Here is a 227,814-nt window from a genome sequence, read left to right on the forward strand (position 1 = left end):
AGCCCCTTCGGCACGTCCTGGATCTCGCGGTCGCGCGGGTCGTCACCGAACGGCCGGGTGATCCGGTCCAGCGGCAGCGATCCGCTCGCCAGGGCCTTGCCCACCCGCCACACCCCCTTGAGGTCCTCGGTCGCCGTCTTCACGATGTGGACGGTGGAGTCGGGGTCGTCGACCCAGTCGACGGGCACTTCGTGGATACGGAGTCCCGCGCGCTCGGCGATGACCAGCATCTCGGTGTCGAAGAACCAGCCGGTGTCCTCGACGAGCGGCAGCAGGACCTGCGCCACGTCCCGCCGGATGGCCTTGAAGCCGCACTGCGCGTCGGAGAAGCGGGCCTGGAGGGAGCCGCGCAGGATGAGGTTGTAGGCGCGGCTGATGAACTCGCGCTTGGGACCGCGCACCACCCGGGAGCTGCGGGCGAGCCGGGAGCCGATCGCCAGGTCGGAGTGGCCCGAGATCAGCGGTGCCACCAGCGGCAGCAGGGCGTTGAGGTCGGTGGACAGGTCCACGTCCATGTAGGCGAGGATCGGTGCGTCGGAGGCGGACCAGACGGTCCGAAGGGCCCGGCCGCGGCCCTTCTCCTCCAGCCGGAAGGCCCTGACCTCCGGAATCTCCGCCTCCAGCCGCCGCGACACCAGGGGAGTGGTGTCCGTCGACGCGTTGTCCGCGATGGTGATGCGGAACGCGTACGGGAACGTGCGCTCAAGGTGCTCGTGCAGTCTCAGCACACACGGCTGGAGGTCCTTCTCCTCGTTGAAGACGGGGATCACTACGTCCAGGACAGGCGTACCGGCGTCGCCGGCCGGGAGGTGCTCCCGCGCCGGCAGGGTGCCGGGAGAAGAGTCGGTTCGCATGTGAACGACTCTGGTCAAGCCCCCTGTTGCACCCATATGGCGGCGCTGTGCTGTGCCTGTGAGTGCGATTGCCAGTTCGTTTCGGGCGCCGGACGGGGCGCCACGGGCCCGACCGCGGGCAGGTGCACGGTGAACACGGTCCGCCCCGGAACGCTGTCCACGGTCACCGCGCCGCCGTGTGCGGTCGCGACGGCCTGCACGATGGCGAGCCCGAGGCCGGTGGATCCGGTGGCGCGGGAGCGCGCCGAGTCGCCGCGCGCGAACCGCTCGAAGACGTGCGGGAGCAGGTCGGCGGGGATGCCCTGGCCGTTGTCCTCGACGTCCACGCACATCCACGGTCCGCGCCGCTGCACGCGCGCGGTGACCGTCGTACCCGGCGGGGTGTGTTTGCGGGCGTTGCCCAGCAGGTTGATGAGCACCTGCTGGAGGCGGGCCGCGTCGCCGGAGACGAGGGCGGGTTCGTCGGGCAGGTCGAGGCGCCAGTTGTGGCCCATGCCGGCCGCGCGGGCGTCGCTGATGGTGTCCACGACGAGCGGGATGAGGTCGGTCTGCTCGAACTGGAGCGGCCGCCCGGCGTCCAGGCGCGCGAGCAGCAGCAAATCCTCCACGAGCAGCGTCATCCGGCCCGCCTCGGACTCGATACGGCCCAGGGCGTGCCGGGTGTCGGGGCCGACCTCCTCCCTGCCGCGTCTGGTGAGTTCGGCGTATCCGCGGATGGAGGCGAGCGGTGTTCTGAGTTCATGGCTGGCGTCGGCGACGAACTGCCGCACCCGCATCTCGCTCTGCTGCCGTGCGTGCAGGGCGCCGTGGACGTGGTCCAGCATCCTGTTCAGCGCGGCGCCGACCTGCCCGACCTCGGTGTGCGGATCGCACTCGGCCTCGGGCACCCGCTCGCTCAGATTGACCTCGCCGGTGTGCAGCGGCAGTTCGGAGACCCGGGTGGCGGTGTTGGCGACCCTGCGCAGGGGGCGGGTGGCGAGCCCGACGAGGACGTAACCGGCGATGACGGCGGCGCCGAGACCGGCGGCGGTGACGCTGATCTCTACGAGGATCAGGGTGTCGATGGTGGCGTCGACGTCCTTGGTGGGGACGGCGACGTAGTAGGCGGAGGTGTCGTTGCTGGTGTACCGGACGAGGTAGTCACCGATGCCGGGGAGTTCGACCTTGTGCTGCTTGTTGTCCTTGGGGACGGCGTTCAGCACCTTGATCTGAGCGGTCGTGAGGTTCTCGGCGGTCATGCCGAAGTTCTGGTCGGAGTCGGACTTCACCCCGCGTTTGGCGTCGGTGATGGTGCCCTTGACCACCTTGGCCGCGATCGTGCCGTCCGGCCCCGGGCCGGTGACGAACCTGGCAGGGGTCTTCTGCTGGTTGTCCTGCCCATCGGGCGCGCCGTTCTTGTCGTTGGTGCCGCCGTTGGCGGGCTGCTTGGGCGGCAGGTCGCGCGGCGCCGCCCGTGACGCGGCCTCATTGAGCTTGCCGCTCAACTGGTCGTACAGATGGGTCCGCAGTGCGAGTGTGGTCACCGTGCCGATCACCGAGCAGACCACGGCGATCAGCACCACCGACGCGACGACGAGCCGCGTCCGCAGCGTGCGCGGCTTGCCAGCTCGCCCTGCCCGCTTCTGCGCCCGCGGCCGTCGTCGCCCGCTCATGAGGCGGCGGGCTTGATCAGGTAGCCGGCGCCGCGCCGGGTGTGGATCATCGGTTCACGTCCCGCGTCGATCTTCCGGCGCAGGTAGGAGATGTAGAGCTCGACGACGTTGGCCTGGCCGCCGAAGTCGTACGACCACACCCGGTCGAGGATCTGCGCCTTGCTGAGCACCCGCCGGGGATTGCGCATCAGGAACCGCAGGAGTTCGAACTCGGTCGCGGTGAGGTGGATGTTCTGCCCGGCCCGCGAGACCTCGTGGCTGTCCTCGTCGAGGGTGAGGTCACCGACGACCAGCACGGAGTCGGAGCGGCGGTCGGCCGCACCGGAGCGGCGGATGAGGCCGCGCAGCCGGGCCACGACCTCTTCGAGGCTGAACGGCTTGGTGACGTAGTCGTCGCCACCGGCGGTGAGCCCGGCGATGCGGTCCTCCACGGCGTCCTTCGCCGTCAGGAACAGCACCGGCACGTCCGGCAGTTCGCGCCGCAGCCGCCCGAGGACGGCCAGTCCGTCCATGTCGGGAAGCATCATGTCGAGAACGACGGCGTCGGGCCGGAACTCCCGCGCGGTCTGAACAGCCCCCTGGCCGTCTCCCGCACTCCGGATCTGCCATCCCTCATAACGCAGGGCCATGGAGAGCAGTTCGGTGATCGACAGCTCGTCGTCCACCACAAGCACTCGGACGGGGCTCCCGTCCGGCCTCAGCAGTTCGGTGCGCCCCTGGGGCGAGGTCGTGGTCATGGTGGACACCATGTCGGGGCCCCCTGAGAACACCCTTTCGGCAGTCTGTGATTTCCCTGAGAAACACACAGGCGCCTCTCAGGGAACACCTGGGGAATCCCTTGTTCGAGGGGTCGGGCAAGCCGTCCGGCCGCATCCCGGACCGCTACCGGACCGGCCCCTGCTCGTCCACACCGACCGTCGGCGCCCCGAGGAACACGTCGGCGCCGACCGGGCCGTAGGCGATGTTGAAGGTGTCCAGCCAGTACGACCAGTCCTGTATCCCCACGGCGCTGCTGAAGCGGTAGTTGAGCCGCCACCGCACCCACTGCCCGGGCTGGAGCCGCACGGCCGGGCGCCGCCGCGGCCGGGGCGGCACCCCGAACATCGGCCTCACCCTGGGCAGGACCCGCAACCGCCCGTCGACCTCCTGGAGTTGGACGTCGACGCCGGTGAGGCTGTCGCCCTGCCGGCCGTGCGGCGCGAAGTCGTCCTGCTCGTCCATCCGGACCGCATGGACGAACGGCTCCCCGTCCCGCCCCACCGCGGACGGCGGCAGCACGAAGCCGACCGGAGCCGCGTTCCTTCTGGTCGCGGCCTCACCGCCACGGGACCGCTTCGTCCACGACGTGCGTATCCACTGCACGGTGACGTCCATCCCCGGCCTCCCTCGTCAGAACAACCCGTCCTGCACCCCCGACGTCTCCTTGAACTCTCTCATCGGCACGGTGATTTCCATCCGGTCGGCCGGGACCAGCCCCCACCCCGTCATCAGCCGGGTGTCCAGTACGACCACTGCCCCGCCCTCGGTCTCCAGGTGCAGGTCGGGTCCGACGGCCGCGAGGAGCCGCCCGCCCACCGACCCGCCCGCGACGAGCTCGCTCACCTCACCCACGGCGGCGGGCAGCCCGGCGAGGCCGAAGATCCCGACGTGGTCGACCGGTTCGTACGGCGCGCGGTCCAGGGACTCCGGCCAGCCGCCCAGCGCCACCGCCCGCGCGTGCAGTCCGGCGAGTTCGGCGGCCCGCTCGGCGGCCGACCCCGGCAGGGCGGACCGTACGGCCCGCTTGGCGCCGTACGGGATGCGGTCGGGTACCGAGAGCGCCGCCCGCAGCAGTTCCTCGGTGCGCCGCGCGGCCATGAGCGGTCCGGTGCCGAGCCAGCTGAAGCAGACGGCGCCCTGCTCCAACAGGCGCGCGGACCCCCGCGCGTGCGCCGTGATGCCGACCTTGACCATGCCGGGCCCGAACCACGCCAGGTATACCCGGTACGGGCGGGGGTCGTCCGCGAGGGTGTCGGCGGCCACGGAGTGCGCCCGGTCCAGCCGCGCACACTCCTCGCACCGCGCCCCCGTGCTCCGCCCCGACACCGCGGCCCGCGCCGGACACGCGTGCCCCCGCGCTCCCACACATGTCCGCCCACCCCCCTCCGCGACCCCGAAGGCCACCCGCTTCCCCCAGGTCAGCGCACTGCGCCGCCCACCGTCCCACCGCAGCACGGGCCCGTCGGCCGACCACGACAACCCCGAGCACTTCCATCCCTGTGCCATCCCTCACGAGAGTAGGGGGCACCACTGACATCGCTGCCGGGACGCGGGGTCAGGTGGTCGGTTCCGGTCTTCGCGGAGTACTCCGCCGACGAGATCGCCGTACTCCACGACTGGTTCAGCCGTTCGACGAACCTCGCGCTCGCCCATATCGAGGAGCTGCGGACCAAGGACGCGAAGGGCGAGTAGCGGGGACGCCCCACCCCGGGGGTGGAGCCAGCCCTACCTTCGGTCCGGGAGGCCACTCCATCGTTTCGGCGAGCCCGCGACGGCATCGTTGATCGCAGCTGATCCGCCCGGGATCAAGCGGATCGACAAGCCAGCGCCGAGCCGGAGGACACCCCATGGAGCCGCAGACGGCCGACCGGACCGAGTCCCCGTCGAGGCTCTCCCCCGCTTCTCCGACCGCCCCGGCCGCCCCCGGTCCGCTCGCCTCCTTCGTGCGCTTCGTCGTCTGCGGGGGCGGGATCGGCGTGCTCTCCAGCTTCGCCGTACCGCTGGTGGCGCTGACGATGCCGTGGGCGCTGGCGAACGCGGTGATCACCGTGGCCTCCACGCTCCTGTGCACCGAGCTCCACGCCCTGTTCACCTTCGGCACCGGCCGCCGCCCCGGCCGGCGCCGGCACCTGCAGTCCTCCGGCTCGGCGGCCGCCGCGTACGCGGTCACCGGCGCCGCGATGTTCCTCCTGCACGCCGTCCAGTCCTCCCCGAGCATGCTCACGGAACAGGTCGCCTACCTCAGCGCCTCCGCCCTCGCCGGCATCGGCCGCTTCCTGGTCCTGCGCCTGTTCGTCTTCGGGAGCACCCGCAAGGACAACCGCCCGGCCCGGACGGTCACCCTGCCCCGCCCGAGCCTGCCGAGGGCCGCGGTGAGCACCGCCTGCTGAACGGGGGGCTGCAGGGGAAGCCGTCGTGCGGGGGCGTCGTGCGGGGGCTCCTGCTCGACCGGCACAGGGGCGCTGCCGACTCTCCAACGGTCCGTTCAGGCGCCAGACAACCGCCGACTACGCCGAAGAGCTTCCACCCCGTCGGACACGAACGCCCCCCGCCCGACGCCTCCGGCAACTCGCCCTCGCCGAACCCCCATGCCGCGCGATCTCCCCCGGATCAGGCACGAGCGCGGCGGTCACGACAACCTCGTGCACCGCCCCGAACACCCCCAGCTCTTCGGCGAGTTCACGGGCCGCCGCGTCCCGGTACGACTCCCCGGCCTCCGCGGCCCCGCCCACGAGCCAGTCGTACGGCCAGGACACCGCGAGAGTCCCTCTTGCCGCCGACCCGGTGCAGCCGCCCCGTCTCGATGGCCTCCGCCAGGTCTGCCGGTCACGATCGCAGAGGGCTACGACAACCCCGCGATGGGGGCTGGCAGCCCCCCGGGGGTACAGCTGTCCCCACCCCGAATGGGGCGGCCGGCGCCATGTCGCGGGCCCGGGATGGGGGCCATCGTAGAAGCCATCGGATCGGGACCACCCGGACCCCGCCCCCGAGTTCACGCGCCTTGCACTCTCCGCACTCTCCGGAAGGAACTCCCATGAGCCGGCTGCTGACCTCTCCGTCCACCTCGCCGATCGAGATCTCCCCCGAGACCGAACTGGCCCCGCTCCTCGCCGCCTGGGACCTGGCCCACCCCACCACGACCGACCCCGACTGGCGCCACCTCCTCGACGAACTCGCCCACCCCCGCACCACCGAGGCCTTCCACGGCCTGGCCACGAGCACCACGTGACCACGTGCCACTCTCGTACGTCCAGGACGCGGCGGGCAGCGGGAGCCGACATCACGTGTCGGTGTCCAGAAGCGCCGCCCAGTCGCGGAGTCACTGCGGATGACGATCCCTACGTCATGCCGTACTCCACATGCCGTACTCCACGACAAAGCCCCCTCCGGGATGATCCCGAGGGGGCTTTGAAATGCTGTGCACTCGGCAGGATTCGAACCTGCAACCTTCTGATCCGTAGTCAGATGCTCTATCCGTTAAGCTACGAGTGCTTGTTCTGTTTTCTTGCCGTTCCTTGCCCTTTCGGGCCGCTCGCGGCGACAGGAAGAACATTACATGACTGCCGCTCCCATGTGAAATCCGTTTGCCATACCCCTTGCGAGCTGCGGAAACGTACATCTGAGCGAGATCGGGAACGACCGGGAACGACGAAGCCCCGGTCGCTCGGACCGGGGCTTCGGTGATCTTGCGCGGAGGCGGAGGGATTTGAACCCTCGATGGGATGTAAGTCCCAAACCGCATTAGCAGTGCGGCGCCATAGACCGGACTAGGCGACGCCTCCAGCACAGCCGCCCGCGCGAGCGCGAGTGGTGCGTGCAGATGATGACACAGTCGAAGGTCGTGCCACCAATCGGTTCCCACGGTACTAGGCGGGCGGGGCGCAGGGCAAAGTGCTTCCGCGCAACGTACGGCCGCGTCCACCGTTAGTCAGGGCATGTCATACGCCACCCGGACGACCCCCCGGCATCCCCGACTCACCCGACTCACCCGGCTCGCCCGCTTGAGCCCGCTCCCCCTGTTCCTCGCCGCCCTGGCCCCCGCCCACGCAGCGGCGTACACCGAGACCGGCGACCACCTCAGCGTCACCGTCCGAGACACAGGCACTGGTGCCGACCAGACCTTCGAGCTCCACTGTCACCCCTCCCGCGGCACCCACCCCGACCCCGCCGGCGCCTGCGCCGCCCTGGAGCGGAACACGCGGTGGGGGAAGGACACCTTCGCCCCCGTCCCCGAGGGCAGCGTCTGCACGATGCTCTACGGCGGTCCCGCCACCGCCCATGTCACGGGGACCTGGGCCGGGCGCCCCGTGGACGCCCGGTTCGACCGGAGCAACGGCTGCGAGACCGCGCGCTGGGACCGGTTCGTGCCGCTCCTCCCCGGCATGGACACCTAGCCCCCGGGGGGCGGTCACACGTTCTACCTCACTTCGTCGTGCGACCTCCCTCTCATCCGGCACCCCCGCCCAACCGCTGCGCTTAGACTCCCTCGCGTGACACGTCGCGGGCCCCTTGGCAAGATGGCCCGAACGGTCGGCAAGGTGCGGTAACAGGGAGGAAGCGTCTCGTGAGCAGCAGGCCATCCCGAGGCGCTGCTCGCCTCGCAGCCATACTCGACGCGCTTCCCGACGCGTTGGTGCTGGTCAACGCCAACGGGACCGTCGTCAACGCCAACACCATCGCCCTGGAGGCGTTCGAGGCGCCGGGCACGGCTCTGGTGGGGCGCGGCCTGCTCGATCTGCTGCCGCAGTTCGACTCACGGCTCATCCCGGGCTCCATGCGGCGGCCCGACCACATGGACCCGCGCGGGCGGACCAAGCCGGCCCGGATGATGGCACGGCGCACCGACGGCAGCGAGTTCCCCGTCGAGGTCACCAGCGCCAACCTGGAGAACGGCCAGCAGGCCTACGACGGTTCCGGCTACAGCAGTGACGAACTGCTCATGCTCGTCGTACGGGACCTGACCGGGACCATCGACACCGAGGCCGAGCTGGCGCGGTCTCAGCGGCAGACCGAGATGATCCTGCGGGCCGCCTCGGAGGGTGTCGTGGGGACCGACACCGACGGGCGGATCGTGCTCGTCAACCCGGCCGCCGCCCAGATACTGGGTTACCGGGCCAGCGACCTCGGGGGCCGCGAGCTCCACGACCTCATCCTGCACTCCCGCGCCGACGGCACCCCCTTCCCGTACGAGGAGTCCCCGCTCGCCGACACCCTGCGCTCCGGGCGCAAGCACCGGGTGCGCGGGCAGGTGCTGTGGTCGAAGAAGGGCGAGAAGGTCCCGGCCGACCTGACGACCGCGCCCGTGCGCGACGGCGACCAGCTCGTCGGCGCCGTGCTCACCTTCACCGACCGGCGGCCCTACGACGCCCTCGCCGACGAGAAGTCCGCCGCCGAGAAGGCCCACGCCGAGGAACTGGAGCGGCTCGAGGAGGAGCACGCCTCCGAGCTGACCGCGCTGCGCCAGAAGCACATCGCCGAGCTGGAGGAGCTCCAGGAGCGGCACGACGAGGAACTCGCCGCCGGCGAGGAGCGGTACGCCTCGCTCGGTGAGCGTGAGAAGGACCGCTACGAAGCCCTCGCCGGGCGCCACGACCAGCTCCTCACCCTGCTGGGGCGCTCCCTGCGCGGCCCCCTCGACGAACTGCGCCGCGAGCTCTCCGCGCTCGCCGCCGACGACGCCGGGCAGCTGTGGCCCGAGGCCAACCAGGTCCTGCACCACCTCTCGGCCGGCTACTCCCGCATCACCAACCTCATCGACAACGTCCTCGGCTACCAGCGCCTCGACGCGGGCGCCGACGACATCGTCCGTACGAACGTCATGCTCGACGCGGTCGTCGCCGCCGGTGTGGACGGCGCGGTCGAGCTCATCGGGCCGGGGCGCGTCCAGTTCGCCGTACACGCGCCGCCCATCGAGGCCGAGGTCGACGCCCAGCGCCTGGCGACCGCGCTCGCGCATCTCATCGCGGACGTGGCCGGGGTCGACGCGACCGGGAACTCTCCCGTGTCCGCGGGCGGTTACATGGACAACACGGTCGTGGTGGCGGCCGCGCAGCGCGGCGAGGGCGTACGGATCGAGGTGCGCGGGCCGTACGCCGGGGGAGACCCGGTGCACGAGCCGATCGTGCGCGGGATCGTGCGCGCCCACGGCGGAGTGCTCCAGACGCACGAAGTGCCGGGCATGAGCGGCAGCGCGTACGTCCTCGAGGTGCCCATCGGCGGTGGGGCGGGGGCCGTCGCGGTTCCCGGTCCGGCCGCGCTGGAGGCCGCCCCCGTGGAGCCGGCCCCGATGGAGGCCTCCCCCAGGGAGATCGCCCCTGCGGAGACCACCCCTGCCGAGGGCGGCGGGCGGCGGCGGGCGCGGCGCTCCTCCACCGACTCCTTCCTCGAGGTCGACGTCCCGGCCGCCGTGACCGATGAGTCCGTTGCGCCCACCGGGCGGCGCAGGCGTCGGGCGGTGGACGGGCAGGAACAGGCCGTGTCCCTGCCGGCGCAGGCCTCCGGCGACGACGGGGACGACTCCGGCGGTACGGGGCGGCGTCGTGGACGGCCCGCCGAAGGTGGTGCCGAGGCCGCCGAAGCCGGTGTGGCCGAGGGTGCCGTGGTGATGGCCGGCGAGCACGGCGCCGGGTCCGCCGCCGTGAACACCGGTCTCGGCGGGACCGTACCGCCGCAGGGTGTACCCGTGCCGGCCGGACGCCGGGCCCTGCGCGAGGACGGCGAACAGCACGCGCTGCCGGCGGCGTTGCCTGCGGGGGGCTCCGCCGGACCGGGCCGGCCGCAGGGAGAGCTCCAGATCGCCGGGCAGGGTCCGGCCGGTGAGGAGACATCGCAGCAGGACGGGCGTCGGCGGCGTGCCCTCGCGGCCGCGTCGGAGCGTGCCGCGGCGCAGGAGGCGGCCCCCCGTTCGGTGTTCGCCCTCCCGCCCGCCGACGCGGACAGGCCGGCCGACGGCACGGAGGCGACGGGACCGGGAGAAGTACAGGTACAGGCCCAGGGGCAGATTCCGGGCCAGGCTCAGGGGCAGGTCCCTGGTCAGGTCGCGGGCCCGGGGCAGGTCCCCGGTCAGGTTCCGGTGGCCGGTCCGGGCCAGGTGCCCGTGCAGGGACAGGCGCCCGGGCAGATGCAGCCCCCGGCCCCCGTTCATACGGCGACCCCCACCCCCGTCCCCGCCAACGGTCACGGTGACGACGGACGGCACGACGCCGTGCCGCACGACCAGGCCGACGACCACACCCCGCCCCAGCCGCACCCCACCAACGCGCCGACGGGCCGCCGTCGACGGGCCGTGGCCCAGCCCGCGGAGGCGGTCCCCGCACAGGGTGGGCAAGGTGTCCAGGCGGCCGTTCCGGGCCGGCCCGTGCCCGTGGGAGTGCCCACGGCCCCTGCCCCGCAGGTCCCCGGCGCGGTGCCGGCGGCCCAGTTCCCGGGTGTCCCCGTGCAGAACGCGACCGGACAGGCCGGTCTGATTCCGCAGACCGCACCCGCCCCGGCCTCGCCCCTCCACGCGGCCCCGGCCCAGCCCGTACCGCCCCCCGGCGGACCCCTCCCCGCCGAGACACCCCAGCCGCAGCCCCAGCCCCAGCCCCAGTCCCAGCCGCAGATCCAGCTCCAGGCACCGGCCCCGGCACAGACCCCGCCCGCCTCCCAGCCGTGGCCCACCAGCCACGACACCCCCGGCGCCGGCACCCCCGTATCGGCGAACGGCGCCGCCACCGCCGTACCCCCGACCCCGACCCCGAACCAGCCCGCGCAGGCCGCACAGGCCCCCGACGCCGGTCAGTCCACTCCGGCGCCCGGCGCGCCTCTGCCGGCGCAGCCGTTGCCCGCCGAAGCCGCGGCGGCACCCGCCGCGCCCGCCGCGGCCGTCGACCCGAACTCCACCCAGGGCCGGGCGTTCAGCGTGCGGACCCTGGGGCAGGGGGTTCCGTTCACCCGGCAGGCGGCCCAGGTGCAGCAGCCGGGGGTGGCCACGCCTCCCCCGCAGCAGCCAGGCGGTTCGGGGCGGCGGCGCAAGCTGGGCACCCGGCCCGACCCCGCTGCCGCGGCGGCGCCGGAGCAGGGGGCGCGTCCGCATCCGGCGGCCGAGCAGGCGGTGTCCGCGGCCACGCCGACCGGGCAGTCGCGGCTCGCGCACGCCACCGAGGCGGCCGGGCGGTCGTACGCCATAGGGGCGCCGGACGTGAACGCCGCCGAGGGGCCCGAGCCGTTGGACGGTCCCGGTGGGGCCGTCGAGATCCCGGACACCCCGCGGCCGCAGCCGATGGACGACGAGCTGCCCCCGGAGCCGCTGGACAATCCGCGGCGGCTGCTGGTGTGGCCCGCGCCGGACGTGACGACCCAGCAGGCGCTCAGCGACCGTGGGTACCGGCCCGTCATCGTGCAGTCCCGCGAGGAGGTCGACGCGCAGATCGCGGCGTTCCCCGCCGCGCTGTTCGTGGACCCGCTCACCGGGCCGATCACACGGACCGCGCTGCAGTCGCTGCGGCAGGCAGCGGTGGCGTCCGAGGTGCCGATCATGGTGACCGCCGGCCTCGGGCAGGCCTCGCGGGAGGCGGCGTACGGCGCCGATCCCGCCGTTCTGCTGAAGGCGCTGGCGCCGCGGGACAGCGAGCAGCACCCGCCGCGCGTACTGCTGATCGAGGAGCACGCGGAGATCGCGCTGGCGCTGACCGCGACGCTGGAGCGGCGGGGGATGCAGGTCGCCCGCGCGGCGAGTGACGCGGACGCGGTGACATTGGCCGGGCAGCTCAGGCCCAACCTCGTCGTGATGGACCTCATGCAGGTGCACCGGCGGCGGGCCGGGATCGTGGACTGGCTGCGGGCCAACGGGCAGCTGAACCGCACACCGCTCGTCGTCTACACGGCCGCCGTCGACCAGGCCGATCTGCCTCGGCTGGCCTCGGGTGAGACGGTCCTCTTCCTCGCCGAGCGGTCGACGAGCGAGGAGGTCCAGTCGCGGATCGTGGACTTGCTGGCCCGGATCGGGACGAACTAGGGGGCGCTCACCGCCCCTGAAAGCGCCGCGCCCCGGAAACGCCGTGCCCCGGAAACACCCGCGCCCCGAAAAGCGCTGCCCCTACTTGGCCACGAGCCTGCGCGCCGCCTCCCGCACCGACGCCCGCAGCCGCTCCCGGTCCGCGGGCTCGCCGCCCACCAGGATCCGTTTCATCTGCGGGACCACCGCGGCCCAGTTGGCCACGGCGATCAGCAGGAACAGCAGGTCACGGGGTGGGATGGCGTCGGTGACCACACCGCGGGCCTGGCCGTCGGCGAGCGTCGCGACCTTGTGGCGGTAGTGCTCCTGGCGTTCGGCCTCGTCGGGCAGCTCGGTGCTGGAGCCGTACTCCAGGCCCTCCCAGAAGAGCAGGCGCAGCACCTCGGGGTGGGCCTCGTGGTAGTCCATGAGGCGGTCGATCCAGCTCTCGATGTCGTCCGGGTCGACCGGGACGGCGACCGCGAGATCGAGCATGACCTTGCCCAGGACCTTCGTGAACAGCTCCGCCTTGTTGCCGAAGTAGGCGTAGATCAGCTGCTTGTTGGCCTTGGCCTCGGCCGCGATGCGGTCGATGCGGGCGCCCGCGATGCCGTGCCGGGCGAACTCGGCGACCGCCGACTCGAAGATCCGGGTCCGGGTGGCCTCGGGGTCCCTTGCTGCTGCCATGGGACCAGGGTAGGGGCAGCCCGGACAAGTAACCAACTATTTGGTTGACAGGGAATCGGCGGAGCTCCCAGACTGTTGAGCCATTCGACCAACCAACCAGTTAGTTGTTAGACCTGACTCGAAGGGTCCCCGGTCATGCCGACAGCAACCGTCACCACGGGACGGTCCAGCAAGGCCCCCGCCGGGCGCGCGGGCTCGCTCCTCCTCGTCCTCATCGCCGTCTGCACCGCCGTCACGGCCGCCAACATCTACCTCGCGGCCCCGCTGCTCCCCCTCATCGCCCGCGACTACGGCTCGACGCCCTCCGCGGTGGCCTGGGTCGCCTCCGTCGCGCAGTTCGGTTACGCCTTCGGGCTGCTCGTCTTCGCCCCGCTCGGCGACAGCGTGAACCGGCGGCGCCTGGTCGCCGCTCTCTCGCTCGTGACCACCGCGGCCCTGACCGCCGCCGCGCTCGCCACCGGCACCACCGCCCTCGCGGCCGCCGTCCTGGTCGCCTCCGCGGCCACCGTCGTCCCCCAGCTGCTGGTCCCGCTGGTCGCCCGGCGCGCCCCCACCGACCGCCGGGCCCGCCATGTCGCGGCCGTCATCGCGGGCCTGTTCACCGGGATCGTCGCGGCCCGGGTGCTCGGCGGACTGATCGGACAGGCCTACGGCTGGCGGGTGGTGTTCGTGGGCGCGGCCGCCCTGACGGCCGTCCTCGGGCTCGCGACCGCGTACGCCCTGCCGGCGGAGCAGGTGCGCCGCTCCGGCCCGCTCTTCTCGGGCCTCACCGCCCTGCCGTCCGTCGTGCGCCACTCGCCCGACCTGTGGCGCGCCTGTGTGCGGCAGGCGGGGATGTACGGCGCCTGGAGCGCGCTGTGGACCTCGCTGGCCCTCCTGCTGACCGGCTCGTCCTACGGTCTGTCGACCGCTACCGCCGGGCTCTTCGGCCTCTTCGGACTGGCCGCGAGCGTCGTGGCGCCGCTGGCCGGCGGGTTCGTGGACCGCTTCGGCGCCGCCAAGGTCGTACGGTCGGCGTATCTGCTCGCCGCCGTGTCCGTGCCGCTGTTCTGGCTCGGCGGGCACCAGCTGTGGGCGCTGTTCGTCGCGGCGATCGCCGTGCACGCGGCCCTGGTCGCCTCCCACGTCGCCAACCAGACCCTCGCCCTGACGACGACCTCGACCCCGGCCACCGCCAACACGGCGTACGTCGTGGCCGGTTTCGCCGGCGGCGCGACGGCCTCGGCACTCGCCGCCTCGGCCTTCGGATGGTGGGGCTGGGGCGGCGTGTGCGCGGTGGCGGGCGTGTGGCTGGCCTCGGGATGGGCTGCCACGTCGGTACGGCGGTGACGACTGCCGTACGAGGGCTCCGGGTCCCGGCCCCGGGCGCCCTGTTCGCCGTACCCCTCCTCCACCTCAAGCCCCTCGTGCCTCTGTGCCGCTCAGAGCTGGGTGACGTCCAGCTCCCCCTCCGCGTACCGCTTGCGGATCACCTTCTTGTCGAACTTGCCGACGCTCGTCTTCGGGACCGCCTCGATGATCGACCAGCGCTCCGGGAGCTGCCACTTGGCGATCTTGCAGACATCGCTCGCCAGGAACGCGCGCAGGGACTCGAAGTCGGCGGTGGAGCCCTCCTTGAGGACGACCGTGGCCAGCGGACGCTCGCCCCACCTGTCGTCGGGGACGGCGACGACGGCGGCCTCCATGACGTCCGGGTGGGACATCAGGGCGTTCTCCAGCTCGACCGAGGAGATCCACTCGCCGCCGGACTTGATGACGTCCTTGGCGCGGTCGGTGAGGGTGAGGAAGCCGTCGGCGGAGATGGTGCCGACGTCACCCGTCTTCAGCCAGCCGTCCTCGCTGAACTTGTCGGCCGGGCGCAGGGGTTCGGTGTCCGGGCCGTTGTAGTAGGCGCCGGCGATCCAGGGGCCGCGGACCTCCAGCTCGCCCGCGGACTCGCCGTCCCAGGGGAGGCGCTCGCCGCCGGGGCCGGTGAGGCGGGCCTCGACGCCGCTCGGGAAGCGGCCCTGGGTGAGGCGGTACGCGAACTCCTCGGGCGTGCCGACCACGTGGGCCGGCGGGCGCGCGACGGTGCCGAGCGGGGAGGTCTCCGTCATGCCCCAGGCGTGGCAGACCCGCATGCCCAGCTTGTCGAAGGCCTCCATCAGGGAGGGCGGACAGGCCGAGCCGCCGATGGTGACCTGGGTGAGCGAGGAGACGTCACGCGGCTTGGCGGCGAGCTCGCCGAGCAGGCCCTGCCAGATGGTGGGGACCGCGGCCGCGTGCGTCGGCCGCTCGCGCTCGATCATCTCGGCGAGGGGCGCGGGCTGCAGGAAGCGGTCCGGCATCAGCATGTTGACGCCGGTCATGAAGGTGGCGTGCGGCAGACCCCAGGCGTTGACGTGGAACTGGGGGACGACCACGAGCGAGGTGTCCTGGTCGGTCAGGCCCATCGACTGGGCCATGTTGACCTGCATGGAGTGCAGATAGATCGAACGGTGGCTGTAGAGCACGCCCTTGGGGTCGCCCGTGGTGCCGGAGGTGTAGCACATGGACGCGGCCTGGCGCTCGTCCAGCTCGGGCCAGTCGTAGGTGGTGGGCTTGCCGGCGATCAGGTCCTCGTACTCGTGCACGCGCGCGTGGGAGCCCTCGAGGAGCGTGCGGTCGCCGGGGCCGGAGACCACCACGTGCTCGACCGTCTTGAGGTGCGGGAGCAGCGGGGCGAGCAGGGGCAGCAGCGAGCCGTTGGCGATGACGACCCGGTCGGCCGCGTGGCCCACGATGAAGGTCAGCTGGTCGGCGGGGAGGCGGAGGTTGAGGGTGTGCAGGACCGCGCCCATGGAGGGGATCGCGAAGTAGGCCTCGACGTGCTCGGCGTTGTTCCACATCAGGGTCGCCACCCGCTCGTCCCCGGCGACCGAGAGGTCCTCGCGCAGGGCGTGCGCCAGCTGGGCGGCGCGGGCGCCGATCTCGGCGAAGGAGCGGCGGTGCGGCTCCGGCTCGCCGGTCCAGGTGATCACCTGTGAGGTGCCGTGGATCGACGACCCGTGGGTCAGGATCCTGGAGATCAGCAGCGGTACGTCCTGCATCGTGCTCAGCACGGCGTCCTCCCGGGGCGACATTGCCTGCGCGGTAGTAAGGGTCGCGCCGATTCTGCGCACATACCGCGCGGTATGTCACTAGAGCCGGGCGATCGATCACGTCACGATGCCCTCACGACGTCCGATCGTGTCGCCCTCACAACGGCCGAGCGTCAACCACGGTTCCCTGGGACTCCCTACCGGGCGAGCACCAGCTCGGGGTCCTCGCGGAGCTTGCCCAGCGCCCGCGACACCGCCGACTTCACGGTCCCGACGGAGACTCCGAGCACCTCGGCCGTCTGCACCTCGCTGAGGTCCTCGTAGTACCTGAGGACGACCATCGCCCGCTGCCGCGCCGGCAGCTTCATGATCGCCCGCCACATCGCGTCGTGCAGCGCCTGCTGCTCGGCGGGGTCGTCGTCGCCGGGCACGGGGTCGGGCTCGGGGATCTCGTCGGTCGCGAACTCGTCGACCTTGCGCTTGCGCCACTGCGAGGTGCGCGTGTTCAGCAGGGCGCGGCGCACATAGCCGTCGAGGGCCCGGTGGTCCTCGATGCGCTCCCAGGCGACATAGGTCTTGGTCAGGGCGGTCTGCAGCAGGTCCTCCGCGTCGCTCGGGTTCGCGGTGAGCGAGCGGGCGGTACGCAGCAGCACCGGCTGGCGGGCCTTCACGTACGAGGCGAACGACGGGTACGCGAGGGTCTGCGTCGCCGGTACGGCGGCCTTCGAAGCGCTGGTGCAGACGGGTGTGGTCATGGCTCCACGCTAGATTCGCGACCGCCCCCCGCTCATCGGCCACAGGTCCCGAAGGGGACTCCCCCTCAGGTTGTAGAGGTGGGGCCTACTGCACCTCCTGAAGGTGGACGAGGGGGGCACGTCTACTGCGGGATGACCCCTGGGGGCTACCCGTCCCCGGTGAGCACCAGCCCGGACGTGGGTACGCCCGTCCCCGCCGTCACCAGCGTGCGCCGCGCCCCGGGTATCTGGTTCACGGCCGTCCCCCGCACCTGGCGTACGGCCTCCGCGATGCCGTTCATGCCGTGCAGGTAGGCCTCGCCCAGCTGGCCGCCGTGGGTGTTGAGGGGGAGCGAGGCCCGGCGTACGAAGTCCGCGGCCTCGCCCCGGGCGCAGAAGCCGAACTCCTCCAGCTGCATCAGGACGAACGGGGTGAAGTGGTCGTACAGGATCGCCACGTCGATGTCCTCGGGGGTGAGGCCGGAGGTGCGCCACAGCTGGCGGGCGACGACGTTCATCTCGGGCAGGCCGGTGAGGTCGTCGCGGTAGTAGCTGGTCATCTGCTCCTGGGCGCGGCCCGCGCCCTGGGCGGCGGCCGTGACGACGGCGGGCCGGTGGGGGAGGTCACGCGCGCGTGCGAGGGAGGTGACGACGATCGCCTGGCCGCCGTCGGTCTCCTGGCAGCAGTCCAGGAGCCTGAGCGGCTCGACGATCCAGCGGGATGCCGCGTGGTCGGCGAGGGTGATGGGGCGGCCGTGGAACCAGGCGGCCGGATTGGTGGCCGCGTAGGCACGGCCGGTCACCGCCACCTGCCCGAAGGCCTCCGGACCGAGGCCGTGGGTGTGCAGATAGCGCTGGGCCGCCATCGCCACCCAGGAGGCCGGGGTGAGCAGGCCGAAGGGCAGGGACCAGCCGAGGGCGGCCCCCTCGGCGGAGGGTTCGCGGTGCTGGACGCCGGAGCCGAAACGGCGGCCGGAGCGTTCGTTGAAGGCGCGGTAGCACACGACCACCTCGGCCACGCCCGCCGCGATCGCGAGCGCCGCCTGCTGGACGGTCGCACAGGCCGCGCCGCCGCCGTAGTGGACGCGGGAGAAGAAGGACAGCTCGCCGATCCCGCAGGCCTGGGCGACGGTGATCTCCGGGCTGGTGTCCATGGTGAAGGTGACCATGCCGTCCACGTCGGACGCCGTGAGTCCCGCGTCGTCGAGCGCCGCGCGGACGGCCTCGGCGGCCAGGCGCAGTTCGCTGCGGCCGGAGTCCTTGGAGAACTCGGTGGCCCCGACGCCGACGATCGCGGCCCGGCCGCCGAGCGCGTCACGCGCGCGTGCGCTCATTCGGCGTCCCCGATCGAGCAGGTGACCGTCCCGGTCACGTGGTTGCCGATGCCGTTGGTCCCCACGATCCGAACGGTGGCGGTGGTGCCTTCGAGAGCTTCTATGGTTCCGGTCAACACCATGGTGTCGCCGGGGTAGTTGGGTGCACCCAGCCTGATGGCCACCTTCTTCAGCACGGTCCGTGGTCCGAAGTGGTCGGTGATGTAGCGCCCGACCAGGCCGTTCGTCGTGAGGATGTTCATGAAGATGTCCGGGGAGCCCTTCTGCCGGGCCAGTTCCGGGTCGTGGTGCACGTCCTGGTAGTCCCGGGAGGCGATCGCGCCCGCGACGATGAGCGTGCGGGTGACCGGGATCTTCAGGGGTGGCAGCTCGTCGCCCGCCCTCATACGGTGGCCTCCTCGTCGGCGGCGCGGAAGACGGGCAGGGTGAGATCACCGTCGTACGTTCGGAAGGCGAGCCGCACCGGCATCCCGATCCGCACCTTGTCGTACGGCGTCCCGACCACGTTGCTGATCATCCGCACGCCCTCCGCGAGTTCGACGAGTACGACGGCGTAGGGAGGGTCGAACGCCGGGAAGGGCGGGTGGTGCATGACGACGTACGAGTAGACGGTCCCTTCTCCGCCGGCCTCGACGGTGTCCCAGTCGGGGCCGCCGCAGTGGGCGCAGCCCGGCAGCCACGGGAAGCGGAGGGTGGCGCAGGCGGTGCAGCGCTGGATGAGGAGCCTGCGCTGTTCGACGCCCTCCCAGAAGCCGGCGTTGTCACGGTTGACGACGGGGCGGGGGCGCCGGGGCCGCGGAGGGGTCTTCTTCCCCTGCACTGGTGCGTACTTGAGGATGCGGAAGCGGTGGGTGCCGACGAGGGTCCCGCCCACCCGGACGTCGGTGCGGGTCGTGACGAAGTGACCGGTGCCGAGCTTGGTGGTCTTGCGGTCGGAGACCGACTCGATGACCGTGTCGAACGTGATCTCGTCGCCCGGGCGCAGCGGCTGGAGGTACTCCTGCTCGCAGTCGGTGGCGACGACCGAGGTGCAGCCCGCCGCGTCGAGGAGCGCGAGGAGTTCGTCGTACGACGACGATCTGCCCGTGTGGCCGGCCAGACCGCCCATCGTCCAGGCCTGGAGCATGGTGGGCGGGGCGACGGCGTCGGGGCCTGCGTAGGCGGGGTGGGAGTCGCCCAGGGCTTCGCACCAGTGGCGGATCATGGGCAGGTTAACGGGATCCTTGCCGGTGGCGGAGACGGCGGCGGGGTGTCCTTCGTAGGACTTGAGGCGGGTCGGCAAGTCGTCTGCCTGGGGGTGAGGCTGGGGCTGTGGGCGGGGCTGGGGCTGGGGCCGGCGTGTCTGGTGGTCCGGATCGTCACCCATGACGGCAACCTCCTTGTCCGCAAGATTTCCTGACTGTCCGTCAGATGCGGTGCGGTGTCAAGGCGTGTCAAGGCTGTCGCCGCGCACGCGAACACGCCTGCGCGGCGGCGCCTGAAGCACCGCCGCGCGGACGTGTCCCACCCCATGAAGCCCACCCCTTGAAGCACCCCCCTGGAAGCCGCCCCCCTTGAAGCGCCCCCCGCAGAGGCCGTCAGCCCTCCCCGATCACCATCACCACCACAGGGGGGTGAAGTTGACGGACGTGTTGCTGTTCCCCTGGTTGACGGCCGTGAACGCGGAGCGGTTGACCTGTGCCGTGTTGCTCTGGTTCGACGCCCCGGAGCCGACGGCGTTCTGCTGTGTGGTGGACGCGTTGCCGTTGTTGTCGTGTCCGACACCGCTGCCCACGATGCTCGCGACACCCGCGTTCGATCCGTCGTCCGCGAAGCCGCCGTTGTCCGCCGCCGCGACGCCGGTGAAGAGTGCGGCGGCGAGCGGGACGGCGGAGGCGGCGGCGATGACGCGGGCGGTACGGATGCTTGCCATGGTGTTTCCTCCAGAACCCGGCCCTGTGGCCGGTAGTACGTCAAGTAAGCCTGTTCTCCAGGGCAGTTGGCCGACCACCCCGGTGCTGTGCACGACGTCGCGAGTCCAGAGTTGCCCACCGAATCCCCGGCGAACCAGAACGGAAGCGGTTATTCCCCCTGAAGCGTGAGGACAAGTCGATAAACCCCTTTCGCGACTTCAGGCACCAATGTCGGGCGATACGGACTGTTAATTGCCAAGCGGGACAACAGAGGAAGCGTTCCGGCACTTTCCGGCCAATCCCCGAACCTCGGCGCGTCGCACCCGCGGCCTCTTCCTTTTTTCGAACACGCGTACGAACATGGAGGCATGGCCACCACAGACCGGCAGGCCACGACGCTGGCCCTAGCCCACGCCCTGTCCGCCGCCGAACGCGGGCTGGCCGTCATCCCCCTGTCCCGCACCAAGCTCCCGGCCCTGCGCTCCCCCCACCGCGACGAGAACTCCCTGGCGACCTCGTGCCACGGCGAGTGCGGCACGTTCGGCCACGGGGTCTACGACGCCTCGACCGACCCGGTCCGCATCCGCGAACTCTTCGCGGCCGCCCCCTGGGCCACGGGCTACGGCATCGCGTGCGGCCTGCCGCCCCACCATCTGATCGGCGTCGACCTGGACACCAAGTCGGGCACGGACTCCTCGGCGGCCCTGCGCGAACTGGCCCTGCGCCACCTCTTCACGATCCCCGACACGGTCGTCGTCCTGACCCCGAGCGGCGGCCGCCACCTCTGGCTCACCGGCCCGCCCGACGCCGCCGTCCCCAACTCGGCCGGCCGCCTGGCCCCCGGCATCGACATCAGGGGCGCCGGCGGCTACCTCGTCGGCCCCGGCTCCCGCACCGACCACGGCACCTACACGACCGCCCCGGGCACCGCCCACCTCGCGCCCGCGGCCTGCCCGCCGGCCCTGCTCCGGCTGCTCCTGCCCCCACCACGCCCCACCCACCCCGCGACCCATCCCTCGGCCGGCGACCAGGGCCAGGGCCTGGTCCAGTTCGTCCTCGCCGCCCACGAGGGCCAGCGCAACACCCGCCTGTTCTGGGCCGCCTGCCGCGCCTACGAGAACGGCATCGGCCCGGCACTGGTCGCACCCCTGGTGGACGCGGCCCTCAACTCGGGGCTCACGGAACGCGAGGCACGGGCGACGATCGCGTCGGCGGCGCGGATGACGGGGCGCCGGCCCTAGAACAACCACTGGAACCACCAGTACCACCAGCACCACCAGCACCATGGGAGCGCCGCAGAGTGCCGATCATGACCCTGTCCCGGCTCGTCCTGACCTCCGGCCGCAGGGTCGACCTCGGGGAGCTGCGCCTGACGTCGACGTACGGCGGGATGCTGGACGGCTACCCGTGCAGACCGGTCAACGAGCTGAGGATCAAAGGCCTCCTGCGCTCGGCCGAACACGACTACCCGACCACCCCCGTTCACCTGGTCCCGCCCCCGCACGAGTACCCGGACCACTACCCGGGCGCCTTCGGCCCCGTCGAGATGCTGCCGGCGGTGGCCTGCGTCGGCGTCTTCCGCTCCACGGCCCTGACCCCGTCCCGCAACCCCATCCTCTACGGCAGCCACCTCACCGTCATCTGGTTCCAGCCCCACGCACGCGTACCGTCGGACTGCGATGCGCAGGCAGGGCTGCGGGACGTCGCCTGGGAGGAACTGGCGCGGGACTACGAGCTGTAGCCCACGGTCCCTCTGAATGTGCTGATCGAGCAGGGGCCGGCAGAGCATGCGGACGGAGGTTCAGGCCCCGGCAAGGCCAGAAGGCAGACACCAAGCCGTTCCCTCTCCGATAGTCTCCCCGCGCCAAGATCACCGAGCCCGAAGCCAGATTCGGGCCGACTGCGCGACGCCGCCGCGAGAGAAGACGGGTCTTGCGCGTGTCCGAGCCCAGCTACGTCGTGCGCGTCGAAAACCGACGGTCGAACCACGAGGCCCACTTCACCCTCGCCGAACGCAGGGGACGTAAATCCTGGCCGCAGGTTGGCCGCACATGCTGGTCAAAGGCGGGGCACCGGCGAACCAGGGTGAGACACAGTCACGCCGAAGGGGTGCTGCTCCGGAGAATGGCACCCCTTGCGTTGACGCTCGATGCCGCCTCGCACGTCCTGGAGTACGACTTCGACGCGTAGGCGATGCCTCCGGCGGGAGATCGGCCGACACCGGGATGGAGGGTGCGCCGTTCCCGCCTGCGTGCACGTAGTGGCGTGCTCGGGAGCTCCCGTCCCGACCACCATCGACCCAGGCAGAGCCGAGCCGACGCTGCCCATGGGGAAGGGGGCAGGTGCGGCAGTGTGGCACGATCTTCCACGTGGAGTGGGGGACGCTTGTCGGGACAGCACTCGGAGCGGTGCTCGGCATTGGGGCGACGCTGGCCGGCGAGCACTTGCGTTGGCGGCGGACTGTCCGGGAGAACAGATTGCAAGACCGCCGAGCCATGTACGCGGACTGTTTGGTGGCCCTTCGTCGTGCGCACGAGGCTATGCGGTTGGCCGCTGACGAGGACTACTCGGACCCGCAGACGAGGGCAGCCAAGATCCGGCAGGCGTTTCAGGCATCGGGGTGCGATGAGGCGCGAGAACGGCTCGTTCTGACGGCAGCCACCGACGTATCGGCAGCCATAGACGCTTCGTACCACTCCTTGCGTCAGGTTCGAGAAACACTCGCGTCCGGATGCACGCTGACGTCAGATGAGTACCATGCCGCCAGACAGGCTCACGGAGACGCGACCCGGGCGGCACGTACGGTCTTCCGGCAAGACCTGGCGACCCTGGAGCTCTGATCCGCTGCTGTACAGCTCATATGGGCACGGGCACGCGTTGGCCGATGCAATCGGCTCGCTCTGGCTGCTCGATCCAGGGCAACGGTGTACCGATGAGCGTCAGCTCGCTGCCTTGGACGACCTCGCAAGGTTGCTGGAGCAGTGCGCTAGCAGTGCGCTAGCAGGCACCGTGCATGGTGAAGGCCCCCGACCGGTCTACCTGGTCAGGGGCCCTTCACCTGCGGTGGGTGTGGGATTTGAACCCACGGTGACTCGCGCCACGACGGTTTTCAAGAGCGTTGCGGAATCAGGAGCGAAACCCCTTCTCACCTGCACGGGAGCGCCAGTTCGGCTCCGTCTGCGCGAAGTTGGCCCACACATGGCCCACGGGCACGGAAACTGCGACGGTCCAGCGCCCACACGAGCACTGGCGGCGGATACGGGATTCGAACCCGGGTGGGAGTGGCCCTCAACACGCTTTCCAACTGTCCGCGCGGCCGTCCGGGAGCGTTCGCGGGGGTTCACGCGGCAGGACAGATGTGTTGCGCGTACGGCGATGAACGGTGGCGGCCATCAGCGAGCTGGACAACGAACAGGAGAGGGTGCGCTGGAGGGGCTCGATGCCCGCGAAGCGCTGCCATTCCCTACGAAACACGAGCGGGCGGCGGACATCTCGTAGTACTGTGTCGGAGCGCTACTGGGGGTAGCTGGCACTGTTCTGCTAGTGATAGGTGATCCATGCCCAACCCCTTCCCGTCCCTGAAGGCGATGGCCATGCTCAGGGTTCTGACTGCGCTCGGGTACGTAGTGACACGACAGTCAGGTTCACATCGTCGGCTTGAGGCTGACGGTATGCCGCCGCTCACATTTGCTTTTCATGATCGCGTTAGCTTGCCGCCGGGCGTGGTGAGAGACATCCTGGTGAAGCAGGTTGGCCTGACCCAGAGCGAGGCGCTGAAGGCGGTGGGAGCGAAGTGACACCCCTGACACCCTGGTTGATCCACATCATGCTTCGCCAGACAGAAGAAGTCATTTACGCTACGTCCCCCCAACTTCCGGGTTTCACGTACGGGCGGAAAGACCTCTCTGCAATGCGCTCCGAACTACAGGATGCGATCGCATTCCACCTGGACCGGGAAGGTCCATTTGAGGTCGTGGAGCATCACGAGCGGCATTACGATATCGCGGATGGCGAACTAGTTACTCGACTTGCCCAGGATGGGCATGCCGCAGACCGTCAAATCGTCTACGAGCGGCTAGGTAGAACAATTCGGGACTCCAGGCAGGCCAAATCATTGGTTCAAGGAGTGCCTAATACCGTTGGTGAAGTCGTCTACGTGTGTGCAGTACCCTCAGACACATTGGGTTGGCTAATTGAGCAGCTTTCCGAGCCAGAAGATGCGTTTTACGCTGCTGTCACTGTTGGCGATGAAATGCTAATGACTCTTCCTTTTGCTCACGGAGAGTCGTACAGAGGAGCAGAAGACACGTACACGGCTGGCACGAGGGGATACACTAAAGACACTCGTCTGAGTGAAATCATCCAAGAGACGCGCATCGTAACTCCTATTCATCAAGATGTAGAGGCCGACGCGTAAGGATGCAGCTATGATCCTAAAACAAATTCTTTGGCGAATGAAACTCCGGAAGGGTCTGGCTCGATGAGCCAGACCCTTCCGTGTGTCTGTGGTTATGACGTGGCTTCGGAAACTGGCTGAGCTGGCAGTTTTACAGCGGGCTCAGCCCACTCCCTGTGACCTGCGGTTTCTCTTTCAGCCGGTTACTTCCGGGGGACGCATGGGGGAAACTGGCACTTCCGCAGGTTGCAGTTGTCTCAGCCTCAAGCAGAGGAGACATGGCCTCGTAGCACCCCGTGTCACAGCAAGCCAAGCTTCTCCTCAATGCCTTTCACCAGCAAAGTGACGCTGAGGAAGACTCCACCCCCCGAGGCGAGGGCCTTGATTGCCTCTCCACTGAGTTGCAAAATCAATTCAAAGGAGATCAAGCCACCAACTATTCCACTAAGGAGCGCAATCAATAGCGCCATGATTTTCACAGTTTGAGTTGGCACTAGCGTTCCCTGCCTTTCTCTGCGCGGGTACGCTCTAATCGCCCGCTAGCTGAATACCTCCCAATAGGCTCCTTGCACATGCTCGTTCACTTCCAGGCGAGACCCGTGGCAAGACGTTCCTGGACGACAGCGACGCCATCCTTGCAGGTGGGGCGGCTATATTGACACAGACCTGAACGTTCTTGCGACGATGGTGTACAACGTGCGTAGCAGGTGAGGGACGCTGGCGACAGCGGGGGGAGGCACTCTAGGCATGGGTACCGGATGGTTGGACGTTTTGGCTGCCAATAACTCAGGGGATTGGCTTTCGTATCGGCGCGCTCTGGGAATGTTTCGATCGTCAGGGCCATCTTATGACCAGCTCACTAAACTCGGGCAGAGTCTCTATGGAAACATTCCCGGACTGACCGCCCCCCCATCGCGAGGCACTTGGGCTAATTCCGTCCAGGAGATTAACCGGCCGGTCAAATGGCAATACGTCGAACTCCTTATTCACGCCTGGTCGAGCTATCACCAACTTCCCGGGGAAAAAACGCTGGAACTCTTGGATATGTGGTCGCACGCCTTCAGAGATTGCGGGGGAGATCCGGGGCCGCGCTTCCCGGCCAAAGGAATGGTCACTGCCCAGAGCGAATCCACAAGACCTGTGGAAACTTCGCGCGAAGCGCTCATCGGCGATTCACGGTTACGATCGTATGAACCCCCTGTGGAGTCACTAAGCCAGTTGGTGGCTGCACAGGAGCGCACCATAGCGGTGCTGGAAGAGGTCAATAGGCTTAAGGATGCGTACGTAACCAGCGAGAAGGCACGACAGAAGGCGGTCCAGGTCGGATCAGCCGCCCTGGCCCTCCTCGGCCAAGCTCGCGCAGAAGTTGCGCACCTTAACCGGAAAATTGACTACATTGAATCTACGTTCACAGTACCGGAGGCCGACAAGCTGAGAATTATGCAGAGTAAACTCAAAAAAGCCGAGTCGCGGGAGCGTGACTTGACGACCCAATTGGAGCGAGCAGAGCGTGACAGGGATAAGTACCAGCAGATAGCGGACTTTGCAGCTCGAAGGCTCAGCTTCCTGGAACAGGAACTGAATCGCAGTGCTTCTCGTGAATTCTCGGAGTATTCGACTTCCTTTGAAGCCCTGGACGTGGCCGACGACGACGCAACAACAAACCATATTGATAACGCCATGGCGCAGCTCCATGCCCACCTAAATCACGAGTCTCGGGTGATGCAAGAATCCGCCGACGCGATCGGCTGGAACCCCATGTTCGCTGCCGAAGGAGGCCGCGTCACAGACCGCGACGACTCCGCAGCGCGCATTCTTTCATTGGCGCAACAGACTGCGGACAAGCACCTAGAGGATGTAGCAACCGAAGCTGACCTCATCATTGCAGAGGCTCGCAGAAAAGCTGAGGCCGAGGAGGGGGCCCGGGGGCAGCGCGTTCTTTCACTAGCGCAGCAGACCGCAGACCAGGCAATAGCCGAAGCCAGGGTCGAAGCGAATCGAATTGTGCAAAAAGCCCAAAAGAAAGCGGAGGAGATTAGAAACGATACTATTCGCGACATTCCACCGCCGCGCGAAGATTGATTCCGATCGCCCGTCACACGGGGGCTTTCCAGTTCACGCAGGACCTTGACTTCACATCCCATCCAGGGCCGCAATCACGCCTGCAGTGTCGCCCTCGTAGAGGAGGTGCGGTTCGTCTGCACGCGGAGGGATGAACCGGGCCCGGTAGCGCTGTAGGTCGCTCTCGGAAAAGTAGATCGAATTCGGATCGTCGGCGTGGAACTCGTTGCGCTTGTTGACCCTTGACCAGAGTTCGTCATGGCTTGCTTCAAGGTAGACGAGCAGCGGAGTGGCGCCGACGTCGGTCGCGATGGTGCGCCACCGGGCCCGGTCCTCGGGAGTCCAGAAGCCGTGATCGACTACGACGTCCCGCCCCGCCTGAAGCAGTTCGCGTAGTTCAACCGCCACGTCCTCGAGGACCGGCCGTTCGAGGGTGGGGAAGGTACCTCGCGGGAAGTCCACCCCGTACACGCCGTGCCGGCGGTACATCTCCTCGTCCGGGCACAGGCGCACGAACCCGCGATCGGTGAGAACTCGGGAAAGTGTGGTCTTGCCGGAGCCGGGGAGTCCGGCCATGAGGACACAGAACGGCGAACGTGTGGTCATGGGTCTCGTGAGGGTCTGGGAAATCGTGAGGATTTCCAGTTCGGCTTCAGGTGCGAGCGTGCCGGTACGGCGAGCGGCGAGCAGGACGCCCATTCGATCTTCAAGCACGTTCAAAAGCGTGTCATCCAAGGTCGTCACGGGGAAACCTCCGATTCCGTCCGCCAGGTACGACCCGGGCCACCGAGGTCAACGCCGTATTCCACGACGTTGTTCTCGCTGTCGATGAACTTCGCGGTCATCACGACAACGGGTTCTGTCGGCGGGTTGTCCGGATCCAACTCCAAGAGCCGCGTGTCTTCCGCTGTCAGTAGGCGCGCTGAGGCGGTGTCGATCCGATGACTGATCGGGAGGCCGGTCGTCTCAGCGATGAGCTGGAGTGAGGTACCTCCGGTCAATCGCTCACTCTTCGCCAACTGCGGGATCAGCTTCCCGTACCTAGCCGGGATCCAAGACGTACTGTGCGCCACGATGCCGTGTCGGTCCCGGTAGACCCGGCTACGACAAATCACGTCGGAGCGAGGCTCGATACCCAGAGCCTGCGCCACTTCCACAGGCGCAGGGACCACGTCAGCCTTGTGCGAGTCGGACCGTTCGCCGGACCCCCAACTCGAACCAGTACGGCGGCCCCGGTCCTGACGCTGAGATCCCGACGACATCGGACCCGGCTGATCCAGGACTTCCGTTCCGATCCCGTGGATGCCTCGGACCATGCCTTCGTTGCGCAGCTTGCGCAACGCCTTCTCTGCCGTTGCCGTGCTCACGCTCCACTCTTCCGACAGGTTCTTGATGCTCGGCAGGAGCGTTCCCGGCTGTAGCCGGCCGGACGTGATCAGCTCCGCGTAGTGGGCGGCAATCTTCGCGTACGGCGCCCGGTTGTCGGCCTGACCGGCCATTTCGCGTGCTCCCTCGTCTCGGTTCCCTGAGGTTCCCTAGCTTACCGCTTGACACCGCAGGGAACCCTAGGGAACCTTAGGGATGTGCCCGCCGGTCGGAACGACGATCGGAAGCCACTGCACCTTGATGCGCCTGCGCTCCATGGCGGCGCAGCCCGGAGGAAAGCCCGCAGGGGTCAGTACGAAGGCAGCGATTGTTGGTTGAGTATTCAATAGAGATTCAACTCTGACGGGGTACGAGCCCCGTCCCCCGAACGGCCGGGGTGATGGCCGTTGGCAGCCACTTAGTGGCAGGTGAACGTGTCCTGCCCTGTGTGTCAGCTCTGGAGAACACTCGCGCGGATCATCCCTTCCTTACGGGAGGTCAGCCGCACGTGGTGCCACCTGCCGCACGCTGCCCTGCTGGCGTCAGAGCAGTGACGATGACGCGCCCGATTTCCCGGCTCGGGGCCGGTTCGCTGTGGCAACGGCGTACCGGTGAAAGCCGTGTCCCTGCGATCTGCGGGACGTCGGGATGGGCCGACGACATACCGAGGCGCCGCCGCGACGGACCGGCCGGCGGCGCCCCTGCTCTTTCCGGTCCGTCCTGGCTTCGCAGCGCTGGACGCTGCGGCCGGCTGCCTCTCCCGCCCGTACCTCGTTCCGCCTTGCGGCCGGGGGACGGGCGGGAGCGCGGGGAGCCGGATCTTCCGACTTCAACGGCGCGCGGCTCCCGGGGTGCCACCCGGGAGCCGCTGTTCGGGCCGTTCACCTTCTGAGAGGAACACGACCCAATGGACCACATCGTGACTGTTCAGGATGCTGTTACCGCGTTCGCCGACTGGAACGAGCCGACGGATGCGGAGCTGGACGCGATTGACCGCGAGATGCCGGTCATCCTCGCGGACATCGACCTGCTCGACGCGCACATCGCCACCCTCGACCGCACGCCGACCGAGCTGGACCAGCGGCGTATCCGCCGGGCCCGCCGCCGGGCACTGGCCGCGCGGGTGGAACTGATCAACCACACGGTCACCGCCTCGGGGGTCGGGGCGTGACGGACCTGACGTTGACGGCGCAGATGTCCGTGTTCAAGGGCCAGTGGCGCCTGTACGTGGTGCTGCTGAACACCACCGACCCGTGGCCGGAGTTCGGCTTCGACCGGCCGCTTCCGGTGCCGACGTTCACGGAGCGTACGGACGCGCTCAGCGTCCTCGGGTTCGAACCGGTACCGGGCGCTGCGTGGCGGTGGACCGAGGACAGCGACGACCCCGACAACCCCGCCTCGTCGGTCGTGCTGATCGCCGCGACGCAGGTGCGTTCACGGGAGGGGTGGGGAGCGTGAACGCCGTTCAGATCCGTTCAGCCGAGCGTGCGCTGTCAGTTGGCATGTGGCTGATCGTGGCGGGCGCGATGCTGTATTCGATCCTCACCGTCACCCCCCTCGCCGCCGCCCACACCCCCGACAAGTGGAAGTGGACCGCCCCGATCCTGCCGTTGGTGGTGGATGCCGCGGTGGTCATCGTGGTCCGCCTGGATGCGGTGCTGGCCCGGCTCGGGGGACACGGCGGGCGGTGGCCGGTCGTGCTGCGGTGGATGACCGGCTGCATGACCCTCGCCCTCAACGTCGCCGATTCCGCCCTGCACAACGACCTGGTCGGGGTAGCCGTGCACGCGGTCGCACCACTGCTGCTGATCGTCACAGCGGAAACCGGGCTCGCCTACCGGCGGGCAATCGCCGCCGCCGTGACCGAGCTGGAGACACGCCAGCAGGCGCAGCGCGAAGCCCGCGAGCGGGCGATTGCCGAGCGGCGGGAAACGGCCGCGCGGCTCGCCCGTGAGGAGCGCGAGCATGCCGCTCTGCTGGCGCGTGAACAGCGTGAACACGAAGCCCGCCTGATCCGCGAACAAGCCGAACGCGAGGAGCGGGCCCGCCGCGAAGAACGCGAGCGGGCCGAAGCCCGTGAGCAGGCTGAGCGGGAGGCGCATGAACGCGCTGAGCGCGAGCGTGAACAGCAGGAGCGCGAGCGTGAACGCCGTGAACGCGAGGCCGCGGAGCGTGCCGAGCAGGAGCGGGCCGCACAGGCGGAGGGTGAACGCCGTGAACAGGCTGAGCGGCAGGCGCGTGCCGAGCGTGAACGCGCCGCCCTGCTGGCCGCCGGGCCCGCAGTGGAGAAGCTCCCCGAGGACCGTGCCCGTTCGACCGTGCAGGCCGCGTTCGAGGTCGGACTTCCGGTGCGATCGGCTGCCGAGCTGTGCGGCTGGTCGGTGGGGTGGGTGTCCACCCGCTACCAGGAATTCCGGGACGCCGGCCACCCCGCGTTCGAGGCTGACGGGGCGGTGCTCTGATGCCGACCGCCTACGCGAAGTGCTTCGACCCCAACGGGGCCCGCTTCGGCATACCGACCTACCCGTGGCGCATGGCCCCCGCCGGCTACGCCACCCGCCGCCAGCTGCGAGCGAAGGGCTTACGGCCCGGCGGACAGCCGATCGCCGCACAGGTCATGGTCCTCAACCGCCACCACGGCGCCCGCGTCGCCTTCCTCTACCGCGAGGACCTGGCCCTGCCGGTCCGCCCGATGACCTCCCGCAAGTGGGGCGCCCTCGCGCTGGCGATGCTCGCCCGCCGCACGTGCCCGCGCTGCCGGCTGGACGTCGGCTACTGCATTCCCACCTCGCACGGCATCTGCGGCCTGTGCCTGGTCGCCGAAGAACAGCGCGCCGCCTGAACACCCCTACTGTCCTGGGAGTTTCGCTGTGTCCAGCCGTACCCGCACCCGCACCGCGGGTGTCCACACCGTTCGCATCCCGCACCAGCGCGGGCGCCGCTCGCAGCCGTTCCTGATCGTCGTCCCCGACCGCCCCTCGCTGACCCGCGAGGCGTTCGGCTTCCTCGGGCGGGTGCTGTGGCGCTTCCGCGCCGCACTCGCCCCCACCGGCCTCGCCCTGCTCGCCCTCGTCGTCACCGCCCTCCTGCACGAGTTGGGCTGGTGGTCCGGGCTGGTCCTCGCCCCGCTCGCCGTGGCGCCGGCGGTCTGGTTCGCCGTCATGCAGCGCCGCCGCCCCGGCCACGGTTCCACCCTCGCCTGGCGCATCGGACTGTCTGCGCTCGCCACGCTCACCGGCACGTGGGCGGCGCTGGCCGCCGCCTTCGGCCCGCTGGCCGGCCCGCTCGGGCTGATCTGGCTTATCGCCCTGATCGTCGCGCAGTCCGCCTGGCTCATCGTCCGCCGCACCCACTGAGCTAAGGAGAACCCCTGATGGCGCGTAACAACAGCGGCCGGCCTGCGAGCGGTCCGGTCAACGATCCCAAGACCAGTAAGTTCGCTAATGCAGGCGCCGCTGCCGGAGGTCTGATCGGCGCGATGGGTAGTTCGTTCGTCCCTCCGATCAACGTCACGGTCAACAACAACCGCACCACCGCCACAGCTTTCGGCAGCCGCGGACATATGGAAGCTCTGCTGCCCGCCCCGGAGTTCAACTCTCCGGCGCAGGTTCGCAACTACTGCAATTCGTTGCGAGCGGCGGGGGTGACCCTGTCCATCGAGGTGGCCATGGCTGCCGAGATCCTCAACGGAATCCTCGCCGCGGTACCGGACCCAGAAGGTAAGGCCTTCGGCTCCCGCATCCGCGCCAAAAAGGTGTCCTGGAAGCTTCAGCGATCCGCGAGCGCGCTGCGGGACGCCGCGAAGAACGCTGCGGCCTGCTACGCGACCTTCCAGCAGCAGTACGAGGAAGAGATCAACCGGGTGCGTCACCGTGCCCGCAAGCCTGCCCAGCCGGTCATGAACTGGGCTCAGCAGTAAGGAGGTTGAGTCATGGCTCAGCAGTGGACTGACCAGGACGGCCGGCGTTACCCGCTCGCCGTTTCCGCCGGCATGAATGAGGGTTCGGGCGGCACGGTACGGGCGTACCTGCTGAACCGGGCCAAGCCGCACCTGCCGCCGTGGCTCGGCTGGGCCGGCACCGGTGTGACCGGGGCGTTGGGGCACTGGCAGTGGGGCGAGAGCGCCGCCGCCGGCGTCGGGCTGACCCTTGCCTCGGTGGCGCTGACCGGCGCGACCTGGTGGGCGGGCAAGTCGACCAGCAACCAGCGGCGCCTGCACGCAACCGTCACCGCGGCCGCCGGCTCCGCCTGGGTCACGGCTGCCTGCCTCGCGGGCCCCACGGCCGGGCCGATCGACGACCTGTTCCTCATGGGCGGGCCCGCCGTGGCGCTGACGTGGAACGTGCGCACGGTCCTGCGCCACAACCCCGACGGAGCGCCGGCCAGTTCGGACGGGGGCCTGCTGGAAAAGGTCGGGTTGGCGCGGGCACAGATCGGAGCGGCGAAGGTGGAACCGAACCGGGTCACCGCGCCGATCGCCCTTCAGGCGGGCGAGCAGACCAACGACGACGTCGCCAAGGCCCTGGTGCGGATCGCGTCCGCGCTGGATCTGCCGACGTCCGCCGTGCGCTACACGCCCGACCCCGGCTCCGTCCGGCGCGGCGAGCTGGTCATCGTCCCCGAGGACATGCTGTCCGAAGAAGTCCAGTGGGAGGGCCCCTCCAACCTCGGGGGTTCGATCGCCGACCCTCTGGTCATCGGCCGTTACGACGACGGCTCCGCGCTCGTCATGTGGCTGCCGGGTGACCCGGACGCGGGCCGCAACTCCACTCATGGCCTGATCGCGGGCCAGTCCGGGTCCGGCAAGGGTGATGCCGCCCTGAACCTGCTCACGGAGGTCCTCTCCCGCCGTGACGTCATCGTGTGGTTCTCCGACCCCAAGGCGTTTCAGGACTTCGCCCCGCTCCGGGCCGGTCTGGACTGGGACGCTGAGGGCGGCAGCCAGACGGAAATCATGGTGGCGGCCGTTGAGGCGGTCATCCCCGCCCGCACCCGCTGGCTCGGGACCCACGGCTACCGGCAGTGGGTGCCCGCGGCAGCCGAACCGCAGAACGACCCCGAGCACTCCTGCCGCCAGGACGGCCGGGCCTGCGGCTGCGAGGGCATGCCGTTCCTGGTCGCCTGGTTCGAGGAAGCCGCCAACACCCTGCGCAACCTCGGGGACGACGCCTTCACCGGCATCGCGCAGGAGGCCCGCTCCGCCGGGGTCTCGCTGATCGTGTCGCTTCAGCGCCCCTCCTACGACCAGATGTCCACCTCCACCCGCGCCTCCCTCCCGTCCGTGATCGCACTCGGCTGTGACCCGCGCGACGAAGGGTTCGCGTTGCCGGAGACGGTCATCGACGCCGGCGCGCACCCCGGAGCGTGGGGCAACCGGCGCCCCGGCTACTGCTACGTCGTCTCCCCCGGAATCGACGAAGCCCGCTACCCCTCCCCGGGCCGCACCCGCCGCTTCACCACCCGCGCGGTGCCCGTCATGGAGCAACTGGCCGCGTGGGCGCAGCACAACGGCGCCACCGCCGACCCCATCACCGCCGGCGCCGCCTCGTCGGTGGCCGGCCGCGCCTACACCGGCCGCACCACCGACGACACCGACACGGCGCCGCGGCCGGTCGGGCTGCGGGCCGTCCCCGAGGAGGACGACATGGAACACGGCGGCCTGCTCGTCGACCCCGAGGACGCCGATATCGACCCCGAGGCCGACCTCCCCGAGGCGGAGGAGGGCGATGACGCGCCGATCTTCGGGCAGGAAGCCGGGCGCAAGCCGTCCCCTGAGGAGGCGCGGCGGCTGTTCGCTCAGGCGCTTGAGGAGTTCGAGGACGCCGGTCAGATGGTCGTCGGGCCGAAGGACTTCACCGACTGGTGCGACCGGCACGGCCTGTCCCGCTCCTGGGTCTCCCTGCGGCTCAAGGAGGCCGCGCAGGACGGGCGCCTGGACGCGACGAACACCACCGGTCGGTGGCGGATCGTTCCTGCCCTCACGGCCGCCTGACATCCGTAACGCGTTACGCCTGCCTAACACCCAAACCCCTAGGCAGGCGCACGTGTTACCCGCCTTAACAGGGGCCGATCACACCCCTCACACCGTCACGTAACACCCGCTCGCGGGCCCGCCTCACACCCTGTGGCGCGGGCCCGCTCCCGTCCCACAGGAGTCCGCATGGCTCACCTCGAACGGCCCGCGGCCGTCGAAGTCCACCACCCCATTCCGATCACCGTGCACCAGCCCGCCACGCCCCTCGTGCCGGTCCAGCCGAACCCGGCATCCGCGGTGCAGTCGATCCTGCTGCCCAACGGCCGGGTCGTCACCGGCTACCCCCTCGCCCCCGCGCCGGCCCCTGCGCCGCTCGCTCCGCGGCCGGCCGTCTCGCGCACCGCGGTGAACATCGCACTCGGAGGCATCGGTTTCGGCGCGGTGTGCGGCGGACTGGTCCTGCTCACCTCGTTCATCGCCGCTCTCACCGCGTTCATCACCCAGCTCATCACCCTCGCCGCGGTCATCTTCGGCGGCTGGATCGCCGTACAGATCTTCGGCACCGGTCGCCACAGCGGCGGAACCACGGTCAACATCCGCAAAGCCGTCATCAAGCGCAGCCACTTCCACGGCTAGCTACGCCAAGGGCGGCCCCCACATCTCGCCAAAGAACCGGGGCCGCCCTTGTCAGCCAGTCACCATCAAGGAACTGGAGACAACCAGCATGACCCATGACGCCCGGTCCGCGCTGCTGTGCGCGGCACTGGAAGCCGCTGCACGCGGCTGGCACGTCTTCCCCCTCCGGCCCGGCACCAAGCGCCCCGCCCTGCACGGCGAAGCCGCCTGCCCCCGCACCGGAGTCTGCGTGAGCGGTCACCGCAAGTGGGAACAGCGCGCCACCACCGACCCCGACCGCATCCGCGCCACCTGGCATCGAGCCCCATACAACGTCGGCATCGCCACCGGCCCCTCCGGGCTGGTCGTCGTCGACCTCGACATGCCCAAGAACAACAGCCACAAGGGCAGTTCGGACGCGCCTAGCGGCGCCACGACCTTTGCAGCGCTCTGCGAGCGCGCCGGCCACCCCGTCCCCGACACCCACCGCACCCGGACCGCAAGCGGCGGACAGCACCTCTACCTCGACGCTCCGGACGGCATCCGCCTGCCCAACACAGCAGGCACGCTCGGGGAGCTGGTGGACACCCGCGCGTGGGGCGGCTACGTCGTCGCCGCGGGCAGCATCACCCCCGCCGGACGGTACGAGACCATCGGCGCCTCCCGCGTTGTGGCCCCGCTGCCTGCGTGGCTGGTGGCGTTGCTCGAACCCGTTCCCCTGCGGCCGGCCGCGCCGATCCGGCTGCCCGCGGTCAGCGGCAGCCGCGCGGCGCTGGCCGCGCTGGAAGCCGAGTGCGCCACGGTCTCCGCCGCGCCGGAGTCGCAGCGCAACATCACCCTCAACCGCTGCGCCTTCAAGGTGGGGCGCTTCGTCGCATGGGGTGACATCCCCCGCCACGTGGTGGAGGAGGCCTTCCAAGCGGCGGGAGAGGGGCGCGGACTCACCGCTGCGGAGTGCCGCTCCACCATCCGCAGCGCCCTCGACAGCTCCCTCCACAAAGCCCGCGCCCGGGAGGCGGCATGACCGCCCCACCTCGCCTCCCTTTGGAAGGCCAACCCGCCACCGTGACCGGCCCGCGCGCCGCTGAACCGGGCCCGCCCCGGGCGGCCGTAGGCGCCCGAAGGGTCGTCGCCGCAGGCGTCCCTTCAGCTCTTCGCCCTGCCCCGCAGGCCGGAGACGGCCGCTACATCGTCGGGTTGCTGCGCATCACCGCCCCGCGCGGCGCCGTGCCCACCGCCACCTCTACGTGCATGTGCGGCCGTGACCGCAGCGCCGTAGGCCGCGGCAAGGTGCTCGCCCTGATCACCGACCACGAAGCCCACCGCGACCTCTGCCCGCTCCGGAGCTCCCAGGAAGGGAGGGCCGCCGCATGACCGACACCATCGACGGGGCCGCACTGCTCAACGAGGTGGAAGCCTTCCACCGCCGCTTCAACGTCTTCCCCACCGAAGCCGCCTACGTAGCGGTCACGCTGTGGGACGCACACGCGCACCTGCTGGACGCGTTCGATTCCACCCCTCGTCTGGCGTTCCTCTCCCCGGAGCCGGGATCGGGCAAGTCGCGGGCGCTGGAAGTCGTCGAAAGCCTCGTGCCGCGCGCCATGGCGGCCGTGGACGCGTCCGCCGCCGCACTGTTCCGCTCCGTGTCCGGGGTCGATGGCGGCCGCCCCACGATCCTGTTTGACGAGATCGACACCATCTTCGGGCCCAAAGCCGGAGAGAACGAGCAACTCCGGGGATTCATCAACGCCGGCCACACCCGCGGCCGGGTGATGTACCGATGCGTCGGAGATGGCGCCAACCAGCAGGTACAGGGCTTCCCTTCGTACTGCGCTGTTGCCGTTGCCGGACTCGGCTCGCTGCCCGACACGATCATGACCCGGTCCGTCATCGTCCGCATGCGCCGCCGGGCCCGCAACGAGTTCGTCGAACAGTGGCGCACCCGCATCAACGTCCGCGAGGGCAACCAGCTCCGCGACCACCTCGCTAAGTGGACCGAGTCGGTACAGGAGCAGGTCACCGACGCGTTCCCGGAGATGCCCGAAGGGGTCGCCGACCGGCCGGCGGACGTATGGGAACCCCTGATCGCGATCGCCGATGCGGCCGGAGGTGACTGGCCGCGCAGGGCGCGGGAAGCCTGCGTGGCCATGGTCAAGGCATCACAGGTCAACGACAAGGGCAGCATCGGCATCCGCCTGCTCACCGACCTCCGCGACCACGTGATGATCGGCATCGATCGCCTGCCCACCGTCGCCATCCTCGACCGGCTCAACGCCCTCGATGACGCCCCATGGGCCGACTTCAACGGCAAGCCCCTCGACTCCCGGCGGCTGTCCCGGATGCTCTCCGACTACGTCACCGCCGATGGCGACCCCGTGGCCTCCCGCAACATCAAGACTGGCGGGAGCGTCCTGAAGGGCTACTACGCCAGCGATCTGCACGACGCCTGGCAGCGCTACTGCCCCCCGCCCCCGGAAAGTCCGCTACTCCCGCTACCCGGGACCGAAAGCACGGACTGACCAGCAAAAACCCGGTAGCGGGTACCGCCACGGCGACCCGCTACCGGCCCCGCGCTATCCGCTACCGCTACCCCCATCCGCTACCCCCGACAGGCCGCTGACCTGCACGGAAGCGGAAGTAGCGGAGGTAGCGGACTTCCCAGGAGGGGCTGAACAGCCCCGCCATGACACTTCGGTGAGGAGTCGCACCATGGCCCGCCCCAAGATGCTCAAGCTCCGTGAAGTCCTCGAAGAGATCGACATGAGCCGCGCCGCCTTCTACCGCATGCGTGCCCGGGGCCAGGCCCCCCGTCTCCAGAAGCTCCCCAACGGCCAACTCCGGGTCAGTCGCAGCGACCTCGATGCCTGGTGGGAGCGCTGCGGGGACCGCGCTGCCGCCTGAGCTACCGCCTGCACAGCCCGCCCCGCACTCCGGGGCGGGCTCTTTCTATCTGGAGAGACATGCTCTCGTACGACGTTGTCGTGTGGTCCATCCGTCGGCGCTCTGGACGGCCCAAGCCGTGGGAGCTCCGGTGGCGGGTTGGTTCACAGCCGCATTCCAAGAGCTACAAGCTCAAGCCACAGGCTGATGGACGCCGTTCCGAACTCATGGCCGCGCTGCGGGAAGGGCAGCAGTTCGACGAGGAAACCGGGCTTCCGGCAAAGGAGTTGGCCGCCCTCGCCATGCCGACGTGGTACGAGCACGCTAAGGCGTATGCCCTGATGAAGTGGCCTGGCGCGGCTGCAAAGCACCGCGCCGGCATCGCGGAATCCCTCGCTGTCGTCACCCCCGCGTTCATGAGTACGAAGCAGGGAATCCCCCAACCCAAGGTGTTGCGGGCCGCCTTGTACCAGTGGGCTTTCCGAGCCGTGCAGCGGGACAACGGCGAATACGTGCTGCGCTGCGACGCAGAGGACGCCCCTCCGGAGATCCGGGAGGCTCTGGATTGGGTCGCCGCGCACTCCTTCAAGGTCGACGAAGCAGCACGACCGGAGCACGTCCGCGCGGCGCTCACGGCCCTCTCCAAGCTGCTGAATGGGAAGCCTGCGGCGGAGAACACCTTCAACCGCAAGCGCATGGTGCTGAGCAACGCCTTCCGGTACGCCGTTGAGGAGCGCGCCCTACTGCCCCGGCATCCGTTCCTCGCGGTCGACTGGGCTGTCTCCACCACTTCGGATGAAGTCGACTTTCGGTACGTCCCTGGTCCTCGGCTCGCCCGTGACTTGCTCGCCGCGGTGGCCAACCTGGGGACTCGGGGCGAACACCTGGAAGCGTTCTTCGGGGCGATCTACTACGCAGCCACACGCCCTGGCGAAGCGGTGGCTCTGCGAGAGCAGGACTTCGAACTGCCACCGGAGACCGAGCCCAATGCATGGGGCGAGATGCTGCTTTCGGAGAGCCATCCGGAGGTAGGTGCGGGATGGACCGACAGCGGCAAGTCACACGACCAGCGAGGCCTGAAACACCGCGCCCGGAAGACCGTGCGAGCCGTACCGATCCCTCCCGTGTACGTGCGGATGGTTCGCTCGCACATCGCACAGTTCGGGGCTGCCCCTGACGGCCGACTGTTCCGGGCAGCACGCGGCGGACGAGTCGCATCAACTGAGTACTGCGACATCTGGGCAGAGGCGCGGAAAGCCGTTTTGACCCCACATGAAGTCAAGACGGCGCTAGCCGAAGTGCCGTACTCCCTGCGCCATGCCGGCATCTCACTCTGGATCAAGTCGGGAGTGGACCCGGTGGAGGTCGCTCACAGGGCCGGCCACAGCCTCACCGTGCTCTACCGCTTCTACGCCAAGATCCTCAAAGGTGGTTCGGCCCGCGCCAACAGCCTCATCGAGCTGGGGCTACAGGCCGAGGACGAACGCTGATCCTGGCCCACGTATGGCCCACACACACTGGTCAGAGGCGGTACAGACCCGATTCGGGGTGAGACAGGGTGAGCAGAGAGGGCGTGCCCCCGAAGCGGGAGCACGCCCTCTGACCTGCTACTTCTCTGACCTGCTGCGGTGGGTGTGGGATTTGAACCCACGGTGACTCGCGCCACGACGGTTTTCAAGACCGTTCCCTTAGGCCGCTCGGGCAACCCACCCCGCGCCGTCGGTGATCGTGGCGCGGGGACCAGAGTAACGGGTCCAGGGCGGGCGGGTGGGGTCAGCTGTCGCCGGTGCGGGAGCCCAGGGTGAGATCGACCGTGTGGGTCTGGCCGTCGCGCTCGTAGGTGATCTTGACCTTGTCGCCGGGCTTGTGGGTCCAGATCTCGCCGATCAGGGTGGGGCCGGAGTCGATGACGTGGTCGTCCAGCTTGGTGATGACGTCGCCGGGCTTGAGGCCGGCCTTCGCGGCGGGGCCGCCCGCCTCTACCGGGGCGGAGCCACCGGCACCCTCGGTGGTGATCTTCGCGCCGCCCGAGGAGTCCTCCAGGGAGACGGACGCGCCGATCTTGGCGTAGACCGGCTTGCCGGTCTGGATCAGCTGCTGGGCGACGTACTTGGCCTGGTTGATCGGGATGGCGAAGCCGAGGCCGATCGAGCCGGACTGGCTGGTGCCGCCGAGGCCGCCGCCGCTGGTGGACTGGATCGCGGAGTTGATGCCGATCACGTTGCCGTGCGCGTCCAGGAGGGGGCCGCCCGAGTTGCCCGGGTTGATCGACGCGTCCGTCTGCAGCGCGCTCATGTAGGAGGCGTTGCTGCCGCTGCCGTCGCTGGAGGCCACCGGGCGGTTCTTCGCGCTGATGATGCCCGTCGTCACGGTGTTCGACAGACCGAAGGGGGCGCCGATCGCGATGGTGGAGTCGCCGACCGCCACCTGGTCGGAGTTGCCCAGGGTGAGCGGATTGAGGTCGCCCGGCGCGTTCTTGAGCTTGATGACCGCCACGTCGTAGCCCTGCGCGTGGCCGACCACCTCGGCGTTGTACTTCTTGCCGTTCGGGAAGGTGGCGGTCAGCTTGCCGCCGTCGACCGCGTCGGCGACCACGTGGTTGTTGGTGACGATGTGGCCCTGCTTGTCGAAGACGAACCCGGTTCCGGTGCCGCCCTCGCCGCTGGTGGACTCCGCCTCGATGGTGACCGTGCTGGGCAGGGCCCTTTGCACCACGCCCGCGACGGTGCCGGCGTCACGCTTGACGCTGCCGCCGCTGTCGGAGGCGGAGAGGGTCGTGGAGGAGCCGTTGTCGTTGTTCTTGGCCAGGGTGTAGCCGAGACCGCCACCGAGGCCGCCCGCGACCAGCGCGGCCACCAGGATCGCGGCGACGAGACCACCGCGGCCGCTCTTCGGCTTCGGCGCGGGCTGCTGGTAGCCCTCACCCCAGACACCCGTCGGACCGGCACCGCCCGCACCGCCGTCGGCGTACGACGGGGTGCCCGGAGCCTGCGGCGGCTGCGGGGGCGGCCAGGCGCCCTCGGGACCGCCCGCGCCACCGTGCGGCTGCCCCTCCGCCGAGGCGTACGCCGGAGCCGCTCCCGCGTGCACGAGTTCCGGGTCCTGGCCACCGACGGAGGTGTGCTGCGGGGCCTGGGGGGAGGCGCCCGCGTCGGAGGCCTGGTGTGCCGAAGCCGCGGGAGCGTCCACCGGCACGGGGGGTGCGGACGGGGCGGGGGGTACCGCGGTGCCCTCGTTCTCGGTGCTCACAGCTTCTCTCCTCGGTCCACGGCTGTCGATTGTCGGTCGCACTCGGTCACGCCCGGCCAGGCCGCATTCGTGTCCGGCGTGCGTCAGCTGTGCATGTCCTTTTGTATGCCGTCAGCTTTTCCCACAGGCCGTCAGGGCACCATAAGCGGTCCCTGTGGGTCTGCGGCTGCTCTTTATATAGGCCATGCAAGACAAATGAGGCGCAATCCATATGCCTCCGTTCGCACGCGTACCCCCGTGCGGTGGCACCATGACGCGGTGACCCACGCACGGCAACAGCTGACTCAAGTCGTCGCCCACCGCGGAGCCTCGGAAGACGCTCCCGAGCACACGCTCGCCGCCTACCGGAAGGCGATCGAGGACGGGGCGGACGCCCTCGAATGCGATGTACGCCTCACGGCCGACGGTCATCTCGTGTGCGTCCACGACCGACGGGTCAACCGTACGTCCAACGGCCGCGGCGCGGTCTCCGCCCTGGAGCTCGCCGACCTCGCCGCCCTCGACTTCGGCTCACGCAGGACCCGGGAGTTCTGGCGCACCCGGGACGAGGAGCCGGACTGGGTGTACCGCCCCGAGGACCGCGAGGACACCTCCGTGCTCACCCTGGAGCGGCTGCTCGAACTCGTCGCCGACGCGGGACGGCGGGTGGAGATGGCCATCGAGACCAAGCACCCGACGCGCTGGGCGGGCCAGGTCGAGGAGCGGCTGCTCGAGCTGTTGAAGCGGTTCGGCCTGGACGCCCCCGCCTCGGCCGCCGAGTCGCCGATCAGGGTCATGAGTTTCTCGGCCCGGTCGCTGCACCGCGTGCGTGCCGCCTCGCCGAACCTGCCGACGGTCTATCTGCTCCAGTTCGTCTCACCGCGACTGCGGGACGGCCGGCTTCCGGCGGGGGTGCGGATCGCGGGGCCCTCGATCCGGATCGTGCGCAATCACCCCGGGTACATCGAGCGCCTGAAGCGGGCGGGCCACCAGGTGCACGTGTGGACCGTGAACGAGCCCGAGGACGTGGACCTCTGCGTCGAGCTGGGCGTCGACGCCATCATCACCAACCGCCCGCGCGCGGTGCTCGACCAGCTGGGCCGCTGACGTCCTCTCCGTCACAGGGTGTGCCCCGGCGCGTTCGGTGCGTGTTCGACCGTGACGAATGCGTCGGCGGAAGGTGACTGGCCGGTTTCCGGTACAGGCCAATGGGGCATCCACACCGTGGCGTGGGGCGAAGGAGGTCTCGGGGGTGGCGTTTGTGGTGGCACAGGAGGTGCCGACGTCGTCGAGCATGGCCGTACCCCATGGCCCTGCGGGCGTGGGGGAAGCGAGACACCGTATGCGCGTGCAGCTGCGCAGGGGTGGCGTGGCGGATTCGGTCATCGACGACGCCGTACTGATTCTTTCCGAACTCTTGAGCAACGCGTGCAAGCACGGCCGGCCGCTGGGCGACGCCCTGGCCGGGGACGGTGACGTCCGCGCCGCCTGGCGGGTGGACGGCACCGGCAGGCTCACCGTCGAGGTGACGGACGGCGGTGGGCCCACCCGCCCGGCTCCGGCCACGCCCTCGGTCACCGCACACGGCGGCCGCGGGCTCAACATCATCACCGCGCTGGCCGACGACTGGGGCGTCAGGGACGACGCCCGGGGCGAGGTCACGGTCTGGGTGATCGTCCGCTCGGACGTTCACGATCCGGACACCGGGTGCCGCCGCGCCGACTTCGCGACCCGTGTCGTGGCCCCGTCGGTCGCGATACCCGACCTGGACTTCTCGGACGCGTTCGACGATCTCGGCTGAGGCGTCCCGGACGGAGCGTCCGCGAGGGACACCCGGTGGTTGTCCACAGGCTCCCGTCGGCCACGTCGCGAGCGGCTAGGCTCGCGCCCGTACGAGACGAGCCGTAACCGGGAGACAGCCACGATGGCCAAGAAGCGACCCCAGACGAAGGCCAAGCGCCCGCAGAGCACGGACGGCGCCCACGCCGTCGGCGCTGATGGTCGGATTCCGGTCGTCGGCGCCCGCGAACCCTGCCCGTGCGGAAGCGGCCGCCGCTACAAGGCCTGCCACGGCCGGGCCGCCGCGCAGGCCGCGACCGAGCTGGTGCACCGCCCGTTCGAGGGCCTGGCCGGCGAGGGCGACTGGGTGGCCCTGCGCGAGCTGGTCCCCGCCGCCACGGTCGAACTGACCCTCAGGAGCGGCCTGCCCGAGGGCGTCCCGTCGGTCACGCTGGCCACCGTCCTGCCGATGGCCTGGCCCGCCCTGCGCCGCGACGACGGCTCGGTCCTGCTCGGTCTGCAGAACGACACGGCGTCCGGCGACATCAGCCGCGATCTCGCCGACACCCTCCAGCGCGCGCTCACGGCGGCCCCCGGCACCCCGGTCGAGGGCCGGCGCGCTCCCGCCGACGGTCCGCGACTGCAGGACCTGCTCGATCCCGAAGGCGCGTTCGAGCCAGTTGTGCACGAGGGCTTCGAGTTCTGGGTCCCGGACGCGGAGAACGCCACGCCCGAGGTGACCGCCTCCCTGGAGCGGGCCAACGCCGCGGCCATCCCGACCGTCCGGCTGACCGGAGTCGACGCCGCCTACTGGTGCGAGACCCCGGACAAGAACCACCTGCGCTGGGTGATGCCGCATCCCGAGGAGCAACTTCTGGACGCGCTCGCGCGCCTGCACGCGGCCGGGAGGTCGAGCCTCGGCGAGGGCACCCGGCTCGTCGGTTCCTTCCGTGCCCACGGCCTCACCGTCCCGGTCTGGGACCTGCCGAGCGGGGTCACCGCGGAGGACATCGAGAAGCCGGCCGCCGAGTTCGCCGAGCGCCTCGCGGGCGCTCTGGCCACGGACGCACCGCTGACGGCCGACGAGCGCCGCGCCCGTGGCGGCCTCACCAACCGCCAGGTCACGCTGAGTTGACGGAACCGGTGCGGCTGACCGGCCGGTCAGTCGCACCGAACCCTCACGGAACCACCGACTCCGTTCACAACTTCCCTCAGGAGAAGGTGAATCGGTGTCCGAATCAGCCAGGGAGCGCCGCGGTCGAATTTGCGAACGGGCGATCTCTTGTTACGGTTCCAGTAGCCCGGTTGCTGGTGCATCCCCCGTCGCCAGCAACCGGGTCTCTCTGTGCCCGGGCCGCTTTACGGAACGTCGTCGGGCGTCAACTTCCCGTGTTTTCCCCGGAGTTGCTCCCGGCCCGCAGCAGCAGGGGTCCGCTGCCCCGCCGGGCGAACTCCGCGACCGCCGTGTAGTCGGCCGGCGCCCCCCGGGTGTGCTGCCGTGGCGTCTCACAGCTGTCCGGCTCGTCCCCGGCGCCGACCGCGCAGTGCAACTGCACAGTGCGTCCGCCGGGCCCCATGAAGCTGAGCGCGGCGTCCAGCGCGGCGCCGGTCGCGTTGCGGTAGTAGGTCCGCGCCCAGGTCTCCTCGCCCTGCGTGAGCACACAGGTCTGCGCCTCGATGCCGTCGGCGGAGGTCAGTTCGGGCCCGCAGCGCGCGGCGGTGGCCAGTCCCACGCCGAGCAGCAGCGGGGAACGGCCGGGGGCGGCGAGGGGCGCCTTGTGGTCATCGGCCGCGGAAGGCCGTACCCCGGAGGGCTCGGCGGAAGGCCGTACGGCGGGATGTGCCGCGGAGGAGCGCACGAGATCGCGTACGACCGTGCGGCCGCCGTCGCCCACCTGTCCCGCGGAGGCCACGGCCAGGGGCAGCACGACGGCGCACACCACGACTCCCGACAGAGCGAGCAGACGAACCCATCGGGGGTCTGGGGGTCGTCCCCCGGAATGACGCAGCATGGAGCGGACGATAACGACCGATCACGGGCACCCGGTTCAGCCCGCGCCCGACACCCCTACAACTCGGGTGCGCTCACACCCGTACGAGTGAGGGCCTCGACCACGGCGTCCACCACGGCCTCGACATCGGGGACCCAGGGGGAGGCCGAGCCGGGGAGCGGGGCCCGTTGCCAGGTGATGTCGCCGTGCCCGGTCTCGGACGGGGGCAGGGCGAGGTAACCGCCCTCGCCGTGGAAGCGGAGGGAGCCCGGGACGTGATCCTGGGCGTACAGCAGTTCGCCCAGCTGCTCCAGGGAGTACGGCTTGACCAGGATCGCCCAGCGGGTCGGCGCCGCGATCACCGGGCCGAGGCGCATGCCCTGGGCGTCGAGGGCGGCCAGGGCGCGGGCGGCCGGGAGGGCCGGCAGGCTGACCGCGCAGGGGGCGCTGCCACCGGTGGCCAGGATGATCGGCGCGGCCGGGCGGTTGGTCCACCACCAGCGCACCATGCGCTCGTCCGTGGTGGCCGCGAGCAGGCCCGGCTCGAAGGGGTGGGCACCCGGGACCGTGCACTCCGGGTCGGGACATCCGCAGCGGGCCCGGCCCTCCGGGTCCGGTGCCACACCCGGGAGTACCGGCCACTGCCATTCCTTGGCGAAGGTCAGGGCCGCGCTGAACAATTCAGGCCTTCCGTCGCTGCGCTGGGACAGGAGCCTGCGTCGCCTTCCGAGGATCTCGCGCATGAGCGCTCGTTCCTTTCCGTTGCACCGCTGGCAACACCGAGGACCACATCACACCATGTGTCGATCACTTCACTGTGCGTACCTGTTGGCGCATCACACCCTTGTCCGAGACAAGGGGAACCCCATACTGCGTATCAAAAGCATGGGCGTGGCGGGGGGTGGCGAAGTCTGGCGTTTGCCGTCCCGCGTATTTCTCTCCGCCTCCGCCACGGGAGGATGGGGCACGATCGTCGGTGGCTAAGACGCCCGGGTCGGTCACCAGGTTCCGGGTGACGGTCCACCACCCCTGGTCCTTACCGAGTACGTACCCATCACGACCGCTGTGACGCTCTGTGGAGCAAGGCCAGTCGACCTCAATACACCGTAACCCGAAGCAGTTTTAAGCCAACTTTGCCCATCGACCCACCCTCCACCAGTTGCTCACGGACACCAGTAATCCCAGCAGGACAATGCTGGACATCTCCTTACGAGTGCGTGTACATGTGGAGACACTGCTAGCGGCGCAGAATGACATGGGGGTTTGCGATGCTTTTGAGCAATACGCACCGGTCGGAAAGCCGGACACCATGAACGCCCCTCACCCTTCGAAAGTGGCTGGAATCGATTCAACGGTTCCCGCACCGGCACACACTGTCGCGCCCGCGCCTGCCGCCCCGGGTACCCCAGCGGTCCCCGTACCGAACGCACCCGGTGCCCTCCTCCAGGACCGGCTCGCCGGCTGGGTCTCCGATCTGACGACCCTGCACGAACTCACCGAACGCCTGGTCCGCACGGACGCCCTGTCCGAAGCCCTCCAGGAACTGCTGCGCGCCGGCGCCGCCCTGGTGGGAGCCCGGCGCGGGCTCGTCGTCCTCGAACCGGACGACCGTCTGGGCCCCGACACCACCATCGGCCTCGGACTCGCCCGCGCCGACCTCGGACACATCGAGACCGTGCCGCGCAGCGCCATGTCGTACGGCCGCATCCTCGACGGACTGCCCGGCGGCGACGGCGAGATCGCCCAGCCCGACCTGCTCGCCGAGGACGGCCTCGACCCGCGCCACCGCGAGGTGGCCGCCCGCCTCGGCTACGCGGCCTGCTACGCGCTCCCCCTGTCCACCGACGACGCCGGCCGCCTCGGTGCCGCCGTGTGGCTCTACGACGAACCCGCCGAACCCTCCGAGCGCCGCCGCCACCTAGTCGGCCTGTACGTCCGCTACGCCACCGAGCACCTGGCCCGGCTCCTGGAAGTCGAGCGCACGCGCGCGTCCATGGCGACGATGGCCGAGGAGCTGCTGCCGTCCCGGCTCCCCCGCGTCGCCGGCGTCCGGCTCGCCGCCCGGCACCGCACCGGCCCGCGCGGCGGCGGCGACTGGTACGACGCACTGCCGCTGCCGGACGCGGCACTCGGCCTCGCGGTCGGTTCGGTGACCGGCAGCGGCCCGAGCGCGATCGCCGCGATGGGACGCCTGAGAGCCTCCCTCAGGGCGTACGCCGTGATGGAGGGCGAGGACCCGGTCGCGGTCCTGTCCGACCTGGAGCTGCTGCTGCGGCTGACCGAGCCAGCCCGCAGTGCCACCGCCCTGTTCGCCTACTGCGAGCCCGCGCTGCGCAAGATCACGCTGGCCGGTGCCGGGCACTGTCCGCCGCTGCTGATCGGCGATCGGCGCACCGAGTTCGTGGAGACCTCCGTGTCCGCGCCGCTGGGCATGCTCACCTGCTGGGAGGCGCCGAGCGTCGAGCTGTGCGCCGAACCGGGAGAGACGGTTCTGCTGTACACCGACGGGCTGCTGCACCGCACCGGCGACCCCACCGACCGCGCCTTCGCCCGCCTGCACGCGGCGGCGGCCGGGGTGCCGAGGGCACTGCGCGCCGACCCCGACGCCGTCGCCGACCATGTGCTGCGGGCCGTGCTGCCGGACGGCCTGGACCGGGCGGACTCCGAGGAGGACGTCGTCCTGCTCGCGGCTCACTTCGAGTAGCAGGTGGTAACAGGTCTTCCGGCCCTGGGCCCCCTTCCGTACGACCGTACGATGGACGGGGTCCAGTGCCGTTTCAAGGAGGATGACCGTGGCCGACGAACTCACCCCGGAGAGCAACCCGGAAGAGTCGGAAGAGCCGATCAAGAAGCGTAAGAACGGCCTGTACCCGGGGGTCTCCGACGAGTTGGCCGAGAGCATGAAGTCCGGCTGGGCCGACACGGAACTGCACGACCTGGAGCCGATCGCGCAGGCCGCCGAGACCGCGGCCCGCCGTGCGGCGCTCTCCGCGCGCTTCCCGGGCGACCGGCTGGTGATCCCCGCGGGCAATCTGAAGACCCGCTCCAACGACACCGAGTACCCCTTCCGGGCCTCCGTCGAGTACGCCTACCTCACGGGCAACCAGACCGAGGACGGCGTGCTCGTCCTGGAGCCGGCCTCCTCCGGTGGTCACACCGCCACGCTCTACCTCCTGCCGCGTTCCGACCGCGAGAACGGTGAGTTCTGGCTCTCCGGTCAGGGCGAGCTGTGGGTCGGGCGGCGGCACTCGCTCACCGAGTCGGAGAAGCTGTACGGCGTCCCCGTGTCCGATGTGCGTGAGCTGGCGGACGCGCTGCGCGAGGCCACCGGCCCGGTGCGGGTCGTCCGCGGCTACGACGCCGGCATCGAGGCCGCGCTGGCCGACAAGGTCACCGCCGAGCGGGACGAGGAGCTGCGGGTCTTCCTGTCCGAGGCGCGGCTCGTCAAGGACGCCTTCGAGATCGGGGAGCTCCAGAAGGCCGTCGACTCGACGGTGCGGGGCTTCGAGGACGTGGTGAAGGTCCTCGACAAGGCCGAGGCCACCTCCGAGCGGTACATCGAGGGCACGTTCTTCCTCCGCGCGCGCGTCGAGGGCAACGACGTCGGCTACGGCACGATCGCCGCGGCCGGGCCGCACGCCTGCACGCTGCACTGGGTGCGCAACGACGGACCCGTGCGCTCCGGTGATCTCCTGCTCCTCGACGCGGGCGTCGAGACGCACACGTACTACACCGCCGACGTGACGCGGACCCTGCCGGTCAACGGCCGTTTCAGCGCTGTGCAGAAGAAGATCTACGACGCGGTGTACGACGCCCAGGAGGCCGGGATCGCGGCCGTGAAGCCCGGTGCGAAGTACCGGGACTTCCACGACGCGGCCCAGCGGGTGCTCACCGAGCGTCTCGTGGAGTGGGGGCTGGTCGAGGGGCCGGTGGAGCGGGTGCTGGAGCTGGGGCTCCAGCGGCGCTGGACGCTGCACGGGACTGGGCACATGCTGGGCATGGACGTCCACGACTGCGCCGCCGCGCGCGTGGAGTCGTATGTGGACGGGGTCCTCGAGGCCGGGATGGTGCTGACCGTCGAGCCCGGGCTGTACTTCCAGGCCGACGATCTGACCGTGCCCGAGGAGTACCGGGGCATCGGGGTGCGGATCGAGGACGACATCCTGGTGACGGACGGGGGGAACCGGAACCTCTCGGACGGCCTTCCCCGGCGGTCCGACGAGGTCGAGGCCTGGATGGCTTCCCTGAAGGGGTGACCGAGCAGGTCGCGGAAGAGGTGACCGAGCAGGTCGCGGTGGACCTGCATCTCGACATCGGTTCTCCTGACGGGCGTCGTGCCGGGCTCGAGCGGGCCCTGCGCGACGCCGTCCGGGACGGGCGGCTCGCTCCGGGCGCCCGGCTGCCCGCGACCCGGCGGCTCGCCGAGGAGCTGGGGGTGTCCCGGGGGACCGTGAAGGCGGCCTACGACCAGCTGATCGCCGAGGGGTATCTGACCGCCCGGCAGGGGTCGGGGACGGTCGTGGCCCTTCTGCCCGCCGCCGAAGCCGGTCCCCCTCGAAGCGGTGCACACACGCGTGCGCCGCTTTTCGATCTGCGGCCCGGGAGTCCGGACGTCGGCGCCTTCCCCGCCGCCGCCTGGCTCAGGGCCGTACGGCGGGCCGTCGCCACCGCGCCCGTCTCCGCGTACGACTACGGCGATCCCCTGGGCCGTATCGAGCTGCGGGTCGCCCTGGCGGAGTATCTCGGGCGGGCCCGTGGGGTCGTGGCCTCTCCCGAACGGATCGTCGTCACCTCCGGGGCCGTGCAGGGGCTCGCGCTGCTCACGCGGGTTCTGGAGGGCGGGACCGTCGCCATGGAGGACCCCGGGCTGCCCTTCCACCGGGAGGTCGTACGGCGGGCCGGCGGGCGGGTGGTGCCGGTGCCGGTCGACGAGCGGGGCGTCGAGGTCGACGCGCTGGGCGACCCCGCGGCCGTCGTCGTCACTCCCGCCCACCAGTACCCGACCGGCGTGACACTGCACCCCTCGCGGCGGCGGGCGCTGACCGACTGGGCACGCGCGCGTGGGGCGCTGGTCGTCGAGGACGACTACGACGGGGAGTTCCGCTACGACCGGCAGCCCGTCGGGGCGCTCCAGGGGATGGCTCCGGGACAGGTCGCCTACCTGGGGACGGCGTCCAAGACACTCGGGCCCGCGCTCCGGCTCGGGTGGATGGTGCTGCCGCCGCACCTCGTCGGACCCGTCGCCGACGCCAAGTTGCACAGCGACCACAGCACCGAGACCATCGGGCAGCTGGCGCTCGCCGAGCTGATCCGCACGCACGCCTACGACGGTCACGTGCGCGCGTGCCGGCTCAGGTACCGGCGGCGCAGGGACCGGCTCGTGGAGCGGCTGGGGGCGCGGTGGCGGGTCCAGGGGATCGCGGCCGGGCTGCACGCGCTGGTCGAGGTGGGGGACGAGGCGGCGGTGCTGGAACGGGCCGCGGCCGAGGGGCTCGCGGTGGGGGCCCTCCGGGAGCACTGGCATACGGCGGGGACGGGTCGCCAGGGGCTCGTCGTGGGGTACGGGACGCCTCGGGAGGGGGCGTATCCGGAGGCGCTGGAAGCTTTGGTCCGGGCGCTGGAATTGGGCCACTGAAAGGTCCCTTTATTGGGTCTGCCGAGCAGCCCACTGCGCTTCTAGCGTCGATGTCATGACGAACTCACTCGTCCCGCCCGCGGGGCCCCAACGTGTCCTGGCGCTCGCCCAGTTGAGCAACTCGGTCGGCGACGGCGCCTATTACGTGACGTCGGCGCTGTACTTCACGCACGTCGTCGGGCTCGACCCCGCGAGTGTGGGGCTCGGGCTGACCGTTGGGTGGGCGGTGGGATCGGTGGTGGGAGTGCCGCTCGGGCGGCTCGCGGACCGGCGCGGGGCGCGCGGTACGGCGGTGCTGCTGGCGCTGGCCACGGGGCTGGCGGTGGCGTCCTTCCTGGTGGTGCGGGACTTCGTGCCGTTCGTCCTGGCGGCCTGCGCCTACGCCTCCGCGCAGTCGGGGCTGGCCGCGGCCCGGCAGGCGCTGCTGGCGGGGCTGGTGTCCGCCGGGGAGCGGACCGGACTGCTGGCCCACCTCCAGGCGACGTTCAACGCCGGTCTTGCCGTCGGGGCGGGGCTCGGCGGGCTGGCGCTGCACGCCGGGACCCGGGCGGCGTACCTCGGGGTGTTCGCGGTGGACGCGGTGAGCTTCCTGGTGTGTGCGGGGCTGTTGCTGCGGCTGCCGTCGGTGGCGCCCCGCGGGTCCGTGGAGAAGCGTCAGGGCTCCGGTGTGCTGCGCGACCGGCCGTACGCCGTGATCACCCTGCTGAACACCGTCCTGCTGCTGCGGATGCCTCTGCTGAGCCTGGGGATCCCGCTGTGGATCGCCGAGCGGACCGCGGCTCCCACCTGGCTGGTCTCCGCGCTGTTCGTGCTCAACACCGGGGCCGTGATGGTGTTCCAGGTGCGGATGGCCCGCGGGGTGACCGGGCTCGCGTCGGCCACGCGCGCGGTGCGGCGGTCGGGGTGGGTGATGCTGGCGGCCTGCGCGGTGTTCGCGCTGTCGGCGGGGGCCTCGCCGTGGGTGGCGGTGGGGGCGCTGGTCGTCGGGGCGGTGCTGCAGGTGGTGGCCGAGATGGGGCAGTCGGCGGGGTCCTGGCAGCTCTCCTTCGACCTGGCCCCGGCCGAGCGGGTCGGCGAGTACCAGGGGTTCTTCGGAACCGGGGTGACGGTGGCCCGGACGCTCGGCCCGCTGGTACTGACCACCCTGCTCCTGGAGTGGGGCACGCCGGGCTGGCTGCTGCTCGGCGGAGCGACGCTGGTGGCGTCGCTCGCGATGGGCCCGGCGACCAGGAGGGCCGCGGGGCGGGGAGCGGAGACGGGGGTGGGGGACGCGGTGGGGCGGGGGGTGCTTGTGCGGTGACGGGGGCGGGGTGGGGCGTGCTCGGGCGCTGGCCGACGTCGGGCGGGCGTGCATGGGCATCGGGCGGCATCAGGCGGGGCCGCCCGCGGGCGGCCACCGGCGTCGAGTCGCGCGCTCGTGCACTGGCGGGTGCCCAGCCCGTCCGCGGGGACGGGGCCCCAGCCCGTCCGCGGGGACGGGGCGTCCGGCGGCGTCAGGTGGGCCGTGGGGCCGCCGGTACCGGAAGGGCGTCCACGAACAGTGCCCCCGCGAGCAGCCCCGCGCTGCCGCGAGGGCTCCACGCGCGTGTGTGGAGGTCGGCGTCGAGGGCGCGCAGGGCCTCGCGGCCCGCCTCCGTCGTCGTACCGCCCGCCTCCAGGACCCCGCGGGCGCCCGCCTGGACGTGACGCAGGCCGAACGGGCCCGCTGTGTACAGGAGTTCGGTGTCCTGGAGGGTGGACATGACAGTGAGCAGGGCGTCCAGGCGGGCCTCGGCCTCGTCGGCGCCCGCCTTGCGGGACCTGGTCAGCGCGTCCAAGGCCCGCCGGACGTGCGGGAATCCGGCCCGCGCCTCACCCCGGGCGCCCGCGGCACCGTACTTCGCGGACACCGAGGAGCCCCGGGAGGGCCGGCGCGGGGCTCGCTTGTCGCGATGCGCGGCAATCTTCTTGGCGGTCGTGGCCACGTCCTCGGATCGCGCCCCCGGGTCCAGGGCGGCAGCGGCAACCAGCAGACCGAGGGTCCACAGGGCACCGCGGTGGCCACCGCCGGCCAGGCCCACCGAGTGCTCGGTGCACCGGCCGATCGCGCCCAGTTCGGCGCGCAGCTGAGGGCTGGGCTCGCCGGTGCGGCGGGCTGCGGCTGCCATCGCCGCGAGACCGGGCACGAGTGCCTTGGCCGACCAGCGCAGGGAACAGTGGTCCCTGCTCGTGGCGCGGGCCCCGAGGTCACGCGGGTCGGGCAGGCCCGGCTTGGGTTCCAGGGCCAGCTGACCGGTCAGCGCGTCCACGGCGGCCAGGGCCAGCACCTCGTCCTCGCGGCTGCTCATGGCCGTACCCTACGAGGACGCGGAGGCCGAGGGACTGGCACTTTCGGACGGAGTGCCGCTCGGGGGCCCGCCCGTCGGCGCGCCACTCGGGGCCGTACCGCCGCCCTCCCCGCCACCACCGCTGCCCGCACCCGTGTTCTCCGCGTCCGGGTCGATGGCGAGGCTCAGGGAGCCCTTGTACCCCTTGGACGGGTCGGTCTTGTGCACGGCCTTGAGGGTGAGCAGGCCACCGGCCGCGCCGCCACCGTCGTAGACCATGTCGTTGTCGAGGGGCGTGTAGCTGCCGGAGTGCCTAGAGTAGGGCTCCAGCGTGAAGATCTCCTCGGCGATCGCGTCGTCGAAGAACAGCTGGCCGGTGTAGTTGACCTTGCCGCCCTCGTAGGTGCCGTCCTCCTTCACGCCGCCGGTGTGCACCTTCAGGTGGATGTGGCAGGTGCGCGGGGTGTACCAGCCCGGGAAGATCGTCTCGAACTTCACGACCCCGTTGGCGTTCGCGATCTGGTAGCCGCGCAGGTAGGTGTTGTCGTTCGCGGTCGAGCCGTCCTCGCTCTCCGCGGGCGCGGAGCCGCCGGGGTTGGCGGTGGTGTAGCCGGAGTAGTAGCCCCAGGCGTCGCAGTGCCAGATCTCCACGGCCGCGCCCTTGACCGGCGTGCAGCCGTCGGTGGCGTCCACGACGGTCAGGCGCAGCGTCAGCGGGACGCCGCTCTTGCCCTCGGTGATGTCCTTCCTGACCAGGGCGCCGTCGAGGTAGTACGGCCCCTCGGTGACGCTCGACATGAGCGTCATGCACGCACCGGTGGCCGTCGACTCCGTACTGACTGTGGCGTCCGTGGTGCCCGTCGTGTCGGCGAAGGCCGACTGGTACCCGGTGACGGCCAGCCCGCCCGCCGCGACCGTCCCGCCGGTCACCGCGAGGGCGCGGCGCCGGGTGATGCTGGAGTTCCTGTGGTTTCCCGTCATGGCCAGGAACGTAGGAATCCTGTCCGTCAGGACGGTGAGAGGACGCTGTGCGCGACCTGAGGATGCTGATAAAGCTGAAGCCCGCCGTTCACACCGCCATCAGCGGTGCGTCCTTCCGCCACTTGAGGATCTTGTCGAAGCTCACCACGGCGCCACGGCCCGGCTTGTTCCCGATCTGGACGTGGTCGGCGAGTTCGTGGATCAGACACAGGCCACGGCCGTTCTCCGCCTCCATGGGGGTGGGGCGGGGCGACCGCACGGGCGAGAAACCCGGGCCGGAGTCGGTGACTTCGATGCGGCACTTCTCGCCGTCGAGGTAGGCGGTGACCCGGTAGGCCGCCGTGGAGTCCTGCAGTCCGCTCTCCCCGCCGTGCTCCACGGCGTTCGCGCAGGCCTCGCTGAGGGCGAGGGAGAGATCGTAGGAGACGTCCGGGTCGACGCCCGCGGTCTCCATGGTGCCGAGCAGCAGACGCCGGGCGAGCGGAACGCTCGCAGCCTCGCGCCGCAAATGGAGTGACCACCAGATGCTCATGCTCCAGCCTCCTGGCTGCGGCTCGACATACCGTTACGTATTGCCACGCATGACCGGGTGTAAGCACATCCTCGGCGTGATGCCGCCCATACGGACGATGCGCCCGGCGCAACGAACGGTGTATGTGGGGCAGTACGCACCAGAAGTGACCTTCCGGTCGTACACCCCGTACGTCATCTTGTGGGCCTGCCGTATGGCGCTCATAAGCCCAGTGCGATGATGAGCCCGCCATGACTGCCCCCCACGCGCGCTCCGGAGTCGATCTCCGGGTTCTGCGGGCCGCGGTGTTCGCCGCGGTCTGCGTCGTGCTGGCCGCGGCCGGTCACTCGATCGCCTCCTGCGCCACGGTTCCGCTGTGGACGCTCGGCGCGGGGTTCGTCGGGGTTGTTCTCGTCGTGGCACCTCTCGCCGGGCGCGAGCGTTCGCTGGCGGGGATCGCGACGCTGCTCGCGGTCGGACAGAGCGTGCTGCATGTGCTGTTCGGGCTCGGGCAGCACGGTACGGCCACGATGACGATGTCGTCGATGCCGCCGGCGTCCGACACCGCTCTGGTCCAGCAGGCCGCGCGGCTGCTGTGCGGGACCACCGCCGCGGCGATCAGTCCGGCGCAGGCGCAGCGGATCCTGACCGACGCACAGCTCTATCCCGGCCCCGGGACGACGGGTGGCACGCACCACGCGAGCGAGGCCATGGCCGGATCCTCCGTGCTGCCCTCCGTGCTGCCCTCCCTGCCGATGCTCCTCGGCCACGTCCTCGCCGCCGTCGCCGCCGGATGGCTGCTGCGGCGCGGGGACCTCGCACTGCTGCGGCTCGTGGAACTGTCCGCGTACTCGGCGCATTCGGTCGCGGACGGGGCGCTCGTACGATCCCTGCGCGGGGCGCTCGCGCTGGTGCGTGCCCTGCGCGCGGGGCTGCCGGGGGTTCCCGAGGCCGGACCTTGCGCCCCACTGGGGACGTCGCTCGCGCCGCCCCGACCGCGTACCGCGGCACTCCAGCACACGGTGATCAGGCGCGGGCCGCCGGCCGCCGCCGGGCTCGTTCTCGCCGCCTGACACGACGCGACCACCACTCCACTTCCTGAGGAACGTTCCAGAGGGACCTTCCTGAGAGTCGTGAGAAAGAGGCCGCCGTCGTGCGGCACGCGCGTGTGCGCACGCGCATCTCTCCTCACACCTCACAGTGACCCTTTCGAAGCGGAGTGCTCTTCATGAAGGCTTCTCGTCTCGCCGCCACCGGCGCCGTCGCCGCCACCGCCGTCGTCGTCCTGTCCTCACCCGCGTTCGCCCACGTCAGCGTGGCCGCCGAGGGCACCGCCGCCAAGGGCGGTTACGCGGTCGTGGACTTCAAGGTTCCCAACGAGCGCGACAACGCCTCGACCACCAAGCTCGAGGTCAACTTCCCGACCGACCACCCGCTGGCCTCGGTCATGCCGGAGCCGATGCCGGGCTGGAAGATCGAGGTCACCAAGTCCAAGCTCGCCAAGCCTCTCGAGCTGCACGGCGAGCAGATCACCGAGGCCGTCTCCAAGGTCACCTGGACCGCCGCCGGCAAGGACAGCGGCATCCGGCCCGGCTACTTCGAGAAGTTCCCGGTCTCCATCGGCGCCCTGCCCGAGGACGCCGACGAACTGGTCTTCAAGGCGATCCAGACGTACTCCAACAAGGAGGTCGTGCGCTGGATCGAGGTCCAGGAGGACGGCGCGGAGGAGCCCGAGACGCCGGCTCCCGTCCTCGCCCTGTCCGCGGCCTCCGAGGACGGACACCACGGCTCGGCGGCCGCCGAGGACGCCGACGCCAAGACCGAGAACGCCGCCGCGACCACCGAGGCCTCCGCGGGCGACAGCAGTGACACGACCGCCCGCGTCCTCGGCGTGGTCGGCATCGTCGTCGGCGCCCTGGGCGTGGCCTACGGCGTGCTCGCCGGCCGCCGGCGCAGCGACGCCTGACCTGTCTCGCGAGACGCATGCCCGACCTGTTCCGCGGGACGCGCGTGTGACGTGTTCCGCGGGACGCGCGCCGGGGCGTACGGCCCCGGCGCGCACCGGAATTCTTACATCTGGGACATTTTGATATGCGCAAGAAGATGTTCGCCGCGGCCGCGCTGGTCGCCGCCGCCACCCTGACCCTCTCCGCCTGCGGCGGCGGTGACGACAGCGGCTCACCCGTCTCCGTGGTCTCCGAGGAGGCCGGCTCCGACAAGGCGGCCACCGTCCTCGACCAGCCGTTCGAGAAGCCGGACCTGGTCCTCACCGACACCAAGGGCGAGAAGTACGACCTCCGCAAGGAGACCAAGGGCAAGCCGACGCTGATCTACTTCGGCTACACCCACTGCCCCGACATCTGCCCGCTGACGATGAACAACATCGCCGTCGCGAAGAAGCAGCTGCCCAAGTCCGAGCAGGACAAGCTGTCCGTCGTGTTCGTCACCACCGACCCGGCCCGCGACACCCCGGCTGAGCTCGGCAAGTGGCTCAAGGGCATCGACACCCGGTTCGTGGGCCTGACCGGCGACTTCGCCACCATCCAGGCAAGCGCCCGCACCCTCGGCATCTCCATCGAGCCGACCCACAAGGACAAGAAGACCGGCAAGACCGTCTCGGTGCACGGCACCCAGGTCGTCGCCTTCTCCCCGAAGACCGACAAGGGATACGTCCTCTACGGCGAGGACACCACCGTCGACGACTACACCAAGGACCTGCCCAAGATCATCAAGGGGCAGAACCCGTGAAACGTTCGTCCACCGGGCTCGCCATACCGACCCGGCTCGCCATACTGACGGGGGCGGCCCTGCTGCTGGCCGGCTGCTCGGACTCCGGGGGCTCCTCGCCGGACCTCACCGTCTCCGACGCCTACATCCCGCAGCCCGTCTCCGCCGACATGGCCGCCGGCTTCCTGACCATCTCCAACTCCGGCTCGTCGAAGGACGAGCTGACCTCGGTCACCAGCACCGACGGCGAGATCACCATGCACGAGACCACCGGCGGCGCGATGGAAGAGGTCTCCCGCCTCCCCGTACCGGCCCACGGTCAACTCGTGTTCAAAAGCGGCGCCAACCATCTGATGTTCGACAAGCTGAAGCAGACTCCGAAGCAGGGCCAGACGGTCACCGTCGAACTGCACTTCGCCCAGTCCGACCCCGTCGTCGTGAAGATGCCGGTGAAGTCGGCGACCTACGTCCCGAAGACCGGACACTGAGGGAGGGACCACCTTGACGCAGACCATCACCCCCCGCGTCCGGACCCTGGTACTGCTGCTCCTGGCCGCGTGCGGCCTGCTGCTGGCCACGGCCGGGCCTGCCTCCGCGCACGCCGCGCTCACCGGCAGCGACCCCCAGCAGGGGGTGGTGGTCGACAAGGCACCCGACCAGGTCTCGCTGAGCTTCTCCGAGAAGGTCGCCCTGTCGGACGACTCGCTGCGGGTCCTCGACCCCAAGGGCAAGGCCGTCCAGCAGGGCAAGCCCTTCGAGGCCGGCGGCACGACGTACGGCGTGAAACTCCACAGCGGACTGCCCGACGGCACCTACACCGTCACCTACCAGGTCGTCTCCGCCGACAGCCATCCCGTCGCCGGTGCCTACACCTTCTCCATCGGCGCCCCCTCGACCACCTCCGTCTCCGTCTCCGGCGACACGGCGGGCGGCGGAGTCGTCGGCTGGCTGTACGGCTTCGGGCGGTACATGTCGTACGCCGGTTTCATCGTCCTGGTGGGCGGCGCCGCCTTCGTGCTCGGCTGCTGGCAGCGCGGCGCCGGAGTGCGGCCCATGCAGCGGCTCGTCGTCGGCGGCTGGCTCACGCTCACCTCGGCCACCCTGCTGCTGCTCCTGCTGCGCGGCTCCTACACGGGCTCCGGGAAGGTCGGGGACATCTTCGACCTGGACCTGCTCGGGAACGTGCTCCAGACCAAGGCGGGCGCGGCCCTCGTCTCCCGGCTGCTGCTGCTCGCGGCGGCGGCGCTGTTCATCTCCGTGCTCTTCGGTGCCTACGACAAGCGCGAGGACGAGGAGAAGCGGGACCTCACCTTCGGGCTCGCGATCGGCGGGACCGTCGTCGCGGCCGGACTCGCGGCGAGCTGGGCGATGGCCGAGCACGCCTCGGTCGGGCTCCAGGCGGGCATCGCGATGCCCGTCGACGTCGTCCACCTGCTGGCCGTCGCCACCTGGCTCGGGGGGCTGACCGCGCTGCTCGTCGCGCTGTACCGCTCCGACGCGCCGATCGAGTCGGCCGCCGTACGACGGTTCTCCCAGGTCGCCTTCGGCAGCGTCGTCGCGCTGGTCGCGACCGGCGTCTACCAGTCCTGGCGGCAGCTCGGCTCCTGGTCGGCGTTCACCGGGACCCGGTACGGGCAGCTGCTGCTGGTCAAGATCGGGCTGGTGGCACTGCTGGTCGGCATCGCGTTCATCTCGCGGCGGTGGACGGCACAGCTGGCCGACACCGCCACCGCCGTACGGCAGGGCAAGCGGGCACCTCAGAAGGAGCGGGTGGCAGCGAATGCGTCCGGATCCGGCTCGGGCTCCGGCTCCGGCTCCGGCTCCGGCAAGTCCAAGGGCGCGGGTTCCAAGGGCGTCGGCTCCAAGCGGGCCGCTCAGCTGGCCCGGCAGCAGGCCGCGATGGACACCGCGCGGCAGAAGCGGACACGGGACGCCGATCCGAACCGGTTCGGACTGCGCCGCTCGGTGCTCGCCGAGGCGGGGGTCGCGGTGGTCCTGCTGGCGGTCACGACCGTGCTGACGCAGACCGAGCCCGGCCGTACCGAGGAGGACGCCAAGGCGGCCAAGGCGGCCTCTTCCTCTTCCTCGTCTTCCTCTTCCTCGTCGGCCGGATCCGGGGCCGTGACCCTGGACATGTCCTTCGACACCGGCGGCACGGACGGCAAGGGTGTCGTGACGGTCGACTTCGACCCCGCGCGCGTGGGCGGCAACGAGATGCACGTCTACGTCCAGCGGACCAACGGCCGCGCCTTCGACATCCCCGAGGTGAAGGTCGCCCTCACCCTGGAGGCCAAGAAGATCGGGCCGCTGGCCATCACCCCCGACCGCATCACCACGGGCCACTGGTCGGCGAGCAACGTGCAGATCCCCATGGCCGGCGACTGGAAGGTCGCCGTGACCGTACGGACCTCCGACATCGACCAGACGACCGTCTCCAAGAACGCGCAGATCGGCTGAACCGCACCATGGCTGAACAATCCCTCCCCGTCGTCGACGAAGGCGCCTCCGCGCAAGAGGGTCCCTCTTCGCGGGAGGGCATCTCCCGCCGTGCCCTGCTCGGCACCGCCGGCGCCACCGGGCTCGTCCTCGGCGCGGCCGGCGGGGCCGTGGGGTACGCCGCCGCGCCCGCCGGAGCGACTCCGCTGACCTCTGTGGGCAGCACCGAGGTGCTGTTTCACGTGAAACATCAGCCCGGCATCACCGACGGCCTCCAGGCCCGAGGCCACCTTGCCGCCTTCGACCTGGCGGCCGGCGCGGGCCGCAAAGAGGCCGCCGCGCTGCTGCGTCGCTGGTCCGAGACGGCGAAGCGGCTGATGGCGGGGGAGGCCGCCGGGCCCCACGACACCGATGTCGCCCGGGACGCCGGGCCCTCCTCGCTGACGCTGACCTTCGGCTTCGGGCACAGCTTCTTCGCCCGCACCGGGCTGGAGAAGCAGCGTCCCGTCGCCCTCGACCCGCTGCCCGACTTCTCCTCCGACCAGCTCGACAAGGCCCGCAGTAACGGCGATCTGTGGGTGCAGATCGGCGCCAATGACGCCCTGGTCGCCTTCCACGCCCTGCGCGCCATCCAGAAGGACGCGGGCAGCGCGGCGAAGGTCCGCTGGCAGATGAACGGCTTCAACCGCACACCGGGGGCCACGGCCCACCCCATGACGGCCCGCAACCTCATGGGCCAGCTGGACGGCACACGCAATCCGAAGCCGAGCGAGCCCGACTTCGACCAACGCATCTTCGTCCCGGAATCCGGCACGCCCGCGTGGATGGCGAACGGCTCCTATGCGGTCGTACGACGGATCCGGATGCTGTTGGACGACTGGGAGAAGCTGTCCCTCACCGCTCAGGAGGCCGTCATCGGGCGCCGGAAGGCGAACGGCGCGGCCCTGTCCGGGGGCACCGAGACGACCGCCATGGACCTGGAGAAGACCGACGCGAAGGGGGATCTGATGGTGCCGATCAACGCACACGCCCGGATCACCCGGCCCGACCAGAACGGAGGAGCGGCCATCCTGCGGCGCCCGTTCTCGTACCACGACGGCATCGACGCGGACGGGACACCGGACGCCGGGCTGCTGTTCGTCTGCTGGCAGGCCGACCCGCTGCGCGGCTTCGTCCCGCTCCAGCGCAAGCTCGACCGCGGCGACGCGCTCTCCCAGTACATCCGGCACGAGGCAAGCGGTCTGTTCGCGGTGCCGGGCGGGGCGGCGGAGGGGGAGTACGTGGGACAACGGCTGCTGGAGGGATGACGGCGCGGGGGACGGCGTACGAGGCGGGGGCGGCCGTACGAGGCGGGGGGCGGCCGTACGAGGCGGACGGCGGCGTTCGCGCGAACGCCCGCGCAGGGCCTGCGGTCACGCGGTTTCACTCAGCGGAGGGGCACTCGTGAGACAGGTGCCTCCCGCCCCGCAAGGGCCATTAGGGTGAGGTCATGCCAGCGAGCTATGCGTATCTCGGCCCTGAGGGGACCTTCACCGAAGTCGCGCTCCGGACGCTTCCCGAGGCGGCGACCCGGCAGCTGATCCCGTACGTGTCGGTGCAGTCCGCGCTGGACGCGGTGCGCGCGGGCGAGGCCGAGGCCGCGTTCGTGCCGATCGAGAACTCCGTCGAGGGCGGCATCACCACCACCCTCGACGAACTGGTCGCGGGCGCCCCGCTGATGATCTACCGCGAGGTGCTGCTGTCGATCACCTTCGCGCTGCTGGTCAGGCCGGGCACCGAACTCACGGACATCAAGACGGTCTCCGCGCACCCCGCCGCCCAGCCGCAGGTGCGCAACTGGCTGAAGAAGCACCTCCCGGACGTCCACTGGGAGTCGGCCGCCTCGAACGCGGACGCCGCCCGGCTGGTCCAGGAGGGGCAGTACGACGCGGCCTTCGCCGGCGAGTTCGCGGCCGCCCGGTACGGCCTCCAGGCACTGGAGACCGAAATCCACGACGCCGAGAACGCGCAGACGCGGTTCGTACTGGTCGGCCGCCCGGCCCGGCCCGCCGCACCCACCGGAGCCGACAAGACCTCCGTCGTGCTGTGGCAGCGCGACGACCATCCCGGCGGACTGCGCGACCTGCTCGGCGAGTTCGCCACCCGCGGCATCAACCTGATGCTGCTCCAGTCCCGGCCCACGGGCGCCGGCATCGGCAACTACTGCTTCTGCATCGACGCCGAGGGCCACATCACCGACCGCCGGGTGGCGGAAGCACTGATGGGGCTGAAGCGGATCTGCCACGAAGTGCGTTTCCTCGGTTCGTACCCGCGTGCGGACAAGGAGCCGGCGGAGCTGCGGGCGCCGCTCACGGGCACCTCGGACGCGGAGTTCGTGGCGGCCTCGGACTGGGTGGCCCGATGCCAGGACGGCCGTTTCTAACCGGTCCTACCTGCAGATTTTAGTTATCCACAGGAGTTATCCACAGGTCCGCTTCTCGACCTGGGGACAAGTCGACAACAAAAGGTGACCCTGTCGACAAATCGTCCCTCAAGGCCTACCCGTGTCCACACGCACGCAGGTCACCCTTCGTCCACTGTTTTCCTTTAGGCAATCCTTTGGGGTGACCACTTTCCACTCGAAAGTAGCGGTAGAAGTGGGTTTGCGATGGGAATCCTCGGTGTGATCCCCAGGTTTCGACGTGATCAATTCCGAAATCCACAGATCCTCCGCACACCCTGTGGATAACTTCTCGAGGGGTGTGGATCCCTGTGGACAACGGCACGCCAAGTCCCTGCCCGCGCAAGGGAGTCGAGTCAACTCGAGCCTCCACGCATGCTTCTCACCGGGGACCTCGGGCGCCTTTCATTGACACGCTCCGCAATTCACCCATAACGGCACGTAAGCCATGATTCGGCACGCCGGGGAATAGTGAGTCGTGGGCCGTATCCCCGCACCGGTAGCCTTGACCGCGTGATTGACCTTCGCCTGCTCCGTGAGGACCCCGACCGAGTGCGCGCGTCCCAGCGCGCCCGTGGAGAGGACGTCGCCCTCGTCGACGCCCTCCTGTCTGCCGACGAGCGGCGCAGGTCGTCCGGCGTCCGCTTCGACGAGCTGCGTTCCGAGCAGAAGGCGCTCGGCAAGCTCATCCCCAAGGCCACTCCGGAGGAGCGCGCCGAGCTGCTCCAGAAGGCGGAGCAGCTCAAGACCGACGTCAAGGCCGCCGAGGCCGCGCAGAACGACGCCGACGAGGAGACCAAGCGCCTCGCGTCGCAGCTCGGCAACCTCGTCCACCCCGACGTCCCCGTGGGCGGCGAGGAGGACTTCGTCGTCCTGGAGACGCACGGCACCATCCGCGACTTCGGCGCCGAGGGCTTCGAGCCCAAGGACCACCTGGAGCTGGGCGAGGCGCTGGGCGCCATCGACGTCGAGCGCGGCGCCAAGGTGTCCGGCTCGCGCTTCTACTACCTGACCGGCGTCGGCGCGCTCCTGGAGCTCGCGCTCGTCAACGCGGCGATCGCCCAGGCCACCGAGGCCGGCTTCACCCCGATGCTCACCCCCGCGCTGGTCCGCCCGCGCGCCATGGAGGGCACCGGCTTCCTCGGCCAGGCCGCGGAGAACGTCTATCACCTGGAGAAGGACGACTACTACCTGGTCGGCACCTCCGAGGTCCCGCTCGCCGCGTACCACATGGACGAGATCCTCGACGCCGACAAGCTGCCGCTGCGCTACGCCGGCTTCTCGCCGTGCTTCCGCCGCGAGGCCGGCACCTACGGCAAGGACACCCGGGGCATCTTCCGTGTGCACCAGTTCGACAAGGTCGAGATGTTCTCCTATGTCGCCCCCGAGGAGGCGGAGAACGAACACCAGCGGCTCCTGGACTGGGAGAAGCAGTGGCTGACCGGCCTTGAACTGCCGTTCCAGGTCATCGACGTGGCCTCGGGCGACCTCGGCGCCTCCGCCTCCCGCAAGTTCGACTGCGAGGCGTGGATCCCGACCCAGGGCAAGTACCGCGAGCTGACCTCGGCCTCCAACTGCAACGGCTTCCAGGCCCGCCGCCTGTCCGTGCGGATGCGGGACGGCAAGAAGGTCCAGCCGCTGGCGACGCTCAACGGCACGCTGTGCGCCGTACCGCGCACGATCGTGGCGATCCTGGAGAACCACCAGCTGGCCGACGGTTCGGTGCGGGTGCCCGAGGTGCTGCGTCCGTATCTGGGCGGCCGGGAGCTGCTGGAGCCGGTCGCCAAGTGAGCCAGTCCTTTCCGTACCGGCTGGTCGCGACCGACCTCGACGGCACGCTCCTGCGCTCCGACGAGTCGGTCTCCCAGCGCACCCGTGACGCGCTCGCCGCGGCCACCGCGGCGGGCGCCGCCCACATCGTCGTGACGGGACGCGGGGTCCCCTGGACCCGGCACATCCTCGACGACCTCGGTTACGACGGTCTCGCGGTCTGCGGACAGGGCGCGCAGGTGTACCACGCCGGTGAGCACCGTCTGCTGACGTCGGTCACGCTGGACCGGCAGCTGGCGGGCGTGGCCCTCGCGAAGATCGAGGCGGAGGTCGGTCCGCTGTATCTGGCGGCGAGCCGCGACGGCCTCGACGGCGACGTGCTGGTCGGGCCGGGCTACGCGGTGACGGGCGCCCTGCCGTCGACGCCGTTCACGGACGCGTCGGATCTGTGGGCCGCCCCGCTGAACAAGATCTACGTGCAGCATCCCGAGCTGTCGGACGACGAACTGGCCGAGGCGGCGCAGCGGGCCGCGGGTGGCTTCGTCACGGTCGCGATGTCGGGTGAGGGCATCGTCGAACTGCTCCCGTTGGGCCTGTCGAAGGCGACCGGTCTGTCCCTGGCGGCCCGCCGCCTGGGGCTGAAGGCCGCGGACACGATCGCCTTCGGCGACATGCCCAACGACATCCCGATGTTCACCTGGGCGTCCTACGGCGTGGCGATGGCGGACGCACACGAGGAACTCAAGGCAGTGGCCGACGAGGTGACGTCCTCCAACGAGGAGGACGGGATCGCGGTGGTACTGGAGCGGTTGCTCGGCTGACGACTACGCGGCGTCCGGTGGGCCGAGAGGCTCGTCGAACCACAACACCAGGGCCGGGCCACCGAGGGACAGGGCCTTGCTGTGCCGGAGTGTGTGTACGGGCTGCTGCCGGCTCGGCCAGGAGCTGCTCCTCGAAGAACGACGCGTGCTTGGGTTCCTGCGGCGGGACGCTGCCCGGCTGAGCCCGGAGCTCGACGAAGGCCAGCGCGGGTACGGGGTCCTACGGCCGGACGCTGCCCGGCCCAGGTCAGGAACTCGACGGAAGCCGACGCCTGGACGGGGCGCCTACGGCGGGGCGCTGCCCTGCCCGGCCAGGAACTCGTCGAAGGCCGGTGCCATCGCCGTCCCCACCGCGGCGATTGCCGGAGGCCGAGTTGGTCGGCGATCACGCGGCAACCGACTCGCCCACCGCCGCACTCCTCGACCACGTCCTTGACGGTGGCCGCCTGCACCGGCCGGTTCCCGGACCGCCGAAAGTTCCGCCCCCTACTCGATCGACGGCCCGGCAACACCGAGCCGAAACCACCGACTTTCTTGACGTAACCCGGCCAAGAACCCGGCCCAGTCCCAGTGACAACGTCTCGCGGAGGATGCACGAATCGAACGTGCGCGGGCTTTCCAGGCCCGACCACGGCTTAGCAAGCCGGTGCCTTACCACTCGGCCAATCCTCCGGGTGGGCGGCCTCACGCGAGAGCGACGTCGCGTGCTCGAAGCGGCCGCCCCGGGCTACCTGCGGGTGGACTCGACGGTGGCGTAACTACACCGGAGTCCTCCGCGGGCTGCCCTGGCGGGAGCTGGACGTACTGTCGTGCATGGACATCGTCCGACTCCTCCCCAGAACGTGGCGCCGGACCGTCGTCCGGCGGTGTGGACAACAACCACTCTGCCGATACGACGAGTTGGGCGCCACCGATTAAATACGGCCGCGTGTTCGAGCCTACCGGCGCCGCCACCGCCGCCGGCGTTTGCTGAAGAACCACCCGGCAGGCGGCTCGTCGGAGCGCCAGGGCTGCGGTTCGGGCTCCTCGTCACGCCAGCGCGCCGCCAGCATCCGGGCGCGGGCAGACGGCTCGGTCGTCCCCGCGGACCGTATGAAGTCCTCGTCCAGGACCAGGTCGTCCCAGTCGTCTGCCATGCCCGTTCCCTTCGACTCGCAGCCGGACCTTCCCCTGTGCCCAGTGTGGCCGGACAACGATGAAGTCCCTGTCAATAAGCGGGCCGTCAGCGCTACTTGAGGGCGCCTACTCCTCGCCCGCCAGCGTCAGCGACCGCAGCTTCTGTCCCGCGTACCAGGTCGCGAGGACGGTCACCAGGACCAGCAGCACCGTGGCCGTCGGCAACCCGACGTCCGAGGTGACCAGGTCCCCGCCGGCGACCTTGTGGGCGACGGCCAGCGACCACTGCTGGACGCTCAGGGTCCTCGCCCCGGCGACCAGGGAGCCGAACAGGGCCTCCCAGACCAGCGCGTAGACGAGCCCGAAGACCACCGCGTGCCGGGACACCGTGCCGAGCAGCAGGAAGAGCGCCGCGTAGGCGATCGAGGAGACCAGCGCGGCCACCGTGTAGGCGACGGCGATCTGCTGGCCGTTGCCGTTGAGGATGAAGCCCGCGATCAGCGTCGGCAGGGCCGAGAACACCATCGTCACGGCGATCGCCACGATCAGCTTGGTGAAGATGATCGTCGGCCGCTTGACCGGCTTGGACAGCAGGTACACCACCGAGCCGTCGTCGATCTCCGGGCCGATCGCGCCGGTTCCCGCGATGACACCGATGATCGGCACCATGGTGGCGAGCGCGAGCCCGCCCAGCAGGTCGGAGGCGGTCTGGTCGTCGGCGCCGACCAGCGCGCGCACGATCACGGAGATCACGATCAACAGCAGGGGCAGGGCGCCCAGGATGAGGGCCCGGCGTCGGCCGAGCAGGGCCCGGTAGGTGAGTCGGGCGACTGTGGGGTCGTACATCTTGGCCTCCTACGCCGCGACGAGATACGAGAAGACGGACTCGAGCGACTCGTCGGACGGCGAGACCGTGAGCAGCCGGATGCCGTGGTCGCGCGCGACCTTGGGCAACAGCGTGGTGAAGCGGCCGAAGTCGACGGCCTGGATGCGCAACGCGCCTTCCGTCAGGTCGACTTCGATGCCGGACGTGGACGGGTCGGCGATCAGCGCGGCCGCGAGGACGCGGTCGTCGCTGGAGCGCACCAGATAGCGGTGCGGGCGGTCCGTCATCAGGCGGCGGATCTTGCGGAAGTCGCCGCTGGCCGCGTGCCGGCCCGCGACGACGACCTCGATGTGCCAGGCGAGCTGCTCGACCTCTTCGAGGATGTGCGAGGAGAACAGCACGGTGCGGCCCTCGTCGCCCATGCGCCGCAGCAGGTCCATGAGCTGCATGCGCTGACGCGGGTCCATGCCGTTGAACGGCTCGTCGAGCAGGAGCAGCGAGGGCTCGTGGACCAGGGCGGACGCCATCTTCACACGCTGGCGCATGCCCTTGGAGTACGTCGAGATCTTGCGGTCCTGCGCGTACTCCATCTCGACCGTGGCCAGCGCCTTCTGGGCGGCCTTGGCGCCGAGACCGTGCAACTCGGCGTTGGCGACGACGAATTCGCGGCCGGTGAGGAAGTCGTACATCGCCTCGCGCTCGGGGACGATGCCGATGTGCTGGTAGATCGCCTCGTTGCGCCACACCTGCTGTCCGTCGAGGGTGACGGTGCCGGTGGACGGGGCGAGGAAGCCGCCCATCATGTTGATGAGGGTGGACTTCCCGGCGCCGTTGGGGCCGAGGAGGCCGGTGACGCCGGGGCCGATCGTCATGGTGATGTCGTTGACGGCGACCACGTTGCCGAACCAGCGGGAGACATGGTCGATCTGGAGCGTGGTCACAGTCCCACCTTCTTGTAGCGGCGCATCAGGAGGCCGTAGCTCGCGGCGATCAGGCCGAGGACGGCGAGGACGTAGACCACGCCCTCGCCGTTCGACGGGCCGACCGCTCCCGGGAACGCCGAGCTCGCGCCGAGGAACGCGGACTGCAGTCCGTCGATGAGCGTGATCGGCGAGAACAGGCCGATCCACGGGACGGCACTGGAGCTGCCCTGGGCGTCGGCGATGGCCTGGAGGGTGGAGACCGCGCCGTAGGAGATGGTCATGACGGCGATGACGGCAGCGATACCGAAGCCGCGGCGCGGGGTGACCGACGCGATGACCAGGCCGATACCGGCGAAGAGCAGTGAGAGCAGCGCCACCGAGACGAGTCCCTGCCCGAACCCCTTGGTCTGGTCGGTGAAGTCCAGCTTGGCCAGCAGCGCGCCCACATAGAGCACGATCAGGGGGGCGGCGGTGAGGATGAACATCGCGGAGGCCAGCGCCGCGTACTTCGCGCGCACGTAGTCGGCGGTCTCGATGGGCCGCGAGAAGTACAGCGGCACGGTCTTGAAGCGCAGGTCGCGCGAGACGGACTGAGGGGCCTGCGAGGCGACGTACAGGCTGATGACGGCCTGCATGATGATCGCGTAGCGGGTGTAGTCGACGGGCAGGTCGTTCGCCTTGGTGGCGACCGCGACGGCCACCATGATGGCCGCGGGCACGCACATCACGACGAACAGCAGCATCGGCAGCACCTTGGACTTGACCGAGCGGCCGAGACCGTAGGCACCGCGCAGGGACTGCGAGTAGAGCGAGCGGGTGGCGTAGGAACGGCCCAGGCGAGGGCCGTCGTAGGTGCGGTAGCCGATGTTGTGGATGCGGGTCTGGTCGCCCGAGGGGGCGGTGACAGGGTGCTCAATTGCCATGTCCGACGGCCTCCTTCCGGTGCGCTGTGTCGCTCGAGCCCGCGCTCGAGTCCTCGTTGGTGAAGACTTCCGAGATGTGGTGCCTGCGCTGCTCCATGCGCACCAGGCCGAGGCCGAGGTCGGCGACGACGTCCCGGACGACGTCGTAGGTGTCCTCGCCCTGTGCGGTCAGCAGCAGGACGTGGCCGGCGCCCGGCAGACCGCTGCGGGAGTCGAGGACCTCCACCCCGCGCGCGTGGAGCGCCTCGCGCACCGCGCGGGTGCCGTCCGGGTGCTCGTCGGTGTCGGTGACCTCGACCGCGAGGGTCGTCGTGATCTGGGTGAAGTCGGTGGTGGAGCTGGAGCGCAGGAGCTTGCCGCCGTCGATGACGACGACGTGGTCGCAGGTGCGCTCCAGCTCGCCCAGCAGGTGCGAGGTGACCAGGACCGAGATGCCGAAGTCGGTGTAGATGCGGCGGATCAGGCCCAGCATGTCGTCGCGGCCGACCGGGTCGAGGCCGTTGGTCGGCTCGTCGAGGAGGACCAGCTGCGGGTCGTGCACCAGGGCCTGCGCGAGCTTCACGCGCTGCTTCATGCCGGTGGAGTAGCCGCCGATGGGACGGTAGCGCTCCTCGTAGAGACCGACATGGCGCAGGGTGTCCGCGGTGCGCTCGCGGGCGGCGGTGGGCGGCAGACCGGACATGCGGGCCATGTGCACGACGAACTCGGTGGCCGAGACGTCGGGCGGCAGGCAGTCGTGCTCCGGCATGTAGCCGACCCGCTCGCGGATGGCGGCGCCCTTGGTCGCGACGTCGAGCCCGAGCACTTCGGCACGGCCCTCGGAGGCGGGGGACAGACCCAGCAGGATCTTGATCATGGTGGACTTGCCGGCTCCGTTGGCGCCGACGAGTCCGGTAACACCGGGTCCGACGTCCAAGGAGAGCCGGTCAAGCGCGGTCACCCGGGGGAACCGCTTGCTCAGGCTTTCGGTCGCGATCACAGTCACGTCATAGACGGTAGTGATGCGGACCACTCAGGTCGTCACTCCGTAGAGCTGCATCGGCATCAGACTCCAGATGTACGGGCACCTAAGGGTCACCCTGAGGTCTCACTCACCCTCTTGACGCAGCCTCTGATGACTGTCACATTCGCCAGTGTCACGTTACGGACACGTACCGCAGTCGACGGGGACGAGGCGGCATGACGACGGCAGTGAACAGCGGACTCTCCACCCGGTTGCGGGGATTCCGCCAGGTCCAGCGGCTCGCGTACGAGTGCGCGGAGGCGGTCGCGGCCCGGCTGGAACCCGGCATCACCGAGCGGCAGGCCGCCCGGATGCAGCGCGCATGGCTGCGCGAGCGGGGCGTACGGGACTGGTTCCATCTGCCCTTCGCCTGGTTCGGGGACCGCACGGCGTTCACGGGCTTCCGCGTCCCGCTCCAGTTCTTCCCCACCGACCGCCGCCTGGAGCCCGGGATGCCGTTCATCCTGGACATGGCCCCGATCTACGAGGGATACACCGCGGACATCGGCTACTCCGGCTCGCTCGGCGTCAACCCCGTCCAGGACAGGCTGATGGCCGACCTGGAGGCCCACCGCGAGCTGATCCTGCGCGAGGTGCGCGAGCGGCGGTCACTGCGCGAGATCTACGAGGACGTCGACCGCCTCATGGTCCGCCAGGGCTACGCCAACCGGCACCGCGCGTACCCCTTCGGTGTGATCGCCCACAAGGTCGACCAGGTCAAACAGCGCCGCTGGACACCGCATGTGTTCGGGTTCGGCACCCAGTCCCTCAAGGGCCTGGCGGCCGACGCGCTGCGCGGTCACCGTGCGGGCTGGTCGCCCCTGTGGTCGCCGTACCGCTTCTCCGACCACCCGCCGCAGCCCGGCCTGTGGGCGGTCGAACCCCACCTCGGCTTTCGGGGCACCGGCGCCAAGTTCGAGGAGATCCTGGTCGTCACCGACTCCGAGGACCCCGAGCAGAGCGCCTTCTGGCTGGACGACGATCTGCCGCACGTGCGGCGCTGGGCGGAGGAGAAGTGACCTTGCTCGAAGGTGCACGCGAGCGCCGGGTACGGACCGGCGGCGTCGACCTGTGCGTGGCCGAACTCGGCGACCCGGGGCAGCCGACCGTGGTCCTGGTGCACGGCTACCCGGACAGCAAGGAGGTCTGGTCCGAGGTCGCCTCCCGGCTCGCCGGCCGCTTCCACGTCGTCCTCTACGACGTCCGCGGCCATGGCCGCTCCACGGCCCCGAAGCCGCTGCGCGGAGGGTTCACCCTGGAGAAGCTGACGGACGACTTCCTGGCCGTCGCGGACGCCGTCAGCCCGGACCGGCCCGTGCACCTGGTCGGACACGACTGGGGCTCGGTGCAGGCCTGGGAGTTCGTCACCGTCCGGCGCACCGAGGGCCGCATCGCCTCCTTCACCTCGATGTCCGGACCCTCCCTCGACCACTTCGGCCACTGGATCGCCGGCCGCCTCAGGCGCCCCACCCCCCGCCGGGTCGGCCAGCTCCTCGCCCAGGGCGCCAAGTCCTGGTACGTGTACGCGCTGTACACCCCCGCCCTGCCCGAACTGGCCTGGCGCGGCCCGCTCGGCAAGGCCTGGCCCCGCATGCTGGAGCGCGCCGAGAAGGTCCCCGCCAACGGCTACCCGACCCCCTCGCTGCCCACCGACGCCGCCCACGGCGCCTGGCTGTACCGGGACAACGTCCGCTCCCGGCTGCGCCGCCCGCGCACCGACGCGTACGCACACGCGCCCGTGCAGCTCATTACGCCCCTGGGGGACGCGTTCCTCTCGGAGAAGCTCTACGACGGCCTGGAGCAGTGGGCACCCCAGCTGACCCGGCGCACCCTCCCCGCCAAGCACTGGATCCCCCGCTCCCGGCCCGACCAGCTGACGGCGTGGATCACGGAGTTCGTGACGTCCGTCGAAGGCGGCCGGACCGCTGCCTCGGCGACCGGGAAGTACGCCGACCGGTTCGGCGGACAGCTCGTCCTGATCACCGGCGCGGGCAGCGGCATCGGCCGGGCCACCGCGTTCGCCTTCGCCGAGGCCGGCGCACGCGTGGTGGCCGTCGACCGGGACGCCGAGTCCGCCGCCCGCACCGCCGAACTGTCCCGGCTGCTCGGCGCCCCCGAAGCCTGGGCGGAGACCGTCGACGTCTCCGACGAACAGGCCATGGAGAAGCTCGCCGACAAGGTCGCCGCCGAATACGGCGTGGTGGACGTCCTGGTCAACAACGCCGGCATCGGCCTCGGCGGCTCCTTCTTCGACACCACCGTCGATGACTGGAAGAAGGTCCTCGACGTCAACCTGTGGGGCGTCATCCACGGCTGCCGCCTCTTCGGCAGGCAGATGGCCGAGCGCGGACAGGGCGGCCACATCGTCAACACCGCCTCGGCGGCCGCCTACCAGCCCTCCAGGGCGCTGGCCGCCTACGGCACCTCCAAGGCCGCCGTCCTCATGCTCAGCGAGAGCCTGCGCGCGGAACTGGCGGGCCGGGGGATCGGTGTCTCGGCGATCTGCCCCGGCTTCGTCAACACCGGCATCACCTCCACCGCGCGTTTCGCGGGCGTCGACGCCGAGGAGGAGAAACGCCGCCAGAAGCGCACGGCACGCCTCTACAAGCTGCGGAACTACCCGCCCGAGAAGGTCGCCGACGCGATCCTGAAGGCGGTCGTGCGCAACCAGGCCGTCGTACCGGTCACCCCCGAGGCCCGTGGCGCGTACGCCATGGCCCGGTGGGCGCCGAAGGCACTCCGGGCGATCGCACGGCTGGAGCCGCCGCAGTGAGCCACCGGATCGCCCCGCGCCGAGTGGCCTTCGACTGGTCCCGCACTCCCCTGCACTGGATCCCCGACGAGCCCACCGCCACCCACGTCATCAACGTGCTGCACCTGCTGCTGCCGGCGGGGGAGCGCTGGTTCGTGAAGGTCTTCAAAGAGGCACTGCCGCTGGTCGGAGACCCCGAACTCCTCGCCGACGTCAAGGGGTTCATGGGCCAGGAGGCCACGCACAGCGTCCAGCACACGCACGTACTGGACCACCTGGCAGCGCAGCGGCTCGACACCGCCGCCTTCACCAAGTACGTCGACTTCCTCTTCCAGCGTCTGCTCGGCGAGCGCCCACCCTTCAACGCGCCCGTCCCCGCGCGCGAGTGGCTGCGGTTCCGGCTGTCGGTCGTCGCTGCTGTCGAGCAGTTCACGGCGGTGCTCGGCGACTGGGTCCTGGCCGCCGACGGCCTCGACCGGGCCGGCGCCGACGAGGTCATGCTCGACCTGCTGCGCTGGCACGGCGCCGAGGAGGTCGAACACCGCGCGGTCGCCTTCGACATGTACCAGCACTGCGGCGGCACCGGCACACCCCGCTACGCCCGCCGGATCGCGGGCATGGCGGTGACCGCCCCGGTGATGCTGTACCTGTGGGTATGGGGGACGGCCTACCTGATACGCCACGATCCACAGCTGGCCGGGCGGCTGCGCTACACCCTCAAGGAGCACGAGAAGGCCGTACGAAAGGGTCTGCTGCCGGCCTGGCGGGAACTGGGCGCGGCCGTACCGCGATATCTGCGGCGGTCCTACCACCCCTCGCGGGAAGGGTCGTTGAGCCGTGCGGTGGAGTATCTGAAGCGGTCACCGGCGGCGAGGGCGGCCTCGTGAGCGACACCCCTGCCTACCGGATCGAGGACCTCGCCCACCTCAGCGGCGCCACCGTCCGCACCATCCGCGCCTACCAGGACCGCGGGCTGCTCCCCCGCCCCGAGCGCCGCGGCCGCGCCAACCTCTACACCGACACCCACCTCGCCCGACTGCGGCAGATCGCCGACCTCCTCGACCGCGGGTACGGCCTGGCCTCCATCAAAGAGCTCCTGGAGGCCTACGACTCCGGCCGCGGCCTCGGCGGGATCCTCGGACTGGTCGCCGAGGTCGACGGCCCGTGGACCGACGAGGAGGCCGTCCGGATCTCCCGCGCCGAACTGGACACACGCTTCGGCGGCATCCCCGACGAGGCCGCCGTCGCCGAGGCGGTGGAGCTCGGCGTGCTGGAGCCGGTGCCCGGCGACGAGGGCTCCTTCCTCGTGCCGAGCCCCCAAGAACTCGCCGTGGCCGTCGAGTTGCACGCGGCCGGCGTCCCGCTCTCCGCGATCTCGGACCATCTACGGGAGTTGAGAGGTCAGGTCGAGCACATCGCCGCCCGATTCCTGGAGTTCACCACCGAGCACGTCTTCGCCCGCTATCTGCAAGGACCGCACCGGCCGACTGACGCCGACGCCGCCGAAGCAGCCTCACTCGTACGACGGCTGCGGCCCCTCGCCCAGCAGACCGTGGACGCCGAACTCGCGCGTGCGATGCGGCTGTTGGCGGTACGGCAGCTGCGGCAGCACCTCGACTCCGGGAAGGCGCCGGACGGGCGTCCGGCGTCACGTTCCGTGGCCGTGCCCGAGGAGACGATGCGGGCGGTGGAAGGGCTGGTTGGGGCGGAGCAGGTGGCGGAGTTTTTTGTGCTGGCGGCTGAACGGGAGGTGCGGGCAAGGAAGTTGGATGCGCTCACGTCAAGTGGGCGTCCCCCAGTCGATCTTGACGAAGAGGGCTGACATGACAGGAAGTTGTCCACAGAAACGCCAACTAGCCTGTGGATAACTACACTTGGTTGTGGATCAAACATCCGGCCCAAAATCATTCGCGTGATTCACGTCTCTCCCGGCACCCTGGCGGGATGAACGAGAACAAGCCACGGGAGAGGGACGAGAGACGCACCGTCAAGGTGTCGAAGTACCTCTCGAAGCACCTGCGCCACCAACCCGAACGGATCGGGCTCACGCTCGACGAGGCCGGCTGGGTCGAGATCGACGTGCTGATCGCCGCGGCCGGCGCGCACGGCTTCCGGATCACCCGGGACGAGCTGGACCACGTGGTCGCCGCCAACGACAAACAGCGCTTCGCGATCGACGGCACCCGCATCCGCGCCAGCCAGGGCCACAGCGTCGACGTCGACCTCGGCCTGCCACCGGCCACTCCGCCGCCGTACCTCTACCACGGGACCGTGGCCCGCCATCTGGACGCGATCCGCGTCGAGGGACTGCGCCCCATGAACCGGCACGACGTGCATCTGTCCGCCGACCGCGAGACCGCGACCCGGGTCGGCGCCCGCCGCGGCCGTCCCGTCGTGCTCTCCGTGGACGCGGGAGCCATGCACCGCGACGGCCACGTCTTCCACGTCAGCGCGAACGGGGTGTGGCTGACCCAGACCGTGCCACCGCGCTACCTGCGGCTGCCCGAGTCGGGCTGAACGTCGCGCTGAAAAGTCGCACGGAACCCGGTGGGAGATGATCGGCGCCATGGACAACGGCAGGGACCACCTCCCCACCACCGAGGCCGCCGTCACCGCGCTCCGTGCCCTCGCCGCCGAGTACGGGCTCGCCATCGAGGTGACCCACGACATCGGCGCCGACCAGACCTCCCGCCGCAGCGCCGCGGGCGTCGGCGTCACCACCGACCCGGACGGCACCCTGCCCCACGAGGCCTACGTCGAGCTCGCAGGACGGCCCCGGGTGGACGTGCGCCTGTTCCCGGACGACGACGCCCTGATCACCGTCGACGGAGTCGAATGCCCCGACGTCGCCCGCGACGACGTCCCCGCCTTCCTCCGCGCCCTGTACGAAGGCCACGCCTGGGTGAAGGCACGCCGCTTCCCGCCCAGCCATTTCCTGATGGTGCCGCTGCCGGGCGACCGCGTGCACAAGGAGTTCATCCCGGTCGGCCTCAGCCCCTGGCTCAGCGGCCGCCGACAGTAACCGTGTATCACTGTTTCACGTGAAACACGGCCCGGCGCATACGCTCGGACACATGAGTCTGCGTCTGAGTACCGTGATCCTCCCCCACCGCCGCTGGAACGAGGGGGGCCGCGAGACATGGCAGCGCGCGGAACAGCTCGGCTTCCACACCGGATACACCTACGACCACCTGTCCTGGCGCACCTTCCGCGACGGGCCCTGGTTCGGGGCCGTTCCCACGCTGACCGGCGCCGCGGGCGTCACCGACCGGCTGCGCCTGGGCACCCTGGTGACCTCACCGAACTTCCGGCACCCGGTGACCCTCGCCAAGGAACTGATCACCCTCGACGACATCTCCGGCGGCCGCGTCACCCTCGGCATCGGCGCGGGCGGCACCGGCTTCGACGCCACCGCACTCGGCCAGGACCCGTGGAGCCCGCGCGAGCGTGCCGACCGGCTCGCCGAGTTCGTCCCGCTGCTCGACCGCCTGCTCAGCGAGGACTCCGTGTCCTACGAGGGCGACTTCTACTCGGCGCACGAGGCCCGCAACATCCCCGGCTGCCTCCAGCGGCCCCGGCTGCCCTTCGCCGTGGCCGCCACCGGGCCGCGCGGCCTGAAACTCGCCGCACGCCACGGGCAGGCGTGGGTGACCACCGGTGACCCGAAGCTGTACGAGAACGGCACACCCGCGCAGTCCCTGCAGGCCCTTCGCGGCCAGGTCGACAAGCTCACCGACACCTGCGCCGCTCTCGGCCGGGACGTGAACACACTGGACAAGATCCTGCTCACCGGTTTCACCCCCGACCGCGGCCACCCGCTGGAGTCCCTCGACGCGTTCGTCGACTTCGCGGGCCGCCACCGGGAGCTCGGTTTCACGGAGCTCGTGATCCACTGGCCGATCCCCGACTCGGTCTTCGCCGCCGAGGAGAAGGTCTTCGAGCAGATCGCCATGGAGGCACCGGCACAGCTGGGCTGAGACGGCGGTACCGGGGCGGGTGCGGCCCGCCCCGCGTCATCCATGTCTCACCGGTGCGGGCACCCGCACGGTCGGTCGTGCAGGCATGTGCGGGAGAATGGGCGGGTGACCTCAGCGACTCGACAGCCCCAGACCCCGGCCGCCGGAATACCGCCGCGCCTGATCGCCACCGATCTGGACGGCACTCTGCTGCGCGACGACAAGTCGGTGTCCCCCCGCACGGTCGCGGCCCTCGCCGCCGCCGAGGATGCCGGCATCGAGGTCTTCTTCGTCACCGGCCGCCCGGCCCGCTGGATGGACGTCGTCAGCGACCACGTCCATGGGCACGGCCTCGCCATCTGCGGCAACGGCGCCGCGGTGGTTGACCTGCACGGCGGCCCCGGCGCCCACCGGTTCGTGAAGGTGCGCGAGCTGGCCCGGGAGAACGCGCTGGACGCGGTACGCCTGCTGCGGGACGCGGCGCCCGGCACGGTGTACGCGGTGGAGCAGACGTACGGCTTCTACCAGGAGCCGGACTATCCCAAGCTGCACATGGAGATCCCGGACAACCTCGCACCCGCCGAGGACCTGCTGGCCGAGGACGGTCCCGGTGCCGACGAGCCGGTGCTGAAGATCCTCGCCTACCACCCCTCGATGGACCCGGACGCCTTCCTCACCCTCTCGCGCCTGGCCATCGGCGAGCGTGCCAACGTCACCCGGTCCAGCCCCAGCGCCCTGCTGGAGATCAGCGGCCCCGGCGTCTCCAAGGCCAGCACGCTCGCCTTGTGCTGCGCCGAGCGCGGGATCTCGCACGAGCAGGTCGTCGCCTTCGGGGACATGCCCAACGACGTCGAGATGCTCACCTGGGCTGGACAGTCGTACGCAATGGGCAACGCCCACCCGGACGTGATCGCAGCGGCCTCGGGCCAGACCGTCGCCAACAACGACGACGGGGTGGCCGTCGTGATCGAGCGGATGCTGGAGCAGCTGTAGGTGAGGTCGTGGCTCGGCCGAGCCACGACCCACGCTCGGCTCAGCCGACCGGCACCCCGCGTGCCGCCACCAGGAGCTCCGACTCCGCCTCCCGCTGGACCATCGTCCGCAACGGCCCCTCCACACCCGCCAACTCCGCGCAGGCACCCCGCTGCACGACCCGCCCCTGGTCGAGTACGACCACCTCGTCCACCGACTCCAGTCCTGCCAGACGGTGCGTGATGAGGAGTGTCGTACGGCCCTCGGTGGCGGCCAGCAGATCGGCGGTGAGCGCGTCGGCGGTGGGCAGGTCGAGATGCTCGGCGGGCTCGTCCAGCACGAGGACGGGGAAGTCGGCGAGCAGCGCCCGGGCCAGTGCGAGCCGCTGGCGCTGACCGCCGGACAGCCACGCCCCGTGCTCGCCGACCAGGGTGTCGAGCCCGTCGGACAGGCTCTCGGCCCAGTCGAGCAGACGGGCCCGCCGCAGCGCGTCCCGCAGTTCCTCCTCGCTGGCGTCCTTCTTCGCGAGGAGCAGGTTCTCGCGCACCGAGCTGTCGAAGAGGTGCGCGTCCTGGGCGCACAGTCCCACCAGCCGCCGTACGTCGTCGCTGTGCAGCCCGTAGGCGTCCACGCCGCCCAGGGTGTAGGTGCCGGCGGCCGCGTCCAGGAAGCGCAACAGCACCTGGGCGAGTGTCGTCTTGCCGGAACCGGACGTGCCGACCACGGCGATTCTGCGGCCCTGCGTGAGGGTCAGGTCGAGGCCCACGAGCGCGTCCCGGTCCTGGCCCTGGTGCCGGGTGGTCAGTCCCTCGAGGACGACGGGGAACGGCGAGGCGGGCGCCTGCCGGGCGTGCTCCGGCTCCCGTACCGGCTCGGGCGCGTCCAGCACTTCGTGGACGCGTTCCGCGCTCCTGCGGACCCGCTGGCGGTACTGCACGGCGAGCGGGAGCCCGAGGACGGCCTCGAAGGCCGCCAGCGGAGTGAGCACGACGACAGCCATGGCGACGCCGCCGAGCCGCCCGGAGGCGACCGCCTGGGCGCCGACGAGGGCGGTGGCGGTGACGGTCAGGCCGCAGATCAGGGCGGTGAGGCCGTCCCCGAGTGCGGTGGCGGTGGCGGCGCGGGAGGCGATCCGGGTGAGGACGCCGTCGGCCCGCCGTGCCTTAGCGGCACGGGTGGGCAGGGCGCCGGCGACGGTCAGCTCCGCGGTCCCGGTGAGGAGATCGGTCACGCAGGTCGCCAGTTCCCCGCGGGCGGGGGCGAGCCTGCGCTCGGCCCGGCGGGCGACGGCTCCCGTGAGAAGCGCGACACCGACACCGGCGGCCAGCAGGCCCGCGGCCAGCGCGGCACCGGCCTCCGGCAGCAGCCAGGCGGTGAAACCCACGGAGGCCGCCGACACCACGACGGCGGCACCGGCGGGCAGCAGCCAGCGCAGCCAGTAGTCCTGGAGGGCATCCACGTCGGACACGAGCCGCGAGAGCAGATCCCCCCGGCGGGCCGTACGCAGACCGGCGGGTGCCAGCCGCTCCAGGCGCCGGTACACGGCGACCCGGGTGTCGGCGAGCATGCGCAGCACGGCGTCATGGGACACCAGCCGCTCCGCGTACCGGAACACGGCCCGCCCGATCCCGAAGGCGCGGGTCGCCGTCACGGCCACCATCAGATACAGCACGGGGGGCTGCTGCGAGGCCCGCGAGATGAGCCACCCGGAGGTGGCCATCAAACCCACGGCGCTGCCGAGCGCCAGGCTTCCTAGCAGCAACGCGAGCGCGAGCCGGCCTCGTCGGGGGCCGGACATGCCGCGGACGCGGGCGAGAACACTGCGCTCCTGCGGCGCAAGCTCGGTCGTCCCGGGCTCGGCGGAAGCGGGGCCGCTTTCCTCGACGGTGCGTACCGTGGGCGTCCTGGCCATTCCGTCCACCGGAGCCGGTGCCGGTGCCGCAGGCTCCGCCAGCCGCACCACCCGGTCCGCCACCCCGAGCAACGCCGGCCGGTGCACCACCAACAGCACCGTCCGCCCGGCCGCCAGCCGCCGTACCGCCGCCACGACCTCTGCCTCGGTGGCTCCATCGAGCGCCGCGGTCGGCTCGTCCAGGAGCAGTACCGGACGGTCCGCGAGAAGCGCCCGGGCCAGCGCGAGCCGTTGCCGCTGGCCTGCGGACAGCCCGGCCCCGTCCTCGCCGAGCACGGTGTCGGACCCCAGCGGAAGGGCGTCGACGAACTCCAGCGCCCCCGCGTCCGCCAACGCCCGCTGTACCGCGGTCTCTTCGGCGTCGGGTCGTGCCAGCCGTACGTTCTCGGCGATCGTCCCGGCGAAGAGCTGCGGCCGCTGCGGCACCCACGCGATGCGCGACCGCCACTCTTCCAGGTCGATTTCGGCGAGATCGGTTCCCCCGATCCGCACCCGCCCCTCGGCCGGCCGCACGAATCCCAGCAGGACGTTCAGCAGCGTCGACTTGCCCGCCCCGCTGGGCCCGACCAGCGCGACCGTCTCCCCGGGTGCGACCTCGAAGGAGACGTCCGTGACAGCGTCCCCGGAACGGCCGGGGTACCTGACCGTGACCTGCTCGAAGGCCAGCGCACCGGCGGGCACCGCAGCCGTACCCGATGCCGGTACCGGTGTCTCCAGCACCGCGAAGATCTCCTCGGCGGCGGCCAGCCCCTCCGCCGCCGCGTGATACTGCGCGCCCACCTGCCGCAGGGGCAGATACGCCTCGGGAGCCAGGATGAGGATGACCAGGCCGTCGTACAGGTGCATCTCGCCGTGGACGAGACGCATCCCGATCGTCACGGCGACCAGCGCCACCGAGAGCGTGGACAGCAACTCCAGGGCGAAGGAGGAGATGAAGGCGATGCGCAGCGTCCGCATGGTCGCCTGCCGGTACTCGCCGGTGATGCGCCGGATCGACTCGGCCTGTGCCTTGGCCCGGCCGAACACCTTCAGGGTCGGCAGTCCCGTGACGACATCCAGAAAGTGCCCGGACAGTCGGGACAGCAGCCGCCACTGACGGTCCATCCGGGACTGCGTGGCCCAGCCAATCAGCATCATGAAGACCGGAATGAGAGGCAGGGTGCCGACGATGATGGCCGCCGAGACCCAGTCCTCGGTCACGATCCGCGCCAGCACCGCCACCGGCACGACCACCGCCAACCCCAACTGGGGGAGATAGCGCGAGAAGTAGTCGTCGAGGGCGTCGACTCCCCTGGTGGCGAGGGCGACCAGTGATCCCGTCCGCTGCCCGCTCAGCCACCCGGGCCCCAGTGCGGTGGCCCGCTCCAGCAGCCGTCCCCGCAGCTCTGATTTCACTGCCGCGCTCGCCCGGTGTGCGGCGAGTTCGGTGAGCCAGGCGACGATTCCACGGCCGACGGCGACGGCCGCCAACAGCAGCAGGGGAGTGCGGAGTCCGGCGCTCGTCAGACCATGCTGGAACGCGCCGACCACGATCTCGGCGACGAGCATCGCCTGAGCGATGACCAGCAGGGCCCCGATGCCACCCAGGCCGACGACGGCCACCAGGAAGCGGCGGGTGGCCCGGGTGTATCGAAGCAGGCGCGGGTCGATCGGTTTCACGTGAAACACACCCTCTTCTCAGGGGGCATGTTTCACGTGAAACATGCCCCGCATCGGGCTCAGTGCGCGGCTTCGGCGATGTGCTGGGTGCCGATGCGCTTGCGGAACACCCAGTAGGTCCAGCCCTGGTAGAGCATCACGAGGGGAGTGGCGATGGCCGCCAGCCACGTCATGATCTTCAGGGTGTACGGGCTCGACGAGGCGTTGGTGACCGTCAGGCTCCAGTCCGCGTTGAGCGAGGACGGCATGACGTTCGGGAACAGCGTCAGGAAGAACATCGCCACCGTGGCCACGATGGTGAGGCCTGACAGCGCGAACGACCAGCCTTCCCGTCCGGCCCCGTTGGCCGCCAGCGCGGCAACCAGGGCGGCGACCGCCACGACCATCGCGACCAGACTCTTGCCGTCGCCCTTGTCGACCTGAGTCCAGAGCAGGAAGAGCAGTGCCAAACCGGCGGCCAACAGGCCGACCCAGCGTGCCAGCTTCCGTGCCCTCTCCCGGATCTCCCCGACGGTCTTCAGAGCCGTGAACACCGTCCCGTGGAAGGTGAACAGCGTCAGCGTCACCAGTCCGCCGAGCAGGGCGTACGGGTTGAACAGGTCCCAGAGCGTGCCGACGTACTCGAAGTGCTGGTCGATCTTCACCCCGTGCACGATGTTGCCGAAGGCCACGCCCCACAGGAACGCCGGGATGAGGGAGGTCCAGAAGATCGCCGTCTCCCAGTTGCGCTGCCAGTTCTCCTCGGGCCGCTTGGCCCGGTACTCGAAGGCGACACCGCGGACGATCAGGCAGACCAGGATCACCAGCAGCGGCAGGTAGAAGCCGGAGAACAGGGTGGCGTACCAGTCGGGGAAGGCGGCGAAGGTCGCGCCGCCCGCCGTCAGCAGCCACACCTCGTTGCCGTCCCAGACGGGACCGATGGTGTTGATCAGGACGCGCTTCTCGGCCCGGTCGCGGGCGAGCAGTTTGGTGAGGACACCGACTCCGAAGTCGAAGCCCTCCAGGAAGAAGTAGCCGGTCCACAGGACGGCGATGAGCACGAACCAGACGTCGTGAAGTTCCATGACTCGATCTCCCTCGGCCTAGTACGAGAAGGCCATCGGCTTGTCGGCGTCACTGGTGTCGCCGCCGATCTTCGTGGGCGGGTTGAGGTCGGCCTCGGAGAGCTCGGGCGGGCCGGCCTTGACGTACTTCACGAGCAGCTTGACCTCGACGACGGCGAGGATGGCGTACAGAGCCGTGAAGACGAGCATCGAGATGAGGACCTCGGCCTGGGAGACGCCGGGGGAGACGGCGTGCCGGGTCTGCAGGACGCCGTAGACGACCCATGGCTGGCGACCCATCTCGGTGAAGATCCAGCCCCAGGAGTTGGCGATCAGGGGGAAGCCCAGGGTCCAGATCGCCACGAGCCAGTAGAGCCTGCCGAGCTTGGGGCTGAGGGCCTTGTTCTTGAAGAGGACCAGATGCGGCACCTCGTCCTCGGCGACCCTCAGGTGCTGCGGGAGCATGAACTTCTTACGGGTCAGCCAGAGTCCGGCGAGGCCGACGGCGAAGGACGTCATGCCGAAGCCGATCATCCAGCGGAAGGCCCAGAAGGTGACGGGGATGTTGGGCCGGTAGTCGCCGGGTCCGTACTTCTGCTGCTCGGCCTTGTTGACGTCGTTGATGCCGGGGATGTACGAGGTGAAGTCGTCGTTGGCGAGGAAGGACAGCAGGCCCGGGATCTCGATGGCCACGCTGTTGTGGCCCTTCTCCACGTCGCCGTAGGCGAAGATCGAGAAGGGTGCGGAGTCCTGACCGTCCCACAGGGCCTCGGCGGCCGCCATCTTCATCGGCTGCTGCTTGAACATGACCTTGCCGAGCGTGTCACCGCTGATCGCGGTGAGCATGCCGGCGATGACCACGGTGACCAGGCCGAGGCGCAGCGAGGTCTTCATCACGGGGATGTGCTTCTTGCGGAACAGGTGCCAGGCCGCGATGCCGACCATGAAGGCGCCGCCGGTCAGGAAGCAGGCGGCCATCGTGTGGAAGACCTGGGCGAGCGCGGTGTTCTGGGTCAGCACCGCCCAGAAGTCGGTGAGTTCCGCGCGGCCCTTCGCCTTGTTGATCCGGTAGCCGACGGGGTGCTGCATCCACGAGTTGGCCGCGAGGATGAAGTACGCCGACAGGATCGTGCCGATCGAGACCATCCAGATGCAGGCCAGGTGGATCTTCTTGGGCAGCTTGTCCCAGCCGAAGATCCACAGGCCGATGAAGGTGGACTCGAAGAAGAAGGCGATCAGGGCCTCGAAGGCGAGCGGGGCGCCGAAGACATCGCCGACGAAGCGCGAGTAGTCGGACCAGTTCATGCCGAACTGGAACTCCTGCACGATGCCGGTGACAACCCCCATCGCGATGTTGATCAGGAAGAGCTTGCCCCAGAACTTGGTGGCCCTGAGGTACTTCTCCTTCTCCGTACGCACCCAGGCGGTCTGGAGGCCTGCCGTGAGGGCGGCCAGGGAGATCGTCAGGGGGACGAACAGGAAGTGGTAGACGGTGGTGATGCCGAACTGCCAGCGCGCCAGGGTTTCCGGCGCCAGAGCCAGGTCCACGTCGCCGCTCCTTACCTCACAGGCTTGTGGAACAAATGCGGGTGAAGCGACCGCTTGTGAAAGCGTTCACATTCACAAGCCCAGTATGCCGCACCTGCTTTCGATAGCCGAAGGGGGGTCCCGATTACCGCCGGGACCCCCCTTGCTGACCTGCCCCGACCTGCGCAGACGCGCGGCCGGTGTGAGCTAGAACTCCTTGCGGAAGCCCTCCGCAGCCTTCAGGAAGATGTCGTTCGCCTCGGCCTCGCCGACCGTCACGCGCACACCCTCGCCCGCGAAGGGCCGTACGACCACGCCGTGCTGCTCGCACACCGCCGCGAAGTCGACCGTGCGCTCCCCCAGCCGCAGCCAGACGAAGTTGGCCTGGGTCTCCGGCACCGTCCAGCCCTGGGCCCGCAGCCCCTCCACCACACGGTTGCGCTCACAGACCAGCGAGCCGACCCGGCCCAGGAGTTCGTCCTCGGCGCGCAGCGAGGCGATCGCCGCCTCCTGTGCGAGCTGGCTCACCCCGAAGGGCACCGCCGTCTTGCGCAGCGCCGCGGCCACCGGCTCGTGGGCGATCGCGAAACCGACCCTGAGGCCGGCGAGCCCGTACGCCTTGGAGAAGGTACGCAGCACACAGACGTTCGGCCGCGTGCGGTACAGCTCCACGCCGTCCGGCACCTCGGGGTCCCGGATGAACTCCCGGTAGGCCTCGTCCAGCACCACCAGTACGTCACTGGGCACCCGGTCGAGGAACCGTTCCAGCTCGGCCCGCCTCACGACCGTGCCCGTCGGGTTGTTGGGGTTGCAGACGAAGATCAGCCGGGTCCGCTCGGTGATCGCGTCGGCCATCGCGTCCAGATCGTGCACATCGCCCGCCGTCAGCGGTACCCGCACCGAGGTGGCACCGCTGATCTGCGTGATGATCGGGTACGCCTCGAAGGACCGCCACGCGTAGATCACCTCGTCGCCCGGTCCCGAGGTCGCCTGGACCAGCTGCTGGGCGACGCCGACGGAGCCGGTGCCGGTGGCCAGGTGGGAGAGCGGGACACCGAAGCGCTCGGACAGCTCGTTCATCAGGCCCGTGCAGGCCATGTCCGGGTAGCGGTTGAAGGTGGAGACCGCGGCCGTCACGGTCTCGAGCACGCCCGGCAGCGGCGGGTACGGGTTCTCGTTGGAGGACAGCTTGTAGGCCACCGGACCGCCGGCAGCGGCGGGCTTGCCCGGCTTGTACGTGGGGATCCCCTCCAGCTCGGCACGCAGCTTGGGGCTTGTCTCGCTCACCGCAGTCCTCCTCATGACCACCGACGCATGGCGGCCGACTCCGGCAGCCGGCTTCCAATACTGCTCACCTTATGAGGATTGGGCGCCACTGCGTACAGGCGAGAACCAACCTCATCGGCCCCACCGGCATCAGGGGCATCACCGTACGAAGGCAGACGAATCAGGGGGCGCGGTCACATATATCTATGCGCCGGTGGCTCACGCCGTAGCGCGCGTCACCCGTGAAGGTGAGTTGAGACCTCTTCGAAACATCGGGAACTTGGCAGGCCCATGCGTGCCGACAAGTTACGTAGTGCCATTGGATCGTTTAACTGACTTTGTTTCGCAGGTAGTTGGTAGGAGATGACCTTGCAGAAACGTGCCTGTCAACGCGTGCATATGCGTCCGCCCTACCCCACCACATGAGCCCTACTATCGGCTCGCCATGACAGCAGCAGGGAAGCACCAGGTGAGCCGCGCGGAAACCTCACGTCGAGGCAGTCGGCCGGGCCGGGCGGGCATCAGAGACGTGGCCGCCGCCGCCGGAGTCTCCATCACGACCGTCTCCGATGCCCTGAACGGAAAGGGCAGGCTCCCGGACGCCACCCGCCGCCATGTCAGGGAGGTCGCCGACCGACTGGGCTACCGCCCCTCGGCCGCGGCCAGAACCCTCCGTACCGGCAAGTCGGGACTCATCGGCCTGACCGTGACCACGTACGGGGATGAACCTTTCACCTTCACCGAGTTCGCGTACTTCGCCGAGATGGCGCGCGCCGCCACCTCCGCCGCGCTCGCCCGCGGCTACGCCCTCGTCATCCTCCCCGCGACCTCGCGCCACGACGTCTGGTCGAACGTCGCCCTGGACGGCACGGTGGTCATCGACCCGTCCGACCAGGACCCGGTCGTCAGCGAGTTGGTCCGGCAGGGGCTGCCGGTGGTGTCGGACGGCCGCCCGGCCGGGTCGCTGCCGGTCACCGCCTGGGTCGACAACGACCACGAGGCCGCCGTCCTCGGCATCCTCGACCACCTGGCCGCCGCCGGCGCCCGCCGCATCGGCCTGCTGACCGGGACGACGACGGACACGTACACCCATCTGTCGACCACCGCGTATCTGCACTGGTGCGAGCGAGTGGGCCAGGATCCGGTCTACGAGGCCTACCCGGCGCACGATCCGTGCGCGGGCGCCGTCGCCGCCGACCGGTTGCTCGCCCGCCCGGACCGACCGGACGCCGTCTACGGCCTGTTCGACCCGAACGGCACCGACCTGCTGGCCGCCGCCCGCCGCTACGGACTGCGCGTCCCGGACGACCTGCTGATCGTCTGCTGCAGCGAGTCCACCGTGTACGCCAGCACCGAGCCGCCCGTCACCACGCTCTCCCTCAAGCCCCGCCGCATCGGCACGGCCGTGATCCAGCTCCTCATCGATGCCATCGAAGGGGTCGCATCGGACCAACCGGTCGAGCAGGTGATACCGACGGAGCTGATCGTGCGCACCTCGTCCCAGCGGCGGGCCCCGCGCACGACGGTCAGCCCGCCACGGTCGCCCGAGGAGGAGTAGCCGGGAGACGGTCGGCGGGGTCGAAGCCCGGTCCAAACGGGGCGAATGCCGCGATGAACAGGAGTCTTGCTCCGATTCACCACCCCTGGGTCATCACATGGCGCGATCCGCATTCCTATGATGGGCCCACGACACCGCGGGCCGCTGCGACCAGGCAGTCCGAAGCGGTGCAGATGCGGCGCGATGGTGGAGGGGTCTGATGACTCAGGGGGCCGGTCAGGGACCCGAGGTGGAGCGCACGGCGGTGCTGCGCGACTTCCGGGTGCCCGCGTACGTCAACGAGACCGGTCCGTACGGCCACAGCACGCACCCCGGCGACGTCGTCCCGGCCCAGGATGCCTACCCGGAGGGATACACCCCCACCGAGCAGGACCTGCCGGTCATCGACCACGGTGACGGGCTCCAGACGGCCGCCGACCCCGCCGAGCGGGCGGAAGAGGGTCCCGGCCCGCTGTTCGTCGTCGGCGACGTCCACGGCTACCTCGACGAACTGATGGCCGCACTCCACGAGAAGGGTCTCGTCGACGCCGCGGGCAACTGGTGCGCGGGCACCGCCCGGCTGTGGTTCCTCGGCGACTTCACCGACCGCGGGCCCGACGGCATCGGCGTCATCGACCTCGTCATGCGGCTGTCCGCGGAGGCCGCGGCGGCGGGCGGCTACTGCAAGGCCCTCATGGGCAACCACGAGCTGCTGCTGATCGGCGCCAAGCGGTTCGGCGACACGCCGGTCAACTCCGGCGCGGGCACCGCCACCTTCCAGGCGGCCTGGCTGCTCAACGGCGGGCAGAAGACCGACATGGACCGCCTCCAGGACCACCACCTGCAGTGGATGTCCCGCCTGGACGCCGTCGAGGAGGTCGACGGACATCTGCTGGTGCACTCCGACACCACCGCCTACCTCGACTACGGCGACTCGATCGAGGCGGTCAACGACACCGTCCGCGAGACCATCACGCGCAATGACGCGGACGAGGTCTGGGACCTGTTCCGCAAGTTCACCAAGCGTTTCTCCTTCCGTGACGAAGGCGGCGCCGACCATGTGCGCTCCCTGCTCGACACATACGGCGGCACCCGCATCGTGCACGGCCACAGCCCGATCCCCTATCTGCTCGGCGAAGTGGGCTCCGAGGACGACAAGGAGGATTCCGGCCCGGTGGTCGAGGGACCGCACGTCTACGCCGACGGACTGGCCATCGCGATGGACGGCGGGGTGACCATGGCCGGAAAACTGCTGGTCCAGCAACTGCCCCTGGATATCTGACCCTTCACAGGGCAAACATTCCCCCAGGACGGACCGACCGTCGACCGCGCAGGCCAGAGGCCAATTTCTGGAAACCCCCTGTCACCCTGTGCCGTGCCCGCTCTACCATCTGCTTATCCGTAGCAGGCTCCCCTCCGTTTCTGCCCGACGGCTCGTTCGCATGCGAGCCCCAAGCCCTACGGAGCATCGGGGGATGCACATGAACAGCGTTCCGCAGCACCTGCACAGCGAGGACCGCCAGGAGTACGAGCGGATCCTCGACGAGGCGCTGCGCTCCGCACCACACCGTCCCGAACTGGCCGCGGTCGGACAGCGGCTGAATCCCGAACAGCTGCGCACCATGGCCCTCAACGCCACCGCGCTCATCACGGCGGCCGCGGCGACCGAGTACCAGCACTACGTGAAGGTCCGCGAGGAACAGCGCCGCCCGTCGACGCCGTCCACCCTGTCGTCCGTCCACGAACCCCGCCCCGCGGATTCGGGCACGGGTGCGATGGGGCTCGCCACCACCATGGGAGAGGTCGCCGAGAACGCCGGTGCGGGCGCCGTCGCCGTCGCCGCCGTTCTGACGCCCGTCCTCGCCGGAATCGCCGCGGCGATCTTCCTGCTCGTGGGTTACGTCCTCCAGATGCTCAGCCCACCGCCGGCGTTCGCCCACGCCATGATCACTATCGGATGGGTGTTCGGCGCCCTGACCGCGGCCGCGATCCTGGTCGCCGCCTGCGGCCTGCTGCTCACCGCACTGCACAACCGGCCCTCGCCGGACGCGGCGTACGGCGAACTCAGCGAGGAGGTGGCACGGGCGAAGGACGCCTGGCGCGAGGCCCTGCTGGAACGCGGCCTGCTCCCCTTCCTCAGAGACGCCCTCGCCGATCCCGGCACCGCCGCACTGCACCACACGGCACCGCCCGCACCGCCCAGCCGGATGCCCAGCCTCGGCTACGACCGCCCGGGCTTCAGCAGCCCGGACGACGGAGCCTCCGGTGCCCGCCCGAGCTTCACCAGCCCGGACTACACCAGCCCGGACTTCGGGGGGCCGGAACACCAGCCGGAGTAACTCCCGGCAGTCCCTCGGCTTGCGCCCCCACCGCGGGGAGCGCAAGCCGAAGACCCGGCCACGGGCCACCCGCCGACGGCTCGCCTACATCAGTCGGCGATCGGCAGATAGACCCGGTTGCCCGCCGCCGCGAACTCCTTCGACTTCTGCGCCATCCCCTCCTCGATCTCCTCCTGACTGCCGCCGTGACGGCGGCGGATGTCCTGGGAGATCTTCATCGAGCAGAACTTCGGCCCGCACATGGAGCAGAAGTGGGCCGTCTTGGCCGGTTCGGCCGGGAGGGTCTCGTCGTGGAACTCCCGGGCCGTGTCGGGGTCGAGGGCCAGGTTGAACTGGTCCTCCCAGCGGAACTCGAAGCGGGCGTCGGAGAGGGCGTCGTCCCACTCCTGGGCGCCTGGGTGTCCCTTGGCGAGGTCGGCCGCGTGGGCGGCGATCTTGTAGGTGATGACACCCGTCTTGACGTCGTCACGGTTGGGCAGGCCCAGGTGCTCCTTGGGCGTGACGTAGCAGAGCATCGCGGTGCCCCACCAGGCGATCATCGCGGCACCGATGCCGGAGGTGATGTGGTCGTAGGCCGGCGCGACGTCGGTGGTCAGCGGGCCGAGCGTATAGAACGGAGCTTCATCGCAGATCTCCTGCTGAAGGTCGATGTTCTCCTTGATCTTGTGCATCGGGACGTGTCCCGGGCCCTCGATCATGGTCTGTACGTTGAAACGCTTCGCGATCCGGTTGAGTTCCCCGAGCGTGCGCAACTCCGCGAACTGCGCCTCGTCGTTGGCGTCCGCGATCGAGCCGGGCCTGAGGCCGTCGCCCAGCGAGTACGTGACGTCGTAGGCGGCGAGGATCTCGCACAGTTCCTCGAAGTTCTCGTACAGGAACGACTCCTTGTGATGCGCGAGGCACCAGGCCGCCATGATCGAGCCGCCGCGCGAGACGATGCCCGTCTTGCGGTTCGCGGTCAGAGGTACGTACGCCAGGCGCACGCCCGCGTGGACCGTCATGTAGTCCACGCCCTGCTCGGCCTGCTCGATGACCGTGTCCTTGTAGATCTCCCAGGTCAGCTCCTCGGCGCGACCGTCGACCTTCTCGAGAGCCTGGTAGAGCGGCACCGTGCCGATGGGGACGGGGGAGTTGCGCAGCACCCACTCGCGGGTGGTGTGGATGTTGCGGCCGGTGGACAGGTCCATGACCGTGTCGGCTCCCCACCGGGTCGCCCAGGTCATCTTCTCGACCTCCTCCTCGATGGAGGAGGTCACCGCGGAATTGCCGATGTTGGCGTTGACCTTCACCAGGAACCGCTTGCCGATGATCATCGGCTCGATCTCCGGGTGGTTGACGTTCGCCGGCAGCACCGCGCGCCCCGCCGCGATCTCCTCACGCACGACCTCGGGAGAGACGTTCTCCCGGATGGCCACGTACTCCATCTCCGGTGTGACCTCGCCGCGGCGGGCGTAGGCGAGCTGCGTGACCGCCTTGCCGTCACGGCTACGGCGCGGCTGGCGGGACCTCCCCGGGAAGACCGCGTCGAGGTTGCGGAGACCACCCCGCGGTGAGGTGTGCTTGATCCCGTCGTCCTCCGGGCGCATGGGACGGCCCGCGTACTCCTCGGTGTCCCCGCGGGCGATGATCCAGTTCTCCCGCAGTGGCACGAGGCCCCGGCGGACGTCCGTCTCGGTGAGCGGATCGGTGTACGGGCCCGACGTGTCGTACAGCGTGACCGACTGCCCGTTGGTGAGGTGCACCTGACGGACCGGCACCCGCAGATCGGGGCGAGAGCCCTCGATGTACGCCTTGTGCCAGCCGGTGGACTTCCCGGCCTCCCCGTCGAGCTGGTCGGAGGCAGGCGTGCGCGCGTCCTTGATGGTCATGAGACCTACTCCCTACGCCGGCATTACCCGGTAACAGGTTCGGCGGTCGACGCAGCGGCTTCCGTCTGCCGACGCTTCGTGGGGAACATCACTCGGTCGAGATGACGTTCCACGTGAAACATCGCTGGGACGGAGGTCAGCGCCCTCTCAGCCCGGTGCTCCGAGCTCCCGCGTGTACAAAGGTGGCTCCACGCTAGCGTCACTTCGGGCGCGGTGAACAGAGGGCCCCTGTCGTTCTTGCGATGATCGGTCGGTGACCACGACGCATCAGCCTCCTTACCCGCCTCCCGAGCCTCCGCGCCGACCGGGCTCCGGAAACGGCCTTGGGCCCGGCCCCGGCAGCAGTTCCCGCGGCGGCTTCGGAGACGGCCGGGGCGGCCGCCTGGCCGGTGAGACCGGCGGCCGGCGCGAGCATGAACATGAGCACGATGGCGGCTATGGCGGCGGTCACGGCTACGGCCACGGGCAGGGCGCGAGTCACGGCGGCCTGGGCAGCGATGGCAGCCTGGGGGGTGGCGACGGCGGCCATGGCGGCGAGGGACACGGGCAGGGTTCCGGTGACGGGCAGGGTTCCGGTGACGAGCGAGGTCCCGGTGACGCGCACGGGCATGGGAGCGGGCCCGGTTCCGGCGGTGGGCACGGCCACTCGCACAGTCATGGCCATGGACCGGCAACTCCCGTATCCAAGCACCTGCGCAAGGTCATCGCGGCGATCCTCATCCCGTTCGGCGTAGCCGTGATGGTGGGGCTCGCGGTGCTGTGGCCCGGCGGCGCCCCGGCACACGAACGCACCGGAGTCGGCTTCGACCGGCAGACCCAGCAGGCCACGGTCACCAAGGTCGTGAGTGTCAGCTGCAAGTCGGTGAACGCCTCGGGTGAGGCCCCCACCGGGGACACCTCAACCGCCGAGGGCTCCTCCGCCGAGCAACGGGCGAACGGCACCTGCAAGAAGGCGACGATCCGGGTCGACACCGGCGACGACAAGGGCCGCACCTTCACGGAGATCGTCCAGCCGGACCAGTCACGGCAGTTGCACGAGGGCGAGAAGGTCGTGGTCGCGTACGAGCCCTCCGCGCCCAGGGACTTGCAGTACTCGGTCGCCGACGTGAACCGCAGGTTCCCGATGGGGCTGCTCGCCAGTATCTTCGCGCTCGCCGTCGTGGTCGTCGGGCGGCTGCGCGGAGTCATGGCGCTGGTCGCGCTGGCCATCAGCTTCATGGTGCTGAACTTCTTCATCCTGCCCGCGATCCTCCAGGGCTCGAACCCACTGCTCGTGGCGGTGATCGGGGCGAGCGCCATCATGCTGATCGCCCTCTATCTGTGCCACGGTCTGTCGGCCCGGACCTCCGTGGCGGTACTGGGGACGCTGATCTCGCTGGTGCTGATCGGTACCCTCGGCTCGCAGTTCATCGGCTGGGCAGCGCTGACGGGCAACACGGACGACAACACCGGGCTCATCCACGGCCTGTACCCGTCGATCGACATGAGTGGTCTGCTGCTCGCCGGCGTCATCATCGGCTCGCTCGGTGTCTTGGACGACGTGACGGTCACGCAGACCTCGGCGGTCTGGGAGCTGCACGAGGCCAACCCGACGATGGGCTGGCGGGGGCTGTACCGCGCGGGTATCCGGATCGGCCGCGACCACATCGCGTCCGTCGTCAACACCCTCGTCCTCGCCTACGCCGGCGCGGCGCTGCCGCTGCTGCTGCTCTTCTCGATCGCGCAGTCCAGCGTGGGGGGCGTGGCCAACAGCGAGTTGGTGGCGGAGGAGATCGTGCGCACGCTGGTCGGCTCGATCGGCCTCGTTGCCTCGGTACCGGTCACCACGGTGCTCGCGGCCCTGGTGGTCTCGGCCGACCGACCGGGGACGGAGGCGGAGGCAACGGGGACGTCTGCAGCCGTACCGGCCACCAGTACAAGCGCGGGCACGGCCGACCGCCGCCCGGCAATGGGACGCGGGGGGAAGGGGCGGCGACGCAAGCACTGAGTGGGGACGAGGGGGTGGGCCGGAGTTCCGGTTCCCGGACTCCGATCCAGGTTCCGGATTCCGGGTCCTGCCATCGGAATCCGTTCCGGATATCCCGGCCACCGGCTCCCGGCTTCCGGCATCCGGTCCGCGTTCCAGCTCCCGGACTCGCTCTGAGTCCCCTGCGCTGGTGCTCTGGTTCCGGACTGCCCTCCCCGGTTCCCGGCTCACGTTCTCACGGCTCACGGTTCCCAGCTCACGGCTCACGGCTCACGGCTCACGGCTCACGGCTCACGGCTCACGGCTGCAAACTTTCGGTTGCGGCCCGGGTTCTCGGATCCCGCCTCATGCCTGGGGGCTCCGATTCCGGTCTGGCTCCCAGTCCCCGCTCCCGTCTACTGGTCTCAGTTCCCCGGGCTCAGCTCCGAGTCCCGGCTCTCAGGCTGCGGTTCCAGTGTTTCCAGGCACTGTTCTCGGATCTTCGGCTCCTCGACTCGTCCAAGGAGACCCGCTCGCCATAGCACCTGTGCGTACGCGCACTGGATCACGCCACATCGCTTCCACCCCCCACGCCGGCCTCTCGCCGGGCACCGCCGTCAGGATTCGCCACGTCCACACCTCGGCAGAAACACCACGCAGGCCTGATCCACCCTGCACTCCACCAGACCGTCCCCGCCCCGGCAGAAGCGTTCCTGCACCCTCCCACCCTTTGACGAAGGAAGCCGCCACCCCGCCGCCGTAAGAGGTCAGCCCGCGCTCTGCTCCTCCGCCAGGATCCGGTCCAGTGCCTCGTCTAGATGCGTGTCGAAATCGGCCAGCGCGGTCTCCTGGCCCAGCGGCACCAGCTTGTCGGTACGGTCGAGGAAGGCAATGATCGGCGCCGTCGACGAGCGGAACAGGGCCTGGTCGCCACCGACCTGAAGCCTGATCAGGACATCGCCCAGTAGGTCGGAACCGGCGGGCGCGACCCGTACATCGCCCTCCCCGCAGGGCCGCCCCACCCCGTCGATCAACAGCTCGCGACCGAAAGCCCAGGTCACTGGGGCATCGCCCGGGAGATGGAAAGTCAACCGGACCGCGTAGGGATCGCAGGCCTCGTAGCCGAGCTCCACCGGAATACGGAAGGAGAGCTCCTCCGACACGAGAAAGCTCATCATGACCTCTGCCTGTACGGACTCGCGCATCGCCTACCCCGTCATCTGCCTTCGTCGGCCGGAACTGATCCCTCTGACATTGAGGCATCTTGCTGAACGTGAGCAACAGATCACAAGGAGTGAGTTTTCAGATACTGATAGAGATCGCGAGCGAACCCATCAGACGACCGATTTCCTCTTGCAATTGCTGGGTGGCGGCCAGCAATCGGTCCGCCTGATGGACGGGCAGCGAAATGGCCATCGTTGACGCTGCGTTACCCAGCGTGATCGGAATCGCCGCACACACCGTCCCCAGCGCATACTCCTGACGCTCGATCACCGGGCCCATCCGCGCGGTCCGTTCCAGGCGCCGGAGCAGGCTGTGGCCGTCGCGGACGGTGTACGGCGTGATGGACTGCACGGGGTACCGGTCAAGGTGGTCACGCCGGGCCTCGTCGTCGAGCTGGGCGAGCAGACACTGCCCGATGGCGTGCGCATGCCCTGTCTCACGGAAGTCGGCCCACTCCTCGACTGCCGGGCTGCCGGGGCTGTCGGAGACACAGAGGACCTCGATCTCTCCGTCCCGGTACTGCGCGTAGTACACCGGCACGCCGATCAGATCGCGCCAGTGCGCAAGCGCCTCGACGACGGTGCTGCGACGTTTCTGCTCGGCTCCACTGCTGCTCAGCCGCTCGGCCGCCTCCCCAAGGAAGAACAAGCCCTTGTCGCGACGCAGATAGCCCTCGTGCACGAGGGTGCGGAGCAGGTGGTACGCCGTGGGGAGCGCCAGCCCGGTCTCGCGGGCGAGTTGTTTGGCGGGGGCTCCGTGCTCGTGCTCCGCGACGGATTCGAGCAGGCGCATCGCACGCTGGACGGACCCGATCAGGGTCGCGGAGTGGGCCTGATCAGGAGGTTCGGAGGAGGGCCCCGCGTGCCGCTGGACGGGGGCTGACGCCCGTACCGGGCCCGTTGGCCGCGCGGGAGCGGACGGCTGTGCGGGAGCCGACGCCTGGACCGGGTCCATCGGTCCGGCGGGAGGGGGTGGCTGTACCGGGCCCGTCGGCCGGGCCGGAGCAGGGGGCTGTACCGATGCCGAGGCCCGTGCGGGAGCTGTCGGCTGGGCAGGAGCTACCGGATTTCCAGGAGCCGTCGGTCGTACCGAAGCCGACGCCCGTACTGGGTCCATCGGCCGGGCCGGAGCAGATGGCTGTACCGAAGCCGGTGACCGTCCCGGAGCTGTCGGCTGGGCGGGAGCTGCCGGACCTCCCGTAGCTGCCGGACCTCCAGGAGCCGTCGTTCGTTCCGAAGCCGTCGGCTGTGCGGGAGGCGTCGTCGAGCGGGCGTCGATCTGTGCGGGTGCGGTGTCAACCGTGGCCAAGGGGCACTCCCGGAGCGCGAGGGGGCAGCCCGTGCGGGGAACACGGGTGGGGGTGTACTCCGCTCGCGGGGTCGTCCCCGCGTCGAGTTCCGGACTTTAACGCTCCGACACGGCACGCATACGACCCGTAAGTGAAACTTCCCTCGCCCGAGGGAACGGGGGATTCCTGTTACCGGTCACCCCGCCCGCTCCGGACGCTCACCAGTCGCTGCGCGACGAGGAGCTCGACATGAACTTCCGTACGACGTAGACGAGTCCACCGACCAGGGCCACGAAGATCAGCAGCTTGAAGAGCAGGCCGATGACGAAGCCGACCACCGTGGCTATCAGCCCGCCGAACACCACCAGGGCGATGACCGGCACCGCGACCCACTTCACCCACCACGGCAACCCCGCGAAGATCTCTCCCATCGCACTCAACCTCTCTGCAGTCCGGCACTGTCCGGCCCCTCTGGTACCGGATCCACAATGTCCTGCACCCGATGCTAGGGCCGGGACATGCCGCTGCGGGGGCCTCGCACCCCTTGTCCTCCCCTGACTGATCCCCTAGGGAACCCCGAGGCCGCAGGTCAGCTCTCCGGGGGAGAGAACACCACCATGACCCTGAGGTCCTCGCTGATGTGGTGGAACTTGTGGGCGACACCGGCCGGCACGTACACCACGCTGCCGCGCGCGACCTGGGTGGTCTCCATGCCCACGGTGATCGCCGCGCGTCCGCTCACCACGAGGTAGACCTCGTCCTGACCATGCGGCTGCTGAGGGTCCTGCGCGCCCGCGTCGAGTGCGTACAGGCCGACCGACATGTTCCGCTCACGCAGGAACTGGAGATACGCGCCGTCATTGGCGGCGCGCTCCGCCTCCAGCTCGTCCAACCGGAATGCCTTCATCGACTTCGTCCGCCCTCGTCGTACTCGTAACCGATCTCTTCTGCCACGATCAGACACATGAAGAATTTCCTAGTCAAGACGATCGCCAACGCGGGTGCCCTGGCGGTCGCCGTCTGGCTGCTCGACAAGATCACCCTGACCGGTGGCAGCACCGGCAAGAAGGTCTGGACGCTGGTCCTCGTCGCCCTGGTCTTCGGCCTGGTGAACTTCCTGGTCAAACCAGTCGTGAAGGTGTTGACCTTCCCGCTGTTCATCCTGACGCTCGGTCTGTTCACGTTGATCGTCAACGCGCTGATGCTGCTGCTGACCTCGTGGCTCGCCGACAAGCTCGACCTGAGCTTCCACGTCGAGGGGTTCTGGACCGCCGTCCTGGGCGGTTTGATCATCTCGATCGTGTCCTGGGCCCTGCACGTCGTCCTGCCCGACGAGGACTGAGGAGGCATGACCTACCGCGTCTGTTTCGTCTGCACGGGCAACATCTGCCGTTCCCCGATGGCCGAGTCGGTCTTCCGCGCCCGCACAGCGGAAGCCGGCCTGGACGGCCTGGTCGAGGTCGACAGTGCCGGTACGGACGGCTGGCACGAGGGCGACGGCGCGGACCCTCGCACCGTGTCCGTCCTGGAGGAGCACGGTTACAGCGGCGCTCATACGGCCCGGCAGTTCCGCTCCTCCTGGTTCTCCAGCCTCGACCTCGTCATCGCCCTCGATGCCGGCCACCTCAGGACCCTTCGGCGCCTCGCCCCCACACCGGAGGACGCCGGAAAGGTACGGCTGCTGCGTTCGTACGACCCCGCTGCGGGCGCCGACCTCGACGTTCCGGACCCGTATTACGGGGGCCTGGACGGCTTCGAGGAGTGTCTTGAGATGGTGGAGGCGGCGAGCGAGGGCCTGCTCGCCGAGGTGCGCGAGCAGATGGAAGGACGGGTGGCGTGAGGGACAGAGCTGCGGACACGGGAGAGGGCACGCGCGCGGTGCGGGCCGGACTGCCCGAGACGGTCAAGAACGAACCGACCCTGCCCGGTCCGGCCTTCGCCGCCCACTTCCACCTGCCCGGCGAGGTCGACGGCCCGTACACCTACGGCCGCGACACGAATCCGAGCTGGAGCCTGCTGGAGCGCGCCATCGGCGAGCTGGAGGCGCCTGGGCAGGAAGGGGTGGAGACGCTGGTCTTCGCCTCGGGCATGGCCGCCATCGCCGCCGTGCTCTTCTCGCAGCTGCGCGCCGGCGACACGGTCGTCCTGCCCAGCGACGGCTACCAGGTGCTGCCGCTGATCCGCGCCCAGCTCGAGGCGTACGGCATCACGGCACGCACCGCCCCGACCGGCGGCGACGCCCAGCTCGACGTCCTGGACGGCGCGCGGCTGCTGTGGATCGAAAGCCCGTCCAACCCCGGACTCGACGTGTGCGACATCCGCCGGCTCGTCGAGGCGGCACACGCGCGTGGGACGCTCGTCGCCGTCGACAACACGCTCGCCACACCGCTCGGACAGCGCCCGCTGGAGCTCGGCGCGGACTTCTCCGTCGCCAGTGGCACCAAGCAGCTCACGGGGCACGGAGACGTCCTCCTCGGGTACGTCACCGGCCGCGAGGGCGAGGCCATGGACGCCGTCCGCCGCTGGCGGAAGATCGTCGGGGCTATCGCGGGGCCCATGGAGGCCTGGCTCGCCCATCGGTCGATCGCGACCCTTCAGATGCGGGTGGACCGGCAGAACGCGACCGCGCTCGTGCTCGCGCAGGCATTGCAGGGGCGGCCCGAGGTGAGCGGGCTGCGCTACCCGGGGCTGCCCGACGACCCCTCGCACAAGATCGCGTCACAACAGATGCGGCGCTATGGATGCGTGGTTTCCTTCACGCTGCCCACGCGTGCGCGTGCCGAGCGTTTCCTGGACGCCCTGCGGCTCGTGGACGACGCGACGAGCTTCGGCGGGGTGCGCTCGACGGCCGAGCGGCGTCGGCGCTGGGGCGGGGACGACGTGCCCGAGGGCTTCATCCGCTTCTCGGTCGGGGCGGAGGACCCCGAGGACCTGGTGGCTGACGTGCTGCGGGCATTGGACGAGTCGGTCGACTGACCGTTTCAGCAGGGCTTTCAGCGACGCCCCGCCATGTCCGGATACGCACAACGGACGGTCCGAGCCTCCCCCCTCGTGGCTCGGACCGCCCCGGTTCCCGCGCCCGAAGAACCGCGCGAACAAGGCTAGTTGACTCTGCGTCAGTGTCCAATCACAGTAGCGACAGAGACCTATCGACATATTTATAGTTGGGCCCCTGCCCCGGGGCCGGGAAAGGGGCAGGGAGGGGGACGCCACCATGGATCTGGCCTTGCTGCGCACTTTCGTGACGGTGCACCGTTCCGGTTCCTTCACCCGCGCCGCCGCGCTGCTCGGACTGTCCCAGCCGGCCGTCACCTCGCAGATCCGCACCCTGGAACGGCAGTTGGGGCGCCCCCTGTTCCTACGGCAGGCCCGCGGCGTGACCCCCACGACCATCGGCGACGAACTCGCCCACAAGGCCGCACCTCATCTGGACGCTCTGGTGGAGATCACCGAGACCGGTCTCGACGACGAGTCGTCCTTGCGCACGCTGCATCTTGCGGGGCCTCCCGAGTTCACCGCCGAGCGGGCACTGCCCGCTCTTACCGAGCTGACCGGCGAGGACGGCCAGGGTTTCGCTCTGCGGGCCTCCTTCGGCAATGCCGAGGAGACCCTGGAGGGGCTGGCCGCCGGGCATCATGATCTGGCCATCAGCACGGCCCGTCCACGGGGTGCTCTGCTCACCGCGAGCACGCTCTGCGACGAGGAGCACGTCCTGGTCGCCGCCCCGAGCTGGGCCGACCAGCTCGGCTCAGGAGAGGCGGCCAAGGCGCTTCCAGCAATCAAGCGAGCCTCCGCGTTCGAGAACGTGCCCGTGATCGAAGTGCACGAGTCGCTGCCTTTCGTCTCGCGCTACTGGGCCTCCGTCTTCGATTGCCGCCCGGCCGCACCGGGCACTGTCGTCGTCCCTGATCTGCGCGCCGTACTCGCCTGCGCGGTCGCGGGCGCCGGGCTCGCGGTGCTGCCGCGGTATCTGTGCGCGGCCGCGCTGGAGCGCGGGGACGTCGTCGCCCTGCATGAGCCCACCGTGCCCCCGCTGCGAACATACTTCCTGGTGGTGCGTACAGGGACCCTGGCGATGCCGCATATCGCGCGGGCGCACGAATGGCTGCTGCGGGCGGCTGTCGACTGGTGTTGAGCTGGGATTCGCGCTCATAACCCAGCGAGCCCGGCCGATGACACCACGCGATGTTTCACGTGGAACCATCCGGGCCACATACCCCCCATGACCGTCCGACCCGTGGTCAAGCGCACCGCACGTGCCGTCCTGCTCGACGGCGACGATCTGGTCCTGATCAAGCGCACCAAGCCCGGCATGGATCCTTACTGGCTGACTCCCGGTGGTGGAGTCGAGCCGACGGACACGACCGTCGTCGACGCCCTGCACCGCGAGGTGTACGAGGAGCTCGGCGCCAAGATCACCGACGTGGTGCCCTGCTTCGTGGACACCGTCGAGCACATCGGCGACGACGGGGGCGCGACCGGGGTGAAAGTGCAGCATTTCTTCGTCTGCCACCTGGAATCGATGGACCCGTCCCTGCGGCACGGGCCCGAAGTGGACGAGCCCATCGGGGAGTACGAGATCGTCCGGGTGCCGTTCACCCGCGTCGGAATCGCCTCCGTCCACCTGGTCCCGCTGTCCCTGCGGCACTATCTGGACGGCAACATCGAGGGCGTACGGGCCATGCACGCACCGGACCTGGGCTGACCCCTCGCAAGGTCACCGGGCCAGGACGAGTTCCTCCACGGAGTCGTGGCGTATGCGTTCCGGCGGGATCCCGATGGACCTGAGCGTGTCCACACCGCGGCGGATCATGCCGGGCGGACCCGAGAGATAGGCGTCGTACTCGTGCCAGGGACCGTACTGGCGTACGGCATCGGGGAGCTGGAGACCGGCCTGCTGGTCGACGACGGCGCGGACCGACAGCCAGGGGTGGGACTGCTGGAGCCTGAGCATCGTGTCGATGTCGTACAGGTCGTTGTCGGTGCGGGCTCCGTAGAACACCTCGACCGATCGTCGTGCACCGTGTTCGGCCAGGTCCTCGACCAGCGCCTTGATCGGCGCTATGCCGGTACCTCCGCCCAGGCAGAGCAGTCCGCTGTCGGTGGTGTGGTCCACGGTCATCGACCCGGTGGGCGGACCGAGCCGGATGATGTCGCCGGGGCGGGCCCGGCGCACCAGGGCATTGGAGACCCAGCCCGCGGGAACGGCCTTCACGTGGAATGACAGAAGCCCGTCCGAGCGGGGTGCCGAGGCGAAGGAGTAATGCCGCCATATGCGCGGCCACCACGGCGTCTCCAGGCTCGTGTACTGGCCGGCGAGGAACGGATAGGGCTGGTCGGGCCGGACGGCGACGACGGCGACGTCCGGGGTCCTCAGGTCGTGCGAGACGACCTCCGCGTACCACCAGGCCGGAGCGCGCCGTTCGTCCGCGGCCGCCGCGTCGATCATCATCTGCGAGATCCTCGTGTACGCCCGGACCCAGGCCGCTTCGGTCTCCGTGTCCCAGCTGTCGGAGGCGTACTTGCTCAGCGCGCCGATGAGGCACTCCCCGACCGCCGGGTAGTGCTCGGCGCGCGTGCCGTACCTGCGGTGTCCCCGCCCCAGGTTCTGCAGGTACTCGACCAGGACCGGGGTGTTGTCGATGTGCTCGGCCGCCGTCAACAGTGCCCTGAGCAGGCGGTCCCGCTGGGCGTCCATGGCGGCGGGGAACAGCGGGCGCAGATGGGGATGGCGTACGAAGAGCAACGCGTAGAAGTACGACGTGACCTTCCCGGCGACGGGGGTGATCTCGGCCATGGTCCGGCGGATACGGACGGCGTCCGGGGAGGACGGCTGGGCAGTGTCCTGGTGCGGGGAGAAGCGCTGCACGGGGACCAGGGGGTGCGCGGAAGCCGACCGTCCCGGGACCTGTGCCCGGTCGACCGGGGCGGGTGTCTCCTCAGTGGGTGTGACTTCCTCGCGGTCGGTCTCCGTACCGGGCGGGACTGTGGTCCGGGCCGACGGGTCCGTTTCGATGGCTGCCGGGACTCCCGGAGAGGCGTCCGCCCCCGGCTGATGGCCGGAAGCGAACCAGCCGCTCCCGCCCCCGGAAGTACCGTTGTCGGCCGACATGGCGGTCGCAGCGTCCATGGTGTGCCTCGCCTCGAACATCTCTCGGTCGGTCTGCGGACTTCCTCGATCGGAAGATGCCTGCTTCCCCCACAGACGGCTTGCTTTCCCCGCTCGGCGTCACGGTCGACGCGGCCACATTCATCGTCCCACCGCGTATGGATGCCCTGGCCGCATAACCACAAATGCGAGTTTTCGATCTCTCCGTCCCGATAGGCTGCATTGCCCCTCCCTCGACCACCACTCCGGATACAGGTGAGCCGTGAACGGACTCAATTACCGGGCCTGGCGCACCAATTCATAGGCTTCCCACAGGTCCATGCCCGTGTAGGAGTAGGTCGAGATATCGGACAGGTGATGGTCCGCGTTGACTGCCACCGAGATCGGCACCGCGGCGAACAGATCCTTGTCGGAGGATGAGTCCCCATAGGCAACGCAGTCGGCCCGTGTCACTCCGAACTGCTCGCACAACCGGTCCGCGATCAGGACTTTGGCGGCGGCGCTGAGTGCTCCCGCAGGATCCACGGGCTCGGTGAAGGGGACGGCCGGAAAGCGGGATCCGTGGGCGGCATGGGCTCCCCAACCGATGAGCCGTTCCACGAAGAAGGACGGTGAGAGTGACACCACCGCGCAGTAGTCGCCCCGCCCCCTGATCTCCTCCCAGACCTCCCGAATGCGGGTCAGCCACGGTGCGCCTTCGAAGGCCGCGACGACGTGTGCCTCGGTCAGGGACGCCCACAACTCATACACCTGCTGCGCGTATTCGGACGGGCCTATCAGTCCGGCCCCGATCGCCTGGTCGAGCGCCACGGTCTCGGCCTCAAGCCCGAGTTGCCGGGAAATCTGCACAGGTGCGCTGGTCCCATGCAACAAAGTGCCGTCGAGATCGAAGAGATGAAGTCTCGCCATGTTCCTGAGGCTAGTGGTCCATACGATCAGTGAGGCGTCCCGGGTGCTTCCGCTCGATCACCGGACGGTCGCCGTTCTCCGATGTTTCACGTGAAACACCCGGCATCTGATCGCGTGTTGTGCGCTTGTCCACAACATGGCCAAAAGCTCGTACGCACCCCAGGAAACAGGTGGACGCCGAGGGCATGAGTCGGACAGCCTGACCTGCGTGCCGACTCCTTCTCTCGCCGCTCTCCCCATCCGTCGTCTGACGCTTCGTGATCTCACGGCTTGCGCGGACCTGTCCGAGGACCGGGGGTGGCCACGCGAGGAGCACAAGTGGGGCCTCCTTCTCGCGGCCGGAAAGGGCTACGGCATCGACGACCCCGACGGAGGTCTTGTCACCGCCTGCGTGGTCACGGAGTACGGCCCCTACAGCGAGCCCGATCTGGCAGCGATCGGAATGGTGCTGGTCGCCGAACGGCACGCCCGACAGGGCATCGGCCGTCGGCTCATGCGTCACATCCTGTCCGCGATGGGCACCACCCCGCTGACTCTTCACGCGACGCCCTACGGCCGCCCGCTCTACGAGGAACTGGGCTTCAAGGTCACCGGCCGGGCGGAGATGCTCCACGGACACTTCACTCCGGGCGGCCTGGCGCCGACGGTGAACACGCGTGCGGCCACCGCCGAGGACCTCACCACGATTCTCCGGCTCGACGAGGAGGTGCTCGGCACGGATCGCACCCACCTCATCACCCGGCTGCCTGCCTTCGCCGACCAGTTCCGCGTCGCCGAGGAGAACGGTCGGCTCATCGGATACGCGGCCGCCTGGCCCAACATGCACACCCATGTCGTGGGCCCGCTGATCGCCCGTGACACCGAGACGGCCCAGGCGCTCATCACGTCGCTCGCCGCCGGCACCGACCGTCCCCTGCGCACCGACATCGACGTACGGCACGAAGACCTACGAGCGTGGGCCAGAGAACGCGGTCTGGCGCCGGTCGCCTTCAACTCCGTCATGACCTACGGAATCCCGGAGCTGCCGGGCGACTGGATTCGGCGGTTCGCTCCGCTGACGGTGGCGGCGCTCTGAGGCACGCCTGTACGACGGCGCCGGTGTCCCGGAGTTTCAGTGGTGCACCACGGTCCGCTGTTCTGTGGGTGTAGCCCCTGCGACCACGGCGCTGGGAGCACTGTCCCGGCGCTCCAGCGCGGCCGAGAGGAACGCGAGGAGAAGGGCCCCGGTGGCCAGGGCGGCGCCCACCCAGTTGGGGGCGGTGTAACCGAGACCGGCCGAGATGACCAGCCCCCCGAGCCAGGCGGAGAGGGCGTTGCCGAGGTTGAAGGCACCGATGTTGACGGCCGAGGCGAGCGTCGGGGCCTCGTGTGCCTGGTCGAGGACCCGCTTCTGGAGCGGCGGCACGGCGGCGAAGCCCAGGGCGCCGATGAGAGCGATCGTGACGCCGGCCAGGACCTTGTGGTGTGCGGTGAACGTGAAGAGCGCGAGCACGACGGCCAGGGCGCCCAGGGAGACGTACAGCATGGGCATCAGGGCCCGGTCGGCGTACTTGCCGCCGACGAGGTTGCCGCCGACCATGCCGAGGCCGAAGAGGACCAGCAGCCAGGTCACCGAGCCGTCGGCGAAGCCTGCCACGTGGGTCATCATCGGTGCGATGTAGGTGATGGCGGCGAAGACACCGCCGAAGCCGAGGACCGTCATCGCCATGGCGAGCAGCACCTGAGCGTTCTTGAAGGCGGCCAGCTCGTGACGCAGGCGTACACCCTCGGGCCTGGGCATGTCAGGGACGAGCCTGGCGATGCCGATCAGGCCGATGACGCCGAGGGCCGCGACGATCGTGAACGTGAGACGCCAGCCGGCACCCTGCCCGATCAGTGTGCCCAGCGGGACGCCGACGACATTGGCGACGGTCAGGCCGGTGAACATCATCGCGATGGCTCCGGCCTTCTTGTCCGGAGCCACCAGGTCGGCCGCGACGACCGAGCCGATCCCGAAGAACGCTCCGTGGGCGAGGGAGGCGACCACGCGGCCGATCAGCATGACGGTGAAGGCCGGGGCGAGGGCGGAGAGCAGGTTGCCGACGACGAACAGCCCCATCAGCAGCATCAGCATCCGCTTGCGGGAGATCTTGGTACCGAGGGCGGTCATCAGCGGGGCGCCGCACATGACGCCGAGCGCGTAGCCGGTGACCAGGAAGCCGGCGGTGGGGATGGAGACCCCGAAGTCGTCCGCGACCTCGGGCAGCAACCCCATGATCACGAACTCGGTCGTTCCGATTCCGAAGGCCCCGATCGCGAGGGCCAGGAGCGCGAGCGGCATGGGGGTGACACCTTCCCAGACGAATGCAGGAGCATGTTGCGCTCGACCACAATAATTGCAGACGCGCTATATACGCAAACGGCGACAACCTCTCCGTACACCTGCGATACCCGCACGCGAGTGCCCCGCAATAGGGTGCGGGCATGGGAGATCTTGATATTCGGCCCGCCACGACGGACGACGTCTCCGCGATCGTCGGCATGCTCGCCGATGACCCCTTGGGTGCCCAGCGGGAGTCACCGGACGACCTGGAGCCCTATCTGGCAGCGCTGGAGCGCCTCTCCTCCGACCCGAACCAGCATGTGGTCGTCGCGACGCGGGAGGACCGCGTCGTCGGCACCCTTCAGCTCACCATCGTTCCGGGACTGTCCCGCCGCGGTGCCACCAGATCGATCATCGAAGGGGTACGCATCCACGCCGATGAGCGCGGCAGTGGACTCGGGTCCCGGCTCATCGAGTGGGCGATCGAGGAATCCCGCCGTCAGAACTGCCAGTTGGTACAGCTGACGTCCGACAACACACGTACTGACGCCCACCGCTTCTACGAACGGCTCGGTTTCACTGCCTCACACGTGGGCTTCAAGCTGACCCTTTGATGGATCTCCATGACCATTTCCTCTCTGCACAGCAGGGGCGCCCCTGTTTCACGTGAAACAGGGGCGCCGCTCAGTCGGATCGGGCACGGTGCCTAGCCGATGCCTCGCCACCCCTGTGGATCCACTCCACCCGGCACGGAAGCCCCCTCGTCGTACGGCTGTCGAGTGAACACGAACGAACCGAGGTCGAGGTGGTCCACGGATCCGTCAGGCCGCCGTACGGCCTTCAGGAGCTCCCCCTGGAAGTAGCCCTCCAGACCCGTCCAGGTGCCATCACCATTGGCCCGGAATCGCGAACGCCGACCCGTTCCCGACAGAGGCTCCAGCGAGACCAGTCCGTCCGCCGTCAGTCGTAGGGCGAATCCATGCGTTCCCCAGTACCACTGACCCGCCAACTCCAGCGCGGGCGAATCGACTTCACGCATCGGGCGCCAGGGCTCGGGGATCCTGGGCTCCGCCTCGGCGACGATCCGTACGAGATCGGCCCCCACGACGGACAGCAGCGGGCCGGAGGTGCAGTTGGCCAGCACGACCGCGGCGACATCGTCCGTCACACTGATCGTGAGGTTCGCGAGGAACCCCGGCAGCGAGCCCGAATGCCCCACCAGCAGGCGTCCGTCACGGTGCTGGATCTGCAACCCGAGCCCGTACGTGGCACCGTCGGCGAGCTCCCCCGTCCCGGCCGGTGCCGCGGGCGTACGCATCTCGCGCAAGGTCTCCGCGCACAGCACCCGGTCGTCGCCGTTCGCCAGGAAGACCGCGAAGCGCGCCAAGTCCGCCGCCGTCGACCAGAGTTGGCCGGCTGGAGCCATCCGCCCCAGGTCCTCGGAGGGCTCGGGCAGCATCACATCGGCCCACGGGTGGACCGCCCAGCCGCCCGCATGCGGTGCTTCCGGACGGAGACTCGTGCGGTCGAGACCCAGAGGTGCGAGTACTTCACGCCGGAGCACCTCCCCCCAGGGAGCCCCGCGCAGCTTCTCGACGAGTGCTCCGAGCAGCGTGTAGCCGGGGTTCGAGTAGTGGAAGAGGCGTCCGACCGGATGCAGGAAGGGCTGCTCACCCAGTACGTCGGCGAGTTCGGGACGCAGAGCCCCTGAGGTCCGCTCCCACCAGGGTGCTGGGGACTCGGCCGCCAATCCACCGGTGTGGGCGAGGAGTTCGGCAACGGTGGCCTCCCCCGCTCCCGTGCCTGGTACGTGCTTCTCCAGCGGGTCGCCGAGGTCGATCAGCCCCTCGTCACGCAGCCGCAGGACGAGGACGGCGGTGAAGGTCTTGGTGATCGAGCCGATGCGGTACTGCACGTTCTCGTCCGGGCCGTGCCCGTCCACCGAGGTGCGCGCTCCGCACCACACGGTCCGTCCGTCCCGCACGACCACCGCGACCAGTGAGGGTGCCCTCCCCTCTGCCTGGGCCACGGCGATCCGGTGCAGCAGCGCCCGGCGCGTGCCGGGAAGCAGCTCTTCCTGAGATGTCGTCATGCCCTCAGTCCATCCCGTGGGGTGGGCGGGCGTCGACTTCTTTAACCCTGGGGCGACGGTGGACGGTCGACTGACGGCTGCCGGCTGTGCTCCTCCCGGCCCCGGAAGCCCCGGTGAGGAGCACGGATGCGAGGCGCGGGCATCACGTCTGGGCCATGTCCACGAAGCGCGAGTAATGCCCCTGGAAGGCGACGGTGATCGTCGCTGTCGGGCCGTTACGGTGCTTGCCCACAATGATGTCCGCCTCGCCCGCGCGTGGCGACTCCTTCTCGTAGGCGTCCTCGCGGTGCAGCAGGATCACCATGTCGGCGTCCTGCTCGATGGAGCCGGACTCACGCAGGTCGGACACCATGGGCTTCTTGTCCGTGCGCTGCTCGGGACCACGGTTGAGCTGCGAGAGCGCGATCACCGGGACCTCCAGCTCCTTGGCGAGGAGCTTGAGGTTACGGGACATGTCCGAGACCTCCTGCTGACGGCTCTCGGAGCGCTTGGACCCACCGGCCTGCATAAGCTGCAGATAGTCGATGATCACGAGCTTGATGTCGTTGCGCTGCTTCAGCCGGCGGCACTTCGCCCGGATCTCCATCATCGACAGGTTCGGGGAGTCGTCGATGTAGAGCGGCGCGGAGGACACCTCGGGCATCCGGCGCGCCAGCCGGGTCCAGTCCTCGTCCGTCATGGTGCCCGAACGCATGTGGTGCAGGGCCACTCGCGCCTCGGCCGACAGGAGGCGCATCGCGATCTCGTTGCGCCCCATCTCGAGGGAGAAGATGACGCTGGCCAGGTTGTGCTTGATCGAGGCCGCGCGGGCGAAGTCCAGCGCGAGGGTGGACTTGCCCATGGCGGGGCGGGCCGCGATGACGATCATCTGGCCCGGGTGCAGACCATTGGTGAGCGAGTCGAGGTCGGTGAAGCCGGTCGGCACCCCGGTCATCTCGCCGCTGCGCGAGCCGATCGCCTCGATCTCGTCGAGCGCGCCCTCCATGATGTCGCCGAGCGGCAGGTAGTCCTCACTGGTGCGCTGCTCGGTGACCGCGTAGATCTCGGCTTGGGCGCGGTTGACGATCTCGTCGACGTCGTCGTCGGCCGCGTATCCCATCTGGGTGATGCGCGTCCCCGCCTCGACCAGGCGCCGCAGGACCGCCCGCTCGTGGACGATCTCCGCGTAGTACTCCGCGTTCGCGGCCGTCGGCACGGTCTGGACGAGGGTGTGCAGATACGATGCGCCGCCGACCTTGTTGATCTCGCCGCGCTTGGTGAGCTCGGCGGCAATCGTGATGGGGTCGGCCGGCTCGCCCTTGGCGTAGACGTCCAGGATCGCCTGGAAGATCGTCTCGTGGGCGGGCTTGTAGAAGTCGTGGCCCTTGAGGACCTCGACGACGTCCGCGATGGCGTCCTTGGACAGGAGCATGCCACCGAGGACGGACTGCTCCGCGTCCAGGTCCTGGGGCGGCACCCGCTCGAAAGCGGTACCTCCACCGTCCCACTCGCCGGTGTCCCTGCCGCGGTCGTGCTGCTCGTCACGCCCCCGGCCCCCGTCGCCGCGGCGACGCGAGGAAGGCAGACGATCACTGGGACCGCTGTCGGCCCACGGGTCGTCCAAGGGCTCGGAAATACTCACCGAGCCACCTCCTCCCGTCCGCCGAGCGGACCCTCGCCGTGCTTCTCAGTTCTACGGCACGGCACTGACAAATGAGACGCCCAACTCCGGTTCTGGCGCGTCGGTTTTGTGATGCTTTCCAGGCCGACGGACGGAGTGGGCGCCGGTCCACCGTAGGCCCGCGGGCACCGTCAGCCAATCTGGTTATCCACAGGCCATGTGGACGACGGCCCGGATGCTGTGGAGAACTCCGCAAAACCTGTGCACGACCCGGTGGACAGCCCTGTGAACAAGCTCCGTGCCCTTCTTACAAACCCACTCTGACCTGCATCTTCGTCGTCCACCGGCTGTGCAGGAGAAAAACTTTCCCGGTCGGCTCAAGATCAGTTCGAACTGTACACAGCGGCGGGCACGCTCCGAGCGCGGGTAAGGGTCTAATCTCCATTGCATCTCTTACCTGTGGACGATTAGATTGGTGCACATGACACAGGCGTCCGCGACCCCCAAGGTCACCCGGAGACAGCATGACCGCGAGATCGTCGCACTCGCCGTTCCGGCCTTCGGCGCGCTCGTCGCCGAGCCTCTCTTCGTCATGGCCGACAGCGCGATCGTCGGCCATCTGGGCACCGCCCAACTCGCCGGCCTCGGCATCGCCTCGGCTCTCCTCACGACAGCCGTCAGCGTCTTCGTCTTCCTCGCCTACGCCACCACGGCCGCCGTCGCCCGCCGTGTAGGAGCCGGCGATCTCCAGGCAGCCATCCGCCAGGGGATGGACGGTATCTGGTTGGCACTACTGCTCGGTGCCGCTGTCATCGCCGTCGTTCTGCCCGCCGCCCCGTCGATCGTCGAGCTTTTCGGTGCCTCTGACACGGCGGCTCCCTACGCGACCACCTATTTGCGGATCTCGGCCCTCGGCATCCCTGCCATGCTGGTGGTACTCGCTTCGACCGGGGTACTCCGCGGGTTGCAGGACACCAAGACTCCGCTCTATGTAGCCATCGCCGGGTTCGTAGCCAACGCCGCTCTCAACGTAGGGCTCGTCTACGGCGCCGACCTCGGCATCGCGGGCTCCGCCTGGGGCACAGTCATCGCCCAGTGCGGCATGGCCGTCGCCTATCTCGTGGTCGTCGTCCGCGGAGCCCGCAAGCACGGCGCCTCTCTGCGCCCTGACGCCGCCGGGATCAGGGCCTCCGCCCAAGCCGGTGTCCCTCTGCTGGTTCGCACGCTTTCCCTGAGGGCGATCCTGATGATCGCCACTGCCGTCGCAGCTCGTCTGGGGGACGCCGACATCGCCGCCCACCAGATCATCCTGTCCCTGTGGAGCCTGCTCGCCTTCGCACTGGACGCCATCGCGATCGCCGGCCAGGCCATCATCGGGCGCTATCTGGGCGCCGACGACACTGAGGGCGCACGCCAGGCATGTCGTCGGATGGTCGAGTGGGGCATCGCAGTCGGAGTCGTTCTCGGCCTGCTGGTCGTACTCTCCCGACCGCTGTTCCTTCCTCTCTTCACCAGTGACTCCGCGGTCACGGACACCGCTCTGCCCGCTCTGGTGATCGTGGCTCTCTCCCAGCCGATCTGCGGTGTCGTCTTCGTCCTGGACGGCGTGCTGATGGGAGCGGGCGATGGACCGTACCTCGCCTGGGCCATGGTGATCACCCTGGCCGTCTTCGCCCCGGTAGCACTGCTCGTGCCCGTACTGGATGGCGGACTCACCGCACTGTGGGCAGCGATGACACTGATGATGGTGATCCGCATGCTGACGCTCTGGCTGCGAACCCGTTCAGGCCGCTGGATCGTCACCGGCGCGACCCGCTGACCGTTTCACGTGAAACATCGTGGGCCGTCACGTTTCACGTGAAACACCACGCACTCCGCGATGGCTTGTGGCATGCAAGAGGGGCCGTACCCATGGGCACGGCCCCTCTCACCACTGCTCAAGACAACCGCAGCCGTCAGGCCGCGACAACCTCGATGTTGACCTTGGCGGCAACCTCGGGGTGCAGACGCACGGACGTCTCGTGGGCGCCCAGGGTCTTGATCGGCGAGCCCAGCTCGATGCGGCGCTTGTCGACCTCGGGGCCACCGGAAGCCTTGATCGCGGAAGCGATGTCGGCCGGGGTGACAGAACCGAAGAGACGACCGGCGTCGCCGGAGCGGACAGCCAGGCGGACCTTGACGCCCTCGAGCTGCGCCTTCACCTGGTTGGCCTGCTCGATGGTCTGGATCTCGTGGATCTTGCGAGCACGACGAATCTGCTCGACGTCCTTCTCGCCGCCCTTGGTCCAGCGGATCGCAAAGTTCCGCGGGATCAGGTAGTTGCGAGCGTAACCGTCCTTGACGTCGACGACGTCGCCCGCGGCACCGAGGCCGGAGACCTCGTGGGTGAGGATGATCTTCATTAGTCGGTCACCCTTCCCTTATCGCGCGGTGGACGTGTAGGGCAGCAGCGCCATCTCACGGCTGTTCTTGACGGCCGTGGCGACGTCACGCTGGTGCTGCGTGCAGTTGCCGGTCACGCGGCGGGCACGGATCTTGCCGCGGTCGGAAATGAACTTCCGCAGCATGTTCGTGTCCTTGTAGTCCACGTACGTGACCTTGTCCTTGCAGAAAGCGCAGACCTTCTTCTTAGGCTTGCGCACAGGCGGCTTCGCCATGGTGTTTCTCCTGTGTGATCAAGAAGTGTGGGTACGACCCACCCCTCGGCCCGAGGCCTAGAAGGGGGGCTCGTCCGAGTAGCCGCCGCCACCGCCGCTGCCGCCGGAGTTTCCACCCCAGCCGGCGCCGCTGCCGCCACCCTGGTTGCCACCGGCGGGAGTGCCGGTCGCCCAGGGGTCGTCAGCCGGAGCGCTGCCGCCCTGCTGACCGCCACCGGGGCCACCGCCCCAGCCGCCGCCACCCTGGCCACCGGCGCCACCGCCGCTGAAACCGCCCTGGCCACCACGACCGGCACCGCCGGCCGTCTTGGTGACCTTGGCCGTGGCACTGCGCAGGCTGGCGCCGACTTCCTCGACGTCCAACTCGTAGACCGTGCGCTTGACGCCCTCACGGTCCTCGTAGGACCGCTGCTTCAGCCGGCCCTGCACGATGACGCGCATGCCTCGCTGGAGCGACTCGGCGACGTTCTCCGCCGCCTGACGCCAGACCGAGCAGGTCAGGAACAGGCTTTCGCCGTCCTTCCACTCGTTCGTCTGACGGTCGAAGGTGCGGGGAGTGGACGCGACACGGAACTTCGCGACCGCCGCACCGGAAGGGGTGAAGCGCAGCTCGGGGTCATCGACAAGATTGCCGACGACCGTGATGACGGTCTCGCCTGCCATGGGGAACCTCTCGGCGGGTTTGCTCTGGCTGCTTGGTTGCTGCTACTCGGATCCCGGGATCAACTGAGCGGAAGCTCAGTGGGTCTCGGGGCGGAGGACCTTGGTCCGGAGGACCGACTCGTTCAGGTTCAGCTGGCGGTCGAGCTCCTTGACGACCGCAGGCTCGGCCTGCAGGTCGATGACCGAGTAGATGCCCTCGGGCTTCTTCTTGATCTCGTACGAGAGCCGACGACGGCCCCAGGTGTCGACCTTCTCCACCTTGCCGTTGCCCTCACGGACGACGGAGAGGAAGTTCTCGATCAGGGGGGCGACAGCGCGCTCCTCCAGATCGGGGTCGAGGATGACCATCACCTCGTAGTGACGCATGTGGAACCCACCTCCTTTGGACTCAACGGCCACGGTCGTTCCGTGGCAGGAGGGTTGTGATGCGTACGCAACGGTATCGGCCGCCACTGACAATCGGGGCTTCCTCGCGGTAGCTCCGGTCGTGACATGGGCAGACACCGTGCAGACGGTACAGACTACCCGCACACCGGCTTCCGGTTGAAATCCGGCCCCGAGGACGGTCACTCTGTACAACATCGGGTGTGTATGGCGCTACGATGCGCCGTCTTCCGCAGGAGGTGCCCTATGGCACAGGCAATGCGACCCAACACCGCCGGCGGCCTTTTCGCCACGGACGGAAAGTCCCATCCGCTCCAGGACACGCTCCTCGCGGTGACCCTGGTGCTGGGCATCACGGCGTTCGTCTCGGCGATGTTCCACAACCTGCACCTGCTCAGCTCCTGGACCGGCCTGGTGGGCATCCTCACCGGTGCCTACGGCCAGTGGGTGTCGGAGACGACGCGGGAACGCTTCGGACTGATCCTGGGCCTCGGCGCGGCCGCGGTGGGATTCTTCCTCGGCATGGCGCACGGCGGCCTCTTCGGCGGGGTCATCAACTGACGCCACGGGCACCGTCCCCTCAACACCACCCAAAGCACCGCGGAACGCCTCAGCGGCCCATGAGCCGGGGCGCAGGTGCCGTACGCCCAGTCTGGCGCTCGCAAGGCGCAGTAGGCTTCGGCGCGAGAGCCGGAGCCCCTGTACCCATGGGGACACACCAGCCCGAGGAGCGCCCCACAATGAGCCTGACCCTGAGGACGATCAGTCGCGAGCAGCATCTGGCGTACATCCAGAGCCTGCCCTCGGCGAGCCACATGCAGGTTCCTGCCTGGGCAGACGTCAAGGCGGAGTGGCGCTCCGAGAGCCTCGGCTGGTTCGACGAGAGGACCGGCGAGCTGGTCGGCGCGGGTCTGGTCCTCTACCGTCAGCTGCCCAAGATCAAGCGCTACCTCGCCTATCTGCCCGAGGGCCCGGTCATCAACTGGTTCGCGCCGAACCTGACCGAGTGGCTGGAGCCGATGCTCGCGCATCTCAAGCACCAGGGCGCCTTCTCCGTGAAGATGGGTCCGCCGGTGATCATCCGGCGCTGGGAGGCCACCTCCATCAAGGCCGGCATCCAGAACCCGGACGTGAAGCGCCTGCGCGACATCGAGGCCGACTTCATCGAGCCACGCGCCTTCGAGGTCGCCGACAAGCTGCGGCGGATGGGCTGGCAGCAGGGCGAGGACGGGGGAGCCGGCTTCGGTGACGTGCAGCCCCGCTACGTCTACCAGGTGCCGCTCGCCAACCGCTCCCTGGAAGAGGTCCACAAGAACTTCAACCAGCTGTGGCGCCGCAACATCAAGAAGGCCGAGAAGGCCGGCGTCGAGGTCGTCCAGGGCGGTTACCAGGACCTCGAGGAATGGCAGCGGCTGTACGAGATCACGGCGGTGCGCGACCACTTCCGGCCCCGCCCGCTGTCGTACTTCCAGCGCATGTGGACGGCCCTCAACAGCGAGGACCCCAACCGGATGCGGCTGTACTTCGCCCGGCACGAGGGCGTGAACCTGTCGGCGGCGACCATGCTGATCGTCGGCGGCCACGTCTGGTACTCCTACGGCGCCTCCGACAACATCGGCCGTGAGGTCAGGCCCTCGAACGCGATGCAGTGGCGGATGCTGCGTGACGCCTACGCGCTCGGCGCGACCGTCTACGACCTGCGGGGCATCTCCGACTCGCTGGACGAGACCGACCACCTCTTCGGTCTGATCCAGTTCAAGGTGGGCACGGGCGGCCAGGCCGCCGAGTACCTCGGCGAGTGGGACTTCCCGCTCAACAAGCTGCTCCACAAGGCCCTCGACATCTACATGTCGCGCCGCTGATCTCGCGTTCTTCGCTTCAATAGCTCCCATACCTCTGATACACCGCAGCGACCAGAAAGGTTCCAGGTCCGGCCATGGCGCTCACGCTCTACGTCGACACCGCGCGCTGGCGGGCGCATCACAAGCACGTGCAGGAGCAGTTCCCGGGGCTCGTCCCGGTCTGCAAGGGCAACGGCTACGGCTTCGGGCACGAGCGGCTGGCGGAGGAGGCGACCCGGCTGGGCTCGGACGTCCTCGCCGTCGGCACGACCTACGAGGCCGCGCGGATCAAGGACTGGTTCGGCGGTGACCTCCTGGTGCTGACGCCGTACCGGCGGGGCGAGGAACCCGTACCGCTGCCCGACCGCGTCATCCGCTCGGTGTCGTCGATCGACGGGGTCTACGGCCTCGTGGGCGCCCGTGTCGTCATCGAGGTGATGTCCTCGATGAAGCGGCACGGCATCAGTGAGCAGGACCTGCCGCAGCTGCACGCAGCCATAGAGAACGTCCGCCTCGAGGGTTTCGCGATCCACCTGCCGCTGGACCGCACCGACGGCTCGGACGCCGTCGAGGAGGTCATCGGCTGGATGGACCGGCTGCGCGCGGCCCGGCTGCCGCTGCACACCGTGTTCGTCAGCCACCTCAAGGCCGAGGACCTCGCCCGGCTGCAGCAGCAGTTCCCGCAGACCCGTTTCCGCGCCCGCATCGGCACGCGGCTGTGGCTCGGGGACCACGAGGCCACCGAGTACCGCGGCGCCGTCCTGGACGTCACCCGCGTCTCCAAGGGGGACCGCTTCGGCTACCGGCAGCAGAAGGCGGCCTCCGACGGCTTTCTGGTCGTCGTGGCGGGCGGTACGTCCCACGGCGTGGGCCTGGAGGCCCCGAAGGCCCTGCACGGCGTCATGCCGCGCGCCAAGGGCGTCGCCCGGGCCGGCCTGGCCACGGTCAACCGGAACCTTTCTCCGTTCGTCTGGGGCGGCAAGCAACGCTGGTTCGCCGAACCGCCGCACATGCAGGTCTCCATCCTGTTCGTGCCCTCGGACGCCCCGGAGCCGAAGGTCGGCGAGGAGCTGGTGGCCCATCTGCGGCACACCACCACGCAGTTCGACCGGATCGTCGATCGCTGAACGCTTGAGCACTGCTCGCGAAAAGGCCGTACACGGAGGCTTCCGTGTACGGCCTTTCACGTGAGTGGCTCAACCGGCGTACGCCATACAGGTGGTGTTCGCTCAGAGCGAACCGTCGGTGCTCGCCCGGTCGCTGCGGTCGCCGCCCCATTCCACCGGCCCGTCGAAGTGGGCCGCGTGCCGCGGTGGATGGGCGGCGGGACCCAGCACGAAGGCGTCCTCCGCTCCGTCGAGCACACCGCCCGAGGGATCGTCGTCGCCGGCCCGGCGCACCACGTCCCGTTCCGGCATGAGGATGTCGCGCACGACCATCACACAGAGGTAGGCCGTGCCCAGCAGATGCAGTCCGATGGCCCAGTGGTAGCCGTCTGTCGGCAGACCCTTGTGGGCGTTGCCGCTGGTCGTGTACGCCAGGTACAACCAGATGCCCAGGAAGTACGCGACCTCGCACGCCTGCCAGATCAGGAAGTCCCGCCACTTCGGCCGGGCCAGCACCGCCAGCGGCACCATCCACAGGACGTACTGCGGTGAGTAGACCTTGTTGGTGAGGATGAAGGCGGCGACGATCAGGAATGCGAGCTGGGCGAAACGTGGCCGCCGTGGGGCGGTCAGGGCAAGCACCGCGATGCCTGCGCAAGACAGCAGCACCAGCAGCGTGGCGAGGAGGTTGACGGTCTCCGTGCTCAGCGGGTCGCTCGAATTCTGGGCCCAGATCAGCCAGAAGGAGCCGAAGTCCACTCCGCGTTCCTGGCTGAACGTGTAGAACTTCGACCAGCCGTCGAAGGCGAAGTACATCACCGGCAGGTTCACCACGAGCCAGGAGACGACCGCGCCACCCAATGCCTTGCCGAAGTCCCGCCACTTGCCCGCCCGCCAGCACAGCACGAACAGCGGTCCGAGCAGGAAGAGCGGGTAGAGCTTGGCGGCTGTGGCAAGCCCCAGGAGGACACCGAAGGCGAGCGAGCGGCCCCGCGCCCACATCAGCATCGCGGAGGCCGTCAGAGCGACCGCCAGCAGGTCCCAGTTGATGGTGGCGGTCAACGCGAAGGCGGGCGCCAGGGCGACCAGCAGACCGTCCCAGGGACGACGGGCGTGGGTACGGCTCACGCAGACGACGATGATGGCCGCGCAGACCATCAGCATCCCTGCGTTGACCATCCAGTACCACTGCTCCTGGTGCTGGATGCTGCCGCTGCCGGGCGTGAGCCAGGCGGCGACCTCCATGAACACACCGGTCAGCACCGGGTATTCGAGGTACTGCATGTCACCGGGGAGCTTGTCGAAGTAGGGGACGAGTCCGTCGGCGAATCCGCGTCCCTGGTAGAGATGCGGGATGTCCGAGTAGCACGCGTGGGTGTACTGGGTGCTGGCACCGAAGAACCAGCCGCCGTTGTAGCAGGGCGCCTTCTGGACCAGGCCGAGCGCGAACACGCCGATGGCCACGAGCGCGATCACCCGGACGGGCGTCCACCAGGAGGTCCCCAGCAGGGCGCGCCGCCCGAGCGGGCCGCCGATGAACTCACTGCCGTTCCTGGAGACCTCGTCGTCCTTGGTCGGACGCACTGGTTCCGACTCGCGCACGCTCGCTGGCGTCGATTCAGCACTGGGCATGCGGCCCATCCTGCCGTACGAGGCTGGGAGTACGCCGAGGGCCGCCGCACCTGGTAGGTACGACGGCCCATGTTTCACGTGAAACACCCTCGACGGGACATGTGGCGACTAACCGCTTGAGCCACCGTTGAAGAGGCCCCCATTGCCATTGCCGTTGCTGTTGCCGCCGTTCCCCTCCGTCGATGTGGCCGTCGGTGTCGGGGTCACACCTCCGTCGGTGCCACCGTTGTCCGTACCGCCCGAGTCGTCGCACTGCCAGTCGAACCGGCAGGTCTCGGTCGCTGTGGGTGTCGGTGTCGTGAGCGTCGGGGTGGGTGTCGGGGTCGGAGTCGGAGTGGGCGACTCGGTCTCAGTGGGCGTCGGAGTGGGCGTCGGGCTCGGTTCCTCGTTGAGGACCTGACCGATGGGCTCCGGCGTCGGGAAGTCGATCGCCTTCTCGCCCTTCAGTGCCTGCTCCATGTAGTCGTGCCAGATCTCGGACGGGAACGACGCACCGTGGATCTTCTCCTGGCCACCTGTGCCGTACATCTCCAGGAACGTGCGGTTCTTCTTCGTCTCGTCGTCGTCCATCCGGAACATGATGATCGACGTGGACAGCTGTGGGGTGTATCCCACGAACAAGGCGGACTTGTTCTTGTCGGTGGTACCGGTCTTGCCCGCCACCTCACGGCCCGGCAGCTGGGCGTTGGTACCCGTGCCGTCCTCGACCACGGTCTTGAGGACATCGGTGACGTTGTCGGCGACCTTCTTCTCGAAGGCCTCCTCGGGCTTCGCCGTGTGAGTGAAGACCTCGCCGTCCTTGCTCGTGACCCTCTCGACGGAGTACGGCTCGTTCTGCTTGCCGCTGGCCGCGAAGGTGGCGTACGCGCCCGCCATGCGGATCGCGCTGGGGTCGGAGATACCGATGGAGAAGGACGGGAAGCTGGTACCGGCCAGGCTGTTCTCCTTGAGCCCCGCGTCCATGGCCGCCTCCTTCACCTTGTCCAGGCCGACGTCCATGCCGAGTTGCACGAAGGCGGAGTTCACCGACTCCCGCATCGCCTCACGCAGGTCGATCTGGTACTTGGGCGGAGAGCCATAGGACTGCTTGCCGTCGTTCTCCTGGTTCCACTCCTCACCCTTCTCGTTCTTCCAGATCGAACCGTCGTAGTTCAGGATCTTGAGCTTGTTCTGGCCGCTGAACAGGCTCTTGGCGTTGACGACCGTGCGCTCGTCCTGCGCCTGGCTCTCACCCAGGTCCGGATCGCGCACTCCCCACTTCATCGCTGCCGCGAGCACGAACGCCTTGAACGTCGAACCGACCTGGGCACCGGTCGAGTCGCAGTTGTTGGTGAAGTGGGTGGTCGCGTCCTCGCCTCCGTAGCAGGCCCGGATCGCTCCGGTGGCCGGCTCCACCGACGCCCCGCCGAACTGGACATAGGTGTCCTTGTCCGGGCGCTTCTTCGGGTCGATGTTCTCCTTGCGGACCTTCTTGACCGCTGCCTCGAGCTCACCGACCTTCTTCTTGTCGAAGGTCGTGTAGATCGAGTAGCCGCCCTGCTGGAGCTGGTCGGCGCTGATGATCTTGTTGTTGATCAGATAGGCCTTGGCGAGGTCGACCAGATAACCGATCTGTCCCTTGAGCTGGGTGTTGGACCGAGGGTTCTGCCACTTGGGAAGTGTGGTGTACCTGGCCCGCTCCGTCGCGTCGAGGTGGTCGTACTCGACCATCTTGTCGAGGGTGTCCTGCATCTGCCGCAGGGCCCGCCGCTGGTTGGCCTCGGACGTGGCATTGGCCGGATCGATGGAGGTCGCGCCCGCCGGGTCGTAGTACGTGGCGCCCTTGAGCATGGCGGAAAGGAAGGCGCACTCGCCCGGGTTCAGGTCCTTGGCGTCCTTGTTGAAGTACGCGCGCGCGGCTGCCTGGATGCCGTAGGCGTTGCGTCCGTAGTACGCGGAGTTCAGGTACTCCGCCATGATCTGGTCCTTGTTGACCGTGGCGCCCACCTTGACGGAGATGAAGATCTCCTTGAACTTGCGCGTGACGGTCTGGGACTGGTCGTTCAGGAGCGCGTTCTTGACGTACTGCTGGGTGATGGTGGAACCACCCTGTGTGTCACCGCCCCTGGCCATGTTGAAGACGGCGCGAGCGATGCCCTTGGGGTCGATACCGCTGTCGGTGTAGAAGGTCTTGTTCTCCTGCGACACGACGGCGTACTGCATCGCCTTCGGGATCTGCGCGAGGTTGACGATCTGGCGGTTGGTCTCACCACCGGTGGAGACCATCTCGGTGTCGTCGGACCAGTAGTAGACGTTGTTCTGTGCCGTCGCGGTCTCGGCGACGTTCGGAACACTCACGAGCGCGTAACCGACGCCGGCGACCGCGACCAGGCTTCCGATGAAGCCGATGAACAGCCCCGTCACCAGCTTCCAGGACGGCACCCAACGCGCCACGCCGTACTTGCCCGCGCGCGGGTAGTCGATGAGGCGCTTCCTGCCCGGAGCGGACGCGCGCCCCCGGCCCGTCGGCGCCCCGCGCCGACCCCCGCGGTCCGGCTCCGCCCCTCTGCGGCGACCACCGCCCGTGCTTCTCTGGGCGGCACGGCGAGCCTCGGCACGGCTGCCGTACGGACGTTCCTCGCCTCCGGGATCGTAGGACTCCGACTCCTGGGAACTCGTCCCATAGGAGTCGGCAAGAGATCCGGTGGCGCCACGCGGAGCCGCGCGGCGGCCGGAGGACGAGCTGGACTGGCCGCGTCGGGCCGCGGCACGTCCGCCTCCCTGCGGCTGCGGCGGTTTGCGACGGTGCTCGCTCATCGAACGACTACTCCTCGGGCAGGCGCACCTTTGCGCGCCTGGAAACGGCGGCTGGTTTCCGGTCCCCCCGAAGTACGGATGTGGTCGGTTCCTCATTCATCCGTACCGCACCGGGACAGCGACGCCCCCCAGGCGTCACTCGGTTCCCGGTGGTGTGCATGCCGCACAGACTACGCACCGTCAAAACCCGCCGAGCTCCGAAGTTCACCCCAAATCAGGCAACTTGGGTCGCATGAATCATTGATGTGATCCCGTTCACCGTCCCCCCACTTGTCGCTTCCGGAAGGGCGTTCTATCGTCTTGATGTATCGAGTCGATACATCGGGTTGAGATAGAGACGAGGAGGCGACGATGAACCGGCGTTCCGGGATCCTCGAATTCGCCGTACTCGGCCTGCTCCGCGAGTCCCCGATGCACGGCTATGAGCTGCGCAAACGCCTCAATACGTCACTGGGCGTGTTCCGTGCGTTCAGCTACGGCACGCTCTACCCCTGCCTCAAGACGCTGGTCACCAACGGCTGGTTGATCGAGGAGCCGGGGCACACCACCGAGGACGCCCTCGCCGCACCACTCGCAGGGCGTCGCGCAAAGATCGTCTACCGGTTGACGGCGGAAGGTAAGGAGCACTTCGAGGAGCTGCTCTCGCAGACGGGTCCCGACGCGTACGAGGACGAGCACTTCGCAGCTCGTTTCGCCTTTTTCGGGCAGACCTCGCGCGACGTCCGCATGCGAGTCCTCGAAGGCCGCCGCAGCCGGCTGGAGGAGCGCCTGGAGAAGATGAGTGCCTCGCTGGCACGTACCCGGGAGCGCCTCGACGACTACACACTTGAGCTCCAGCGCCACGGGATGGAGTCCGTGGAGCGCGAAGTGCGCTGGCTGAACGAGCTCATCGAGAGCGAGCGGGCCGGCCGGGACCTTAAGGGCCCCGGCCATGAAGAACCCACTCGCGACACCACAGAGGGAGCGCCGGGCGTCCTGCCCCGGCCCGGGGACACCCCCGGGCCGGATACGCCCGGCGACACCGCCACGTGAGGTCCCTGCCAGGGCCTCACTCGTACACACAGGGAGCAACCGGAATGGGTTCGGTTCGCGTAGCCGTCGTCGGTGTGGGCAACTGCGCCGCGTCGCTGGTTCAGGGAGTCGAGTACTACAAGGACGCCGATCCGGCGGCCAAGGTCCCCGGGCTGATGCACGTCCAGTTCGGCGAGTATCACGTCCGTGACGTCGAGTTCGTCGCCGCGTTCGACGTGGACGCCAAGAAGGTCGGCCTCGATCTCTCGGACGCCATCGGCGCCTCCGAGAACAACACCATCAAGATCTGCGACGTGCCGAACACCGGCGTGACCGTCCAGCGCGGCCACACGCTTGACGGTCTCGGCAAGTACTACCGCGAGACCATCGAGGAGTCCGCCGAGGCCCCGGTCGACATCGTCCAGGTCCTCAAGGACAAGCAGGTCGACGTCCTCGTCTGCTACCTGCCCGTGGGCTCCGAGGACGCGGCGAAGTTCTACGCCCAGTGCGCCATCGACGCCAAGGTCGCCTTCGTCAACGCCCTCCCGGTCTTCATCGCCGGCACCAAGGAGTGGGCCGACAAGTTCACCGCGGCGGGCGTCCCGATCGTCGGCGACGACATCAAGTCCCAGGTCGGCGCCACCATCACGCACCGCGTCATGGCGAAGCTGTTCGAGGACCGCGGTGTCGTCCTGGACCGCACGATGCAGCTGAACGTCGGCGGCAACATGGACTTCAAGAACATGCTCGAGCGTGAGCGCCTGGAGTCCAAGAAGATCTCGAAGACGCAGGCCGTCACCTCGCAGATCCCCGACCGGGACATGGGCGCGAAGAACGTCCACATCGGCCCGTCCGACTACGTCGCCTGGCTCGACGACCGCAAGTGGGCGTACGTCCGCCTCGAGGGCCGTGCCTTCGGTGACGTCCCGCTGAACTTGGAGTACAAGCTCGAGGTCTGGGACTCCCCGAACTCCGCCGGTGTCATCATCGACGCCGTGCGCGCCGCGAAGATCGCCAAGGACCGCGGCATCGGCGGTCCGATCCTGTCGGCCTCCAGCTACTTCATGAAGTCCCCGCCGGTCCAGTACTTCGACGACGAGGCTCGCGAGAACGTCGAGAAGTTCATCAAGGGTGAAGTCGAGCGCTAAGGCTCACTCAAACGCTCCTGCCAGGGCTGCAGAGGGTCCCCGGGCTGTATCGCCCGGGGACCCTCGCCGTATGTGAGGCTGTGCCCCATGTCCGTCGTCCGCGATCTGCGTGTCCTTCTCCGCCTCCGGGACTTCCGGCGTCTGCTCTTGGTGCGCCTGCTCTCCCAGGGCGCCGACGGCGTCTACCAGATCGCGCTCGCCGCCTACGTCGTGTTCTCCCCGGAGAAGCAGACCTCTGCCACCGCGATCGCCTCCGCGATGGCGGTCCTGCTGCTCCCCTACTCCTTGGTGGGCCCCTTCGCCGGCGTCCTCCTGGACCGCTGGCGCCGCCGCCAGGTCTTCCTCTACGGCAACCTCGTGCGCGCTCTGCTGGCATCGGCGACGGCCGTCCTGATGTTCAGCCACGTCCCGGACTGGCTCTTCTATGTCTCGGCCCTGTGCGTCACCGCCGTCAACCGCTTCGTCCTGTCCGGCCTGTCCGCCGCGCTGCCCCGTGTCGTGGACGAAGAACGACTGGTGATTGCCAACTCCCTGTCCCCGACGGCCGGAACGCTCGCCGCGACCGCGGGCGGCGGCCTCGCCTTCGCCGTGCGACTACTGGTCGCCGACTCCGACACGGCCGTGGTGCTGCTGGGAGCGGGGCTCTATCTGTGCGGTGCACTCGCCGCACTGCGCATACCACCGGAACTGCTGGGCCCCGACCGCGAATTGGTCCAGCCCCGTCTCGGCGCCGCCCTCGCCGGAACGACCCGCGACCTGGCCGCCGGCGTACGGCACCTGACCGCACCCAGCCGCCGGTCAGCCGCCCGGGCGCTCGGCGCGATGTCGGTCATGCGGTTCTGCTACGGCGCTCTGCTGGTGATGGTGCTGATGCTCTGCCGGTATGCCCTGACGTCCGATGCGGACGACGGACTCGCCCTGCTGGGGCTGGCACTAGGAATCTCCGGCGCCGGCTTCTTCGTTGCCGCGATCATCACGCCGTGGGCTGCAGGGAAGCTCGGGCCGGAGCGCTGGATCGTCGTGTGTGCGGCGACGGCTGCAGTACTGGAGCCCACCCTCGGGCTCCCCTTCGCCACCGCCCCCATGCTCACCGCGGCGTTCGTGCTGGGTCTGATCACCCAGGGCGCGAAGATCGCCACGGACACCATCGTGCAGTCCTGCGTCGACGACGGGTTCCGGGGCCGGATCTTCTCCGTCTACGACGTCCTGTTCAACATCGCCTTCGTGGGCGCCGCGGCCGTAGCCGCCCTGATCCTGCCGCCGGACGGCCGCTCGGCGACTCTGGTGGTCACGGTCGCCGCCCTCTACGCAGTGATCGCCGTGGCGATGACGAGAGAACGGCAGATGGCGACGGAACGATGAAGGGGCGATGTTTCACGTGAAACACCACCCCTCGATGCGTTCGGGGTCATGTTTCACGTGAAACATCGCCCCGTTTCACAGCCTCAGTCCTGAGCGGCCCACCACTCCTTGAGCGCGGCCACCGCCTCGTCGTGCTTCATCGGCCCGTTCTCCAGACGAAGCTCCAGCATGTGCTTGTACGCCCGACCCACCGCAGGGCCGGGTGCCACGTCGAGGATCTCCATGATCTGGTTGCCGTCGAGATCGGGCCTGATCGAATCCAGTTCCTCCTGCTCCTGAAGCTGGGAGATCCGCTCCTCCAGGCCGTCGTAGGCACGCGACAGCGCGGTCGCCTTGCGCTTGTTCCTGGTCGTGCAGTCCGAGCGGGTCAGCTTGTGGAGCCGGTCGAGCAGCGGACCCGCGTCCCGCACATAGCGGCGAACCGCCGAGTCCGTCCACTCCCCGGTGCCGTATCCGTGGAAGCGCAGATGGAGTTCAACGAGTCGCGAGACATCCTTCACCAGCTCGTTGGAGTACTTGAGTGCCGTCATCCGCTTCTTGGTCATCTTCGCTCCGACCACTTCGTGGTGGTGGAACGAAACCCGGCCGTCCTGCTCGAAGCGCCGGGTGCGCGGCTTGCCGATGTCGTGGAGCAGCGCGGACAGGCGGAGCGTCAGGTCGGGCCCTTCCTTCTCCAGCGCGATGGCCTGCTCCAGGACAATCAGCGTGTGCTCGTAGACATCCTTGTGCCGGTGGTGCTCATCGCTCTCCAGGCGCAGGGCCGGAAGCTCCGGCAGCACATGCTCGGCGAGCCCCGTGTCGACCAGCAGCGTCAGTCCCTTGCGCGGATGAGCGGACAGGATCAGCTTGTTCAGCTCGTCCCTGATCCGCTCGGCGGAGACGATCTCCAGGCGCCCGGACATCTCCGTCATCGCGGTGACCACCTCAGGTGCCACCTCGAAGTCGAGCTGCGCCGCGAAGCGCGCGGCCCGCATCATCCGCAGCGGGTCGTCGGAGAAAGACGCCTCCGGAGTTCCCGGCGTCCGCAGCACACGCGCCGCGAGGTCATCGAGGCCACCGTGCGGGTCGATGAACTTCTTCTCCGGCAGAGCGACGGCCATCGCGTTCACGGTGAAGTCACGCCGGACGAGGTCCTCCTCGATGGAGTCGCCGTACGACACCTCGGGCTTGCGTGAGGTGCGGTCGTACGCCTCCGACCGGTAGGTGGTCACCTCAATCTGGTAGCCGTCCTTCTGCGCCCCCACGGTGCCGAAGGCGATCCCGACCTCCCACACCGCGTCCGCCCACGGCCGAATGATCTTCAGAACGTCCTGGGGGCGAGCATCGGTGGTGAAGTCCAGGTCGTTGCCGAGCCGGCCGAGCAGTGCGTCCCGGACCGAACCGCCGACCAGGGCGAGTGAGAACCCGGCCTCCTGGAAGCGGCGGGCGAGGTCGTCGGCGACAGGTGCGACCTCAAGCAGTTCGTTCACCGCGCGGTCCTGCACCTGACTCGGGGCACTGAGGTTGTCTTCGTTGGCGTTCGGCACAACAGAAGAGGGTACGTGGCCCGGGCGTTGCGGGGCGCCTCCATTAAACGTGCACAGACTCGCCAGCCGGACCTGCACAAGCCCTGCCCCGAAGACTCACGGCGGTGCTCCCCTTCATACGTGCACATTCGGGACAGTGCGGCAGTGTTGCCCGATCTTGTGGAGCAGTCCGCGGCACTTCCCCTCAGCGCGCATCGTTACCATGCGTGGACGCACATTCCGACGACCACTGACGACGAGGGACGGGCGAGCGCGTGGCCGAGGCGGCAGACTTCCAGGGGACGAGTCCCTCACCTGCCCGCCGCTTGCTGCGGCGTACCGGGGCCCTGCTCGCGGCGGCCCCTCTGCTGGCCGGCCTGTGCCAGGTTTCCGCCGCGGCGCCCGCTGAGGCAGCCGCCGCCTCCGGATCCGTGTCCGTCGCGATCGACACACTCACCCCCAGCGTGCCTACGGACGGTGACACGATCACCGTGTCGGGGACGGTGACCAACAACGCAAAGCAGGCCGTCACAGCCGCCCATGTGGGACTGCAGGTGGGCCCGGAGGTGAACACCCGCTCGTCGATCGACACCGTCACCGAGGACGGGGACTCGCTCCAGGGCGCGACGGGGTCCGAGGTCGGCGGCAAGTATGTGGCGAAGTTCACGAAGCTGACGCCCGGGGTGGCCGAACCCTTCTCCATCTCCGTACCGGTCGACGAGCTGGACCTCGGTGACCCCGGCGTCTATCAGTTCGCCGTCTCCCTCTCGGGCGAGACCTCCGCACAGCCGTGGGACCAGCCGCTCGGCATCCAGCGGACCTTCCTGCCCTGGCAGCCCGACGAGCCGGACACGAAGACGAAGACGACGTTCCTGTGGCCGCTGATCTCCACCGTGCACATGACGGCGGAGACCGGCTCGAACGCACAGCAGACGCCGGTCTTCCTCGACGACGACCTCGCCGAGGAGATCTCGGCGGGCGGCCGACTGGACCAGATGCTGACGCTGGGCGAGAACCTGGACGTCACGTGGGTGATCGACCCGGACCTGCTGGCGTCCGTCGACGCGATGACCCGCAGCTACCGGATCCAGGGCGAGGGCGACACCACCACCGCGGGCACCCACCAGGCCCTCGCCAAACAGTGGTTGGCCAAGCTGCAGAACACCGTGGAGGACAAGGAGGTCGTCGTGCTTCCGTTCGCCGATCCCGACCTCGCCTCGCTGGCCCACAACGGCACGAGCGTCACCGGCTCGCTCAGTCATCTCGACGAGGCCACCGACGTCGCGGCCACCACGGTGAGGACCGTGCTCCACGTGACGCCGAGCACCGACTTCGCCTGGCCCGTGAACGGTGCGGTGGACCCGTCGATCGTCAAGGTCGCCACCTCCGCCGGAGCCGACAAGGTGATCGCCCGCAGCGACAGCCTGCAGGAGACCGCAGGACTGTCGTACACGCCGTCCGCGGCCCGCCCCATCGGCGGCGGCACCACGGCGGTCGTCGCGGACGCGCGGCTGTCCACCGCGTTCCAGGGCGATCTGACGAAGGCCTCCTCCACCACGCTCGCCGTCCAGCGGTTCCTCGCCCAGAGCCTCACTCTCGACCTCCAGACGGACAAGCAGCGCAGCATCGTCGTCGCTCCGCAGCGCATGCCCACGGCGAGCCAGGCCGACGCCATGGCCGAAGCGATCACCGCGCTGCAGGCCGGGAACTGGTCACAGACCCAGAAGCTCACGGCGGCGGCCGCGGCCAAGCCCGACCCCGGGGCCACCACCAAGGTGCCCGCCGCGTCCGCCTACCCCTCCTCGCTGCGCAGGCAGGAGTTGCCGAAGTGGGCCTTCCAGCAGATCGCGAGCACACAGAACAAGCTCGACAACTTCAAGGTGATCCTTTCCGACCAGTCCCGCGTCGTGACGCCCTTCGGGCGAGCCCTGAACCGCGAGATGTCCACGTCGTGGCGGGGCCGGTCCACCGGGGCGAGCAGCTTCCGCAGTGACGTCAAGGCCTACCTCGACGACCTGACCTCCCAGGTGAGCCTGATCGACAAGTCGGAGACCAAGCTCTCCGGCCGCAGCGCCACGATCCCCGTGACGGTCCAGAACAACCTGGTGCAGGGCGTGGAACACCTGAGACTGCGGCTGACCTCGTTGAGCCCGAACCGGCTCGAGATCGGCGGCTCCTCCTACTACGAGCAGCCGGTCGAGGTCTCGGGCGGCCACAGCCAGACGGTGAAGTTCACCACGACGGCCAACGCCAACGGCAAGGCCTCGGTGATCGCCCAGCTGTACACCGAGGACGGTCAGCCGTACGGCCAGGCCGTCAGGTTCGACGTGAAGGTCACCGAGTTCACGGCCACCGTCATGCTGGTCATCGGCGGCGGTGTCCTGCTGCTGGTGCTGGCAGGATTCCGGATGTACACCCAGCGCAAACGCGCGGCGGCCCGTGAGGCGGACCAGAACGGCCCGGACGACGAGGCGGGCGAAGCCGTGGACGGCCCGGAGAACCCGGAAGGCCCACAGGACCGTCTCAAGGACGAGACCGGCGCCGGGCCCGGGGCCGACGACCCCGAGCAGCCGAGTGACCTGACAGCGGACACCGCAGCGGAAAGCGCCGACCCGTCCGGCACGGGTGAGAGAGTGGACCGTTGAGGATGTCGTGGCCGGTGGGCCCGGGACGATGAGGTGGGGTAACCATGAACGCGCCGTACGACGGTGATCGCGGTCAGGGCGCGGACAGCTCGGGTCACTCCGAGGGGCCGCCGCCCGAGCATGGCCAGGTGCCGCCGCAGGCTCCCGCGGACATGTATCTCCAGGACGCCTACGAGCAGGACCCCTACCGGGCACAGGACCTCCATGCCCAGGATCCGGTCGCCGAGGCCCTCTACGACCGTGCCGCACATCCCCCGCCGCCCCCCGGCACCCATCAGCCCCAGCAGCCGTTGTACTCCCAGCCTCCCCAGTCTCCTTACGCCCCGGACCCGAACGTCTGGGCGCAGACGCCGGCGCCCGAGCCGGAGGGCCCGACGCAGTACCTGCCGTACGGCGACGACCCCCGCACCACCCAGTTCGTGGGAGTCGACGACCTGGTGAGCCAGGCCGGCGAGGAACGCCACGAGCCGGACGCGTTCGCGCATCTCTTCCGCGACCAGCAGCAGCGTGGCGGCCGCCCGACGGATCCCCCGTCGGTGCCGGCGCCGGGCGGACCGTCACCGGCACCGCAGTTCCAGACTCCCGCGGCGCCTGCACCCTCGGCCGACGAGACGATGAATCTCGGTACCGCGTCGGCTGTGGCGGAGGCGGCCCCCGCCGCCCCCGCGAAGCAGGGCGGCAAGGCAGGCGGTCTGCTGAAGTCGAGCGCCGTGATGGCGGCCGGCACGATGGTCTCGCGTCTGACCGGCTTCATCCGCTCGGCGCTGATCGTGTCGGCGCTCGGCACCGCCTTCCTGGGCGACTCCTTCCAGGTGGCCTACCAGCTGCCGACCATGATCTACATCCTCACCGTCGGCGGTGGCCTGAACTCCGTCTTCGTGCCGCAGCTCGTCCGCGCCATGAAGGAGGACGACGACGGTGGCGAGGCCTTCGCGAACCGGCTCCTGACGCTCGTCATGGTGGCTCTCGCCGCGCTCACCGCGCTCACGATGTTCGCGGCGCCGCTCCTGGTGCGTGCGCTGTCGGACTCCGTGGCGGCCAACCCCGCGGCCAACGACGTCGCCATCACCTTCACCCGCTACTTCCTGCCCTCCATCTTCTTCATGGGCATCCACGTGGTGATGGGACAGGTCCTCAACGCCCGCGGCAAGTTCGGCGCGATGATGTGGACTCCGGTCCTCAACAACATCGTCATCATCGTGACGCTCGCGATGTTCCTGTGGGTGTACGGCACCGCCAGGCACTCCGGCATGACCGTCACGAACATCCCGCCGGAGGGACAGCGGCTGCTCGGCGTGGGCATCCTGCTCGGCCTTGTGGTGCAGGCCCTCGCGATGATCCCGTATCTGCGGGAGACCGGGTTCCGGCCGCGGCTGCGCTTCGACTGGAAGGGCCACGGTCTCGGCAAGGCCGCGATGCTCGCGAAGTGGACCATCCTGTTCGTCCTCGCCAACCAGGCAGGCGCCCTGGTCGTCATCCAGCTAGCCACCGCGGCCGTCGCCGACACCAAGATCCCCGGCACCGGCTTCAGTGCCTACGCCAACGCCCAGCTCATCTGGGGCCTCCCGCAGGCCATCATCACCGTCTCGCTGATGGCCGCCCTGCTGCCGCGCATCTCCCGCTCGGCCGCGGAGGACGACGCCGGCGCGGTCCGCGACGACATCTCGCAGGGCCTGCGCACCACAGCGGTCGCCATCGTGCCCATCGCCTTCGGCTTCCTCGCCCTCGGCATCCCGATGTGCACGCTGATCTTCGGTGCCTCCAGTACCGGCGCCGCCACGAACATGGGGTACATGCTGATGGCCTTCGGCCTCGGCCTGATCCCCTATTCGGTCCAGTACGTCGTCCTGCGGGCCTTCTACGCCTACGAGGACACCCGGACACCCTTCTACAACACCGTCATCGTGGCGGCCGTCAACGCCGCCGCCTCCGCCGCCTGTTACGCCCTGCTGCCGCCCCGCTGGGCCGTGGTCGGCATGGCCGCCTCCTACGGTCTCGCGTACGCGATCGGTGTCGGCGTCGCCTGGAACCGGCTGCGCAAGCGCCTCGGCGGCGACCTGGACGGCAACCGCGTCCTGCGGACCTACGCCCGGCTCTGCATCGCCTCGGTACCGGCGACAGTCCTGAGCGGAGCGGCCTGTTACGGCATCGGTCACTCGCTCGGCCAGGGAGTCGTCGGTTCGTTCGCCGCTCTGATCGCGGGTGGAGCGGTTCTGCTCGGGACCTTCTTCGTCGCCGCACGCAAGATGCGGATCGAGGAGCTGAACTCACTGGTCGGCATGGTCCGGGGGCGTCTGGGGCGCTGAGGCAGGGGTACGCGCACAACCATCGTCCGCCACCGTGTGTCGTGCATAGCGGCGGACTGTGGGCACAATTGGATTCTGCGTCGCACGGCGCGCAATGAATTGGGGAGGCAGGGAACGACGGTGGCGGAACGGAGCACGGCTGCCGTCGACGTGGCAGACACCAGCGGTGACAAACCGCTGACCGCCAAGGCGGACCAGTCCACGGCCGACGGCGTGGCCAAGAACCGGGAGCGGGACACGGAAGACGTCGAGGCACAGGGGAGTGGCGGGACCGAAAGCCTTGGCAAGGCGTCACCGCCGGAGTTGCACAGCGGCCACAAACTGGCCAGACGCTACCGTCTCGAGGAGTGCCTCACCCGTCTGGACGGCTTCAGCAGTTGGCGTGCCGTCGACGAGAAACTCCGTCGTGCCGTCGGCGTGCACATCCTGCCCGCCGACCATGCGCGGGCGCGCACCGTCCTGGCCGCGGCCCGTTCCTCCGCGCTGCTCGGCGACCCGCGCTTCGTCCAGGTCCTGGACGCCGTCGAGGAGAACGACCTCGTCTACGTCGTCCACGAGTGGCTGCCCGACGCCACCGAGCTGACCACCCTGCTCACCCCGGGCCCGCTGGAGGTGTACGACGCCTACCAGATGGTCACTCAGGTGGCGTCCGCCATGGCCGCGGCCCACCGTGAGGGACTCGCGCATCTGCAGCTGAACCCGAACGCGGTCCTGCGCACGTCGAGCGGGCAGTGGCGCATCCGCGGCCTCGCCGTGAACGCCGCGCTGCGAGGCGTCACTTCCGAGTCCCCCCAGCGGACGGACACGGAGGCGATCGGCGCGCTCCTGTACGCGGCACTCACCCAGCGGTGGCCGTACGAGAACGACGCCTACGGTCTGGCCGGTCTGCCCAAGGACATCGGTCTCATCGCACCCGACCAGGTACGGGCAGGTGTCCACCGCGGCCTGTCAGAGCTGTCCATGCGAGCGCTCGCCAACGACGGCGCCACCGCCTCCCGGCACGAATCGCCATGCACCACGCCCGAGGAACTGGTCAAGGCGATCGGTGAGATGCCCCGCATCCGCCCGCCGGAGCCGGCGTTCACGGCCCCGCCCGAGTACCAGCGCACGACGTACCAACAGGGCAGCTACGGCCGCCCGGCACCGCATCCCGGTGTCACCCAGCCCGTACCGTCCCCGCCACCGCCGCTGCAGAGCCGCACGGGCCGGGCCCTGAAGTGGGCGGTCTCCGCGCTCCTCATCGCCGCGCTGGGCCTGGGCAGTTGGCAGCTCGCGGACGCGTTGATGGACCGGGGCGGCAAGTCGGACGAGAACCAGACCCAGACGACCGACGACGGCGACAAGAGCCCCACCAAGGCGGCCAGCACTCCGATCGCGATCGCCAAGGGGTACGACTTCGATCCGTTCGGCGACGGATCCGAGAAGCCCAACGACATAAAGAAGGCCTACGACAACGACACCTCGTCGTACTGGGAGACGAAGTTCTACGAGGGCGCCGACTTCGGGAACCTCAAGCCGGGTCTCGGGATAATTCTCGACCTCGGCAAGGTCCAGGACATCGGCAAGGTCACCGTCACGTTCATGGGCGACACTTCTGTCGAGCTGCGCGCCGCCTCCAGCGACGCGAGTTCCCGGCCGACCGCCTTCGACGCCTACACCAAGGTCGCCGAGGGTTCCGGCACGGGTGTCCCGCTCAAGCCGGACAAGACCGTGAAGTCCCGCTACCTTCTGGTCTGGCTGACCAAGTTGCCCCTGACAGAGGAAGGCACCTACCGCGGCCGGGTGGCGGACATCAAGGTCACCAGTTAAGGCTGAGGAGGGGTCCGATGGCAGATGACACCGCGTATGGCGACACCAGCGATCAGGACCTCCTGGCCCGTCATGTAGAGGGCGACCCCGACGCCTTCACCGAGCTCGTGCGGCGGCATCGGGATCGCCTGTGGGCCGTTGCCCTCCGCACGCTCGGGGACCGTGAGGAAGCCGCTGACGCCGTTCAGGACGCGCTGGTGTCCGCCTACCGGGCGGCGCACACCTTCCGGGGGCAGTCGGCGGTCACCACCTGGCTGCACCGCATCACGGTGAACGCCTGCCTGGACCGGGCCCGAAAGGCAGCCTCCCGCAAGACATCCCCCGTGGACGACACCGAGCGCCTCGAGCAGCTCCTGGAGCCGCACGAATCCGCCTCGGCGCCCGCGGAGCGCAACGACCTCCACCGCCAACTCGTGGAAGCCCTCGGCACCCTCCCGCCCGACCAGCGCGCCGCCCTCGTCCTCGTGGACATGCAGGGCTACCCCGTCGCCGAAGCCGCCCGCATGCTCGACGTGCCGACGGGGACGGTGAAGAGCCGCTGCGCCCGAGGCAGAGCCAGACTGCTCCCGCTTCTCACCCATCTGCGGCCGGAAAACGCCGGAGGCGGCAGAGAAGCGGGCGCTGGACGGAACCGGGCGCAGGGGACATCCGTCCCACCCGCAGCGGGGCCTCCGTCAGGAGGCCCGCCAGATTCGGGATCAAGCGATTCAGCTGCAGTGAAGGGCGGAGGTGGGCGAGCGTGACTTCCTCGACAGACACAGCCGGGCACCCGGATGTCGCGGAGATCTCCGACCTCACCGAAGGCCTCCTGTCCACGTCCAGGACAGCGGACGTACGCAGGCATTTGGACGAGTGCGAACTCTGCGCGGACGTTCACGCGTCACTGGAGGAGATCCGCAGCCTGCTCGGCACGCTGCCGGGCCCGCCTCGCATGCCCGCTGACGTCGCCGGCAGGATCGACGCCGCCCTCGCCGCGGAGGCTCTCCTGCAGGCAACTGCTCCGGAGGCCGTGAACGCACCGGCACCGGTCGAGAGTACGCATGTTTCACGTGAAACATCGCCCGTCATCGACCGCCCCACAGGACACGCCCGTACGTCCACCACCGGTCCGGGCCGCAAGGACCGCAAGAAGAACGGACGCCGCAAGGTTGTCGTCCTCGGAGCGGTCTTCACCGTCGCCGCACTGGGATTCGGCTCCGTTCTGCTGTCGTCGTTGGACGACGGCAAGCCGACCGGCTCGGCACACGGACAGCCGACCGCCTCAGCCGACACCTTCTCCGCGAGCGGTCTGGAGAAGCAGGTCTCGAACCTTCTCACCGAGAATCGTGCGAGCGGCGGGTCTCGGTCTCCGCACACCAGCATGGGCGCGGCGAGCATCCCCGGCTCCGAGGATCCCCGCACCCTCAGGACGCCCGAGGTTCCCCCGTGCATCCAGAACGCCCTCCGCACCAGCGACTCGCCACTCGCAACCAAGGACGGCGTCTACAAGGGCACGGACGCACTTCTCGTCGTGCTGCGTGACCCCTCCGACAGCACCCGGGTCACCGCCTACATCGTGAATGCGACGTGCGTGAAGAACGCACCGACCGGCACGGCGAAGGTTCTGCTGAAGCGGTCCTACGCGCGTTCCTGAGCGGTCGCGCTTCGTCTTCGTCCTGCGTGGTAATCCGTACGGTGTGGCCTCTCCGTGTGCCCGGACACACCGGGAATGCGCGCCCCTTAGGATCCGTTGGGTGGGGTGAGAGTTCTGAGAGGGGCTCCACCGGTCCGACGACGCAGTCCAGAGACGAGGAACCAAGCCGTGAGCGACGTCCGTAACGTGATCATCATCGGATCCGGGCCCGCCGGCTACACGGCGGCGCTCTACACCGCGCGCGCGTCGCTGAAGCCGCTGGTGTTCGAGGGCGCCGTCACCGCCGGCGGTGCGCTGATGAACACGACCGAGGTGGAGAACTTCCCCGGCTTCCAGGACGGCATCATGGGCCCCGAGCTCATGGATAACATGCGTGCCCAGGCGGAGCGTTTCGGGGCCGAGCTCATTCCGGACGACGTCGTCAGCGTGGACCTGACCGGAGAGATCAAGACCGTCACCGACACCTCGGGCACGGTCCACCGGGCGAAGGCCGTGATCGTCACCACTGGTTCGCAGCACCGCAAGCTCGGCCTGCCGAACGAGGACGCCCTCTCCGGTCGCGGTGTCTCGTGGTGCGCCACCTGTGACGGCTTCTTCTTCAAGGACCAGGACATCGCCGTGATCGGCGGCGGTGACACCGCGATGGAGGAGGCCACCTTCCTCTCCCGCTTCGCCAAGTCCGTGACGATCGTCCACCGTCGTGACACCCTGCGCGCCTCCAAGGCGATGCAGGAGCGTGCCTTCGCCGACCCGAAGATCAAGTTCGTATGGGACAGCGAGGTCGCCGAGATCCAGGGCGACCCGAAGCTCTCGGGCCTGAAGCTGCGCAACCTCAAGACCGGCGAACTCTCGGACCTGGCGGTCACCGGCCTGTTCATCGCGATCGGCCACGACCCGCGCACCGAGCTCTTCAAGGGCCAGCTCGAACTGGACGGTGAGGGCTACCTGAAGGTGGAAGCGCCTTCGACCCGCACCAACCTGACCGGTGTCTTCGGCGCCGGTGACGTGGTCGACCACACCTACCGCCAGGCGATCACCGCGGCCGGCACCGGCTGCGCCGCCGCTCTCGACGCCGAGCGCTTCCTCGCCGCCCTCGCGGACGAAGAGAAGGCCGAGCCCGAGAAGACCGCTGTCTGACCCCCATCCCGCCCCACCGCACCAACCCAGTTAAGGAGCCCGCCGTGGCCGGCACCCTGAAGAACGTGACCGACGATTCCTTCGAGCAGGACGTCCTGAAGAGCGACAAGCCCGTCCTGGTGGACTTCTGGGCCGCCTGGTGCGGACCGTGCCGTCAGATCGCTCCGTCCCTCGAGGCGATCGCCGCCGAGTACGGCGACAAGATCGAGATCGTCAAGCTGAACATCGACGAGAACCCGGGTACGGCCGCCAAGTACGGCGTCATGTCCATCCCGACGCTGAACGTCTACCAGGGTGGCGAGGTCGCCAAGACCATCGTCGGTGCCAAGCCGAAGGCCGCGATCGTCCGCGACCTCGAGGACTTCATCGCTGAGTGATGTTTCACGTGAAACACGATGGGGCCGGCCCGAAAGGGCCGGCCCCATCGCATTACAGGGGGCGTAGCGCCGGTTCCTTCTGGACGGCCCCCAGAAGCCGGTCCAGTGCCATCTCCACGTCTTCTTTCCAGGAGAGTGTGGTGCGCAGCTCCAGCCTCAGCCTCGGATACGTGGGATGGGGCCTGACCGTCTTGAAGCCCACCGCAAGGAGATGGTCTGCGGGAAGCAGGCAGGCGGGTTCTTTCCACCGGGCATCGCCGAAGGCCTCGATGGCCTTGAAGCCCCGCCGCAGCAGGTCCTTGGCAACCGTCTGCACCATCACACGGCCCAGGCCCTGCCCCTGATAGCCCGGCATGATGAACGACGTCATCAGCTGGACGGCGTCCGGAGAGACGGGGCTCGTGGGAAACGCCGTCGAGCGAGGAACATACGCCGGAGGGGCGTAGAGGACGTAGCCGACCGGTACGTCGTCGACGTAGACGACCCGGCCGCACGATCCCCAGTCCAGGAGTACGGCGGAGATCCAGGCTTCTTTCTCCAGAGCGGCGGTTCCGGCCTTTACCGCGGCTTCTCCACTGACGGGGTCCAACTCCCAGAAGACGCACGAGCGGCAACGCTGGGGTAGGTCCGGAAGGTTGTCCAGCGTGAGCGGTACGAGCCGACGCCCCATGAAGGCTGTTCCTCGCTTCCCTCGCCCGCCGCGTCGCGGGCAGCCGTCAGAGCGCTCCGTTCCCTGAGCAGGCTACCGACGAATCCGCCGACCGCCCCCAGTCCCAGGCCCGCGCTCACCAGTCCGCTTCGGCTCATCGTTCGCATGGCCCCTGTCTCCCCTCAGAGGTACTGCCGGGTGGATGTGCCGCACCCAGTCGCATCGTATCCATCCAGAGATTCCATCGATACCGGCTGAAAGCAAAGAGCGGGCCTGTTCCGGGACACACCGGACACAACCCGCTCTTCACGCTTCGCCTGGGCGGTGTCACCCTGGCGATCCTGACTCAGCCTTCCGTCTCCTCGGCGTCGTCGTCCAGCAGGCTCTTCTGCAGAACTGGTCCCTCACCGGGGGCGAGGGAGCTGAGGATGCGTTCGAGGTCCTCCATCGAGGCGAACTCGACGGTGATCTTGCCCTTCTTCTGCCCCAGATCGACCTTCACCCGTGTCTCGAAACGATCCGAGAGACGAGTCGCGAGGTCACTCAGCGCCGGAGAGACCCGGGCGCCGGCACGCGGCCCCTTGGAGCGCTGGGCGGTCTGCGGCCGCGACCCCATGAGCGTCACGATCTCCTCGACCGCACGCACCGACAGTCCCTCGGCCACGATCCGATGGGCCAGCCGATCCTGCTCCTCCGAATCCTCGACGGAGAGCAGGGCACGGGCGTGTCCGGCCGAGAGCACTCCGGCCGCCACGCGGCGCTGCACTGCCGGCGAGAGCCTCAGCAGACGCAGGGTGTTGGAGACCTGCGGTCGGGACCGGCCGATGCGGTCCGCCAGCTGGTCATGCGTGCAGTTGAAGTCCTTCAGCAACTGGTCGTAGGCGGCTGCCTCTTCCAGCGGGTTCAGCTGAGCACGGTGCAGGTTCTCCAGGAGGGCGTCCAGGAGAAGCTTGTCGTCGTCCGTGGCCCGCACGATCGCGGGGATGGCCTCCAGGCCGGCCTCACGGCTGGCCCGCCAGCGCCGCTCACCCATGATGAGCTCGTAGCGGGCGGGGCCGACCTGCCGTACGACGACCGGCTGGAGAAGGCCGACTTCCTTGATGGAAGTGACGAGTTCCTGGAGTGCGTCATCGTCGAAGACCTCACGCGGCTGGCGTGGGTTCGCCGTGATGGAGTCGAGGGGGAGCTCCGCGAAGTGGGCTCCGATGGGCGGCGGGGGTGTCTCCGGGTAGCCGTTGACCGACGGGGTTTCATGTGAAACAGGCGGCAGCGTGGCCACCTTCGCCGCGGCCACCCCACGGTCGGTCGTCAGCACCGGGACGGACGTCGGAGACGCGGAACCAGCGCCTCCCATCGCCGCCGGGGTCGGCGTCTTCTCCGTCGGGGCAGCGGGGATCAGTGCGCCCAGACCACGACCCAAACCCCTCCGTCGCTCGCTCACTGGATCCCCTCCACCATGCTCGGATTGCTCTGTGCGCCGATGTGCGCCTGCGTCGGGTCATAGCTGACGCCGACGCCCCTCAGCGCGATCTCTCGTGCTGCTTCAAGGTAGGACAGGGCCCCACTCGATCCTGGATCGTAGGTCAGCACCGTCTGTCCATAGCTCGGCGCCTCGGAGATACGGACCGAGCGGGGAATGCTCGTCCGCAGCACCTCGTCGCCGAAGTGAGTGCGCACCTCATCCGCGACCTGGGACGCGAGGCGCGTCCGGCCGTCGTACATGGTGAGCAGGATGGTCGATACGTGCAAGGTGGGGTTGAGGTGACCCCGCACCAGATCGACGTTACGCAGCAACTGTCCCAGACCCTCCAGCGCGTAGTACTCGCACTGGATCGGGATGAGGACCTCCGCACCGGCCACGAGCGCATTGACCGTCAGCAGGCCGAGCGAGGGCGGACAGTCGATGAGGATGTAATCCAGGGGCTGCTCGTACGCCTGGATCGCGCGCTGCAGTCGGCTCTCACGGGCCACCAGAGACACCAGCTCGATCTCCGCACCGGCGAGATCGATGGTGGCGGGGGCACAGAAGAGACCTTCGACATCAGGGACGGGCTGGACGACCTCGGACAGCGGCCTGCTCTCGACCAGGACGTCATAGATGGACGGCACTTCCGCGTGATGGTCTATACCCAGAGCCGTGGACGCGTTGCCCTGAGGGTCGAGGTCGATGACCAGGACACGGCCGCCGTGCAGAGCAAGCGAAGCGGCAAGATTGACGGTCGTCGTCGTCTTACCCACCCCGCCCTTCTGGTTGGCAACGACCATGATCCGGGTCTGCTCGGGCCGTGGCAGGCCCTCGCCGGCACGGCCAAGAGCCTCTACCGCCAGTTGGGCAGCACGACCGATCGGAGTGTCGTCCATCGGGGGCGGTGTTTCACGTGAAACATCCTCCCCCATCGACTCGGTTCGGGGACCGGGGACCGGATCGGTCATCGGTCCCGCGATGTTGGCGTCGGACCGCAAGGATTCACTCTCCTCGACTTCAGGCTCGCAATGAACAGAGCCTCCCATGTCTTCGGGGGTGTGAACCAGTGAGGCCTGTTGTTCTGTGGAGAAATCCACCTCTGTGGACAACTCCGTTACCTCTCCGAGTGACCCGAGAGGCTTTCGGTCACGGGGTTCGGCCGCAGCGCGGCCCCGGCTGATGATGCCGTGCAGCAGTGAGCGACGTTTCACGTGAAACACGATGCAGGGCAGCAGTGCCCGTTCTGCCGCGACACTCCGGCATGCATAGGTTTGACAGCTTGTGTGGAGTACGTCTCGTCGTCAGGACGGATCAGCGGCGTCGACGAGTACGACCGGTACGGGCCGCCTTGGCACGCTTGGCCGCGAACCGCACACCACCGGGACTCTCCCCGACCTCGACCCTCACCACCGTGGACAACGGATCGACCACGCCCTCGCCCACATGCAGGATGGAAGTCCCCACGGCGCCGAGCTTGCTCAGGGCCGTGCCTGCCGCTTTGAGTTCCTCCTCCGCGGTATCGCCCTTGAGCGCGAGCATCTCTCCGTAGGGGCGCAACAGCGGAACCCCCCACGTCGCCAGCCGGTCCAGCGGTGCCACGGCCCGCGCCGTCACCACATGCACCGGGTTCAGCTTGCCCATGACCTCCTCGGCACGGCCCCGCACGACCGTCACATGGTCCAGGCCCAGCAGCTCCACGACCTCCGTCAGGAAGGTCGTGCGCCTCAGCAGCGGCTCCAGCAGCGTGATTTTCAGATCCTCGCGGACGAGAGCCAGGGGAATGCCGGGCAGACCGGCACCGGAACCGACGTCGCACACCGTCACGCCCTCGGGAACGACCTCGGAGAGCACCGCGCAGTTCAGCAGATGCCGCTCCCACAGCCGGGGCACTTCGCGGGGGCCGATGAGACCACGCTGCACACCCGCCTCGGCGAGCAGCTCGGCATACCGCACCGCGTCCTCGAAGCGATCGCCGAACACCTCGCGCGCCTGCTCGGGCGCGGGGGGAAGCTCCGCTGCCTCCGTCACGGGGAACCGTCCTTCCGTACCGCATCAGCGCACCGGGCGCTGATCATCAGAACTATCAGGCTGACAAAGTTCGGCCCCGCCTGCTCTACAGACGGGGCCGGAGGAACGTACGGACCGATCAGGCGGGAAGCACGACGACGAAGCGCTGTGGCTCCTCGCCCTCCGACTCGCTGCGCAGCCCGGCGGCCTTGATCGCGTCGTGCACGACCTTGCGCTCGAACGGCGTCATCGGCTTGAGCTTCACGGACTCGCCGGTGCTCTTCACCTCGGCGGCGGCCTTGGCACCCAGCTCGGAGAGCTCGGCGCGCTTCTTGGCCCGGTAACCGCCGATGTCCAGCATCAGCCGGCTGCGGTCCCCGGTCTCCCGGTGCACGGCAAGGCGGGTGAGCTCCTGCAGGGCCTCCAGCACCTCGCCGTCCCGACCGACCAGCTTCTGCAGGTCGCGGCTGGCCACGTCGCTGATGATCGAGACAGCGGCGCGGTCGGCCTCGACGTCCATGTCGATGTCGCCGTCGAGATCAGCGATGTCGAGCAGACCCTCGAGGTAGTCCGCCGCGATCTCGCCCTCCTGCTCGAGGCGGGTCAGGGTGTCTGCACCCTCGGCAGCGGCGGAGGTGGTGCCTTCCGTCACGGGATGGACTCCTTCTTACTTCTTGGACGGGGACTTGGGCCGCTGCGGACCCTTGCGCTGTCCGGACTGGGCCTTGCTGCGGGTACCGCCGCCGGTCTGCTTCTTGGCGGGAGCGGCGGCCTTGGCGTCCTCGGGCTCGTCGGACTTGCTCAGTGAGATCGACTCCGACGACGAGCTGTCCTCGACTGCCTTCGAGCCGGCCGAAGCCGCACCCGACTGACGCTGGGACTTGCTCTGCCGCTTGGGCTGCTGACGCTTGGGAGCCGCCGCGCTCGCCGTCGAACCGTCCTCGGTCTGGACCGCGGCCTGGGACTCGCTCTGCACGACCGAGCCGTCGGCCTGGGCCGCGAGGCCCGCCTTGTTCAGAGCGTTGATGAACTTGCGCTCGAACTCGTTGCGGTCGCGGCCCTTGGCGACGATCGCCTTGATGATGGTGCGCTCGCTGCGCTTGCGGGCCTTGCCGTGGCTCGTGACGTGGTGGGTGAGGCGCTCCAGGTAGGCGGCCTGGGCCTTGGAACCCGGCGTCGGGTTGTTGCGGATGACGTACATCTGCTGGCCCATGGTCCACACGTTGGTGGTCAGCCAGTAGACAAGGACACCGACCGGGAAGTTGATGCCGAAGACGGCGAACATGACCGGGAAGACGTACATCAGCATCTTCTGCTGCTGCATGAACGGCGTCTTCACCGTGGTGTCGACGTTCTTCGTCATCAGCTGGCGCTGCGTGTAGAACTGCGACGCCGACATCATGACGATCATGACCGCGGTGACGACCCGGACATCGGTCAGCGAGGCGCCGAGTGCCTCGACCTTGCTCGAACCGTCCGTGAACTTCGCGGCCAGCGGGGCACCGAAAATGTGCGCCTTACGGGCACTGGCCAGCAGCGAGTCGTTGATGACACCGATCGTCGAGCCGGTCGCGATGCCGTTGAGCACGTGATACAGGGCGAAGAAGAACGGGGACTGCGCCAGGATGGGAAGGCACGAGGAGAGCGGGTTGGTGCCCGTCTCCTTGTACAGCTTCATCATCTCTTCGGACTGACGCTGCTTGTCGTTCTTGTAGCGCTCCTGGATCTTCTTCATCTCGGGCTGGAGCGTCTGCATGGCCCGCGTCGACTTGATCTGCTTCACGAAGAGCGGGATCAGGCAGATACGGATCAGGATCACGAGGGACACGATCGACAGGCCCCAGGCCCACCCGGTGTCAGGGCCGAAGATCTTGCCGTACACCGTGTGGAACTGAACGATGACCCAGGAGACGGGTGTCGTGATGAAGCTGAAAAGACTGGCAATCGTGTCCACTAATCATGCTCCTTGGGCATGGGACGGAGTCTCTGCGGCCGGGCTCGAAGGATTCTGTCCCTCGGTGGCCGAGGCGGCGGAGGGCCCGCCCCTACGTGCACGCCAGGCGTTACGCAGCATTTCGTGCCACCGCGGACGCTTGCGCGGCGGGACATGGTCCACACCGCCCAGCGACCACGGATTGCACCGCAGGATGCGCCAGGCGGTGAGTGCCGTTCCCTTGATCGCACCGTGCCGGTCGATGGCCTGGTAGCCGTAGTGGGAGCACGACGGGTAGTACTTGCACACCGGCCCCAGCAGCGGGCTGATGGTCCACTGGTACAGCTTGATCAGCGCCAGCAGCGGGTACTTCATCGTGCGCCCCCTCCCAGCAGCCGCTGAACGGCGGCATCCAGGTCTCGGGCCAGCTGTTCATAATCGGCGTCGCCCGCCTCGGGCAGCGCTCGTACGACTACCAGGCTACCGGGGGGAAACAGGGCGACCCTGTCGCGCATCAGATGGCGAAGCCTGCGCTTCACCTTGTTGCGCACCACAGCACCGCCCACGGCCTTGCTCACGACGAAACCCGCACGCGTCGGGGGAGCGCTCTCCCCAGGCGCGTGCGGGTCCGTGGCACCGCTACGAAAGTGGACGACGAGACACGGGCGGCCGGCCCGGCGCCCTCGTCGTACCGCGGTCGCGAAGTCCTCGCGCCGCCTCAGCCGGTTCTCGGTGGGCAGCACGACGGCATGACCTGACCGGTATCAGGCGGACAGGCTGGCGCGACCCTTGCTGCGGCGGTTCGCCAGAATCGCGCGGCCGGCACGGGTACGCATCCGCAGACGGAAGCCGTGGGTCTTGGCGCGACGACGGTTGTTCGGCTGGAAGGTGCGCTTGCTCACTCGGGGGCTCCAGAAATCAATCGGTGGTGGCGGGTGCCGTCCTGGCTGTCACCGTGCGCCCACGAGTAGCTCGCAGTTACGCCCGTGTGCACCGCTTCCCGATCACCCGAAGTGATCTGTGCCCATCGGAGGCAGGCGGCAGCAGCCATCGACAACTCGACCTGGTTACGGTACGCGCGGCTACGCCATCCGGTCAAACCAGTGGTCACCAGGAGACACTATCCACAGGCTGGGGACAACAACTTGAACCGCACCCGTCGCCCTGACTACCGTGGCTGAACTCCGATTCGTTCCGTTGACCCCTGCATTTCGGCTCCACCCCATTTGAATCCCGACTCGTCCCAGAACCACACGTTCGTGGGACCCGTGAGAGAGCGTGCCCTGTGGCTGACGTACCTGCCGATCTTGCCGCAGTGTGGCCACGCGTACTCGAGCAACTTCTCGGTGAGGGCCGCGTCCAGGGCGTGGAGGCGAAGGACGAGCACTGGATCCGGCGCTGCCAGCCGCTCGCGCTGGTCGCCGACACCGCCCTGCTCGCCGTACCGAACGAATTTGCGAAAGGCGTACTGGAGGGCCGACTGGCCCCGGCCGTCAGTGAGACACTGAGCCGCGAGTGCGGCCGCCCGATCCGCATCGCGATCACCGTCGACGACTCCGCGGGCGAACCCCAGGCCCCGCCCGCGCCTCCGGCCCCCCGGCCCCAGTCCCGCTACGAGGAGCCCGAGCTCCCCTCCAACCAGTACGACGGCTCGTACGACAACAACCAGTACGAGGGCTACGGCCGCCACCGCGCGGACGACTCCCCCCCGGGTCGCGGCGAACAGCGCCCCGGACACCAGGGCGACCGCGAGCCCCGCCCGGACCAGCTCCCCACCGCGCGCCCCGCCTACCCCTCGGAGTACCAGCGCCCCGAGTCCGGCGGCTGGCCGCGGCCGACGCAGGACCAGTACAGCTGGCAGCAACAGCGGCTCGGCTTCCCGGAGCGCGATCCGTATGCGTCCCCGTCGCAGGAGCCCTATCCGCAGGAGCCGTACCCGCAGGACTCGTACGGCCCTCCGTCACAGGACTACCGTCCGCAGCCGAGGGAGCGCTCGTCCTACGACAGCCAGCGCTCCGACTACGACCAGCGGCCGGACTACGACAAGCCCCGCTCCGACTACGACCAGCGCGACACCCGCCGGGAGCTGCCCGATCCGCCGCCAGGCTCCGGGCGAGTCCACCGCGGCGGCCCGGTCGGCTCCAACCTGCCCACCACCGGCGCCCCCGGCCCGCTGGCCGCGCAGCCCGCGCCCGCGACCGGACCCGGTGAGCCCACCGCGCGGCTGAACCCGAAGTACCTCTTCGACACGTTCGTCATCGGCGCCTCCAACCGCTTCGCGCACGCGGCCGCGGTGGCGGTCGCCGAAGCGCCGGCCAAGGCCTACAACCCCCTGTTCATCTACGGGGAGTCGGGGCTCGGCAAGACCCACCTGCTGCACGCGATCGGGCACTACGCGCGCAGCCTGTATCCCGGCACGCGCGTGCGGTACGTGAGCTCGGAGGAGTTCACCAACGAGTTCATCAACTCCATCCGCGACGGCAAGGGCGACAGCTTCCGCAAGCGCTACCGCGAGATGGACATCCTGCTCGTCGACGACATCCAGTTCCTCGCGGACAAGGAGTCGACGCAGGAGGAGTTCTTCCACACCTTCAACACGCTCCACAACGCGAACAAGCAGATCGTCCTCTCCAGCGACCGGCCGCCCAAGCAGCTGGTCACACTGGAGGACCGCCTGCGGAACCGTTTCGAGTGGGGACTGATCACCGACGTCCAGCCGCCCGAACTGGAGACACGGATCGCGATCCTGCGCAAGAAAGCGGTGCAGGAGCAGCTCAACGCCCCGCCGGAGGTCCTGGAGTTCATCGCCTCCCGCATCTCGCGCAACATCCGCGAGCTGGAGGGCGCGCTGATCCGGGTGACGGCGTTCGCATCGCTCAACCGGCAGCCGGTGGATCTGGGCCTGACCGAGATCGTGCTGAAGGACCTGATCCCCGGCGGCGAGGACTCGGCCCCCGAGATCACGTCCACGGCCATCATGAGCGCCACGGCCGACTACTTCGGTCTGACCGTCGAGGACCTGTGCGGCACCTCGCGCGGCCGCGCGCTCGTCACGGCCCGCCAGATCGCCATGTACCTGTGCCGCGAGCTGACGGACCTCTCCCTGCCGAAGATCGGCGCGCTGTTCGGCGGCCGCGACCACACGACCGTGATGCACGCGGACCGCAAGATCCGCAATCTGATGGCCGAGCGGCGCTCCATCTACAACCAGGTGACCGAGCTGACGAACCGCATCAAGAACGGCTGACAGAAGCACTCGCAGAGCAGAGTCAGGGCGGTTTCACCGCCGAAGGGCGCCCCGGGACCTCGGTCCCGGGGCGCCCTTCGGCATGTCCGAGGTCACGCCGCCGTTGCCTGCTGTTCGATTCCCCGCCGGGTTACGGCCTCCCTCCACAGATGTGGTGACTTTTTGCCGTCCACATCCTGGGGACCGCGAAGTTGTCCAGATGGCCGTCCACAGGCTTGCTGCTGAAAGACCATCACGCCAGGTCAGGTGGTTGTGGATTCGTGGACGAACGATCTCCACAGACTGTGGACGGCGCGATGATCCACAGGCTGTGCACCGAGTTGTCCACCGGCAACCCACAGGCTGGGGCCGGTTGTCCCCAGCGATCACCGGCTTCTCCACATGCCTGTCCACTGTTCGGCAACGTGACGCGCCTGATCACCGGGTCGAGTGAAAGGCGTCACACGAAGGTGCCGGGTCGGGCTGTGGGAAAGCCGGCCAAAGCTGGGGACGGCGCTGGGGAGAACTCACCTCTGCCTGTGCACGGAGTGTGCAGAACTTTCTGTTCTCCACAGACAGGCTCAGTTGTCCACCGGCTCCGCCCACAGGGCCGGTGGACAAAATTCCTGCTCTGAGCTGGGAAAACAGGGTTATCCACGGTATCCACAGCCCCTACTACTACTCCCAACTAGAGAGAGCTGGGAATCCGTTTCGAAGTGGGGCCTGTGCACAACTCGCTGCCCTGTGCCCGACTGCCCCTCGTCACGACTTGACCCCGAGAGGCACCTACTGTCAGTGGGGTGCGTCAGACTGTTCCCCGGTGTCCTTCCCGGCACAGGGACCGACGACACCGAGACAGACGACGAAGCCAGGCAGGCCGAGCAGCGCCGGCAACAGCAGGAGGCGGCAACAGTGAAGATCCGGGTGGAACGCGACGTACTCGCGGAGGCAGTGGCCTGGGCGGCGCGCAGCCTCCCGGCCCGTCCGCCGGCGCCTGTCCTCGCCGGCCTTCTCCTGAAGGCCGAGGAAGGCCAGCTGAGCCTGTCCAGCTTCGACTACGAGGTCTCCGCGCGGGTCTCCGTGGAGGCCGAGGTCGAGGAGGAGGGCACGGTGCTGGTCTCCGGCCGCCTGCTCGCCGACATCTGCCGCGCCCTGCCCAACCGCCCGGTGGAGATTTCCACAGACGGTGTACGGGCCACGGTGGTCTGCGGCTCCTCGCGGTTCACACTCCACACCCTGCCTGTGGAGGAGTACCCGGCGCTGCCGCAGATGCCGAGCGCCACGGGCACCGTCCCCGGTGAGGTCTTCGCGTCCGCCGCCGCCCAGGTGGCCATCGCCGCGGGGCGTGACGACACGCTCCCCGTGCTGACCGGTGTGCGCATCGAGATCGAGGGCGACACCGTCACGCTGGCCTCCACCGACCGCTACCGCTTCGCCGTCCGCGAGTTCCTGTGGAAGCCGGAGAACCCGGAGGCGTCCGCGGTCGCCCTGGTGCCCGCCAAGACGCTCCTGGACACCGCCAAGGCGCTCACGAGCGGCGACAGCGTCATCCTGGCGCTGTCCGGCTCGGGCGCGGGCGAGGGCCTGATCGGTTTCGAGGGCGCGGGCCGTCGTACGACCACGCGTCTGCTCGAGGGCGACCTGCCGAAGTACCGCTCGCTGTTCCCGACGGAGTTCAACTCCGTCGCCGTGATCGAGACCGCCCCCTTCGTGGAGGCCGTCAAGCGTGTGGCCCTGGTCGCCGAGCGCAACACCCCGGTGCGGCTGAGCTTCGAGCAGGGCGTGCTGATCCTGGAGGCCGGTTCCAGCGACGACGCACAGGCTGTGGAAAGGGTGGACGCGCAGTTGGAGGGCGACGACGTCTCGATCGCCTTCAACCCGACCTTCCTGCTGGACGGCCTGAGCGCCATCGACTCCCCGGTGGCCCAGCTCTCCTTCACGACCTCCACCAAGCCGGCGCTGCTCAGCGGCAAGCCGGCCCTGGACGCCGAGGCGGACGAGGCCTACAAGTACCTGATCATGCCGGTGCGGCTGAGCGGCTGAGCATGCCGACCGGCCTGGGCTGGACGGCTGCTGGGGGTGTGGGGGTCGTCCCCCACAAGATCGCAGTATGCCGGTGCGGCTCAGCGGCTGAGCGCCCCAGCGGCTGAGTCAAAGCCCCAGGTGGGGGCATACGTTTGAGCGCGTATGCCCACAGGTGTGCGTGAGCGTCCGGGTTTAGGCTCGTACGTGGGTACGAAAGTGCCCCACACGCCACAGCAACCTAAGGAACCACTGATGGAGCTCGGTCTCATCGGCCTCGGCAAGATGGGCGGCAACATGCGCGAGCGGATCCGCCGCGCAGGCCACACCGTGATCGGATACGACCGCAACCCGGACCTCGCCGATGTCCACAGCTTGAAGGAGCTTGTGGACGCGTTGCAGGGCCCGCGGGTCGTGTGGGTGATGGTTCCGGCCGGTGCGCCGACCCAGGCGACCATCGATGAGCTGGCCGAGCTCCTGGAGCCCGGTGACGTCGTGGTGGACGGCGGGAACTCCCGCTGGACGGACGACGAGAAGCACGCCGGGGAGCTGGCCGCCAAGGGCATAGGTTTCGTCGACTGCGGTGTCTCGGGCGGTGTGTGGGGCCTGGAGAACGGTTATGCGCTGATGTACGGCGGCGACGCGGAGAACGTCGCCAAGGTGCAGCCGGTCTTCGACGCCCTCAAGCCCGAGGGTGACGCCGGTGCGGTGCACGCGGGCAAGGTGGGCGCCGGTCACTTCGCGAAGATGGTCCACAACGGCATCGAGTACGCGATGATGCAGGCCTATGCCGAGGGCTGGGAGCTGCTGGAGAAGGTCGACTCCGTGACCGACGTCCGGGAGGTCTTCCGCTCCTGGCAGGAGGGCACGGTCATCCGTTCCTGGCTGCTCGACCTCGCGGTCAACGCCCTCGACGAGGACGAGCACCTGGACAAGTTGCGTGGTTTCGCACAGGACTCCGGCGAGGGCCGGTGGACCGTGGAGGCCGCCATCGACCACGCGGTGCCGCTGCCGGCGATCACCGCGTCCCTGTTCGCGCGGTTCGCGTCCCGCCAGGACGACTCGCCGCAGATGAAGATGATCGCGGCGCTGCGCAACCAGTTCGGCGGCCACGCGGTCGAGACGAAGTAGTCCACAGGGCTGTTCACCACAGTCCACAAGCTGGGGGAGGTCGGCGACCGACCATGCACGTCACGCATCTGTCGCTGGCCGACTTCCGCTCGTACGCCCGGGTCGAAGTGCCGCTCGACCCGGGCGTCACCGCGTTCGTGGGTCCCAACGGGCAGGGCAAGACGAACCTGGTCGAGGCGATCGGCTACCTCGCCACCCTCGGCAGTCACCGGGTCGCCTCCGACGCCCCCCTGGTCCGCATGGGCGCCGACCGTGCGATCGTCCGGGCGCAGGTCCGGCAGGGTGAGCGGCAGCAGCTGGTCGAGCTGGAGCTGAACCCCGGCAAGGCGAACCGGGCCCGGATCAACAGGTCTTCGCAGGTCAGGCCGCGTGATGTGCTGGGGATCGTGCGGACGGTGCTGTTCGCGCCGGAGGACCTCGCGCTGGTGAAGGGCGACCCGGGCGAGCGGCGCCGATTCCTGGACGAGCTGATCACCGCGCGCTCCCCGCGCATGGCCGGCGTCCGCTCCGACTACGAGCGGGTCCTCAAGCAGCGCAACACCCTGCTGAAGTCGGCCGCCCTCGCGAGGCGGCACGGCGGCCGTTCGATGGACCTGTCCACTCTCGACGTATGGGACCAGCACCTCGCGCGCGTGGGTGCCGAGTTGCTGGCCCAGCGCCTCGACCTGATCGCCGCGCTTCAGCCGCTGGCCGACAAGGCGTACGAGCAGCTGGCTCCCGGCGGCGGTCCGGTCGCCCTGGAGTACAAGCCGTCCGCGCCGGGCGAGGCACACACGCGTGAGGCTCTCCATGAGCAGCTCATGGCGGCGCTCGCCGAGGTGCGCAAGCAGGAGATCGAGCGGGGCGTGACCCTCGTAGGGCCGCATCGGGACGATGTGAATCTCAAGCTGGGGCAGTTGCCCGCCAAGGGGTATGCCTCGCACGGCGAGTCCTGGTCGTACGCGCTGGCGCTGCGTCTGGCGTCGTACGACCTGCTCCGGGCCGAGGGCAATGAGCCCGTGCTGATCCTCGACGACGTGTTCGCCGAGCTGGACACCCGTCGCCGTGAGCGTCTGGCCGAGCTGGTCGCGCCCGGTGAGCAGGTCCTGGTGACGGCGGCGGTCGACGACGACGTGCCGCATGTGCTGGCGGGGACGCGGTTCACCGTGTCCGAGGGGACGGTGGAGCGCGCATGACCGACGAACAACTCCCTGCCGAGAAGCCTGAGCCGAGTGCCGAACCCTCCGGCGTCGACCTCGCGCGCGTGGCGCTGCGGGCCGCGAAGGCACAGGCACGCGCGCGTGGGGACGCGGCGCAGCAGAAGCGGCAGGCGCGGCGCGGAGGCGGTCTGCGCTCCGGTGCGCGCGCCGACGGACGCGACCCGATGGCCTTCGGTGCCGCCATCAACCGCTTGATCACCGAGCGCGGCTGGGAGACGCCGGCCGCGGTGGGCGGGGTGATGGGGCGTTGGCCGCAGATCGTGGGCGAGGACCTGGCCAAGCACTGTGTGCCGGAGAAGTACGACGAGGACGAGCGGGTCCTGGTGGTGCGCTGCGATTCCACGGCCTGGGCGACGAACCTGCGGCTGCTCGCCCCGCAGTTGGTGGCCCGCCTGAATGAGGATCTCGGGCACGGTGCTGTGAACCTGATCAAGGTGAACGGCCCCGGCGGGCCCCCTCGTCGCTATGGTCCGCTGCGTGCTCCCGGCAGCACGGGACCCGGTGACACCTACGGGTGACAGACATCACATCCAGGGCGTCGGCGGTGCCTTCGAGGCGCCGCCGACGCCTTTGTCGTGGCACTGCACGCGGTGGCGAATTCGGACGTGACTCCCAAGTAGCCAAGGGTTGACGGCCGGAAGCGCTGAGTGCCTCCGTGAGCCTCTTGGAGCCCCGCTCCGTATATGGGGACCCGGAAGACGCCGGTTCAGGGCGGCACATGCGGACTCAGGTACCGGCAAACCCCCATCACTGTCGGCGCTACCGGTAGACTGGAAGCCGATCCCGCCCCGAACGTGGGGACCGCCCGGGAGAAGCTGAGCAACGCTGATCAAGGCTTACCAACGCAACATGCCGCAGCCGCTCCGGCAACCCGCCGACGAGCCCGGCTCGTGCTGTGCCAGAAAGGGCGCTTCGTGGCCGATTCCGGCAACCCCAACGAGAACATTCCGTCCACCGACGCCGAGGCGACCTCGTCGAACGGCGAGGTAACCGCCTCGTACGACGCCAGCGCCATCACCGTCCTCGAGGGTCTGGACGCGGTCCGCAAGCGACCCGGTATGTACATCGGCTCGACCGGCGAGCGCGGCCTGCACCACCTGGTGCAGGAGGTCGTCGACAACTCCGTCGACGAGGCGCTGGCCGGCCACGCGGACACCATCGACGTGACGATCCTCGCCGACGGCGGTGTGCGTGTCGTCGACAACGGCCGCGGTATCCCGGTGGGCATCGTCGCCTCCGAGGGCAAACCGGCCGTCGAGGTCGTGCTGACCGTGCTGCACGCGGGCGGCAAGTTCGGTGGCGGCGGCTACGCGGTCTCCGGTGGTCTGCACGGCGTGGGTGTCTCCGTCGTGAACGCGCTGTCGACCAAGGTGGCCGTCGAGATCAAGACCGACGGCTACCGCTGGACGCAGGACTACAAGCTGGGTGTGCCGACGGCCCCGCTGGCCCAGCACGAGGCCACGGACGAGCACGGCACCACGGTCACCTTCTGGGCCGACCCGGACATCTTCGAGACCACCGAGTACTCCTTCGAGACGCTGTCGCGGCGCTTCCAGGAGATGGCGTTCCTCAACAAGGGTCTGCGGATCAACCTCACCGACGAGCGCGAGTCGGCGAAGGCCACCGCCGGCGCGGACGAGGCGGGCGAGGACGAGAAGCACGAGGTCAAGACCGTCTCGTACCACTACGAGGGCGGCATCGTCGACTTCGTGAAGTACCTCAACTCCCGTAAGGGAGAGGTGGTGCACCCGACCGTGATCGACCTCGAGGCCGAGGACAAGGACAAGAGCCTGTCCCTCGAGCTCGCGATGCAGTGGAACGGCGGTTACAGCGAGGGTGTGTACTCCTTCGCCAACATCATCCACACGCATGAGGGCGGCACGCACGAAGAGGGCTTCCGTTCCGCGCTGACCTCGCTGATCAACAAGTACGCGCGCGACAAGAAGCTGCTGCGGGAGAAGGACGACAACCTCACGGGTGACGACATCCGCGAGGGTCTGACCGCGATCATCTCGGTGAAGCTGAGCGAGCCGCAGTTCGAGGGCCAGACCAAGACCAAGCTGGGCAACACCGAGGTGAAGACCTTCGTCCAGAAGGTCGTCTACGAACACCTCACCGACTGGCTGGACCGCAACCCCGTCGAGGCCGCGGACATCATCCGCAAGAGCATCCAGGCGGCCACCGCGCGCGTGGCGGCCCGCAAGGCGCGCGACCTGACCCGCCGCAAGGGTCTTCTGGAGACCGCGTCCCTGCCGGGCAAGCTCTCCGACTGCCAGTCGAACGACCCCACCAAGTGCGAGATCTTCATCGTCGAGGGTGACTCCGCCGGCGGTTCGGCCAAGTCCGGCCGCAACCCCGAGTACCAGGCGATCCTCCCGATCCGCGGCAAGATCCTGAACGTCGAGAAGGCGCGGATCGACAAGATCCTGCAGAACCAGGAGATCCAGGCGCTGATCTCGGCCTTCGGCACCGGGGTCCACGAGGACTTCGACATCGCGAAGCTGCGCTATCACAAGATCATCCTGATGGCGGACGCCGACGTCGACGGCCAGCACATCTCCACCCTGCTGCTGACCTTCCTGTTCCGCTTCATGCGGCCGCTGGTCGAGGCCGGGCACGTGTACCTCTCCCGTCCTCCGCTGTACAAGATCAAGTGGGGCCGGGACGACATCGAGTACGCCTACTCCGACCGCGAGCGTGACGCGCTGATCGAGATGGGCCGCCAGCGCGGCAAGCGCATCCGTGAGGACTCCATCCAGCGCTTCAAGGGTCTCGGCGAGATGAACGCCGAGGAGCTGCGCATCACGACCATGGACCAGGAGCACCGCGTCCTGGGCCAGGTCACCCTCGACGACGCCGCCCAGGCCGACGACCTGTTCTCCGTCCTGATGGGCGAGGACGTCGAGGCCCGCCGCCAGTTCATCCAGCGCAACGCCAAGGACGTCCGGTTCCTCGACATCTGAGTCGGTCTCAGCTGACCGCACCAGGAAGGATCTTCACCAGCAATGGCCGACGAGAACATGCCAGTCTCGCCCGAGGGTGACGGCATCATCGCCCAGCGTGTCGAGCCCGTCGGGCTCGAGACGGAGATGCAGCGTTCGTACCTGGACTACGCGATGTCCGTCATCGTGTCCCGCGCGCTGCCGGACGTCCGGGACGGTCTCAAGCCCGTCCACCGCCGCGTCCTGTACGCCATGTACGACGGCGGGTACCGCCCCGAGCGCGGCTTCTACAAGTGCGCGCGCGTGGTCGGCGACGTCATGGGCAACTACCACCCGCACGGCGACTCCTCGATCTACGACGCCCTGGTGCGCCTCGCCCAGCCGTGGTCGATGCGGATGCCGCTGGTGGACTCCAACGGCAACTTCGGCTCCCCGGGCAACGACCCGGCGGCGGCGATGCGCTACACCGAGTGCAAGATGGCGCCGCTGTCGATGGAGATGGTCCGTGACATCGACGAGGAGACCGTCGACTTCACGGACAACTACGACGGCCGCTCCCAGGAGCCGACCGTCCTGCCGGCCCGCTTCCCGAACCTGCTGATCAACGGCTCGGCCGGTATCGCGGTCGGCATGGCGACCAACATCCCGCCGCACAACCTGCGCGAGGTCGCCTCCGGTGCCCAGTGGTACCTGGAGAACCCCGAGGCCTCGCACGAGGAGCTGCTGGACGCGCTCATGGAGCGCATCAAGGGCCCCGACTTCCCGACCGGCGCTCTCGTCGTCGGCCGCAAGGGCATCGAGGAGGCGTACCGCACGGGCCGTGGTTCGATCACCATGCGCGCGGTCGTCGAGGTCGAGGAGATCCAGAACCGCCAGTGCCTGGTGGTCACGGAGCTGCCGTACCAGACCAACCCCGACAACCTCGCGCAGAAGATCGCCGACCTGGTGAAGGACGGCAAGGTCGGCGGCATCGCGGACGTCCGGGACGAGACGTCGTCGCGTACGGGCCAGCGGCTCGTGATCGTGCTGAAGCGTGACGCGGTCGCCAAGGTCGTCCTGAACAACCTCTACAAGCACACGGACCTGCAGTCGAACTTCGGCGCCAACATGCTGGCGCTCGTCGACGGCGTCCCGCGCACGCTGTCCCTGGACGCGTTCATCCGGCACTGGGTGGCGCACCAGATCGAGGTCATCGTCCGCCGTACGAAGTTCCGGCTGCGCAAGGCCGAGGAGCGGGCACACATCCTGCGCGGCCTGCTGAAGGCCCTGGACGCCATCGACGAGGTCATCGCGCTGATCCGGCGCAGCGACACCGTCGACATCGCGCGCACGGGCCTGATGGAGCTCCTGGAGATCGACGAGATCCAGGCCAACGCCATCCTCGAGATGCAGCTGCGCCGGCTCGCGGCCCTGGAGCGTCAGAAGATCGTCCAGGAGCACGACGAACTCCAGGCGAAGATCACCGAGTACAACGAGATCCTCGCCTCGCCGGTCCGCCAGCGCGGCATCGTCAGCGCCGAACTCGCCGCGATCGTCGAGAAGTACGGCGACGACCGCAAGACCATGCTGGTGCCCTACGACGGTGACATGTCCATCGAGGACCTCATCGCCGAGGAGGACATCGTCGTCACCATCACGCGTGGCGGCTACATCAAGCGGACCAAGACCGAGGACTACCGTTCGCAGAAGCGGGGCGGCAAGGGCGTACGCGGGGCGAAGCTGAAGCAGGACGACATCGTCGACCACTTCTTCGTCTCCACCACGCACCACTGGCTGCTCTTCTTCACCAACAAGGGCCGCGTCTACCGGGCCAAGGCGTACGAACTGCCGGACGCCGGGCGGGACGCGCGGGGCCAGCACGTCGCCAACCTGCTGGCCTTCCAGCCGGACGAGGCGATCGCCGAGATCCTCGCGATCCGCGACTACGACGCCGCGCCGTACCTGGTGCTCGCCACGAAGGCGGGTCTGGTCAAGAAGACGTCACTGAAGGATTACGACTCTCCGCGTTCCGGTGGCGTCATCGCCATCAATCTGCGGGAGCGTGAGGACGGTTCGGACGACGAACTGATCGGCGCCGAACTCGTCTCGGCCGACAGTGATCTGCTTCTGATCAGCAAGAAGGCGCAGTCGATCAGGTTCACCGCCTCGGACGACACCCTGCGTCCCATGGGCCGTGCCACCTCGGGTGTCAAGGGCATGAGTTTCCGCGAGGGCGACGAGCTGCTCTCGATGAATGTTGTTCGACCCGGTACGTTCGTGTTCACTGCTACGGACGGCGGGTACGCGAAGCGCACCCCTGTCGACGAGTACCGCGTCCAGGGTCGCGGCGGCCTCGGTATCAAGGCTGCCAAGATCGTGGAGGACCGCGGATCGCTCGTCGGAGCGCTGGTGGTCGAGGAGACCGACGAGATTCTCGCCATCACGCTGTCCGGCGGTGTGATTCGTACGCGAGTCAGCGGAGTCAGGGAGACGGGCCGTGACACCATGGGCGTCCAACTGATCAACCTGGGCAAGCGCGATGCCGTGGTCGGCATCGCACGTAACGCCGAGGCGGGACGCGAGGCGGAGGAGATCGACGGCGATGTGGCCGACGACGAGACCGCCGAGGGTGTCGCCGAGACCATCGGCACGGACGAGGGTGAGGCACCCTCGGCCGAGTAGCACGAGGAGTGAGTCATCGTGAGCGGAGCCACGGGCGCCGGATCGACCGGAACCTCTACGGGGTCCACCCCCGGCACGGAGGCGGACGGCGGCGGCCGTGGCTCTGCCGCGCGTGCTGCGGAGGCGCGGTCGGCAGAGCCGCACCCAACAGATACGCACACGACTCAACTCAAGGCGATCAAGCCGCCCGCGACGGACTCGCGCTCGCCCGAGACTCATGTCTCCCAGGGGGGACCTGTGACGGACACCCAGCCGCCGGCCCAGCCGACGGCGCCCGCCGCCCCACCGAAGGGGTCGGCCGTACCGCAGCCCCAGCCTTCGCCCTCCCCGCTGCCGGGGGAACGGCAGCCGCAGCAGCAGGCCGGTCCGTACCACCCGCCGCAGGCCTACCCGGCCCAGGCCACCCAGGCCGGCGCGGTACGCCGCCCGCGCACCGGTGCGCGCACCATGCCCCGTACGCGCAAGGCACGGCTTCGGGTGGCCAAGGCCGACCCGTGGTCCGTCATGAAGGTCAGCTTCCTGCTCTCCATCGCGCTCGGCATCTGCACGATCGTCGCGGCCGCCGTGCTGTGGATGGTCATGGACGCGATGGGCGTCTTCTCGACGGTCGGCGGCACGATCTCCGAGGCGACCGGCTCGAACGAGTCGAACGGCTTCGACCTCCAGGCGTTCCTCTCCCTGCCGAACGTCCTGATGTTCACGTCGATCATCGCGGTCATCGACGTCGTCCTCGCGACGGCGCTCGCGACCCTCGGCGCGTTCATCTACAACCTCTCCGCGGGCTTCGTCGGCGGCGTCGAGCTGACGCTGGCCGAGGACGAGTAACACTGCCCCAAACGTGCGGGGGCGGTCCCCGGGGAACCGATTTTGGGACTGCCCATGTCGTGCGCTAATCTTCAGGAGTCAGCGCGCGGGACACACTCCCGCAAAGCGCGGCGGGGCTATAGCTCAGTTGGTTAGAGCGCATCCCTGATAAGGATGAGGCCACAGGTTCAAATCCTGTTAGCCCCACCAGCACGAAAACCCTCGGCCGATCATGGTTGGGGGTTTTTGTCATCTACGACTGACATCGGTCCTCGCTGCCGTGTCGGTCGCCTGTCCCCCGGTCTCCTGGGCCAACGGCCTCAGTGAGAAGGTCTGGGCGGATCATCCTCTTGGGCTCTGCGGCGGATGTTCCGTGCGATGCGGTGCGGGGTGGTGCTGTGCCGTGTGGTGCTGTGCGCGACGTCGTCACTTCTTCAGCGCTTCTTCGATGCGTCTCTGCTGCGTCTTCGGTCTTCTCGGGCGGGGTGGCCGTGCCGTCAGGCGCAGTCCGCGCCAGCCCGTTCCGCTGCGTCCACTTCCGGGTCCGTGTCCGGGTCCGCGGCCGTGTCCGTGTCGCCGTGGGAGCGGGGCCGGCAGCTGGGAGTCTTGCCGTGGGCCTCCGCCCGGATGCGCTGCTTCATCGTGGGGGGCAGCGACCTGACGTAGGACCAGAGGCCGTGGGACAGCGCCGGGGGCTCCGGGCGGGTGGCGGCGCTGTTGCCGGCCGACTGGGTCTGCGGTACGGCAGCGGCGGCGGTCGTCGTGATGAGGCCGAGTGCCGTGAGCAGCGCCAGGAAGGCGGTGATGACGACGGTCCACAGCTTCATGACCTTGTTCCGGGCCATGGTTCCTCACTTTCGGGTCGGGCGATTTGCGTACTTTCCTCATGATGTGTATGGGCGTCGCGAAATCACGGACCTGAGGCTGTGGCGCGTCGATCTTCAGATGAACACCACACGGATGGGTGCATGAGCGGCGAAAAAGTGGAGAACCGGGGCGATAGAGGCTGAAGTGACCGCCCGTGAAGGTGTGATCGCCCATGTGATCAGACGCTGATCGGACGTGCCTGTTCCGCTTCTACTGGGCCGTTCCCGACGGGAGTTGAGGGCCCGGATGCAGGTCACCGATCGGTCTCGGTCGGTGTGTATAGTCGGGCGCCAGAGGTCCCCTACGTCAACGAAAGACGAGGTCGCGCGGTGAAGAAGCTTCTCCTGGTCGCACTGGCCGCCATCGGCGGGCTCCTTGTGTACCGCCAGATCCAGGCGGATCGCGCCGAGCAGGATCTGTGGACGGAGGCGACTGACTCCGTGCCCACGGGTTCGTGAGTTCCGACATCCGATTCTGAGCAGACCCCGGCCGTCGTTGCGGTCGGGGTTTTGTGTTGCCCGGGCTTTCGGACGGTCGTACGGATTGCGAGGGTGCGCGGCGGCCCGGCGGGGCAGGATGGGCCACGGCCGTCCGGCTGACGGTCGTAGGAGCTGGGGCGCGGGCACGGAGGGGTGGCGCGGAATGGGGCGGCGTACGGCGTGGTGGCGGGTGGCCGTCGTGGGGGCCGTGCTGGGCGCGGTGGCCGGTGCGCCGGGAACTCCGGGCTTCGCGGCCTCGGTCTCTCCCACCACGGTTACCTCTCCCTCCGCATCCGCCTCTCCTTCTTCATCCACATCTGCCTCTCCCTCTTCCTCTCCCTCTTCCTCTGCTACGGCTTCCTCGTATGCCTTCGCCGAAGGCGCCCCGTCGGTCACCGGAGCGACGGACACCGCGGACGCCGAGCGACTCGAACCCGGCACCACGTACCGGAGTTCGCTGCCGAGCGACGGGAAGGTCTACTACCGCCTCGTACTCGACGGCAGCTCGACCGTGTACGTCGCCGCGACGGCCGTACCCCCGACGGACGCCGCGGTCACCCCCACGGAAGGCGTCAGGGTGTCCGTGCAGGACGCCGACGGCCGTTCCTGCTCCGCGGCGGACACCGCCAGCATCGGCGCCGGCCGCAGCCCGCGCCCCCTCACCGTGTGGGCCGCACGTCAGCTCCCGTCGAACCGGTCGCTGTGCCGGGGCGCCGGCACGTACTACGTCGTCGTCGAACGAGTGCTGCGCACCGAGTCCGCGCCGGGGGACTGGGACCTGGAGCTCGCGCCTGTGTCGGAGCCGCGGCTGCGGAAGGCCGCTTCGACCACCAGTGCGCCCGAGGCCTGGGACTCGGCCACACCCTCGCCCCCCGGCGGGGAAGGCGAGCGACGCCGGGGCGGCGGGGGCTTCGGCTCGGCGACCGCGCTGAAGCAGGGAGTCTGGCGCGACGAGGTACGACCCGGACAGACGCTGTTCTACGAGGTTCCGGTCGACTGGGGACAGCAGGTGTACGCGACCGCCGACCTGAGCAGCGCGAGCGGTGGCGGGGCCGGGGGCTTTGTGCCGGGGGGAGTGAATCTGGCGCTCTACAACCCCGTGCGCGGACTCGTCGACGACACGAGCATCAGTTACAACGGCAGCCGGAAGTCGGGTGCGCTCGCTGCCGTACCGCCGGTCGGGTACGACAACCGGTACGCCGTTTCCGACCGGGTGGGCGGGATGCGCTTCGCCGGGTCCTATTACCTCGTCGTGCATCTCGCCGAGCGGGTGGGCGAGGAGTTCGGGGACGGCCCGTTCGGACTGACGCTGCGAGTGGAGGTGACGGGGACGGCAACGGCCGGGCCCGGTTACGCGGGGCAGTCCGAGCCCTCTGGGATCTTCCAGGTGGGGCTTCTCGGGCGGGGCTCGGGGGCTGCGGAAGACGCGGGCGCGAGCGATGGGGACGGGGGTGGCGGCGCCGGGATGAAGCTGGTGGCCGCCGGGGGGATCGGGGCGGGGACCTTGGTGTTGGTGGTTCTCGGGGTGTGGGTTGTGGTGGGGCGCCGGAGGGCTGCCGGGGCGTAGGGCCTCTTCCAGTCTCAGACCTGGGTGAGCGCCCAGAACCCCACGGCGTAGCAGACCAGGGCCAGGAGCAGGAGGGGGATCGCCACCTTCGCGGGCGGGCCTGCGCGGCGTGCCCGCGAAAGTCGTGGGGCGGGAGGTGGAACCTGCGGGCTCTGAGCGGTGTACGAAGCAGTAGAGGTGCCAGCGGTGCCGGCGTGCTGCCGGTGCGGTGTAGATGTCGGCGCCTGCGGGGGGAGGGACAGGGCGTGAGTGGGGGGTGTGGGGTCGTGGGGGGAGGGGGCAGCCGGGATGGCGGGCCAGTGGGGTTGTGCGTGCGCCTGCTGGTGGGGGTGGTGTCGCTGTGCCTGGTGCTCCGGTGGAGTGGAGGGCTGCTGCGAGCGGGAGTCCGTGGGCCGGGGCGGCGGCAGATGGAAGCTGCCGGTGTCCGACACAGGGGGTGGGCTGGTGGGAGCGGGCCATTGGGTTGCGCGGCCTGTGGTGGGGGAGGACGCGTCGGTACCTGGGGAGGGCAGGGGGCCGGCCTCGCGGGGCCAGGACGGCGGGTCGGCCTGTTCGGGCCATGGCGCCGGGTTCGATTCCCCGGGCCAGGACGCGGAGTTCGTCTCCGCGGGCCAGGGTGGTGTGTTTCCACCCCTTCCTCCAGGCCAGGATTGCTGTCCGTTACCTTCGCCGGGCCAGGAGGGAGCCCGGCTCGGGTCATCGGGCTGGAATGCGCCCTGCCCATTTCCGTCGCCGGATCGGGAGGAAGCGGCGCCCGCGTCGCCGGGCCGCGATCCCACCCCGTTTCCTTCACCGAACCACGAGGGCGCGCCACCCGCCTGACCTGGCCGGGAAGCCACGCCACTGCTCTGGCCGGGCCACGAAGGCACCTCGCCGGCACCACCGACCCACCCAGTACCGGCACCGGGCCCAGCCCCAGCACCGGGCCCAGCCCCAGCACCGGGCCCGGCCCCAGCACCACCCGCCCCTTCGCCGGCCCCCCGCCGGAAGGCCCCCGCATGTCCCCCGCCGCCCCCGAAGGAACCCCCGCTTCGGTCACCCGTCCCGGACCCCCCGTTCCGTGTCCGGTTCGGGTCGACGCCCGGTGCTCGCTCGAACGGGCCCTCCGGACCGAACCCGGGCGGCAGCGGGCCGAGTTGGTCGAAGATTTCTATGGACTCGTCGTCGGGGCCGGGGTCGGGCAGAAGTTCTCTGGCCGCGGCGAGGGCTTTACGGGCCCCCGTGGCCGTGCGGAAGCGGGCCTGGGGGTCCGGTTGGAGGAGGGACGCCACGACCTGCCAGAGCGGTTCGGGAACGCTCTGGGGCGCGCCGGGGGTGCCGTGGGCGGCGAAGTACTGGATGAGTGCCTTGGCGTCGGGCTTGGCGCCCTCCAGGAGGTACAGCGCGACCAGGCCGACGGCGAACAGGTCGGCGGGGAAATCCGGTTCCGCGCCCATCATCTGCTCGGGGGAGAGATAACCGGGCGTGCCCACCACGAGGTTGGTCTCGGTCAGACGGGGTTCGCCCAGCCGCATCGCGATGCCGAAGTCGGACAGCCGCAGCCGCGGCCGGGCGGTACCGGTGGCTTCCAGCAGAATGTTGGCGGGCTTGATGTCACGGTGCACGACACCTTCCGCGTGCACCGCGGCCAGCCCGGCGAGGAGCTGGTCGAGCAGGGTGCAGACGAACGCGGGTGGCAGGGGACCGTAGTCCCCGACCAGATGGACCAGCGAGCCGCCGGCGACCAGGTCCATGGTGAACAGGACCTTGTCGTCGTCGGCCGCCCAGCTGGCGGGCGCCAGGACATGGGGGTGGTCGATCCGCAGGGCCTGTTCACGGACGAAGCGCAGCAAGGAGTGGGCGTCGCTCTGCAGCAGGACCTTGGCGGCCACATAACGGCGGCGCCGATGGTCCCAGGCACGCCAGACGGCGCCGACGCCTCCGCGTCCGATCGGATCGGCCAGCTCGTACCGGCCGGCGAACACCTCACCCATGACTGCGCGTCGCTCCTCCCCCTGCGGTTACCCCCCTTGCTTCCCCCTCGATGAGCGGTACGACCCCTCGTGGCCTCCCGGATGAGAGATACGGCCCCGTGTTCCTCGTCTCCTCGGCGGCTGACACACCCCCGCGTGTCAGCCCCCGGCGAGGAGCGCGACCCCCTCGCGCCCCTCCGTGCCGCCCGCACAGCCCCCGGCCCGGCCGCCGAACCCCTTCGGCCACCGGACGGACGGCTCAGTTCTGGTGGGACTGGTAATGCGTGACCGCGTCGGACGTACGGCCGGCCCCGTAGACCCGGAGGAACTCTGCCAGCTCCGGATGGGTCGGCGCGAGAGTGTCGGCCGCGTCGATGATGTCTCCCGCGGCGGCCACCGAGCGCAGCAGCGACTGGATCTCGCGGACGACCCGCTTGACCGTCGGCGCGCCCGAACTGCTCGTCGTGGCCGTGGTGTTGCTGAGCACCGAACCCCCCTGCGACTTCTTGATCTCGTCCATGCGCTCGGTCGCCTCGGCCGCGCTCACGCTGCCGTCCGCGACCTGCCCCGCCAGATCCTGCAGCAACTGCACCCGCTGGACCACGGCGGGATTGCCGATCTTCGCCCGCTGACCACTCATCAGCTGGGACAGCATCGGAGCCGACAGTCCCAGCACCCCCGCGAGACGAGCCTGGTTCAGGCCCAGGTCATCTATGAGCTTACGGAAGAGCGCCCCCAGCGGCTCCCCATACCAGTTCCGCTGCAGTTCCCGCGCTCTTGCGGTCGCTTCCTGCTGTGCGGCGTCCATGTGCGTCTCCCCATCGCTTCCCCAAAAAACCGTGGTTCGCGACAGCGAACCACGCCGAGCATCCTACGGAGAGTGGTCGTTCGCGGGGACCCCCAATCCTTTTTGCGGAATACCCCGGGTGACCCGGTACTCTGGTCTGCGACGCCCACCGGCACGTGGTTCCTCCGGCGGACGTTCCTCTTCCCGGGGCCTTAGCTCAGTTGGTAGAGCGCTGTCTTTGCATGGCAGATGTCAGGGGTTCGACTCCCCTAGGCTCCACACCAGAAAACCCCTCCGACCTGCGAATACGCAGGGCGGAGGGGTTTTTCGTGCGCACCGGGAACCCCCGGCGGATCAGCTTCGACGTGTCCTGCAAGCCGCCGCCGATCCCCGCCGCCGTACCGGCCTACCTCATCAGCGACCGGTACACCGCAGACGACCGCGGATGGGCCCGGCAGCCCCACACGCCGTGCGGGCAGTAGTCGGTGATGGCCTGGTAGAGCGGGCGCTGCCGGGCGAACCAGGTGAGCATGCCGCGCATGTACGCCGGGTCGTCGCCGTTCTCGTACAGACCCCACTCCTGGTACGAGAAGGGCTTGCCGTGGGCGCGGGCGAAGCGGACATGGGCGCGCAGACCATACGGTTCGCTCACCTGCTCGGTGAAGCGCAGCCCGCGCGGGGCGTCGTAGGCATCCATCCCGATGATGTCGACGACCTCATCCCCCGGATAGCAGCGCGGCCACGGGATCGCGTCACGGCCGCGGTTGGGCGTGAACTCGAAGCGGAAACGCTGACCGGGCACCGAGCGCATCGCGCGCACGATCCTCGCCCAGTACCTCTTCCACGCGGCCGGATCCGGGCCGCAGCGGTGGCTGTAGGTGGTGCCGTTCATCTCCCAGCCGAGGACGATGATCGTGTCCGGGACACCGAGAGCCGTCAACCGCCGCGCCAGCGCGCGGAAATGACCGTCGTAGTCACCGCGCGCCCCACGCCGAAGCTGCTCACGGACCGCACGGTCCGGCAGGTGGGCCTCCGTGCGTTCCAGCATCGGCACGTTCAGAACGAACATCCGCCGCGCACCGGCCCGGCGCCACGCCGCCCAGGACTCCAGATAACCCGGCACACCCTCGATGTTGCTCCACCGGTCGCCCGGCAGATACACGTGCCCCACCCGGGGCACGGGCCCACCGAGCCAGGCACCGAGTGCGCCCAGCCGCCCCACGTCAGCCGGCTCGTAGCCGACGTACGCGCCGTACGCGGAAGCCGCCGCGGGCTCGGGGGCACGGGCGGTGCAGGCCGAGGCCAGGAGCAGCAGTACGGCGGTCAGGGCGAGCGGCCCGCGGCGTAAGAGCTTCATCAGGGCAGCGGTCCGTCCGGTGCGAAGACTGGTCTCCGCGACTGTGACGCACGGGGGCCCCGCCGCGCCGCTCCGGCCACACCGTCGGGTGAACACGACGGTGGGGCGGAGAAACTCCGCCCCACCACTGGTACACGCCGGCGAAAAACCGGCGTCAGCGCCCTTCGTCGTGCTGTGCGGCGTCCTCCTCGGCCTCCTTCACCTGAACCTCCGGGTCCAGGACGGACTGACCGCTGCCGTCCACAGACGTCAGCCGGCCCGTCTCGGACACCTCGGTCGCGGCGGGCGGCTCGACCAACCAGTCGGGATTGGCCTGCTTGTCCCACCACTTCCAGGCGGCGTAGGCACCCCCCGCCACGAGGCCCGCGACCGCCAGCGCCTTGGCGAGCCGACCTGCACGGGCCCGCCGCTCGTGCTTGCGGATCAGCTTCTGGACCTCCTTGGGAGAGACCTGGCCACGCAGTGCTGCCAGTGCGGCCGCGCTCCGGGCTGTGGCCTCCCCGGCGACCGGGCCGGCCGCGGCGACGGCCTGCTCGATCTTCGGGCGGGAATAGTCGGCGGCCTGCCGAGCTGCCTTGCGCGTGCGTACGGCGGCCTGGTCGACCTTCGGCGGAACATGCGTACGGGCCTGCTCCAGGCGCGGCGCGAGATGAGCGCCGTACTGGACACGCGCCTGCTCGGCCGCCTGCGAGACCTTCGGCGCGAGCCGTACGCGTGCTTCGGTCGCGTAGTGCGAGGCCTTGTCCTTGGCCGTGTCGGCGTAGGGCGCCACCACTTCCGCGGCGTGCAGCACGCTGTCCTTCGCCGAGCCGGTCGCGGCGCGCACGCTGTCGATGCGGGTCACGGGATCCTCCTCCTCGGTGGCGTACGGTAATTCGACTTTCCACCCTTTTACGGATCATGCCTGCCGGAGTGCAGCCCGGCACCTGAGGGCGGGCATTCGGATCAATAACGGATGAATACGTGGCAACAGGAGCTTGCCGACGACAATGCCACGGATCGCCGCCGAGCGCCCCCGCCCGACCGATCCTCGGCCGGATCCGTGCGAGGATCGGTCGGGCACAAGCAGACAACGGAAGGCAGATCGTGGCCGAGCAGCTGTACGCCACTTTGAAGACCAACCACGGCGACATCGAAGTCCGGCTTCTGCCGAACCACGCCCCGAAGACGGTCAGGAACTTCGTCGAACTCGCCCAGGGCGAGCGCGAGTGGACGCACCCCGGCACCGGGGAGAAGTCCACCAAGAGGCTCTACGACGGCACGATCTTCCACCGCGTCATCAGCGGCTTCATGATCCAGGGCGGCGACCCGCTGGGCACCGGCATCGGCGGCCCGGGCTACGAGTTCGAGGACGAGTTCCACCCGGACCTCGGCTTCAACAAGCCCTACCTGCTCGCCATGGCCAACGCCGGCCCCGGCACCAACGGCTCGCAGTTCTTCATCACCGTCTCCCCGACGGCCTGGCTGAACCGCAAGCACACCATCTTCGGCGAGGTCACGGACCCCGCCAGCCAGAAGGTCATCGACGCCATCGCCGGCGTCAAGACCACCCGCCCCAACGACCGCCCGGTCAACGACGTCGTCATCGAGCAGGTCGTCGTGGAGACGCGCCAGGGCTGAGCCCCGGGCAACCTCCGCCAAGGGAACCAAACGCCCCGCTCAACCGTAAGGATGAGCGGGGCGGTGCATGTGGGCACGACGACCCAGGGCGATTTCGGGCAACTTCGGGCGACTTAGGGGATGGCATGAATCAGGAGGCGGGCAGCACGCCAGAGGCCCAGAACCTGCCTGGCTGCTACCGGCACCCGGACCGTGAGACCGGCATCCGCTGCACCCGCTGCGAACGCCCGATCTGCCCCGAGTGCATGGTCAGCGCCTCCGTCGGCTTCCAGTGCCCCGAGTGCGTCCGCGACGGGGGCGGCACCGGACCGGCTCCGGCCGCGGCCCGGCCCCGCACCCTCGCCGGCGGGACGGTCACGGCCGATCCCCGGCTGTTCACGAAGATCCTCATCGGGATCAACGTCGCGGTGTTCATCGCCCTCCAGGTCAACACGTCCCTGGCGGCGGACCTCAGCCTCATCGGTGCCTGGCCGCCGGCGCCCTTCCAGCCCACCGAAGGTGTCGCGGACGGGCAGTACTACCGCCTGGTGACCTCGATGTTCGCCCACCAGGAGATCTGGCACATCGGCTTCAACATGCTGAGCCTGTGGTGGCTCGGCGGACCGCTCGAAGCGGCCCTCGGCCGCGCCCGCTATCTCGCGGTCTACCTCGTCTCCGGTCTCGCGGGCAGCGCCCTGGCCTATCTGCTGGCCAGTCCGGCCACCCAGACCCTCGGCGCCTCCGGCGCCATCTTCGGCCTCTTCGGCGCGACCGCGGTCCTGATGCGCAAGCTCAACTACGACCTCCGGCCGATCATCGCGCTCCTGGTGATCAACCTGATCTTCACCTTCAGCTGGAGCGGCATCTCCTGGCAGGCCCACATCGGTGGCCTGGCCGCCGGCCTGATCACCGGCTACGGCATGGTCCACGCCCCGCGTAAGAGGCGGGCACTCGTGCAGTACGGGACCTGTGCGCTGGTCCTGCTGGTCGTCGTGGGCATGACCCTGATCAGAACGGCACAGCTGACCTGACGGGCCCGCGCGACCCCTCTGAGCGGCCCGTTTTCCACAGCGAGTACCGGATCTTGTGCATACAGTGCGGGAACAGCTGTGCCCCCTGTCGCTGACCTGTGTTTGCGCAGGTCAGGAAGGGGGCGAACAGGCTTACGGGCGCTGATGGGATGGTCGTACCGGCGTCAACGTCCGATGGGTTATCCACAGATCGTCGTCTTTTCCCCAGGTCCTGTGGATATTGCTGCAGGCTGTGGATAACTCAGCGGATAGCCCTGGGGAGAGCTACTTCCACTGGGTGGAGACGCCGAATCCGGCGGCGATGAAACCGAAGCCCACCACGATGTTCCAGTTGTCCAGAGCGTCGATGGGGAGCGAGCCGTCCGTCACATAGAAGACGACGATCCAGGCCAGCCCGATGAGGAACATGGCCAGCATCACAGGGGCTACCCAGGCGCGGCTGTTCAGTTTGATGGCGGTCGCCTGCTTCGCCGGGGGCGGCGTGTAGTCGGCCTTCTTGCGGATACGTGACTTCGGCACGAGGGTCTCTCCTGTCGATGCGCTGCGTGGCCGCGCAGGTAACTGGTCGGGCTCCGGGCAGCGTACAAGGGGACTCTTAGCGCTCCCCCGGGCGTCCGTTAGCGTAGTGCTTCCGCGGCGCCGAAGGAGATAAGGGTACGTTGAGCAATTCTGCCGACTCCCCCCAGTCCGGATCCAGTCCTGTCCGCAGGCGAGATTTCCGGCCGGTGCGGGTGCTCACCGTGGCCGTCTTCGCTCTCGCGGGACTCATCTTCTTCACGAGTTTCAACACGGCCAAGGGCACCGACATCCGCACGGACGCCTCCATGCTGAAGCTCTCGGACCTCATCCAGGAGCGCAGCCGCAACAACGGCGAGCTCGACGAGTCGAACGGCTCGCTGCGCCGGGACGTCGAGTCGCTCGCCGAGCGCGACGACGGCAGCACCAAGGCCGAGGACGACAAGCTCGCCGCCCTGGAGGAGCGGGCAGGCACCCAGAAGCTCAAGGGGAAGGCGGTCACGGTCACGCTCGACGACGCCCCGCCGAACGCGACCGCCAAGCTCCCCGGCTACCCCGAGCCGCAGCCCGACTACCTGGTCATCCACCAGCAGGATCTGCAGGCCGTGGTCAACGCCCTGTGGAAGGGCGGAGCCCAGGGGATCAAGGTCATGGACCAGCGGCTGATCTCCACCAGCGCCGTGCGCTGTGTCGGCAACACCCTGATCCTCCAGGGCCGCGTCTACTCGCCGCCGTACAAGATCCAGGCGGTCGGTGACCCCGGGAAGCTGAAGCAGGCGCTCGCGGACTCCAAGGCGATCCAGAACTACATGGTCTACGTCAATGTCTACGGGCTCGGCTGGAATGTGGCCGACGATGGCACGGTGACTCTTCCCGGCTACTCGGGCACAGTGGATCTGCAGTACGCCAAGCCCGTGGAGTGAGCACGCTGTGAGCCCCTGGAGCCGCCGGTGCGTGTCGTCGTCAGGACCGTCAGCGAGCTGTGCATCACCGTCGGCGCCCTGATCGTGTTGTTCGTCGTCTATGTGCTGTTCTGGACCGGTGTGAAGGCCGACACCGTCATGGACGACCAGATCGACCAGTTGCAGAACCAGTGGTCGCAGGGGAGCGTGCGGCAGCCGAAGGTGACGGCCGGCCCGTCCGCCTCCCCCGCCGAGCCGGCGCCGTACCGGAGTGGGAAGCCCTTCGCGATCATGTACATCCCCCGGCTTGGTTTCACGTGGAACAAGCCCGTGCTCGAAGGCACCGAGGTGGCCACCCTGAAGAAGGGGCTCGGGCACTACGCGAACACCGCGCAGCTCGGACAGCAGGGCAACTTCTCGGTCGCCGGGCACCGGCGCACCTACGGGGACCCCTTCAAGGACTTTCCGAGGCTGCGGCGAGGCGACGCGGTGGTCCTGACGGACGGAACGACCTGGTTCACGTATCGGATCGACAAAGGGCCCTACAAAACAGTGCCCACCGATATTGAGGTGATCGATCCTGTGCCACGTAAATCCGGGTACACGCGGCCTGGCCGCTATCTCACGCTGACCACGTGCGATCCGGAGTGGGGACACAGCCACCGGCTGATCGTCTGGGCACACCTGGACTCCACACAGCCTGTGGAGGACGGCAAGCCGGTTGCCCTGCGCCGTTAGTCTGGTGCGGTACGGCGTGTGTGTGGATGCCGTGGTGCGACGGAAGGGACGGCATGTACGGCTGGATCTGGCGGCATCTGCCGGGGAACGCATGGGTGAAGGCGCTGCTCTCACTCGTGCTGGTCGTTGCTGTGGTCTACGTCCTGTTCCAGTACGTGTTCCCGTGGGCCGAACCGCTGCTGCCCTTCAACGATGTGACGGTGGACAACCAGTGAGCGCGCGCATTCTCGTCGTCGACAACTACGACAGCTTCGTCTTCAACCTCGTGCAGTACCTGTACCAGCTGGGCGCGGAGTGCGAGGTGCTGCGTAACGACGAGGTGTCGACGGCGCACGCCCAGGACGGCTTCGACGGCGTCCTGCTGTCGCCCGGACCCGGTACGCCGGAGGAGGCCGGGGTCTGCATCGAGATGGTGCGTCACTGTGCCGCGACCGGGGTGCCCGTCTTCGGTGTCTGTCTCGGGATGCAGTCGATGCAGGTGGCGTACGGCGGTGTCGTGGACCGCGCGCCCGAGCTGCTGCACGGCAAGACGTCGTTGGTCGAGCACGAGGGCCGTGGGGTCTTCGCCGGGCTGCCCACGCCCTTCACGGCGACGCGCTACCACTCGCTGGCCGCGGAGCCGGCGACGGTCCCGGCCGAGCTGGAGGTCACCGCGCGGACGCACGACGGGATCGTGATGGGGCTCAGGCACCGTGAACTCCCGGTCGAGGGCGTGCAGTTCCACCCCGAGTCGGTGCTGACGGAACACGGTCATCTGATGCTGGCCAACTGGCTGGTGGAGTGCGGGGACCAGGGCGCGGTGGCGAGGTCGGTGGGGCTCGCCCCGGTGGTGGGCAGGGCCACGGCGTGACGGCCCTGCGCCCCGAGCGCGAGGACTTGTACGGCGACGCGTCGTACGAGTCCTACGGCGGCGATGCCTATCGCGGGGAGTCCTTCGCCGGTGGTTCGTCTGGTTCGTCTGCCCAGGAGCCCTACGGTCAGGAGTCCTACGGTCAGGAGTCGTTCGGGGAGGCGTCGTTCGGGGAGGCGTCTTCGGGCGCGTCCTCGGGCGGGGCGTCGGTGCCCTATGTCCCCCCGGCCGACGATGAAACGGTGGCGTTGCGGATACCCGATCCGCCGCCGCCCCCCATATCCGCCTCTGCGGCCTCTTCCGTCACATCCGCCACTCGATCCCCACAGGGCGGCCGTGCGGCCCGCAGAAAGGCCGCCAAGCGCCGTCACGGGCGTCATGGCGGTACGGCCGCCCCCGACGCGCAGCCGGAGCAGGGCGCGTCGGACGCGCCGAACTCGCCGAACTCGCCGGACGGCAAGCCGCTCTCCCGCATCGAGGCCCGCAAGCAGGCGAAGGCCCGCAAACCCGGCGCGGCCGTTCTCGCGAGCCGGGCGATCGGAGAGGTCTTCATCACCACCGGTGTGCTGATGCTGCTGTTCGTCAGCTACCAGCTGTGGTGGACCAACGTCCGGGCGCACGCGCAGGCGGACAAGGAGGCGAGCAGCCTCCAGAACGACTGGGCCAGCGGGAAGGGCGCTCCGGGCACCTTCGAGCCGGGTCAGGGCTTCGCCCTGCTGCACATTCCCAAGCTGGACGTGGTGGTGCCGATAGCGGAGGGCGTCAGCAACAAGAAGGTGCTCGACAAGGGCATGGTCGGCCACTACAGCGAGGGCGCGCTCAAGACGGCGATGCCCGATGCGAAGACCGGCAACTTCGCCCTGGCCGGGCACCGCAACACACACGGTGAGCCCTTCCGTTACATCAACAGGCTCAGCCCGGGTGACGCGATCGTCGTCGAGACGCAGGACGACTACTTCGTCTACAAGATGACGTCGACGCTTCCGGTGACGTCCCCGAGCAACACGAGCGTGATCGACCCCGTCCCCAAGGGATCCGGTTTCACCACGGCCGGCCGCTATATCACCCTCACCACCTGCACGCCGGAGTTCACCAGCAAGTACCGGTTGATCGTCTGGGGCAAGATGGTCGAGGAACGGCCGCGCAGCAAGGGCAAGCCGGATGCGCTCGTCCAGTAAGGGCAGATGACTAGTGGCAGCGACCACCGAGCAAGAGCAGAACACCGGCAACCCCGCGCCGCGCCGCCGCGGCACCGGCCGGATCGCCATGGCGGTCAGCGTCTTCGGTGAACTCCTCATCACGGCGGGCCTGGTGCTCGGCCTGTTCGTCGTCTACTCGCTGTGGTGGACGAACGTCATCGCCGACCGTGCGGCGCACAAGGAAGCCGACAAGGTGCGCGACAGCTGGATGCAGGGCCGTGACACCGGCCCCGGCGCGCTGGACACCAAGAACGGCATCGGCTTCCTGCACGTCCCCGCGATGAAGAACGGTGAGGTCCTGGTCGAGAAGGGCACCTCGACGAAGATCCTCAACGACGGCGTCGCCGGCTACTACGTCGACCCCGTCAAGGCCACGCTCCCCACCAGCGGCAAGACCGGCAACTTCTCCCTCGCCGCCCACCGCGACGGGCACGGCGCGAAGTTCCACAACATCGACAAGGTCCAGAAGGGCGACCCGATCGTCTTCGAGACCAAGGACGAGTGGTACGTCTACAAGGTCTACGCCGTCCTTCCCGAGACCTCGAAGTACAACGTCAAGGTCCTCGGCCGGATCCCCAAGGAGTCCGGCAAGAAGAAGGCCGGGCACTACATCACGCTGACGACGTGCACGCCGGTGTACACGTCTCGGTATCGGTACGTGGTGTGGGGCGAGCTGGTCCGCACGGAGAAGGTGGACAGCGAGCGGACGTTGCCGAAGGAACTGAACTGACTGAGCTCCTTGAAGGAGCTCAGTCACCTAGCATGATGGAGGCCCGAAGCCGCAACTTTCTCTTGCGGCTAGCGGTTCCCCGGCGCTCCACTGCTCCAGCAGCCCACGGTGTACGACGGTGATCCCGGTCTCGGCGGCGATGCTCAGGGCCTCAGGGGTGAAGGGGCAGGTCGCCACGTAGAGGGCCACATCCGCGTTGTGGAGAACCTTCGCCGCCCCGACGAACTTCTGGACCTCCGGGCTGGTGATGTTGAGGTAGGGCGCGAACCTCTTGCACTGCACGACGAGCCGTCGTCCGGCGGCAGTGAGCCCGATGATGTCGACACCCCGGTCCCCGCGACCGCCCTGTACGACGACGTTGGTGCAGCCGTCCCGGCGCAGCAGTTTGGCGATGTGGTGCTCGAAACAGGGCGTTGAACATCGGTACGACGGTCTTGCCGAGGATGTGGGTGATGCGTTGGTCGATGCGGTCGTTGAGGGAGACGGTCTCCCTGGGGACGGAGTTGTCCACAGGCTCGGTGCGGGCCAGGTACTCCATGTCCAGGAGGTACACACGCACCTGACGTGCGACTTCGCTGTCGCGGAGGAGCATGGCGACGTTGAGGACGGTTCGGCGGGAGAAGAGAGCGAGGGATGCGGTGCGCGACTGAATCCCACTGAGTTGCTTGAAGGAACTCAGTTCTGAACCTGTCAGAGTGTGGTAGCCGTTGGCTTCCAGCGCGGCGGTCGAGTACGAGGGAGCGAATGGCTGTGAGGCCGACCTCGGAGTAAGCCGCCACCATCGCCGTAGTCACATGCATCCCGTCCGGCAGCAGCGACAGTGCTTTGACAGAAGCCCCGTCGCCCTGTGATGGGCGGCGGGGCTTGTCCCTGTGCGGAGTTGTGCGTGCGGCTAGCCGGTTCCGCCTCCGAAGAAGCCTCCGCCGTTGTTGCCGCCGTTGTTGTTGCCGTTGCCGACGCCCACCGTGGTGAGGTTGATCTGGGTGCCGCCCGGGTTGTCGACCTCGTTGCCGCCGCCCGGGTCCTGCTGGGCCACGACCGCGGTGTCGCTCTGGTCGCTGCCGTTGGTGAACTGGATGTTCGTGAAGCCGGCGTTGTTGAGGATCTGCCGGGCCTGGGCGACCGTGCGGCCCCTGACGTCCGGGACCTCGACCTTGTCCTTCGGCTTGCCGATCTGGATGTTGACGGACGAGTTCTTCTCGACCTGGCTGCCGGCCTGCGGCGTGGTCGCGATGACCTTGCCGATCTGGTTGGTGTCGTCGGTGTCCACCTGGGTGCAGTTGCCGACGAGGTTGTTGGCCTGCATCTGTGCCCTGGCGTCGTCACAGGACTGGCCGATGACGTCCGGGACCGTCGACTTCTCCTCGGCCTTGGCGATGGTGAGGGTGATGGTGGAACCCTTCTCCACCTCTTCGCCGAGCCTCGGGTCCTGGTTCAGGACGGTGCCCTCCTTCTCGGCGGACACCTCCTTCTTGGTCTTGACGACGAACTGGTACTTGTCGTCCTGCAGCGTCTCCGTGGCCTTGTCGACGTCATCGCCGAGGACACTGGGGACGGCCACCTTGGGCGCCCCGGTGGACACCACGATGCTGACGGCGGTGTTCTTGTCGACCTTGGTGCCGGGCGTCGGGTTCTGCTCGCAGATGTTGTTCTTGGCCGTGTTCTCGCACGGCCTCTGGGTGACCTGGCCGAGCTTCAGGTCGACGTTGCCCAGCTGTTTCGTGGCGTCGGGCTGCGACTGGTTGACGAGGTTCGGCACGGCCACCTGGTCGTTGCCCGCTCCTCCGCCGCTGAAGATCCACTTGCCGATCAGGATGGCGCCGACGAGCACCAGGATGCCCGCCACCACCAGCAGGATGGTCGAGGTGTTCGACTTCTTCTGGCGGCGCCGGTCGGGACGGTCGTCGTAGCCGAAGCCACCGTCGTCCCCGTTCATCGGCGGCAGCATGGTGGTGGCGCCGGCGTCGGCGCGCAGGGCCGTGGTCGGCTGGTCGTCCGGGTAGCCGCCGTAGCCCACGGAGCCCATGGCCGCGGTGGCCGCGACCGGCTGGCCGTCGAGGCAGGCCTCGATGTCGGCGCGCATCTCGTCGGCCGACTGGTAGCGGTAGTTCGGGTCCTTGACCAGGGCCTTGAGGACGATGGCGTCCATCTCGGGCGTGATCTCGGGGTCGAAGACCGAGGGGGGCTGCGCTTCTTCCCGTACGTGCTGGTAGGCGACGGCCACCGGGGAGTCGCCCACGAAGGGCGGCCGGACCGTCAGCAGCTCGTAGAGGAGGCAGCCGGTGGAGTAGAGGTCCGACCTGGCGTCGACCTGTTCGCCCTTGGCCTGCTCGGGCGAGAGGTACTGGGCGGTGCCGATGACCGCGGAGGTCTGCGTCATCGTCATGCCGGAGTCGCCCATGGCGCGGGCGATGCCGAAGTCCATCACCTTGACCTGGCCGTTGCGCGTGAGCATCACGTTGGCCGGCTTGATGTCGCGGTGGACGATGCCGCTGCGGTGGGAGTACTCCAGCGCCTGGAGGATCCCGATGGTCATCTCCAGGGAGCGCTCCGGCAGCAGCTTGCGGCCGGAGTGCAGCAGCTCGCGGAGCGTGGAGCCGTCGACGTACTCCATGACGATGTACGGGATCGAGACCCCGTCGATGTAGTCCTCGCCCGTGTCGTAGACCGCCACGATCGCGGGATGGTTGAGCGAGGCGGCCGACTGGGCCTCCCGGCGGAACCGGGCCTGGAAGGAAGGATCACGCGCGAGGTCCGCGCGCAGCGTCTTCACCGCCACCGTGCGGCCGAGGCGCGTGTCCATGGCGAGGTAGACCTCCGCCATGCCACCACGGCCGAGCACTTGGCCCAGCTCGTACCGGCCGCCGAGGCGACGCGGCTCTTCCATAGCTTCCTACCAGCCCTCTCCGTCGGTCCCGACCGGCACGTGTGTGCCGTCGGAGGCTGCACTCCGGGCCTACCGTACCCGGCTCGCTTTGTGTGACCTGGCCAAGTGCGTCACCCGATACAGGACCGGTATCGCAACGTGCATCGATGTGGAGGTGACGTGATCGGGGTCACTGCTTGGACTTGACGACCGCCTCCATGACGCTCTTGGCGATGGGCGCCGCGAGACCGCTTCCGGAGATGTTCTCGCGGACCGCCTTGTCGTCCTGGACGACCACGGCCACCGCGACCGGGGCGCTGTCGCCGACCTTGGCGTACGAGATGAACCAGGCGTACGGGTTCTTGCTGTTGTTCTCGCCGTGCTGGGCGGTACCGGTCTTGCCGCCGACGGTGACGCCCTGGATCTGGGCCGTCGTGCCGGTGCCCTTCTGGACGACCGTCTCCATCATCGACTGGAGGATCTGCGCGTTCTCCGCGGACAGCGGCTGGCTCAGCTTCTCGGGCTCGGTCTGCTCGATGGGGTCGAGGTTGGGGGCCTGGAGGGAGTCGACCATGTACGGCTTCATCAGGGTGCCGTCGTTGGCGACGGCCGAGGCGACCATGGCCATCTGGAGCGGGGTCGCGGCGGTGTTGTACTGGCCGATGGAGGACAGCGCGGTCTGCGAGGGGTTCATGTCGTCGGAGAAGACCGGTGCGCTGGAGCGGACCGGCGTGAACTGCTCCTCGGTGAAGCCGAACTTCTTGGCCTCTTCGAGCATCTTGTCGTTGCCGAGGTCGGCGCCGATCTTGCCGAAGACGGTGTTGCACGAGTACTGCAGCGCGACCCGCAGGGTGGCGTTCTTGCAGGGGATGTTGCCCTCGTTCTTCAGCTGGGTCCTGGTACCGGTCATGGTCCAGGGCAGCGGGGAATCGGTCTTCTCGTCGGCTGTCTTGTACAGGCCGTTCTCCAGCGCCGCGGCCGCGGTGACGACCTTGAAGGTGGAGCCGGGCGGGTAGACCTCGCGCAGCGCCCGGTTGAGTGAGGGGTCGTCGGGGTTGTTCTTCTTGTCGAGCTTCTTCCACGCCTCGGCGTCGGCGTTGCTGCCGCCGGCGATCGTCGAGGGGTCGTAGGACGGGTAGGAGGCCAGCGCCAGGATCTTGCCGGTGGAGGGCTCGATGGCGGCGACCGCGCCCTTGCCGCCCTGCTTCTTCAGACCGTCGTAGGCGGCCTTCTGGGCGGCGGCGCTCAGGGTGGTGACGACGTTGCCGCCCTCCTTCGGCTTGCCGGTGAGCATGTCGAGGGTGTTGCGGAAGAAGAGCCGGTCGTCGTCGCCGGTGAGGATGCCGTCCTCGATGGACTCCAGCTGGGTGGCGCCGTAGGACTGCGAGACGAAGCCCGTGACCGGCGCCCACATCGCGCCGTCCTTGTAGGTGCGCTTGTACTTGAAGTCGCCCGAGGTCGTCTCCGCGTGCCCGGTGATGGCCTTGCCGTCGACGATGATGTCGCCGCGGGGCGTGGCGTACCGCGCGATGAGCACGCGGCGGTTGGCCGGGTCCTCCCGGAGGCTGTCGGCCTTGACGTACTGGAGCCAGTTGTCGCGGATGAGCAGGGCCAGGACCAGGAGGCCGCAGAAGATCGCGATCCGGCGCAGGGGCTTGTTCATGACGGGCGGACCACCTGGGTCATCTCGGCGTCGGGGCTGGGGGCGGGGGCGGGCGCCGGGCGGCGTGCGGTGTCGCTGATTCTGATCAGGATGCCGATCAGGGCCCAGTTGGCGATGACGGAGGAACCGCCGTACGCGAGGAAGGGCATCGTCATACCGGTGAGCGGGATCAGGCCCATCACACCGCCGGCCACGACGAAGACCTGGAGTGCGAAGGCGCCCGACAGGCCGATGGCGAGGAGCTTGCCGAAGGGGTCGCGGGCGGCGAGGGCGGTGCGTACGCCGCGCTCCACGATCAGGCCGTAGATCAGCAGGATCGCCATGAGGCCGGCCAGGCCCAGTTCCTCGCCGAAGGTGGCGAGGATGAAGTCGGAGTTGGCGGCGAAGCGGATCAGCTCGGAGTGGCCCTGTCCCCAGCCGGTGCCGAGGGTGCCGCCGGAGCCGAAGGCCCACAGGGCCTGCATGGCCTGATCGGAGTGGACGCCGGTGACACCCGGAGTGCGGCTCAGCGTGTACTCGCGCATCGGGTCGAGCCAGGCCTGGACACGTGTCTTGACGTGCGGTTCGAAGCTGGCCACGCCGACGGCGCCGGCGGCGGACATCAGCAGACCGAAGACGATCCAGCTGGTCCGCTCGGTGGCGACGTACAGCATGATGATGAACATTCCGAAGAACAGCAGCGAGGTACCGAGGTCGGTCTCGAACACCAGGATGAGGATCGAGATCATCCAGACGACGATGATCGGGCCGAGGTCGCGGCCGCGCGGCAGGTACAGGCCCATGAAGCGGCGGCTGGCGAGGGCGAGCGCGTCGCGCTTGACCATGAGGTAGCCGGCGAAGAACACCGCGAGGACGATCTTGGCGAACTCGCCGGGCTGGATGGTGAAGCTGCCGACCTGGATCCAGATCTTGGCGCCGTAGGTGATGTTGGCGCCGAGGCCCGGGACCAGCGGGAGGAGCAGCAGGACCAGCGCGCCGACCATGGAGATGTAGGTGTAGCGCTGCAGGACGCGGTGGTCCTTGAGGAAGATCAGGACGACGGCGAACAGGGCGATGCCCATCGCGGTGTAGATCAGCTGGTTGGTGGCCTTGCCGCCGGCGACGTGGATCTGCTGGAGCAGCTTGGACTGGTCGAGCCGCCAGATCGCGACGAGCCCGAGGCCGTTGAGCAGGGTGGCCAGGGGCAGCATCAGCGGGTCCGCGTACGGGGCGAACTTGCGTACGACGAGATGGGCGACGCCGGCCAGCAGACCGAGGCCCAGGCCGTAGCTGAGCAGCCCGGTGGGGACCTCGTCGTTGATGGCCAGGCCCACGTTGGCGTAGGCGAAGACCGGGATCAGGACGGCGAACACCAGCAGCGCCAGCTCGGTGTTGCGGCGGCTCGGCGCGCCGATCGCGCCGATCGTGGACGTGTGGTGCGTCGACGTGTTCGAAGTACTGCTGCTCATCGTGTGCCAGGGCCTCTCACGGCTTGCCTACTGCGTACCGCAGTTCCCGACGACCTGCTTCTCCTCGTCCGAGAGGGTGGGGCCGGGGGTGGGAGTGGGCGTCGGGGATGCGGAAGCGTTCGGGGACGGGGAGGTCGTGCTCGTCGGGGTCGGTGTGGCCTTGGACGCCAGGGAGGACTGAGTGGTTCCCGTGGTGCCGCCGGCCTGGCCCTCGCCCGTCTTGGAGTTCTTCTTGCTCTCCGTGGCCTGCGCTGCGGCCTGCTTCTTGCACGCGGAGGCCTGGACGCCCAGTTCGTCGATCTTCTTCTGAGCCGTCTTCAGGTCGCCCTCGGCGATGGTGCCCTCGACCGACTTCTGCTGGTACGGCGGCAGGTACTTGAGTTCGATCTCGGGGTGGTCCTTGGACACCTTCGAGAGCGAGACCCAGGCCAGGTCCTGGCTGATGCCGCGGTACAGCGCCACGTGCTCGCCGTTGACGCCGACGTAGTACTGGGTCTGGGTCCAGCGCCAGCCGCCGTACAGGCCGCCGCCGATGACGGCGAGCGCGAGGACCGAGTAGAACGATCTCTTCAGCCACCTGCGGCCCTTGCGGGGCTTGACGAAGTCGTCGTCGGAGTAGTCGCCGAAGCTGCCCGCGGGGATGTAGCCGGTGGTGTCGGAGGAGCCGGGCGGCCCGAACTCGCCGCCTCCGCCCTGCCCTTGGCCCTGGCGGCCGAGCCCGGAGGCGCGGCCCGCGGGGGTCTGCATGATGCCGTTGTCGTGCAGCTGGTGCTGGTTCTCGGCGACCGCGCCGACCACGACCGGGGTGTCGGAGAGCTGCCCGGCGAGGGTGTCCCCGGTGTCCAGGTCGAGGACGTCGGCGACGATGACCGTGATGTTGTCGGGGCCGCCGCCGCGCAGCGCGAGCTGGATGAGCTCCTGCACGGTCTCCTGGGGGCCCTGGTAGCTGGCGAGGGTGTCCTCGAGCGTCTGGTGCGAGACGACGCCGGACAGGCCGTCGGAGCAGATCAGGTAGCGGTCGCCGGCGCGCACCTCGCGGATGGACAGGTCGGGCTCGACGTGTTCGCCGCTGCCCAACGCCCGCATCAGCAGGGAGCGTTGGGGGTGGGTGGTGGCTTCTTCCTCGGTGATACGGCCCTCGTCGACCAGGCGCTGCACCCAGGTGTGGTCCTGGGTGATCTGGGTGAGGACGCCGTCGCGCAGCAGGTACGCGCGCGAGTCGCCGACGTGCACGAGGCCCAGGCGCTGGCCCGTCCACAGCAGGGCGGTCAGCGTGGTCCCCATGCCCTCGAGCTGGGGGTCCTCCTCGACCATGGAGCGCAGCTGGTCGTTGGCGCGCTGGACGGCCACGCCGAGGGAGGTGAGGACGTCGGAGCCGGGGACGTCGTCGTCGAGGGCGACGATGGTGGAGATGGCCTCGGAGGAGGCGACCTCACCGGCGGCGGCGCCGCCCATGCCGTCGGCGATCGCGAGCAGGCGCGGGCCGGCGTATCCGGAGTCCTCGTTGCCCTCCCGGATCATGCCTTTGTGCGATCCGGCGGCGAAGCGCAGTGACAGACTCATGCGCACCTCGCCCGTCGGCTCCGGGTACATCCGCACGGTGCCCACCCTCCGGTCGGGAGCGCGCCGGGGCCCGGGGTGGGGGCCCACGCCGCGTGCTCGCTCCGCTCGCGCCTATTCATGATGTAGCACTACTTCCGCAGCTCGATGACGGTCTTGCCGATGCGGATCGGCGCGCCCAGCGGAATCGGTGTCGGGGTCGTCAGCCGCGTCCGGTCGAGATACGTGCCGTTGGTGGAGCCCAGGTCCTCGACGATCCACTGGCCGTCGCGGTCCGGGTAGATCCTGGCATGGCGGCTGGAGGCGTAGTCGTCGTCCAGCACGATGGTGCTGTCGTGCGCCCGGCCCAGGGTGATGGTCTGGCCCTGGAGCGCGACGGTGGTGCCGGTGAGGGTGCCCTCGGACACGACGAGTTTGGTGGGGGCGTTACGGCGCTGGCGGCCCCCGGTGGCCGGCTGCTGGCGCTGCTGCGGGGGCGCCTGCCGCTGGGCCTGCTGGGCCCGGCCTGCTTCCCGGCGCGAGCCGCGCTGGGTGACGCGCGTACCGAACAGGTCGCTGCGGATGACCTGCACGGCCACGATCACGAACAGCCACAGTACGGCCAGGAAACCCAGCCGCATGACCGTCAGGGTCAGCTCTGACATTGCCCCCGCTTCACCCTTCGGCTTGCCGGTAAATGATGGTGGTACTGCCCACGACGATCCGCGAGCCGTCGCGGAGCGTAGCGCGGGTGGTGTGCTGCCCGTCCACCACGATGCCGTTGGTGGACCCGAGATCCTGGATCGTCGAGGGCGTTCCGGTCCGGATCTCACAGTGCCGGCGCGAGACGCCGGGGTCGTCGATCCGCACGTCGGCTTCGGTGCTGCGGCCCAGCACCAGCGTGGCGCGGGAGATCTGATGGCGGGTGCCGTTGATCTCGATCCAGTGGCGGGTGCGGGAGCCCGGCGCGGGCGCGCCGACCGGGCCGCCGCCCGGGCGCGGGGCCTGGGCGGGCTGCGGATAGCCGTAACCGCCACGGCCGGGCGGCGGGGCGGCCGGCATGGGCGGGGCGCCCGCCGGAGCGGCCGGCGGGTAGCCGTAGCCGCCCGCACCGGGCGCCGGTGCGCCGGGCCGGCCGGCCGGGGCCGCGGTTCCGGGGGCCTGCTGGTTGGTGGAGGAGGCGAGCGTACGGCTGCGCACCCGGTACAGACCGGTGTCGAGGTCGTCGGCCTTCTCCAGGTTGACCTTGATCGGGCCCATGAAGGTGTAGCGCTGCTGCTTGGCGTAGTCCTGCACCATGCCGGCCAGCTCGTCGCCGAGCTGGCCCGAGTAGGGGCTGAGCCGCTCGAAGTCGGGCGTGCTCAGCTCCACGATGAAGTCATTGGGTACGACCGTGCGGTCGCGGTTCCAGATGGTCGCGTTGTTGTCGCACTCCCGCTGGAGCGCTCCCGCGATCTCCACGGGCTGGACCTCGGACTTGAACACCTTGGCGAAGGTGCCGTTGACCAGACCTTCGAGACGCTGCTCGAACTTCTTCAGGACTCCCATGAGGCACCTCCTCCGTCCTTGCCGTCCTGGGTACTGCGCCGGCTGCTTACCTGGTACTGCTTACTGATCGTATCCACGCGCCGGTGAATCGGCTGGTTCCCCCTGTCGGCACGGTCGACGGGTGTCGACGCCTCCGAAGTTCCCTGTGGAGCTCCACTTCGAACTCCGCAGTCGAACTCCTCTGTGCACTCCTTGGTCAAGGATCGTAGAGGCGGCCGCAGACCAGTGTCCCGCACCTGACTGTGGACCCTTGCCTGCTCTGGGGGAGACGGGGGCTACCGGTACGAGGTTGATACGTGAACCGGCACAGGTTGATACGTGAACCGGCATGGTCGAAACGTGGCCGACCGCACCCCGGATCGGCGGACCCCTTCCGAAGCCGCTGGTGGGCGGCTGCCCCCGGATATGGGATGTGAATCCACCCCCTTCAGCGTGCTAATGTTCTGCGTGTCGGAAGGCGCCGCACCGCAAGGCGAGGAGCCCGAGGACACACCCAATGCGCGGGTGGCGGAATAGGCAGACGCGCTGGATTCAGGTTCCAGTGCCCGAAAGGGCGTGGGGGTTCAACTCCCCCCTCGCGCACCACTGAAAGCCCCTCAGGTCCTGGACCTAAGGGGCTTTCTGGTTGCCCCTTTCCCGGGGGCGGGTGGTGGCGTGGCTCACGCTGTGAGCTCTCTCTCACTCCCTCGTACCGGCCGGTTCGACGGCCCCGCGACGCATCGCCCAGGCGGCAGAGGCCACCGAGAACGCCACGGCGAGGACCGCGCAGGCGCCGGTGACCGCGCCCAGTTCCGGCCACGGCATCCGCATCGGCGCGTGTACCGACAGCCGCTCCAGCGCTCCCCGCATCCCGGCCAGGTTGAGCCCGGCGACCAGGATTCCGAGCACTGCGCCCGCCGTCACGACCGTCAACGTCTCGGCGCCGACCAGCCGCAGCACCTGCCGGCGGGTGGCCCCGGCGAGGCGGAGCACGGCGAGGTCACGCACCCGGTCCGAGGTCGCCATGACCATCGTGTTGGCGAGGGAGATCCCGCAGTAGAGCAGGGCGATGCCGAGGACCAGCAGGAAGCCGTACCAGGTGGTCCGGTCGGTCCCGGGGCGGCTCGCCCGCAGCCACTCGTCCCGGGTGAGGACGTGTCCGCCCGCCTCGCGCAGTTCACCGGCCACGACAGCGGGGTCGGTGCCGGAGGCGAGGGTGACGTCGACGCGGTCGACAGGAGCGCCGGCAGCGTTGGCCGGGGTGACGTAGACGCCGTTGTCGCCGGTGCCGGTCGTCATCACCGCGGCGATCCGCAGCGACTTCCTGGTGCCGTCGCCGAGCCACACGTCCACGGACTGCCCCACGGTGTGCCGCTGCCACTCCTCGTTGACGATGATCGACCCGTCGTCGAGGTCGCTCACCTTCCCGGCGGCCAGGGGGAGACGGGTGGTCGCGGCGAGCGGCGCGGCCTGGGCGGCGCGGGCCTCGGACCTGACGAGGGCCACGCCGTCCTCCAGGACGAAGACGGCGCTCGACGAGGTCGCGGAGGCTGTGGTGCCGGGGATCGAGCGGAGCTCGTGGAGTGTCTGCGCGTCGAAACCCGTGGTCCCGTCGGGGGCGGGGACGACCACGAAGTCGGCCGTGCTCCGCTCGCGCGTCTCGGTGGCCCTGGCCTCGTTCAGCGTGGCGGTCGCGCCCAGCAGCGAGCCCGTGAGGGCGACGGTGACCAGGACGGGCGCCGCGACGGCTGCCGTACGGCGGACTGCCGCGGCGGCGTTCTCCCGCACCAGCATCCCTGCCGCGCCCGGCAGTTGGGCCGGCAGCCAGGCCAGCAGCCGGATCAGCGGGCCCACCAGGAGCGGCGCGAGCAGCGCGACCGCGGTGATCAGCAGCATCGGACGGCTGACATAGGTCTTGCGGTGCAGCAACTCACCCGGATCGGTGACCAGGGCCACGGCCAGCGTCACCGCTGCGGTCACCAACAGACCGCCCCCGAACAGCAGACGGCCCCAGGTCATCGCTCCGGCGTCCACGGAGGCCTCGCGCAGTGCTTGGGCGGCGCCGGTCCGCCCCGCCCGCCAGGACGCGGCGATCACACCGAGCAGTGCGACGAGCAGACCCGTCCAGAAGGCCATGTGGTACGGCCACGTGGAGTCGCCGATGGTGAACCAGTTCGGGGCCAGGCCGACGTCGACCACCTGGTAGGCGAGGCGTGGAGCGCCGTACGAGCCGAGCACACAGCCGGTGGCCGAGGCGAGGACGCCGACCAGCAGTGCCTCCGCGCACACCGTCCGGCGGATCTGTCCGGGCGTGGCTCCCGCGGTGCGCAGCAGTCCGAACTCCCGGCGCCGCTGTGCGACCGCGAAGGCGAAGGTGGACGCCACGACGAACACCGACACGAACGCGGTGACTCCGCCCGCGGTCCCGAACAGGGCGTTCATCGCGGTGAGCGCCTTGTGGTCGGGGTCGGGGTCGGGGTCGGCGAGGCGGCGGGCGCTGCCGGTGAGGACGCGGACTGATTCGCCCTTCACTGCTGCTCGTACGTCTCGCGCATCCGCCTCCACCACGAGTTGCGTGCTGTTGGGGGACAACTCGGCGGCCCGGGCGTCGGTGTGGAAGACGGCGGCCTCGAAGCCTCGGGAGTGGACGGTGCCCACGACTCGCACGGTGCCGCGGTCGGTGCGCAGCCGGTCGCCGGGGTGCGTCCAGTCACCGGTGACGACCACTTCGTCCGCGGCGCGGGGTGCGCGGCCTTCTGCGATCTCGTACGGGGCGAACGCGGCGGTGGACCAGGGGTGGCCGACGAGATGGCGGGGGCCGCCCTCGGCGCGTACCGGGAAGGAGCGGTCCGGGATGACCGTGCCGAGCCGCTTCAACGTGGCCACGGTTGTCTCGGGAACCGCGCGGGGGTGGGCGAGTTGGCGTGTTTCACGTGAAACATGGGCGCCGGTCGAGGTCGGCACGGTCAGGGTGTTCCGGCCCTGGACGACGACGGGTGCGGTGGCGAATCGCTCGGGCCGTCGCTCCGGTGCGTCCAGCGAGGAGGCGAGGGTCAGACCCATCACCGCGAGCAGGGCGACGCCGAGGGAGAGGGCGACGAACGTGCCCAGGAACGTCGACCAGCGGGTGCGGAGAGTGTGGAGGGCGATGGTCAGCACGGCCGGCCCTCGGGGTGGGTGACGAGTGTGGGGTGGAGTGTGGGAGGGGTGGTCGGCCGGGCTGGTGGTGTGGTCTTCAGCGTGGCCAGGTGGGTGGCGATGGCGTTCGTGCCGGCTCCGACGAGTTCGCCGTTGACCCGGCCGTCGACGAGGAAGACCACGCGGTCGGCACAGGACGCGGCCACCGGGTCGTGGGTGACCATGACGACCGTCTGGCCCTCACGGTGGACCATGGTCCGCAGCAGGGCCAGTACCTCGCGCCCGGTCCGCGAGTCCAGGGCGCCGGTCGGTTCGTCGCCGAAGAGGACCTCGGGACGGGTGACCAGGGCACGGGCCAGGGCGACACGCTGCTGCTGACCGCCGGACAGCTCTGTCGGCCGGTGCCGGGCGCGCTCGGCGAGGCCGACCTGCTCGAGCACCTCGCGGATCCGGGCCCTCGGAACACGCCGGCCGGCCAGCCTGAGCGGCAGGGCGACGTTCTGCTCGGCGGTGAGTGCGGGCAGCAGGTTGAACGACTGGAAGACGAACCCGATGCGCTCCCGCCGCAGGAGGGTCAGCTTGGTCTCGCTGAGCGTCGTGAGCTCGGTGCCGCGCAGGGCGACCGAGCCCGAGGTGGGCCGGTCCAGGCCCGCGGCGCACTGCAGCAGGGTCGACTTGCCGGAGCCGGACGGGCCCATGACAGCGGTGAAGGTGCCGTGGGGGAAGGCGAGGGTGACGTCGTGGAGTGCGGTGACGGTCAGGGTGGTGTCGTCTCGTGAGGCGCGTCTGCTGGTCCTGTGGTGCGTCCTGCCGCATGTCCTGCCGTACGTCTTGCTGACGGATCGCAGGCTGATGGCGTCCGTGGTCATGGGTCCCCCACTCGTCCGGTCTCTTCGGTGTTCGGTGGCTCCACGAAACCGCGCGGAGGGGTGCGGGCGCAGTGCGGCGGGACCGAGACCCGGGGTAGGGCAGGCCATACCCCCACTCCTCCGTCCTGGCCCATGGCCCCGTCCCGCGCCGCGCTCCTACGGTGATCCGCATGCATCCTCGGAATGTGTGGCAGGCCATGTCCCGGCCCGGCTTCCTGCTGTCGGCATGGCCATGGCGCTCGGTCGGTTACCTGCTGAGCGGTGCGGTGGCCGGTGCGGTCGCGCTGGTGGGGATCGGGACGCTGGCGGTGGTCGGCGGGGCGCTCACCGTCGTACTCGTGGGACTGCCGCTGCTCGTCATGCCGGCGCTGTCCGGTGTCGTGGTCGCCCGGGTGGAACGGCGGCGGCTGCGCCTGGTCGACGCGGACCCGGTACCCGATCCGCACCGGGCGCCCGCCGCCACCGGGCTGTGGGCCTGGCTGACGACACGGCTGAGGGAACCGTCGACCTGGCGTGAACTCGGGTACACCCTGCTGTTCGCCGGGCTGCTCTGGCCCGTCGACGCCCTCGCGGTCACCGTCGCCCTGCTCGTTCCGGTCTCCATGGCCGCCGCGCCGCTGCTGATGGCCACGGTCGGGGACGGCCGGGAGGCGAAGGTCCTCAAGCAGTGGACGGTCACCACCTGGCCGACGGCCTTCGCGGTCGCCGTGCTCGGGCTGCTGCTCCTGGCGGCCGGCCTGTACGCACTGGGGGTCGTGGCGGGTGCCCGGGCCGGGCTGACGCGTGCGCTGCTCGCCTCGCGCGAGGGCGAACTGGACGCCAGGGTGGTCGAACTGAGCCGTTCGCGCGTGCGGTTGGTGGACGCCTTCGAGGCGGAACGCAGACGCATCGAACGCGATCTGCACGACGGCGCCCAACAGCGCCTGGTCGCCCTGACGATGACCCTCGGCCTGGCCCGCCTCGACGCCCCGCCCGGACCGCTCGCCGACCAGCTCGCCAAGGCCCACGACGAGGCGGGCAAGGCCCTGGCCGAACTGCGTGAGCTCATCCAGGGCATCCATCCCAAGGTTCTCGCGGACTACGGCCTGACCGCCGCCGTCGCCGACGCCGCGGACCGTTCCGTCGTCCCGGTCGACGTCGATCTGCCGGTGCCGGGGCGGCTGGACCAGGCCGTGGAGGCGGCCGCCTACTTCGTGGTCTGCGAGGCCCTGGCCAACGTCGCCAGGCACAGCGGGGCGGGCCGGGCCGAGGTGCGCGGTCGCCACTCCCGCGGTCGGCTGCTGCTGGAGGTGCGGGACGACGGCCGCGGCGGCGCGGACCCCTCGGCGGGCAGCGGGCTGACCGGACTCGCCGACCGGGTGTCGGTCCTGGATGGCACACTCTCCCTGTCCAGTCCGCCGGGCGGTCCGACCCTGTTGCGTGTGGAGTTCCCTTGCGAGGTGACCGAGTCGGCCCAGGCGCGCGGGACGGACGGGGTGACGGCACAGCGCGATCGCTCCGGGTAGTGCTCGCCGAGGACAGCGTGCTGCTGCGCGAGGGGCTCATCGGCCTGCTCGGCCGGTGCGGCCACCAGGTCGTCGCGGCGGTCGGCGACGCCGAGGCACTGCTGGTCGCGGTCGAGGAGCACAGCCCCGACATCGTCGTGACGGACGTCCGTATGCCGCCCGGCTTCCAGGACGAGGGGCTGCACGCGGCCGTCCGCCTGCGGGAACGGCGCCCCGGCCTGCCGGTGCTGGTCCTCAGCCAGTACGTGCAGCGGGCATACGCCTCCGAACTCCTCGACTCCGGAGACGGCACCGGTGTCGGCTATCTGCTCAAGGACCGGGTCGGCCAGGTCGAGCAGTTCGTCGACGCCCTGTGCGAGGTCGCGGACGGCGGCACGGTCGTGGACCCCGAAGTCGTACGGCAGCTGCTGCGCCGTCGCCGCGACCCGCTGGAGCGGCTCACCCCGCGCGAGCGCGAGGTCCTCGCGCTGATCGCCGAGGGGAAGTCCAACGGGGCCATCGCCCGGGAACTGGTGGTGTCCGAGGCCGCGGTCGGCAAGCACATCGGCGGCATCCTGACGAAGCTGGACCTGCCGCCGGCGGAGGAGACACATCGGCGGGTGCTGGCGGTGCTGGCGTACTTGCGGGCGTGAGACTTTCCTCCCGGGGTTCCCCGGGCTCCCCGGGTTGCCGGGCTCCCCGGGTCTTCCACAGCCGTGGAGTTGTCCACAGGGTCTGACGCGTTTCGGCTGGTGGTTGTACGGTCGGCACGAGTTGATGTTCTTGCGAGTCACGGGGGAGGCGGTCGGTGTGGTCGGTGCCGGAGTGGAGGCGAAGGCCGGGGCGCATGCCGGCGAGGGGGCCGAGGCGCGGGAGGTGCCGGCCCCGGGGACGGCCGATGCGGGCGAGGGCCCGGCCCGGCGGCGGCCCCGGGTGCGCGGCTTCGCCCAGTGGCCCGCCGAGGGCTCGCCCAAGAAGGAGGGCAAGGCCCTGCGGGAGAGCGTCCCGCGCAGTGCCCATGCGGCGCTCGACCTCGACATCTCCCGCCCCGGTGCGGTCGAGGCCGTCGAGGAGTCGAGCCGGGGCCGCATCCCCGAGCTGACCCCGCTGCGGGTGGGCCGGATGGCGGCCACGCCGTTCGCCTTCCTGCGCGGCTCGGCAGGCCTCATGGCGTACGACCTGGCCGGCACCCCGATGACCAGGATCCGCGCCCAGATCTGCGGCGACGCGCACGCGGCGAACTTCGGCCTGTACGGCGACGCCCGCGGCGACCTGGTCATCGACCTGAACGACTTCGACGAGACGGTGTACGGCCCCTGGGAGTGGGACCTCAAGCGCCTCGCCGCCTCCCTGGTCCTCGCGGGCCGGGAGATCGGCGCCGACGAGGACACCTGCCGCGCGGCGGCGCACGGGGCGGTGGGCGCGTACCGGCGCACCATGCGGCTGCTCGCCAAGCTCCCGGTGCTGGACGCGTGGAACGCGATCGCGGACGAGGAGCTCGTCTCCCACACCGACGCCCATGAGCTGGTCGGCACGCTGGAGCGGGTCTCGGAGAAGGCGCGGGCCAACACCAGCGGCCGTTTCGCGGCGAGGTCGACGGAGCTCACCGAGGACGGCGGCCGGCGCTTCGTGGACGCCCCGCCGGTGCTGCGCCGGATGCCCGACGAGGAGGCCGCGGCGGTGGCCGCGTCCCTGGAGCACTACCTGACCACGATCTCCGAGGACCGTCTCCCGCTGCTGGCCCGCCACGCGGTGCACGACGTGGCGTTCCGCGTCGTCGGCACGGGCAGCGTGGGCACCCGCTCCTACGTCGTCCTGCTGCTGGACCACCGCGGCGAACCGCTGGTCCTCCAGGTCAAGGAGGCGCGGGCCTCGGCCCTGCTGCCGCACCTGGTCACCGCGGGCTTCGACGCCCCGCCGGTCGACCACGAGGGCCGCCGGGTGGTCCAGGGCCAGAAGCGGATGCAGGTCGTGAGCGACATCCTGCTGGGCTGGACGACCGTCGAGGGCCGTCCCTTCCAGGTCCGCCAGTTCCGCAACCGCAAGGGCAGCGTCGACCCGGCCGCCCTCTCCGCCGACCAGATAGACGACTACGGCCGTATGACCGGCGCCCTCCTGGCCCGCGCCCACTCGCACAGCGCCGATCCCCGCCTCATCTCCGGCTACTGCGGCAAGAACGACGAACTCGACGAGGCGATCGCCACGTTCGCGGTGACATACGCGGACCGGACGGAGGCGGACCACGCGGAACTGGTGGCGGGGGTCCGGTCGGGGAGGGTGGCGGCGGAAACGGGGGTGTGACGCAGCGGCCGGAACAGGACGTCCTCGGCCGGGAGCGCACGTGCGGGCTGCCCCGGTTTCCCGGATGGCGTCCGGCTCCCGTCAGCACAGTTACGCTGTTCGGATGACGTCCCCCGAAGCTGACCCCCAGGGCGCAGCCGCCGCAGGTACGGAGCGGTTGGAGCGGGCCGTGCGGGCCGCGGAGCAGGCGCTCATCGAGTACGAGATCGCGGTGGAGACCTTCCGCATCGAGGTGGAGAACTTCTCCCGCCTGCACCACCAGAAGCTCGGCCCCATGTACACCCGCCTCGACGAGCTGGACGCGCAGATCGCGGAGATCCGGGCCGCCCGCAGTGGTGACCCCGAGGATCTGCGCAAGGCGGAGGAGGCCCGCGCGCGCGTGCTGCCGATGCCCGGCGTCGAGGAGCTGTTCCACGGCTGGATGGACGGGGAGGGCCTGTTCCCGGAGGCCGCCGCGATGCTCACCGACCAGCAGGTGCGGCCCCCGCAGCGGGTCCGCCCCAGCGACGAGGCCCGCAAGCTCTACCGCGAGCTCGTCCGCAAGGCCCACCCGGACCTCGCCCAGGAAGACACCGAGCGGGCGCGTCGCGAGGAGTTCATCACCCGGGTCAACGGGGCCTACTCGCGTGGCGACGAGCCTCTCCTGCGGGAACTGGCCGAGGAGTGGGCCGCCGGCCCCAAGCCGCCGGAGCAGGGTCCCACGCCCAGCGGGGAGCTCTACGCCCGCCTCGAATGGCTCTCCCGGCGCAAGGAACTGCTCTCGGTCGTCGCGCGGGAGCTGGAGGAGAGTGCGATCGGCTCGATGCTCCGGATGGCTCCGGAGGACCCGGACCGCCTCCTGGAGGAGATCGCCGAGAAGCTCCTGTCAGACGTCTCCACGCGCGAGGCGGAGCTCGCGGAGCTGCTCGCTCAGGAGTGACCGGCCGCGTCCCCCGGGGCGTCGGGTAGCGTCGGTCCCATGAATTTCGGTGCTGGTGTGCCCACGGTCCAGGTCACGGACCTCAAGGACGGCGATTTCCTGCTGGACGTCCGTGAGGACGACGAGTGGCAGGCGGGTCATGCCGAAGGGGCGCTGCACATCCCCATCAGTGAGTTCGTGGCCCGCTACGGCGAGCTGACCGAGGCCGCCCCGCAGGACGGCCGGGTCCACGTGATCTGTCGTTCCGGCGGCCGTTCGGCCCAGGTCACGATGTATCTGGCCCAGCAGGGCATCGACGCGGTGAACGTCGACGGCGGGATGCAGCTGTGGGCCGAGGTCGGCCGCCCCGTGGTGACCGACGACGGCCGACCGGGTTTCGTGCTCTAGCTTCGCCAGCCGAGGGGACGGCGGGACTTCGAGGCGGGTGTCGGCGGCGGAGCCCGGTTTGGTGGGTGGCGGGCGGTCAAGCCTGGTGGTGGCTGTGGCTGCCTGGTCGTCGTCCCCGCCGCTCGGTCGGCGTGGCCACCACGCGCACCCGGCGTGCCCATCGCCCCGCTCTCCTGCTGTCGCTTGCGCCGTTGCGGTCCGCGTCAGCCCAGGGGATGCGCTGCCAGCAGATCCCCCAGCGCCTCCTCGTGCGCCGCCGCCGGACCGAGCGACAGCTCCAGGTGCTTGGCCCAGGCGTGGTACCGGTGCAGGGGATAGTCGGTGTCGGCGCCGAAACCGCCGTGCAGATGCTGTGCCGTCTGCACCACCCGCCGCACCCCCTCCGATGCCCAGATCTTCGCCACGGCGACATCCCCCGCGACCGGCAGCACGCCCCGCGCTCCCGAGGTGAGCCGCCACGCGGCCTGCCACAGCGTGACCTCCATCGCGCGCAGGTCGATGTAACGGTCGGCGGCCTGCACGGCGACGGCCTGGAAGGTGGCCACCGGAAACCCGAACTGCTCCCGCTTGCTGGTGTATTCACTGCTCATCCGCAGCACCCGCTCACCCAGCCCGAGCGCCAGCGCACAGGTCCCGGTGGTCAGCAGATCCCGCAGCCACTCCCACGCGCCCTCGCCATCGATCACGTCCCGTGCGCCGATCCGCACCGCCTCCAGCCGCAGCTCGCCCAGCCGTTCCCCGCTGGTGGAGAACTGCTCGCCGAGCGCGACCCCGTCATGGACCCGGGGCACCAGTGCGAGGACGGTCCGGCCCGCGGCCGTATGCGCCGGTACGACGACGAAGTCCGCGTCGTACGCCCACGGCACCGCCGTCTGCACCCCGTCCAGGATCCAGTCGGCGCCCTCCCCTTCCCCCTCTTCCTGCCGCGCGGTGACGGCGAGTTCGGCAGGGTCGTGTCCGGTGCGGCCGCTGGCGGCGACGGTCAGCACGACTTCCCCGCGCCCGGCCCGCTCCAGCAGTTCCCCCTTCAACTCCGGTCCGCCATAAGCCTGTACGGCCGCCATGGCCGCGCTGCTCTCCAGCAGCGGCACCCGCGCCAGCACCTTCGCCGACTCGCGCAGCACCAGGCACAACGCGACGGCGTCCAGGCCTGCCCCGCCGTACTCCTCGGCCGACATCAGGCTCAGCAGGTCCGCGTCGCCGAGCCTGGCCCACAGCGCACGGTCGAACTCATCGGCCACGGCACCCGTGGTCAGCGCCGGGGACGGCACCGCGTCCGGTGCGACATCGGCGAACACCCCCCGCGCCGCCTCGGCCGCCGCCTGCTGCTCCTCGCTGAAGGTGAAGTCCACGGTCCCTGTCCTTCCGAAGGGTCGGCAGATCAGGTCAGCCGATCTGACGGTCCGTCAAGATAGAACAGGTTCTAGAAGAAGGGAACGGGCTCCCGCAGGCCTACCTGTCGAAGTCCAGCTCCACCTTCTCCGTCACCGGATGCGACTGGCACGCCAGCACATAGCCCGCCTGTGTCTCCTCCGGCTCCAGCGCGAAGTTGCGGTCCATGCGCACCTCGCCGGAGACCAGGAAGGCCCGGCAGGTCCCGCACACCCCGCCCTTGCAGGCGTAGGGCGCGTCGGACCGGTTGCGCAGCACCGTCTCCAGCAGCGACTCGCCGTCCTGGACGGGCCAGCTGCCACCACGTCCGTCGAGCCGGGCGGTCACCGTGCTGTGCGCGGGTGCGGGAACCGTCCGCGCCGGGGCAGCCCCCGCGTCCACATGGAAGATCTCCTCGTGGATCCGGGTACGGGCGACCCCGAGCTCCCGCAACGCCTTCTCCGCACCCTGCACCAGTCCGAACGGTCCGCACAGGAACCACCCCGCCACCCGGTCCACCGGCAGCAGCGCCGGCAGCAGTGAGGTCAGCCGCTGCCGGTCGAGCCGCCCGGACGGCAGCCCCGCCTGCTGCTCCTCCCGGGAGAGGACCGTGACCAGCTGGAACCGCTCGGGGTAGCGGTCCTTCAGGTCGGCGACCTCCTCCAGGAACATCGTCGACGCGGACGTACGGTCGCTGCGGATCAGACAGAACCGGGCCTCGGGCTCACGCGCCAGCACTGTCGCCACGATCGACAGCACCGGGGTGATGCCACTGCCACCGACGATCGCCGCGTACAGGCCGGGCGCCGGGTCGAGGGTGAAGCGGCCCGCCGGCGTCATCACCTCCAGCACGTCGCCGACGTTGATCTCCTTGAGCGCGTACGTCGAGAAGGCGCCGCCCTCCACCAGCCGCACACCGACCCGCAGTTCGCGCGGCCCCTCTGCACCGGGTGCCGGGGAGCAGATGGAGTAGGTCCGGCGTATCTCCTTGCCGTCGGCCGTGCGGCGCAGGGCCAGATGCTGGCCCGCGGAGTGCCGGAACTCCTCGCACAGCTCGGGCGGCACGGTGAGGGTCAGGGCCACGGAGTCGTCGGTGAGACGGTCGACCGCGGCCACCGGGAGCGGGTGGAAGCGGGCCATCACAACTCCTTGAAGTGGTCGAACGGTTCACGGCAGTCCAGGCATCGCCGCAGCGCCTTGCACGCGGTCGAGGAGAACCGGCTGAGCAGCTCGGTTTCGGCGGAGCCGCAGTGCGGGCAGCGGACGGCTTCGGCCTTCGCGTCGAGTGTCCGCGTCGGTCCCAGTCCCACCGTGACCGGTCCGGCCGCTGCCGCGCGGGGTGGCGCTATGCCGAACTCCCGCAGCTTGCGGCGCCCTTCGGCCGTGATGTCGTCGGTCGACCAGGCGGGCGCGAGCACGGTGCGGACGGTGACCTCGCGCACCCCGTGTTCGCGCAGCACCCGCTCTATGTCCAGGGACATCGCCTCGATGGCCGGGCAGCCGGTGTACGTCGGGGTCAGTTCGACCTCGACCGAGTCCGCGCCCCGCATGTGCACCGCGCGCAGCACACCCAGCTCGTGCAGAGTGAGCACGGGCAGTTCGGGGTCGGGCACGGAACCGGCGAGCGCGAACAGCTCGGTCTCCAGCGGGGTGAGCGTCACCATGACGCCCCCGGGTGACTGCGGTGCAGGTGCTGCATCTCGGCGAGCATCCGCCCGAAGGACTCGGTGTGCAGGCCCTGCCGCCCCGCGCCTGCGGCCCAGGCACCCGAGCGCGGCCCTTCGGGGACGCTCAGGGTGGCCCGGCGCAGGATCTCCCCCACGGATTCGAGCCAGGCGGCCTCCATGCGCTCCGCGTCGACCTCCACCCCCTCCACCGGCTGGAACATCTCACCGGTGAACCGCCACAGCGCCTCGGATGCCCGCAGCATCCGCGTGTGGCTCTCCTCGGTGCCGTCGCCGAGCCGCAGGGTCCACTGCTCGGCGTGGTCGCGGTGGTAGGCGACCTCCTTGACAGCCTTCGCGGCGAGTGGGGCGAAGAGGCCGTCGCCCGCGGCCAGTTCGGCGTAGAGGAGGTGCTGGTAGGTGGAGAAGTAGAGCTGGCGGACGATGGTGTGGGCGAAGTCGCCGTTCGGCTGTTCCACCAGTTGGAGGTTGCGGAAGGCGCGCTCCTCGCGCAGATACGCCAGTTCGTCCTCGTCGCCGGCCAGGGACAGCAGCACCCGGGCCTGGCCGAGCAGGTCGAGGGCGATGTTGGCGAGGGCGACCTCCTCCTCCAGGACGGGGGCGTGGCCCGCCCACTCGCCGAGGCGGTGCGAGAGCACCAGCGCGTCGTCACCGAGCGCCAGGGCCGCCGCCGTGGGAATCGGGGAGGGCGTGGGGGCCGGGGACGGTGCGGGGGCGGCCGTTGTCTCAGGTGCGGTCACAGGTGCTTCACCCCCTCCGGGATCTCGTAGAACGTGGGGTGCCGGTACGGCTTGTCGGCGGACGGCTCGAAGAACGGGTCCTTCTCGTCGGGTGAGGAGGCCGTGATCGCGGACGAGGGCACCACCCAGAGGGAGACGCCCTCACCGCGCCGGGTGTACAGGTCGCGGGCGTTGCGCAGGGCGAGCTCCGCGTCCGGGGCGTGCAGGCTGCCGGCGTGGGTGTGGGAGAGTCCGCGGCGCGAGCGCACGAAGACCTCCCACAGGGGCCAGTCGGTGTTCGTCATGCGCGCGTCGCTCCTGTCTCGCCGGTGTGCTTCGCCGCGTGGGCCACGGCCGCCTCCCGCACCCAGGCGCCTTCTTCGTGCGCCCGCCGGCGCTGGGTGATCCGCTGTTCGTTGCACGGCCCGTTGCCCTTGAGGACCTCCCGGAACTCCGCCCAGTCGATGGGGCCGAAGTCGTGGTGCCCGCGCTCCTCGTTCCACCGCAGCTCCGGGTCGGGGAGCGTGAGGCCGAGGGACTCGGCCTGGGGGACGCAGATGTCGACGAAACGCTGGCGCAGCTCGTCGTTGGAATGGCGCTTGATCTTCCAGGCCATCGACTGCGCGGAGTGCGCGGACTCGTCGTCGGGCGGGCCGAACATCATCAGGGACGGCCACCACCAGCGGTCCACCGCGTCCTGGGCCATCGCGTGCTGCTCGGGCGTGCCGTTGCTCAGAGCCAGCAGGAGCTCGTACCCCTGGCGCTGGTGGAAGGACTCCTCCTTGCAGATGCGGACCATCGCACGCGCGTACGGGCCGTAGGAGCAGCGGCACAGCGGGACCTGGTTGGTGATCGCGGCGCCGTCCACCAGCCAGCCGATCGCGCCGACGTCCGCCCAGGTCAGGGTCGGGTAGTTGAAAATCGAGGAGTACTTCTGGCGGCCGGTGTGGAGCTTGTCGAGGAGCTCGTCGCGGCCGGTGCCGAGGGTCTCCGCCGCGCTGTAGAGGTAGAGGCCGTGCCCCGCCTCGTCCTGGACCTTGGCCATCAGGATGGCCTTGCGGCGCAGGGAGGGCGCGCGCGTGATCCAGTTCGCCTCCGGCTGCATGCCGATGATCTCGGAGTGGGCGTGCTGCGCGATCTGGCGGACCAGGGTCGCGCGATAGGCGTCGGGCATCCAGTCGCGCGGCTCGATGCGCTCGTCGGCGGCCACGGTGGCGTCGAAGACGCTCTGGTACGCCGTGGTGTCGTCGCCGACGGCGCCCTGAGCGCCGTACGTCCGTGTGCTCGCCGTCTGGTGCGCGGCTGCTGTCGCCATGAGGCCCCCTCGACCTGGGCTCCGCCGGAACCTACTCCCGACCGATCGTTCGGTTCGTGCGATTCCATGGTGTGCCGGGCGCCGTAAGGTGTCAACCGCTGTGGAAAACCCACCCGACGGCCTGTGGAAAACCGAAAACCGGTGCGGGAGTGAGAACGGCCACGGCGGGGCCGGCCGACAGGGGGTGTGCGCGGCGGTCGGGCCTGAGTACCGTGCCGTGCGAGCCACCGCGGCGAGGCGGGTGCGGGCGCCGGCCACCGGGCGTCGCCGCTTCCTGCGGCCGGGCGGCGGTGCACGGACCGGAATCGGGAACGGGGCGGAATGGACGCGTACGACGGAGGCTCGAACGCCCGGCGACGACCGGGCGCCGCGAGCGAGCCGGGCGATGCCGCTGAGCCCCGGGGAGCCGAGGGACCTGAGGTACCTGAGAGGGCAGAGGGGTCAGAGGACCCGCACGGTCCTTACGGGCAGGGAGCGCCCGGTGAGCCGGAAGTACCTGGCGGGTCCGACGCGACCGCCGATTCCACCGACACCCGCCCCTCCGACACCCGCCTCTCCGCCCTCGCCGCGATACCCCCGGCCGTCCCGGTCCCAGGGACCGCCCCCCACCGGAACCCGGACTCCGACCCCGAGCCCCGTACGGGCGTGACCGCCCTCTCCCTGCGCTATCAGATCGGTGTCGTTCTGGCGCTCGCCGTCGTCGCTGTCGCCGTCTGTGTCCACATCGGGATGGTGTTTCTGCACGTCGCGCCGTCGAACACGGTGACCAAGCAGCACGGCAGGGCGGTCGACGACTGGGTCTACCCGGAGTTCGAGCAGAACTGGAAGCTCTTCGCCCCGAATCCTCTGCAGCAGAACATCGCGGTGCAGGTCCGGGCCCGGATACGGACCGTCGACGGCGGCAGCCGTACGACCGGCTGGTACGACCTGTCCGCCCAGGACGGCCGGGCCATCGACGGCAATCTGCTGCCCAGCCACACTCAGCAGAACGAGCTGCGCCGTTCCTGGGACCTCTTCGTCTCCACGCACGACGCCGACAACCGTCCGGTCGGCCTGCGCGGCACCCTGTCCCAGACGTATCTCCGCCGCCTCGTGGTGCTGCGTCTGGAGCGCGACCACGTGGCCGCGCGGGGCGACATCCTTGTGAGCGTCCAGGCCCGCTCCAGGACGTCGAGCGTGCCCCCGCCGAAGTGGAGCGAGGAGAAGGTCTCGGTGCAGCCGGTCTACCGCGAGCTGCCCTGGTGGGCCGTGACGTCGGAGGACACCGAGGGGAGCGCCCGGTGAACCGATTCGCCCTGGCGGTGTCCACCGGCATCGCCCGCGTGACCGAGGCCGCCCTCGGCCCCTACCAGACGGCCATGATCCGTATCGGTTTCAGCGCGACCTGGCTGCTGTTCCTGCTGCGCGAGTTCCCGCACCGCCAGGAGATGTACGGCCCGGACGGGCCCTGGAGCTGGAACCTCGCCGACCAGTTGATCTCGCTCAATGGCGCGTTCACGGCCCTGATGTGGTCGGACGGCCAGTTCTGGTTCGAGACCGTCTATGTGCTCGCCGTCCTGTCGAGCCTGCTGCTGCTGCTCGGGTGGCGCACCCGTGCGACGTCCGTGCTTTTCATGGTCGGCGTGCTCTCGCTCCAGAACCGCAGCATCTTCATGGGCGACGGCGGCGACAACGTCCTGCATCTGATGTGCATCTACCTCGTCTTCACGCGCTGCGGTCAGGTCTGGTCGCTTGACGAGCGGCGGGCCCGGCGCACGCGGGAGGCGCGCGCGCGTGGAGAGCACGTCGTGGACCGTGTCGGCCCGGCCCTGTGGGTCGTCCTCGGGCTCGTGCTGGTGTCGGCGGCCTTCCTGGACAGGCTGAACGGCGACTGGGTCGTCCCGGCGCTCCTGTGGGTCCTGTGGCTGGCGCAGGCCCTGTGGTGGGCGGGCGGTCGGTTCGCCCGGTCCGGGCAGTCGCGGATCATGCTCGACGTCGTCGGCAACATCGTCCACAACGGCGCTCTGCTCGTGATCATGGCCGAGGCGTGTCTGATCTACGCGACGGCGGGCTGGTACAAGATCCAGGGCTCCCGCTGGCAGGACGGCACCGCCGTCTACTACCCCCTCCACCTGGAGTCCTTCTCGCCCTGGCCCGCCCTCGCCGACCTGCTGTCGGCGAACGGCGTCATGGTGATGCTGGTGACGTACGGCACGGTCGCCGTACAGGTCGCCTTCCCGTTCACGCTGTTCAACCGGCGGGTCAAGAACGTCCTTCTGGCGGCGATGATCACCGAGCACGCGGTGATCGCGGTCGTCCTCGGCCTGCCGTTCTTCTCGCTGGCGATGATCGCGGCCGACTCGGTCTTCCTGCCGACGTCGTTCCTTCGCCGCCTCGGCGACTGGGCGGCACACGCGCGTACGCGGCTGTGGGCGCGCTTGGCGGGCGGTCCGGAGGAGCAACGCGGCCCGAACGAGCAACGGGGCCCGAACGAGCAACGCGGTCCGAAGGGGCGCCGGCCCTCCGGGCAGCCAGGCTCACCGATCGACGGGGGGCCGGGTTCCCCGAAGCCCCCGAGGCCCGCCGACGGCGCCGGCGACAACCCCGGCGGCAGCCCCGGCGACCCCGAGAACCCCGGTCACCGGCACGTAGGCTTCCCCGCATGACCGGTCCCGATCCCGTGAGCCTGTGGCACCGGCTCGCCGACACCTGCGTGCTGCTCGACGGCTTCCACGCCCTCAAGCACGCCGCGCGCTTCGGAGCCGAGGTCCCGGTGGCGGTCGCCGTCGACCGGGGCGCCGCGCTCGCCCTGGCCGAAGAGCTGGCGCCGGACGTACGAGGCACTCTGGACGCGCTGCTGACGCAGATCCCGGAGCCGGCGTACGCGTCCCTCGTGCCGCGCCCGCATCCCACGGCGGTGGCGGCTCTGGCCGTACGACCGTCCCGAGCCGCGAACCTCCGGAAGCTGGCGCACATCCCGCGTACGGCACCCGTCGTGGTCCTGGACCATCCGCGCAACCTCGGCAACGCCGGGGCCGTGATCCGGCTGGCCGCGGGCTTCGGGGCGACCGGTGTGGTCACCACGGGCACGCTCGACCCCTGGCATCCGACGGTGGTCCGCGGTGGGGCGGGCCTGCATTTCGCGACCGCGGTGGAGCGCCTGACGGTCGCCGAGCTGCCGCCGGGCCCGGTGTTCGCCCTGGATCCGGAGGGCGACGACATCCGGGGTGTGAAGCTCCCGGACGACGCCGTCCTCGCCTTCGGCTCGGAGCGCAGTGGGCTGTCGCCGGAACTACGCGCGCGTGCCGACCATTTGCTCGCCCTTCCCATGCGCCCCCAGGTCTCCAGCTACAACCTGGCGACGAGTGTGGCGATGGCCCTCTACCACTGGAGTCTCGGCGGGTCCTAGGCCTCCCGGCGGACCTCGACCACCCGGAACCGGTTGGCGACGAAGGCCCCGTCGCACAGCGCGGAGTTGGCGGCCGGGTTGCCTCCCGATCCGTGGAAGTCGGAGAACGCGGCCGTCTGGTTGACGTACACCCCGCCGACGAGGTTCAGCGACAACTGCGCGGCCTCCTCCAGGCAGACCTCCTGGACGGCGCTCTCGACCTCCTCGTCGGTGGTGTACGCGCCGACGGTCATCGCGCCCTTCTCGCGGATGGTGCGCCGCAGCAGTTCCACCGCGTCGGCGGCCGAGTCGACCGCGACGGCGAAGGAGACGGGTCCGAAGCACTCGCTCATGTAGGCGGCCTCGTCGTCCGGCTTGGCCCCGTCCAGCTTGACGACGACGGGTGTGCGCACGACCGCGCCCGGGAACTCCGGGTTGGCGATCTCCCGCGAGGCCAGGGCGACTTCGCCCAGCCCCGCCGCGGCCTCCAGGCGCGCCTTCACGTCCGGGTTGACGATCGCGCCCAGCAGCGCGTTCGCGCGCGCGTCGTCGCCGAGGAGGCCGTCGACCGAGCGGGCGAGGTCCGAGACCACCTCGTCGAAGGTCTTGGGACCCTCGTCGGTGCGGATGCCGTCCCGGGGGATCAGCAGGTTCTGCGGGGTCGTGCACATCTGGCCGCTGTACAGGGACAGGGAGAAGGCCAGGTTGGAGAGCATCCCCTTGTAGTCGCCGGCCGACTCCACGAGCACCGAGTTGACGCCGGCCTTCTCCGTGTAGACCTGCGCCTGGCGGGCGTTGGCCTCCAGCCAGTCGCCGAACTCCGTCGAGCCGGTGTAGTCGATGATGCGGATCTCGGGGCGCGTGGCCAGGGTCTTCGCGATGCCCTCGCCGGGGCGCTCGGCGGCGAGCGCCACCAGGTTCGGGTCGAAGCCGGCCTCGCTCAGGACGTCCCGCGCCACCTGGACCGTGAGCGCCAGCGGCAGCACCGCGCGCGGGTGCGGCTTCACCAGGACCGCGTTGCCGGTGGCCAGGGAGGCGAACAGGCCCGGATAGCCGTTCCACGTCGGGAAGGTGTTGCAGCCGATGACCAGGCCGGTCCCGCGCGGGACCGGTGTGAACTGCTTGGTGAGCGCGAGCGGGTCGCGCTTGCCCTGCGGCTTGGTCCACTCCGCGGTGTCGGGGGTGCGGACCTGCTCCACGTACGCGTACGCCACCGCCTCCAGGCCGCGGTCCTGCGCGTGCGGGCCGCCCGCCTGGAACGCCATCATGAAGGCCTGGCCGCTGGTGTGCATGACCGCGTGCGCGAACTCGTGGGTCCGGTCGCTGATCCGTTTGAGGATCTCCAGACAGACCACCGCGCGCATCTCCGCGCCCGCGTCCCGCCACGCCTTCTGGCCCGCCTTCATCGCGGGCAGCAGCACGTCGATGTCCGCGTGCGGGTAGGTCACGCCCAGCTCGATGCCGTACGGGGAGACCTCGCCGCCCACCCAGTCGTCGGTGCCGGGCTGGCCGAGGTCGAGGCGGGTGCCGAGGAGGGCGTCGAAGGCGGCCTTGCCCGCCGCCATGTCCAGGCTGCCGTTCTCGCCGTAGGCCTTGGGGTGCTCGGGGTGCGGCGACCAGTACGCGCGGGTGCGGATCGCTTCCAGCGCCTGGTCGAGGGTGGGCCGGTGCGCGGCGATCAGATCGTGCGCGGTGAGTTCGGCGGCCATACGGGACCAACTCCTCGTCTCAAGAACTCTTCGTCGAGCTCATGACCTGGGCAGAAACCTGGGCAGGAACGGACAGTCAGAGTTAGAGTAACCGAACGATCGGTCGGGACAAGGGGGTCCGCCGCATCTGTGGAAAACCCCGTGCGGGAGGATCGCGCACATGACAGGACTCGACCTCAGCAGCCCCGTGGCCGTCGTCGGCACCGGCACCATGGGCCAGGGCATCGCCCAGGTCGCGCTGGTCGCCGGGCACACCGTGCGGCTGTACGACGCCGCCCCCGGCCGTGCCCGGGAGGCGGCCGACGCGATCGGTGCCCGCCTTGACCGGCTCGTCGAGAAGGACCGGCTCACCGCCGCCGACCGGGACGCGGCGCGCACCCGTCTCGTGGCCGCCGAGCACCTCACCGACCTCGCGGACTGCACCCTGGTCGTCGAGGCCGTCCTGGAGCGACTGGACGTCAAGCAGGAGCTGTTCCGGGAGCTGGAGGACATCGTCGGCGAGGACTGTCTGCTCGCCACCAACACCTCCTCCCTGTCGGTGACGGCCATCGCCGGCGCCCTGCGCCACCCGGGCCGCTTCGTGGGCCTGCACTTCTTCAACCCGGCGCCGCTGCTGCCGCTGGTCGAGGTCGTCTCCGGGTTCGCCACCGAGGTCTCGTCGGCCACGCGCGCGTACGAGACGGCACGCGCGTGGGGCAAGACCCCGGTCGCCTGCGCCGACACCCCCGGCTTCATCGTCAACCGCATCGCGCGGCCCTTCTACGCCGAGGCGTTCGCGGTCTACGAGGCCCAGGGTGCCGAGCCCGCCACCATCGACGCGGTCCTGCGCGAGTGCGGCGGCTTCAAGATGGGCGCGTTCGAACTGACCGACCTGATCGGACAGGACGTCAACGAGTCCGTGACGCACTCGGTGTGGCACGCCTTCTTCCAGGACGTGCGCTTCACGCCCTCGCTGGCACAGCAGCGCCTGGTCGAGTCGGGCCGGCTCGGCCGCAAGAGCGGGCAGGGCTGGTACGACTACACGGACGGCGTCGAGCGCGACGAGCCGCACACCGCGGAGCGGGCCCAGGCGCCCGCGTACGTCGTCGCCGAGGGCGATCTGGGCCCCGCGTCCGAACTGCTCGCGCTGATCCGCGAGGCGGGCATCCAGGTCCGCGACGACGAGGAGGACCACGGCACCCGACTGGTCCTGCCCAGCGGCGGGCAGCTCGCGCTCGCCGACGGGCAGACCTCGGTGGAGTTCCGGGACGTCGTCTACTTCGACCTCGCCCTCGACTACCGCAGGGCCACGCGGATCGCGCTGTCCGCCTCCCAGGACACCTCGCAGCAGACGCTCGGCGAGGCCGTCGGGCTCTTCCAGGCGCTCGGCAAGGACGTCAGCGTCATCGGTGACGTGCCCGGCATGATCGTCGCCCGTACGGTCGCCCGGATCATCGACCTGGCGCACGACGCCGTCGCCAAGGGCGTCGCCACCCGGGAGGACATCGACACCGCCATGCGGCTCGGGGTGAACTATCCGCTGGGCCCCTTCGAGTGGAGCCGCAGGCTGGGCCGCAACTGGGCCTACGCCCTCCTGGACGACCTGCACCTGCGCGACCCGTCCGGACGGTACGCGCCCTCGCTCGCGCTGTACCGGCACGCGTACGCCTCCGACAAGCGGGAGGGCAGTACCTCATGACGACCGCCAAGCGCGACACGTACACCCCGGAGACGCTGCTGTCCGTCGCCGTCCAGGTCTTCATCGAGCGCGGCTACGACGGCACCTCCATGGAGCACCTCTCCAAGGCGGCCGGCATCTCCAAGTCGTCCATCTACCACCACGTCTCCGGCAAGGAGGAGCTCCTGCGCCGGGCCGTCAGCCGGGCCCTGGACGCTCTCTTCGGGATCCTCGACGAGGAGCACGCGCGCGTGGGCCGTGCCTCCGGCCGCCTGGAGTACGTCGTGCGGCGCATGGTGGAGGTGCTGATCGCCGAACTCCCGTACGTCACCCTGCTGCTGCGGGTGCGCGGCAACACCGGCACCGAGCGGTGGGCCCTGGAGCGCCGCCGCGACTTCGACCACCGCGTCGCCGAGCTCCTCAAGGCGGCGGCCGCGGACGGCGACGTACGCGGTGACGTGGAGGTACGCCTCGCGACCCGGCTGGTCTTCGGGATGATCAACTCCATCGTGGAGTGGTACCGCCCGGACGGCCGCGGCATGAACGAACGCGAAGTGGCGGACGCGGTGGCCCAGTTGATCTTCGGTGGGCTGCGGAAGGCGTCCTGAGCTCAGCCCTGCGGTTCCAGGTCCTCCTCCTCGAAGACCAGGAGGGTGCGGGTACTGAGGACCTCCGGAATGGCCTGGAGGCGGGTGAGGACCAGTTCGCGCAGGGATCTGTTGTCCGGGGTGTGGACGAGCAGCAGGACGTCGAAGTCGCCTCCGACCAGCGCGATGTGCGAAGCCCCGGGCAGCTGTCTGAGCTGTTCGCTCACCGTGCGCCAGGAGTTCTGGACGATCTTCAGGGTGATGTAGGCCGAGGTGCCCTGGCCCGCGCGCTCGTGGTTGACCCGGGCGCCGAAGCCGCGGATGACGCCGTCCTCGACGAGCCGGTTGATCCGCGCGTAGGCGTTGGCGCGCGAGACATGCACCCGTTCGGCGACCGACCTTATCGAAGCACGGCCGTCCGCCTGGAGCATCTGGAGGATGTCCTGATCGATGGCGTCGAGCGGACGCGGGGGCGGAAGGGGGACGCCGCCCTCCGCGCCTTCGGCCATTTGTTCAGGTGCCATGTCCCCCCGCCTCCCTACCATGGACGTACTGCGTCCATCTCAGGCTGTGGAGAACCGTTTGTCCACAGCCTGAGGGGGCCTGTAGCCAAAATGTGCCGACGACCGAACAATCGGTAGGTGAGGCGCCTCACACCCGTGGTGCGCCACCAGCCGCTCCCACGAGGAGGTGCCGTCATGACGGTCATGGAGCAGCGTGGCGCGTATCGGCCATCGCCGCCGCCCGCCTGGCAGCCCCGCACGGACCCCGAGCCCCTGCTGCCCGACGCGCAGCCCCATCGCGTCCTCGGCACCGACGCGGCCGCGCAGGCCGACCCGGCCCTGCTGCGCCGGCTGTACGCCGAGCTGGTGCGCGGCCGCCGCTACAACACCCAGGCCACCGCCCTCACCAAGCAGGGCCGCCTCGCCGTCTACCCCTCCAGCACCGGCCAGGAGGCCTGCGAGATCGCCGCCGCGCTGGCCCTCCAGGACCATGACTGGCTCTTCCCCAGCTACCGCGACACCCTCGCCGCCGTCGCCCGCGGCGTGGACCCCGTCCAGGCGCTGACCCTCCTGCGCGGCGACTGGCACACCGGTTACGACCCGCGCGAGCACCGGGTGGCCCCCCTGTGCACCCCGCTCGCCACCCAGCTTCCGCACGCCGTCGGCCTCGCGCACGCCGCCCGTCTCAAGGGCGACGACGTGGTCGCCCTCGCCATGGTCGGCGACGGCGGCACCAGCGAGGGCGACTTCCACGAGGCACTGAACTTCGCCGCCGTCTGGCAGGCCCCCGTCGTCTTCCTGGTCCAGAACAACGGCTTCGCGATCTCCGTCCCGCTCGCCAAGCAGACCGCGGCCCCCTCGCTGGCCCACAAGGCCGTCGGCTACGGCATGCCCGGCCGGCTGGTCGACGGCAACGACGCGGCCGCCGTGCACGAGGTCCTCACCGCCGCCGTACGCCACGCGCGCGCGGGCGGCGGACCCACCCTGGTGGAGGCGATCACCTACCGCGTGGACGCCCACACCAACGCCGACGACGCGACCCGTTACCGCGGGGACGCCGAGGTCGAGACCTGGCGCGGACATGACCCGATCGCCCTCCTGGAGCACGAGCTGACCGAGCGCGGCCTGATCGACGAGGCCGGCATCGAGGCCGTACGCGAGGACGCGGAGGAGTTCGCCGCGGGGCTGCGCGAGCGCATGAACCAGGACCCGGTCCTCGACCCGATGGACCTGTTCGCCCACGTCTACGCCGAACCCACCCCGCAACTGCGCGAGCAGCAAGCCCAGTTGCGTGCGGAACTGGAAGCAGAGCACGACGCTCACGGGGAGACGCACCGATGACCACCGTCGCCCTCAAGCCGGCCACCATGGCGCAGGCGCTCACGCGGGCGCTGCGCGACGCGATGGCGGCCGACCCCACCGTGCACGTCATGGGCGAGGACGTCGGCACCCTCGGCGGTGTCTTCCGGGTCACCGACGGACTGGCCAAGGAGTTCGGCGAGGACCGCTGTACGGACACCCCGCTCGCCGAGGCCGGCATCCTCGGCACGGCCGTCGGCATGGCGATGTACGGGCTGCGGCCGGTCGTGGAGATGCAGTTCGACGCCTTCGCCTACCCGGCGTTCGAACAGCTGATCAGCCATGTGGCGAAGATGCGCAACCGCACCCGCGGGGCGATGCCGCTCCCGATCACCATCCGGGTCCCCTACGGCGGCGGCATCGGCGGGGTCGAGCACCACAGCGACGCCTCCGAGGCCTACTACATGGCGACGCCGGGACTCCACGTCGTCACGCCCGCCACCGTCGCCGACGCCTACGGACTGCTGCGCGCGGCCATCGCCTCCGCCGACCCCGTCGTCGTCCTGGAGCCCAAGCGGCTGTACTGGTCGAAGGACTCCTGGAACCCGGACGACCCCCAGGCCGTTGAACCGATAGGCCGCGCGGTGGTGCGGCGCCCCGGCCGGAGCGCCACACTCATCACGTACGGGCCGTCCGTACCCGTGTGCCTCGAAGCCGCCGAGGCCGCGCGGGAGGAGGGGTGGGATCTCGAAGTCGTCGACCTGCGCTCACTGGTGCCGTTCGACGACGACACGGTCTCGGCCTCGGTACGGCGGACCGGACGAGCGGTCGTCGTGCACGAGTCGGGCGGGTTCGGCGGACCGGGCGGGGAGATCGCGGCCAGGATCACGGAGCGCTGCTTCCACCATCTGGAGGCGCCGGTGCTGCGCGTGGCCGGGTTCGACATCCCCTATCCGCCGCCGATGCTGGAGCGTCACCACCTGCCCGGTGTGGACCGGATCCTGGACGCCGTGGGGCGTCTGCAGTGGGAGGCGGAGAGCTGATGGCTCAGGTGCTGGAGTTCAGGCTGCCGGATCTCGGCGAGGGCCTGACCGAGGCGGAGATCGTCCGCTGGCTGGTGGAGGTCGGCGACGTCGTCGCGGTCGACCAGCCGGTCGTCGAGGTCGAGACGGCCAAGGCGATGGTCGACGTCCCCTGCCCCTACGCCGGGGTCGTCACGGCCCGCTTCGGCGAGGAGGGCAGTGAGCTTCCCGTGGGCTCACCTCTCATCACGGTCGCGGTGGGGGCACCGGCGTCCGACCCCGAGGTACGGACCGAGGGCTCGGGGAACGTCCTTGTCGGGTACGGCACCTCGGAAGCACCCGCGCGCAGGCGCAGGGTGCGGCGGGAGCAGCAGGTTCCCGTGCCGGTGAACGGCAGTCCGGCACCTCCCGAGGTGGTCGAGGGCCCCGTCCCCGTGATCTCCCCGCTGGTCCGCCGCCTCGCCCGGGAGAACGGCCTGGATCTCAGGGAGCTCACCGGTTCCGGCCCCGACGGACTGATCCTGCGTGCCGACGTCGAGTACGCCCTGCGTGCCGCCGCCTCACAGGGACGCCCGGCACCGGCACCGACCGTCATCCCGGAAACCCCGCACGCCCCGCACATCCCGGCGGCGGCCCCGGCCACCACCCCCGCAGGGACCCGTGTCCCCCTCAAGGGCGTCCGGGGCGCGGTCGCCGACAAGCTGTCCCGCAGCCGGAGCGAGATCCCCGATGCCACCTGCTGGGTGGACGCCGACGCGACGGAACTCATGCGCGCGCGTGCCGCGATGAACGCGACCGGCGGCCCGAAGATCTCCCTGCTCGCGCTGCTCGCCCGGATCTGCACCGCCGCCCTCGCCCGCTTCCCCGAGCTCAACTCCACCGTCGACATGGCGGCCAGGGAGATCGTGCGACTGGACGCCGTGCATCTGGGATTCGCCGCGCAGACCGAGCGGGGACTGGTCGTGCCGGTCGTCAAGGACGCGCACGCGCGGGACGCGGAGTCGCTGTCCGCGGAGTTCGCCCGGCTGACCGAGGCGGCCCGCACCGGCACCCTCACCCCCGCGGAACTCACGGGCGGCACCTTCACGTTGAACAACTACGGCGTGTTCGGTGTCGACGGCTCCACGCCCATCATCAACCACCCCGAGGCGGCCATGCTCGGCGTCGGCCGCATCGTCCCCAAGCCATGGGTGCACGAGGGCGAGCTGGCGGTGCGTCAGGTCGTCCAGCTCTCGCTCACCTTCGACCACCGGGTGTGCGACGGCGGCACCGCGGGCGGCTTCCTGCGGTATGTGGCGGACTGCGTGGAACAGCCGGCGGTCCTGCTGCGCACCCTGTGACCGAGGCACCCGCACACCACGCTCGCGGTGCCGGCATCCGCCCGCCGCGAGCGCGGTGCCGGCACGCCACCCCCGATCGCGGTGCCGCCGCACGTTCCCTGTGATCGCGACGGCACGCATACTCGGGGGGTGACCTCCAACGAGCCCCCGCGCGCCTCGGACGCCGGTCCTGTGTACGACGTCGTCGTGCTCGCCGGGGGTGCAGCCCGGCGGCTCGGCGGTGCGGACAAGCCCGGTGTGCGGGTGGGCGGACGCGCCCTGCTCGACCGCGTCCTCGCGGCCTGCGCCGACGCGAGCACCACCGTCGTCGTCGCCGACCCCCGCCCCACCGCCCGGCCGGTGATATGGGCCCGCGAGGACCCGCCCGGCGGCGGTCCGCTGGCCGCCCTGGACGCCGGCCTGCGGCACACCGCGGCGCGGTACGTCCTGGTGCTCTCCGCCGACCTGCCCTTCCTTCAGGAGGGCACGGCACGAACGCTGCTGACCGTCCTGCGCACGGGCGGCGCCGACGGCGTGCTGCTCACCGACGCCGACGGCCGCGACCAGCCGCTGGTGGCCGCGTACCGCACCTCGTCACTGCGGCACGAGCTCGCCGCACTCGCGAAGGAACACGGCGCTCTCACCGGCCTTCCGCTGCGCCGGCTGACCGCCGCGCTCGACCTCACCCGCGTCCCCGACCCCGTCGCGTCCTTCGACTGCGACACCTGGGACGACATCGCCACCGCCAGGGCACGCATCAGGGAGCATGACCACGTGTTGGATGAATGGATTTCCGCAGTCAAGGACGAGCTGGGCATCGACCTCGACGTCGACACCGGCGTGCTGCTCGACCTCGCCCGTGACGCCGCGCACGGCGTGGCCAGGCCCGCGGCACCGCTGACCACCTTCCTCGTCGGCTACGCCGCCGCCCAGGCGGGCGGAGACCCCGAGGCGGTCGCCGAGGCCTCCCGCAAGGCCGCGGCCCTGGCCCTGCGCTGGGCGGAGGAGGCCGATGGGGACACGGCCGCCGCGCCCGACGGGGCCCGGGAAACCCGCCCGGACGCCGGATGACCGCCCGGTCCGTGCGCGCCGGCGACCCCGCGGGCCTCCCCGAGGACGCCGACGACCTCGACGTCGAGGAGGCGCTGGCCCTGGTGAGAGAAGACAACGGCACCACGCAACCGGGGGGCCGCCGCACTCCCGCGCCGCCCCCCCGGGGCTCCGGCCCGGCGGCCGAACCCGACCCCCGCCACAGGGCGACCCCCTGGCCCGAGGCCCGCGCCACGGCCGCCCGGGCCGCCCGCGCGGTCACCCGCCGCGCCCCCGTCTCCGTACGGCTCGGTGACGCCCTCGGACTCACCCTGGCCGCCCCCCTCGACGCCCTCACCGACCTCCCCTCCTTCGACACCTCGGCCATGGACGGCTGGGCGGTCGCGGGCCCCGGCCCCTGGGCCGTACGGGAGGAGGGCGTACTGGCCGGGCACGCCGAGCCCGCGCCTCTCACCGACGGCGAGGCGGCCCGGATCGCCACCGGCGCGCGTGTCCCCCCGGACACCACCGCCGTCCTGCGCAGCGAGCACGGGCAGACCGACGAAAAGGGCCGGCTGCACGCCACCCGGGAGGTCGTGCACGGCCAGGACATCCGCCCGCGCGGCCAGGAATGCCGCAGCGGCGACCAGCTCCTGCCGCCCGGCACCCTCGCCACCCCGGCCGTCCTCGGCCTTGCCGCGGCCGCCGGGTACGACACCCTCACCGCCGTCCCCCGCCCCCGCGTCGACGTCCTCGTCCTCGGCGACGAGTTGCTCACCGAGGGCACCCCGCGCGACGGTCTGATCCGGGACGCCCTCGGCCCGATGCTCCCGCCCTGGCTGCGCGCGCTCGGCGCCGAGGTCACCGCCGTACGCCGGCTCGGTGACTCCGCCCAGGCCCTGTACAAGGCGATCACCGGCTCCAAGGCGGACGTGATCGTCACGACCGGCGGCACTGCGGCCGGACCCGTCGACCACGTCCACCCCATCCTTGGCCGTATCGGTGCCGAACTCCTGGTCGACGGTGTCAAGGTGCGCCCCGGCCACCCCATGCTGCTGGCCCGTACCAAGGACAACCAGCACCTCGTCGGTCTGCCGGGCAACCCCCTGGCCGCCGTCTCCGGCCTGCTCACGCTCGCCGAACCGCTGCTGCGGACCCTGGCCGCCCGCCCGGCCCCGGAGCCGTACACCCTGCCCCTGAGGGACGAGGCCCACGGTCACCCCTACGACACCCGGCTCGTCCCGGTCGTCCTGCACGGTGACTGCGCGATCCCGCTGCACTACAACGGTCCGGCCATGCTCCGGGGCATCGCGGCCGCCGATGCCCTCGCCGTCGTACCGCCCGGGGGTGCCCGGCCGGGGCAGGAGGCCGAACTGCTCGATCTCCCCTGGGCGTCCGCCGGAATCGGGGTGTGTTTCACGTGAAACTTCCGGGCCATGACGCGATCGCCCGCCAGGCGGACGAGCATCTCGTGACCCACAAGGTGAAGCTGCCGCGCACGGTGGTGGAGCACCCGTTCCGTCAGGTCGCCAAGCGGGTGCTGATGGCCCTGCTGGTCCTCGCGGCGACGGCCCTGATCGTCTACGCCGACCATGACGGCTACAACGACAACTCGGACAAGTCGGTCGACTTCCTCGACGCCTGGTACTACGCGACCGTCACCCTCTCCACCACCGGATACGGCGACATCACCCCGGTCAGTGATGCCGCCCGGCTCACCAACATCTTCGTCATCACGCCCCTGCGTGTGCTGTTTCTGATCATCCTGGTCGGCACCACGCTCGAGGTCCTCACCGAGCGCACCCGCGAGGAGTGGCGACTCAACCGCTGGAGGTCCACCTTGCGCGACCACACCGTCGTCGTCGGCTTCGGAACCAAGGGCCGCTCCGCGATCCAGACCGTGTGCGCGACGGGCCTGAAGAAGGAGCAGGTCGTGGTGGTCGACCCCAGCGGCAAGGCGATCGAGGCCGCGACCGCCGAGGGCTATGCGGGGGTCATCGGGGACGCGACGCGCAGCGAGGTGCTGAAGCGGGCCGAGGTGCACAGGGCGCGGAAGATCATCATCGCCACTCAGCGCGACGACACGGCCGTCCTCGTGACCTTGACCGCCCGGCAGCTCAACAAGGGCGCCAAGATCGTGGCCGCGGTGCGCGAGGAGGAGAACGCGCCGCTGCTCAAGCAGTCCGGCGCGGACGCGGTCATCACCAGCGCCAGCGCGGCCGGCCGGCTCCTCGGACTGTCGGTGCTGAGCCCCGCGGCCGGCATGGTGATGGAGGACCTCATCCAGCAGGGCAGCGGACTCGACATCATCGAACGACCGGTCATAAAGGCCGAGGTGGGCAGGAAGCCACGGGAGACGGACGACCTGGTGGTCAGTGTGCTGCGCGGGCACCGGGTGCTCGGGTACGACGATCCGGCCGTCGGGACGCTGGAGCTGACGGACCGGCTGATCACGATCGTGCGGGCGACGCCGGGCACCCAGGTGGCACCCGACTTCCGCCCGCTTCAGCAGGACTGAACGCGCTACGGAACGCGGATCTGCGACGAACAGGCCCGCCCGTGGTACCGGACATCGCCCGCTTCCGTACAGCTGAACGCGCTCCGGAACGCGGATCTGGTCACTTGCGGTTGTACAGCCGCATGGTGATCGGTCCGAAGACCGCGACGAACAGGGCCGCCCACCCCAGTGACCAGGCGATCTCGTCGGCGGGCCAGTCGCCTGCCATCAGTTCGCGTACGGCCGAGGACAGATGGGTGATCGGACTGTTGTTGACGAAGGCCTGGAGCCAGCCCGGCATCGTGCGAGGGTCGACGAAGACGTTGGACAGGAAGGTCAGCGGGAAGATCACCATCATGCTGACGCCCATCACCGACTTCTCGGTCCGCAGCAGCAGCCCGAACATCGTCCAGATCCACGAGAACGCGAACGAGAACACGACCAGCAGCGCGATCCCGGCGACCACACCGCCGATCCCGCCGTCCGGGCGGTAGCCCAGGATCACGCCGACGGTGAGCATCACGACGGACGCGATCGTGTACCGCAGGGCGTCGCCGAGCAGATAGCCGACCATCACCGACGGCCGCCAGATCGGCAGCGAGCGGAAGCGGTCGAAGACGCCCTTCTCGATGTCGGTGTTGACCGAGACACCCGTGTACATCGTGATCATCACGACCGACATCACCAGGATGCCCGGCAGCAGGAACTGGATGTACTCCTCCGGGGACCCGGCCAGGGCGCCCCCGAACAGGTACGTGTACATCAGCACCATCATGATCGGGAACGCGGTGACGTCGAAGAGCTGCTCCGGCACGTGCTTGATCTTGAGGATCGCCCGCCAACCGAAGGTCAGCGAGGCCGACAGCGCGCTCGGACGCGGCGGCCGCTCCCCGGTGACCAGCAGCGCTGCCAGCGACTCGGCGCTGACGGGGGCGAGGTCCTGGGCCTCGGTCTGGGTGACGGTGCTCATGCCGCGATCTCCTCGCTGTCCTGGGGGTCCTGGGTGTCCTGTGTGTCGTGTCCGGTGAGGGCGAGGAACACCTCGTCCAGGCTGGGCTGGCCGAGCGAGAAGTTGTCGACCGTGATGCCGGTGCGGGCCAGTTCGGCGAGGGCGCGGGAGGCCTGTTCGGCGGCCGTGTCACCGGCTGCCGTGGCGAGCCGCGCGGTCAGCGCGACCGAGTCCGGTTCCAGCTGCACCTCGGCGTCCAGGGCCCGCCGTAGGATCTCAGCCGCCTCCGGCCGCTGCCCGCCGTCCCGCAGGCGCAGATGTACGGTCCCGGCGCCCACGGAGGCCTTCAGCTCGCCCTTGGTGCCCTCGGCGATCACCCGGCCGTGGTCGATGACGGCGATCCGGGAGGCCAGCTGGTCGGCCTCGTCCAGATACTGCGTGGTCAGCAGCACGGTGGTGCCCTGGGCGACGACCGCGCGCACGATGTCCCAGACCTGGTTGCGGCTGCGCGGATCGAGACCGGTGGTGGGCTCGTCGAGGAAGAGCAGCTCGGGGGTGTTGAGGATGGACGCGGCGATGTCGATACGGCGCCGCATACCGCCGGAGTAGTGCTTGACCTGCTTCCCGGCCGCCTCCGAGAGACCGAAGGCCTCCAGGAGCTGCCCGGCGCGCTCGCGTGCCGCCTTCTTGTGGTGGCCCAGGAGACGGCCCAGCAGGACCAGGTTCTCGGTGCCGGTGAGGTCCTCGTCGACGGAGGCGTACTGGCCGGTGAGACTGACGCGGCCGCGGACCTCGTCGGCCTCGCGGACGACGTCGTGGCCGAAGACGTGGGCCTCGCCGCCGTCGGGCCGCAGGAGGGTGGCGAGCATCTTCACGGTGGTGGTCTTGCCGGCGCCGTTCGGGCCGAGGACGCCGTAGACCGTGCCGGCCGGCACCGCGAGGTCGACTCCGTCGACGGCCCTGGTCTCGCCGAACGTTTTCACCAGGCCTGCGGTCTCGATGGCCAGGTCCGACGTGTGCTGGCTCATGGTGGGTGTCCTTCCGCGTACTTGGGCTACGCATGGGGAGACCTTTACCGTCGCGCGAACTCATCGGTGGTGCACGGACTTTTTTCCGGCGGGGAGTAGCGTCGAGCGCATGCATGCGATCACGATTCCCGAACCCGGTGGACCCGAGGCGCTGGTCTGGAGCGAGGTGCCGGACCCCGTGGCCGGCGAGGGCGAGGTGCTGGTCGAGGTGGTGGCCGGAGCCGTCAACCGCGCCGACATCCTGCAACGCCAGGGCTTCTACAACCCTCCGCCCGGCGCCTCCCCCTACCCCGGCCTGGAGTGCTCCGGGCGGATCGCCGAGATCGGCCCCGGTGTCTCCGGCTGGGCCGTCGGCGACGAGGTGTGCGCGCTGCTCGCGGGCGGCGGATACGCCGAGAAGGTCGCCGTACCGGCCGGGCAGCTGCTGCCCGTGCCGAAGGGCATCGACCTGAAGCGGGCGGCCGCGCTTCCCGAGGTGGTCTGCACGGTCTGGTCGAACGTCTTCATGGTCGCCCACCTGCGTCCCGGCGAGACCCTGCTGGTGCACGGCGGCTCCAGCGGCATCGGCACGATGGCGATCCAGCTCGCGAAGGCCGTGGGCGCCAAGGTCGCGGTGACCGCGGGCACGCGGGAGAAGCTGGACCGCTGCGCCGAGCTCGGCGCGGACGTCCTGATCAACTACCGCGAGCAGGACTTCGTCGAGGAGGTCAAGAAGGCCACCGACGGGGCGGGCGCCGACGTCATCCTCGACAACATGGGCGCCAAGTACCTCGACCGCAACGTCAACGCCCTCGCCGTCAACGGACGCCTCGCGATCATCGGCATGCAGGGCGGCGTCAAGGGCGAACTGAACATCGCCACGCTGCTGAACAAGCGCGCCGCGATCAGCGCGACCTCGCTGCGGGCGCGGCCGCCGGCCGAGAAGACGGCGATCGTGGCGGCCGTACGCGAACATGTGTGGCCGCTGCTGGACGCCGGGCACATCCGTCCCGTCGTCGACCGCGAGATCCCGATGAGCGACGCGGCCGCCGCGCACCGGGTCGTCGAGGAGAGCGGCCACATCGGAAAGGTCCTGCTGGTCGCCTCTTAGGAGTTCCGGTACGGCCCTACGAGCGCCGTATCCGCAGCGCGAACAGGCCGAGCCCGAGCCCCAGTCCGACCAGCACCAGCCCGGTGCCGAGCGGCAGGATGAACACCTTGGTCCCGGCCACGGGCCGCTCCGCGGGACGGGACGGCCGTGCCGCGGCGGTCTGCGGGGGCGGCTTCGACACGGCAGTGAGGCCGTTGTCCCCGGCGTCGGTCCCCGCGGACTGCGTACCGTCCGCGTCCGCGTTCTCCGCCTCCGCCTCCGGCTCCTCCCGCCGCCCCGGCCGCTCCCGGCCCTCACCCGCACGGCTTCCCGCACGGGAGGGGGTGGCGGCCGAGGGGGAGGGGGCGAGGGAGGCCGAAGGCGAGGCGCGCTCCGGGCCGTGCCCGCGCGGGGCACCGGAGGAGACGGAATGCCGCGATTCACGAGCCGGCTCCGGGCTCGACGGGGGATCGGAGGGGGCGGCCGACGTGTCCTGCGGCAGGGACCCGGTGGCGTACGGCCGTACGGGCTTCCGCAGGGTCTCGTGGGCCGGTACCGAGCCCGGTGACCGCCTGGTGGCGGCGGAGGCGGACGTGCTCGCCGCCGGGACGGGTCGCGTCGGCTCGGTGCCGTACGCCCGGTCGGCCTGCGGCAGGACCGTCGCGCTCGCGCCCACCACGATCGCCAGTACTGTCGCGCGCAGCCAGAGAGTCACGGGACAAGACTGGCATTTCGTCAGAGGACCGGCACTCCGGGTGACTCCATGGGGGCGATTCCCTCCGGGAGCGGTGGATCAGCACACAGTGGGGGCACCCCAGTGGTGAGGTGTACCGGTGCGAGAGAATGGCGGCATGGAGATGCCGAGGAACGAAGGTTCGCCGGAAAGTCCCCAAATCCTGGTCGTGGGCCAGGACGGGATGGCACTGGGCGGCGGGGGTGACGACGACTCCCGGGAGGTCCCGGTCACGGAGATGGTCGAGCAGCCCGCGAAGGTCATGCGGATCGGCAGCATGATCAAGCAGCTGCTCGAAGAGGTGCGCGCGGCTCCTCTCGACGAGGCCAGCCGGGCCCGGCTCAAGGAGATCCACGCCAGCTCGGTGAAGGAGCTGGAGGACGGCCTGGCCCCCGAGCTCGTGGAGGAGCTGGAGCGGCTCTCCCTGCCCTTCAACGAGGACGTGACCCCGAGCGACGCGGAACTGCGCATCGCGCAGGCCCAGTTGGTGGGCTGGCTCGAGGGACTCTTCCACGGGATCCAGACCACCCTGTTCGCCCAGCAGATGGCCGCGCGGGCCCAGCTGGAGTCGATGCGCCGCGCCCTCCCGCCGGGTGTCGGCGGCCAGGAGGACGGCGGTGACCCGCGCGCGGGAGGCCGCTCGGGCGGACCGTACCTGTAACCCCCCGACCAGGAAGGGCCCGGCAGCCGACGCTGCCGGGCCCTTCATCTCGCCGCTGGAAGCCGCCGCTGGAAAGCCGTCGCTGGAAAGCCTCCGGTGGAGAGGCATGGGTGAAGCGTCGCTGATGGGCAGCCGTCGGAGGGAAACCGCTGGTCGGAAACGCTCGTTCGGGTTCTTCTTCGTGAGTTTGGCCACGGAGTCCGTTCCGCCGGCCCGGCGGACGCGGTGCCCGTTCCGTGACCGTACGCGAAAGAAAGGTCGTGCGGGCGTTACAGCTGCCCTACGGCCGGTACACAGAATGTGCACGCCGAGACGTAGTACAGGTGGGACGGCCGGTCCGTCTCGGGCCGGTCCCCGGGCTCATCCCGGACCGACGGCTTGCGTGAAGGCTGTAGCGTGGCCGACGGAGACCGTAACAACACCGCGCGCACCGCGGGCAGAAACGACGGCGAGGACCGATGGCACAGCAGCAGCGCGCTCAGGGCCCGTCCGACCCCGAGGCGACTGGCGGCGGAATGTCAGATGCGCCGGAGCTGTGGGGTAACGGCGGACTGGTGGGGGACGGCCGGTACCGGCTGACCCGCAGACTCGGCCGGGGCGGTATGGCCGAGGTGTTCGCGGCCGAGGACGTACGGCTCGGCCGCACCGTGGCGGTGAAACTGCTGCGCGCCGACCTCGCCGAGGACCCGATCTCCAAGGCCCGCTTCACGCGTGAGGCCCAGTCCGTGGCCGGCCTCAACCACCACGCGATCGTCGCCGTGTACGACTCCGGCGAGGACTTCGTGGGCGGCCAGTCGGTGCCGTACATCGTCATGGAGATCGTCGAGGGGCGGACGATCCGGGATCTGCTGCTCAACGCCGAGGCGCCGGGTCCCGAGCAGGCCCTGATCATCGTCTCCGGGGTCCTGGAGGCGCTCGCCTACTCGCACCAGCATGGCATCGTGCACCGCGACATCAAGCCCGCCAACGTGATCATCACGCACAACGGCGCGGTCAAGGTGATGGACTTCGGCATCGCCCGCGCCCTGCACGGCGCGTCCACGACGATGACGCAGACCGGCATGGTCATGGGCACCCCGCAGTACCTCTCCCCGGAGCAGGCCCTCGGCAAGGCCGTCGACCACCGCTCCGACCTGTACGCGACGGGCTGTCTGCTGTACGAACTCCTCGCCCTGCGGCCGCCGTTCACCGGCGAGACCCCGCTGTCCGTCGTCTACCAGCACGTCCAGGACATCCCGACGCCCCCCTCGCAGGTCTCCGAGGCCGTCCCGCCGGAGCTGGACGGCCTCGTCATGCGCTCGCTCGCCAAGGAGCCGGACGACCGCTTCCAGACCGCCGAGGAGATGCGCGGGCTCGTCCAGTACGGGCTGCAGATGCTGTACGACCAGGGCGGCCACACCGGCACCTGGAACACCGGCCCGGTGACGGCGCACGACGGCCGTGGCACGCCCGCCGCGGGCTTCGCGAGCACCAGCGTGCTGCCGCACCCCGGCGCCGGCACCACCCAGATCCCGCAGCAGATCCTGCCCTCCGGTTACGGCGGCGGGGACGAGGGCGGCTTCGAGGGACACGGCAACCGGGGCAGCGGCCGCGGCAAGCTGTGGATCCTCGCCGTCCTCGCGGTGATCGCCGTCGCGGCGGGCGTCGCCCTCGCGCTCAACAACGGTGGCGGCGGCGGGAGCGGTGGCGGCACCGGCGACTCCGTCTCGCCGACCACCTCGCAGTCCACCGACGACCAGACGGCCAGCGAGACGCCGAGCGACGAGGCGACGAGCGAGGAGACCGACACGTCCACGGACAACAGCGGCACCTCGGGCGACTCCGGCTACACGCCGTCCTATACGCCGTCGTACACGCCCTCCTACACGCCGTCGCCCTCGGCGACGCAGCCGTCCGAGACCGCGACGGAGCCTTCCGACACGCCGGAGCCCAGCGACACGCCCGAGCCCACGGACACGGGGGAGCCGACCGGCGGCGGTGCCCTCGTCGGGGGCGCGGGTGGCGACGGCGGAGGCGACTCCTAGACCGACCGCTGGACCGACCGCGACGCCTCACGCGCGCGTGGCGCCCGTTTCCGGGGCCACGCGCGCGGTGCTGTTTGCGGGCCCCCGTGTCAGTCCGCGAACGCGTCGCACACCGCGTCGTACTCCCGCGTCCACCACACCACCAGCGCGGAGGCCGCCGGGAACTGGGGGTCCGCGCGGGTGTCGCCGCGTTCGTAGTGCCAGCGCAGCATCCAGAAGTCGTTGAGACGCTCCCACCACACGCGGTGCACGGCCGCCGCGAGTTCCGAGGGCGTGGCTCCCGCCGTACGCCGGTACGCGCGCGCGTAGGCCCGCGTCTTCGGCAGGTCGAGCGTCCCCGCGGGCCGTACGAAGAAGATCGCGGCGGCGCGTACGGCCTCCTCGGCGCGGGGCTTCACGCCGAGCCGGTCCCAGTCGACGATCGCGGCGGGGGCGTCGCCCCGGTAGAGCAGGTTGAAGGGGTGGAAGTCCCCGTGCACCCACCCCACCGGTCCGCTGTGCGGAGGCCGCCGTCCCACGTGCTGTTCGAGCAGCGCCCGCCGCTCCAGGAGCCGGTGCCGGGCCAGCTCGTCGAAGGAGTCGGCGGGCCGGTGCCGGCGCACGCGCGCGAGGAGGTCGTCGATGAGGGCGAACGTGGCGGCGGGGTCGGCACCGGTGTCGACGGGGTTCGCATCGACGGGGTTCGCGTCGGGGGGCGCGGTCCCCGAAGCCTCCCGGGTCACGGCGGCCTCAGCGGTCTCTGCGGCCTCTGCGGCCTCTGCGTTCTGGCCGGGCGGCGGCAGGTGCGGCTCAGTGGGCGGGGCGCCCCCGTCGGTTCGTGCGCCCCCGTCTGCCCACGCACCCTTTTCGGCCCGCTCGCGACCCTGCAGCGGCATGACCCGCTCCAGACTCGCGTGCACCACACCCAGCAGCGCCCCGAGCCGGCCGCACTGCGCGGCGGTGAGCTGGGCGCCGTGCCGGTGGCGGCCTTCGATCCAGGGGTGGAGGGCGTAGGCGTGGCCGCCGACGACCGCGACCGTGCGGCCGTCGTGCGCGGGGTAGGGCGGGGCGACCGGGACACCGAGGGCGGCCAGGCGCTCGGTGGCGCGGTGCTGGCGGGCGATCGCCTCGGGGGCGGCTGTCTCGGGGTCGAAGTGGTGCTTGAGGAAGTAGCGGCCGCGGGTGGTGCGGAGTCGGTAGCCGCGGTTGAGCAGGCCCTGGTCGACGGGATCGCAGGCGAGGGCGGATCCGGCGGCGTACTGGCGGAGAAGGGCGCCCAGCGGGGGCGCGTGAGGCATGAGGGGTGGTACAGGAGAGCGCGGCACGCGCCAGATGCTAGGGCAGAAGCCGACGCTGTGAGCTGGGCGTTGTCACAGGCAGTCACAGACTGCCACAGTAAGTCGCGCTCGGTCTCCTTCGGTCAACGGGACGTCCTGTCCGTCGCGTACGGGGCCCCGGAACGCTCGAAGATCGTCGGCCGGAATGCGATCTCAAGGCCGCCGAGGAGAACGCCGAAGAGAACGGCGAGGAGAAATACCCTGTTTTCTCCTTCTCGGGCTCTCGGCAAGTCGGCCACGGAAACCCTTCCGGTGACCTGGGTCGACGGGATAACGTGCCGTTGCTCCGGCCTCCTGCAAGGCTGTGACCAGCGCCCCTTCGACCTTTTCCGATTTACTTGGAAATCCAAGCAAAATCCCAGGTCAAAGGGGGTTTCACAGAAATGTGGAGCACTGGGTAACGTGATTCTTGCAGGGCGCTCGCCGGGGCACCTGTCACGCCTGTTCCGGCCGAGTGACACCCACCCCGTGCACGGGGGCGGAACAGGTGAGCCGCACTGGTACACCCGGCAACCCCGGGGGCCGGACCGACGGAGGAGCACACGTGACCGTGGAGAGCACTGCCGCGCGCAAGCCGCGACGCAGCGCCGGGACGAGGAAGTCCCCGAGCACCAAGCCCGAACTGGTTCAGCTGTTGACGCCCGAGGGCAAGCGCGTCAAGAACGCCGAGTACGACAAGTACGTCGTCGACATCACCCCCGAAGAGCTCCGCGGCCTGTACCGCGACATGGTGCTCACCCGTCGCTTCGACGCCGAGGCCACCTCCCTGCAGCGCCAGGGCGAATTGGGTCTGTGGGCCTCGCTGCTCGGCCAGGAGGCCGCCCAGATCGGATCGGGACGGGCGCTGCGCGACGACGACTACGTCTTCCCGACCTACCGCGAGCACGGCGTGGCCTGGTGCCGCGGGGTCGACCCGACCAACCTGCTCGGCATGTTCCGCGGGGTGAACAACGGCGGCTGGGACCCGAACAGCAACAACTTCCACCTCTACACGATCGTCATCGGCTCCCAGACGCTGCACGCCACGGGCTATGCGATGGGCGTCGCCAAGGACGGCGCCGACTCCGCGGTCATCGCGTACTTCGGCGACGGTGCCTCCAGCCAGGGCGACGTGGCCGAATCGTTCACCTTCTCCGCGGTCTACAACGCCCCGGTCGTGTTCTTCTGCCAGAACAACCAGTGGGCCATCTCCGAGCCGACCGAGAAGCAGACCCGCGTCCCGCTCTACCAGCGCGCGCAGGGCTTCGGCTTCCCGGGAGTGCGGGTCGACGGCAACGACGTGCTCGCGTCGCTGGCCGTCACCAAGTGGGCGCTGGAGCGGGCCCGTGCGGGTGAGGGGCCGACGCTCGTCGAGGCGTACACCTACCGGATGGGCGCCCACACCACCTCCGACGACCCGAGCAAGTACCGGGCCGACGAGGAGCGCGAGGCGTGGGAGGCGAAGGACCCGATCCTGCGTCTTCGCCGGTACCTGGAGGCCGCAAACCACGCGGACGAGGGATTCTTCGCGGAACTGGAGACCGAGTCCGAGGCGTTGGGCAGGCGAGTGCGTGAGGCGGTCCGTGCCATGCCGGACCCGGACCGTTTCGCCATCTTCGACCACGCGTACGCGGACGGGCATGCGCTGGTCGATGAGGAGCGGGCCGGTTTCGCCGCCTACCAGGCGTCGTTCGCGGATGGGGAAGGGGCCTGATCATGGCGGAGACGGTGACATTCAAGAACATGGCTCTGGCCAAGGCGATCAACGAGTCGCTGCGGCGGGCCCTGGAGACCGACCCCAAGGTCCTGGTGATGGGCGAGGACGTCGGCAAGCTCGGCGGTGTCTTCCGGGTCACCGACGGCCTGCAGAAGGACTTCGGCGAGGACCGGGTCGTCGACACCCCGCTCGCGGAGTCCGGCATCGTCGGCACCGCGATCGGCCTGGCCCTGCGCGGCTACCGGCCGGTGGTGGAGATCCAGTTCGACGGCTTCGTGTTCCCGGCCTACGACCAGATCGTCACCCAGCTGGCGAAGATGCACGCCCGGTCGCTCGGCAAGGTCAAGATGCCGGTCGTCGTCCGTATCCCCTACGGCGGCGGCATCGGCGCGGTGGAACACCACTCGGAGTCCCCGGAGGCGCTGTTCGCGCACGTGGCGGGGTTGAAGGTGGTCTCGCCGTCGAACGCGTCGGACGCGTACTGGATGATGCAGCAGGCCATCCAGAGCGACGACCCGGTGATCTTCTTCGAGCCCAAGCGGCGCTACTGGGACAAGGGCGAGGTCAACACCGAGGCCATCCCGGGACCGCTGCACAAGGCGCAGGTGGCCCGTGCGGGCACCGATGTCACCCTGGTCGCCTACGGCCCGATGGTGAAGCTCTGCCAGGAGGTCGCGGACGCGGCCGCCGAGGAGGGCAAGTCGCTGGAGGTGCTGGACCTGCGGTCCGTCTCGCCCCTGGACTTCGACACGATCCAGGCCTCGGTGGAGAAGACGCGGCGGCTGGTGGTGGTGCACGAGGCGCCGGTGTTCTTCGGTTCCGGCGCGGAGATCGCCGCCCGGATCACCGAGCGGTGCTTCTACCACCTGGAGGCGCCGGTGCTGCGGGTGGGCGGCTACCACGCCCCCTATCCGCCGGCGCGTCTGGAGGACGAGTACCTGCCGGGCCTGGACCGGGTGCTGGATGCCGTCGACCGCTCGCTGGCGTACTGAGGAGAGGGCCGTGACGACGATGACGGATGCGTCCGTACGTGAGTTCAAGATGCCCGACGTGGGCGAGGGCCTGACCGAGGCGGAGATCCTCAAGTGGTACGTCCAGGTGGGCGACACGGTCACCGACGGGCAGGTGGTGTGTGAGGTGGAGACGGCCAAGGCGGCCGTCGAACTGCCCATCCCCTACGACGGGGTGGTGCGCGACCTGCGCTTCCCCGAGGGCACCACGGTCGACGTGGGCACCGCGATCATCGCCATCGACGTGAGCGGCGGGGCCCCCGCGGCCCCGGAGACGCCGGCCGAGGCTCCCGAGGCCGCTGCGGCTCCCGCTCCCGCCCCCGCTCCCGAGAAGAAGCCGGAGGGCACGGGCCGTCAGCCGGTCCTGGTCGGTTACGGCGTGGCGGTCTCCTCGACCAAGCGCCGCCCCCGCAAGGGCCCCGAACTGCCTGTCCAGCAGGCCTCGGTGGCGATCCAGACCGAGCTGAACGGCCATGGCCCGGCCCTCGTGGACCCGGCCCCGGCAGCTCCGGCGCCCACCGCGTCGGCCGTCACCGCGTCGGCCGCAGCCGTGCAGTCGCGTCCGCTGGCCAAGCCCCCGGTGCGCAAGCTGGCCAAGGACCTGGGCGTCGACCTCAGCACGGTGATCCCGTCCGGCCCGGACGGAATCATCACCCGCGAGGACGTCCACGCGGCCGTCGCCCCGGCCGAGGCGCCCGCGCCGGTCACGCAGGCCCCGGTCACGCAGGCCCCGGCGACACAGGTCCCGGCGGTCCAGGCGGCGCCCGCCGCCTCGTACGACGCGGCCCGCGAGACCCGTATCCCCGTCAAGGGCGTCCGCAAGGCCACCGCCCAGGCGATGGTCGGCTCCGCGTTCACCGCCCCGCATGTCACGGAGTTCGTGACGGTGGACGTCACCCGCACCCTGAAGCTGGTCGAGGAGCTCAAGCAGGACAAGGACTTCGCGGGCCTGCGCGTGAACCCGCTCCTGCTGATCGCCAAGGCCCTCCTGGTGGCGATCAAGCGGAACCCGGACGTCAACGCGTCCTGGGACGAGGCGAACCAGGAGATCGTCCTCAAGCACTACGTCAACCTGGGGATCGCCGCGGCCACCCCCCGTGGCCTGATCGTCCCGAACATCAAGGACGCCCACACCAAGGCGCTGCCCCAACTCGCCCAGGAACTCGGCGAACTGGTGGCCACCGCCAAGGAGGGCCGCACCAGCCCCACCGCCATGCAGGGCGGCACGGTGACCATCACCAACGTCGGCGTCTTCGGCGTCGACACCGGCACCCCGATCCTGCCGCCCGGCGAGTCCGCGATCCTCGCCGTCGGCGCGATCAAGCTCCAGCCCTGGGTCCACAAGGGCAAGGTCAAGCCCCGCCGGGTCACCACCCTGGCCCTCAGCTTCGACCACCGTCTGATCGACGGGGAGCTGGGTTCCAAGGTCCTCGCCGACGTGGCCGCCGTCCTCGAACAGCCCAGGAAACTCATCACCTGGGCCTGAGGACCCGACACACCGCACGCGAAGGGGCCTGCCGCTGAACCAGCGGCAGGCCCCTTCGCGATGTCCGAGGACGTCAGCTGATCTTCGCGTAGCCGTAGTTGATGAGCTTCTTCACGTCGGCCGTGCGGTTGGCCGCGTCGGGGGCGGTCATGACGGCGCCGATGACGGACTCGCCGTTCTTCGTGGCGGCGAAGACGAGGCAGTACTTGGAGTCGGTGCCCGAGCCGGTCTTGATGCCGAGCGTGCCGTTCCAGCCGAGCAGGGTGTTGGTGTTCGTCCAGGCACCCATGGTGCGGGTGCTGCCGGTCTTCGTGATCGTCTTGGCCGTGTACGACTTGGTCTTCACGACGGACTTGAAGGTCGAGCTCTTCATCACGTTGCGGGCGAGCAGCGTGAGGTCCTTCGGCGTCGAGGCGTTCGCACCATTGCTTATGCCGTCGAACGAGTCGAACTTCGTGTTCGTCATGCCGAGGTTCTTGGCCGTGGTGTTCATCTTGGCGATGAACGACTTGGTGCGCGCGGAGACCGTCGAGCCCGAACCGAACTTGTCGGCCAGGGCCATCGCGGCGTCGCAGCCGGACGGCAGCATCATGCCGTAGAGCAGCTGACGGACGGTCACCTTGTCGCCGACGATCAGGTGGGCGGACGAGGCGCCCTTGGAGACGATGTAGTCGCTGTACGCCTTCTTGATGGTGACCTTGGCGTCCAGGTTCAGGTTCGACTGCGACAGCACGACCTTCGCGGTCATGATCTTCGTGGTGGAAGCGGTGAGCCGCTTCGTGTTCGGCGCCTTGCTGTAGAGGGTCGAGCCGGTCGCGCTGTTCATCAGGAATCCGCCCTTGGCGGTGATGGTCGGCGCGGTGAGCGCCTGCGCGGGTGCCGCGGTGAGAGCTCCGGTGGCGAGCACTGCGCCGGTCGTGATCGCGACGGCTGCGGCTCTGCGGACGCGGAGGCCCTTGATGGCGGTAATCAACTGAAATACCCCGAATACGTCGAATGCCCCTGAAGTGCGGCCGAGTTGAAAGGGGAAGAAAGTGGGGCCGCACGTGTGTGACACGTAAGTAGCACACAAGGTTGTGCCCCGGCTGGGGCGGGTGTGACTTTCGCCGGTAAGAGTTCCTCCCGGGTCCGCATGCTGGAACGGGATTCATCTTGCGTACGTGTTGTATCTAAGCTGTGGGCATGACTCTGGCCGTGAAGCAGCCCCCCGCCGCCGACCGCGTCTACACCCACGTCAAGCAGGGTGTACTGGACCGCCGTTACGAGGGCGGGAGCCTGCTGACCGAGGGTGAGCTCGCCGAGGCCACCGGAGTGTCGCGCACTCCGGTGCGGGAGGCACTGCTGCGCCTCGAGGTCGAGGGGCTGATCAAGCTTTACCCGAAAAAGGGAGCGCTGGTCCTGCCCGTCTCCGCGCAGGAGATCGCCGACGTCGTCGAGACCCGGCAGCTCGTCGAGGGGCACGCCGCCCGCAAGGCCGTCCCCGCGTCCCCGCAGCTCATCGCCCGCCTGGAGGAACTGCTGGCGCGGCAGAAGGAGCAGGCCGCCGCCGGCGATCTGGCCGGTGCCGCCGTCACCGACCGCTGTTTCCACGCCGAGATCGTCCGCAGCGGCGGCAACGAGATCCTCAGCCGGCTCTACGACCAACTCCGCGACCGCCAGCTCAGGATGGGCGTCGCCGTCATGCACGCCCACCCGGACCGCATCACCAAGACCCTCAGCGAGCACGAGCAGATCCTCCAGGCGCTGCGCTCCGGTGACGCCGAGGCGGTCGTGGGCCTGATCCACGGGCACGTCGAGTGGTTCTCCCACCTCGCCCGGGGTGAGGTGCGATGAGCAGGACCACTCTTCCGGGTGACCCTCCGGGCGGCCGGCGCGCGATGGCCGTGTGGGGCATCGGCGTCTCCGTCTACTTCGTCGCGGTCATCTTCCGGACGTCCCTCGGGGTCGCCGGCCTCGACGCGGCCGAACGCTTCCATGTCAACGCCTCGGCCCTGTCGACCTTCTCGATCCTCCAGCTCCTGGTCTACGCCGGGATGCAGATACCGGTCGGTCTGCTCGTGGACCGGCTCGGCACCAAGAAGGTGCTGACGCTCGGCGTGGTGCTCTTCACGGCCGGGCAGCTCGGCTTCGCGTTCTCACCGTCGTACGGCACCGCCCTCGCCTCGCGCGCCCTGCTCGGCTGCGGCGACGCGATGACCTTCATCAGCGTGCTGCGGCTGGGCACCCGCTGGTTCCCGGCCCGGCGCGGACCGCTGGTCGCGCAGCTCGCCGGGCTCGCCGGCATGGCCGGCAACCTGGTCTCCACCCTGGTCCTGGCCCGGCTGCTGCACGGCGTCGGCTGGACGGCCGCCTTCGCGGGCAGCTCGCTGGCCGGTGTGGTGGTGCTGGTCCTGCTGCTGCTCTTCCTCAAGGACCACCCCGAGGGCCAGGGGCCCGAGCCCTTCCCGCACCAGGGAGCGGCCTACGTACGCCGCCAGATCGCCGCGTCCTGGCGGGAACCCGGCACCCGGCTCGGCCTGTGGGTGCACTTCACGACGCAGTTCCCGGCGATGGTGTTCCTGCTGCTGTGGGGCCTGCCGTTCCTCGTCGAGGCGCAGGGCCTGTCCCGCGCGGTGGCGGGCGAACTGCTCACCCTGGTCGTGCTGTCCAACATGGTCGTCGGTCTGGTCTACGGCCAGGTCGTCGCCCGGCACCACGGGGCGCGGCTGCCGCTCGCGCTCGGGACCGTGGGCGCGACGGCGCTGCTGTGGGCGGCCACGCTGGCCTACCCCGGCGAGCGGGCGCCGATGTGGCTGCTGATCGTGCTGTGTGTGGTGCTCGGCTCGTGCGGACCGGCGTCGATGCTCGGCTTCGACTTCGCGCGTCCGGCGAACCCGCCGGAGCGGCAGGGCACCGCGTCCGGCATCACGAACATGGGCGGGTTCGTCGCCTCGATGACCACCCTGTTCGCCGTCGGTGTGCTCCTGGACGCGACCGGCGACAACTACACCGTGGCCTTCTCCTCCGTCTTCGTGCTCCAGGCGCTCGGCGTCAGCCAGATCCTGCGGCTGCGCGGACGGGCGGCCCGGCGGGAGCGGGAGCGGCTGGTGGCCAGCCGCGTGGAGACGGTCCACGTGCCCGCCTGAACGGACGTCGGCGCGCGGTCGGGGCCACCCCGTCCGGGCCGGGCCCCGTCACCCGCTACCGCGTCACCGTGAAGTTCCGCAGGATCGCCGACGTCAGCTCCGGGTCGCCCTCCGCCTTCACCCTGTCCGCCACCGCGTCCACGCTCACGCGGCCGCAGGCCAGGCGGACGTACGTCTCCCAGTCGAGGCTGAGGGCGGCGGCCGGCCCGAGAGCGGGGACGGTCTCCAGGGTGCCGCGGCCCTGGATGTCGACGCGGATGGTGCGCAGGAACTCGACGGGACCGTGGACGTCGAAGACGACCGCCGAACTGCGGGGCGCCTCGGCCTTGACGGCCACGACGTCGGGGAGCGCGGCGAGCAGGACGTCACGGGCGATGTGCGCGCCGGGGGAGTCCAGGTTGCCGGGCCGGCCCAGGGCGGTGCGCAGGTCCTGCTCGTGCACCCAGACGTCGAAGGCGTGCTGGCGCATGGAGTCCGCGAGGGTCAGTTCGGTTCCGAGCGGGCCGCGCACCTTCGTGCCGGGGTCGCGGGACTCGTTCCGCAGCTGACGGTTGCGGCGGATGATGACGTACTCCAGCTCGGAGGTCATCTCCGGTGCCGTGTGGTGACGGCGGACGTCGACCTGCATCTCCATGTACCGCTGGTGTTCGTTGGTGACGTGGAAGAGGTCGCGTGGGAGGGAGTGGATGGGGCGCGGGTCGCCCAGCATCTCGCAGTCCAGACCGATGACATGAGACACCACATCCCTCACCGACCAGCCGGGGCAGGGGGTGCGGCGGTTCCACTCTCCCTCCACGAGGGGGTTCACCAGCTCGGATATCGCGTCGATGGAGTCGGTCCAGGCGTCGGCGTAGGGCTGGAGGGTGGGATGCAGACTCACGGAACGGGACCCCTCGGCGGTCGGAGCACGGGCTGGTGATGGCGTCGTTGCCAGTGGAGGTGGTGGCTGTCGGCGGGTGTCTTGAGACGCTAAGTTACGCTGCTGTGAGGCACCCCGGCAGTGCTTTCGTGTGACGATCGTAGGCCCGTAAGGGACGGCCCGAATGCCAGGACGGTGGTAGTGTGCGCGCCTCTTTGATCCAGATCGCCGTGGATGAGGGCGAATCGGTCGAATCACGTCGGCGTCGCGTGGCGGCACTGGTAGGGGATCAGGCCGGAGCCGACCTCGTCGTACTGCCGGAGCTGTGGACCACCGGGGCGTTCGCCTTCGAGGAGTTCGAGAGCCAGGCCGAGCCCCTGGAAGGGCCCACCCACGAGGTCATGGCGAAGGCGGCGAGCGAGACGGGCGTGTGGCTGCACGCGGGCTCGATCCCCGAGCGGACCCCGGACGGCACCCTCTACAACACCTCCCTCCTCTTCTCCCCCTCCGGCGACCTGGCCGCCTCCTACCGCAAGATCCACCGCTTCGGCTTCGACAAGGGCGAGGCCGTGCTGATGGGCCGGGGCGAGGACCTGGTGACGGTCCGTCTGCCGCAGACGACCCTGGGCGTCGCCACCTGTTACGACCTCCGTTTCCCCGAACTCTTCCGCGGTCTCGTCGACGCGGGCGCCGAGACCCTGGTGATCCCGGCGGGCTGGCCGGAGCGCCGCCGGGGGCACTGGACGCTGCTGGCCCGGGCGCGGGCGGTCGAGAACCAGGCGTTCGTGCTCGCTTGTGGAACGGCCGGGACACACGCGCGAGTTCCGCAGGCCGGTCACTCGATCGTGGTGGATCCCTGGGGCGAGGTCCTCGCGGAGGCGGGCGCCGGCGAGGAGGTCCTCACGGTGGAGTTCGACCCCGGGAAGGTGGCCGTGACCAGGGAGCAGTTCCCGGCCCTGAAGGACCGGGTGCTCTGACCCCGGGTCGCCGCGTCAGTCGTCCCCTCTCAGTCGTCCCGTCTCAGTCGTCCTCCCGGTCCTTCTCGGCGAGGTGGATCACACACACCGCCACCGCGATGAGCAGCGCCGGATCCGCGTCGTCCCGGACGATGTCGACGCCGTAGGTCTCGCGCACGTGCAGCCACCGGCGCGAGACCACCGCGAGCAGCTCACCGTCGTACTCGACGGCGAACTCCCGGTCGAGGATCTTGCCGCTGACGTCGAGTTCGGAACGGCCGTCGGCGAGGGCCACCCGGTAGTGGTTGCGCAGCAGCGACAGGCGTTTCCGCCTGATCGTCGCCAGCGGTTCGCCGTCCCGCTCGATCACCATCGTGTCGCGCAGGGCGAACATCTTCTGGTGGATGTCGATCAGGACCCGCCCCTGGGTGTCCTTCAACTCGAAGGTGTCCCGGACCCGCATGGCCTTGCCGTCGACGAGGAACACCTTGTTGCCCTGGTCGTCCTCGATCCAGTAGTCGTCACCGAAGCCGAGGAGCCGGTCGCGTACGAGGAATCTCATGCCGTCATCGCTTCCCCGGCGCCCGCTCCGAAACGCCGCCGATAGGCCGACGGACTGAGTCCCGTCTCGCGCCGCACACGCGCGCGGAGGTTCGCGGCCGTCCCCAGACCGCTCCGCGCGGCCACCACGTCCAGTCGCTCCTCCCCGCGCTCGATGAGCCGGCACGCCAGCGCCACCCGTTCCCCCGTCAGCCAGGCCAGCGGAGTCGTCCCTTGCTGGGCCTGGAAACGGCGGTGCAGGGTGGCGGGGGAGACGGCCGCACGGGCCGCCAGGTCGGCGACGGTCAGCGGCTCCCCCAGCCGTTCCTGCGCCCACGCGAGCAGCGGGCCCAGCGACTCGTCCCGTACGTCGGGCACGGGCCGCTCCACGAACTGCCGCTGCCCGCCGTCGCGGTGGGCGGCGAAGACGAGCCTGCGGGACACCGCGTTCGCGACCTCGGCGCCATGGTCGCGCCGCACGACGTACAGCCCGAGGTCCAGCGCGGCCGCGCTGCCCGCCGCCGTCAGGACGTCACCCTCGTCCACGAACAGCACGTCCGGCTCCAGCCGCACCCGGGGATGCAGCTCGCGGAAGGCGTCGGCCCACATCCAGTGCGTGGTGGCCCGCCGCCCGTCCAGCAGCCCGGCCTCGGCGAGCGCGAAGCTGCCGGTGCACAGGCTGATCACCCGGGCGCCACGCGCGTGCGTGCGGCGGATCGCCTCCCGTACCGCCGCCCCGCGCGGGACGACGTTGTCCGGCCGCCCGGGCACCACGAGGGTGTCGGCGTCGTCCACGGCGTCCAGCCCGGGCACCCCGGCCAGCGTGAAGAAGCCGTGGTTCATACGGACCTCGGGGGCCGGCGTGCACAGGGTCACCTCGTACAGCGGCCCCGGCCGCCCCAGTTCGGGCCGCGGCAGCCCGAACAGCTCGGTGGCGACGCCCACTTCGAAGGGGTTGGTGCCCTCGTCGACGATCACGGCGACCCGGTGCGGACGAGGGACGGGCTGAGAGGATCCTTGCGGCATACGCGATTTCTAGCACTCGTACGCCGGCCGGCCGGCCCGCACGATGACGCCATGGCAACCGAACCCGTCTCCCTGCCCGCCGCCCTGGCCTCCTTCACCGAGCAGTGGAGCCCCCGCATCGTCACCGCCGTCAACGACTACGACGTCCGCGTCACGCACGTCGAGGGCGAGCACCTCTGGCACGTGCACGACGACACCGACGAGTTCTTCCTGGTCCTCGACGGCGAACTGCACATCTCCCTGCGCGAGCCGGCCGGAGAACGCACCGTCGTCCTGCCGAGGCTGTCCGTCTTCACCGTCCCGCGGGGCGTCGAGCACAAGCCGTACGCCCCCGTCCCGACCGACATCCTGCTGCTGGAACCGACCGGCACCTCCACGGTCGGCGACCGCCACGACGAGGTCCCGGCCCACGTGGACGTGACGACGGGCCGCGCGCTGGGCTGACTGTCGGTGCCGGGTGGCACCCTTGATCCATGACCGATTCCGCACCCCGCCGCGTCCGTGTCCGCGCCCCCGAGCTGGTCGGCGAGGGCGGCTGGCTGAACACGGGCGGGAAGCCGTACACCCTCGCCGACCTGCGGGGTCGCATCGTCATCCTCGACTTCTGGACCTTTTGCTGCATCAACTGCCTGCACGTCCTCGACGAGCTGCGTGAACTGGAGGAGAAGCACTCCGAGACGGTCGTCGTGATCGGTGTGCACTCGCCGAAGTTCGCGCACGAGGCGGAGCACGCGGCGGTGGCGGACGCGGTCGAGCGGTACGGCGTCGGGCATCCCGTCCTCGACGACCCCGCGCTCGCGACCTGGAAGCAGTACGCGGTCCGGGCCTGGCCGACGCTCGTCGTGATCGACCCGGAAGGGTATGTGGTGGCGCAGCACGCCGGCGAGGGGCATGTGCACGCGATCGAGCGGCTGGTGACGGAGCTGGAGGCCGAGCACGGCGCGAAGGGCACCCTGCGGCGCGGCGAGGGGCCGTACGTGCCGCCCGAGCCGGAGCCGACCACCCTGCGCTTCCCGGGCAAGGCGCTCCTGCTGCCGTCCGGGCGCCTCCTGGTCAGCGACACCACCCGGCACCAGTTGGTGGAGTTCGCCGCGGACGGCGAGAGCGTCGTGCGCCGGATCGGATCCGGCGCGCGCGGCTTCACCGACGGTACGGCTGAGACGGCCCGGTTCAGCGAACCGCAGGGGCTCGCCCTCCTGGACGACGGCTCCGTGGTCGTCGCCGACACCGTCAACCACGCCCTGCGGCGCCTCGACCTCGGCACCGGCGAGGTCACCACCCTGGCCGGCACCGGCCGTCAGTGGTGGCGGGGCTCCCCCACCGCCGGCCCCGCGCGCGAGACCGACCTGTCCTCCCCGTGGGACGTGGCCGGGTGGAACGGCCTGGTGTGGATCGCGATGGCCGGCGTCCACCAGCTGTGGGCGTACGACCCGGGGGACGACACCGTCGCGGCCGTCGCCGGCACCACCAACGAGGGCCTGGTCGACGGGCCGGGTCCCGAGGCCTGGTTCGCCCAGCCCTCCGGCCTCGCCGTGTCACCGGACGGCACGCGCCTGTGGCTCGCCGACTCCGAGACCTCCGCCCTGCGCTGGGTCGACCTCGGCGGAGCCGTCCACACCGCCGTCGGCACCGGCCTCTTCGACTTCGGGCACCGCGACGGAGCCGCCGGACAGGCCCTGCTCCAGCACCCCCTGGGTGTCACCGCGCTGCCCGACGGCTCGGTCGCGGTCAGCGACACCTACAACCACGCCCTGCGCCGCTACGACCCGGCGACCGGCGCGGTCACCACCCTCGCCACGGATCTGCGGGAGCCGAGCGACGCGGTCGTCGTCGGTGGGGCCATCGTGGTCGTGGAGTCCGCCCGGCACCGCCTGACCCGCCTGCGCCTGCCCGAAGAGGCGGTACGGGTGGAGCCGGTGGCCCACCGCACCCGGCGCGCGGCCACCGAAGTGGCTCCGGGCAGGCTCCGGTTGGACGTGGTCTTCCAGGCCCCGGCGGGCCAGAAGCTCGACACGAGGTACGGCCCGTCGACCCGCCTCCTGGTCTCCGCCACCCCGCCCGAGCTGCTGAAGGACGGCGAGGGCGCGGGAACAGGCCTCTCCCGCACCCTCGACCTGAACCCCGCGATCGAGCAGGGCGTGCTGCACATATCGGCCATGGCCGCGTCCTGCGACGACGATTCGGCGCACGCGTACCCGGCCTGTCACGTCCACCAGCAGGACTGGGGAGTCCCGGTCCGCCTGACGCCGGCAGGCACGGACCGGCTCGCGCTGATCCTCGCCGGGATGGACGAACGTCCTTAGGTGTGCCGTCCCCGCCTGCGCGGGACCAGCTTGACCACCGCGACGCCCGCCGCCACCAGCGTCGTCGCGGCCACCACCATCGCCATGCTGTTCAGCCACAGGCCGGTCGCGGCCAGCGTGGCGCCTCCGGCCCCGGTCGTGCCGGCACCGATCACTCTTCCGTACATGCGCTGTTCTCCTATGAGGGATACACAAAAGGGATACACAAAGGGGTACGAATCCGGGGGTTACGTCGCGACCCACTTCTCCTCGCTGCGGCGCAACAGGCCCCACAGCGAGGTGAAGTAGACGGCGTGCTGGAAAAGGTCGTAGAGCATCTCCGGCACCATCAGCGCCGCCATCAGCACGGCACGCGGGCCCGCCCTGCGCACGGAGACCGTCTTCTCCACCACGAAGACGAGCCCGATCGCGGTCCAGAAGGGCGAGAAGCCGGGCCAGCCGTACAGCGTGGTGTAGGTGACCATGTAGGTCAGGTAGACCAGGAAGGACAGCGCGCCGAAGCCCATGAGGAGCTGCTGCATGAAGTAGCGGGCGGTGACGCGGGTCCAGCCGTAGTCGCGCAGGTTCTCCAGGGCGCCGCGCTGCCACCGCAGCCGTTGGTGCCACAGCTTGGCCAGGGTGGGCATGACCTCGGTGGTGACCGCGCAGCCGGCCGGGGACATGGCCCGGTAGCCGAGGGTCTTGACCGCCTTGGTCATCTCGTCGTCCTCGGTGAGCGAGGCGAGGCTGTAATAGGCGTGGCCGCCGCCGAGGACTCCGTCGCGGCGGGCGGCGCGCACCTCGCGCAGGACGCGGGCGCGGAACATGGTGCCGGTGCCGGTGAGCACCTGGGCCTTGCTGCCGGTGCGCTCCAGCTCCCAGGCGTAGCGGTGGAACTCCATGCGCTGGAGGAGTCCGAGCAGACCGCCGCCGTCCTCGCCGTAGAAGACCCCGCCGACGGCGCCGACCTTGCGGTTGAAGGTGCCGATGGCTGTCTCGCTGAACCAGGGGTTCAGCACGGTGTCGGCGTCCTGCACCAACAAGAGGTCACGCTCGTCGAGATGGGGCAGCACCCAGGCGATGGCCTGGTTGAGGGCGCCGGCCTTCTTGTGTGTGTTGCCCTGGGTGGCGAAGACCTGGGCGCCGTGCGCGACGGCGATCTCGGCAGTGGCGTCGGTGCAGTTGTCGGCCACGACGACGATCAGGTCGGGGCGCCGGGTCTGCCGCCACAGGCCCTGGATCGCCTCGGCGATGCGG

205 protein-coding genes, 7 tRNA genes, 1 pseudogene and 1 riboswitch (2 of these 214 running past the window's edge) are annotated in these 227,814 nt (G+C 69.7%); of the genes and pseudogenes, 119 read left to right on the top strand and 94 right to left on the bottom strand.

The features are described 5' to 3' along the window. The 5 genes from ACGFWE_RS26065 to ACGFWE_RS26085 all read right to left on the bottom strand — a co-directional run. Positions 1 to 854 carry the 5' portion of a glycosyltransferase gene (locus ACGFWE_RS26065; protein WP_393602112.1) on the bottom strand. 643 nt of this gene lie to the left of the window's left edge, so 854 of the gene's 1,497 nt are visible here — the first part of the coding sequence; it begins with the start codon at positions 852 to 854; its stop codon lies off the left edge, out of view. Between the two features lie 14 nt (positions 855 to 868). Beyond that, positions 869 to 2,506: an ATP-binding protein gene (locus tag ACGFWE_RS26070; protein WP_393602114.1), complete on the bottom strand. Its 1,638-nt coding sequence runs from the start codon at positions 2,504 to 2,506 to the stop codon at positions 869 to 871. After that, positions 2,503 to 3,243 (bottom strand): response regulator transcription factor, encoded by a 741-nt coding sequence (locus ACGFWE_RS26075; RefSeq protein ID WP_352391370.1) that lies wholly within the window; start codon positions 3,241 to 3,243, stop codon positions 2,503 to 2,505. Before ACGFWE_RS26075 ends, ACGFWE_RS26070 begins: the two co-directional genes overlap by 4 nt. Positions 3,244 to 3,388: 145 nt before the next feature. Further along, entirely contained in the window at positions 3,389 to 3,880 is a 492-nt protein-coding gene (locus ACGFWE_RS26080) for a hypothetical protein (protein WP_352391371.1), read from the bottom strand. 15 nt (positions 3,881 to 3,895) lie between these two features. Beyond that, complete coding sequence (locus tag ACGFWE_RS26085; RefSeq protein WP_393602116.1) at positions 3,896 to 4,771, bottom strand: DUF2797 domain-containing protein; 876 nt, start codon at positions 4,769 to 4,771, stop codon at positions 3,896 to 3,898. Between the two features lie 341 nt (positions 4,772 to 5,112). On the opposite strand from ACGFWE_RS26085, the gene ACGFWE_RS26090 reads away from it, so the two are divergent. Next, complete coding sequence (locus ACGFWE_RS26090) at positions 5,113 to 5,655, top strand: GtrA family protein (protein WP_393602118.1); 543 nt, start codon at positions 5,113 to 5,115, stop codon at positions 5,653 to 5,655. A gap of 117 nt (positions 5,656 to 5,772) precedes the next feature. Here ACGFWE_RS26090 and ACGFWE_RS26095 read toward each other — a convergent pair whose 3' ends face one another. Then, on the bottom strand, positions 5,773 to 6,261 hold the full coding sequence (locus ACGFWE_RS26095; RefSeq protein WP_393602120.1) for an NUDIX domain-containing protein: 489 nt from the start codon (positions 6,259 to 6,261) through the stop codon (positions 5,773 to 5,775). A 38-nt stretch (positions 6,262 to 6,299) separates the two neighbouring features. Here ACGFWE_RS26095 and ACGFWE_RS26100 point away from each other — a divergent pair, with 38 nt between their 5' ends. After that, positions 6,300 to 6,494 (top strand): hypothetical protein, encoded by a 195-nt coding sequence (locus ACGFWE_RS26100; protein WP_393602122.1) that lies wholly within the window; start codon positions 6,300 to 6,302, stop codon positions 6,492 to 6,494. A gap of 190 nt (positions 6,495 to 6,684) precedes the next feature. Here the strand turns inward: ACGFWE_RS26100 and ACGFWE_RS26105 are convergent. Both ACGFWE_RS26105 and ACGFWE_RS26110 read right to left on the bottom strand, forming a co-directional pair. Then, positions 6,685 to 6,757 (bottom strand) — tRNA-Arg (locus tag ACGFWE_RS26105). A 199-nt stretch (positions 6,758 to 6,956) separates the two neighbouring features. After that, positions 6,957 to 7,047, bottom strand: a tRNA-Ser gene (locus ACGFWE_RS26110). Positions 7,048 to 7,200: 153 nt separating this feature from the next. Here ACGFWE_RS26110 and ACGFWE_RS26115 point away from each other — a divergent pair. Then, a complete protein-coding gene (locus ACGFWE_RS26115; RefSeq protein ID WP_393602124.1) occupies positions 7,201 to 7,659 on the top strand; it encodes an SSI family serine proteinase inhibitor in 459 nt (152 codons plus the stop codon). 170 nt (positions 7,660 to 7,829) lie between these two features. Beyond that, positions 7,830 to 12,260, top strand: a complete 4,431-nt coding sequence (locus tag ACGFWE_RS26120; RefSeq protein WP_393602126.1) for a PAS domain-containing protein — start codon at positions 7,830 to 7,832, stop codon at positions 12,258 to 12,260. 81 nt (positions 12,261 to 12,341) lie between these two features. On the opposite strand, the gene ACGFWE_RS26125 is transcribed toward ACGFWE_RS26120, so the two are convergent. After that, on the bottom strand, positions 12,342 to 12,926 hold the full coding sequence (locus ACGFWE_RS26125) for a TetR family transcriptional regulator (RefSeq protein ID WP_393602128.1): 585 nt from the start codon (positions 12,924 to 12,926) through the stop codon (positions 12,342 to 12,344). Between the two features lie 135 nt (positions 12,927 to 13,061). On the opposite strand from ACGFWE_RS26125, the gene ACGFWE_RS26130 reads away from it, so the two are divergent. Further along, positions 13,062 to 14,255: an MFS transporter gene (locus ACGFWE_RS26130; protein ID WP_352391378.1), complete on the top strand. Its 1,194-nt coding sequence runs from the start codon at positions 13,062 to 13,064 to the stop codon at positions 14,253 to 14,255. 92 nt (positions 14,256 to 14,347) lie between these two features. On the opposite strand, the gene ACGFWE_RS26135 is transcribed toward ACGFWE_RS26130, so the two are convergent. The 6 genes from ACGFWE_RS26135 to ACGFWE_RS26160 all read right to left on the bottom strand — a co-directional run bounded on the left by ACGFWE_RS26135 (position 14,348) and on the right by ACGFWE_RS26160 (position 19,965). Beyond that, positions 14,348 to 16,027: a long-chain fatty acid--CoA ligase gene (locus ACGFWE_RS26135; RefSeq protein ID WP_352391379.1), complete on the bottom strand. Its 1,680-nt coding sequence runs from the start codon at positions 16,025 to 16,027 to the stop codon at positions 14,348 to 14,350. Positions 16,028 to 16,182: 155 nt separating this feature from the next. Continuing rightward, the gene (locus tag ACGFWE_RS26140; protein ID WP_057609235.1) at positions 16,183 to 16,740 is read right to left on the bottom strand and encodes a SigE family RNA polymerase sigma factor; all 558 of its coding nucleotides are present in this window, start codon (positions 16,738 to 16,740) and stop codon (positions 16,183 to 16,185) included. A 146-nt stretch (positions 16,741 to 16,886) separates the two neighbouring features. After that, complete coding sequence (locus tag ACGFWE_RS26145) at positions 16,887 to 18,053, bottom strand: lipid-transfer protein (RefSeq protein WP_393602131.1); 1,167 nt, start codon at positions 18,051 to 18,053, stop codon at positions 16,887 to 16,889. Then, entirely contained in the window at positions 18,050 to 18,439 is a 390-nt protein-coding gene (locus ACGFWE_RS26150) for a MaoC family dehydratase (RefSeq protein ID WP_393602133.1), read from the bottom strand. Before ACGFWE_RS26150 ends, ACGFWE_RS26145 begins: the two co-directional genes overlap by 4 nt. After that, on the bottom strand, positions 18,436 to 19,419 hold the full coding sequence (locus ACGFWE_RS26155) for a bifunctional MaoC family dehydratase N-terminal/OB-fold nucleic acid binding domain-containing protein (RefSeq protein ID WP_393602135.1): 984 nt from the start codon (positions 19,417 to 19,419) through the stop codon (positions 18,436 to 18,438). The genes ACGFWE_RS26150 and ACGFWE_RS26155 overlap by 4 nt, the downstream gene beginning before the upstream one ends. A 231-nt stretch (positions 19,420 to 19,650) precedes the next feature. Beyond that, on the bottom strand, positions 19,651 to 19,965 hold the full coding sequence (locus ACGFWE_RS26160) for a hypothetical protein (protein WP_393602137.1): 315 nt from the start codon (positions 19,963 to 19,965) through the stop codon (positions 19,651 to 19,653). Positions 19,966 to 20,313: 348 nt separating this feature from the next. Between ACGFWE_RS26160 and ACGFWE_RS26165 the strand changes: the two genes are divergently transcribed. The 3 genes from ACGFWE_RS26165 to ACGFWE_RS26175 all read left to right on the top strand — a co-directional run bounded on the left by ACGFWE_RS26165 (position 20,314) and on the right by ACGFWE_RS26175 (position 23,742). Continuing rightward, positions 20,314 to 21,186 (top strand): bifunctional DNA primase/polymerase, encoded by an 873-nt coding sequence (locus tag ACGFWE_RS26165; RefSeq protein WP_352391384.1) that lies wholly within the window; start codon positions 20,314 to 20,316, stop codon positions 21,184 to 21,186. Between the two features lie 68 nt (positions 21,187 to 21,254). Continuing rightward, complete coding sequence (locus ACGFWE_RS26170; RefSeq protein WP_352391385.1) at positions 21,255 to 21,686, top strand: hypothetical protein; 432 nt, start codon at positions 21,255 to 21,257, stop codon at positions 21,684 to 21,686. 1,816 nt (positions 21,687 to 23,502) lie between these two features. Next, positions 23,503 to 23,742, top strand: a complete 240-nt coding sequence (locus ACGFWE_RS26175; protein ID WP_393602139.1) for a type II toxin-antitoxin system HicA family toxin — start codon at positions 23,503 to 23,505, stop codon at positions 23,740 to 23,742. A gap of 898 nt (positions 23,743 to 24,640) precedes the next feature. Here the strand turns inward: ACGFWE_RS26175 and ACGFWE_RS26180 are convergent. Next, positions 24,641 to 24,811: a hypothetical protein gene (locus tag ACGFWE_RS26180; protein WP_393602141.1), complete on the bottom strand. Its 171-nt coding sequence runs from the start codon at positions 24,809 to 24,811 to the stop codon at positions 24,641 to 24,643. A 1,447-nt stretch (positions 24,812 to 26,258) separates the two neighbouring features. Here ACGFWE_RS26180 and ACGFWE_RS26185 point away from each other — a divergent pair. After that, positions 26,259 to 26,387 (top strand): annotated as a pseudogene (locus ACGFWE_RS26185) (cell division protein DivIVA); the annotation flags it as partial. 87 nt (positions 26,388 to 26,474) lie between these two features. Here ACGFWE_RS26185 and ACGFWE_RS26190 read toward each other — a convergent pair. Both ACGFWE_RS26190 and ACGFWE_RS26195 read right to left on the bottom strand, forming a co-directional pair. Further along, positions 26,475 to 27,146, bottom strand: a complete 672-nt coding sequence (locus ACGFWE_RS26190) for an AAA family ATPase (protein WP_393602143.1) — start codon at positions 27,144 to 27,146, stop codon at positions 26,475 to 26,477. Further along, entirely contained in the window at positions 27,143 to 27,901 is a 759-nt protein-coding gene (locus tag ACGFWE_RS26195; protein ID WP_393602145.1) for a GntR family transcriptional regulator, read from the bottom strand. Before ACGFWE_RS26195 ends, ACGFWE_RS26190 begins: the two co-directional genes overlap by 4 nt. A 773-nt stretch (positions 27,902 to 28,674) precedes the next feature. Between ACGFWE_RS26195 and ACGFWE_RS26200 the strand changes: the two genes are divergently transcribed. From ACGFWE_RS26200 to ACGFWE_RS26260, 13 genes are all read left to right on the top strand, one after another. After that, entirely contained in the window at positions 28,675 to 28,938 is a 264-nt protein-coding gene (locus ACGFWE_RS26200; RefSeq protein ID WP_393602147.1) for a DUF6284 family protein, read from the top strand. Further along, positions 28,935 to 29,225 carry a DUF6303 family protein gene (locus ACGFWE_RS26205; protein ID WP_393602149.1) on the top strand — a complete coding sequence of 97 codons (291 nt, stop codon included), beginning with the start codon at positions 28,935 to 28,937 and terminating at the stop codon, positions 29,223 to 29,225. The genes ACGFWE_RS26200 and ACGFWE_RS26205 overlap by 4 nt, the downstream gene beginning before the upstream one ends. Next, positions 29,222 to 30,229, top strand: a complete 1,008-nt coding sequence (locus ACGFWE_RS26210) for a DUF2637 domain-containing protein (RefSeq protein WP_393602151.1) — start codon at positions 29,222 to 29,224, stop codon at positions 30,227 to 30,229. The genes ACGFWE_RS26205 and ACGFWE_RS26210 overlap by 4 nt, the downstream gene beginning before the upstream one ends. Then, positions 30,229 to 30,609 carry an RRQRL motif-containing zinc-binding protein gene (locus ACGFWE_RS26215; protein ID WP_393602153.1) on the top strand — a complete coding sequence of 127 codons (381 nt, stop codon included), beginning with the start codon at positions 30,229 to 30,231 and terminating at the stop codon, positions 30,607 to 30,609. Before ACGFWE_RS26210 ends, ACGFWE_RS26215 begins: the two co-directional genes overlap by 1 nt. Before the next feature lie 28 nt (positions 30,610 to 30,637). Next, positions 30,638 to 31,123, top strand: coding sequence for a hypothetical protein (locus ACGFWE_RS26220; protein WP_393602155.1), 486 nt, complete (start codon positions 30,638 to 30,640; stop codon positions 31,121 to 31,123). 17 nt (positions 31,124 to 31,140) lie between these two features. Then, positions 31,141 to 31,686, top strand: a complete 546-nt coding sequence (traA, locus tag ACGFWE_RS26225) for a plasmid transfer protein TraA (RefSeq protein ID WP_393602157.1) — start codon at positions 31,141 to 31,143, stop codon at positions 31,684 to 31,686. Between the two features lie 72 nt (positions 31,687 to 31,758). Further along, on the top strand, positions 31,759 to 33,759 hold the full coding sequence (gene traB / locus ACGFWE_RS26230; protein WP_393602772.1) for a plasmid transfer protein TraB: 2,001 nt from the start codon (positions 31,759 to 31,761) through the stop codon (positions 33,757 to 33,759). Positions 33,760 to 33,927: 168 nt separating this feature from the next. Continuing rightward, positions 33,928 to 34,377 (top strand): hypothetical protein, encoded by a 450-nt coding sequence (locus ACGFWE_RS26235; RefSeq protein ID WP_393602159.1) that lies wholly within the window; start codon positions 33,928 to 33,930, stop codon positions 34,375 to 34,377. An 88-nt stretch (positions 34,378 to 34,465) separates the two neighbouring features. Next, positions 34,466 to 35,380, top strand: coding sequence for a bifunctional DNA primase/polymerase (locus ACGFWE_RS26240; RefSeq protein WP_393602161.1), 915 nt, complete (start codon positions 34,466 to 34,468; stop codon positions 35,378 to 35,380). Then, entirely contained in the window at positions 35,377 to 35,730 is a 354-nt protein-coding gene (locus ACGFWE_RS26245; RefSeq protein ID WP_393602163.1) for a hypothetical protein, read from the top strand. The genes ACGFWE_RS26240 and ACGFWE_RS26245 overlap by 4 nt, the downstream gene beginning before the upstream one ends. After that, complete coding sequence (locus ACGFWE_RS26250; protein ID WP_393602165.1) at positions 35,727 to 36,875, top strand: DUF3631 domain-containing protein; 1,149 nt, start codon at positions 35,727 to 35,729, stop codon at positions 36,873 to 36,875. The genes ACGFWE_RS26245 and ACGFWE_RS26250 overlap by 4 nt, the downstream gene beginning before the upstream one ends. Positions 36,876 to 37,065: 190 nt before the next feature. Further along, positions 37,066 to 37,257: an AlpA family transcriptional regulator gene (locus ACGFWE_RS26255; RefSeq protein ID WP_306979077.1), complete on the top strand. Its 192-nt coding sequence runs from the start codon at positions 37,066 to 37,068 to the stop codon at positions 37,255 to 37,257. 59 nt (positions 37,258 to 37,316) lie between these two features. Further along, on the top strand, positions 37,317 to 38,726 hold the full coding sequence (locus tag ACGFWE_RS26260; RefSeq protein ID WP_393602167.1) for a tyrosine-type recombinase/integrase: 1,410 nt from the start codon (positions 37,317 to 37,319) through the stop codon (positions 38,724 to 38,726). Between the two features lie 136 nt (positions 38,727 to 38,862). Here ACGFWE_RS26260 and ACGFWE_RS26265 read toward each other — a convergent pair. Continuing rightward, positions 38,863 to 38,947: transfer RNA gene (locus ACGFWE_RS26265), tRNA-Ser, on the bottom strand. A gap of 62 nt (positions 38,948 to 39,009) precedes the next feature. Then, positions 39,010 to 40,485: a S1C family serine protease gene (locus ACGFWE_RS26270; protein ID WP_393602169.1), complete on the bottom strand. Its 1,476-nt coding sequence runs from the start codon at positions 40,483 to 40,485 to the stop codon at positions 39,010 to 39,012. A 258-nt stretch (positions 40,486 to 40,743) separates the two neighbouring features. On the opposite strand from ACGFWE_RS26270, the gene ACGFWE_RS26275 reads away from it, so the two are divergent. The 3 genes from ACGFWE_RS26275 to ACGFWE_RS26285 all read left to right on the top strand — a co-directional run bounded on the left by ACGFWE_RS26275 (position 40,744) and on the right by ACGFWE_RS26285 (position 43,378). Beyond that, positions 40,744 to 41,571 carry a glycerophosphodiester phosphodiesterase gene (locus ACGFWE_RS26275; RefSeq protein ID WP_352391389.1) on the top strand — a complete coding sequence of 276 codons (828 nt, stop codon included), beginning with the start codon at positions 40,744 to 40,746 and terminating at the stop codon, positions 41,569 to 41,571. A 58-nt stretch (positions 41,572 to 41,629) separates the two neighbouring features. Continuing rightward, entirely contained in the window at positions 41,630 to 42,265 is a 636-nt protein-coding gene (locus tag ACGFWE_RS26280; RefSeq protein WP_352391390.1) for an ATP-binding protein, read from the top strand. A 123-nt stretch (positions 42,266 to 42,388) separates the two neighbouring features. Further along, positions 42,389 to 43,378, top strand: a complete 990-nt coding sequence (locus tag ACGFWE_RS26285; RefSeq protein ID WP_352391391.1) for a DUF5926 family protein — start codon at positions 42,389 to 42,391, stop codon at positions 43,376 to 43,378. Between the two features lie 244 nt (positions 43,379 to 43,622). Here ACGFWE_RS26285 and ACGFWE_RS26290 read toward each other — a convergent pair whose 3' ends face one another. Next, positions 43,623 to 44,255 (bottom strand): hypothetical protein, encoded by a 633-nt coding sequence (locus tag ACGFWE_RS26290; protein ID WP_393602172.1) that lies wholly within the window; start codon positions 44,253 to 44,255, stop codon positions 43,623 to 43,625. Positions 44,256 to 44,311: 56 nt separating this feature from the next. Beyond that, on the bottom strand, positions 44,312 to 44,977 hold the full coding sequence (locus ACGFWE_RS26295; RefSeq protein ID WP_352391393.1) for a bifunctional DNA primase/polymerase: 666 nt from the start codon (positions 44,975 to 44,977) through the stop codon (positions 44,312 to 44,314). A 449-nt stretch (positions 44,978 to 45,426) separates the two neighbouring features. On the opposite strand from ACGFWE_RS26295, the gene ACGFWE_RS26300 reads away from it, so the two are divergent. From ACGFWE_RS26300 to ACGFWE_RS26315, 4 genes are all read left to right on the top strand, one after another. Continuing rightward, entirely contained in the window at positions 45,427 to 46,938 is a 1,512-nt protein-coding gene (locus ACGFWE_RS26300) for a PP2C family protein-serine/threonine phosphatase (RefSeq protein ID WP_393602174.1), read from the top strand. A gap of 82 nt (positions 46,939 to 47,020) precedes the next feature. Next, positions 47,021 to 48,490 (top strand): aminopeptidase P family protein, encoded by a 1,470-nt coding sequence (locus ACGFWE_RS26305; RefSeq protein ID WP_352391394.1) that lies wholly within the window; start codon positions 47,021 to 47,023, stop codon positions 48,488 to 48,490. Positions 48,491 to 48,528: 38 nt separating this feature from the next. Then, positions 48,529 to 49,869, top strand: a complete 1,341-nt coding sequence (locus tag ACGFWE_RS26310; protein ID WP_352391443.1) for a PLP-dependent aminotransferase family protein — start codon at positions 48,529 to 48,531, stop codon at positions 49,867 to 49,869. Between the two features lie 55 nt (positions 49,870 to 49,924). Then, the gene (locus ACGFWE_RS26315; RefSeq protein WP_393602176.1) at positions 49,925 to 51,169 is read left to right on the top strand and encodes an MFS transporter; all 1,245 of its coding nucleotides are present in this window, start codon (positions 49,925 to 49,927) and stop codon (positions 51,167 to 51,169) included. A 193-nt stretch (positions 51,170 to 51,362) separates the two neighbouring features. On the opposite strand, the gene ACGFWE_RS26320 is transcribed toward ACGFWE_RS26315, so the two are convergent. From ACGFWE_RS26320 to ACGFWE_RS26330, 3 genes are all read right to left on the bottom strand, one after another. Beyond that, complete coding sequence (locus ACGFWE_RS26320; protein ID WP_352391396.1) at positions 51,363 to 52,196, bottom strand: triphosphoribosyl-dephospho-CoA synthase; 834 nt, start codon at positions 52,194 to 52,196, stop codon at positions 51,363 to 51,365. Positions 52,197 to 52,205: 9 nt separating this feature from the next. Then, a complete protein-coding gene (locus tag ACGFWE_RS26325) occupies positions 52,206 to 53,156 on the bottom strand; it encodes an intradiol ring-cleavage dioxygenase (protein ID WP_393602178.1) in 951 nt (316 codons plus the stop codon). Positions 53,157 to 53,244: 88 nt separating this feature from the next. Continuing rightward, entirely contained in the window at positions 53,245 to 53,688 is a 444-nt protein-coding gene (locus ACGFWE_RS26330; RefSeq protein ID WP_352391398.1) for an ATP-binding protein, read from the bottom strand. Between the two features lie 230 nt (positions 53,689 to 53,918). Between ACGFWE_RS26330 and ACGFWE_RS26335 the strand changes: the two genes are divergently transcribed. From ACGFWE_RS26335 to ACGFWE_RS26375, 9 genes are all read left to right on the top strand, one after another. Next, entirely contained in the window at positions 53,919 to 54,740 is an 822-nt protein-coding gene (locus tag ACGFWE_RS26335) for a hypothetical protein (protein ID WP_393602180.1), read from the top strand. Positions 54,741 to 54,895: 155 nt separating this feature from the next. Beyond that, the gene (locus ACGFWE_RS26340; RefSeq protein ID WP_352391400.1) at positions 54,896 to 55,633 is read left to right on the top strand and encodes a YcnI family protein; all 738 of its coding nucleotides are present in this window, start codon (positions 54,896 to 54,898) and stop codon (positions 55,631 to 55,633) included. A 125-nt stretch (positions 55,634 to 55,758) separates the two neighbouring features. Next, positions 55,759 to 56,415: an SCO family protein gene (locus tag ACGFWE_RS26345; protein ID WP_393602182.1), complete on the top strand. Its 657-nt coding sequence runs from the start codon at positions 55,759 to 55,761 to the stop codon at positions 56,413 to 56,415. After that, entirely contained in the window at positions 56,412 to 56,882 is a 471-nt protein-coding gene (locus tag ACGFWE_RS26350) for a copper chaperone PCu(A)C (protein WP_352391402.1), read from the top strand. Before ACGFWE_RS26345 ends, ACGFWE_RS26350 begins: the two co-directional genes overlap by 4 nt. 13 nt (positions 56,883 to 56,895) lie before the next feature. Continuing rightward, entirely contained in the window at positions 56,896 to 58,851 is a 1,956-nt protein-coding gene (locus ACGFWE_RS26355; RefSeq protein ID WP_352391403.1) for a copper resistance protein CopC, read from the top strand. 8 nt (positions 58,852 to 58,859) lie between these two features. Then, positions 58,860 to 60,137 (top strand): iron uptake transporter deferrochelatase/peroxidase subunit, encoded by a 1,278-nt coding sequence (gene efeB, locus ACGFWE_RS26360; RefSeq protein WP_393602185.1) that lies wholly within the window; start codon positions 58,860 to 58,862, stop codon positions 60,135 to 60,137. Between the two features lie 182 nt (positions 60,138 to 60,319). Further along, positions 60,320 to 61,252: a prephenate dehydratase gene (gene pheA, locus ACGFWE_RS26365; RefSeq protein WP_352391405.1), complete on the top strand. Its 933-nt coding sequence runs from the start codon at positions 60,320 to 60,322 to the stop codon at positions 61,250 to 61,252. A gap of 531 nt (positions 61,253 to 61,783) precedes the next feature. Then, positions 61,784 to 63,061, top strand: coding sequence for a serine--tRNA ligase (gene serS, locus ACGFWE_RS26370; RefSeq protein WP_393602187.1), 1,278 nt, complete (start codon positions 61,784 to 61,786; stop codon positions 63,059 to 63,061). Then, the gene (locus ACGFWE_RS26375; RefSeq protein ID WP_352391407.1) at positions 63,058 to 63,861 is read left to right on the top strand and encodes an HAD family hydrolase; all 804 of its coding nucleotides are present in this window, start codon (positions 63,058 to 63,060) and stop codon (positions 63,859 to 63,861) included. The genes serS and ACGFWE_RS26375 overlap by 4 nt, the downstream gene beginning before the upstream one ends. Before the next feature lie 584 nt (positions 63,862 to 64,445). On the opposite strand, the gene ACGFWE_RS26380 is transcribed toward ACGFWE_RS26375, so the two are convergent. The 6 genes from ACGFWE_RS26380 to ACGFWE_RS26405 all read right to left on the bottom strand — a co-directional run bounded on the left by ACGFWE_RS26380 (position 64,446) and on the right by ACGFWE_RS26405 (position 68,628). Beyond that, positions 64,446 to 64,533, bottom strand: a tRNA-Ser gene (locus tag ACGFWE_RS26380). A 266-nt stretch (positions 64,534 to 64,799) separates the two neighbouring features. Continuing rightward, positions 64,800 to 64,997, bottom strand: coding sequence for a hypothetical protein (locus tag ACGFWE_RS26385; protein ID WP_007383214.1), 198 nt, complete (start codon positions 64,995 to 64,997; stop codon positions 64,800 to 64,802). Positions 64,998 to 65,103: 106 nt separating this feature from the next. Next, positions 65,104 to 65,823, bottom strand: coding sequence for an ABC transporter permease subunit (locus tag ACGFWE_RS26390; protein WP_393602189.1), 720 nt, complete (start codon positions 65,821 to 65,823; stop codon positions 65,104 to 65,106). A gap of 9 nt (positions 65,824 to 65,832) precedes the next feature. Continuing rightward, complete coding sequence (locus ACGFWE_RS26395) at positions 65,833 to 66,744, bottom strand: ABC transporter ATP-binding protein (protein ID WP_393602191.1); 912 nt, start codon at positions 66,742 to 66,744, stop codon at positions 65,833 to 65,835. Continuing rightward, complete coding sequence (locus ACGFWE_RS26400; RefSeq protein ID WP_393602193.1) at positions 66,741 to 67,649, bottom strand: ABC transporter permease; 909 nt, start codon at positions 67,647 to 67,649, stop codon at positions 66,741 to 66,743. The genes ACGFWE_RS26395 and ACGFWE_RS26400 overlap by 4 nt, the downstream gene beginning before the upstream one ends. Then, positions 67,639 to 68,628, bottom strand: a complete 990-nt coding sequence (locus tag ACGFWE_RS26405; protein WP_352391444.1) for an ABC transporter ATP-binding protein — start codon at positions 68,626 to 68,628, stop codon at positions 67,639 to 67,641. Before ACGFWE_RS26405 ends, ACGFWE_RS26400 begins: the two co-directional genes overlap by 11 nt. 200 nt (positions 68,629 to 68,828) lie before the next feature. Here ACGFWE_RS26405 and ACGFWE_RS26410 point away from each other — a divergent pair, with 200 nt between their 5' ends. The 8 genes from ACGFWE_RS26410 (at position 68,829) to ACGFWE_RS26445 (ending at position 76,353) form a co-directional block, all read left to right on the top strand. After that, a complete protein-coding gene (locus ACGFWE_RS26410; protein WP_352391410.1) occupies positions 68,829 to 69,671 on the top strand; it encodes a M24 family metallopeptidase in 843 nt (280 codons plus the stop codon). After that, a complete protein-coding gene (locus ACGFWE_RS26415) occupies positions 69,668 to 71,425 on the top strand; it encodes an SDR family oxidoreductase (protein WP_352391411.1) in 1,758 nt (585 codons plus the stop codon). The genes ACGFWE_RS26410 and ACGFWE_RS26415 overlap by 4 nt, the downstream gene beginning before the upstream one ends. Beyond that, positions 71,422 to 72,291, top strand: a complete 870-nt coding sequence (locus tag ACGFWE_RS26420) for a metal-dependent hydrolase (RefSeq protein ID WP_352391412.1) — start codon at positions 71,422 to 71,424, stop codon at positions 72,289 to 72,291. The genes ACGFWE_RS26415 and ACGFWE_RS26420 overlap by 4 nt, the downstream gene beginning before the upstream one ends. Then, positions 72,288 to 73,226, top strand: a complete 939-nt coding sequence (locus tag ACGFWE_RS26425; RefSeq protein ID WP_393602196.1) for a MerR family transcriptional regulator — start codon at positions 72,288 to 72,290, stop codon at positions 73,224 to 73,226. The genes ACGFWE_RS26420 and ACGFWE_RS26425 overlap by 4 nt, the downstream gene beginning before the upstream one ends. Before the next feature lie 122 nt (positions 73,227 to 73,348). Next, positions 73,349 to 73,921: an RNA 2'-phosphotransferase gene (locus tag ACGFWE_RS26430; RefSeq protein WP_393602198.1), complete on the top strand. Its 573-nt coding sequence runs from the start codon at positions 73,349 to 73,351 to the stop codon at positions 73,919 to 73,921. A gap of 49 nt (positions 73,922 to 73,970) precedes the next feature. Then, positions 73,971 to 74,426 carry a hypothetical protein gene (locus ACGFWE_RS26435; RefSeq protein ID WP_393602200.1) on the top strand — a complete coding sequence of 152 codons (456 nt, stop codon included), beginning with the start codon at positions 73,971 to 73,973 and terminating at the stop codon, positions 74,424 to 74,426. 52 nt (positions 74,427 to 74,478) lie between these two features. Beyond that, positions 74,479 to 75,381, top strand: coding sequence for an LLM class flavin-dependent oxidoreductase (locus ACGFWE_RS26440; protein WP_352391416.1), 903 nt, complete (start codon positions 74,479 to 74,481; stop codon positions 75,379 to 75,381). Positions 75,382 to 75,486: 105 nt separating this feature from the next. Beyond that, positions 75,487 to 76,353, top strand: a complete 867-nt coding sequence (locus tag ACGFWE_RS26445) for an HAD hydrolase family protein (RefSeq protein ID WP_352391417.1) — start codon at positions 75,487 to 75,489, stop codon at positions 76,351 to 76,353. A 40-nt stretch (positions 76,354 to 76,393) separates the two neighbouring features. Here the strand turns inward: ACGFWE_RS26445 and cydD are convergent, their stop codons facing one another. The 4 genes from cydD to hisC form a co-directional block, all read right to left on the bottom strand. Further along, positions 76,394 to 79,903: a thiol reductant ABC exporter subunit CydD gene (gene cydD / locus ACGFWE_RS26450; RefSeq protein WP_393602202.1), complete on the bottom strand. Its 3,510-nt coding sequence runs from the start codon at positions 79,901 to 79,903 to the stop codon at positions 76,394 to 76,396. Between the two features lie 59 nt (positions 79,904 to 79,962). After that, positions 79,963 to 80,967 (bottom strand): cytochrome d ubiquinol oxidase subunit II, encoded by a 1,005-nt coding sequence (cydB, locus tag ACGFWE_RS26455; RefSeq protein ID WP_352391419.1) that lies wholly within the window; start codon positions 80,965 to 80,967, stop codon positions 79,963 to 79,965. A gap of 18 nt (positions 80,968 to 80,985) precedes the next feature. Beyond that, the gene (locus tag ACGFWE_RS26460; RefSeq protein WP_393602205.1) at positions 80,986 to 82,494 is read right to left on the bottom strand and encodes a cytochrome ubiquinol oxidase subunit I; all 1,509 of its coding nucleotides are present in this window, start codon (positions 82,492 to 82,494) and stop codon (positions 80,986 to 80,988) included. A gap of 186 nt (positions 82,495 to 82,680) precedes the next feature. Continuing rightward, complete coding sequence (gene hisC, locus ACGFWE_RS26465) at positions 82,681 to 83,760, bottom strand: histidinol-phosphate transaminase (protein WP_393602207.1); 1,080 nt, start codon at positions 83,758 to 83,760, stop codon at positions 82,681 to 82,683. A 424-nt stretch (positions 83,761 to 84,184) separates the two neighbouring features. Here hisC and ACGFWE_RS26470 point away from each other — a divergent pair, with 424 nt between their 5' ends. From ACGFWE_RS26470 to ACGFWE_RS26480, 3 genes are all read left to right on the top strand, one after another. After that, the gene (locus tag ACGFWE_RS26470) at positions 84,185 to 85,297 is read left to right on the top strand and encodes a LacI family DNA-binding transcriptional regulator (protein ID WP_352391422.1); all 1,113 of its coding nucleotides are present in this window, start codon (positions 84,185 to 84,187) and stop codon (positions 85,295 to 85,297) included. 199 nt (positions 85,298 to 85,496) lie between these two features. Further along, complete coding sequence (locus ACGFWE_RS26475; RefSeq protein WP_352391423.1) at positions 85,497 to 86,558, top strand: metallophosphoesterase; 1,062 nt, start codon at positions 85,497 to 85,499, stop codon at positions 86,556 to 86,558. 193 nt (positions 86,559 to 86,751) lie between these two features. Continuing rightward, complete coding sequence (locus tag ACGFWE_RS26480; RefSeq protein WP_393602209.1) at positions 86,752 to 87,615, top strand: hypothetical protein; 864 nt, start codon at positions 86,752 to 86,754, stop codon at positions 87,613 to 87,615. 89 nt (positions 87,616 to 87,704) lie between these two features. Here the strand turns inward: ACGFWE_RS26480 and thiC are convergent, their stop codons facing one another. Continuing rightward, positions 87,705 to 89,483, bottom strand: coding sequence for a phosphomethylpyrimidine synthase ThiC (gene thiC, locus ACGFWE_RS26485; RefSeq protein ID WP_393602211.1), 1,779 nt, complete (start codon positions 89,481 to 89,483; stop codon positions 87,705 to 87,707). After that, positions 89,476 to 89,665, bottom strand: a riboswitch (TPP riboswitch). Its footprint overlaps the gene before it by 8 nt. Before the next feature lie 305 nt (positions 89,666 to 89,970). Between thiC and ACGFWE_RS26490 the strand changes: the two genes are divergently transcribed. Then, on the top strand, positions 89,971 to 91,470 hold the full coding sequence (locus tag ACGFWE_RS26490) for a YibE/F family protein (protein WP_393602775.1): 1,500 nt from the start codon (positions 89,971 to 89,973) through the stop codon (positions 91,468 to 91,470). A 725-nt stretch (positions 91,471 to 92,195) separates the two neighbouring features. On the opposite strand, the gene ACGFWE_RS26495 is transcribed toward ACGFWE_RS26490, so the two are convergent. The 4 genes from ACGFWE_RS26495 to ACGFWE_RS26510 all read right to left on the bottom strand — a co-directional run bounded on the left by ACGFWE_RS26495 (position 92,196) and on the right by ACGFWE_RS26510 (position 94,847). Then, positions 92,196 to 92,633 carry an SsgA family sporulation/cell division regulator gene (locus tag ACGFWE_RS26495; protein ID WP_352391426.1) on the bottom strand — a complete coding sequence of 146 codons (438 nt, stop codon included), beginning with the start codon at positions 92,631 to 92,633 and terminating at the stop codon, positions 92,196 to 92,198. Positions 92,634 to 92,730: 97 nt separating this feature from the next. Continuing rightward, positions 92,731 to 93,468 carry an IclR family transcriptional regulator gene (locus ACGFWE_RS26500; protein ID WP_393602777.1) on the bottom strand — a complete coding sequence of 246 codons (738 nt, stop codon included), beginning with the start codon at positions 93,466 to 93,468 and terminating at the stop codon, positions 92,731 to 92,733. 690 nt (positions 93,469 to 94,158) lie between these two features. After that, entirely contained in the window at positions 94,159 to 94,371 is a 213-nt protein-coding gene (locus ACGFWE_RS26505) for a DUF5326 family protein (protein ID WP_352391428.1), read from the bottom strand. 158 nt (positions 94,372 to 94,529) lie between these two features. After that, the gene (locus ACGFWE_RS26510) at positions 94,530 to 94,847 is read right to left on the bottom strand and encodes a cupin domain-containing protein (protein WP_352391429.1); all 318 of its coding nucleotides are present in this window, start codon (positions 94,845 to 94,847) and stop codon (positions 94,530 to 94,532) included. A gap of 57 nt (positions 94,848 to 94,904) precedes the next feature. Between ACGFWE_RS26510 and ACGFWE_RS26515 the strand changes: the two genes are divergently transcribed. The 5 genes from ACGFWE_RS26515 (at position 94,905) to ACGFWE_RS26535 (ending at position 98,645) form a co-directional block, all read left to right on the top strand. Then, the gene (locus ACGFWE_RS26515) at positions 94,905 to 95,282 is read left to right on the top strand and encodes a phage holin family protein (protein ID WP_352391430.1); all 378 of its coding nucleotides are present in this window, start codon (positions 94,905 to 94,907) and stop codon (positions 95,280 to 95,282) included. A 6-nt stretch (positions 95,283 to 95,288) separates the two neighbouring features. Then, positions 95,289 to 95,780 (top strand): low molecular weight protein-tyrosine-phosphatase, encoded by a 492-nt coding sequence (locus ACGFWE_RS26520; RefSeq protein WP_393602214.1) that lies wholly within the window; start codon positions 95,289 to 95,291, stop codon positions 95,778 to 95,780. After that, on the top strand, positions 95,777 to 96,916 hold the full coding sequence (locus tag ACGFWE_RS26525; protein ID WP_393602216.1) for a cystathionine gamma-lyase: 1,140 nt from the start codon (positions 95,777 to 95,779) through the stop codon (positions 96,914 to 96,916). The genes ACGFWE_RS26520 and ACGFWE_RS26525 overlap by 4 nt, the downstream gene beginning before the upstream one ends. Positions 96,917 to 97,154: 238 nt before the next feature. Then, on the top strand, positions 97,155 to 98,075 hold the full coding sequence (locus ACGFWE_RS26530) for a LysR family transcriptional regulator (protein WP_352391433.1): 921 nt from the start codon (positions 97,155 to 97,157) through the stop codon (positions 98,073 to 98,075). Positions 98,076 to 98,162: 87 nt separating this feature from the next. Further along, a complete protein-coding gene (locus ACGFWE_RS26535; RefSeq protein ID WP_352391434.1) occupies positions 98,163 to 98,645 on the top strand; it encodes an NUDIX hydrolase in 483 nt (160 codons plus the stop codon). Positions 98,646 to 98,657: 12 nt separating this feature from the next. Here ACGFWE_RS26535 and ACGFWE_RS26540 read toward each other — a convergent pair whose 3' ends face one another. Then, positions 98,658 to 100,070 (bottom strand): globin domain-containing protein, encoded by a 1,413-nt coding sequence (locus tag ACGFWE_RS26540; protein WP_393602219.1) that lies wholly within the window; start codon positions 100,068 to 100,070, stop codon positions 98,658 to 98,660. Positions 100,071 to 100,325: 255 nt separating this feature from the next. Then, positions 100,326 to 100,958, bottom strand: a complete 633-nt coding sequence (locus ACGFWE_RS26545) for an HAD family hydrolase (protein WP_393602221.1) — start codon at positions 100,956 to 100,958, stop codon at positions 100,326 to 100,328. A 208-nt stretch (positions 100,959 to 101,166) separates the two neighbouring features. On the opposite strand from ACGFWE_RS26545, the gene ACGFWE_RS26550 reads away from it, so the two are divergent. Next, the gene (locus ACGFWE_RS26550) at positions 101,167 to 102,033 is read left to right on the top strand and encodes a GNAT family N-acetyltransferase (RefSeq protein WP_393602223.1); all 867 of its coding nucleotides are present in this window, start codon (positions 101,167 to 101,169) and stop codon (positions 102,031 to 102,033) included. 36 nt (positions 102,034 to 102,069) lie between these two features. On the opposite strand, the gene ACGFWE_RS26555 is transcribed toward ACGFWE_RS26550, so the two are convergent. Continuing rightward, positions 102,070 to 103,278 (bottom strand): MFS transporter, encoded by a 1,209-nt coding sequence (locus ACGFWE_RS26555; protein WP_393602225.1) that lies wholly within the window; start codon positions 103,276 to 103,278, stop codon positions 102,070 to 102,072. Between the two features lie 143 nt (positions 103,279 to 103,421). Between ACGFWE_RS26555 and ACGFWE_RS26560 the strand changes: the two genes are divergently transcribed. Next, complete coding sequence (locus ACGFWE_RS26560; protein WP_352391439.1) at positions 103,422 to 103,874, top strand: GNAT family N-acetyltransferase; 453 nt, start codon at positions 103,422 to 103,424, stop codon at positions 103,872 to 103,874. A 92-nt stretch (positions 103,875 to 103,966) separates the two neighbouring features. Here the strand turns inward: ACGFWE_RS26560 and ACGFWE_RS26565 are convergent, their stop codons facing one another. Both ACGFWE_RS26565 and dnaB read right to left on the bottom strand, forming a co-directional pair. Continuing rightward, a complete protein-coding gene (locus ACGFWE_RS26565; RefSeq protein WP_393602227.1) occupies positions 103,967 to 105,352 on the bottom strand; it encodes a serine hydrolase domain-containing protein in 1,386 nt (461 codons plus the stop codon). Between the two features lie 142 nt (positions 105,353 to 105,494). After that, positions 105,495 to 106,973 (bottom strand): replicative DNA helicase, encoded by a 1,479-nt coding sequence (dnaB, locus tag ACGFWE_RS26570; RefSeq protein WP_280895147.1) that lies wholly within the window; start codon positions 106,971 to 106,973, stop codon positions 105,495 to 105,497. Positions 106,974 to 107,433: 460 nt separating this feature from the next. On the opposite strand from dnaB, the gene ACGFWE_RS26575 reads away from it, so the two are divergent. Next, complete coding sequence (locus ACGFWE_RS26575) at positions 107,434 to 108,771, top strand: MATE family efflux transporter (protein WP_352387161.1); 1,338 nt, start codon at positions 107,434 to 107,436, stop codon at positions 108,769 to 108,771. Between the two features lie 136 nt (positions 108,772 to 108,907). Here the strand turns inward: ACGFWE_RS26575 and rplI are convergent, their stop codons facing one another. The 4 genes from rplI to rpsF form a co-directional block, all read right to left on the bottom strand. Continuing rightward, positions 108,908 to 109,354: a 50S ribosomal protein L9 gene (gene rplI, locus ACGFWE_RS26580; protein ID WP_020134131.1), complete on the bottom strand. Its 447-nt coding sequence runs from the start codon at positions 109,352 to 109,354 to the stop codon at positions 108,908 to 108,910. A gap of 18 nt (positions 109,355 to 109,372) precedes the next feature. Next, the gene (gene rpsR / locus ACGFWE_RS26585; RefSeq protein ID WP_003949403.1) at positions 109,373 to 109,609 is read right to left on the bottom strand and encodes a 30S ribosomal protein S18; all 237 of its coding nucleotides are present in this window, start codon (positions 109,607 to 109,609) and stop codon (positions 109,373 to 109,375) included. A 57-nt stretch (positions 109,610 to 109,666) separates the two neighbouring features. Then, positions 109,667 to 110,272, bottom strand: coding sequence for a single-stranded DNA-binding protein (locus tag ACGFWE_RS26590; protein ID WP_393602230.1), 606 nt, complete (start codon positions 110,270 to 110,272; stop codon positions 109,667 to 109,669). Between the two features lie 75 nt (positions 110,273 to 110,347). Beyond that, the gene (gene rpsF, locus ACGFWE_RS26595; RefSeq protein ID WP_007383258.1) at positions 110,348 to 110,638 is read right to left on the bottom strand and encodes a 30S ribosomal protein S6; all 291 of its coding nucleotides are present in this window, start codon (positions 110,636 to 110,638) and stop codon (positions 110,348 to 110,350) included. A gap of 264 nt (positions 110,639 to 110,902) precedes the next feature. Here rpsF and ACGFWE_RS26600 point away from each other — a divergent pair, with 264 nt between their 5' ends. The 3 genes from ACGFWE_RS26600 to ACGFWE_RS26610 all read left to right on the top strand — a co-directional run bounded on the left by ACGFWE_RS26600 (position 110,903) and on the right by ACGFWE_RS26610 (position 113,624). Beyond that, positions 110,903 to 111,217: a hypothetical protein gene (locus tag ACGFWE_RS26600; protein ID WP_352387166.1), complete on the top strand. Its 315-nt coding sequence runs from the start codon at positions 110,903 to 110,905 to the stop codon at positions 111,215 to 111,217. A 179-nt stretch (positions 111,218 to 111,396) separates the two neighbouring features. Continuing rightward, positions 111,397 to 112,518, top strand: coding sequence for a peptidoglycan bridge formation glycyltransferase FemX (femX, locus tag ACGFWE_RS26605; RefSeq protein ID WP_393602233.1), 1,122 nt, complete (start codon positions 111,397 to 111,399; stop codon positions 112,516 to 112,518). Positions 112,519 to 112,592: 74 nt separating this feature from the next. Further along, positions 112,593 to 113,624, top strand: coding sequence for an alanine racemase (locus tag ACGFWE_RS26610; RefSeq protein ID WP_352387170.1), 1,032 nt, complete (start codon positions 112,593 to 112,595; stop codon positions 113,622 to 113,624). A gap of 102 nt (positions 113,625 to 113,726) precedes the next feature. Here ACGFWE_RS26610 and ACGFWE_RS26615 read toward each other — a convergent pair whose 3' ends face one another. Both ACGFWE_RS26615 and ACGFWE_RS26620 read right to left on the bottom strand, forming a co-directional pair. Beyond that, positions 113,727 to 115,235 (bottom strand): glycosyltransferase family 87 protein, encoded by a 1,509-nt coding sequence (locus ACGFWE_RS26615; RefSeq protein ID WP_393602235.1) that lies wholly within the window; start codon positions 115,233 to 115,235, stop codon positions 113,727 to 113,729. 108 nt (positions 115,236 to 115,343) lie between these two features. After that, complete coding sequence (locus tag ACGFWE_RS26620; protein WP_352387173.1) at positions 115,344 to 118,031, bottom strand: transglycosylase domain-containing protein; 2,688 nt, start codon at positions 118,029 to 118,031, stop codon at positions 115,344 to 115,346. Positions 118,032 to 118,382: 351 nt separating this feature from the next. On the opposite strand from ACGFWE_RS26620, the gene ACGFWE_RS26625 reads away from it, so the two are divergent. The 3 genes from ACGFWE_RS26625 to ACGFWE_RS26635 all read left to right on the top strand — a co-directional run bounded on the left by ACGFWE_RS26625 (position 118,383) and on the right by ACGFWE_RS26635 (position 121,552). After that, positions 118,383 to 119,063, top strand: coding sequence for a PadR family transcriptional regulator (locus tag ACGFWE_RS26625; protein ID WP_352387175.1), 681 nt, complete (start codon positions 118,383 to 118,385; stop codon positions 119,061 to 119,063). A gap of 44 nt (positions 119,064 to 119,107) precedes the next feature. Beyond that, positions 119,108 to 120,190, top strand: coding sequence for an inositol-3-phosphate synthase (locus tag ACGFWE_RS26630; protein ID WP_352387177.1), 1,083 nt, complete (start codon positions 119,108 to 119,110; stop codon positions 120,188 to 120,190). Between the two features lie 87 nt (positions 120,191 to 120,277). Next, a complete protein-coding gene (locus tag ACGFWE_RS26635; protein ID WP_393602238.1) occupies positions 120,278 to 121,552 on the top strand; it encodes an MFS transporter in 1,275 nt (424 codons plus the stop codon). Between the two features lie 83 nt (positions 121,553 to 121,635). Here ACGFWE_RS26635 and ACGFWE_RS26640 read toward each other — a convergent pair whose 3' ends face one another. Then, positions 121,636 to 123,078 carry a CCA tRNA nucleotidyltransferase gene (locus tag ACGFWE_RS26640; protein ID WP_393602240.1) on the bottom strand — a complete coding sequence of 481 codons (1,443 nt, stop codon included), beginning with the start codon at positions 123,076 to 123,078 and terminating at the stop codon, positions 121,636 to 121,638. A 254-nt stretch (positions 123,079 to 123,332) separates the two neighbouring features. Between ACGFWE_RS26640 and ACGFWE_RS26645 the strand changes: the two genes are divergently transcribed. The 7 genes from ACGFWE_RS26645 to trxA all read left to right on the top strand — a co-directional run bounded on the left by ACGFWE_RS26645 (position 123,333) and on the right by trxA (position 132,964). Further along, positions 123,333 to 125,702 (top strand): DUF6049 family protein, encoded by a 2,370-nt coding sequence (locus ACGFWE_RS26645; RefSeq protein ID WP_393602242.1) that lies wholly within the window; start codon positions 123,333 to 123,335, stop codon positions 125,700 to 125,702. Positions 125,703 to 125,746: 44 nt separating this feature from the next. Next, entirely contained in the window at positions 125,747 to 128,008 is a 2,262-nt protein-coding gene (gene murJ / locus ACGFWE_RS26650; RefSeq protein WP_393602244.1) for a murein biosynthesis integral membrane protein MurJ, read from the top strand. A gap of 120 nt (positions 128,009 to 128,128) precedes the next feature. Next, entirely contained in the window at positions 128,129 to 129,817 is a 1,689-nt protein-coding gene (locus tag ACGFWE_RS26655) for a protein kinase family protein (protein ID WP_393602246.1), read from the top strand. Between the two features lie 17 nt (positions 129,818 to 129,834). Continuing rightward, a complete protein-coding gene (gene sigM / locus ACGFWE_RS26660; protein WP_352387186.1) occupies positions 129,835 to 130,560 on the top strand; it encodes an RNA polymerase sigma factor SigM in 726 nt (241 codons plus the stop codon). Continuing rightward, the gene (locus ACGFWE_RS26665; RefSeq protein ID WP_393602248.1) at positions 130,557 to 131,450 is read left to right on the top strand and encodes an anti-sigma factor family protein; all 894 of its coding nucleotides are present in this window, start codon (positions 130,557 to 130,559) and stop codon (positions 131,448 to 131,450) included. The genes sigM and ACGFWE_RS26665 overlap by 4 nt, the downstream gene beginning before the upstream one ends. 168 nt (positions 131,451 to 131,618) lie before the next feature. Beyond that, the gene (gene trxB, locus ACGFWE_RS26670) at positions 131,619 to 132,587 is read left to right on the top strand and encodes a thioredoxin-disulfide reductase (protein ID WP_389998474.1); all 969 of its coding nucleotides are present in this window, start codon (positions 131,619 to 131,621) and stop codon (positions 132,585 to 132,587) included. A 44-nt stretch (positions 132,588 to 132,631) separates the two neighbouring features. Next, complete coding sequence (trxA, locus tag ACGFWE_RS26675) at positions 132,632 to 132,964, top strand: thioredoxin (RefSeq protein WP_007383275.1); 333 nt, start codon at positions 132,632 to 132,634, stop codon at positions 132,962 to 132,964. A 52-nt stretch (positions 132,965 to 133,016) separates the two neighbouring features. Here the strand turns inward: trxA and ACGFWE_RS26680 are convergent, their stop codons facing one another. From ACGFWE_RS26680 to rpmH, 9 genes are all read right to left on the bottom strand, one after another. Then, positions 133,017 to 133,634, bottom strand: coding sequence for a GNAT family N-acetyltransferase (locus ACGFWE_RS26680; protein ID WP_352387191.1), 618 nt, complete (start codon positions 133,632 to 133,634; stop codon positions 133,017 to 133,019). Positions 133,635 to 133,959: 325 nt separating this feature from the next. Beyond that, the gene (locus ACGFWE_RS26685) at positions 133,960 to 135,054 is read right to left on the bottom strand and encodes a ParB/RepB/Spo0J family partition protein (RefSeq protein ID WP_352387193.1); all 1,095 of its coding nucleotides are present in this window, start codon (positions 135,052 to 135,054) and stop codon (positions 133,960 to 133,962) included. Next, the gene (locus tag ACGFWE_RS26690; RefSeq protein WP_352388018.1) at positions 135,051 to 136,124 is read right to left on the bottom strand and encodes a ParA family protein; all 1,074 of its coding nucleotides are present in this window, start codon (positions 136,122 to 136,124) and stop codon (positions 135,051 to 135,053) included. The genes ACGFWE_RS26685 and ACGFWE_RS26690 overlap by 4 nt, the downstream gene beginning before the upstream one ends. 265 nt (positions 136,125 to 136,389) lie before the next feature. After that, positions 136,390 to 137,106, bottom strand: a complete 717-nt coding sequence (gene rsmG, locus ACGFWE_RS26695) for a 16S rRNA (guanine(527)-N(7))-methyltransferase RsmG (RefSeq protein ID WP_352387195.1) — start codon at positions 137,104 to 137,106, stop codon at positions 136,390 to 136,392. 118 nt (positions 137,107 to 137,224) lie between these two features. Further along, positions 137,225 to 137,737, bottom strand: a complete 513-nt coding sequence (locus ACGFWE_RS26700) for a protein jag (protein ID WP_393602252.1) — start codon at positions 137,735 to 137,737, stop codon at positions 137,225 to 137,227. Positions 137,738 to 137,752: 15 nt separating this feature from the next. Continuing rightward, positions 137,753 to 139,039, bottom strand: coding sequence for a membrane protein insertase YidC (gene yidC, locus ACGFWE_RS26705; RefSeq protein WP_393602254.1), 1,287 nt, complete (start codon positions 139,037 to 139,039; stop codon positions 137,753 to 137,755). A 3-nt stretch (positions 139,040 to 139,042) separates the two neighbouring features. Then, positions 139,043 to 139,393, bottom strand: a complete 351-nt coding sequence (gene yidD, locus ACGFWE_RS26710; protein ID WP_031036269.1) for a membrane protein insertion efficiency factor YidD — start codon at positions 139,391 to 139,393, stop codon at positions 139,043 to 139,045. Further along, positions 139,390 to 139,761: a ribonuclease P protein component gene (gene rnpA, locus ACGFWE_RS26715; RefSeq protein ID WP_352387201.1), complete on the bottom strand. Its 372-nt coding sequence runs from the start codon at positions 139,759 to 139,761 to the stop codon at positions 139,390 to 139,392. Before rnpA ends, yidD begins: the two co-directional genes overlap by 4 nt. A 21-nt stretch (positions 139,762 to 139,782) precedes the next feature. Next, on the bottom strand, positions 139,783 to 139,920 hold the full coding sequence (rpmH, locus tag ACGFWE_RS26720) for a 50S ribosomal protein L34 (protein WP_005482975.1): 138 nt from the start codon (positions 139,918 to 139,920) through the stop codon (positions 139,783 to 139,785). A 383-nt stretch (positions 139,921 to 140,303) separates the two neighbouring features. Between rpmH and dnaA the strand changes: the two genes are divergently transcribed. The 9 genes from dnaA (at position 140,304) to ACGFWE_RS26765 (ending at position 153,213) form a co-directional block, all read left to right on the top strand. Next, positions 140,304 to 142,265 carry a chromosomal replication initiator protein DnaA gene (gene dnaA / locus ACGFWE_RS26725; protein ID WP_393602256.1) on the top strand — a complete coding sequence of 654 codons (1,962 nt, stop codon included), beginning with the start codon at positions 140,304 to 140,306 and terminating at the stop codon, positions 142,263 to 142,265. An 891-nt stretch (positions 142,266 to 143,156) separates the two neighbouring features. Beyond that, on the top strand, positions 143,157 to 144,287 hold the full coding sequence (dnaN, locus tag ACGFWE_RS26730; RefSeq protein ID WP_020119489.1) for a DNA polymerase III subunit beta: 1,131 nt from the start codon (positions 143,157 to 143,159) through the stop codon (positions 144,285 to 144,287). A 234-nt stretch (positions 144,288 to 144,521) separates the two neighbouring features. Further along, complete coding sequence (gene gnd, locus ACGFWE_RS26735; RefSeq protein WP_352387205.1) at positions 144,522 to 145,397, top strand: phosphogluconate dehydrogenase (NAD(+)-dependent, decarboxylating); 876 nt, start codon at positions 144,522 to 144,524, stop codon at positions 145,395 to 145,397. 53 nt (positions 145,398 to 145,450) lie between these two features. Then, positions 145,451 to 146,572, top strand: a complete 1,122-nt coding sequence (gene recF / locus ACGFWE_RS26740; protein WP_352387207.1) for a DNA replication/repair protein RecF — start codon at positions 145,451 to 145,453, stop codon at positions 146,570 to 146,572. After that, complete coding sequence (locus tag ACGFWE_RS26745; RefSeq protein WP_393602259.1) at positions 146,569 to 147,114, top strand: DUF721 domain-containing protein; 546 nt, start codon at positions 146,569 to 146,571, stop codon at positions 147,112 to 147,114. Before recF ends, ACGFWE_RS26745 begins: the two co-directional genes overlap by 4 nt. Before the next feature lie 396 nt (positions 147,115 to 147,510). Then, positions 147,511 to 149,559 (top strand): DNA topoisomerase (ATP-hydrolyzing) subunit B, encoded by a 2,049-nt coding sequence (gene gyrB / locus ACGFWE_RS26750; RefSeq protein WP_352387210.1) that lies wholly within the window; start codon positions 147,511 to 147,513, stop codon positions 149,557 to 149,559. A 42-nt stretch (positions 149,560 to 149,601) separates the two neighbouring features. Then, positions 149,602 to 152,199: a DNA gyrase subunit A gene (gene gyrA, locus ACGFWE_RS26755; RefSeq protein WP_393602261.1), complete on the top strand. Its 2,598-nt coding sequence runs from the start codon at positions 149,602 to 149,604 to the stop codon at positions 152,197 to 152,199. An 18-nt stretch (positions 152,200 to 152,217) separates the two neighbouring features. After that, positions 152,218 to 153,024, top strand: a complete 807-nt coding sequence (locus ACGFWE_RS26760) for a DUF3566 domain-containing protein (RefSeq protein WP_352387213.1) — start codon at positions 152,218 to 152,220, stop codon at positions 153,022 to 153,024. A 112-nt stretch (positions 153,025 to 153,136) separates the two neighbouring features. After that, a tRNA-Ile gene (locus ACGFWE_RS26765) sits at positions 153,137 to 153,213 on the top strand. A gap of 287 nt (positions 153,214 to 153,500) precedes the next feature. On the opposite strand, the gene ACGFWE_RS26770 is transcribed toward ACGFWE_RS26765, so the two are convergent. Then, the gene (locus tag ACGFWE_RS26770) at positions 153,501 to 153,848 is read right to left on the bottom strand and encodes a DUF6344 domain-containing protein (RefSeq protein ID WP_352387215.1); all 348 of its coding nucleotides are present in this window, start codon (positions 153,846 to 153,848) and stop codon (positions 153,501 to 153,503) included. A gap of 351 nt (positions 153,849 to 154,199) precedes the next feature. Between ACGFWE_RS26770 and ACGFWE_RS26775 the strand changes: the two genes are divergently transcribed. Both ACGFWE_RS26775 and ACGFWE_RS26780 read left to right on the top strand, forming a co-directional pair. Beyond that, complete coding sequence (locus ACGFWE_RS26775) at positions 154,200 to 154,328, top strand: DLW-39 family protein (protein WP_003999697.1); 129 nt, start codon at positions 154,200 to 154,202, stop codon at positions 154,326 to 154,328. Positions 154,329 to 154,512: 184 nt separating this feature from the next. Beyond that, positions 154,513 to 155,916: a hypothetical protein gene (locus tag ACGFWE_RS26780; protein ID WP_393602264.1), complete on the top strand. Its 1,404-nt coding sequence runs from the start codon at positions 154,513 to 154,515 to the stop codon at positions 155,914 to 155,916. A 14-nt stretch (positions 155,917 to 155,930) separates the two neighbouring features. On the opposite strand, the gene ACGFWE_RS26785 is transcribed toward ACGFWE_RS26780, so the two are convergent. Both ACGFWE_RS26785 and ACGFWE_RS26790 read right to left on the bottom strand, forming a co-directional pair. Further along, a complete protein-coding gene (locus ACGFWE_RS26785; protein ID WP_393602266.1) occupies positions 155,931 to 157,889 on the bottom strand; it encodes a protein kinase in 1,959 nt (652 codons plus the stop codon). A gap of 238 nt (positions 157,890 to 158,127) precedes the next feature. After that, positions 158,128 to 158,676, bottom strand: a complete 549-nt coding sequence (locus ACGFWE_RS26790) for a DNA-binding protein (RefSeq protein ID WP_352387221.1) — start codon at positions 158,674 to 158,676, stop codon at positions 158,128 to 158,130. A 185-nt stretch (positions 158,677 to 158,861) separates the two neighbouring features. Between ACGFWE_RS26790 and ACGFWE_RS26795 the strand changes: the two genes are divergently transcribed. Continuing rightward, positions 158,862 to 158,934, top strand: a tRNA-Ala gene (locus ACGFWE_RS26795). A gap of 127 nt (positions 158,935 to 159,061) precedes the next feature. Here ACGFWE_RS26795 and ACGFWE_RS26800 read toward each other — a convergent pair. Both ACGFWE_RS26800 and ACGFWE_RS26805 read right to left on the bottom strand, forming a co-directional pair. After that, positions 159,062 to 160,012, bottom strand: a complete 951-nt coding sequence (locus tag ACGFWE_RS26800; RefSeq protein ID WP_393602268.1) for a glycoside hydrolase family 26 protein — start codon at positions 160,010 to 160,012, stop codon at positions 159,062 to 159,064. A gap of 154 nt (positions 160,013 to 160,166) precedes the next feature. Next, on the bottom strand, positions 160,167 to 160,856 hold the full coding sequence (locus ACGFWE_RS26805) for a DUF5324 family protein (RefSeq protein ID WP_352387225.1): 690 nt from the start codon (positions 160,854 to 160,856) through the stop codon (positions 160,167 to 160,169). 242 nt (positions 160,857 to 161,098) lie between these two features. On the opposite strand from ACGFWE_RS26805, the gene ACGFWE_RS26810 reads away from it, so the two are divergent. Together ACGFWE_RS26810 and ACGFWE_RS26815 are read left to right on the top strand one after the other, a co-directional pair. Beyond that, complete coding sequence (locus ACGFWE_RS26810; RefSeq protein ID WP_352387227.1) at positions 161,099 to 161,632, top strand: peptidylprolyl isomerase; 534 nt, start codon at positions 161,099 to 161,101, stop codon at positions 161,630 to 161,632. Positions 161,633 to 161,757: 125 nt separating this feature from the next. Beyond that, positions 161,758 to 162,642, top strand: coding sequence for a rhomboid family intramembrane serine protease (locus tag ACGFWE_RS26815; protein WP_393602271.1), 885 nt, complete (start codon positions 161,758 to 161,760; stop codon positions 162,640 to 162,642). Between the two features lie 264 nt (positions 162,643 to 162,906). On the opposite strand, the gene crgA is transcribed toward ACGFWE_RS26815, so the two are convergent. Further along, the gene (gene crgA / locus ACGFWE_RS26820) at positions 162,907 to 163,161 is read right to left on the bottom strand and encodes a cell division protein CrgA (protein WP_020119474.1); all 255 of its coding nucleotides are present in this window, start codon (positions 163,159 to 163,161) and stop codon (positions 162,907 to 162,909) included. Between the two features lie 140 nt (positions 163,162 to 163,301). Here crgA and ACGFWE_RS26825 point away from each other — a divergent pair, with 140 nt between their 5' ends. Genes ACGFWE_RS26825 through ACGFWE_RS26850 form a run of 6 tightly spaced genes read left to right on the top strand, consistent with a single transcriptional unit; the run spans position 163,302 to position 167,577 of the window. Next, positions 163,302 to 164,081 (top strand): DUF881 domain-containing protein, encoded by a 780-nt coding sequence (locus tag ACGFWE_RS26825; RefSeq protein WP_352387231.1) that lies wholly within the window; start codon positions 163,302 to 163,304, stop codon positions 164,079 to 164,081. Positions 164,082 to 164,108: 27 nt separating this feature from the next. Further along, positions 164,109 to 164,798 (top strand): class E sortase, encoded by a 690-nt coding sequence (locus ACGFWE_RS26830; RefSeq protein ID WP_393602273.1) that lies wholly within the window; start codon positions 164,109 to 164,111, stop codon positions 164,796 to 164,798. A 26-nt stretch (positions 164,799 to 164,824) separates the two neighbouring features. After that, positions 164,825 to 165,013: a hypothetical protein gene (locus tag ACGFWE_RS26835; protein WP_352387235.1), complete on the top strand. Its 189-nt coding sequence runs from the start codon at positions 164,825 to 164,827 to the stop codon at positions 165,011 to 165,013. Next, complete coding sequence (locus ACGFWE_RS26840) at positions 165,010 to 165,648, top strand: aminodeoxychorismate/anthranilate synthase component II (RefSeq protein ID WP_352387237.1); 639 nt, start codon at positions 165,010 to 165,012, stop codon at positions 165,646 to 165,648. Before ACGFWE_RS26835 ends, ACGFWE_RS26840 begins: the two co-directional genes overlap by 4 nt. Then, the gene (locus ACGFWE_RS26845; RefSeq protein ID WP_393602276.1) at positions 165,645 to 166,826 is read left to right on the top strand and encodes a class E sortase; all 1,182 of its coding nucleotides are present in this window, start codon (positions 165,645 to 165,647) and stop codon (positions 166,824 to 166,826) included. The genes ACGFWE_RS26840 and ACGFWE_RS26845 overlap by 4 nt, the downstream gene beginning before the upstream one ends. 13 nt (positions 166,827 to 166,839) lie before the next feature. Beyond that, positions 166,840 to 167,577: a class E sortase gene (locus ACGFWE_RS26850; RefSeq protein ID WP_393602278.1), complete on the top strand. Its 738-nt coding sequence runs from the start codon at positions 166,840 to 166,842 to the stop codon at positions 167,575 to 167,577. A gap of 27 nt (positions 167,578 to 167,604) precedes the next feature. Here ACGFWE_RS26850 and ACGFWE_RS26855 read toward each other — a convergent pair whose 3' ends face one another. The 7 genes from ACGFWE_RS26855 to ACGFWE_RS26885 form a co-directional block, all read right to left on the bottom strand. Next, the gene (locus ACGFWE_RS26855; RefSeq protein ID WP_393602280.1) at positions 167,605 to 168,234 is read right to left on the bottom strand and encodes a restriction endonuclease; all 630 of its coding nucleotides are present in this window, start codon (positions 168,232 to 168,234) and stop codon (positions 167,605 to 167,607) included. Between the two features lie 235 nt (positions 168,235 to 168,469). Next, complete coding sequence (pknB, locus tag ACGFWE_RS26860; RefSeq protein WP_352387244.1) at positions 168,470 to 170,464, bottom strand: Stk1 family PASTA domain-containing Ser/Thr kinase; 1,995 nt, start codon at positions 170,462 to 170,464, stop codon at positions 168,470 to 168,472. Between the two features lie 169 nt (positions 170,465 to 170,633). Continuing rightward, positions 170,634 to 172,106, bottom strand: a complete 1,473-nt coding sequence (locus ACGFWE_RS26865; protein WP_352387246.1) for a penicillin-binding protein 2 — start codon at positions 172,104 to 172,106, stop codon at positions 170,634 to 170,636. Continuing rightward, a complete protein-coding gene (locus tag ACGFWE_RS26870; RefSeq protein WP_352387248.1) occupies positions 172,103 to 173,554 on the bottom strand; it encodes an FtsW/RodA/SpoVE family cell cycle protein in 1,452 nt (483 codons plus the stop codon). The genes ACGFWE_RS26865 and ACGFWE_RS26870 overlap by 4 nt, the downstream gene beginning before the upstream one ends. Before the next feature lie 27 nt (positions 173,555 to 173,581). Beyond that, the gene (locus ACGFWE_RS26875) at positions 173,582 to 175,147 is read right to left on the bottom strand and encodes a Stp1/IreP family PP2C-type Ser/Thr phosphatase (RefSeq protein WP_352388020.1); all 1,566 of its coding nucleotides are present in this window, start codon (positions 175,145 to 175,147) and stop codon (positions 173,582 to 173,584) included. A 98-nt stretch (positions 175,148 to 175,245) separates the two neighbouring features. Beyond that, positions 175,246 to 175,758, bottom strand: coding sequence for an FHA domain-containing protein (locus tag ACGFWE_RS26880; protein ID WP_352387250.1), 513 nt, complete (start codon positions 175,756 to 175,758; stop codon positions 175,246 to 175,248). A gap of 10 nt (positions 175,759 to 175,768) precedes the next feature. Further along, on the bottom strand, positions 175,769 to 176,641 hold the full coding sequence (locus ACGFWE_RS26885; RefSeq protein ID WP_352387252.1) for a DUF3662 and FHA domain-containing protein: 873 nt from the start codon (positions 176,639 to 176,641) through the stop codon (positions 175,769 to 175,771). A 498-nt stretch (positions 176,642 to 177,139) separates the two neighbouring features. Here ACGFWE_RS26885 and ACGFWE_RS26890 point away from each other — a divergent pair. Further along, positions 177,140 to 177,226, top strand: a tRNA-Leu gene (locus tag ACGFWE_RS26890). A 93-nt stretch (positions 177,227 to 177,319) separates the two neighbouring features. On the opposite strand, the gene ACGFWE_RS26895 is transcribed toward ACGFWE_RS26890, so the two are convergent. Then, complete coding sequence (locus ACGFWE_RS26895; RefSeq protein ID WP_393602283.1) at positions 177,320 to 179,779, bottom strand: FtsX-like permease family protein; 2,460 nt, start codon at positions 179,777 to 179,779, stop codon at positions 177,320 to 177,322. Then, complete coding sequence (locus ACGFWE_RS26900) at positions 179,773 to 180,627, bottom strand: ABC transporter ATP-binding protein (RefSeq protein ID WP_393602285.1); 855 nt, start codon at positions 180,625 to 180,627, stop codon at positions 179,773 to 179,775. Before ACGFWE_RS26900 ends, ACGFWE_RS26895 begins: the two co-directional genes overlap by 7 nt. A 197-nt stretch (positions 180,628 to 180,824) precedes the next feature. Here ACGFWE_RS26900 and ACGFWE_RS26905 point away from each other — a divergent pair, with 197 nt between their 5' ends. From ACGFWE_RS26905 to ACGFWE_RS26925, 5 genes are all read left to right on the top strand, one after another. Next, positions 180,825 to 182,132 carry a sensor histidine kinase gene (locus ACGFWE_RS26905; protein ID WP_393602780.1) on the top strand — a complete coding sequence of 436 codons (1,308 nt, stop codon included), beginning with the start codon at positions 180,825 to 180,827 and terminating at the stop codon, positions 182,130 to 182,132. Then, entirely contained in the window at positions 182,132 to 182,764 is a 633-nt protein-coding gene (locus tag ACGFWE_RS26910; protein ID WP_352387256.1) for a response regulator transcription factor, read from the top strand. Before ACGFWE_RS26905 ends, ACGFWE_RS26910 begins: the two co-directional genes overlap by 1 nt. A gap of 124 nt (positions 182,765 to 182,888) precedes the next feature. Continuing rightward, the gene (locus ACGFWE_RS26915; protein WP_352387258.1) at positions 182,889 to 184,412 is read left to right on the top strand and encodes a DUF2252 domain-containing protein; all 1,524 of its coding nucleotides are present in this window, start codon (positions 182,889 to 182,891) and stop codon (positions 184,410 to 184,412) included. A 103-nt stretch (positions 184,413 to 184,515) separates the two neighbouring features. Continuing rightward, a complete protein-coding gene (locus ACGFWE_RS26920; RefSeq protein ID WP_393602288.1) occupies positions 184,516 to 185,331 on the top strand; it encodes a hypothetical protein in 816 nt (271 codons plus the stop codon). A 57-nt stretch (positions 185,332 to 185,388) separates the two neighbouring features. Beyond that, the gene (locus ACGFWE_RS26925) at positions 185,389 to 185,718 is read left to right on the top strand and encodes a rhodanese-like domain-containing protein (RefSeq protein ID WP_352388024.1); all 330 of its coding nucleotides are present in this window, start codon (positions 185,389 to 185,391) and stop codon (positions 185,716 to 185,718) included. Between the two features lie 203 nt (positions 185,719 to 185,921). Here the strand turns inward: ACGFWE_RS26925 and ACGFWE_RS26930 are convergent, their stop codons facing one another. The 6 genes from ACGFWE_RS26930 to paaA all read right to left on the bottom strand — a co-directional run bounded on the left by ACGFWE_RS26930 (position 185,922) and on the right by paaA (position 190,808). Further along, complete coding sequence (locus ACGFWE_RS26930) at positions 185,922 to 187,070, bottom strand: acyl-CoA dehydrogenase family protein (RefSeq protein ID WP_393602290.1); 1,149 nt, start codon at positions 187,068 to 187,070, stop codon at positions 185,922 to 185,924. Positions 187,071 to 187,170: 100 nt separating this feature from the next. Further along, positions 187,171 to 188,229: a 2Fe-2S iron-sulfur cluster-binding protein gene (locus tag ACGFWE_RS26935; RefSeq protein ID WP_393602292.1), complete on the bottom strand. Its 1,059-nt coding sequence runs from the start codon at positions 188,227 to 188,229 to the stop codon at positions 187,171 to 187,173. Continuing rightward, entirely contained in the window at positions 188,229 to 188,753 is a 525-nt protein-coding gene (paaD, locus tag ACGFWE_RS26940; RefSeq protein ID WP_393602294.1) for a 1,2-phenylacetyl-CoA epoxidase subunit PaaD, read from the bottom strand. The genes ACGFWE_RS26935 and paaD overlap by 1 nt, the downstream gene beginning before the upstream one ends. Beyond that, complete coding sequence (paaC, locus tag ACGFWE_RS26945) at positions 188,747 to 189,454, bottom strand: 1,2-phenylacetyl-CoA epoxidase subunit PaaC (protein WP_393602782.1); 708 nt, start codon at positions 189,452 to 189,454, stop codon at positions 188,747 to 188,749. The genes paaD and paaC overlap by 7 nt, the downstream gene beginning before the upstream one ends. Before the next feature lie 56 nt (positions 189,455 to 189,510). Next, a complete protein-coding gene (gene paaB, locus ACGFWE_RS26950; RefSeq protein ID WP_123990418.1) occupies positions 189,511 to 189,798 on the bottom strand; it encodes a 1,2-phenylacetyl-CoA epoxidase subunit PaaB in 288 nt (95 codons plus the stop codon). After that, the gene (gene paaA / locus ACGFWE_RS26955) at positions 189,795 to 190,808 is read right to left on the bottom strand and encodes a 1,2-phenylacetyl-CoA epoxidase subunit PaaA (protein WP_352387270.1); all 1,014 of its coding nucleotides are present in this window, start codon (positions 190,806 to 190,808) and stop codon (positions 189,795 to 189,797) included. Before paaA ends, paaB begins: the two co-directional genes overlap by 4 nt. A gap of 321 nt (positions 190,809 to 191,129) precedes the next feature. Here paaA and ACGFWE_RS26960 point away from each other — a divergent pair, with 321 nt between their 5' ends. The 3 genes from ACGFWE_RS26960 to ACGFWE_RS26970 are packed head-to-tail and all read left to right on the top strand — an operon-like array spanning position 191,130 to position 194,196. Continuing rightward, positions 191,130 to 192,092, top strand: coding sequence for a DUF5819 family protein (locus tag ACGFWE_RS26960; RefSeq protein WP_393602297.1), 963 nt, complete (start codon positions 191,130 to 191,132; stop codon positions 192,090 to 192,092). Continuing rightward, a complete protein-coding gene (locus ACGFWE_RS26965) occupies positions 192,089 to 193,453 on the top strand; it encodes an HTTM domain-containing protein (RefSeq protein WP_393602299.1) in 1,365 nt (454 codons plus the stop codon). Before ACGFWE_RS26960 ends, ACGFWE_RS26965 begins: the two co-directional genes overlap by 4 nt. Further along, a complete protein-coding gene (locus ACGFWE_RS26970; protein WP_352387276.1) occupies positions 193,450 to 194,196 on the top strand; it encodes a TrmH family RNA methyltransferase in 747 nt (248 codons plus the stop codon). The genes ACGFWE_RS26965 and ACGFWE_RS26970 overlap by 4 nt, the downstream gene beginning before the upstream one ends. Here the strand turns inward: ACGFWE_RS26970 and paaN are convergent. Then, on the bottom strand, positions 194,193 to 195,884 hold the full coding sequence (gene paaN, locus ACGFWE_RS26975; RefSeq protein ID WP_352387278.1) for a phenylacetic acid degradation protein PaaN: 1,692 nt from the start codon (positions 195,882 to 195,884) through the stop codon (positions 194,193 to 194,195). The two genes, ACGFWE_RS26970 and paaN, sit on opposite strands and share 4 nt — an antisense overlap. 160 nt (positions 195,885 to 196,044) lie before the next feature. Here paaN and ACGFWE_RS26980 point away from each other — a divergent pair, with 160 nt between their 5' ends. Beyond that, positions 196,045 to 197,562, top strand: a complete 1,518-nt coding sequence (locus ACGFWE_RS26980; RefSeq protein ID WP_352387279.1) for a 3-hydroxyacyl-CoA dehydrogenase — start codon at positions 196,045 to 196,047, stop codon at positions 197,560 to 197,562. After that, positions 197,559 to 198,149 (top strand): TetR/AcrR family transcriptional regulator, encoded by a 591-nt coding sequence (locus ACGFWE_RS26985; protein WP_393602301.1) that lies wholly within the window; start codon positions 197,559 to 197,561, stop codon positions 198,147 to 198,149. Before ACGFWE_RS26980 ends, ACGFWE_RS26985 begins: the two co-directional genes overlap by 4 nt. A gap of 2 nt (positions 198,150 to 198,151) precedes the next feature. Here ACGFWE_RS26985 and ACGFWE_RS26990 read toward each other — a convergent pair whose 3' ends face one another. After that, on the bottom strand, positions 198,152 to 198,652 hold the full coding sequence (locus tag ACGFWE_RS26990) for an Lrp/AsnC family transcriptional regulator (protein WP_393602303.1): 501 nt from the start codon (positions 198,650 to 198,652) through the stop codon (positions 198,152 to 198,154). 174 nt (positions 198,653 to 198,826) lie between these two features. Between ACGFWE_RS26990 and pdhA (ACGFWE_RS26995) the strand changes: the two genes are divergently transcribed. From pdhA (ACGFWE_RS26995) to ACGFWE_RS27020, 6 genes are all read left to right on the top strand, one after another. Continuing rightward, positions 198,827 to 199,972 carry a pyruvate dehydrogenase (acetyl-transferring) E1 component subunit alpha gene (gene pdhA, locus ACGFWE_RS26995; RefSeq protein WP_393602305.1) on the top strand — a complete coding sequence of 382 codons (1,146 nt, stop codon included), beginning with the start codon at positions 198,827 to 198,829 and terminating at the stop codon, positions 199,970 to 199,972. Then, positions 199,969 to 200,973 (top strand): alpha-ketoacid dehydrogenase subunit beta, encoded by a 1,005-nt coding sequence (locus ACGFWE_RS27000; protein ID WP_393602307.1) that lies wholly within the window; start codon positions 199,969 to 199,971, stop codon positions 200,971 to 200,973. The genes pdhA (ACGFWE_RS26995) and ACGFWE_RS27000 overlap by 4 nt, the downstream gene beginning before the upstream one ends. Then, positions 200,973 to 202,292 carry a dihydrolipoamide acetyltransferase family protein gene (locus ACGFWE_RS27005; protein WP_393602309.1) on the top strand — a complete coding sequence of 440 codons (1,320 nt, stop codon included), beginning with the start codon at positions 200,973 to 200,975 and terminating at the stop codon, positions 202,290 to 202,292. The genes ACGFWE_RS27000 and ACGFWE_RS27005 overlap by 1 nt, the downstream gene beginning before the upstream one ends. A gap of 129 nt (positions 202,293 to 202,421) precedes the next feature. After that, positions 202,422 to 203,342 carry an NTP transferase domain-containing protein gene (locus ACGFWE_RS27010; protein WP_393602311.1) on the top strand — a complete coding sequence of 307 codons (921 nt, stop codon included), beginning with the start codon at positions 202,422 to 202,424 and terminating at the stop codon, positions 203,340 to 203,342. After that, positions 203,339 to 204,724 carry a molybdopterin molybdotransferase MoeA gene (locus ACGFWE_RS27015; RefSeq protein WP_393602313.1) on the top strand — a complete coding sequence of 462 codons (1,386 nt, stop codon included), beginning with the start codon at positions 203,339 to 203,341 and terminating at the stop codon, positions 204,722 to 204,724. The genes ACGFWE_RS27010 and ACGFWE_RS27015 overlap by 4 nt, the downstream gene beginning before the upstream one ends. Further along, a complete protein-coding gene (locus tag ACGFWE_RS27020) occupies positions 204,721 to 205,818 on the top strand; it encodes a potassium channel family protein (protein WP_393602315.1) in 1,098 nt (365 codons plus the stop codon). The genes ACGFWE_RS27015 and ACGFWE_RS27020 overlap by 4 nt, the downstream gene beginning before the upstream one ends. Positions 205,819 to 205,918: 100 nt before the next feature. Here ACGFWE_RS27020 and ACGFWE_RS27025 read toward each other — a convergent pair whose 3' ends face one another. Both ACGFWE_RS27025 and ACGFWE_RS27030 read right to left on the bottom strand, forming a co-directional pair. Further along, a complete protein-coding gene (locus ACGFWE_RS27025; protein ID WP_393602317.1) occupies positions 205,919 to 206,767 on the bottom strand; it encodes an ABC transporter permease in 849 nt (282 codons plus the stop codon). Continuing rightward, positions 206,764 to 207,774 carry an ATP-binding cassette domain-containing protein gene (locus ACGFWE_RS27030; protein ID WP_393602319.1) on the bottom strand — a complete coding sequence of 337 codons (1,011 nt, stop codon included), beginning with the start codon at positions 207,772 to 207,774 and terminating at the stop codon, positions 206,764 to 206,766. Before ACGFWE_RS27030 ends, ACGFWE_RS27025 begins: the two co-directional genes overlap by 4 nt. A 109-nt stretch (positions 207,775 to 207,883) precedes the next feature. Between ACGFWE_RS27030 and ACGFWE_RS27035 the strand changes: the two genes are divergently transcribed. Next, positions 207,884 to 208,864 carry an NAD(P)H-quinone oxidoreductase gene (locus ACGFWE_RS27035; RefSeq protein ID WP_393602321.1) on the top strand — a complete coding sequence of 327 codons (981 nt, stop codon included), beginning with the start codon at positions 207,884 to 207,886 and terminating at the stop codon, positions 208,862 to 208,864. 16 nt (positions 208,865 to 208,880) lie between these two features. Here ACGFWE_RS27035 and ACGFWE_RS27040 read toward each other — a convergent pair whose 3' ends face one another. After that, positions 208,881 to 209,558 carry a hypothetical protein gene (locus ACGFWE_RS27040; protein ID WP_393602323.1) on the bottom strand — a complete coding sequence of 226 codons (678 nt, stop codon included), beginning with the start codon at positions 209,556 to 209,558 and terminating at the stop codon, positions 208,881 to 208,883. A gap of 136 nt (positions 209,559 to 209,694) precedes the next feature. Here ACGFWE_RS27040 and ACGFWE_RS27045 point away from each other — a divergent pair, with 136 nt between their 5' ends. Together ACGFWE_RS27045 and ACGFWE_RS27050 are read left to right on the top strand one after the other, a co-directional pair. Next, on the top strand, positions 209,695 to 210,237 hold the full coding sequence (locus ACGFWE_RS27045) for a bacterial proteasome activator family protein (protein WP_352387303.1): 543 nt from the start codon (positions 209,695 to 209,697) through the stop codon (positions 210,235 to 210,237). Between the two features lie 458 nt (positions 210,238 to 210,695). Next, the gene (locus ACGFWE_RS27050; protein WP_352387305.1) at positions 210,696 to 212,261 is read left to right on the top strand and encodes a protein kinase; all 1,566 of its coding nucleotides are present in this window, start codon (positions 210,696 to 210,698) and stop codon (positions 212,259 to 212,261) included. A gap of 89 nt (positions 212,262 to 212,350) precedes the next feature. On the opposite strand, the gene ACGFWE_RS27055 is transcribed toward ACGFWE_RS27050, so the two are convergent. After that, on the bottom strand, positions 212,351 to 213,538 hold the full coding sequence (locus ACGFWE_RS27055; protein ID WP_393602325.1) for a phosphotransferase: 1,188 nt from the start codon (positions 213,536 to 213,538) through the stop codon (positions 212,351 to 212,353). A gap of 583 nt (positions 213,539 to 214,121) precedes the next feature. Between ACGFWE_RS27055 and pdhA (ACGFWE_RS27060) the strand changes: the two genes are divergently transcribed. From pdhA (ACGFWE_RS27060) to ACGFWE_RS27070, 3 genes are read left to right on the top strand one after another with little or no spacing between them, the layout of a single operon-like run. Further along, positions 214,122 to 215,270 carry a pyruvate dehydrogenase (acetyl-transferring) E1 component subunit alpha gene (gene pdhA / locus ACGFWE_RS27060; protein ID WP_352387309.1) on the top strand — a complete coding sequence of 383 codons (1,149 nt, stop codon included), beginning with the start codon at positions 214,122 to 214,124 and terminating at the stop codon, positions 215,268 to 215,270. A 2-nt stretch (positions 215,271 to 215,272) separates the two neighbouring features. Next, the gene (locus tag ACGFWE_RS27065; RefSeq protein WP_393602327.1) at positions 215,273 to 216,265 is read left to right on the top strand and encodes an alpha-ketoacid dehydrogenase subunit beta; all 993 of its coding nucleotides are present in this window, start codon (positions 215,273 to 215,275) and stop codon (positions 216,263 to 216,265) included. 10 nt (positions 216,266 to 216,275) lie between these two features. Further along, positions 216,276 to 217,769, top strand: a complete 1,494-nt coding sequence (locus ACGFWE_RS27070; protein WP_393602329.1) for a dihydrolipoamide acetyltransferase family protein — start codon at positions 216,276 to 216,278, stop codon at positions 217,767 to 217,769. A gap of 73 nt (positions 217,770 to 217,842) precedes the next feature. Here ACGFWE_RS27070 and ACGFWE_RS27075 read toward each other — a convergent pair whose 3' ends face one another. Further along, the gene (locus ACGFWE_RS27075; protein WP_393602331.1) at positions 217,843 to 218,742 is read right to left on the bottom strand and encodes a D-alanyl-D-alanine carboxypeptidase family protein; all 900 of its coding nucleotides are present in this window, start codon (positions 218,740 to 218,742) and stop codon (positions 217,843 to 217,845) included. A 209-nt stretch (positions 218,743 to 218,951) separates the two neighbouring features. Here ACGFWE_RS27075 and ACGFWE_RS27080 point away from each other — a divergent pair, with 209 nt between their 5' ends. Then, positions 218,952 to 219,602, top strand: a complete 651-nt coding sequence (locus tag ACGFWE_RS27080; protein ID WP_352387316.1) for a GntR family transcriptional regulator — start codon at positions 218,952 to 218,954, stop codon at positions 219,600 to 219,602. Further along, positions 219,599 to 220,894 (top strand): MFS transporter, encoded by a 1,296-nt coding sequence (locus tag ACGFWE_RS27085; RefSeq protein WP_352387317.1) that lies wholly within the window; start codon positions 219,599 to 219,601, stop codon positions 220,892 to 220,894. Before ACGFWE_RS27080 ends, ACGFWE_RS27085 begins: the two co-directional genes overlap by 4 nt. Before the next feature lie 55 nt (positions 220,895 to 220,949). On the opposite strand, the gene ACGFWE_RS27090 is transcribed toward ACGFWE_RS27085, so the two are convergent. Next, a complete protein-coding gene (locus ACGFWE_RS27090) occupies positions 220,950 to 221,774 on the bottom strand; it encodes a maleylpyruvate isomerase family mycothiol-dependent enzyme (RefSeq protein ID WP_352387319.1) in 825 nt (274 codons plus the stop codon). A gap of 182 nt (positions 221,775 to 221,956) precedes the next feature. Here ACGFWE_RS27090 and ACGFWE_RS27095 point away from each other — a divergent pair, with 182 nt between their 5' ends. Then, positions 221,957 to 222,730, top strand: a complete 774-nt coding sequence (locus ACGFWE_RS27095; RefSeq protein WP_352387321.1) for a carbon-nitrogen family hydrolase — start codon at positions 221,957 to 221,959, stop codon at positions 222,728 to 222,730. Positions 222,731 to 222,773: 43 nt separating this feature from the next. Here ACGFWE_RS27095 and ACGFWE_RS27100 read toward each other — a convergent pair whose 3' ends face one another. Both ACGFWE_RS27100 and ACGFWE_RS27105 read right to left on the bottom strand, forming a co-directional pair. Continuing rightward, the gene (locus ACGFWE_RS27100) at positions 222,774 to 223,271 is read right to left on the bottom strand and encodes an LURP-one-related/scramblase family protein (protein WP_393602334.1); all 498 of its coding nucleotides are present in this window, start codon (positions 223,269 to 223,271) and stop codon (positions 222,774 to 222,776) included. Then, on the bottom strand, positions 223,268 to 224,275 hold the full coding sequence (locus ACGFWE_RS27105; protein WP_393602336.1) for a GlxA family transcriptional regulator: 1,008 nt from the start codon (positions 224,273 to 224,275) through the stop codon (positions 223,268 to 223,270). The genes ACGFWE_RS27100 and ACGFWE_RS27105 overlap by 4 nt, the downstream gene beginning before the upstream one ends. Positions 224,276 to 224,326: 51 nt before the next feature. Between ACGFWE_RS27105 and ACGFWE_RS27110 the strand changes: the two genes are divergently transcribed. Beyond that, a complete protein-coding gene (locus ACGFWE_RS27110; protein ID WP_393602338.1) occupies positions 224,327 to 224,719 on the top strand; it encodes a cupin domain-containing protein in 393 nt (130 codons plus the stop codon). A 29-nt stretch (positions 224,720 to 224,748) separates the two neighbouring features. Next, positions 224,749 to 226,578: an NHL domain-containing thioredoxin family protein gene (locus ACGFWE_RS27115; protein WP_393602340.1), complete on the top strand. Its 1,830-nt coding sequence runs from the start codon at positions 224,749 to 224,751 to the stop codon at positions 226,576 to 226,578. Here ACGFWE_RS27115 and ACGFWE_RS27120 read toward each other — a convergent pair. Next, positions 226,575 to 226,745 (bottom strand): hypothetical protein, encoded by a 171-nt coding sequence (locus ACGFWE_RS27120; RefSeq protein ID WP_352387330.1) that lies wholly within the window; start codon positions 226,743 to 226,745, stop codon positions 226,575 to 226,577. The genes ACGFWE_RS27115 and ACGFWE_RS27120 overlap by 4 nt on opposite strands. Positions 226,746 to 226,805: 60 nt before the next feature. Continuing rightward, positions 226,806 to 227,814, bottom strand: partial view of a glycosyltransferase gene (locus ACGFWE_RS27125; protein WP_393602784.1) — the 3' portion only. Its footprint extends 32 nt past the window's final position; 1,009 of the gene's 1,041 nt are visible here — the last part of the coding sequence; the start codon falls outside the window, past its right edge; the stop codon is at positions 226,806 to 226,808.

This window comes from Streptomyces sp. NPDC048523, assembly GCF_043199815.1.
Taxonomy (GTDB): domain Bacteria; phylum Actinomycetota; class Actinomycetes; order Streptomycetales; family Streptomycetaceae; genus Streptomyces.

Bases quoted from the DNA above. Each gene is read 5' to 3' on its own strand.
- ACGFWE_RS27110 (WP_393602338.1), top strand. From the start codon at position 224,327: ATGGCAACCGAACCCGTCTCCCTGCCCGCCGCCCTGGCCTCCTTCACC.
- ACGFWE_RS26555 (WP_393602225.1), bottom strand. From the start codon at position 103,278: ATGCCGCTCGCGCTCCTGGCCCTCGCGATCGGGGCCTTCGGAATCGGA.
- ACGFWE_RS26875 (WP_352388020.1), bottom strand. From the start codon at position 175,147: ATGTACCCGGAGCCGACGGGCGAGGTGCGCATGAGTCTGTCACTGCGC.
- ACGFWE_RS26510 (WP_352391429.1), bottom strand. From the start codon at position 94,847: ATGAAGGCATTCCGGTTGGACGAGCTGGAGGCGGAGCGCGCCGCCAAT.
- paaA (WP_352387270.1), bottom strand. From the start codon at position 190,808: ATGGCGACAGCAGCCGCGCACCAGACGGCGAGCACACGGACGTACGGC.
- murJ (WP_393602244.1), top strand. From the start codon at position 125,747: ATGAACGCGCCGTACGACGGTGATCGCGGTCAGGGCGCGGACAGCTCG.
- ACGFWE_RS27055 (WP_393602325.1), bottom strand. From the start codon at position 213,538: ATGCCTCACGCGCCCCCGCTGGGCGCCCTTCTCCGCCAGTACGCCGCC.
- ACGFWE_RS27065 (WP_393602327.1), top strand. From the start codon at position 215,273: ATGGCGGAGACGGTGACATTCAAGAACATGGCTCTGGCCAAGGCGATC.
- ACGFWE_RS26435 (WP_393602200.1), top strand. From the start codon at position 73,971: ATGGACAACGGCAGGGACCACCTCCCCACCACCGAGGCCGCCGTCACC.
- ACGFWE_RS26300 (WP_393602174.1), top strand. From the start codon at position 45,427: ATGCTGGACATCTCCTTACGAGTGCGTGTACATGTGGAGACACTGCTA.
- ACGFWE_RS26100 (WP_393602122.1), top strand. From the start codon at position 6,300: ATGAGCCGGCTGCTGACCTCTCCGTCCACCTCGCCGATCGAGATCTCC.
- ACGFWE_RS26520 (WP_393602214.1), top strand. From the start codon at position 95,289: ATGACCTACCGCGTCTGTTTCGTCTGCACGGGCAACATCTGCCGTTCC.
- ACGFWE_RS26680 (WP_352387191.1), bottom strand. From the start codon at position 133,634: ATGGGGCGTCGGCTCGTACCGCTCACGCTGGACAACCTTCCGGACCTA.
- ACGFWE_RS26130 (WP_352391378.1), top strand. From the start codon at position 13,062: ATGCCGACAGCAACCGTCACCACGGGACGGTCCAGCAAGGCCCCCGCC.
- paaD (WP_393602294.1), bottom strand. From the start codon at position 188,753: ATGGTGACGCTCACCCCGCTGGAGACCGAGCTGTTCGCGCTCGCCGGT.
- ACGFWE_RS26505 (WP_352391428.1), bottom strand. From the start codon at position 94,371: ATGGGAGAGATCTTCGCGGGGTTGCCGTGGTGGGTGAAGTGGGTCGCG.
- ACGFWE_RS26535 (WP_352391434.1), top strand. From the start codon at position 98,163: ATGACCGTCCGACCCGTGGTCAAGCGCACCGCACGTGCCGTCCTGCTC.
- ACGFWE_RS26780 (WP_393602264.1), top strand. From the start codon at position 154,513: ATGGGGCGGCGTACGGCGTGGTGGCGGGTGGCCGTCGTGGGGGCCGTG.
- ACGFWE_RS26635 (WP_393602238.1), top strand. From the start codon at position 120,278: ATGTCCGTCGTCCGCGATCTGCGTGTCCTTCTCCGCCTCCGGGACTTC.
- ACGFWE_RS26290 (WP_393602172.1), bottom strand. From the start codon at position 44,255: ATGCTGCGTCATTCCGGGGGACGACCCCCAGACCCCCGATGGGTTCGT.
- thiC (WP_393602211.1), bottom strand. From the start codon at position 89,483: ATGACCATCAAGGACGCGCGCACGCCTGCCTCCGACCAGCTCGACGGG.
- ACGFWE_RS26590 (WP_393602230.1), bottom strand. From the start codon at position 110,272: ATGGCAGGCGAGACCGTCATCACGGTCGTCGGCAATCTTGTCGATGAC.
- ACGFWE_RS26170 (WP_352391385.1), top strand. From the start codon at position 21,255: ATGACCCTGTCCCGGCTCGTCCTGACCTCCGGCCGCAGGGTCGACCTC.
- ACGFWE_RS26115 (WP_393602124.1), top strand. From the start codon at position 7,201: ATGTCATACGCCACCCGGACGACCCCCCGGCATCCCCGACTCACCCGA.
- ACGFWE_RS26575 (WP_352387161.1), top strand. From the start codon at position 107,434: ATGACACAGGCGTCCGCGACCCCCAAGGTCACCCGGAGACAGCATGAC.
- ACGFWE_RS26255 (WP_306979077.1), top strand. From the start codon at position 37,066: ATGGCCCGCCCCAAGATGCTCAAGCTCCGTGAAGTCCTCGAAGAGATC.
- ACGFWE_RS26325 (WP_393602178.1), bottom strand. From the start codon at position 53,156: ATGACGGGAAACCACAGGAACTCCAGCATCACCCGGCGCCGCGCCCTC.
- ACGFWE_RS26410 (WP_352391410.1), top strand. From the start codon at position 68,829: ATGACGACGGCAGTGAACAGCGGACTCTCCACCCGGTTGCGGGGATTC.
- ACGFWE_RS27035 (WP_393602321.1), top strand. From the start codon at position 207,884: ATGCATGCGATCACGATTCCCGAACCCGGTGGACCCGAGGCGCTGGTC.
- ACGFWE_RS26905 (WP_393602780.1), top strand. From the start codon at position 180,825: ATGTCCCGGCCCGGCTTCCTGCTGTCGGCATGGCCATGGCGCTCGGTC.
- ACGFWE_RS26690 (WP_352388018.1), bottom strand. From the start codon at position 136,124: ATGGGAGGCTCTGTTCATTGCGAGCCTGAAGTCGAGGAGAGTGAATCC.
- cydB (WP_352391419.1), bottom strand. From the start codon at position 80,967: ATGGAACTTCACGACGTCTGGTTCGTGCTCATCGCCGTCCTGTGGACC.
- ACGFWE_RS26195 (WP_393602145.1), bottom strand. From the start codon at position 27,901: ATGGCCGGTCAGGCCGACAACCGGGCGCCGTACGCGAAGATTGCCGCC.
- ACGFWE_RS26135 (WP_352391379.1), bottom strand. From the start codon at position 16,027: ATGTCGCCCCGGGAGGACGCCGTGCTGAGCACGATGCAGGACGTACCG.
- ACGFWE_RS26980 (WP_352387279.1), top strand. From the start codon at position 196,045: ATGACAGGACTCGACCTCAGCAGCCCCGTGGCCGTCGTCGGCACCGGC.
- ACGFWE_RS26085 (WP_393602116.1), bottom strand. From the start codon at position 4,771: ATGGCACAGGGATGGAAGTGCTCGGGGTTGTCGTGGTCGGCCGACGGG.
- femX (WP_393602233.1), top strand. From the start codon at position 111,397: ATGAGCCTGACCCTGAGGACGATCAGTCGCGAGCAGCATCTGGCGTAC.
- ACGFWE_RS26330 (WP_352391398.1), bottom strand. From the start codon at position 53,688: ATGAGCATCTGGTGGTCACTCCATTTGCGGCGCGAGGCTGCGAGCGTT.
- yidD (WP_031036269.1), bottom strand. From the start codon at position 139,393: ATGAAGTACCCGCTGCTGGCGCTGATCAAGCTGTACCAGTGGACCATC.
- ACGFWE_RS27015 (WP_393602313.1), top strand. From the start codon at position 203,339: ATGACCGCCCGGTCCGTGCGCGCCGGCGACCCCGCGGGCCTCCCCGAG.
- gyrA (WP_393602261.1), top strand. From the start codon at position 149,602: ATGGCCGACGAGAACATGCCAGTCTCGCCCGAGGGTGACGGCATCATC.
- ACGFWE_RS27030 (WP_393602319.1), bottom strand. From the start codon at position 207,774: ATGAGCCAGCACACGTCGGACCTGGCCATCGAGACCGCAGGCCTGGTG.
- ACGFWE_RS26870 (WP_352387248.1), bottom strand. From the start codon at position 173,554: ATGAGCAGCAGTACTTCGAACACGTCGACGCACCACACGTCCACGATC.
- ACGFWE_RS26385 (WP_007383214.1), bottom strand. From the start codon at position 64,997: ATGGCAGACGACTGGGACGACCTGGTCCTGGACGAGGACTTCATACGG.
- ACGFWE_RS26200 (WP_393602147.1), top strand. From the start codon at position 28,675: ATGGACCACATCGTGACTGTTCAGGATGCTGTTACCGCGTTCGCCGAC.
- ACGFWE_RS26545 (WP_393602221.1), bottom strand. From the start codon at position 100,958: ATGGCGAGACTTCATCTCTTCGATCTCGACGGCACTTTGTTGCATGGG.
- ACGFWE_RS26480 (WP_393602209.1), top strand. From the start codon at position 86,752: ATGCACATGAACAGCGTTCCGCAGCACCTGCACAGCGAGGACCGCCAG.
- ACGFWE_RS26390 (WP_393602189.1), bottom strand. From the start codon at position 65,823: ATGTACGACCCCACAGTCGCCCGACTCACCTACCGGGCCCTGCTCGGC.
- ACGFWE_RS26815 (WP_393602271.1), top strand. From the start codon at position 161,758: ATGAATCAGGAGGCGGGCAGCACGCCAGAGGCCCAGAACCTGCCTGGC.
- ACGFWE_RS26560 (WP_352391439.1), top strand. From the start codon at position 103,422: ATGGGAGATCTTGATATTCGGCCCGCCACGACGGACGACGTCTCCGCG.
- sigM (WP_352387186.1), top strand. From the start codon at position 129,835: ATGGCAGATGACACCGCGTATGGCGACACCAGCGATCAGGACCTCCTG.
- ACGFWE_RS26125 (WP_393602128.1), bottom strand. From the start codon at position 12,926: ATGGCAGCAGCAAGGGACCCCGAGGCCACCCGGACCCGGATCTTCGAG.
- ACGFWE_RS26785 (WP_393602266.1), bottom strand. From the start codon at position 157,889: ATGGGTGAGGTGTTCGCCGGCCGGTACGAGCTGGCCGATCCGATCGGA.
- ACGFWE_RS26240 (WP_393602161.1), top strand. From the start codon at position 34,466: ATGACCCATGACGCCCGGTCCGCGCTGCTGTGCGCGGCACTGGAAGCC.
- ACGFWE_RS26970 (WP_352387276.1), top strand. From the start codon at position 193,450: ATGACCGGTCCCGATCCCGTGAGCCTGTGGCACCGGCTCGCCGACACC.
- ACGFWE_RS26530 (WP_352391433.1), top strand. From the start codon at position 97,155: ATGGATCTGGCCTTGCTGCGCACTTTCGTGACGGTGCACCGTTCCGGT.
- ACGFWE_RS26900 (WP_393602285.1), bottom strand. From the start codon at position 180,627: ATGACCACGGACGCCATCAGCCTGCGATCCGTCAGCAAGACGTACGGC.
- ACGFWE_RS26340 (WP_352391400.1), top strand. From the start codon at position 54,896: ATGAAGGCTTCTCGTCTCGCCGCCACCGGCGCCGTCGCCGCCACCGCC.
- ACGFWE_RS26600 (WP_352387166.1), top strand. From the start codon at position 110,903: ATGGCACAGGCAATGCGACCCAACACCGCCGGCGGCCTTTTCGCCACG.
- paaN (WP_352387278.1), bottom strand. From the start codon at position 195,884: ATGGCCGCCGAACTCACCGCGCACGATCTGATCGCCGCGCACCGGCCC.
- rpsR (WP_003949403.1), bottom strand. From the start codon at position 109,609: ATGGCGAAGCCGCCTGTGCGCAAGCCTAAGAAGAAGGTCTGCGCTTTC.
- ACGFWE_RS26280 (WP_352391390.1), top strand. From the start codon at position 41,630: ATGCGTCGGCGGAAGGTGACTGGCCGGTTTCCGGTACAGGCCAATGGG.
- ACGFWE_RS27085 (WP_352387317.1), top strand. From the start codon at position 219,599: ATGAGCAGGACCACTCTTCCGGGTGACCCTCCGGGCGGCCGGCGCGCG.
- ACGFWE_RS26515 (WP_352391430.1), top strand. From the start codon at position 94,905: ATGAAGAATTTCCTAGTCAAGACGATCGCCAACGCGGGTGCCCTGGCG.
- ACGFWE_RS26625 (WP_352387175.1), top strand. From the start codon at position 118,383: ATGAACCGGCGTTCCGGGATCCTCGAATTCGCCGTACTCGGCCTGCTC.
- rplI (WP_020134131.1), bottom strand. From the start codon at position 109,354: ATGAAGATCATCCTCACCCACGAGGTCTCCGGCCTCGGTGCCGCGGGC.
- ACGFWE_RS26880 (WP_352387250.1), bottom strand. From the start codon at position 175,758: ATGTCAGAGCTGACCCTGACGGTCATGCGGCTGGGTTTCCTGGCCGTA.
- ACGFWE_RS26070 (WP_393602114.1), bottom strand. From the start codon at position 2,506: ATGAGCGGGCGACGACGGCCGCGGGCGCAGAAGCGGGCAGGGCGAGCT.
- ACGFWE_RS26320 (WP_352391396.1), bottom strand. From the start codon at position 52,196: ATGAGCAGCCGCGAGGACGAGGTGCTGGCCCTGGCCGCCGTGGACGCG.
- ACGFWE_RS26150 (WP_393602133.1), bottom strand. From the start codon at position 18,439: ATGAGGGCGGGCGACGAGCTGCCACCCCTGAAGATCCCGGTCACCCGC.
- ACGFWE_RS27105 (WP_393602336.1), bottom strand. From the start codon at position 224,275: ATGCCGCAAGGATCCTCTCAGCCCGTCCCTCGTCCGCACCGGGTCGCC.
- ACGFWE_RS26430 (WP_393602198.1), top strand. From the start codon at position 73,349: ATGAACGAGAACAAGCCACGGGAGAGGGACGAGAGACGCACCGTCAAG.
- ACGFWE_RS26345 (WP_393602182.1), top strand. From the start codon at position 55,759: ATGCGCAAGAAGATGTTCGCCGCGGCCGCGCTGGTCGCCGCCGCCACC.
- pdhA (WP_393602305.1), top strand. From the start codon at position 198,827: ATGACGGTCATGGAGCAGCGTGGCGCGTATCGGCCATCGCCGCCGCCC.
- rpsF (WP_007383258.1), bottom strand. From the start codon at position 110,638: ATGCGTCACTACGAGGTGATGGTCATCCTCGACCCCGATCTGGAGGAG.
- ACGFWE_RS26080 (WP_352391371.1), bottom strand. From the start codon at position 3,880: ATGGACGTCACCGTGCAGTGGATACGCACGTCGTGGACGAAGCGGTCC.
- ACGFWE_RS26470 (WP_352391422.1), top strand. From the start codon at position 84,185: ATGACAGCAGCAGGGAAGCACCAGGTGAGCCGCGCGGAAACCTCACGT.
- ACGFWE_RS26260 (WP_393602167.1), top strand. From the start codon at position 37,317: ATGCTCTCGTACGACGTTGTCGTGTGGTCCATCCGTCGGCGCTCTGGA.
- ACGFWE_RS26885 (WP_352387252.1), bottom strand. From the start codon at position 176,641: ATGGGAGTCCTGAAGAAGTTCGAGCAGCGTCTCGAAGGTCTGGTCAAC.
- ACGFWE_RS26090 (WP_393602118.1), top strand. From the start codon at position 5,113: ATGGAGCCGCAGACGGCCGACCGGACCGAGTCCCCGTCGAGGCTCTCC.
- ACGFWE_RS27100 (WP_393602334.1), bottom strand. From the start codon at position 223,271: ATGAGATTCCTCGTACGCGACCGGCTCCTCGGCTTCGGTGACGACTAC.
- traB (WP_393602772.1), top strand. From the start codon at position 31,759: ATGAATGAGGGTTCGGGCGGCACGGTACGGGCGTACCTGCTGAACCGG.
- ACGFWE_RS26285 (WP_352391391.1), top strand. From the start codon at position 42,389: ATGGCCAAGAAGCGACCCCAGACGAAGGCCAAGCGCCCGCAGAGCACG.
- ACGFWE_RS26155 (WP_393602135.1), bottom strand. From the start codon at position 19,419: ATGGGTGACGATCCGGACCACCAGACACGCCGGCCCCAGCCCCAGCCC.
- ACGFWE_RS26835 (WP_352387235.1), top strand. From the start codon at position 164,825: ATGCCGTGGTGCGACGGAAGGGACGGCATGTACGGCTGGATCTGGCGG.
- ACGFWE_RS26920 (WP_393602288.1), top strand. From the start codon at position 184,516: ATGACGTCCCCCGAAGCTGACCCCCAGGGCGCAGCCGCCGCAGGTACG.
- ACGFWE_RS26565 (WP_393602227.1), bottom strand. From the start codon at position 105,352: ATGACGACATCTCAGGAAGAGCTGCTTCCCGGCACGCGCCGGGCGCTG.
- ACGFWE_RS26935 (WP_393602292.1), bottom strand. From the start codon at position 188,229: ATGGCCCGCTTCCACCCGCTCCCGGTGGCCGCGGTCGACCGTCTCACC.
- ACGFWE_RS26770 (WP_352387215.1), bottom strand. From the start codon at position 153,848: ATGGCCCGGAACAAGGTCATGAAGCTGTGGACCGTCGTCATCACCGCC.
- paaB (WP_123990418.1), bottom strand. From the start codon at position 189,798: ATGACGAACACCGACTGGCCCCTGTGGGAGGTCTTCGTGCGCTCGCGC.
- pknB (WP_352387244.1), bottom strand. From the start codon at position 170,464: ATGGAAGAGCCGCGTCGCCTCGGCGGCCGGTACGAGCTGGGCCAAGTG.
- ACGFWE_RS26250 (WP_393602165.1), top strand. From the start codon at position 35,727: ATGACCGACACCATCGACGGGGCCGCACTGCTCAACGAGGTGGAAGCC.
- ACGFWE_RS27025 (WP_393602317.1), bottom strand. From the start codon at position 206,767: ATGAGCACCGTCACCCAGACCGAGGCCCAGGACCTCGCCCCCGTCAGC.
- ACGFWE_RS27050 (WP_352387305.1), top strand. From the start codon at position 210,696: ATGGCACAGCAGCAGCGCGCTCAGGGCCCGTCCGACCCCGAGGCGACT.
- traA (WP_393602157.1), top strand. From the start codon at position 31,141: ATGGCGCGTAACAACAGCGGCCGGCCTGCGAGCGGTCCGGTCAACGAT.
- ACGFWE_RS26315 (WP_393602176.1), top strand. From the start codon at position 49,925: ATGACGAACTCACTCGTCCCGCCCGCGGGGCCCCAACGTGTCCTGGCG.
- ACGFWE_RS26180 (WP_393602141.1), bottom strand. From the start codon at position 24,811: ATGGCGCTATTGATTGCGCTCCTTAGTGGAATAGTTGGTGGCTTGATC.
- ACGFWE_RS26235 (WP_393602159.1), top strand. From the start codon at position 33,928: ATGGCTCACCTCGAACGGCCCGCGGCCGTCGAAGTCCACCACCCCATT.
- ACGFWE_RS27120 (WP_352387330.1), bottom strand. From the start codon at position 226,745: ATGTACGGAAGAGTGATCGGTGCCGGCACGACCGGGGCCGGAGGCGCC.
- ACGFWE_RS26985 (WP_393602301.1), top strand. From the start codon at position 197,559: ATGACGACCGCCAAGCGCGACACGTACACCCCGGAGACGCTGCTGTCC.
- recF (WP_352387207.1), top strand. From the start codon at position 145,451: ATGCACGTCACGCATCTGTCGCTGGCCGACTTCCGCTCGTACGCCCGG.
- pheA (WP_352391405.1), top strand. From the start codon at position 60,320: ATGCCAGCGAGCTATGCGTATCTCGGCCCTGAGGGGACCTTCACCGAA.
- ACGFWE_RS26295 (WP_352391393.1), bottom strand. From the start codon at position 44,977: ATGCGCGAGATCCTCGGAAGGCGACGCAGGCTCCTGTCCCAGCGCAGC.
- ACGFWE_RS26335 (WP_393602180.1), top strand. From the start codon at position 53,919: ATGACTGCCCCCCACGCGCGCTCCGGAGTCGATCTCCGGGTTCTGCGG.
- ACGFWE_RS26630 (WP_352387177.1), top strand. From the start codon at position 119,108: ATGGGTTCGGTTCGCGTAGCCGTCGTCGGTGTGGGCAACTGCGCCGCG.
- ACGFWE_RS26495 (WP_352391426.1), bottom strand. From the start codon at position 92,633: ATGCGCGAGTCCGTACAGGCAGAGGTCATGATGAGCTTTCTCGTGTCG.
- ACGFWE_RS26165 (WP_352391384.1), top strand. From the start codon at position 20,314: ATGGCCACCACAGACCGGCAGGCCACGACGCTGGCCCTAGCCCACGCC.
- ACGFWE_RS26305 (WP_352391394.1), top strand. From the start codon at position 47,021: ATGACCGTGGCCGACGAACTCACCCCGGAGAGCAACCCGGAAGAGTCG.
- ACGFWE_RS27005 (WP_393602309.1), top strand. From the start codon at position 200,973: ATGGCTCAGGTGCTGGAGTTCAGGCTGCCGGATCTCGGCGAGGGCCTG.
- ACGFWE_RS26915 (WP_352387258.1), top strand. From the start codon at position 182,889: ATGTTCTTGCGAGTCACGGGGGAGGCGGTCGGTGTGGTCGGTGCCGGA.
- ACGFWE_RS26215 (WP_393602153.1), top strand. From the start codon at position 30,229: ATGCCGACCGCCTACGCGAAGTGCTTCGACCCCAACGGGGCCCGCTTC.
- ACGFWE_RS27000 (WP_393602307.1), top strand. From the start codon at position 199,969: ATGACCACCGTCGCCCTCAAGCCGGCCACCATGGCGCAGGCGCTCACG.
- gnd (WP_352387205.1), top strand. From the start codon at position 144,522: ATGGAGCTCGGTCTCATCGGCCTCGGCAAGATGGGCGGCAACATGCGC.
- ACGFWE_RS26610 (WP_352387170.1), top strand. From the start codon at position 112,593: ATGGCGCTCACGCTCTACGTCGACACCGCGCGCTGGCGGGCGCATCAC.
- ACGFWE_RS26160 (WP_393602137.1), bottom strand. From the start codon at position 19,965: ATGGCAAGCATCCGTACCGCCCGCGTCATCGCCGCCGCCTCCGCCGTC.
- ACGFWE_RS26245 (WP_393602163.1), top strand. From the start codon at position 35,377: ATGACCGCCCCACCTCGCCTCCCTTTGGAAGGCCAACCCGCCACCGTG.
- ACGFWE_RS27045 (WP_352387303.1), top strand. From the start codon at position 209,695: ATGGAGATGCCGAGGAACGAAGGTTCGCCGGAAAGTCCCCAAATCCTG.
- ACGFWE_RS26140 (WP_057609235.1), bottom strand. From the start codon at position 16,740: ATGACCACACCCGTCTGCACCAGCGCTTCGAAGGCCGCCGTACCGGCG.
- ACGFWE_RS26175 (WP_393602139.1), top strand. From the start codon at position 23,503: ATGCCCAACCCCTTCCCGTCCCTGAAGGCGATGGCCATGCTCAGGGTT.
- ACGFWE_RS26745 (WP_393602259.1), top strand. From the start codon at position 146,569: ATGACCGACGAACAACTCCCTGCCGAGAAGCCTGAGCCGAGTGCCGAA.
- ACGFWE_RS26440 (WP_352391416.1), top strand. From the start codon at position 74,479: ATGAGTCTGCGTCTGAGTACCGTGATCCTCCCCCACCGCCGCTGGAAC.
- ACGFWE_RS26800 (WP_393602268.1), bottom strand. From the start codon at position 160,012: ATGAAGCTCTTACGCCGCGGGCCGCTCGCCCTGACCGCCGTACTGCTG.
- ACGFWE_RS26615 (WP_393602235.1), bottom strand. From the start codon at position 115,235: ATGCCCAGTGCTGAATCGACGCCAGCGAGCGTGCGCGAGTCGGAACCA.
- ACGFWE_RS26475 (WP_352391423.1), top strand. From the start codon at position 85,497: ATGACTCAGGGGGCCGGTCAGGGACCCGAGGTGGAGCGCACGGCGGTG.
- ACGFWE_RS26400 (WP_393602193.1), bottom strand. From the start codon at position 67,649: ATGGCAATTGAGCACCCTGTCACCGCCCCCTCGGGCGACCAGACCCGC.
- ACGFWE_RS26540 (WP_393602219.1), bottom strand. From the start codon at position 100,070: ATGGACGCTGCGACCGCCATGTCGGCCGACAACGGTACTTCCGGGGGC.
- ACGFWE_RS27115 (WP_393602340.1), top strand. From the start codon at position 224,749: ATGACCGATTCCGCACCCCGCCGCGTCCGTGTCCGCGCCCCCGAGCTG.
- ACGFWE_RS26790 (WP_352387221.1), bottom strand. From the start codon at position 158,676: ATGGACGCCGCACAGCAGGAAGCGACCGCAAGAGCGCGGGAACTGCAG.
- ACGFWE_RS27080 (WP_352387316.1), top strand. From the start codon at position 218,952: ATGACTCTGGCCGTGAAGCAGCCCCCCGCCGCCGACCGCGTCTACACC.
- ACGFWE_RS26960 (WP_393602297.1), top strand. From the start codon at position 191,130: ATGGACGCGTACGACGGAGGCTCGAACGCCCGGCGACGACCGGGCGCC.
- ACGFWE_RS26145 (WP_393602131.1), bottom strand. From the start codon at position 18,053: ATGAGCGCACGCGCGCGTGACGCGCTCGGCGGCCGGGCCGCGATCGTC.
- ACGFWE_RS26865 (WP_352387246.1), bottom strand. From the start codon at position 172,106: ATGAACAAGCCCCTGCGCCGGATCGCGATCTTCTGCGGCCTCCTGGTC.
- ACGFWE_RS26990 (WP_393602303.1), bottom strand. From the start codon at position 198,652: ATGGCACCTGAACAAATGGCCGAAGGCGCGGAGGGCGGCGTCCCCCTT.
- ACGFWE_RS26075 (WP_352391370.1), bottom strand. From the start codon at position 3,243: ATGACCACGACCTCGCCCCAGGGGCGCACCGAACTGCTGAGGCCGGAC.
- ACGFWE_RS26620 (WP_352387173.1), bottom strand. From the start codon at position 118,031: ATGAGCGAGCACCGTCGCAAACCGCCGCAGCCGCAGGGAGGCGGACGT.
- efeB (WP_393602185.1), top strand. From the start codon at position 58,860: ATGGCTGAACAATCCCTCCCCGTCGTCGACGAAGGCGCCTCCGCGCAA.